A 230,686-nucleotide genomic window follows, 5' to 3' on the forward strand; every position below is an offset into this window, starting at 1 on the left:
TTCCATACCAGCTGAAACTGATCCCGCTTGGTTACTTTTTTAAAAGTTTCGGCATTTAAAGTATCAAGGCTTACATTCAGGGATTTTACTCCAGCTGCCTTTAACTGCGAAATATATTTATGAGCGAGCACAGCATTGGTGGTAAGGCTAAATTCTACGGGTAGTTGGGAAAGCTTCTGAAGAATTTCCGCAAATTCCTTACGTACCATCGGTTCCCCTCCTGTTAATCTGATTTTATTAACGCCCAGTCCTACAAATGTCTTCGCTATTTGCACAATTTCGTCCACCTGCATAAGATGCTTATTTGGCAAACACTGAATGTTCTCATCTGGCATACAGTACTGGCACCTAAAGTTGCAGCTATCTGTAAGGGAAATCCTAAGGTAATCGTGAATTCTTTGATGAGTATCCTGAAGCATTTAACGGTATGTTTAGGATTTTAAAGTTAAGAAATAAGAAGTACAGAAACGAATGCCAGCCGCTGTTTATTTCTATTTTGCTAAAACTTCAGCAATACCTGCTTCTTTCTCCAATCTGAAGCATAAAATCTTCGGGAAAAGCAGAAATCCTCAAAACCAGGGTTATCCTTCAGCTCAAATTTTTAAAAGTAGTTGAGATATTACGAATAGCTGAAAAAAAAATTACTTTTATTCTTTCAATACACCTGCCAATATCCTCAATCTATAACAAGATCTTATTTCCAGAATTCATCTGCCGTATTATCCTGAAAGCGTTCATCTTTATGTACTTCAGTTATAACTTCCAGTTGCTCTGTTGTTGCCTGCTTTTGTATTTCATTGAAAAGCTCCCTTTCCTCAAATCTTACATGGAGTTCAAGTTCTTCTTCTATAAGACTAAGTGACCTGGTGATTTCCTTATCATCATTAAAAAGTCGCTCCAGTCGCCGGTGATCTGCAAGAGCCTTTTTTACCATTTCATGGTTTTCCCCAAGGACGGGAAACAAATATTCTTCTTCAATTTTAAAATGTGGAAGCACATGATTCTTAAAAAACCAGTCCGAATAGGTTTTCATCCGCTCCGGGAATACTCCTTTTGAAAACCCTTTTCTGATTTTCCAGCACAGTAAAAGTGTATGATGATGATCCCTGCTAAGAGGCTGAATATTTTTATCTCTTTTTATTGGCTTTTTCTTTTCCATAGTATTGTTTTCTGATCCTGCAGAATTATATCATTCTTTCAGTCTAAAATGTAATCATATTCAGACGTTCTACCTACTTTTCCAGTACTTAATGTGTTAATTCAAAACTTTTGTTGTAAAAAAGTCGCAAACGATTATAACCGACTGTGATCACAACTAATCATGCAATACCAGAATTGGCAAATGGTTAGGTACAGAAGTATACAGCCCATGCCTGTTATGCAGCAACCGGTCGCAAATCCTGATGTTTTTACCTAGCAATACAACCAGGTCAAATTTATTCTGAACGTCTGTCCAGATTCTTTTATCAAATATCTTCGTTTCATCAAATGTGGAAAAACTTACATTTATGTCCTGCAGTCCGCTGAAAACTTCTTTTTTTGCAGCTCTCCTTTCATTCTCTATACTACCGGAACCTGCAATTTCCCAGATGCTTAGCTCCGTATTTTTAAAAATTTCTGAGTTATTTAAAAACTGTATATTATTTTCATTAAAAAAGGCGGTGTAATCCAGCGGCATTACCAACTTCTCAGTTTTTTCGAATCTACTGTCTTCCGCTACCGCCAGAATATTGCATTTTATCTTGGACATAATTTCAAAAGTATGTTCTCCAAGAATAGTAGTATGGCGTTGCTCCTTCCCTACTGCCCCCATTACAATAAGATCTATCTTGTTTTGTTTTACAAAATCACGTGCTGCATTCACAAGTTTATCTTCAGAATAATGGCCGGTAACCTTATGTTGTCTGTTTCCAGACCTTTCCTGTAAATTTCTCACACGTTCCTGCAACGTAGTAAGAGTATCCGCTTTTCTTGTTTCTGCACAGTCACCTACACACGCAGGATCCGGATCAAATATATTCAACAAATAAAAATTTACCTGTTGATCCTGAAATAGATCCATGGCATAATGAGTAGCATTAATTGCGACACGGGAAAAATCTGATAGCAAGAGAATATTCATAGCATTTTCTTCTAAGGGGCGAAAATAACTATTGAACCACTCCGCAAAAAATGATAAAAATCAGGATTTTAGTTTTTTATAGTTACACAAAAAAATTTTAATAGAAGAATTTGATATGTAAGCTTCCCCTAATTAGAACTGCTCTGCAAATAAGGGCACAGTGTTATGAGAAATAGGTTCTGTTTATAGAAAGAAATAAAACTGATATCTTTGATGATATTAGATGAAGATTATTGTGTATAATAGTAATAGTTCTACTTACAAAGAGGTTAAACTACCTGCCGTTTTTAAACAGATTAAGTATCTTCATTTTAGGATGAAGTTCCTCAGAATGGTTTTTTGCTCTTCTGAATAATTGAAAACCATATGAAATTAATTAGTAAACTGGGAAATCAATACCTGAAAAGGAGGTTACGCGACATTGATGAGATGAAGGAGAACCCTTATAAAATTCAGGAAGATGTCTTTAAAGAATTGCTGAAAAAAGGAAAAAATACAGCATACGGCAAAAAGTACGGATTTTCATCGATAGCCGATATCAATAAATTCAGGGAAAAAACACCTGTAGTGGGTTACAGTGATTTAACCCCTTTTATAGAACGTGCAGTCCAGGGTGAAAAGAATGTTCTCTGGCCGGGAAAAATGGAAAATTTTGCAAAATCGTCTGGTACAACAGATAGCAGAAGCAAACTTATACCAGTATCTATGGAAGGTCTACGCAACTGTCACTATCTCGGCGGAAGGGATATGTTGGCTATTTACCTCCGTAATTTTCCTGATTCCCTGTTATTAAGCGGAAAGAACCTCTCTATAGGCGGAAGCCAGGAAGGAAACGCCAATAGTGGGAAAAATACATTTTACACCGGCAATATTTCAGCCATTGTTATGAAAAATCTTCCGTTTTGGGCACAATTAGGAAGAACACCAGGAATAAAAGTCGCCCTTATGAACGACTGGGAAAAGAAAATGAAAACAATCTCTGAAATTACTTCCCGTCAAAAAATTACCAGTCTTGCCGGCTCGCCCATGTGGATGTTGCTTTTGCTTCAGCATATTCAGAAAGAGCGGGAAATCAACGATATTAAAGAAGTTTGGCCGCACCTGGAAGTGTTCTTCCATGGCTCGGTTTCCTTTGGGCCTTACAAACCACTTTTTGAAGAACTGGACAAAGCTGGGACTTTACGTTATCAGGAAATTTATAATGCTACTGAAGGATTTTTTGGAATTCAGGAGTTGGTAAATGATACTTCTCTTTTGCTTATGCTTAATTACGGAGTCTTCTATGAATTTATTCCCGAAGAAAATTTTAAGGATGAATTTCCAGAGACGGTATTATTAAGTGAAGTTAAACCAGGCAAAAGATATTCCCTGGTAATCTCTACAAATTCAGGATTATGGCGTTATAAAATTGAAGACAGTATTAAATTTACTTCAACAGATCCTTTTCGCTTTAAAATTATGGGGCGCACCAAACATTGCATTAATGTTTTTGGTGAAGATTTGTTTGCAGAACAAGGCGAAGAAGCTTTATTTAAAGCCTGTAAAAGGACCGGCGCATTGATGCAGAATTTCACGGTTGCACCATTCTTCTACAGCCAGGAGAAAAAAGGATATCATGAGTGGGTGGTGGAATTTAAAAAATCCCCTGCCAATCCTGAAGAGTTTACTGCAATTTTAGATGAAGAACTGTGTAAACTTAATGAAGATTACATGGAAAAACGTAAAGGAGATACAGCTATTCACATGCCGGCTGTGAGACAGGTGCCTCCTGGAACATTCTACCAATGGCTAAAGAGCAAAGAGAAATTGGGAGGACAGCATAAAATCCCGGCCATGTCCAACAGCCGCAATTTTGTAGAAGAAATCCTGCAAACAGCGCACAGGGATTTAAGTAACGCATGATGTCGATCTCAAAAAACATATTTCCTCTCTAAAGCGTATTTTGAATTTCACCTGCTTCAGTTAAAATTACAGCCTTTCAGGATTTCCAGAATTGGTTGGCAATTAAAGACCTTCTTGTTGAGAAAAGTTTAAAGTTTAACCCAACTTGCGTTTTTTGACAAAAATATGAAGGAGATCAATTAGGTGCGGATTTTTCATTTTTTCACCATTTATTCGATATATCGAAGGGGAAAATGGCAAATGAGCTCCAATTTTTACTATTTCAATTGAAAAATGAGTATTTTTTTGTTCCGAAAGAGTCAAAACAAGTATTTTAATCTCTATTTCAACGAAAATTTCTTCTTTCGGAGAAAATTGAGAAAAGTCATGCCCTAAATTTGGCAATTATCGACCTACAGTTTTAGCAGTGGCCACTTCAGTTTAAAATACTTCAGGAAAAAAAAGAGGAACGAATAGAAATCTGTTCCTCTAACTTATTTTTTGTTCTTCAGAATATATATTAATTCATTTCCGGGGTAATGATCTGATAATTCCCACTTAGGTGCATCAAACTAAAAAGGTACATAAGACCATCAAAATAAGGATCAAAATAATCGTCTGGATAAGGTTCCAGTTTGGCATTCCAGATCGCATCAACAAATTCCCAGCTTTTCTCCTGAGTCCCCATAATAGAAGCGGTAGCAGCGGTAGACACTAACCCGAGGGAGTGACGTAGTTTTTGATAACCTCCGGCAGGCAGAATCCAGTCAGGAGTTGTTCCATCTATATTATACTGATCTACATAGGTATCCATTCCCTGGCTATACAGGAAATTCTGAAAACGCCTCGCATAATCCTGTTGCCATTCCTTATCTTTTGCGTACCAGCTATAGTCCATCGCAATATTCATAGGCACCCGCCATGAATCATATCTGAAGGCATCCCCCATTTTACCCCTGCTGTGCGGTTCACCACTAAATTCGGAATAATCTGGTGTTAAAGCAGTGACGGGATGGGTGGCACGATGAAGAAAAGCGCGCGCAGTATCGGCATATTCCCTGTACAAGTCCTCGCGGCCATCATTGGCATATTCTGCCCAGACTTCATAAAATGCTGGTAGGTGATAAGAAGGATCTGTCCAGTCGTAACCACTTTCATCTGGCACAAAATTGATCATTTTATGCTCTGTATTAAATACATTTTTAATTCCCATAGTCCCGTCTTTGCTATACATAGCATCCAGGATCCTTTTTGCTTCGGCATGGTAATCGATACCTGTATCATTTCCCCAGCGGTTTGAAGCGAATAAGAGATCTGTAATAAAATACAGCTCCCCATCTGAGGCCGAACCTTCTGCATTATTTTTTCCGGTTACTGGATCTACACTCCAGGCAAAGTAAGCGTCACGAGGACCACCCTGATGTTGCATATTTTCTTTCGTCCAACGCCAAAGTTTATCAAAAACATCCTTTTTATCAAGCTGCACAGCCACCATCATTCCATAAGAAAGGCCCTCTGTTCTGGCATCTTCATTTTTAATATCTGAGACATAAGCCATAGAATCATTTACTTCAAAATAAACCCTATCCGGTCCTTCAAAAAGATCATAATATGCTTTTTCAAGTTTTGCATCTATCTCTTCCTGAGAATAACCGGCCTCTAAAAATACGTTTCGGTACTTACCGGTTTCGGCAGCTCCTTTCTCCCATGGTTCCATTTTTCCGCGGGAATTTGTGGCATCCACGCTAGTTTGCCGCGGTTTAGCAGATGAACACCCTGCAATTAAAATCATGACTATTACTACAAAAGTAATTGCACTTAAAATTTGATTCTTCTTCATATAATAATAGTTTCTACTAAATAAACCCGATATAAAATTTTACGGGATCAAGATAGTAATTTTAAGGTTATAGTCATAAGTACTAACATGAAATTCATGGTTGAAGAAATGATTTTATTATAGATGAAAATAGAGAAGAAAGACTACTTTAAAGTTTAAAAGAGAACTGCTTAGATTTTTTACAGGATAAATGTAAAAGTTCTCCAACACATCCCATTAGTGCGGCAACTTATTGCGTAAAAATCCGTAGATAAAAGTTCCCAGCAGGGCTCCAACTAATACGACGAGAATCGACACATATCCGGCTCCAATTAACGTGTAGATTGGTCCCGGACAAGATCCTGCAAGTGCCCATCCCAGACCAAAAATAATTCCGCCATACATATACCGGCTAAAACTTTTGTTCTTTGGAGTAAACTTTATGGGTTCGCCATCTATAGATTTTAAGCTGTATTTTTTGATGAGCCAGGTTCCAAGTATTCCCAGGGTGAGGGCAGAACCCATTATTCCATACATGTGAAATGACTGAAACTGGAACATTTCATAAATGCGGAACCATGATGCGGCCTCACTTTTAAACATTACTATTCCGAAAATGATACCTATTACTAAAAATTTTAGATATTTCATGTTCTTAAAAAATTAAAGGAAACAACAGGTGAATCATAAGCAGCCCACCAATAAAAAAACCTACAACTGCAATTAAGGATGGTAACTGTAAATTACTAAGTCCCGATATAGCGTGTCCCGAAGTACATCCGCCGGCGTACCTCGCTCCAAACCCAATTAAGATTCCACCAATGAATAAAATAATCAGTGACTTAGGATTTGACAGAGCATCTGTGGCAAAAAGTTCATCCGGAAGATAAGCTTCGCCCGCGCTGGAGAACCCGAGATTTTCAAGGGTAGAGATTGTATCTGGATTAATAGCTACAGCAGTATCTGTACTTAAAAAATTGGCAGCTATAAATCCCCCGATGATTGCACCGGCCACAACTGCGAGGTTCCACCGTTGCGATTTCCAGTCGAAGGCAAAAAAATCTACTTTGTTCCCGGCTCCTCCAATGGTACACATGGTACGCAGATTGGAAGACATCCCGAAGGTCTTACCTCCAAACAGCAGCAAAAACATTATTGCTGCTATAAGCGGCCCGCTTACAAACCAGGGCCATGGCTCTAAAATCCATTCCATATTTCTTTTTTAAGTGGGTGCAAAGAAAAGGGGTTTTCAAGAATATGAATGTAACAATTGTTACAGGATTTTGAAGCCACTGATTGCTAATAAAACACCATAGATTGAACTGAAGGTTCCTTCAGGATTTCCTCTTAAAGCATAAGATCGGACTAATTTTCTTCTGAAGCAGCTACTCCCGGAATCTGGGAATAAATTTATCTTCAGCATTTAAAAATTTAACTGAGAATATCTCTTTTAATTTATAAATTTCAGACCGCCATTAAATCCTTTTTCTCAAGTTGTGAAAGCTTTTTGTACCTCACTATAGCCAATACAGTTATTACCAACAAGATAGCAACCATCCAATACACCCAGCCAGGAATAGGCACAGGGTCTCCGGAAGCGTAAGAATGTAAGCCGGAGAGGTAGTAATTTACCCCAAAGGAAGTCATGATAATAGATGAAAAAGCCCATAAACTGGCAATATTTAGTACCAGTGAATTTTTAAGTTTCGGGACCAGTCTTAGGTGCAATACAAAGGCGTAAACCATAACAGAAATTAAGGCCCATGTTTCTTTGGGATCCCACGCCCAATACCGGCCCCAGCTTTCGTTTGCCCAGACGCCTCCCAGAAATGTTCCCACTGCCAGCAGAAATAATCCTATGGTAATAGACATTTCATTAACCATACTTAATTCCTGCATACTGCGCCACCACTTTTTTGAAGGTTTTACAGGTTTGAAAATTAGTAATACCAGACTTAGTAAAGCCAATAGTGCGGCAAGAGCAAGAGGAGCGTACCCACTTACGATTATTGCCACATGAATCTTTAACCAATAAGAATGAAGCACCGGCATTAGGTTGGTGATTTCGGGATTTAACCAGTCCAGAAAAGCTACGAACAACAAAGTTCCGGAAAAGAGGATTCCCAGCGGTACGGTAAAATGTGACTTCTTTCCGAATAAGAGTCCGAATAGTAAAATGCACCAGGCTACAAAAACCAGCATTTCAAATCCATCACTCCATGGTGCCCGTCCTGCGATATACCAGCGAAGCAAAAGATGAATTGTAAATACTACTAGTCCGGCCCATGCGAGGATAAGTCCGGTGTTCCAGGAATACTTCAGCCATTTTGGCTGATTAAAAAGTTTGATAATTGCCAAAATAAGCATGGCTATCCCCAGCACCCAAAATATCCCGAAGAGCCTGTTCCCCAAATTCAGTTTGTTGTATAAAATCTCTGTCTGAATTTTTTCTTCACCGGGATATACCTCTTCCCCGGCCTTTTGCTGGAATAAATGAATATAAGATAGGACCTCAGCTGCCTCACTCCAATTCCCTGAAGCAATTCCTTTTCCTATTGCAGATAAATACAACGGAGTTATATTTTTTACAAAAAGCGCATCCTCTTCGTCAAATCCCATTTTAAATTGATTTGCAGCAAACCAGGTATTGTTCTGATCCAGCCTGTTTGGAAAAAGCTTAAGAAAATCTCCCCTAAGGATAGCGTAAAAAATATTAAAACGTTCATCTACCTTTAAAAGTTCTTTATGGGCTTCATTACGTTCTGCCGGTTTCAACCTGTTCGCCTCCTCTACCAGGTCCTGCAAAAGATACCGCCCATCCTCATCTATAAGCTCCTGAAAGCTGATGCTACTCACCGGCGCATGATTAATGGCCTTAAAAATAGCATCTGCTTTTTTTGCATCTACTTTAATAAGAGGCAGCACGCTAAAACGACCGGGGTCAAGTTGCATTGCCAGTAAAAATTGCTCTGCAGTTAAGGTAATTTCGCCACCAGGTTGTTTTATTGTTATGGTCGAGCTACCACTTAATTTTCTGGTAATTTCATTGGCCAGGGTGTTTAGCGGCTTCATTCGTCCGTCAAGATCCTGAACCACTAAACTTCCGTAGGCTTCTGCCTGCTCAAGTGGCACCACAGTCTCACTCACATCCGGCACCTGTTCGTGTGCATAAGCCTGAAGTCCGAAAAATAAAGAAAGGATTATTGCAAGCAGTGCGATGGTGGTAAATCTAGGTATAGAAATACGTGGCTTTGCTGAAGTTGGCTCCTTCGGAAGTACCTCTTCTCCTCCACGTTTCTTATTCTTTATCTTTGATTTTCCGGATTCTTTATCTTTCAAAGTTTTTAATCTTCTATTCAGAATACTGAAGCGACTGCCTTTAACAAAAAGAGTGAAAAACATTCCAACCGTTAATAATGTATAAGAGAAATAGGTAATATAAGTTCCCGGCCTGTCCTGACTAACAGACAATACCGTACCTTTTTCGTCTGTATCATAAGAAGCCTGATAAAAACGATATCCTTTATAATCCAGCACGTTATTCATGAAAATTCTAAATGGAAAGTTTGTCTCGTGGTCTATTACCTGTAATTCACTTGCATAACTCGCGGCACTCTGGCTGCCGGGATAGCGCTCCAGCTCAAATTCGCGTAGTTTTAGCGCAAAAGGCAGCACCTCCTCCCGTGGTCCATAAGCCAAAGAATACTTTTGGCCATCTACAAAGAACATATGCCGCTGTGGGTCGCGGCTGACAAGCGGAGAAAAGGCGCTCAGCAGTTCATAACCGGCCTCATTTGTCACGCGTAATTTCACTACATCTGGTAACTCTTCTGCTATTTCAGGATCTTCTTCTGCATGGTAAACCAGTTTATTTCCTTCATATATTCCTTTGATCATAAAAGCGGCACTATCTACCTGGTATAAACTTCTCATTTGCAGCGGTAGCGTTTCTCCCGCTTTAAGAATGCCTATATTCTGGTTTGTCATTTCCACTACATGCATATTCTTATCGCTGTAGATCATCCACAGGCTATCTTGTTTAAATACCCTGATGTTTCCTGTTTCTTTCCCGGAGGTAGAAAACCTGAGTTCTCCAATTGGTAAATCATCACCTTTGGAAATAAGATAATCTTCGCGCTCCTTTCCGGAGGCTACAACAACTTCAATTAAAGTGTCTTTACCGGCTACAAATTCTTTATGGGCTCCTTTAATATATTCTTCAACAGTAATATTAAAATTCCGGTTTTCCACATTTGCCGTTACCGTCTGCGGTTTAAATTTGTAGTTGCTTAGTTCCAGTGGTTTCTCAAATCTGGTATTCGTACCGTCTTCACCGGCACCCTGTAACTGCATAAAGTTTCCGGCAGAATAAAAAGTATTTTTCACTTCCCCCTCCCGGATATGTATTACACCTTCTTTTCCAAAATAGCGGGTTACTCCTGCACCCAGGATCATAACCACAAAAGCAATATGAAAGACCCCCAGAGGCCATCTTTTCTTGGTGAAGAGTTTGTACTTTTTTATATGTGCAATAAAATTTACAGCCAGCCAGATCATTATAACCTCAAACCACCACGCCTCATAAACTGCCTCTCTTGCCACAGCAGTGCCATAATCGTTTTCAATAAAAGTCGCTACACCCATGGCCCCTGCAAAAGCAATAATGAGTAAAAAAGAAACTTTTGTTGAAAAAAGGAACTTCACTAATTTCATAACAACCTGTATTTATAATGAAATAAAAATTCTTTGCACTATCTTACACAATTAACTAAAGCAGAGAGGTGCAGGACATAAAACTTATTACAGCTTTGGTAAAGCCATTTTTGTATAGCTTGTTTAAGCCTGATTACTATTATTTGCTACTTACGTTAGTAACAGGCAAAGTAGCTGCTTCCCGCTCTCTACCTTCTTTTAACCAACGCGGCACAACCTCTTCAAGAAACCGTTCCTTATTTTGAACTTCTGCAGGCATATCAAGCCCTATATATTCCTGCAATACGGCTTTATCTGAAAAGTCCGGCATTTCTACCGGCTCATTATGTCCCAGGTCTGCTAAAACACGAACAAGCTGAACACGGGCTTCCTGAATTTTTCCGGTTCCGGAAGTAACTATACGGCTGGTTTCCAGAGGTGCATGAAAAGCAGCTCCATGAGAGGCCACAGAAAAGTCCCAGCGCCATTGTGCATGTCTTATATTTCGCAGAATATCTGCCATTTGTTCTTCGGTAGCACCAAGATCCCAGGCTTTCTTTGCTTCGATATGAGCTTTGGCAATTAATTTTTGCAGATAGCCGGTACCTTCTTTTATTTTACGTTGTCGCTCGTAAACATCTGTAATAAGATCATCTTTACTTTCACGATGACATACAAAACAGGAGCTTTCAACATTAGCCAGAGGCGACCCTATGTGATGATCTGTAAATTTCTGCCCACCTTCCGTTTTGTAAGGCATATGGCAATCGGCACAGGAAACTCCCCTTTTAGCATGTACTCCCATAGAAAAGATTTCATAGTCTGGATGTTGCGCCTTCAGCATTCTGGTTTTACTTAATGGGTGCACCCAGTCTGCAAAATCAACATTATCATAATATTCTTCCATAGCTTCTACAGTAAGACCACCTTCCCATGGAAATTTTAAATAAGCTGCACCTTCTTTTCCCGGAAGATCCTTATCAAAGTAATATTCCACATGACATTGTGCGCAAACTAATGATCTCATCTCCTGGTGTGAGGCATCGTCTACACTCTTTCCCATAGCTTCAAAAGCTTCTACCAGCGCGGGACGGGTAATGGTAAGATTCATAGTTTTTGGATCGTGACAATCTGCACAACCTATAGGATTAATCATTTCGCTACCAAAATCTGAAAATTTCTCACTGTAGAATTCCGTTATCCCAATTTCATCCATAAGCCTTGGCACATCTGTACTTTTACAAGTCCAACAGGTACTGGGCATTGGGCCATCCCCTTCTTTCCATGGGGAACCAACCCTTGCAGTCGAAACAATATCTGTTATAGCATGAGAATGTCCGCGGGGCTGATTATAATCCTTACTAAATGCATAACCTGCCCATAACACAACCAGCTCCGGCTGATCATCTAAAACATCTGCAAATCCGCTGGTACTATACATTCCTCTAAAGGTTGTATCTGCAGTTTTCCTGTAGGACTGGTATTGCCTTGGGTAGTTGAGTCCCCACACAGAATCTCTCGGCTCTATTCCTTCTATTTCCACCTTGGGTTGGTAGGCAAAACGTGCTTCAGCCTTTCGATCTATAATTGAGTTAGCAAGTAATGCCAGCAGGAACACAGCAATAACGGTCAGTAAAAAAATTATCCAGTTTTTCATAATTTCAATGGTTACGGTCCAAAATCAAAATTGTAATTAAAGTATATCAGTTATTAGTAGCTATTTGCGTAAAACAGAATCCTCTTTCGCTGCCATTTCATCTATATATGACTGAAGCCAGGAAGGAATAATATTTCGGTCTTCAGGAGTATGTATGGGGATGGGTTCAATTTGATAACCTACAGAAGAAAGGCTCTTTGTCCTGCCGTGGGGTACTTCCCGGTGACATTCCCAGCAGGTACGATCTGTACGGTGAAACTCATGATTCTCTACCGTAGCTGTTAATTTTGCATCTACCAGCCGCGTATCATGGCAACGAATGCAGTTATTCTGAATTACCTCTACAGAAGGCTGCCTTGCCTTGATTACCTCCGGCTCTGCCCTAAGGGTGAAAATTGTGGCGTGGTAAAGCCCATCTTTTGCCTTAAAATAGTATTGATTAAATACGTTATCCTGAGGAACGTGGCAATCGTTACAACTCGCAACTTCACGATGCGAACTTTTGTTCCAGGTTATGTACTGTGGCGTCATGACGTGGCAATTCACGCAAGCTTTAGGATCATCAGAAAGATAGGAAGCGGCATTGCTTAACTTTATAATATAAAAGCCAAGACCTACAAAGGCTCCTACCACTATCGTTGCCACCATACGCCATTTCCTGGGAGGTAACAAGCGCCGGAGCAGGGAATTTTTTTTGGGTTGGTTGGTCATTTTTCCCGGACATTTATTTTAACAAAAATATGTACGGAATCAAATGAAATTTATGACTTTGGTCAGTTTTTAGAAAGTATTCTTTCAATACCGGCCATATTTCTGTACGTACTTAAATTTTTGTTTTAACTAAGCTATAAAATTTTTCTAAAAAATTTAAGATAAAACATCTTTAAAATTTATTTAATTATGATAAGTTAACATCTGTTCGCGTGTTATTTACTCCAGAAGTAATAATAGCACGGTTGGAATTACTTTCCTGACGGAATTATATTGTAAAAGACGATTCATTACTGGAAAAGAAGTCTGTTTGTAATCATTAAAGTAAAAAATACTTAATCCCAAAAGATTCATTTTCAGCCTAAAAAAGAAAGTAGATTAAAAAACAGCAATAAAATTTTTTTGAAATAGAAAAGCTTACTATATTTGCATCCGCTAAGGAGAAATGGCAGAGTGGTCGAATGCGGCAGTCTTGAAAACTGTTGAGGGTCACACCTCCGGGGGTTCGAATCCCTCTTTCTCCGCAAAAGGAAAACCCGCAACGAAAGTTGTGGGTTTTTTGTTTTCCAAAACGTGAAAGAGTGGTTTCCAAAGTGGATAAAAAATAAAGCTATTCAGGCTTCAGAAGGGCGCTCCACTCCTCTCCGATTTTAAATTCGCGATCCTTAAAATTTTTTGCTTTTTAACTTTTAACCAGTTTTCCCGCTACTTCCAAAATGCTTTACCAGTTTTGTTATCTTTAGCTGCCAATTTAAATCAGGAAGTAAATGTCAGCATTATTTTCACCCTTTAAAATCAAGGAAATTGAATTTAAAAACCGGCTCACGGTTTCTCCAATGTGCATGTACAGCAGTGAAGATGGTTTTAGCAACAACTGGCATCTAGTACATCTCGGAAGCCGCGCAGTGGGTGGCGCCGGATTAATTTTTACGGAAGCTATCGCGGTCTCTCCGGAAGGCAGAATCACTCCGCATGACCTGGGAATCTGGAAGGACGAACATATAGAAGGATTAAAAAAAATCATGGAATTCGTAGAATCCCAGGGAGCAGTTATCGGCACACAACTAGCCCACGCAGGCCGTAAAGCCAGTACCACACCTCCCTGGGAAGGAGGAGCGCTTCTGGACCATACTTCCGGAGGTTGGGATACCCTCGCCCCCAGCCCTGTTCCGTTTATAAAAAATAATCCGTTACCAAAAGAGCTAAATGAAGACGGAATTAAAAAGGTGGTAGCCGACTTTAAAGCTGCGGCAAAGAGAGCGGTAAAAGCGGGATTTAAAGTAATTGAAATCCATGCCGCTCATGGGTATTTACTGCACCAGTTTCTGTCACCCTTAAGCAATCATAGAAATGATAACTATGGAGGTAAATTTGAAAACAGGATCCGTTTACTCCTGGAAGTACTGGAGGCAGTAAAACAGGAATGGCCTCAGAATTTGCCAATTTTCGTGCGTATTTCTGCTACAGATTGGGTGGAAGGCGGCTGGAACGAGGAAGAATCTGTAGAACTGGCAAAAATATTAAAAGAAAAAGGAGTGGATCTTATCGATTGCTCTTCCGGAGGAATGGTTCCCGATGCGAAAATTCCGGTGGAAAAAGGCTACCAGGTACAGTTTTCAGAAAAAATAAAAACGGAAGCCGATATTGCCACAGGAGCCGTGGGGCTAATAACTACTGCTGAAGAAGCTGAAGAAATTCTCGTTCAGGACCAGGCAGATCTTGTTTTTATGGCACGGGAATTTCTGCGGGAACCTTATTTTGCACTAAAAGCTGCAAAAACTTTGAAAACTGACGTTTCCTGGCCACCACAATATGACCGCGCAAAACCAAGGGGATAAATTTCAGCTTCAGAAAAAAAACCAAACAACATCAACAACTATGAAAAAACAGCTAATCTTAGCATTTATCCTGCTGCTAATTAGCTTCAGCATAGTTGCACAAAAAGAAGAGTATAAAGAACTTATGAATCAGGATTGGGCGAATTTAAAAAAATACAGGGAGGCAAATAAGAGCATTCTCAAAAATGGCAATTATCCCAAAGTAGTCTTTATGGGGAACTCGATTACTGAAGGTTGGGTTAATATTCACCCGGACTTCTTTTCAGAAAATAATTTCGTCGGAAGGGGAATCAGCGGGCAAACCACTCCGCAAATGCTCGTCCGTTTTATGCCAGATGTGGTGGATTTGAAGCCAAAAGCAGTTGTAATTCTCGCCGGAACCAATGATATTGCCGGCAATACCGGATTTTCTTCAGTAAAAATGATTTCAGATAACATAAAAGCCATGTCCCAGCTTGCCGAAGCTAACGGGATTAAAGTTATACTGAGTTCGGTTCTCCCGGTTTATGATTATCCATGGCGCACCGGGCTCGAACCTGTATCGAAAATTGCCAAAATTAACGAGTGGCTTAAAAATTATGCTGAAGAAAATAATTACGCTTACCTGGATTATTTTTCTGCGCTAAAGGATGAAAAAGAAGGCATGAAGGCAGCATATGCTGAAGATGGCGTCCATCCCACCAGTGCCGGTTACGATGTTATGGAACCACTGGTAAAAGAGGCCATAGAAAAAGCGTTGTAACAGATTACCTCCCGAAAAAGAACATTTTCGGCACGAAATCTGAAGGAAATACCCATGAAAACGGCTATCTTGCCGCACTTAAAACCACAAATTCAATTTTTTATGAAGAAAATACTATTGCTTGCGCTTGCAGTTAACGTTGTTGCCTGCGGGACACAACCTAAAAACGTGGAAAGCGCAAACCCTATGGAGTATGCGAACACAATTACTGCTGAAGAGTTAAAGGAACATCTTTACATTTTCGCCAGCGATGAGTTTGAAGGCCGTGACACCGGTGAACCCGGACAAAAAAAGGCTGCCGAATATCTTAAAAATGAATATCAGAAATTGGATATTCCGGGGCCAATGGGAGACGATGATTATTATCAGGAAGTGCCTTCCAGCGTCTTTCGTGGTGACATTAAAGACTCCGAAAATGTTTTGGCCTACTTTAAAGGCGGCGAAAAAGCCGATGAATTAGTTGTGATCTCCTCTCATTATGACCACGTGGGAATGGATGATGAAGGAAATGTTTTTAACGGTGCAGATGATGATGGCTCCGGAACAGTAGGTATTCTCGAAATCGCTGAAGCTTTTGCTAAAGCCAAAGAAGATGGTTATACCCCAAAACGTTCTATTCTTTTTCTGAATGTTACGGGTGAAGAAAAAGGGCTGGTAGGATCAAAGTTTTATACAGATAACCCAATTTTTCCTTTAGAAAACACTGTTGCCAATCTTAACATCGACATGATTGGAAGAATAGATCCGGAACATGAAGGTAATGATAACTACATCTATCTTATTGGCAGCGACAAACTTAGCACAGATCTACATGAGCTAAGCGAAGAGGTTAACAACAAATATATAAACCTGGACCTGGATTATACTTACAACGATGAGAATGATCCTAACAGATTCTATTACAGAAGTGACCATTATAATTTTGCAAAAAATAATATTCCGATTATTTTCTATTTTAACGGAGTTCATGAAGATTACCACAAAATAACTGATACTCCTGATAAAATTGAGTACAACGCTTTGGAAAAACGTGCTAAACTCGTTTTCCTTACTGCATGGGAAATCGCAAACCGCGATGAAAGACCAGTAGTGGATAAACCCACAGCTTCAGAATAGTAAGCTGTTCTTATAATACTTGAGCCTCACGATTGTGGGGCTTTTTTATTGGAAGAATTGAGATGAAAATCATTTGGGGTTCAGGGTCTGTTGTTTTGTCAGGCTGAGCCTGTCGAAGCCCGTCCACACTTTGTCAGATTCAGTCTATTCTCAACTCCGCTCGAATTGACATCAGCTTTCGTTTTTACCTCATTAACACATCTTCAAATCAGCACATTTTCAAATTTTCAAATTAATTCTTGTCTTCCAGCAACGGCACAAACCTAAAATCCCCATACTCCTTTTTATCAAATTCGGTATCAGATTTCCTGGTGAACAAGGTCATAACCTGTACATCCTTTCCTATTGGAATTACCATTTTTCCTCCAACTTTTAATTGTCCGAGTAGTGTTTTTGGCAAATATGGCGCACCTGCAGTAACGATAATTTTATCAAAAGGAGCATATTCCGGCCAGCCTTTGTAGCCATCGCCAAAACTGAGTTGTTTTGGACGATAACCGATTTTCTCAAGGAAACTTTTCGTTTTCTTATAAAGCTCACGTTGTCTTTCGATGCTGTAGACTTTTGCACCCAGTTCGCATAACACCGCAGTCTGATAACCACTTCCGGTTCCAATTTCCAGCACTGCGTCATTTTTAGAAACCTCCAGAAGCTCGGTTTGAAAAGCTACCGTGTAAGGTTGCGAAATAGTTTGATCTGCGGCTATAGGAAACGCTTTATCTTGATAAGCATGATCTTCAAAACTACTATCCATAAATAAATGCCTCGGAATTTTTCCAATGGCATCCAGCACTTTTTGGTCGGTAACACCTTTTCTCTTAACGGTTTCTACCAGCTGCTGTCTTTTTCCTTTATGTCTGTAGTTATCCTTGTGCAATTTCTGAATTTTTGGAAGTATAAAATTAAGAAAATATTAGCATTGCATACAAACAAATTCGAGGGGTATTATAACAGAAACTTTTAAAGTATTTATTCTCAAAATACTATTTTTGTGCTAAATCCTGAAAACTATGCTAAAAGTAGGCGTTCTGGGTGCTGGGCACCTGGGAAAAATTCATTTGAAACTTCTTAATCAATCTGGGAAATTTGAACTGGTGGGTTTCTTTGATGCAAACGAAGAAAACGCATCTAAAATTGAAGAGGAATTTGGTTACAAAAAGTTCAGCAGCCTGGATAATCTAATTGCAAAAGTTGAAGTTGTAGACGTGGTTACTCCCACGCTTTCTCATTTTGAAGTAGCTAAAAAAGTGATTTCCGCAGGGAAACATCTTTTTATTGAAAAGCCCATTACCAATACCTTTGAAGAAGCTCAGGAACTTATAGCTCTTGCTGAAAAGCACAAAGTTAAAGGGCAGGTTGGTCACGTAGAGCGGTTTAACCCGGCTTTTCAGGCTGTGGTTTCCCGGATAGAAAACCCAATGTTTATCGAGGCGCATCGCCTGGCGGAATTTAATCCGCGGGGGACAGATGTTCCTGTGGTGCTGGATTTAATGATTCATGATATTGATGCTATTCTAAGCGTAGTAAAATCTGAAGTGAAAAGTATTAATGCCAGCGGAGTTTCAGTAATAAGTGAAACTCCAGATATCGCAAATGCACGGATAGAGTTCGAGAACGGCTGCGTCGCGAATTTAACCGCGAGCAGGATTTCACTTAAAAATATGCGGAAATCGAGGTTCTTTCAACGGGACGCGTATATTTCTGTTGATTTTCTGGAGAAGAAATGTGAGGTTGTAAAAATGAAAGATGTTCCCGAGAACCCTGATGATTACGCGATGATCCTTCAAAATGCTGAAGGAGTTAAAAAGCAAATCTATTTTGACAACCCTTCCGTAGCCCCGAATAATGCGATTTTACAGGAACTGGAGACTTTTGCAGATGCAATTGAAAACAATACGGAACCAATAGTGACACTGGAACAAGGCGCACGCGCTCTAAAAGTTGCAAATCAGGTGATTGCGAGTTTTTAGGAGTTCGGGGTGCGGAGTTCGTGGTTCGGAGTTCGTAGTGTCACGTCGAGCGGAGTCGAGACGCATTTATTTTGATTTTACGACAGAAGCTTGTCTTGAGCGAGGACTAAAGAACCAGGAATATCAAAAAATATATTAGTGGATTCTTGGTCAAAAGATGAGTTGAATAACTTAAATTTTATAATTCAAAATTTAAAATTATAATGAAAAACATAGCAGTAATAGGTGCAGGAACGATGGGTAACGGAATCGCCCATACCTTCGCGCAGTTTGGATATAAAGTACAGCTGATAGATGTTTCAAAAGAAAACCTTCAGCGGGGAATGGATACCATTGCCAAAAACCTGGACAGAATGGTGGCGAAGGAAAAAATTTCCGAAGCTCAAAAAGAGGAAACGCTTAGCAATATTACTCAGCAAATCGACATTCCTTCAGGAGTGAAAAATGTGGATCTGGTGGTGGAAGCAGCGACTGAAAATCAAGACCTGAAACTGAAGATTTTCAAACAACTGGACGGTAATTGTTCTAAGGATACAATTTTAGCGTCAAATACTTCTTCAATTTCCATAACGCATATAGCTTCCGTGGTTTCTAATCCGGAAAGGGTGATTGGGATGCATTTTATGAATCCGGTGCCGGTGATGAAGCTGGTGGAGATCATCCGCGGCTACAATACCAGCGATAAAGTGACCAAAAGCGTGATGGAGCTTTCAGAAAAACTGAATAAAGTTCCTGTGGAAGTCAATGATTACCCGGGCTTTGTGGCGAACAGGATTTTGATGCCAATGATAAACGAAGCTATTGAAACGCTTTACAACGGAGTCGCCGGCGTTTACGAAATTGATACGGTGATGAAGCTTGGAATGGCGCACCCAATGGGTCCGCTTCAGTTAGCAGATTTTATAGGGCTGGATGTTTGCCTTTCTATTCTCGAAGTGATGCACGACGGATTCAAAAATCCGAAGTACGCTCCTTGTCCGTTATTGGTGAATATGGTGAGAGCAGGAAAATTTGGAGTGAAATCTGGTGAAGGTTTTTACAATTATTCCGAAAACAAAAAAGCCGAAAAAGTTTCCCCGCAATTCAGTTCGTAATAATATGCCGAAAATGGCAATTTTCGACCTCTAATTCCGGAAGTGCAGCAAACTTCGGCCTGCGGCCACCTCCCCTTAAAAAATGGGAGGAGCTTTAAAGTGAGAGTTGTTGTTCAAGGTTTCCGTGGGCCGAGTGCTGGAAAATGCAATTTTATCGTAAACTCTTTAACTTTTAACCCATAACTCATTCCCTTTTTAACTCTTTAACTATAATAATTGGCAGAAATACTTCCATTTAAAGCCGTACGCCCGGCAAAAGCTAAAGCAGGGCTGGTCGTTTCCCGCTCGTATCAGGATTACAGCAAGGCAGAAATTGCCGCACAGCTGGAAAGTAACCCCTATTCATTTTTGCACATTATCAATCCCGAATATGATCTTCAGGAGAAAAATGTGGGCGGGAATCGGTTTAAGATGATCAAAGAACGTTATCTGCAATACAAGGAAGATGGCACGTTTATTAAAGACGAAGAGCCATTTTATTACGTTTACAAAATTGAAACTCCGCAAGACAGCTGCTGCGGGATTATAGCTGCGGCCAGTGCCAGAGATTACGAGAACAACATCATTAAAAAGCACGAAGATACCATCGCCCACCGGGAAATACTCTTTAAAGAATACCTGCAGGTGGTAGGTTTCAATGCTGAACCTGTGTTACTTACTTTTCAGGATAACAAGATCATTGAGCGGGTAATTTCAGAAACTTTAAACACTGCTACCGAAAATGAATTTACCACCGCCGACGGGGAGAAGCATTCGCTATGGAAGATTTCAAATCCTGAAGTTGCTGAAAGTCTGAGGTCAGAATTTGCAAATATCGGCAGTCTTTATATTGCCGACGGGCATCACCGCTGTGCCTCCTCTGCCCTGCTTGCAAAGGAAAGCCGCGCAAAAAATCCGGAGCATACGGGAAAAGAGCCCTATAATTACTTTTTAAGCTATATAATTTCTGAGAAAGATTTGAAAATTGACGGCTTCAGCAGGCTGATCAGTGATCTTAATTCTCATTCAAAAGAAGAGTTTCTTTTTCTTCTGAAGAAAAACTTCAGTATAAAAAACTACGAGGAGAAAATTTTTGTGCCCGCAGAAAAACATCAATTCAGCATGTACCTGGATGGCCAGTACTATTCACTTCAGCTAAAGAAAACCGGCGTCAGAGCATCCGATTCCCGCAGCCAACTGGATGCAGTGATTCTACACGAAAATATCCTGAAACCGATACTTGGAATTCAGGATTTGAGAAATGATAAACGAATTTCCTATTTCCCCGGAACGGACGATAATGTAGAAATTAAGCGGCAGGTAGACAGTGGAAAATTTGCAGTTGGCTTCGCAATGCTCCCTCCCGGAATAGCTGAAATAAAACAAATTGCAGAGGAAAATTTGACGATGCCGCCAAAAAGTACTTATATTGAACCTAAACTGCGCAGCGGTCTAACAATTTACGAGTTTTGACTATGAAGATTTCTGAAAATATAAAAAAATATAAAGATGAACTACCTGAAAATGTTAAGCTGGTAGCGATTTCCAAGACCAAGCCCAACGAAGATCTAATGGAAGCTTATGAAGCCGGGCAACGGATTTTTGGTGAAAATAAAATTCAGGAAATGACCGATAAATGGGAGAGCCTTCCTAAAGATATTGAGTGGCATATGGTTGGTCATGTTCAGCGAAATAAGGTGAAATATATGGCGCCTTTTGTTGGCCTGATTCATGCTGTAGATAGTTTGAAGTTGCTGAAGGAAATCAACAAAAGAGCAAAAAATGAAGATCGCAAAATAAAATGCCTCATTCAGATTAAAATAGCCGAAGAAGATTCGAAATTCGGGATTTCCAGGGAAGAAGCAGAGGGAATTTTGAATTCCGATGTTTATAAAAAAATGGAAAATACAGCGGTAGTCGGGCTTATGGGAATGGCTACTTTTACTGAAGATGAAAATCAGGTAAAATCGGAATTTTTGAAATTAAAAGGTATTTTTGACGACTTTAAAGAAAAGTATCCTTCAATTAAAGAACTTTCCATGGGGATGAGCGGCGATTACAAAATCGCGGTAGAATGTGGATCTACAATGGTGAGGATTGGAAGTAGTATTTTTGGGGAACGGAATTATAATTAAACAGAGTAAGTTTTTGTACGCAGTTTTAGACATAGAAACAACGGGAGGTAAGTACAACGAAGAAGGAGTTACCGAAATTGCCGTTTACAAATTCGACGGCCATAAGGTGGTAGATCAATTCATTAGCCTTGTAAATCCCGAGCAGCCTATACAGCCTTTTGTTGTTAATTTAACGGGAATTAATAACGAAATGCTTCGCAATGCTCCCAAGTTTTATGAGGTAGCGAAGCGCATTGTGGAAATCACCACAGACTGTATCCTCGTTGCGCATAACGCAAAATTTGATTACCGGATCTTAAGAACAGAATTCCGCCGACTCGGATTTGAATACGAGCGTAAATCCCTTTGTACTGTTGAGCTTTCGAAAAAACTTATTCCGGGGCTTCCCTCCTACAGTCTTGGCAAATTGGTAAGATCCCTGGGGATTCCGCTTAGCGACAGGCACCGTGCCAGCGGTGACGCACAGGCAACAGTGAAACTTTTTAAAATGTTGCTGGCCAAAGATGTAGAAAAAGATATTCTTAAAGACCACGTTCGGCTGGAACCAAAACGTAATCTGGATACAAAACTTGTCTATCTTCTGGAAGAATTGCCGGCCACTACAGGTGTTTACTACCTGCATAATGAGGAAGGCGAAATCATCTACATTGGAAAAAGCAAAAATATCCGGAAACGTGTAAATCAGCATTTTACCAACGACCACCATAAGGCGAAGGAAATGCAGAAAGAAGTTTCTTCGGTTTCTTATGAATCCTGCGGAAATGAGCTTATCGCCCTGCTCAAGGAGAATCAGGAAATTAAACAGAATAAACCAAAGTACAATAAGGCGCTGAAAAAGAACATTTTCAGTCATGCTTTATATCATAGTACCGACGAGAACGGTTACATTAACTTGCAAATTGGCAGGGCGAATGGTCGCGAAAACATCACCACCTTTACAAATCTGAGACAAGCAAAAACTTTGCTTAGCAACTGGGTGGAAGAATATCAGTTATGCGAACGACTTTCCGGACTTGAAAAAGGCAGCGGAAATTGTTTTAAGTACAGCATCAAAAACTGCTGGGGCGCCTGTATAGATGAGGAAGCTGCAACAGAATATAATCAACGCGCAAGAGACCTGATATCGAAATATTCCTATGAGAGTCAGAATATGATGATTATTGGCCGCGGCCGTGATGTAGACGAAAAAAGTGTGCTGCTAATTGAAGATGGTGAGTTTAAAGGAATGGGATATTTTAATCTTAACCACCAGGTGAACAATATAGATATTGTAAAGTCCATTATTACTCCCATGAAAAATGATCGTGATACGCAGCACATTATTCAGAATTACCTGAGAAAAAATCACAGGTTTAAGATTGTACATTTTTCTGAAGCGGAAAAATAATTTGATGATTTGGAAAAGGCTTCGACAGGCTCAGCCGGACTGGTAAACTTTTTTGTCCCCCTGAGCTTGTCGAAGGGTGGATTTCTATGGGCTTTTTCTTACTGAAGTAAACAACCCCTCGACTCCGCCAGGGGTGACATTCGTTTTCTACATCCTGATTCTTATCTCCTGGTTCCTGATTCACGTTAAAATAGAGCCTCCAAAATGGCAATTATCATACTGTAGTTTTCACCACGAATAAAAATAGCAGGGCTTCGACAGGCCCAGCCGGACTGGTAACTCATTGTCCCCCTGAGCTTGTCGAAGGGTGGATTTCTATGGGCTTTTTCTTACTGAAGTAATCAACCCCTCGACTCCGCCCGGGGTGACATTCTTTCCCGACATCCTAGTTCTTGTCTCCTGGTTCCTGATTCCGTTTTAGATGGCGCCTCTAAAATGGCAATTATCGATCTTCTTCATACTTCCCACTTCGTCTCCGTACTTCTAAATACTCTCTTTTCTTTTTCCTTAGATGAAAAAGAAACAAAAAATCAAGGCTTACGAAACTTTATCTAAATTTTTCATTCGGCATCTAAATTTTATGAACTCGCTATCGTATTTCTGCTAATACCTAATTCCTCACAGCTCAAACAGCATAAAATTTTACGCTGCCTTACTTCAAATTTTACGATAAACTTTTGATAGGCCGGTTCACAAAATAGATTTCATAATATGCTAATTTGAAAATTTGCTAATAAACTTTTTAATTGGGACATTATTCTTTCTATCCTAAATTTGTTTTAGTTCCTTAATGTCACTTCGAGCGGAGTCGAGAAGCTTTCGTTAGAACTCTATTTTCTACATCCTGGTTCTTGTCTCCTGGTTCCTGATTCACGTTAAAATAGAGCCTCCAAAATGGCAATTATCGGTTTATTTGTTTCTCATTCCAATAAAGACATCTACTTGCTCCACAAATTCACAAAACACTAAGGCTTTTCAGGTAATTTCTTTAAATTTGGAAGTCTACTAACATAAATAGTCCTTGAAAGATAATAAACCCACTCCAAAATGGAAATTAAAGCTTCATGAAGTAATTTATGAAGCCGATACGCCAGCAGGAAAATTCTTTGATGTTGCACTGCTTATCATAATCCTGATAAGTGTTGCGCTGGTGATGCTGGAAAGTGTTCCGGAATATTTTCTAAAGTACTACTGGGAGTTTTATGTTGCAGAATGGATCATCACGATCATTTTTTCCGTTGAATATATTCTCAGGGTTATTAGCATTAAAAGGCCAAAAGCTTATATTTTCAGTTTCTATGGGATTGTAGACCTGCTCTCCACCATACCCACTTATATCGGACTTTTTGTTGGCGGAGCAAACCTTCTTTTTGCAATACGGGCGTTAAGACTGCTAAGAATTTTCAGGATTCTGAAGATTACCCGGTATATTGGGGAATCCAACAAACTTATGGAAGCCCTAAAAAACAGTAGGGCCAAAATTATAGTTTTTCTTTTCGCCGTCCTTATCATCTGTATTATTGCAGGAACTTTAATGCATCTTGTAGAAGGACCAGAAGGTGGTTTCAATAACATCCCGCTAAGCATTTACTGGTGTATTGTGACCCTCACAACCGTGGGATTTGGAGATATTGCTCCTGTAACACCTTTAGGAAGGCTTATTGCTTCCTGTATTATGATCACCGGTTACGGAATTATTGCTGTACCCACAGGAATTGTAACTTCGGAATACAGCAAAGCTACTTCATTTAAAAAACCCATAAAAAATACCCAGGCCTGCCCGGTTTGCAATGAAACCAAACACCTGGATAACGCTGAATTTTGCCATAACTGCGGAAACAAACTCAATGCCTGATCCTTTTCTAATAACCATTGTTGGGCCTACTGCCATTGGTAAAACTGCACTGGGAATAAAACTCGCACAGCATTTTGATACTGAAATTCTTTCTGCAGATTCCCGCCAGTTCTTTAAAGAAATGAAGATTGGTACGGCCGTTCCTGAAGAGGAAGAGTTACAGGCTGCACCACATCATTTCATTCAGCATATTTCTGTGGAAGAAGAATATTCTGTGGGGGATTTTGAAAGGGATGCGATTGCGAAACTCGAAGAACTTTTTCAACGGAAAAAAGTTGTGGTGATGGTTGGCGGCAGCGGACTTTATGTTAAAAGTATTCTTGAAGGTCTGGATTATTTTCCGGAAGTTGATCCACAGATAAGAGCAGATCTTAACAACGAAAGCCTGGAAAACCTTCAGCGAAAATTGGCAAATTTCGACCCTGACTATTATCAAAAAGTAGATGCTGAAAATCCGCACCGACTCATACGCGCACTGGAAATTTGCATTGGAACCGGCAAAACCTATTCTTCATTTTTAAACAGAAAAAAAGAACCGCGAAATTTCCGAAGTATACAAATAGGACTCACGGCAGAAAGGGAAAAAATTTATGAGCGCATTAATCTAAGGGTTGATAAAATGATGGAAACCGGCTTGCCTGAAGAGGCCAAAAAGCTTTTTCCGAAGCGACATTTAAACGCACTGAATACCGTTGGCTATAAAGAGCTTTTTCTACACCTGGAAGGAAAAATTTCTGAAGAAGAAGCAGTAGCCGAAATAAAAAAAAACACCCGCCGTTTTGCTAAAAGGCAGCTTACCTGGTTCAAAAAAGATACTGCTATAGCATGGTTTAAAAACACCACACCACCGGAAGAAATTATAGCTTACGCAGAAAAGCAGATTAAAGATTCCTCACAATAACCCGGCGAATCAGCTCTTCTTCGTTTCCATTCCTTCTGGTCGAAATCCGGAGCACGTAAACTGCACTTGCTACTTCCCCTAGGCTCATCGCATATTCTGTTACTGTTTCATCGTAATTAACTTCTCCAATAAACCTGCCGCGCATATCGTAAGCCCTGATATTTAGAATCACCACATTAGCGGGCGCATTAATTTTAAAGCTCCCATTATTCGGGTTTGGATAAACAAAAACATAATCATCGTCATCAAGCAAAGTACCGCAGGTTCCCGGCGGTGTATTTATAAATACAAGAAAACTTGTCGTGGTGGCATTATCGCTCTCGTCTGTTACAGTCACATAGACAAGGTTAGAGCCTGTATTTGAACAATCAAATTCTGTCTGACTTACTTCATATCTCAACCCATCAGAACAATTATCTGTGGCGGTAACTATAGATTGTAAATCTTCTTCTGTAAGAATGGCGATTCCATCAGCATTAATATTTAACGAGATATTTTCTACCGTAACCTGCGGCTTAAAATTTTCTGCAACAGTAACCGAAAATTCGCAGAAGGTCTCTTCCCCGTTTTCAGTATAATAAAAACGTTCCCGGTTAACCCCAACATCCTCACAGGTAAAATAGGTCCTGCTTACCGAAAGTTCTCCGGAAGGATTCCCTCTGTACACATCGTTAATATCCAGATAGGCTTCCCCGTTTACATCCAGTTCCAGCGTTACGCCGTTTACACAACTCACCGGGCCCGTATTGGGATCTCCAGCTACGGTAACTATGGTTTCACAGCTATCTGTATTTCCGGCGGCATCGGTCACCGTTAATGTTACGGTATTATCCCCGACATCTTCAGTTGTAAACATATTTTGATCGATCGTCATCTCTACAATTCCGCAGTTATCGGTAGAATTGAAGTTGAGTTCTTCCGCAGTAAGCGTAGCCATGCCGTCTACAAGCGTTAATGTATATCCATCTACACAATTGGCTACCGGAGCCACTTCATCTTCTAAAAACAGGTTAAAAGAGCATTCGCTGGACATTCCGTTTAAGGTGGCGGTTAAGGTGATGACGGTATCTTCGGAAACCATCTCGCCCTCCTGCGGACTCTGGGTTACCACCGCATCGGGATTACTTACTGTCGCCATTGCGGTATAATCGGGTACCTGAAAATTGCAATTTTCGAGCACTTCTTCAGTTTGATCTGAAGGACACTGAATTTCCACCACTTCTTCGGAAGATAATAGCAACGGAAAGCTGCAGGTAGTACTATTCCCGGAATTATCTGTGGCAGTAAGTGTAATTTCGGTATTATCCCCTGCAGAAACTGAAGTTCCCGGAGCCGGACTTTGATCTACGCTAACTGATCCGCAATTATCGAAGGCCATAATTTCTTCAGAATAATCGGGTAAAATAAATGTACCATCGGCATTTTGCTGCTCATACATTTCTTCGGGACAGGCTATAGAAGGAGCAGTTTCATCCTCCAGTACTACCTGGAAATAACAAACATCGCTCTCCTCTCCCGCAGTAACGCTAAATTGTATTTGTTGCGTCTCATATATTATGGTTCCTGGTACAGGAGACTGGGTAACTTCAGCAGTTGCACGATTTACCTCCAGTAAATCTCTGTAATCCGGAAGCATAAAACCGCAGTTTTCATCTGCAACTTCTACCTGGTCTATTGGGCAGTTAATATTTAGAGGATCAGTAACGGCGGTGACTGTTATCGTAACCGTAGCAACATTAGAATCGTTTTGACTGCGGTGAAGGTAATAATCAAACGTATCTTCGCCTGTAAAATCTGGATCGGGCGTATAAACAAAAGACCCGTCTCTATTCAGCAGCAGCGAACCATTGCTCACTTCTGATATCTGGATCGCTTCATATGCATTCATATTCTCCACCTGATCGTTTGCCAATATACCATCCTCAACTCCCACATCCAGGATTTCTCCCTGTTCTACCGTATAAAAATCGTCAACCACTACCGCGGAAGCATTTGCAGACCTAATGGTCACCTCTACGGTATTGGACTGTAAATTTCCATCGGTAGCGAAGTAAGTAAAACTATCCATACCGGGAAAGTCATCGTTAGCCTCATAGGTAAAAGACCCATTGGGATTTAGCGTAAGCTCGCCAAAAGCAGGAAGGTCCACGACTTGGGCAGTTATATCATCACCCTCGGGATCGCTGTCGTTTGCCAATACTCCCGGCGCATTGCGCGTAAAAACATTGTTAGGTTCTATAGTATATTCATCTGGATTGGCTACAGGCGCCGTATTTCCAGCGGAAACATTAATGTACACCGTCGCTTCTTCAGACTCGCCTTCACTGTCGGAGACGTAGTATGTAAAAGTGGCTTCTCCCGTAAATTGTGGGTCAGGTATATAGGTAAAAGCGCCACTTTCAGAGAGATCAAGAGAACCATTGGTGACAGGGGTTGCCTCATACACTGTAAGTTCGTCTCCCTCGGGATCTTCATCATTAGCAAGCAAACCTTCGGTAGCATCAACAATTAAAGTTTCTCCCTGCGGAATAGTATAAAAATCGTCACGGGCAATAGGTTGTACATAATCTATATAAATAGTGACTGTAACTTCGTTAGATTCTAATATTCCATCGCTGGCGGTGTACGTAAAAGTATCCAGACCATTAAAACCGGCATCGGGAACATATACAAAAGAACCATCGCTATTAAACGTTAAATCGCCACCCCTGGTATTGGTAACAAGGCTGGCACTAAGCTCATCGCCATCTGTATCTATATCGTTCGCAAGTACCCCGGGAGCATCTACAATAAGTTCTACATTCGCATCTGTTCTATAGGTATCGTCTTCGGCTACAGGCGCTGTATTTCCAGCGGAAACATTAATAACCACCGTCGCTGTGTTAGATGTAGTTGTACCGTCAATCAGCCGGTAAGTAAATGAATCCTCTCCCGTAAAATCATCTACCGGATTGTAAGTAAAGGAACCATCGGGATCCATATCCAATGCTCCTTCAGGACGGCTAACTATTTCTATCTGAGGTAATGCTGCCGGATTAAAATCATCATTATTTAAAATCCCGGTAGGCTCAGGAACTAAAAACAATTCAGAATTGTCTTCAACAACATATTCGTCATCCCGGGCTATAAGTTCATCAGGAGTATCTCCAGGTACAGTAACCAGGAAATTACAATCAAGCTCGTTCCCCGCTGCATCGCTCACAGTAATATTTACCGGCGTATCTTCTGTAATTGGAGTACCAAATTCCGGAGTTTGAACTACCGTAAAATTCTGCTCACAAAAATCAAGATTGTAACGACTAATGTAACTGCCAATAAAATAGCCCTCTTCAGGATCGTAATCTGCTTCCTCTTCTTCCGGCGGACAGTTAAGCGCATCGGGCAGCGAAATATCCAAGTTAACCTGGACATAGCAAATATCCACCTCTCCCAATGCAGTTGTAGCAATTACGCTTACTTCTGTATCCTGATAAATAGCAGAACCGGGAGTTGGCACCTGCGTAATAGTGGCAGGAATGTTTGTCGTGGCCTCACCAGTATAATCGGGAACCGTAAATGTGCAATATTGATCAAGACTACCTTGTTGCGGACCGGGACAACCTGAAATTTCCAATGGCACCTCGACATCTTCCTCTTCTAAAGTAAGTTCAAAACTACAATCTGCAGTCCTTCCTGAGGCATCTTCTATTCTGAAGAAAATTTGTTGGCTTGCATCAATTACATCTCCCGGCGCAGGAGTTTGGGTGATAATAAGATCTTCTGTTGGAGTACAATTATCTGAAACGACTAATTCGTCACGATAATCGGGAACTGTAAAACCGACTTCCGGATCGAAATTTGCCGTTTTGGGACCTGCACAGGTTTCAATATCGGGAATTTCATTATCTATAATCGTGACTGTAAAAGTACAGGTAGCGGTAAGTCCGTTTTCAGCTGTTGCCGTAAAAGCCACCTCTGTGTCACCAAAAGGAAAGTTATCTCCCGGGCCTAAATCGCTTGTAACTACTACAGCAACAGGATTTCCTTCGCTATCTTCAGCTTCCGGAAGGGGAAAATGTACTACAGCTTCACATAACCCGGGAGCTGCATCCTGTGTCATACCGTTTGCACTCGGGCACTCTATAAAATTTGGTGCAACTTCGTCTGTAACTTCATTAAGTGTAAGCGTAAAAGAACAACCCCCGGAAATATTTTCTGAAGCATCTTCTACGGAAAAAGAAATTTGCTGAGTTGTAAAAATAGTTTCTCCCGGTGCGGGATCCTGAACAATATTTTGTCGTAATTCTTCTTCTGAAGTGCAATTATCTGAAACCGTTACTTCAGCACGATAATCGGGAACTGTAAAACCGACTTCAGGGTCGAAATTTGCCATTTTTGGAGCCGGACAAAAAACCTGCGGCGCCACATCTTCGGTAACAATTACTCGGAAACTACAGTCGGCAGAATTTCCTGCTTCATCTGTAGCTGTATAGCTGACCGTGTGTTCTCCTATTGGAAAACGGTCTTCAAATCCCAGATCACTCGTAAGTTCAACCTCCACATCTCCGGAATTATCTGTAGCCTCAGGCATTTCGAAAGGCGCTGCCACATCACATTGGCCTGTTGCGGTGGTTACTGTAACAGGATCTGGTGGGCAGTTGGTGAAAGTAGGTGCAACTTCATCTGCATTTTCAGTGATAGTAACTGTAAAACTACATTCAATGGTATTACCTGAAGAGTCTGTGGCAGTATGGGTCACAATTGTGGGTCCAAGCGGAAAAGCTTCTTCGGATGCAGGACCGGCTGTTCGATCCACATTCGAAATTTGGCAATTATCGTCAAATGTTGGTACGTCATATTCTACTATCCTACCTGTTTCTCCGTAAGAAACTGTGAAATTTTTATCTTCCGGACATTCAACTATAACCGGGTCTTCATTATCTAACACTGTAATTTGGGCAGTACATTCTGAAGATAATCCGGTTTGATTATCTGTTACCCGAAGTGCTACCTCCACATCATTCCCGGCATCATCACAATTAAAATTATTTCTGCTAATTAGCCGTAAATTCACACCATCAAGTGCAGGATCTGAACCGTAAATTTCTCGTGCTGTGATTTGTGCCAGGCCGTTTTCATCTAAAAATATTGTTTGGTCGTTGCAATTGGGTTCGGGTGGTACAGGAGTATTATCTTCTACAGTAACATTTACTGTACAAGTTTCGCTAAGTCCTGAGAAATCGGTGATAGTAAGTTCTACCGGAACAACACCCACATCATTACGGGTAAAATTATATCGAGATAGACTTCTGGAACTTATGGCACAATTGTCTGTAGAATTATTATCAAGGTCTTCCACTGTAAGAGAGGCTTCTCCATTTTCATCGAGTTCCAATGTAAAGGGAGCTACGCAATTTGCTATAGGAGCAATGTCATCCACAACTGTTATTATTGAAGTACAGGTATCGGAAAGATTTGTTGCAGGGTCTGTAACGGTAAGCTCTACATTATTTGGTCCTAAATTAGTACAATCAAAACTGGAAATATCAATATCTAGATCCAGGTCTTCGTTTCCATCAGAAACTTCCGCTGCTGTAATTTGAGCCTGCCCGTTATCATCTAAAAATATTGTTTGGTCATTACAGTTAACTTCGGGTGTCGTTTGTTGCTCCCATATTTCTATATTTGTATTACAAATTGTACTATTTCCCGTTAAATCGGTTACGATTAAACTTAAAGTATGGGTTCCGGGACTATCAAATTCTGATCTAGCAAGTTGTATAGATGCTATCCCACAATTATCATAAGAGCCATTATCTATTTCTTCTGGAATAATTGTTAGTTTTCCATTTTCTAAATAATATTCTTTCCCTGGTGGGATGCAAATAGCATCAGGAGCCTGTGTATCGGCTATAACGATATCAAAACTACAGGTAACAGGGGCATTTGTACCATCATCGGCTTGGAAAATAATAGTGGTAGTTCCAACAGGAAATTCATCTCCGGAATCTAGTGCTGTATTATCAACTCTTGTCACGGAAACATTTCCGTTTTCATCGGTTACAGTTGGAGTATTGAATGTAACGATAGCACCACATTGGCCGGGATCGTTATTCCTTTCAATATCCGAAGAGCAATCCTGAAAAACAGGTGGAGTATCTTCCTCTTCTTCAATAATTACCTGGAAAGTGCAAGCTTCTGAAATATTTCCAGCGTCATCAATTGCTGTTATAGTTACTGTTGTAGTTTCAGTTATAGTAGCACCTTCAGGTGGATCCTGTACAAATTCCAAATCATCATCACAATTATCTATAAATTGTGGTAAATCAGTATAGTCGGGTATACTAAAATTTCCATTTGTTAAATCTTCTTCCTGATCGCCTGAACAAGAAACCAGAACAGGAGCTTCAGTATCGTAACCTGGTGATCGTTGATAAGCTTCTAAGTCAAAATCTATATTTATATCTGGCACTTGAACACAGAATCCAAATACACATCTTTCTCTAATTTCCCCCTCAAATATAGAATTATTTACATACAATGTTCCGCAACTTGAAATAGCAAGATCAACTGGAAAATCAATTTCAGAAGAAATGGTTGAACGGTAAGTATTATTGGGATTAAAAACATCGACATTAAATGCATTGTCTGCTATTCCCTCTTTAATAATTTCAAAAACCTCATAAAATTCATCAATATCATCAGTGGCTTCTAAAACCCTGGAGAGATTAATATTCTCACCAAAATCTGCAACAAAAATGTTGTCAAATTTATCAATTATTACACTTCCTGGTGATCCAATCTCATCACTATCAATTTCATCAACTTGAGTCGGGTTAAAACTATTATCAAATTGTAATACCTTTACAGTTGCATTGTCATTCTGACCCAATTCAGCCATGTAAAGGTGTCCCAGACTGTTTACAGCTAATCTGTAAGGAAAATTTAATAGGACTCCCTGAACATTATCAAATTCATTTATCAGATTGTTTTTATAATTTCCTGATGCATCTTTTCTGTAAATTTTAATTGAACTTGGTCTTGGTGGATTATCAGTGCCTATATAATGATCGGCAACATAAAGGTTATCTTCATTATCAAATGTAAGTCCCGTAGGCCCTTTAAAACGATCTGCCCCTGAAGTGCCGTAATTTCCATTACCCAATTCTTCATTAGGTAAATAAATCCCTTCAGGTGAATAAACTCTTATATACCTTCTGTTACTCTCATTAGTTGCCACAAAAAATTTCCCTTCGCTATTAATTGCGAAATCTAATGGATTGCTCAACCTACTATTCTGATTTGGAATAAAATCAATTAATCCGTCATTGTCTCCTATTCTTTTTATTCCATTGCCGAAAGTCAAAACGAATTTTTCTCCTTCTGGATTCGTTTCTACAGCAATTATTAATCTATTAAGTTTGGCCTGAGGATCCAGTGCATCTGATGTATTTACTGAAAATCGATCTAAATTTCTGGATTCAGAAGCATCATGATTATAATTAGGCTCCTGCCCCGCAACATCCTGAAAAGTAAAAAAGAAGGAAAAAATAAGCACAAAAAGCCCTGGCGGAAGGATTCCGGTAAAAGTTTTTATGGTAGGGTGGTAAAAAGAGCTTATCATCTAGGGCCGCACGTCATACTTCAGCCCCAAAGATAAGTATAGTTTAAGGAAGTGTGCAGGCGCGTTTTGTTAAGTTTTAGCCCGCTGTTTTAACATTTTTTTAAAATGTTAGTTTTTTAAAACGCTAAAGCCCAGGACGATAATTGCCAAATTTCGTGCCTCGCTTTTATTCTTCAGATTTAGAAAAACCTCCATTCCAGGAATCCCCGTCCCTGAAATGGAAGTTTCACTAAGAAACTGAAATTAATTGGTGCTATTATTTATCTTCTTCGTCTTTTTCCTCGTTCTTAACAACAAGACGGAATCCTTCCCCGTGAATGTTCAGGATTTCCACATTTTCGTCTACTTTAAGGTATTTACGCAGCTTTGCGATGTAAACGTCCATACTCCTGGAAGTAAAATAGTTGTCGTCCCTCCAGATTTTGGTTAGTGCAAGTTCCCTTGGCATCAAATCGTTTTCATGTAGTGCTAGAAGACGCAACAACTCATTCTCTTTTGGAGACAGTTTTTGTGGTTCGCCATTGTCGTAGGTTAAAAACCTCAATTTTGAGTTCAAATGGAATTTCCCGATCTCAAACTCAAACTGCTTACTATCGGCAACACTATCTGTCGCTTTGCGTTGCATGATCGCCTTGATCTTCATTAACAGCACTTCACTGTCGAATGGTTTGTTAAGGTAATCATCTGCCCCAACTTTGTAGCCTTTAAGCACATCTTCCTTCATCGCCTTGGCGGTTAGGAAAATAATCGGGATTTCTTCGTTCTTGTCACGAATTTCTTTGGCCAGTGTGAAACCATCTTTATAAGGCATCATCACATCCAGGATACAAAGGTCGAAATCGTCTTTTTTAAACTTTTCGAAACCTTCCATTCCGTTTTTAGCATGAGTGACCTCATAGTCATTCATCGCCAGGTAATCTTTTAAGACAGTTCCGAAATTCGGATCGTCTTCTACTAATAAAATTTTCTTTTCTTCAGTTTCCATATATTAAGATATTAGTGGTAATTTAATTATAAATGTTGTTCCTTTTCCTTTTTCGCTTTCCACAAAAACTTCCCCGTGGTGGTCTTCAATAATCTGCTTTGCATAAGCCAGACCTAAACCGTGACCCTTCACATTGTGGATATTTCCTGTGTGTTCGCGATAAAATTTTTCAAATACTTTCTTTTGGACCGCCCTTGTCATCCCGGCTCCCTGATCCCTGATTTTCACAATGATCATATTCTTGACATTTTCAGTATAAACATCAATCTTGGGCTCATTGGGACTGTATTTTACCGCATTGTCCAGAATGTTTACAATTACATTGGTAAAATGATCTTCATTGGCCAGAATTGAAGATTTTAAAGCTGCAAAATGTGTTTGTATATATCCGCCCCTGTCTTCCACTATCAATTCCACATGCGTGATGGCATCTTTTATAATCTCGTGCAGCCTGTGCCTTTCTTTCTTAAGGTCAAGCTCGTTTTTTTCCAGTTTCGAAATCCGTAACACATTCTCTACCTGGGCATGCATCCTCTTATTTTCGTCCCTTATCATCTTCAGGTAGCGGTTAACCTTTTCCTGATCGTTAATAATCTTCGGGTTTTTTATCGCATCCAACGCCAGGTTAATCGTTGCGATAGGCGTTTTAAACTCATGCGTCATATTATTAATAAAATCGGTCTTGATCTGGGAAATCTGCCGTTGCTTTATTAATTGTGAAAGTGCGCTGGAATAGGCAATCACTATTATTAAAGTAAGGATAATCGACAATGCAGCCATAAGAATTACAGACGACAATACCACTTCCTTCTTACCCATAAAATTTACGATAAGCCTGTAATTACTGTTGCCTGCGGGATCCATAAATAACGGAACGCCATAGGTGGCAGGATGATCCAGCGAAAAATCGTCTGAATGTAAATTTGTCGAAATCGAATTATTAAAAACAGCAAATTCAAAATCAGATTTAATATCCCGCCGCTTCAGCTCATTTCCAATAAGCGTCTTGATAGTTTCCTCACTCACCCTGGTATGTACAGGTAACTTTGCGGTTACCCCTTCAATAAGCCGGCGCAGTGATTCTTTTTCCACATCCTTCATCCTCACCATTCGCTCTATCTGCTGCTGCGCACTCAAGCCCTGTCCATCTATATTCTTCTTTACTACATTGGTTACCCTCTTATTAATAAGTTTGGTAAATTGAATACTGTCCTGATCTGTATCTAAAAATCCTGAGGATATCTTATAATCTTTTTCCAAAAAGGACTCGGATTCGAAAAAATCTTCGTTCCTGAACTCGTCCCTGTCCATAGTAAAATACTCTGTAAGGGTGACGCCCTGCAGTGAACTGTTACTTTTATCTATAGAATCAAACCGGAACCAGTAACTTTCCAGCTCCCTGTTTTGTATTTCTTCTGAAACACTTAAAAGTACCTGTTTTGCATCATAAGAAAATTGCGCTTCCCTGTCGTCTATCGTAGTCTTAATCCAATATCCCTGAACGAAAATAATGCCGATAAGGGAGAGGCTCATTAGAACAACGAGAAGAAAAAAAAGCTTCTTATTCATGCCTCAAAAGTAAGATTTTAACATTTAGAGGTCTGAGGGTTTAACCAAATGTTAACAAAAGATGGGCTAATTTTTACGCACTTTTAAGAGAACAGCGTGTAGATTTTCCACATCCCGGCGGGTTTGCTCCAACTGAAGGTTTTCAATCTGGAAATCTGCAAGGCCGGCCTTCCGTTCATCATCCCATTGATTATTCATTCTGGCTTCGATATCTTCTACAGAACTTTGATCACGTGCTTTAATCCGTTTGATTTTTTGGTCGTGGGGAGCGGTAACGAGAATGGTGTAGTCACATTTTTTATATCCGCCTTTTTCAAAAAGTATGGCAGCTTCGTAAATTACATAAGGTGCATCCTGCTGCAATTTCCATTTTTCAAAATCTGCAGCCACGGCAGGATGGATAATATTATTAAGGAGGTCGAGTTGCGTCTTATCATTAAATACTTTGGAAGCAATGAATTTACGATTGGGAAGTTTATCAATGTAAGATTCCGCACCAAAGAGCGTGGTAATTTCCTTCCTTATATTTTCTGAAGTATTCATCAGGTTCCTCGCAGCATCATCTGCGATATATACCGGAATCCCGAGATCCTTAAAAAAATTCGCCACGGTGGTTTTTCCGCTTCCAATGCCGCCGGTAAGACCTACAACTTTCATCGTATTATTATTTTTTATTTCTGATTGTTTATTATTTATTATTCCAGACTGACTGAAGGTGTCTCGTATAGCGGAGTCGGTACGTTTTTTTCTGAACTTAAATTCCCTCATTTGTTCTTCTGTCATTTCAAGCGCAGTCGAGAAGCTCCTTTTTAATTCTTGAAATCAAATTTTCTCCTTGTTCTTCTGTCTCGTCGAGCGGAGTCGAGACGCTTTTAGTTCGATTTGTCTGTCATTCTTCTAATGGGTAAAGCAAAGCTTCGACAGGCTCAGCCGGAATCTCGTTTGTTTTCTTCTACAAGTCTCACTGAGCTTGTCGAAGTGTGGTTTGATTTTCTTTTTCTAACATCCTGTTTCTTGCCTCTTGCTTCCTGATTCAGTTTAAGATCGATCCACTGCAACCAACCCCTCGACTCCGCTCGGGGTGACATTCGTTTATCATTGCTACTTGAACTTCCATGATTCTTGTCTCCTGTTTCCTCTTTCAAGGTTTGCTAATGAACTTTTTAATCGGACTAGCAAAGCTTCGACAGGCTCAGCCGGAATCTCGTTTGTTTTCTTCTACAAGTCTCACTAGCTTGTCGAAGTGTGGTTTGATCTCTTTTTTCTAAAATCCTGATTCTTGTCTCCTGTTTCCTGATTCAGTTTAAGATCGATCCACTGCAACCAACCCCTCGACTCCGCTCGGGGTGACATTCGTTTTTCATTGCTACTTGAACTTCCATGATTCTTGTCTCCTGTTTCCTGATTCAGTTTAGGATAAAACTTCATCCCCCGTAATCCCAATCACTTCTTAATTACAAACTGAATTTTTCGTTCGCTCAGTCTTACATTAGTAACAAAATCGGGTTTTTCAATAATTTCAGCTAAAAAATAATCCTGTTCTTCCCTTACCCGCGAGTAATCACAAACGACTCTAAAATCTGAAGCTTTTACTTTCTCGTAATCATCCAGATTAACCTGGTAATACAATAAAATCCGCTTCGGAAAATAAGCCAGGTTCAGGTTATCTGGCACATTTGTTACCTCTACCGGGATCTGCACACTACCTTCAGTATATTTTTCTACCTCCAGAGAATACCGTACCTCGGTCTCATAAAAACTTATCATGTTCATATTGGCGGTATCCAAAGGAATCATTCCGGAGACATCGCGGTTTATCCCATTCCTTTTCAGGTTTACCGTCTGCACCCTGGTGATGGTGTCAATCACATTTTGTGGTCCGCTAACGGTAATTGAGTCGGGTTCCAAAGCAATACTTTCCCCTGCAGAATAACCCACAGCGTAATTAATCTCAATATTCGGAATAACAGCGACCCTTGTTTCTTTCTTAGGCTGAAAAGGAATCCTTATTTCATCTTCCAGGAAAGCAGAATTTTCCAAATCTATCTGTAGTTCCTCCGAAATTTCGCTCAGGTTACTGTCTATTACATACACCAGGTTGCCCTCCTCTACTTCAGCATTAGCAAGATCTACATTTAGCTCTGGTTTAAAAAGCTGGTAGTAAATAATAAAAAAGCCGCGGTCCTCGATGCGCAAAGGCACACTTTCGGGCTTTTCATTAGATATACTTTTGTCCAGCGGGGCGTTGGTATATTGTAACGGAATTTCAATAATTTGCGTGTACTCCTTGGAAAGCTGCACCAACAGCCATGTAAGCGCTGAAAAAAACAGAAAAACACTAAATGTTTTTACATTTGCCTTTTTAAAACTTCGTCTACGAATCCTGAGCCTGTTGAGCATCTTTAAAAAATAAATGAGGAAACACTTTTTCCTCGTTTTTGTTTAGAACCTGAATTTGCCAAAATGATTTCAGAAATCCATAACCATAACCTGAAAACTGGATAAAAACTGCCGGTATTGCTAAAATGCCAATTTTCATGCTTCTGTTTCTCACCGCAGCATCTATGCCAATTACCCCGAAATATAAGACATATATTCCAAGGAACATATTCAGGTCGAAAATTGCCAAAATAAAGGCCACACTTAATCCAAGAATAAAAACTGAAGGAAACCAGTAGGTAATTTTAGCAGATCCCGGGTGCCATTTGTTTAAAACAGGTCTTACCAACCCGAATTTCTTTACCTGCAGGTAAAATTTAGCCCAGTTGATACGCCTTTTATGGAAAACTTTAGCTTCCGGAATAAGGCAGGTGCTAAAATTGGCAATTATCAGCCTTAAGGATAAATCGGGATCTTCGCCCGGATGAATTCTTCCGAAGCCGCCCGTTTTTTCAAAAGCTTCTTTTGAAATTCCCATATTGAAACTCCGCGGCTGAAATTTATTTACCGAAGATTTCTTTCCGCGGATTCCGCCGGTGGTTAAAACCGAAGTCATACTGTAATCTATGGCTTTTTGAAGATCGCTGAAGGATTCATGTGCCGCATCTGGCCCTCCAAAGCAGTCGCAGTATTTATCCTGAAGAAAAAGATCGACCTGTTTCAGATAATCTGAAGGAAGAATTACATCGGAATCCAGGATGAGAAAATAATTCCCTTTTGCACGTTCCATTCCGTAATTCCGGGAACTTCCGGGACCGGAATTCGGTTTAAAATAATAACTTATCTGAAGTTGATCTTTAAATTGAGAAACAACTTCTTCAGAAGAAACCGTGGAACCATCTTCTATAATCACCACTTCAAAAAGAGCTTCAAAATCGAGCTGAAGCATACTTTGCAGCAGTTCCCTTATTTCTTCCGGACGGTTAAAAACGGGAATTATAAAAGAATAATTCAATTTCATTTAATAAAGTGATACAAAAAAGGCTGTTCAAAAAGCAAAGTCATCAAATTACTTGATGAATTACCTCTTTAACAGCCTTTCCTTATTTTATACGGAAGCAACTATTCTTCCTGGTCTTTTATAAAAGCATCCATCACCTGCTGGCTCACACCCATGTTTGAGAATCCGCCGTCGTTGTATAAATTCTGAAGCGTCACCCTTTTTGTCAAATCTGAAAACAGGGAAACGGTATAATCTGCACAATCCTGAGCGGTTGCATTTCCCAGCGGCGACATTTTATCTGCATAAGCAATAAATCCGTCAAAACCTTTCACTCCTGTTCCGGCCGTGGTTGGCGTTGGAGACTGTGAAATTGTATTCACACGGACTTTCTTTTCTTTTCCGAAGAAATAGCCGAAGCTGCGCGCGATAGATTCCAGATAGGCTTTGTTATCTGCCATATCATTATAATCTGGAAAAACTTTTTGGGCAGCGATATAAGAAAGGGCAACGATACTTCCCCACTCATTCATCGCGTCTTTTTTATACAACGCCTGCATGGTTTTATGAAAAGAAACCGCAGAAACATCCCATCCCTTGGCAGTATAATCGTAGTTCATATCTGTATAATGATTGCCTTTACGCACATTTACAGACATCCCGATGGAGTGCAGTACAAAATCCAGTTTCCCTCCTAAAATCTCCTGGGCCTTATCCACAAGGTTTTCAAGATCTTCAACTTTAGTGGCATCGGCAGCAATAATTTCAGAACCGGTTTTCTCACCAAGATCCTTAATATTCCCCATCCTCATTGCTATAGGTGCATTGGTAAGCACAAATTGACCACCTTCCTCATGTACACGTTCAGCAGTTTTCCATGCGATAGAATTCTCATCCAGCGCACCAAATATGATCCCTTTTTTTCCTTTTAGCAGGTTATATGACATTTTTTATTCTTTTTGGTTGATAGCGGGTAAAGATAACAAAGATGTTTGAATTTTATTCCTTCTTCTCCATTTGTTAATTGGGACAAGAGCTTATTTTAAAGTGTAAATTTTGAATTTGGAATTTTTTCTTTGTCTCGAATTCAAAATTAAAAATTTCAGGTTTCAGGTTTCAGGTTTCCGCTAACGCAGAAATTATTAAATTAACTTCTCACTCTTCACTCTTTCACTCTTTCACTCTGCACTACTCATCCATTCGTACTTCTAACCTCGAACTTCCTGGTAACTTTTCATTTTCAAATTAGCACATTTTCAAATTGCTTTTTCACTCTTCACTAAAATCACTCACTCAACAACTCCTTAGCATGTGCCCGTGCAGATTCGCTGATTTTGTTACCTCCCAGCATCATCGCCAATTCTTCTACTCTATCCGGAGTTTGAAGTTGCCTTATTTTTGTGGTGGTAGTATCTGCCGTGTCTTCTTTAAAGATTTTGAAATGGCTGTTTCCTTTTCCGGCGATTTGCGGAAGGTGAGTAATTGCAATTACCTGCATATTATTCCCCATTCGCTGCAGGATCTCTCCCATTTTTTGGGCAATATCGCCTGAAACTCCGGTGTCGATCTCATCAAAAATAATGGTAGGCAGGTTACTTTGTGCCGCAAGAATGCTCTTTACCGCCAGCATAATCCTGGAAAGTTCTCCGCCGGAAGCTGCTTTTTTCATTTCCTTGAATTCTCCTCCTTTATTTGCCGCCAGATACCAGGATAACTGATCCTGCCCGTTCGGTAAGAATGTTTTTTGCTTCTCGAGATCAATTTTTAGCCTCGCATTTGGCATTCCCAGAGCTGCAAGGGTTTCTTCGGCTTCAAGGATAAACGGAGGAATTATCTTTTTACGATTTGCGCTAAGTTTATCGGCAATCTTTTTTAAATCTGCTTCTTTGTCGGCAATGGCTTTGTTCAATTCGGAAAGATCGGTTTCTGCGTTTTCACTGGCCGAAACTTTCTTCTGTAGTTCTTCCTGGATTTCCTGTAATTCTTCTATACTACCCGCAGTATGTTTTTTCTGAAGGTTATAAATAAGCTGAAGTTTTGCATTTGTAGCTTCCAGCTCTTCAGGGTTGGCCTCTACCCTTTCCAGCGCTCCGGAAATTTCTTCAGCAATATCATCAAGCTCAATGATCACGCTCTGTACCCGATCATGCATGCTCCCATAATTTGCCGAAAATGTGGAAATTTTGGCAAGGCTTGCGCGCACTTCTTTCAGGGTTTCCAGACTTCCGATTTCCTCCTGGGTCACATTGTTAAGTGCAGCACTTAACTGTTCCGTTAATGCTTCAACATTGTTCAGCTCTTCGTAACGCTCTTCCAGCTCTTCCTGCATTCCCGGCTTAAGCTTGGCTTCCTGGAGTTCATCCAGCAGAAATAAATTATAATCATATTCTTTCGCTGCCTGCGCCTGTTCTTCTTTTAATTCCACAGCACGTTTTTGAAATTTCTTGTACTCCTTTAGATGCTGCTTGTATTCAAGGATAACACCTTCATTTTTAGCAATGGTATCAATCACCTGGAACTGGTAATCTATATTCCCAAGGCTCAGCGTTTCATGCTGACTATGAATATCAATAAGATAAGCACCCAGTGCATTTAAAGAATTCAGGTTTACCGGAGTATCATTTACGAAAGCCCGGGATTTTCCTGAAGCAAGAATTTCCCTCCGAATAATCGTAGTAGCTTCATAATCCAAATCTTCAGCCGTAAAGAAATCCTTCAGCTTATAATTTGAAATATTGAAGCTGCCTTCTATAACGCATTTTTTATCTGAATTACGGATAGCGCCATAGTCTGCCCTATTCCCCAAAAGAAGGCCCAGTGCGCCAAGCATAATAGATTTTCCTGCACCGGTTTCCCCTGTAATCGTGGTAAAACCAGGTTGAAGATTAATATTTATATCTTCTATTAAAGCGTAATTTTTTATTGAGAGTGCTGTTAGCAATGTCTAGAATTTTGAGCCTAAATATACCTAAGAAATAATTGCGAATCAAACTAAATGCACTTATTGAAGACTATTCCAGTTTCTGGAATATCGCGGTGCAATATTATTTAGAGTTTGAACCAATGGCGGCAGTGGAATCTCTGGCCCACCACCAAAAACACGTTCAATTTCATCTGCTTTTGAATCGAAGAAAGTTCGCAACAGCAGGGAATTGGATCTGCGACTGTTCATTATTTCCAGCTTTTCCAGCGACCCGACAATGGCCATTTTTCCAGCCTGGAGGTCCTGATGCATTACATCAAGTCCAAGCCGGTGATACTCGTATAAAGCAACACGATACTCGGCGTAAGTATTAGAAAGTAAATCTGTATTTAACCTGTAGCGCGACCGGGAACCGTCTGTCCCCCTCCAGCCACGGGAATTTCCCTGCTGTGCGGTGGTGACAATGCGGTTTGCTTCTTCAAAATATTCGGTACCGCCATTTAGCTGAAAAGTATCGGCATCCAATCCTAAAATAGTATAAACGTAAAAGGATATTACAGAAACAAGATTGGAAACATAGGAATTCTCGCTGTAGTTTAGCGGTTGATACTCCCTGTAATTGAAATTGAATTGTTCATCATTAAAATTGAAGACGGGGGAAATCATGGTAGTTCCATATACCGGACGGGAAGATTGCACCTGTATAGTCCCGGTGAAAGACTCACCCTCAAAACTGTTGATAGTGATAAACATACTACAGTTAACCCGTTCGTGATCTTCGTACTCGCGATTAGTCCAGATGTTCTGATTCACAAAATCTGAAAGCGACCGCTGCAACGTGCGGAATACGGAAAGATTGCTCTGCCCGGTTTGTTCTGTATTTATAATAATCTCACAATTAAGTTCCTGCGCAGTTATTGTGCTGAAACTAATTAAACACAAGCAAAATGTGAGAATTCTAAGCATCGAACAATTGTACAACTTCATTTAAAATATCCCTGGCAACTTCATTCTTCGGCTTTACCGGGAAAGCCACCTTTCTTTCAGGGTAAACAACAGTAATTTTATTGGTATCTTTTTTAAAGCCTGCCCCTATGTCCTTCATAGAATTGAGCACGATAAAATCCAGGTTTTTCTTTTTCAGTTTACCTTTGGCGTTTTCCAGCTCGTTGTTGGTTTCCAAAGCAAAACCTATTAGTTTTTGAGAGGTTTTTTTCTCTCCCAGAGTGGCAAGGATATCCTGCGTCCTGGTGAGTTCTATGCTAAACTGCTCTTCTGCCTTCTTGATCTTTTGATCGGCAACCACTTTAGGTTTATAATCTGAAACTGCCGCGGCAGCTATTACTACATCTACATGCTGAAAATTGGCATTTACAGCATCAAACATATCCTGCGTACTCACCACCCTGATTAACTGAATTTCCTCATTTTTCACTTCCAGGTGCGTTGGTCCGGAAACCAGGATCACTTTAGCACCCAGGGATGCAGCAGCTTCTGCAAGCTCAAAACCCATTTTCCCACTGGAATGGTTTCCAATAAAACGTACAGGGTCTATAGCTTCGTATGTGGGCCCTGCAGTAATTAAGAGCGTTTTGTTTTTAAGTGGTAAACCCTGAAAAAGATGATCTTCAATAAACTTTATGATCTCTTCCGGCTCTGCCATCCTGCCTTCGCCGGATAGTCCGCTGGCAAGTTCACCTGTCCCTGCCGGGATCATTATATTCTCATAGCTTTCCAACGTATGAAAATTGTTTTTGGTAGACGGATGCTGGTACATATCAAGATCCATTGCCGGAGCAAAAAATACCGGACATTTAGCTGAAAGATATGTTGCCAGTAAAAAGTTGTCGCTGTTTCCCGTGGCCATTTTGGAAAGTGTATTGGCCGTTGCCGGGGCTATAAGCATGAAGTCGGCCCAAAGGCCAAGCTCTACATGGCTGTTCCATACTTTATTTTCATCTTCTTCTTTAGTAAAAGAAGACAAAACTTCATTTTTGGAAAGCGTGGAGAGTGTAAGCGGAGTTATAAAATCCTTAGAAGCCGGTGTCATGATAATTTTTACCTGAGCACCGGCTTTAATAAATAATCTTGTTAAAGAGGCTGTTTTATATGCAGCAATTCCGGCAGTGATGCCTAAAAGAACCTTCTTGCCTCTTAATACAGACATATTGTTTTATGACTAAGCTTCTGAATCCAGTGTGTTGCGGTAGTAGATCTTCTCATCCAACCACTCCTGTACTGCCAATGCATGCGGCTTAGGTAATTTCTCGTAAAACTTGGAAACTTCAATCTGCTCCTTATTTTCGAAAATCTCATCCAGACTATCGTTATAAGTAGCGAATTCATCAAGCTTTTCAAGCAATTCCTTTTTAATTTCAGAATTGATTTGGGTTGCCCTTTTAGAAATGATTGAAATAGCTTCATAAATATTGCTCGTCGGCGCATCTATTGCATTCCTGTCATAAGTTACACTGTTTACCGGCGCATCTGTTTTCTTTATATCCATCTTACTATTGTTATTAAAAATTCTGTAATCTTGCATCTATGTCGTTTAATGATGCTTCTATAGCCTCACTGTATTCACCTTCGGGATAATACTTCCTGTACAATGAATAATGTTCTTTTGCTTCTATTAACCGCTCTTCCATCAACTGAAGGTAACTGTTAATTGCCAGTTCGTAAGCAGCATCAAATTTATAATAAAAAGCTGCTTCCCTAAAAGGCGAACCGGGATATGTGGCAATAAAATTATCGAAGGAGACAACTGCAGCTTTATAGTCCATAGTTTTATGATATTGCTTGGCAATCTCATAAGCTTTTTTCTCGAGTTTGATTCGTAATTCTGTAGCCATGTCATTTGCCTGCTCTGCATATTCCCCATCAGGATATGTATCCAGATACGTTTGCAATAGTATTATTGCTTTATCTGTTTCGGTTTGATCAAGATCATACCGCGGCGACTCGTAATAATTACTGGCTGCCATTTTAAACATGGCTTCTTCCGCTTTTTCACTTTCAGGGTAAGTTTGCAGGAAACGTTCAAACTCAAAGGAGGCCAAAAGATGATCGCCAACCTGGTAATAAGTATCGGCAACTAGATAGCTAATTCGCTGTCCCTGAGGTTTACCTCTTAGCTGAGGCGTAATCTGTTCGAACAAACGCAAAGCTTTTCTAAGGGTGCGGTTACTGTTTTCTTCCTTGCCTTCGTTATATAAATTCTCTGCGTAAGCATATTTTTCCCCGGTATCCTCACTCTTCAGCATCTTTTGATATTCGCCGCAGGACACTGTAAGTAATACAACAAAGAGAAGTAAAATTCCTTTTTTCATCATTTGTAAAAACATCTGGCAAAAATACATTTTTCTCCACTATAAAAAAAACTTTCCATAGCTACAGGAATAACCTATAAATCAGGAAATTATTATACAGGAAATTAAAATTCTACAAACACTTCAGCCTTAGCAGTCGCTACGAAAGATTAAAAAGCGTCTACGAAATCTTCAATTTTATTTTGAAGGGCATCTGTCGCTCTTACCAATGGTAGCCGCAGGTTATTCTTGCACAACTCTTTTTTGGCCAGCAAAGTTTTAATTCCCGAAGGGTTTCCTTCAGCAAAAATAAGGCTTATAGAAGGTGCTATTTTGTAATGAAGTTTATAGGCTTCTTTGGATTTCCCTTCCAGCCCCAATCTTACCATTTCCGAAAACTCTTTAGGAAAACCCTGTCCAATCACAGAAATCACTCCTTTTCCTCCGGCAAGGATCATTGGTAAAGTAATCATATCATCTCCCGAAATTACCAGAAACTCTTCCGGCACGAGGCTAATAAGCTGCATAGCCTGTACCATATCGCCCGCCGCTTCCTTTATCCCGATGACGTTGGGAATATTGCGCGCTATACGATTAACGGTTTCAGGCAGTATATTAGAAGACGTTCTTCCCGGCACATTGTATAAAATAACAGGTTTTGGGGACGCATCTGCTATGGCACGAAAATGCTGATAAATTCCTTCCTGAGTAGGCTTGTTATAAAACGGCGAAACAGACAATACTGCTGTGAAATCCTCAAGATCGGACTCCCCCAGCTCTTCTACAAGGGCCATGGTATTATTTCCGCCTATTCCCAACACCAAAGGAAGCCTGCCGTTATTTTTGGCAATTATTGTCGCAATAACCAGCTCCTTTTCCTCTGCAGTGAGCGTAGCACTTTCTGCTGTAGTACCAAGTACCACAAGATAATCTACCCCATTCTGGATCTGATCTTCCACAAGCTTTTCCAGTGCTGCAACATCTACAGAAAAATCATTATTAAACGGAGTAATTAAAGCAACTCCTGTTCCTATCAAAGCGTCCATTTTATTCAATTCTTTTTATAATTATTCAATACTACATCCCCGTTTCAGAAAAAAATTTCCTTCTGGCTACTAAAACTTCATAATCTGCAAAAATGTTATTGTGATTCCGGTATCCAATATGAATTTTGCTTCAGTTTTGATTATTTCCTGAAAATTTTCAATTCTTTTAGAGCTTCAGAAGCTTACTTTTTACTTCTAAATAAACAGCCTTACTTAATAAAGAAATTAAAGCCGGACTTTATTTTGACAATTTTCATGTTCTGGTAAAATAAAACTGCGGTTTCCTGATTAAGGGGCACAAATGTAATTAAAATCTATAAAGGCTAAAGTCTGCAAGGGTTTTCCGCAGCACTTGTACTGCATTATTTAACACCTTTTCCATATTTGTGAAATGCTGTACAACTATTCGACATGAATAATTGCAGAAAAAAGTTGATTTTACAGAAATTGGCGGAGATTAAGCTTCTTCTCTTTTGTAGTAAAAAAATAAAAAATAAAGAGGGCTGTAGCGAAATGCAAAATATTCTGAACCAGTTTAATTCCCAGGTCCATCAGATACATTTGCTGCATATTTTCGAAAATATCGGCAAAAATTATAGCCAGCACCAGGGCTATAAAAAACACAGATTTTTTTGAGTAAGAATTAATATAATATACAAGGGCAACAATTGCCAGGATAAGGAGGCTGAAATAGTAGAGCGCATAGATACTAAGCTCTGCCATACTGCCGGGATGTTCCTTGATTTTAAGGAAATGAAGTGTGAAAAAATATCCGTTTATAAGTAAAAGAAAGCCCCCAAAGAATAGAATAAAACTATTTGCCTTAACCTTTTTGGTAAACCTCAACGCTTCCCTGCTTAGGAAAAGATAGGCGGTCACGAGTAGCAAAAGTCTAAGAATGTTAAAATACCAGTTATGAGGCAAGAAAATGGTAAGTTCAGAAAGAAAGAATACAAATAGAAAACCGATTAAATTTCTATTGGAAAAACATAAACTCTGGGAAAATAAAAGGAGTGGAATTATAAAGAACAGAATCCGGGTAGCCTCTTGTAGCCATTCCAGCTGAAATAGTATTGCATATATATTTAGCGCCAGAACGATGCAGGCCAGGGGCAGGCAAAGTTTTTTGATCTTCATAAGTAGGTTTTCGGACGGGACAATTTAAGAAAATTTTACAAATTGTTCTAAATGCCAAACTCTTAAGATTAAAAAAATATTACTTTTTGAATAAGGTTTCGGATTAAATACAGCAAGTTCTATCTTTACCCCTTCAAAAAGAACTAATGAAAATAACTCAAAAAGCTGCTTATATTTTAGGTCTCGTTACCCTTGTTTCCTGTAATGACAGCCTATACCAAAATACAGAAATTTCCGGGGAAAGAATTCCGGTAGACCAGCAGATAAAAGAAGATACTGCAATTACAAACTTTATACAACCGTATAAAGAGCATCTTAATGTAACGCTTGATAGTACCCTGGCCTTTAATCCTACATCTTTATCCAAAACCGACGGCACCTTAAACACCGCCATTGGAAATTTAATGGCCGATATTGTTATGGAGCAGGCTAATCCCGTTTTTAAGAAAAGAACCGGGAAAAATATCGACGTCGTACTGCTCAACCATGGTGGAATTCGTTCTACACTAAATCAGGGAAATATCTCCGCACGATCTGCCTATGCACTCATGCCTTTTGAAAATGAGATTGTAGTAGCCGAATTAAATGGCCTGAAAATAATGGAAATGTTACGTTACCTGGAAGATGCCGGCACCGCACATCCTGTTAGTGGAATTAAAATCCAGGTGAATAGTGATTATAAAGTGACCGGCGCGCAAATTGACGGCCGGGAAATTGATAGCACCAGCAATTATTTTGTTGCAACTTCAGATTATCTCCAGCAAGGAGGTGATAACATGAATTTCTTTAAAAACCCTGTAGCGCTTTACAATGTAGACTATAAGCTCCGGAATGCAATAATTGATTATTTTTCGAAGGTAGATACTTTGGATGCCAAAATAGATGACCGTTACATTGTGGTTAAATAAAATAAAAAAAACTCGCCAGAAGTCCCTTTACAACAATTGAAGTTTATTTATGAAAAGAAGAAATTTTATCCGACAAACCTCAGCAGCCACAGCTTTTGTGGGCATTGGGGGATTATCATCACTCTCATTTAAACCTGCTTCCAAAAAACATATTACCATTCTCCATACCAATGATGTTCACAGCCATATTGAACCTTTTGGACCGGACGCACCACGGAATCCCAATATGGGTGGAGTAGCACGAAGGGCGACTTTAGTAGAACAAATAAGACAGGAAAATCCAAATACGCTTCTTCTTGATGCCGGTGATATTTTTCAGGGTACTCCCTATTTTAATTTCTACGGAGGAGAACTGGAGTTTAAACTAATGAGCAAAATGAAGTATGATGCAGCCACTATAGGAAACCATGATTTTGACAACGGTATTGACGGACTTTATGCTCAGCTTCCACACGCCGACTTTAGTTTTATTTCTTCTAATTATGATTTTAGCAATACTATCCTGGATGGCCATACGCTGCCCCAGCAGATTTTTAAAAAAGATGGAGTGAAAATTGGCATATTTGGGCTCGGGATAGAATTGGAGGGATTAGTAAACAGCAAACTCTTTAAAGAAACAAAATACCTGGATCCCATAGAAATGGCACAGGAAATGACGCGCAAACTGAAAGAAGATGAACAATGCGATCTTGTTATTTGCCTTTCGCATCTTGGTTACAAATATAACAGCGATAAGATTTCGGATCTTAAACTCGCCCGGGCAACAGAAAATATCGATTTAATTATTGGCGGACATACACACACTTTTCTTGATAAACCCACCATTGAAACGAATAAATCGGGTAAAAAAGTACTTGTAAACCAGGTTGGTTGCTACGGTCTCTATTTAGGCCGAATAGATTTTTATCTTGATAATGACAACAATATCGAAGCAGACGGAGTGAAAATTTCAGTTTAAATTGAAGTAGAAGCTTTTACAGGGATTTCTTCTAATTCATATCCCGATATTCATTTTTTTCATTTTCCTGATTTTCAGCAAAAATTTCCTGCAATTTTTCCTTTTTCAAAGGTTTCGATAAAAAGCCGGCAACAAAAGGATATTGTTCCTTTTGGCGGGAGAAGCTCTCTATAGAAGAAGTTAAGATATATATGATAAGCTGATTCTTTATTTGATCCTGAAAATTTTTAAAAACATCCAGGAAATCCCATCCCGTCATTGTTGGCATGTTAATATCCAGAAACAGAATAGTTTCCAGATTTTCTGATTGTGAATATCTTTCTTCTATAGCTTTGAGAGCTTCTTCAGGATGAATAAAGGATTCAAACTCAGCTTGATCGTCTGTTCCTTTAATTATATATTCACAAATAAGGTTATTAGTAGGGTCATCATCAACAACCATGTAATGATGCAGATTTTTCATTATCTCTTATCTTCTTCTTTAAAGTTCATCAAATTCAATTTCAAATATAGTGCCTTTATTCACCTCACTATCAATGGTGATTTTTCCCCCCAGCATTTCCACCTGGGTCTTTACCATAAATAATCCCATCCCTTTTCCTTCTACATGCTGATGAAAGCGTTTATAAAGACCAAAAACCTGATCCTTTTTGGTTGATAAGTCAATACCAAGTCCATTATCAATAAATGTAATGATAAGACTATTATCACGCTTCTCAGACTTTATTTTAATTTTTGGTGGCAAACCGGGCTGCCGGTATTTTATACTATTTGCAATAAGGTTATAAAAAATGCTGTAAAGATAGCTCTGAATAGTTTTTACCTCCGGCACACAAAAATCTGTTAGAATTTGCACCTGCTCCAGTTGCATAAGGTTCTTAATACTTGATTCTACAGTATTAACAAGCGACTGCAAATTAACGGACTCTTTTTTTGCATTAAGATCAACTTTTACCTGTAGAATATCATTTAGATCCTTTATCACATGATCCAGTCGCTCTACATTATTAAGCAGTTCGTTTAAAAAGTTCTGCCTTAATTCCTGCGGATACTCCTCCCCACCCATTAATTCTGCCAGTCCAAGGATATTAGCTAACGGCGCCCTTAAATTATGGGAAACGATATAAGAAAATTGCTCCAGGCCTTTATTGGCAGAAACAAGCTCTTCAGTATAACCCTTTAGACTTTTATTTAACTCCAACAACTTAATATTAGCTTCCTTGCGATCTGTAACATCTTTAAAATAAACAGATAATACGTTGTTGGGCGCGGGGTAAGCATTTACTTCATACCACGCCCGGTTACCCTCAAAATATGCTTCAAAATTTTGGGTAGCGTTTTCTTCCACTGCTTTTTTGAAATAAGTTTCAAAAGATGTATTTCTAATATCAAATACCTTTATAAGTTCTTCACCTAGAATATGCTCTTTAGGAGTTTGAAGTACCTTTTCAGCTTCACGATTCCAGTACGTTACCTTCCAGTCCTTATCCAGGGCAAAGAATGCATCACCAATACTTTCGAGAATCACCTCTTTTTCCTCTGAAGCTTTTAAAACCTCCAATTCCCCTCTCTTCACCTTATCGATATCTTGAAAACTACCATTTATACAAATGCAAACGCCACTTTCAAATTCCGGCTTTCCAATAATCCTTACCCAGCGCTCATTACCTTTGGCTGTAATAATTTCAAGTTCGAGCTCAAAGGAAATATTTTTTTCTACTGCACTCCCCAATGCTTTTACCATTGCATTTCTATCTTTACCTGACTTAAAAAAACTTACCGCATCTTTATATTGGGGTGCAAAATCCTGCGGCAGTTCATGTATTTCCTTAATTATGGAAGACCAGTAAAGCGAATTTTTCTTAAGATGAAGTTCATAACTCCCTATTCTTGCAAGGTTAGATGCATTGTCCAACAGATCCCGTAATTTCTTGTTTTCAGTAATATCCTGCATTGCACCTACCATTCGAAGAGCTTTTTTGTTTTTGTCCCGAATGATAAAACCACGATCGATTACATATGCATACTCACCGTTTGCTTTTTTAAATTTGTATTCTTCCCTCCAGTTATTCTTCCTTCCCTCATGTGCAGCATATATCGATTTAATAACTCGTTCGGAATCTTCGGGATGAATTCGATCTTTCCAGTAATCTATATTTGGAGCAATGGTTTCCAGTACATATCCAAAAAGTTTCTGAAAACTCTCACCCCACAGCAAGTAGCCGGTTTTTAGATCCCAATCCCAAATAGCATCAAATGTAGCTTTGGAAACAAGTTCGTACCGCTTGTTGCTTTCCTTTAGAGAACGCTCTGCCTTTACCCTGTCTGTTATATCTATACCTACACATTGTACTTCCATGGGCCTGCCTTCCGTATCGGTTAGACATACAAAATCCCATAACGTTGTTTTTGCCCCCCATCTTTTTGAAGCTTATCTATTTCTACCTGAAATACTTCATTTGGATGTTCCACACAAGCCTCAAAACTCTCTGTTACCAGGTCATGATGTTCCGGATAAATAGAAGTAAGCGCACTTTTTCCTATTAAATCTTCAGAATAGATCCACTTAAAATCTTTTTGAAATTTATCATTTACATAAGTAAAATAGCCTCCCAGGTCTGTCCTTATTAAATAATTTGTCTGGGATTTAAGGATTGCATGATGGCGGGCCTCGCTTCGCATTAACCTTTGCACATATTCTTTACGCTCTGTAATGTCCTGCACAGAGCCTTTAAACATAATACCTAAACCGTCCTCGTTTTTTATCTGTTTTCCCTTCTCGTGAATCCATTTTACGCTGCCATCTGGTAAAATGATACGATGCTCATAATCCAGATCTTTTGCCCCGGAGATAGCATCCAACTGCCCTTGCTTAAATTCCTCTAAATCATCGGGATGGATAGTTTTTAGAAATTCTTCTTCACTTACCTGGAAAAATTCTTTTTCCCTTCCCCAGATATTATAAACTTCATCACTCCAGTAAAAGGTATTCTCCCGGAAATTGACTTCCCAATAACCCATTTTTCCAATTCTCTGGGCCATCCTAAGTTTAGATTCTTCCTCTTTAAGCCTTTCAAAAATTTCATTTCTTTCTGTAATATCCTGTAAAACCGAAAGGATACACCTTCTTTCCTTAAACATAAGGCTGTAGGCCCAGACCTCAACTTCTATTCGTGTTTGATCTTTTTTAAGGTGAACAGAAGATGCAGACCCAATAACCTGATCTGTAGTCAGCTCCTTTTTTATAAACTTAAGAAAATCCGGAACATCTTCTTTTGGTCTCAAGTCCAGAATGCTCATACTTAAGAATTCTTCCCGACTATATCCATAGTGTTTAATTGCAGCCTGGTTAACATCTAGAACTTCCAGTGTTTTCTGATCATAAATTATATTTGGCAACGGACTATACTGAAACAAAAGCTCATAATTCTCTTTTGAAGCCCTTATCTCTTCTTCTGCTTTTTTCTTATCTGAAATATCCCTTATAATAACAGACATTTTGACCTCTCCAAATGCATCTGTAAAAACTGCAGAAGTGAGTTCGGCAGGAAATTTACTTCCGTCCTTCCTTAACATAGTAAGTTCTGCATGACCATTACCCGTTCTTTCACGCTCCTTCATAACTACACTGAGCCTGGGATCATTCCCGTCTACCACTCCAGATCGTCCTGCCCTGCAAAGCTCCTCTTCAGTCATTTGAAAAATACTACAGGCTGCAGGATTTGCAGCATGAATTTTCCCGCTAGGTTCTGTAAGTAATATCCCGTCTGGACTGGTTTCAAAAAAAGCCCGATACTTTTCTTCGCTTTCCTTTATGACGTTATTAGCTTCTTTACGTTCTGTAATATCCCTAAAATTATTAACGATTCCTTTTACAGCAGGATTATCCAACATGTTAGTAAGTGTCGCTTCCAACCAACGCCAGCTCCCATCTTTATGCCTAATCCTTACTACCGCTGCTTTTACAGGCTTTCCTGGATTTTCCAGACATGCTCTCATATTTCGCTCAGCCGCTTCCTTATCATCTTCATGAGAAATGTCCAGCGTTCTAATTTGAAGAGCTTCTTCTATGGTATAGCCCAGAATACTTTCTATTGAAGGAGACACATAGGTTGTTTCTCCTTGTGGTGTGATAACCAGGACTCCATCAGCCCCGTTCTCTATCAGGCTTTTAAACTTATTTTCATTATACTTTAATTGCCTGACATATCTTTCCCTTTCTATTTCGCATTTAAATTTTTCCAGGGAGCTTTCCACGGCCCCTGGAAGTCTTTTCAGCTGATTTTTCAATATAAAATCATCTGCTCCCCTTTTCAAAATATCAACGACAAACTCTACTGTTACTCCTTGGCTCACAACAATAAATGGCACATCGAGATTACAGCCATTAAGAATTTCCAGTGCTTTTTTGGCATGAAATGAAGAAATGGAATGCTCTGAGAGAATTAAATCGGGCTTAAAACTCTCCAGAACAGATAGAAATTCCTCTCCTGTTTTAATTAAAAGTATTTCAGGATCAAAACCCCCTATCCTTAATGCCTCTGCAATCAGTTCTGCATCTTCGGATGAGTTTTCGAGATGTACGATTTTTAATTTTTTACCCATATAAATAACTATCCTTTTCTACCCTGATCTCCTGATATACAGCAAAAGGAAATATGTGTCTTCTAATAAGGTGATAATCAAATTATCGATTAATTGTAAGTTTTTTACGATAAACAGCATGCTGAAGATCGGAAAAATAAATTATTTTAATGAAAAGATAAGCCTTTATTTCTGTGTAGATTTAAAACAGAAGTTAAAATTAGATTTAAATTATCTGAATATCAATGCATTAACCAGTAATCAGAAAAAGCCTGGAATTATATTTACTATGGAAACTATCAGCCCTAAGAATGCAGCTTTTACACTTTAGATGATTCATCTTTAAGTTCATATCGAAAAAGATAATCATTTACCCCTATTTAATAGATAAATTTTCCCTTAGGGTTAATTCCAAAATTTGCAATACTCTTTAGAATGAGAACCAAAAGGGATAAATTAATTTCCCAATTTCATTACTCCTCCAGCATTTTTAGGAATTTATCTTCGCTTATAATATTTGTCCCCAGCTTTTCTGCTTTTGCCAATTTGCTCGGCCCCATATTTTCGCCTGCAACAAGAAAATTGGTTTTGGAGGAAATAGATCCTGAAACTTTTCCACCATTATCCTCTATCAGCTTTTTAAGCTCATTACGGGAAACTTTTTCAAAAACTCCGGAAATCACAAACGTATTTCCTTCCAGTATATTTGTTTGATTTGCCAGTTTCTCTGCAGAAATTTCCATCTGAACGCCGTAATCTTTTAGCCTTTCAACAATTCTCCGGTTTTCTTCGGAAGCAAAAAAATCTGCAACGCTCCAGGCAATACGCTCGCCAATTTCATCAATCGCGACAAGGTCTTCTTCTGAAGCCGTCTCCAGGGCACCAATATTTTTATAGTGTTTTGCCAGTTTCTTCGCTACGGTCTCCCCTACATAACGGATCCCCAGTGCGAACAACACTCTTTCAAACGGTATCTTCTTAGAGTTTTCTATTCCGTTAATAAGATTTTCAGCAGATTTATCGGCCATACGTTCGAGAGGGAGAATATTTTCTTTTTTAAGCGTATAGAGGTCGGCGTAATTCGCAATAAGTTTTTCATTCACGAGCAGGTTCACGGTTTCCCCACCAAGTCCTTCAATATCCATTGCTTTCCGGGAAATATAATGCTGAATACGTCCCGTAATTTGCGGAGGACAACCATTATAATTCGGACAATAATGCGCGGCTTCGCCTTCGTTCCTGATTAATTCTGTATCACATTCGGGACAGGTTTGTGTATATCTTGTAGGCTCAGAATCGGGGTCTCTTTTGGTAAAATCTACGCCCACAATCTTCGGAATAATCTCTCCGCCTTTTTCCACAAACACAGTATCTCCTTCGCGAATATCCAGTTTCTCAATTTGATCGGCATTATGCAAAGATGCCCTTTTCACCACAGTTCCCGCCAGCTGCACAGGCTCCAGGTTTGCTACGGGAGTAATTGCCCCTGTACGTCCAACCTGGTATGTAATTTTTTTCAGCTTTGTACTCTCCTGCTCTGCCTTAAATTTATAAGCCATGGCCCAACGCGGAGATTTTGCTGTATATCCCAACTCATCCTGTTGATGAAAACTGTTCACCTTCACCACCACACCATCGGTCTCATAAGGCAGATCGTGGCGGTGTATATCCCAGTAATTAACATAATCCATCACTGCAGAAGTGCTGGTTTTCAATTCTGATTCTTCGGGCACTTTAAAACCCCATTCCCTGGCTTTCTGAAGGCTTTCATACTGCGATTTGATATGCAGGTTTTCGCCTGTAATATTGTACAAAAGGCAATCCAGCGGCCGCTTTGCAACTTCAGCACTATCCTGAAGTTTCAGACTTCCCGAAGCTGTGTTCCGAGGATTGGCATATGGCTCTTCCCCGGCATCCACCCTTTCGGCATTCATCTTTGCAAAACCTTCGTAAGGCAGCACAATTTCCCCACGAATATGAAATTTCTCCGGAAAATCCCCCTTCAATTTTAAAGGAACAGATCGAATAGTTCTCACGTTATTGGTCACATCGTCACCCTGGATCCCATCACCACGGGTTACTGCGCTTACCAATTGCCCGTTTTCATAAGTAAGACTGATGGATGCTCCGTCGTATTTAAGTTCGCACACATATTCCACTTTCCCGTCTACCAGTTTTTTAACCCTTTTTTCCCAATCTTCCAGCTCTTCCTTAGAATAAGAATTGGACAAAGAATACATTCTGAAATCATGCACAACAGTTGCGAAACTTTTGGTTACTGCCCCGCCAACCCTTTGTGTAGGTGAGTTTTCATCAGCAAATTCAGGATGTTTTTCTTCCAGCTCCTGAAGTTCTTTCAGCTTCATATCAAAATCGTAGTCGCTGATTTCAGGTTTGTCCAGCACGTAGTAATTGTAGTTATGCTGCTGCAATTCTTCGCGAAGCTTGTTTATTTTCTTTTCAGCATCCATTTTAAAGGAAATAATTAATGGTTATAATGTTTTTAGCTGTTCGTCCTGATAAATCATCCGGTATTTCTGACTTTCATGCGTAAAATCTAAACGGAATTCTGAAGAATACGCTTTATCATCTACAGGAAACCAGTCTTTAAAGTCTCTATTAATCGATATAATTAGACCTTCAGGATCGCCAATAGCGCAGAATTTTTCGAGACTGCCGTCAAAAATTTCGAGACTGCATTCCCTGTGAAGAAAAAAGAATTTCTCCTCAACATTTGTAGTTGCCAGACCTATCTCAGCTATTCCCGAAATACTTTCCGCAGAAAAATATGCCAGCTGTTTAGCATTTAAATTACGTCTGGAAATAAACTCGAGGATGTTTTTATCGGCATCATAAAAGTAAACCGATTTTGCATTCCAGTTACTGAAATCGACAATTTCATCATCACCACTCTTCTGGATTTCCACCCTCTCTTTCAGCCACTGCAAGGCTTCTTTTTCTTCATCATCGGGAATATGAAACGCAATATGATAAGGCGTGGCACCTGCTTTCTTTTCAAATCTCAATACAGAATAGCCTAAAGTGAGCTCAAAACTGTTCTTGTTCTCATTTTCGATTTCCAGTTCCATAACATCCCGGTAAAAAGCAATTTGCTCTTCGAGATTGGAGGTGAAAATCTGCAGTTTCTCAATCCTCATTTATATATTTTTACGTCTGACTTTCCTTGAGCCATTTTGGAACGGGCAATGGTTTAAAATTAGCCATTTTTTCCAGCAATTCGTCAACGTCTTCAGCAATAAGCAACAGGTCGAAATTTGCCTTTTTCAGCAGTCCTTTGCGCACCATAGTTTTCAGCATCGCAATAAGATCATCGTAATAACCATTACTGTTTAAAATTCCGATTGGATTTTGATGCAGCCCCAGTTGCGCCCAGGTCACGATTTCAAAAAGCTCCTCAAATGTCCCAAAACCACCTGGCAAAGCGATAAAACCCTCACTTAATTCGTGCATTTTCAGCTTACGCTCATGCATATCTTTTGTAACCACGAGTTTGGGTAAACTTGGATGCACCACTTCTTTAGTTTGTAAAAAATCTGGGATCACACCGGTCACATCGCCTCCATTTTCCAGCACCCCGTTAGCCACCTGCCCCATAAGACCAAGCTGACTGCCGCCATAAATTAGTTTTATCTTCTTTTTTGCCAGGATTTCCCCTAAACGGTAAGCTTCCTGCAAAATAATATCATCATTCCCGTCGCTGCTGCCACAAAAAACCGCTATACTTTTCATTTAAACTGAAATTTTCTTGATTGTCATTCTTTTTTGCCTCTCAGCATTCTGTAATTACCGAAAATGTCCTTTTTCAGGCATGCCTCAAAACCGGAATTCTTTAATAAAGATCCAGTTTCTTCAGCTAAATATTGATTGATTTCAAAATACAATTTTCCGCTTTGATCGAGCGCTTTTTTTGCCAGTTTTGTTATTTTTTCATAGAAAATCAGCGGATTCTGATCTTCGACATAAAGTGCGAGTGCAGGTTCGTAATCCAGCACGTTTCGCTGCATGTCCTTTTTTTCCAATTCCCGCACATACGGTGGATTGGAAACGATAATATCAAAATTTTCAAGCTCTTCCACCTCCAGAACGTCCTGCTGAATAAAATTAACATTTACTGAATTAGATTCAGCATTCATTTTGGCAATTTTCAATACTTCCCCTGAAATATCCATTGCTGAAACTTCAGCATTTGGAAGTTTTTTGGCCAGGCTAATCGCAATGCAGCCACTACCCGTCCCGATATCCAGAATTTTGATCTTTTCTTCGGAAGAAACCTCATCCAGGATCCATTGTACCAACTCTTCGGTCTCCGGCCGCGGAATAAGCACCCCTTCAGTCACTTTAAATTTTAATCCAAAGAATTCCGTTGTCCCGATGATGTATTGGATTGGCTGATGATTTCTCAATTTTTTAATGGCATCCTCAAAATGGCAATTATCGGCCTCAGATATTTGTCGGTCTGGCTGCAATGCCATTTCCAGCCTGCTCATGCCGAGGTATTCCTCTGCCAACAAATTAAAAAAAGAATCAACCTCCTCCCGGGGATATTCTTCCTCTAATTCCTTTCTGAAATTTATTTTAAGGGCTTTTAGCTGCAAACTTTTTAAATATTTTGTATTTTGAATTTTCAATTTTGAAAAATCTTTCTCCCGCAGAAACGTGGATTTCCTGAAGGTGATTTACCAACTTTTCCCTCCTCACACCTCACTATTCACCTTTCACGTCTCACTTTTCACTTTTCACTTAAAGCTCCTTGATCATCCAAACCGTACAATTATAATGTCCGGTATTACCCAAAGGACCTTCCAGGTTTTTAAATCCGGTTTTTTTATAAAGTTTTCGCGCGTCTTCCATATAAGGTAAGGTTTCGATATAGCATTTTTGAAAGCCTTCGTTTTTGGCAAATTTCAGGCAGGTGTCCATCATCTCTGTGCCAAGACCTTTACCTCTGGCTTCCGGTAGAAAGTACATTTTTTGAAGCTCACAAACTTCTTCTTCAAAATCTCTTAAAGGGGCAATTCCGGCACATCCTATAATTTTTCCTTCATTTTCAACAACAAAATATTCCATACGCGGGGAATCATAAGTAGCATACATATCGTCCAGCGCCTTATCTTCATAAGCAGTGCCGACCTTTGGAACACCCATTTCAACTAAAACTTCTCTTATCACTTTAGCAACTTCCTGATTGTCTTCCGGTTGAATTTTACGAATTTTCAAAGCAGTCATTCTTACTTATTAATCTTATTTTTGGGTTTGTGAAGATACATGAAAAATACATAAAACGATGTATCAGCCTTGCCCGCAATGGTCTTGGGAATACATATCCAAACCCCATGGTGGGCAGCGTGGTTGTTCAGAATAACAGGATAATTGGGGAAGGCTGGCATCAAAAAGCAGGACTGCCTCATGCCGAGGTAAATGCCATTAATGCTGTTGCAGACGAATCGCTTTTGCCGCAAAGTACAATTTATGTAAGCCTGGAACCCTGCAGCCATTTCGGAAAAACTCCCCCCTGCAGCGACTTAATTATTGCTAAAGGAATTAAGAAGGTGGTGATTGGCACAGTAGATCCCTTTGCCAAAGTAGCAGGAAAGGGCATTAAAAAGTTACTGGATGCCGGCTGTGAAGTTGCAGTGGGAATATTAGAAAAAGAGTGCCAGGAACTGAATAAACGCTTTTTTACTTTCCACAACGCAAAACGTCCTTTTATCATTCTAAAATGGGCGCAGACTAACGACGGATTCATTGCTCCGGAAAGTAAAGAAAACAGGGATCCGGTCTGGATTACAGGATCTACTTCCAGGCAACTGGTGCACAAATGGAGAGCAGAGGAACAGGCTATTTTAGTGGGAACAAATACTGTAATTGCAGACAATCCAAAGCTGAATACGCGATTATGGGACGGTTCTGATCCTGTGCGGATTGTCCTGGACCGAAAAGGAAGGATTCCGAAAGCTTCTGCTGTACTTGACGGCAGCGTTGAAACCATTGTTCTTACTGAAAACTCAGATTCTTATTCTGCGGAATACACACAACAAGCTGAAAAGCTGATTCTTGAAGTTCTAGATTTTGATAAGCAGATTGCACCGCAAATATGTGAAGTTTTGTATAGAAATGAACTGCAATCGATTATAATTGAAGGAGGTGCAAGAACGCTTCAGAGTTTTATAGACGCAGGATTGTGGGATGAAGCAAGGGTTTTCACAGGGAAAACCATCTTTAATTCAGGAACTGAAAGTCCGCAGTTAAAGGGAAAGTTGATAGACGAACAGGAAATTGGGAACGATAATTTAAAAATTTACATTAATGATTAAGACAATAATATTTGATTTTGGAGATGTGTTTATTAACCTCGATAAAGCCGCTACTGCAAAGGAGCTCGAAAATTGCCAAATATCGGCATTGAGTGAAAATGTTATGGCAAAAAACCTTCAGTATGAAAAAGGATTAATTTCTTCTGATGATTTTGTTGCCGCTTATTGCTCAGAATATAATCAGCTTAGCGAAGAGCAAATGCTGAAATCCTGGAATGCGATCCTGGTCGATTTTCCGAAATATCGCGTCGATTTTATTAAAAAAGTCTCTGAAAAAAAAGATTTCCAGCTTATCCTGTTGAGCAATACCAACGAAATTCACATTGACTGGGTTGAAAAAAATGTTCCGTTTTTTGCAGATTTCAGAAAATGTTTTGATGCCTTTTACCTGTCGCACGAGATCAACTTTAGAAAACCCGACGCAGAGATTTACGAATTTGTACTGAAAAAGCACAACCTTAAACCTGAGGAATGTCTTTTTATAGATGACACCAAAGAAAATACCGATGCCGCAGCTGCATTAGGTATCCATACCTGGAACATTGAGCCCACCCGCGAGGATATAATTGATCTTTTTACTACTAAGCAGGAATTATTTTGATCTACCTCCTGCTAAGTATTTTATCCTCCAGCGTAATTTTTGTAGTGTTTAAACTCTACACCAAATTTGGGATAAATACACTACAGGCAATAATTGTTAACTACTATATCGCCTGCACCGTTGGGTTTTTTGGCTATATCGAAAACTTCGATATTTCGCGGGTGCCTTCGGAATCATGGTTTCCGGGAACCTTGTTTCTGGGGGCGATGTTCATTGGTGTTTTTTACCTAGCCGCAATTACCACACAAAAAAGTGGACTTTCGGTGGTTTCTGTAGCCACAAAAATGTCGGTGGCAATTCCGGTTTTCTTTGGCATCTTCCTCTACAACGAAAGCACCGGAATTTTTAAAATTATTGGAATATTCCTGGCTTTAATTTCAGTTTATCTTACATCAATTAAGAAAAAAGACGGCATCAGTATCAAAAAGAAAAACCTGATTTTTCCTCTCTTAGTTTTTCTTGGAAGCGGGATCATTGACGCCACAATTAAGTTTCTGGAAACCAGCTATGTTGCAGAAACTGATGTTGGGCTATTTTCCTCCACGATTTTTGCCATTGCAGGAATAATAGGAACAGGTATTTTGCTGTTTCAGTCCATTACTGGTGGGTTGAAAATTACATTAAAGAACATTTTAGGAGGAGTTGCATTGGGTATACCAAATTACTTTTCAATTTACTTCCTGGTAATGGCGCTGCGCAGCCCGGGGTTTGACAGTTCTTCCATTTTTACCATGAATAACGTGGGTATTGTAAGTATTTCTACTTTACTGGGAATTGCATTTTTCCACGAACGGCTTATAAGAAAAAACTGGATTGGAATTGGACTGGCGGTTCTTAGCATAATTTTGGTTTCCCAAAGCTGAAGCCTTAAAATGGCAATTATCGGCATTAATTATTAAAAATGAAAGACACCTACAAGAGCATCATAAAACCTTCTGAAGAAGTGTTATTTAAAGACCGGAATTCTAAATTCTTTGGTTATGCTTTTCCGGTAAAAACTGAAGAAGAGATAAACGTTCACCTGGAAGAATTAAAAACAAAGCACCATAAAGCCCGTCACTGGTGCTATGCGTGGCAATTGGGGAAGGAAGATTTCCACTACCGTGCAAACGACGACGGGGAGCCTTCAAATTCTGCCGGGATGCCTATTTACGGACAAATCCAGTCTTTTGAAGTCACCAATATACTCATTGTGGTGGTTCGTTATTTTGGTGGGGTAAAACTTGGTGTAGGCGGACTCATTAACGCATACAAAACCGCAGCGCAAATGGCTTTGGAAGCTTCAGAAATGATTACCCGCAGTATAGATCGTGTGTTTGTAGTGAAATTTGATTATCCCGAAATGAATACGGTGATGAGAATTATTAAGGAAAACAACCTGAATGTCCTGGATCAAAAACTGGGATTAGATTGTAAGATATTTCTCTCGATTAGAAAAAATGAGGCAGAACAAATCTTCGAAAAATTTAATTCGACATATAAAGTCGGGATAAAAGAAATCGATATTTAAAAACCTAATTTTTTTAGAATATTTTCCGGACATTTTACCGGTCTTCGTGTCTCTGAATCCATAAAAACGAGGACGGTATTTGCAGTTGTAATCAACTCCTCCCTCTCATTAAAAATGGAATAGTCAAAAGCGATTTTTACGCCGGGTTTTTCCTTCAGACGGGTTTCTATTTTTAAATTTTCATCAAAGGTCGCAGGCTTCAAAAATTTGAAAGAAATCTCGTATACAGGCATCATGATTCCGTTCGTTTCCATGCTCTTATAAGAAATATCAAGCTCCTTAAGCCAGTCTATACGGGCAATTTCGAGGTATTGAGCATAATTACCGTGATGGACCACGCCCATCTGGTCGGTTTCTGCATAACGAACTTTAACATGAGTGATATGGGATTTCATAGTCTTATTTATAGTAAAATTGAATGAGGTTTTGTACTTTCAGAGTCAGAAAGAAGTATGCATAAATTTTTCTTAAAATTCAACATCAAAAGGATTTTTTTTTCAGATAATTTGTTCACATATTTGTTCTGCCTAAGTACGGAAAGTGACACTTCTCTGTACCACGAATTTGAACATTCTACTAACCTATTAATAAGTCAAAATAAGCATGTCGGAAACTGCGCAATCAGTTTGGAATAGCTGTCTAGCTTTTATCAAGGATAACATTACACCTCAGGCTTATAAAACCTGGTTTGAACCGATACAAGCTGTAAAACTTACCGATTGTGCTCTTAGCATTCAGGTACCTTCCAAATTTTTCTATGAATGGCTGGAAGAACATTACGTGAAATTACTAAAAGTTTCGCTTACACGGGAATTGGGTGAAAAAGCAAAACTGGTATATGTTATCAAGATGGAAAATACCTATGGTAACAAATTGCCTTTTACCGAAAAGATTCCCAGCAGCCAGAGAAGCCAAATGACTTCGCAGGAGGTTGATGTTCCTATTAAAAACAGGAACCCCGAACTTAAAAATCCTTTCATAATTCCCGGAATAAGAAATGTAAAAATCGAATCTCAGCTTAACCCGAGCTATAGTTTCGACAATTTTCTTGAAGGGGATTCCAACAGGCTGGCCCGTTCTGCCGGAATGGCCGTGGCCAATAAACCGGGAGGCACTTCTTTTAATCCGCTTTTGATCTTTGGAGGCGTTGGACTGGGAAAAACACACCTTGCCCACGCTATTGGGGTTGAAATAAAGGATAAATACCCGGAAAAAACCGTATTGTACATTTCCGCAGAAAAGTTTACGCAGCAGTACATAGAATCGGTTAAAAAGAATAACAGAAACGATTTTATTCATTTCTACCAGATTATAGATGTACTAATCGTGGATGACATCCAGTTGCTCTCAGGAAAAGCAGGCACCCAGGATGTATTTTTTCACATCTTCAACCATCTGCACCAAAATGGTAAGCAGGTGATCCTCACCAGTGATAAAGCGCCTGTGGATATGCAGGATATTGAACAACGACTTTTATCACGATTTAAGTGGGGACTTTCCGCAGAACTTCAAAATCCTGATTTCGAAACCAGGGTTTCCATTATAAAAAACAAACTGTATCGCGACGGGGTAGAAATGCCTGAAGATATCGTAGAGTTCCTGGCTAATAATATTAAAACAAACATTCGGGAACTGGAAGGTGCAATTATTTCACTTATCGCCCACTCCTCTTTTAACAAGAAAGATATTACGCTTGATCTTGCAAAAAAGATCGTCGACAATTACGTGAAGAATACCAAACGCGAAGTCTCGATCGATTATATCCAGAAAGTAGTGAGTGATTATTTCCAGATGGACGTAGATACTTTACAATCGAAGACGCGGAAAAGACATATTGTACAGGCAAGGCAAATTGCCATGTTCTTTGCCAAAAAGTTTACCAAAGCCTCTCTCGCCAGTATAGGTTCTCAAATTGGCAGCAGAGACCATGCAACTGTACTTCACGCCTGCAAAACGGTAGATAACCTCGCAGCGACCGATAAGCAGTTTAAAAAGTTTGTAGAAGATTTAAATAAAAAACTCACAATTTAAGCTCTTCTTGAATTCTGGAAGCGCACCGGATTCTTTCCGTTTTTGAAGAGATCTGAAAAAGAAAAGAAAAAAATGAAAACCAAAATTTTAATGGTTTGCCTGGGAAATATTTGCAGATCACCACTTGCTGAAGGAATTTTAAAAGCTAAAACAGACCCTGAGAAGGTTTTTATTGACTCTGCGGGGACAGGAAGTTATCATGTAGGTGGCGCACCAGATAAACGATCTATTGCCGTAGGAAGGAAATATGATATTGATATCACAGGTCAAAAATGCAGGCAGTTTGATGTTTCAAATTTTGAAGAATTTGATCATATATTCGTGATGGATAATGCCAATTATCGGGATATTCTTTCTCTTACTGAAAACAAAGACGACGAGGAAAAAGTACAACTCATCCTTAATGAAATCTTTCCCGGAGAAAACGTAGACGTACCTGATCCTTACCATGGAGGCGACGAAGGCTTCGAAAATGTATATCAAATGCTCGAGGAAGCTTGTGAATCTATTGCACTGCGCCTGGATTTAAAATAATATGCCAGATTCTTCATTTAAATATCAGGGAAAACTTTATATGATCCCTATAACTTTAGGAGATTCTAATCCCCTGGAGGTTCTACCTCTTCATATTAAGAAGATCATTGAAGAAACTGACGAATATATTGTCGAAAATGAAAAGACGGCAAGAAGGGCAATCAAAAAGATAGTTGCCGGTAAGAATCAACAGTCATTGAAGCTGCACTTACTTAATAAATTTACAGAAGTTGCTGCATTGCCAACCTTCCTTAAAGCATGTAAAGAAGGTAAGAACGTAGGATTAATGAGTGAGGCTGGTTGCCCCGGAGTAGCAGATCCAGGAGCTGAAATTGTAAAACTGGCCCATCAGGAAAATATACAGGTGATTCCGCTGGTTGGTCCGTCTTCTATTCTACTTGCATTAATGGGAAGCGGCATGAACGGGCAAGGGTTTACCTTTCACGGATACTTGCCCATTGATAAAAAGGAACGCAAACACGAGCTTAAGAACCTGGAAAGGATTTCTGCAGAAAGGAATCAGGCACAAATTTTTATTGAAACTCCTTACCGGAATAATAAACTGCTGGAAGACATGCAGCAAAACCTGCATCCCGGGACGAGACTTTGTATCGCTTGTGATCTCACGCTTCAATCTGAATATATTATTACCAAAACTATTGAGGATTGGTCAAAAACAAAAGTGGACCTTCATAAAAGGCCCACCATATTTATTATTCAGAAAGATTTTTAAGCAGTCGGTAAAATTGCCTTTGCTCTTTTTTCCGGTAGAATAAAAGAAGTATCATATCCACCGAATTTCTTCATATAATTTTTAATACTTGTACCAAAGGCATCACTAAAAGCGTGCGCTCCCCAGCTTCTAAGATATTTCTTTACACTCCCGGGGCCGGCCAGATGGGCAGCCGCAAGAATTCCAGATTCTGTTACCTCAACACCATTAATAGTTTTCCCTTCAAATCTTTTAATGTCACGGATCAAAATCCATTTATTCCTGGAAGAGTTTGCGTAAAAAGCAGCTTCCTGAAGTGCCGGGGAATTTATAAATTCCTGTGTATTATAAATACCAATAAGTTCCAAGGTTCCTTTCCCAAATTGATATTTTCCCATGTAACCAAATTCGTTAACGGCTTTGTAGTTGCTTCGGGATTCTTTAAAACCTAAAGCTTCTCTAAAGCCCAGATAAGATTTGCCTAATTTTGGCAGGTTTGCCAGATGAACCTCTTCAAAGGCCGGGTCTTCCAGCAAAGGCTCAACTGTATAATCCAGTTCCAGGTTTGCAGTGGAAAAACTCTCCAGGTCCAGCTTGGCTGCATCCTTGGTAGAAAAACTGAAAAACATAGTACCCGCAATTGCCGGTAAAATTGAAATTCTCGCGATTTTCTTTCTTTTTTGCATAACATTTTGTTTCTGAAGAGTTAACGGCTTTGGACTAAAATTAGTCCGTTTTACCCCCTTCAATTTTGCGGTGCAAATGTACAACTTTTTTTACTAATTTGATACACAAGTAGTTAAGACAAAACTAATAAAGGCGAGAGTTTAACAAACATATAGTATTGGAGCGTATAAGAACTTATAGGTGTGTTAAAGAAAATCGTTAAAAAACAGGTTTATCGTCTAATGCCCTGCTTGTTAATCCACCGGATATATTCCTGTTTATTCCTGTTATGTTGTGCCAATGTTTCTGCAAATTTGTGATAACCAAAATTTTCCACATTTGCTACAAAATAAAAATAATCATGATCCTCATAATTAAGGACAGCATCTATGGAAGAAATATCAGGCATAGTAATGGGGCCTGGAGGAAGTTCCTTATATAAATAAGTATTATAAGGAGAATCCAGTTTTAGATCTTTGTAGAGAACACGTTTTATGATCGTGTCAAATTTCTGACTTTCGTCCTTAATTGCATAAATTACCGTAGGATCTGCATCAAGTTTCCATCCGTTTTTATACCGATTCATATAAACTCCTGCCACTTTGGGACGTTCGTCTACTTTTGCCGTTTCTTTTTGTACTATAGATGCAAGGATCATAACCTCTGTTGGTGTAAGGTTAATTGCTTCGGCTTTATTCAGACGTTCTTCTGTCCAGAACCTGTTATACTCCTGTTGCATTCTTTGTCTGAATTCTTCAGCCGAAGTGTTCCAGTAAAATTCATATTGATTTGGAATATATAAGGCAAGTACTTCTCTTTCACTTATATTATTTTCAGCTAAAAACTGCTGATCCTTCATAGCCTTAAGCAATTCTACACTATCTGCTTCAATTTGTTTCGAAACCCTTCCTGCCAGATTTTCCAGCCGCTCCTGATTGTTAAACCGTACTTTTACAGGCGTATTCCCACTGCGTAGTACATTCACAATTTCATTATTGTTCATATCCTTTTTCAGAATATAACGACCGGGCCGGATATTGGAGGAATATCCTTTTTTTTCGGCTACCATCTTAAAGGATTGCACATCCTTCAGCAAAGGCTGTAGACTATCCATAACCGTATTATAATCTGTTCCAGTAGGAATATATACAACTCTCTGCTCTTCAGAAAAAGCTGTGTTTGCATTAAAAACACTTGTGTAAGCAAAGTAACCTACAGCAGAAAGTGCCAGTAAGACCACTACGGCTATAATTAATAGTATGCGCTTTTTAGACATTATTTATAAGTTGGTACATAACTTCATCTCTAAAGCTTCCGTTAAGAAAATTCCATTCTTTTTTTACACCTACTTTCCTAAACCCTTTTTTCTCAAAAAGCTTAAGACTGACCAGATTACCATCGGTAATATTTGCATAAACCTGGTGCAATGCAAGGTGTTTAAAGCAATAGTTACATATTAAAGAAAGACTTTCTGCTCCATAACCCTTTCCGCGCTCCACAGTTTCAGAAATAAGAATACCTATTGCTGCCCTGCGATCTTTTGGTTCCAAATCGAAAACATCAATAAGACCTATAGCCTTATGCGCTCTGTTGCAAATTACAAGCCGTAATTGCCTGTAGTCGTAAATATCCCGATGTGCGTTTTCCAGGTATTTTTTAATCATAAAGCGGGAATAAGGAACCTGAGTGGAACTGACCTCCCAAAATTCTTCTGTATTTTCCAACTCATGAACAAAATCCAGGTCCTCGGGCTCCAGGGCTCGTAAATAGACTTTATCCCCTTCCAGTGTTAACATTCAATTTCACCTTTAAAAACCTGTTCTGCCGGACCTGTTAGCCAGATATTCTCATACTGCCCTTCCTCTTTCTTTTCAAAAGAAACAGAAAGTTCTCCTCCTGGCACAATTAATCTTATGGTATTTCCATTGGTTCTACCGGACGCATTTGCAGCTATGGCCACAGCAGTAACTCCGGTACCACATGATAAAGTTTCGTCCTCTACCCCACGCTCATAAGTACGAACTAAAAATGTATCATTTTCTTCAGCTTCAACAAAATTTACATTTGTCCCGCCATTGTTCATATAAACGTCTGAATACCTAATTGCAGCACCTTCTTCCTTTACTTTAAGATCTTTAACATTTTTGGTGAAAACGACATGGTGCGGTGAGCCGGTATTTAAAAAACATACATTTCCAAATTTCCTGATTTCCTCTACATTTTGCATCTGCAAACTTACCATTCCATCACTTACTGTAGCTTTATGAGGACCATCCACTGCAGTAAAAACCGCTTCATCTTCTATAACCCCCAGAAATTTTGCAAAAGCAACCAGGCACCTTCCACCATTTCCACACATGCTGCTCTCATTCCCGTCGGAATTAAAATATAACATTTTAAAATCATCTCCTTCTGCATCAGGGTTTTCCAAAAGAATTAAACCGTCAGCTCCTATGCCAAATTTACGGTCGCATAGCCGCTTAACAATTTTGGTATCCTTTTTGGAAAGTAATTCCTGACGATTATCAATCATCACAAAATCATTACCGGTGCCCTGATATTTATAAAACTGGATCTTCATTATTCTGGTTTAAAAACGGCACAAATATACAATAAAGCTTAAGATTTTTGTGGTGTTAAAGGGTCGTTAAAGCCGAAAACCTAGAATACTAAAATTTTAATTTTAATCGTTTAATTAATAAATACATTATCAGAAATATGAAAAAATTAGCAACTTTACTCATCGTTTCTGTTTTAGGAGGAGTATTTACCTTAGGTAGTTACAAATTATTTCTTGAAGAAGAACAAATTTCGTCCAGCTTACCCCTTCCTTCTACAGAAGAACGCAGTGATTTTATTCCTGCAAATTACACAGAAAGAAATTACGGAACCAATGCTGACTTTACCGAGGCCGCAGAAAATACGGTACATGCTGTTGTGCATGTTAAAAACGTAGCGGTTTTTAAAGGAACAAGAAATCCTTTTGAATTTTACTATGGAGGCAGGAGTAATAGCGAAGGCAAAGCTGTACAGGGAGCAGGTTCTGGAGTTATTATCACTCCGGATGGTTATATTGTAACTAATAATCATGTTATTGAAGGTGCAAGTGAACTGGAAGTGACTTTAAACAACAACAAGACTTACACGGCTGAAGTAGTAGGAACCGATAAAGCATCAGATATTGCTCTTTTAAAAGTGGATGCCGAAGGTCTTAATTATATACCATTTGGAAATTCCAACAACGTAAGATTAGGAGAATGGGTCCTCGCAGTAGGAAATCCTTTTAATTTAAAGTCTACTGTAACTGCAGGGATTGTTAGCGCAAAAGCCAGGGATCTTAACACTGCAGATATTATCCCGCAATCTTTTATCCAGACAGATGCTGCAATTAACCCCGGAAACAGCGGTGGGGCTTTGGTAAACATCAATGGTGAATTAATAGGTATTAACACTGCGATTACTTCTAAGACCGGAAGTTACGTAGGTTACGCCTTTGCTGTTCCATCCAATAATGCACGAAAAATTGTTGAAGATATTATGGAATTTGGCCATGTACAACAAGGCATCCTGGGGATAAGAGGAGGAAGCCTAACACCACAGGTGGTTAAAGAATTAAACCTGGAAGCAACACAGGGAGTTTATGTTGCAGATGTAAGCCCTGGTAGCGGAGCTGAAAATGCAGGAATCAGAGAGAACGACATTATCAGAAAAATTGACAATATCCAGATCAATAAATTTTCTGACTTAACAGGATATATAAATTCTAAACATCCTAATGATGAAGTTTCAGTAACTCTTTTAAGAGATGGTCGTGAGCGCGAAGTGAAAGTAATTCTTACCAAGTATGAAGCTTATACCATAAAATCTATTGGACTTGAAGTAGCCAATGCCTCTAAAGAGGAGCTGCGTAGTTACAATACAGAATATGGAGTAAAAATAAACCAGATCCTAAGGAACGATCTTCCTGCAGAGGAACTGGCTGGAAATATTATTACCGAAATTAACAATGAAAAAGTCCGCAACATTCAGGATGTGGAAAGAGTAATTGAAGGAAAAAGAAGCTCAGATCCTATTGTTGTTACATTTATTGATGAAAATGGTGAAAAACAAAGGGTAGTCTGGAGATAAACCTTTTATTTATCAACAAAGAGAAGCTGTCCCATTAATTTGAGGCAGCTTTTTTTGCACTCTATTTTTCACACCTGTTGAAATTTATAAAACTCCTGATTAGTTTGAGAAGATATTTTTATAAAAAATCTTCATTTAATAATTCCGAAAACTTATGTATTTTAATTTTGGGACAGCCTCTTAAGGATTATTTAAATTTCTCAAATCTTATGGATAAACAGAAGAAAAATAGCTTGTTCAGAAAAAGGTATATCATACCGGCAGTAATAGTTATTCTCCTGATTATTGGACGTATACTTTTACCTCATTTTTTAAAGAATTCTGTAAACAGAACTTTGGATAATATCCCAGGTTATACAGGACATGTTGAAGATATTGATGTAGCCTTATGGCGGGGTGCTTATGTTATCAATGGATTAATCCTGAAAAAAGAAACTTCAGAAACTGACACTCCGATGTTGGATTTCGAGAAAACTGACATTTCTATTGACTGGAAGTCACTGCTAAAAGGAAAAATTGTAAGTGAAATAGACCTACATTCCCCAAAATTCAATTACATCTTTAAAAACCAACAACAACAGGATTCTGCAGCCGACCCAAAAACAGAAGACTGGACCAAAGCTTTAACAGATTTGGTACCTATAGACATTAATAGGCTGACTGTAACTAATGGAAAGGCAGGTCTTGTTGAACTTTCTGCCAATCCGAAAATTAGTTTGTTTCTTGAGAAAATTGAATTACGAGCCACTAATCTCAGTAATGTAATAAATGAAGAAAAAGCTTTGCCGTCACACGTGCAGGCTACTGCTGTCTCTTTTGGCGATGGGAACGTTACAATACACGGGGATCTAAATCTCCTGCAGGAAATACCAGATATGGATATGGAGTTTAACCTCGAAAAAGCACGTATTACTGCCTTAAACGACCTGGCCAGGCGTTATGCAGGCGTGGATTTTGAAGAAGGAATATTTGAATTGTACAGCGAAGTGGCCATTGCCGATGGATATTTAAAAGGCTACCTTAAGCCAATGCTAATCAATACGAAAATAATATCAGAGGAAGAAGAAGGAGGGTTTTTAGAAGAAATGTGGGAAGGATTTGTAGGTGTTTTAAAATTTATACTAAAAAATCAGGGAACCGATACATTGGCCACACGCGCTCCATTGGAAGGAAACCTTAATGATGTGGACACCGGTATTCTACCGACTGTACTTAACATCTTCAAAAATGCCTGGATTGAAGCCTATAAAGGAAGTGTGGATGAGAACATTGAATTTGAAGACGCATTAGAAGAACAATAAAAAAATTGAGATTTAAAGAATTGCACTTTATTGAAAATCCATTCTTTTTCAGGAAATTTGCGCTCAGTTAATTTTATCGGCAATAACTTTTTTGAGGATACGTTGTGTGATAGAACCAAAAAATGAAACCTCTAAAGGATGAACAGAACAATTATTACCTTTTTGTTTTTAACTGTACTTTTTACGCAGGTAAAAGCTCAGGACAGTCTTCAAAATAATCAGCCAATTCGAGCAGAATTTGATGAACTCATTGAAACTTCGAATAATTATCAGGGATACAAAGTCGTGGAATATGACAGGCTGATAGAACTGAGGAACACCACTTCAGAATATATTAACGAGCTAAAGAATGAAATCACGATTCAGCAAAATACCATAGACAGACAAAACCAGGAACTGGAAGAATTTGAGACGCAACTTGAAGATACTGAAGCTGACCTGGAAAAAGTAAATAATGAAAAAGACGCCATCACCTTTTTAGGTATACCTTTTAGTAAAGGAGGTTATAAAACGGTAATGTGGAGTGTTGTAGGACTTCTTGTTCTTGCCCTTTTACTATTCATCTATAAATATAAAAGCTCCCATGCCACTACAAAAGAAGCCCGTAAAAAACTAGATGAAACCGAAAGGGAATTTGATGCTTATCGCGCCAAAGCATTGGAAAAAGAACAACGCCTGGGAAGGCTTTTACAGGACGAGCGGAATAAATCCAATACTTAGTATATATCTAAGTCTGCTAATAATTCTCATTTTTGCTTCAGAAAACAGCAATTGCTATGCGTATTGACATAATTACAGTGGTTCCGGATATTCTAAAAAGTCCATTTGAAGCCTCTATTTTAAAACGAGCGATAGAAAAAGGACACGTGGAGATCCATCTTCATAACCTGCGTGATTATGTGACGGACAATTACAAGCAAATTGATGATTATCAATTTGGTGGAGGCGCCGGGATGGTAATGATGGTGGAACCTATAGATAAATGTATCTCCCGGTTAAAATCTGAAAGAGATTATGACGAGGTTATTTATATGACCCCGGATGGGGAAAGGCTGCATCAAAAGCTGGCAAACAAAATTTCCTTGCTTGAAAATATTATCATCCTTTGTGGACATTATAAAGGTGTTGACCAAAGAGTACGTGACCATTTTATTACAAAGGAAATTTCTATAGGGGATTATGTGCTATCCGGTGGCGAACTGGGAGCAGCTGTCTTATGTGATGCTGTAATCAGGCTTATTCCCGGCGTTTTGGGTAATGAAACCTCTGCTTTAACCGACTCTTTTCAGGATAATTTACTGGCTCCGCCGGTTTATACAAGACCTTCTGAATATAAAGGTTGGCAGGTCCCGGAAATATTAACATCAGGTAATTTTCCAAAAATTGAAGAGTGGCGGGAAGAACAGGCTTATCTGCGCACCAGGAACCTACGTCCGGATTTGCTTGAAGAGGATGAAAAATAATGAAATGCAGAACTTGTATTTAAAATAAAATATTTACTTTTGCACTCATTCTAAAATAACCTCTGGCGAAAACCGTGAATGTTATTTCAGGAAAATATTTTAAACACAGAAACATGGAATCGTTAATTAAGTACGTTCAGGACGAATTCGTTGCAAAAAAAGATTTACCCGAGTTTTCAGCCGGGGACACTATTACAGTATTTTACGAAATTAAGGAAGGGCAAAAAACCCGTACTCAGTTCTTTAGAGGAGTTGTAATCCAAAAAAGAGGAACTGGGGCATCTCAGACTTTTACCATCAGAAAGATGAGTGGTACTGTTGGTGTTGAGCGTATTTTCCCTCTAAATTTACCTGCAATTCAAAAAATTGAATTAAATAAAAGAGGTAAGGTTAGACGAGCAAGAATCTATTACTTTAGAGAACTTACCGGTAAAAAAGCTCGTATTAAAGAACAGAAGAGAAAATAATTCTCTCTTACAAATTTGCAAAGCCTCCGAAATATCGGAGGCTTTTTTTATGAACAAATGTTAACTTACTATGTTCATAAACCATTGAAAACAAATTAGTTAACAAAAAGCTAAAATTCTTCCTTAACCTGATTACTTTTGCTATCTTTAAGTAAAGAATTTAGCCCTTGAGAAATGACACAAGGATTTTCTACGATTGCTGAAATTCTGTGTAAGGAAGAAAAATCTTTACATCCGGTTTTTATCTTCTATATAACGTTCATTTTTTGCTTTGTCAAAAACAGTTTGAAAGATAAAAACCCATTCCGGAATACTATCAGCTTCCAGGCTAAAAAATATTCCGGTTGAAATAATTTCCACCTCAAGAGCTTTAAGCTCCCATGGAATAAGATTCCGGGTGATAAGGAATTATTTCAGTAGAAGCCATTTCATTTTAGTTACTAAGATGAAGTGGCTTTTTTATTTGCTGTAATTTTTAGGAAGCTTTTAGTCTTTACAGGCTATGAAAAAAGCCTTAAATATGTTATATTGCAGGGGTTGAGGACGCTCTGGCTAAAACCAGGGCGTTTGCTAAATAATCATATTATAAAAAAACACATAAAAATGGCACAACAAACCAAAATTATTTATACAAAAACTGATGAGGCCCCTGCACTGGCCACTTATTCTTTCTTACCAATTGTGCAAAAATTTACAAAAACAGCAAACATCGATCTTGAAACCAAAGACATATCTTTGGCAGGAAGGATCCTTTCCCAGTTTCCTGAATATTTAAAAGAAGACCAAAAAGTTTCTGATGCCCTTGCAGAACTTGGTGAACTTGCAAAAAAACCGGAAGCCAATATTATAAAGCTTCCAAACATTAGTGCCTCTATTCCTCAGCTAAAAGCAGCTATAAAGGAACTGCAGGAAAATGGATTTGAAATCCCCAACTATCCTGATGAACCTTCTTCAGAAGAAGAGAAAAAGACCAGGACAAAGTATGATAAAGTAAAAGGTAGTGCCGTAAATCCTGTTTTAAGGGAAGGAAATTCTGACAGACGCGCTCCAAAAGCTGTTAAAAATTTTGCTAAAAAGAACCCGCATTCCATGGGTGAATGGAGTTCAGACTCCAAAACCCATGTTTCTACAATGGATTCTGGTGATTTTAGACACACTGAAAAGTCTGTAACTATTTCCAAAGAAGGAGGTGTATCTATAGAGTTTACATCCGATTCCGGCGAGAAAAAAATACTTAAAGAGGATGTTTATTTGCTAACCGGTGAAATAATTGATGCCGCTGTAATGAGCAAGAAAGCCCTTGTTGCTTTTTTAAGAAAACAGGTTCAGGATGCCAAGGACAAGAATGTCCTTTTTTCGCTGCATATGAAAGCAACCATGATGAAAGTGTCTGATCCTATCATTTTTGGACATGCAGTGAAAGTATATTTCCAGGATGTTTTTCAGAAATACAGTGAAGATCTTAAAGAAGCCGGTGCCAATCCTAATAGTGGTTTAGGAGATATTTTAAGCGCATTGGACAAACTTCCTGCAGACAAAAAACAGCAAATTGAATCTGATATTCAATCTGATATTAAAGACGGGCCAGATCTGGCAATGGTTAATTCTGATAAAGGAATTACCAATCTGCACGTACCAAGTGATGTGATAATTGATGCATCTATGCCCGCTATGATTAGAACATCCGGCCAAATGTGGAATGCTGAAGGAAAGCAGCAGGATACAAAAGCTGTTATTCCAGACAGTAGTTATGCAGGAGTTTACCGGGCTACCATAGATTTTTGTAAAAAGAATGGTGCTTTTGATCCAACCACAATGGGAACAGTTCCTAACGTTGGTTTAATGGCTCAAAAAGCAGAGGAATATGGTTCACATGATAAAACCTTTGAAATTCCTGGAAAAGGAACAGTGCAGGTAATTAATAATACAGGAGAAGTACTTTTGGAACATGATGTGGAGGAAGGCGATATCTGGAGAATGTGTCAGGTAAAAGATGCTCCTGTAAGAGATTGGGTTAAGCTTGCTGTAAATCGTGCAAAAGCTACCGGAAACCCAACCGTATTCTGGCTGGATAACGAGAGAGCACATGATGCACAATTAATAGACAAGGTTCAAAAATACTTGCCGGAACATGATACAGATGGGCTGGATATAAAAATTATGTCTCCTGTTGAAGCAACTCAATATACACTTTCGCGCGTAAAAGAAGGTAAAGATACTATCTCTGTAACCGGAAATGTGCTTAGAGATTATTTAACCGACTTATTCCCAATCCTGGAACTGGGAACAAGTGCAAAAATGCTTTCCATTGTTCCGCTTATGAATGGTGGTGGGTTATTTGAAACTGGTGCCGGCGGATCTGCCCCTAAACATGTTCAGCAGTTTGTTGAAGAGGGACATTTAAGATGGGATTCCTTAGGAGAATTTCTCGCCCTGGCAGTTTCACTGGAACATGCCGGTCAAAAATATGATAACAAAAAAGCGCTGGTTCTATCTGAAGCGTTAGATGATGCCACAGATAAATTCCTGGATAATAGGAAATCTCCTTCCCGTAAAGTAAATGAACTGGATAACAGGGGAAGCCATTTTTACCTTGCTTTATATTGGGCACAGGCTCTTGCAAAGCAGGCCAAAGATGCTGAAATGAAAGAATATTTTGAAAAAGTAGCAAAATTACTGGAGATAAAAGAAGATGAAATTGTAAAAGAGTTAAATGAAGCTCAAGGTTCTTCTGTAAATATCGGAGGCTACTATAAACCAAACGATGAGCTAACATCTAAGGCCATGAGACCTAGTGAAACGCTTAACCAGATTTTATCGAATTTATAAAATACCGGTAAACCTTACAAAGAGGTTGTTCAAAATTCTAATTATCGTCCTCAATATTTTAGATGATGACTTTAAATGGATATTTGGACAGCCTTTTTTAATTTTTATCTTATAAAATAGAGAACTAAATTTATTTCACACCACACAGTATGAAACCTGAAGTTTCTATTATTATTCCAACTTTTAACCGGGCCCACACGATTGAAGAAACCATTGATTGTGTTATGAATCAAACCCACCAGAAGTGGGAATGCTTAGTTGTAGATGACGGTTCTACAGATGGCACGGAAGAACTTCTTAAGACGAAATTTTCTGAGGATTCAAGGTTCATATATATCCAGCGGCCAAAAAGCAGGAAAAAAGGGGCAGCTTCATGTCGTAACCTGGGACTGGAAAAAGCAGAAGGAAAATTTATTCAGTTTTTAGACTCTGATGATCTAATTGCTGAAAACAAATTGGAGGAGCAAACCAATTTATTAAAGAATGCCCCCCTCAACTCCCTTGCCACTTCAAAATGGGGCAGAATGCAACCCAATTGGGAGTTTCCAATGATTTATGAGAAAATGCCAACTTATTTCAGCTCAAAAAATCCTAGAAAATTATTAGATGTCTTTGGTAATCAATTTACTTATTTTCCACCTCATGTTTACCTTCTGCCTTCAGGACTTATTAAAAAAGCCGGAATTTGGGATGAAGAATTAAGTCTTAGCGACGACGGGGAATTTTTCTGTAGAATGATTCTTGGAAGCTCAAATATTGTCTTTTCTCCTAAAACCTATGCTATTTACAAAACAGGAGCAGGCAATCGCTTAAATGGTTTATTAAGCGAAGAAGGTATAGCAAGTTACATCAAAGCATGGACACTTAATGAAAAAACTATTTTACACTGTACCGGAGTAAAAAATCATGTTCTTGTAAGGCAGGCAAAATTGCATTTTTATAAACGTATGAAAAAACATAATCCGTCTGTGATAAAAGAACATCCGGACTTTTTTAATTCCAGAATGTCTTCGTTTGAATATCTTTTCCTGAAAACTTCGGCAAAATTGAATTCCCTTCTGTGAAACCAATAATTTCTATTATAATCCCGACGTACAACAGGGCTCATATTATAAAAGAAACCCTTGATTCCGTACTGCATCAAACTTTTGAAAATTGGGAGTGTCTTGTTATAGACGATGGTTCCAATGACAATACTAAAGAAGTAATTCAGGTTTATCTTCAAGACAAGCGCTTCAAATATTTCGAAAGACCAGAAGAGAGGGAAAAAGGAGCATGTACCTGCAGGAATATCGGGATCGAAAAATCCTCTGGGGAATACATACAGTTTCTTGATTCTGATGATATTCTTGGGTTAAACAAATTTGAAGTTCAGTTAAATAAATTAAAAAAGGCTTCTCCGCTGAGCCTCGCGACCTGCAAATGGGGTGGACTAAAACCACAGTGGGAACATCCTCGTATTTATGAGGGCCTGGCTTCTTATTTCAGCACAAAAAATCCTGTAGCACTTCTTGACCATTTTGCAAAATGGTTTACTTATTTACCTGTACATGCATATTTGGTACCCCGCGCTCTAATTGAAAAATCCGGGAAATGGAACAACACGCTAAAAATAAATCAGGATGGAGAATTTTTTACCCGCGTAATTCTTAATTCTTCAGAAATTATTTTTTGCCCTAAGATGTATGTTTTATACCGCACTGGCAGCGGAAATCGCATAAGCACTCAAAGAAACACGAAAATAGGCATAAGTAACTACATCAAAAGCTGGAACCTGATTGATGATGCAATATTTAAAAAATTGAGAATCAGAAACCATTTCCAGGTCCGGCAGGCAAAAGCAGCATTGTTTTCGTCCTTAAAAGAAAAACATTCTGAATTGATCGCAGAAAATGAGAGTTTTCTACTCCAGCGCACTCCTGATCTTCTTTATAAAATTTTAAAATTCCAATCCAGGGTAAGGGACAAACTTTTTGTAAAGCAAATTCCACTTAAGAATTGAAATGAAATTTTAAGATAATAGCTGATTCTAAATTTTCAGAAATTCATTTTTCTTCCTAATTATCTTGTGATCTTTAAATAATACTTTTCTAAAAATATTATATCCGTATAAGCATACTAAGAATACGTTAAACGAAAAATACGCGCTTATTAGAAGGCTTCAATTTACGAGCTTTGCAAAATGAAAAATTCTCCTGACGGAAGAAATAAAAAAAAGGAATCCATTATTCTTGTGGTATTAGGAACCCTTATTGCACTTGGTCCTTTTTCGATAGATGCCTATCTTCCTGGATTCACAAGAATAGCTGAGGATTTTGATACCACTATAGGCAAGGTTGGCCTTACGCTAACCAGCTACTTTATAGGAATTTCCCTGGGTCAATTAGCTTACGGACCAATAATGGATAAATACGGAAGAAAAAAACCTTTATTAATTGGACTTATAATTTATTTTGTAGCAGCACTATGCTGTTTTTACTCTCCCAGCCTGGAATGGTTAATTGTCTCGCGGTTCTTTCTTGCTATTGGTGCAGCCGCCGGAATGGTTGCAGCAAAGGCCGTGGTAAGGGATATTTTTCCTGTAAATGAGGTCGCTGGCGCGATCTCTGTCCTGATGTTAATTATGGGCGGTGCTCCCATTATCGCACCAACTGTGGGTAGCTTTATTATTGAGAGCCTTGGCTGGAAAACTATATTTCTTTTTCTCGCGCTTTTCAGTTTTCTCATGATCCTGAGTGTTTATAGTTTTCTTCCTGAAAGTGTAGTACCAAACAAAAAAGTACAGCTTAGACCAAAACCCATCCTTAGCAAATATATAGGTATTCTCACCCATGAAAAGTTCTGGAGCTTTTCTATGGCAGGAAGTTTTACGATTGGTGCCATGTTCGCTTATATCTCTGATGCACCAAAACTATTTATGGGAAATTTTGATCTCACTCAAAAAGAATTTGGAATTTTGTTTGGCATCAATGCCGCCGGTTTAATACTGGGAAGTCAGGTCAATCGCCTGTTCCTGAAGAAATACACTACTTTTAAAATCACCTATTTCAATAGTGTGGTTCTGGTGGTACTGGCCGGTCTTTTTTTACTTAATGGTTTGATGGGGCCCAACTTCTATGCAACGGTTAGTCTGCTGTTCCTGATCTTATTCTTACTTGGATTTCAAAATCCAAATACTACCGCACTCTCCTTGGAGCCTTTTGCTACAAAGGCCGGAAGGGCTTCAGCATTAATAGGAAGTTTAAAGATGATCCTGGGAGCCCTGGCTTCTTTTACCATCAGCCTTTTCCATAGTCCCGGGGTAGTTCCCCTGGCAACCATAATCTTAATCTGTTTAATGGCTAGTTTCATTTTATTACTTCGCTTTTCAGGAAAGGAAAAAAGAAAGCTTGCTTTAAGTGAGACCTAACTTCAACAAAACCTAAAGCTTTTTTTAATTAGCCCCCTGTAATGTATCTTTACAAAAAAAATTGCAAATTCAAAAGCTACTATTTCTATTCGCCTGTTTCTTCTCTTGTCTGGCCAGTGCCCAGGAAACATTTGTCATTAGCGGTACAATCACAGACGCCGCAAGCAATGAAACACTTATTGGGGTTAACGTCCTGGTCCCTTCAGAAAGTACTGGCGTGGTCACTAACGAGTATGGCTTCTTTTCAATTAAACTTCCGGAAGGAACATATGACATTCAGATATCTTATTTAGGATATCAAACTATTTCCAGGCAGATCAACCTCAACCAAAATACATCGGTTACTTTTGAAATGACCGAAGCTTCTGAAAATCTGGAAGAAGTTGTCATTTCTGATGATATCGAACGTATAGATATTGAAAGTCCGGCAATGAGTGTAAATAAACTTTCTATAAATACCATTCAGAAATTACCAGTTGTTTTTGGAGAGGTGGATATTGTAAAGTCTTTACTCTTACTTCCCGGGGTTTCAAATGCCGGGGAAGGATCATCTGGATTCAATGTTCGTGGAGGAGCTGCAGATCAAAATTTAATTCTTCTGGACGAGGCTACGATCTTTAATTCTTCTCACTTGTTTGGTTTCTTTTCTGTATTTAACCCAGATGCAATAAAAGATTTAAAGCTATATAAAGGAGGGATTCCCGCAAAGTATGGTGGCAGGGTTTCTTCAGTCCTGGATATCTATCAGCGGGATGGTAACAGTAAAGAATTTAAAGCACAGGGTGGTATAGGTATAATTTCGAGCCGGCTTTTGGCAGAAGGTCCTATTGTAAAAGACAAAGGTTCTTTCCTTATTGGTGGAAGAAGTTCTTATGCGCATTTATTTCTGAAATTAACAGATAATGAAAATTCTGCTTATTTCTATGACCTTAATACGAAGCTGAATTACAGAATTGATGCTAAAAATAAATTACTCTTTTCCGGATATTTTGGAAGGGACGTCTTTAATATAAGTGAAAATTTTGAAAATACTTATGGTAATACAGTTTTTAATCTTCGGTGGAACCGCTTAAATTCTGATAATCTCTTCAGCAATTTATCCCTTATCTACAGCGATTATTACTACGGCTTAAAGCTGAATTTTGTACAGTTTAATTGGGACAGTGGTATTAAGAATATTAACCTGAAATATGATTTTAACCATTATCTTAATGACCAGTTTCAGCTAAAATATGGACTGCATAGCACGTACTACATTTTTAATCCAGGTGAAATTATACCAACCGGTGAAGATTCAGGCATTAACTATCTTAAACTTAATAATAAATATGCCCTGGAAAACGCCTTGTATTTTTCTGTAGAACATGATATTTCAGATAAAATTACTGCGGAATACGGAGCGCGGCTCAGTAGTTTTTTGCGTTTAGGACAGGACGAATTGAATATTTATGAAGATGATCTTCCGGTAGTATATAACGAAGCACAGGATATTTATTCTGAAGCCACCCCAATAGGAGTACGTAGTGATAGCCGGAGCAAAATAATAGAATCCTTTCTTAATATCGAACCCCGATTTTCAATCTCCTATAAAATAAATAGAAATCAGTCGGTTAAAGGTAGTTATAACCGAATGACACAGTATTTGCACCTTATTTCGAACACCAGCTCCCCTACCCCAACAGATGTCTGGACACCCAGTGGTCCTTATATCGAGCCTCAAATTCTGGATCAGGTAGCTGTGGGGTATTTCCGGAACATAGATAATGGTGCATTTTCTCTGGAAGTAGAAAGCTTTTACAAGAAAATCCAAAACCGGATCGATTATTTAAACGGTGCCAACTTAATTGCCAATAATGCCATAGAAACCGCCATTCTCAATGGAAGGGCCAGGGCATATGGACTTGAGGTTTTACTCAAAAAAAATACCGGTAAATTTACCGGATGGTTTGCCTACACCCTGTCACGGTCAGAACAGCAAACTCCCGGACGTACCCCTAACGAATCCGGAATAAATAACGGGGAATGGTACAACACGAATTTTGATAAAACACATGATTTAAGCCTTACCACTTCTTATGATTTAAATAAAAAATGGCAATTTAACGCCAACTTTGTTTTTCAAACGGGATTAGCCACTACGTATCCTAACGGAAGATATGAATATATGGATCTATCTGTGCCAGTATATTCCAACCGTAACAGTAATCGCCTGCCGTCCTACCACAGGATGGATCTTTCAGCAACTTTTACCCCCAATAAGAAAGGAAACAAATCTTACGAATCTTCATGGAATTTTGGAATATATAATATTTATAATAGAAAAAATGCTTATTCCATTTCCTTCCGTGAGAATCTGGACACCCAGAGAAATGAGGCTGTTAAGTTATCCCTCTTCGGGATAATTCCTTCCGTCACATATAATTTTAAATTTTAAAATGAAAAGAATTTTAAAAATACCATTTTTACTTCCTGTCATATTTTTGCTTTTTTCCTGCGAAGAAGTGGTAGAAATAGATCTGGAAGAAAGCGAACCACGGCTGGTAATAGACGCCTCTATTAAATGGATTAAAGGCACACAAGGGAATGTACAATTTATTCGCTTAACAACAACCGCCCCTTATTACCAGGATGAAGTCCCTCCGGTTACAAATGCACGGGTGGAGATAAAAGATGAACAGGGAGAAATATATGTTTTCGACCATACCGAAAACGGAATTTATCAGATTATTGATTTTAAACCCGTTATTGGTATGCAATACCAGTTAAGTGTAGCATATAATGATCAGCTTTATATTGCTACAGAAAGGCTTGTACCTGTTGTAGATATAGATTTTGTAGAACAAACTTCAGGCGGAGGATTTGCAGGGGACGAAATAGAAGTAAAAGCCTACTACACCGATCCTGCAGATGAGGAAAACTTCTATTTCTTTTCCTTTGAAGATGAAAGAACTACCTTTGAAATCTATGAAGACCAATTCAATAACGGTAACCAGATTTTCGGCTACTATTCAGACGAAGATCTAGAACCCGGGGAAGAAATATCTATAGAAATGGCTGGTATTTCCAGGGCATATTATGAGTATTTATTTGTATTACGTGCCCAAATAGGTACAAATTCCGGTGGTCCTTTTGAGACTAAGCCGGCTACTTTAAAGGGAAATATTGTAAACCAGACGAATCAGGAAAACTATTCCCTGGGATATTTTAGATTGTCAGAAGTAGATACAACCAATTATGTTATAGAATAATTACAAAATGAGCAACACAAAACGCACTAACCGGGATGTTCTGGCAAAAGGAATAAAATTTCTCCTGGTTGCCATGCCTTTACTAATAGCTGGCCCCTCTGTTATTTTCAGCGCTTTTAATAATCAGGACAAACCACTTTACATTCCGATACTCATTGGCGGAATAGTAGTTGCTGCAGCTGCTATTTTCTTTATTTTTAAAGGAATTACCACGTTAATGAAGGCCTTATTCGATTAAAAGGATAATCCTGATTTTGGCGTGCCCTTCGGGCCGGGCTATCCGCGCTACACGGTAGCCACTCCTATCCCTCACGCGGGTATTTTAACTGCAAGTCGATATTTGCCATTTTTGAACATCAACTTTTGAGCAATCCCCCGACATACAAGTTTTTGAAAACCTTACAGGTACGTATGTCAATATTTGCCATATTAGTACCATGCTTCAACTCCATTTTTTAAAAGCTCCTTTCAATTTTATAAAGGAAAGTTGGATTATCAGCCGCAGACTAAGAAAAACGGTAGTGTAAAAGCACGCAATTATTACAAAAATATTAATTCTGACTGCGAACCTATTTTAAGGGGATCTTCTGGTGCAATTTTTTCCAGGTATACACTATAAGCATATTTATACTGAAAATCCAGCCCGTAACGATCATAATAAAAAGTCTCCATACTTACAGCTACGAAAGCGTGGTGTACATACAGGCTATGAAATAATGCAGCGAACTTGGTGCCAGTCACGGTTTCATATTGTGGGCATCAAGGGAATTCTCAATAGGAATACTGATGCCGGTTAGCACACTTAGCCCCGGCGCCAGATAAATTCTGGTATCCATAATAGGATTAAGTTTTATTTGGAAAGGACAACTGTAGTATCAAAACCTTGCAGAGAATTCGGGATGAATCCGGAAGTGAAAGCGGTAGCCTTCATTCAGATCATTTGTCTTTTTATGGAAGGCCTTTTCTTCTAAATTGAGGCTCTTATAATTATAAGTGCCTGCTGAATATTTCCCTATCAGGCTATTATGATAAAGCGGAATCCAGGAAATAAATTTTTCTTTTTCCTCATCCAGTAAAAGATGCTCATACTGCATGCTATGAAAAGGATTTCTGAATTCCCTATGTTCAAAAAAGATTTTTTAAAGTATCTGCCGTTTCTTGTACCTGCACATTCTCAAATCCTGCTTCAAACAATTTCTGTTGAACATCATGCGCCCGGTTCATGAAGAAAAACAGGCTTGCGCAGATGCTAATCCATATTTTTCTCATTTTATAAAAAGGTCGGGATTAAAATTGTAGGATTTAAAAAACAAATTTTGACATCTGCAGAAGATTAAAAGCTCTTGGTGTAATATTCTATACCAAATCCCACTGCCATCGTTTTGAAGCAGTACATATAATTAGAATAAGTAGAAGGATGATTTCTTACCAGAATGCAGCCTTACTCCTTAATTTCCCCCATAAACTCAGCTCTTCTTGCCCATAATTGTAACCATACTTATTACCATAACCAAAATAAGTGGTTTCTACATCATTTAGCACAAAACTTACATCGTGAAGTTTTCCGTCGTTCTTTGCATCTACAGGAAACTCGAGCAGTTTCTTTTCAGTATATCCTGCCCTTACAAGATATAAAGTTAAATCTGCATACTTATTTATCAGGAAAGTATCGGCTACCAGCATAGAAGGTGCCGTATCTACAATAACATAATCATATTGCGATCTGACTTCAGCAAATAAGTTCTCTGTTTTCTGATGCCTCCATAATTCTGACGGGTTGGGAGGGACACTTCCTGAGGATATAAGATCCAGATTATCATGTAAGGCAGATCGTTTAATTAAAGAAGATAATAACAAATTGTCACTTACCAGATAATCGCTCACTCCCTGCCATTCCTTTGCACCTTTTTCAAAACGCTGTAACTGCGGATTCCTTAGGTCACCTCCCATAATAAGAACCTTCTTACCATTGTTGGCCAGCGTCATAGCCAAATTAAAAGCCGTAAAAGTTTTACCTTCCCCTTTTACAGTAGAAGTCACAAATAAACATATGCCTTCTTTTTTATTACCTGCGTTTACCAGCAAATACTGTAAATTGGTGACAAGAATCCGAAAAGATTCTGCCAGGACAGACCTGTCATTTTTTTCTATAAGCTCTGTATTTTTGCCTTCCAGCTTAGGTACTTCCCCGACCACCGGTATTTCTTTAGTCACCTTTTCAATATCTTCCCTACTCCTTACTTTATTGTTGAGCAGGTTCTTTAGATAAATAAAAAGAAATGGAACAAGAAGACCCAGAATTACAGCAGCAAGTAAGATGATTTTAGGTTTTGGTGAAACGGGATTTCTTGAACTGTAAGCCATGTCGACAATCTTGGCTTTTGGTGCCGTTACTGCAAGCGACAGTGAGTTTTCTTCCCGCTTTTGTAAAAGAAAAAGATATAATGCCTCTTTAATATTTTGCTGGCGTTCAATACCCCTGAATTGTCTTTCTTTGGCAGGAACAGCAGATATCTTACTGCCTATGGAAGCAGCCTGCCTGTCCAGATCCTCTTGCGCAATTCTTAAATTGGAGCGCATGCGCTGTAAACCCTGTAGAACATTCGCCTTCATTTGATCAATCTGACTATCTAATCGTTTCACTACAGGATTTTTTTCCGTAGAACCACTCAGGATGCGGTTTCGCTCCAGTACCAGGGTGTTGTACTCCTGAATTTGCTGATTTACTCCATCTTCCTGAATCCCAAGATTAGCAGGCAAAAGATCAGATTTAGTACCGGAAGTGAGGTAATCTATCATGGCGTTACTCAATTCCAGCTGAGTTCCTACCTCCTGTTGTCTTTTATTATATTCACTGGCATTTTCTATAAAAAGTGCAGATTCTGCTTCTATATTGGTAAGCTGGTTGGCCTCTTTAAATTCTTCCTTTCCTGTCTCAACAGAATCCAGTTCCTCATTTATAATTGCCAGCCGTTCATCTATAAACTGCGCTGTATTTCTTGCTATCAGGTTTTTATCTTCTATGGCTTCCCGGTTATATTCAAGCACCAATTGATCCAGAATATCGCGGGCTTTTGCCTTTACGGGATCTTCAAGGCTTAGTTCAATAAGACTGGAGTTCTTGTCCGTAAGATTTACCTGCAGCTTTTCCCTGTAGTTTTCCACAACATTTTCTATGGTAGAAAACTTTATGAGAATATTTTCAGGAAATTCTTCCTGGGATTCCAACGAAAAATCTTCATTTTCAGATATTACCACGTCTGCAAAACCTAAATTTACAGGCTCTCCATACTTCACCTTATAACGTTCTTCAGTTTCTGAATTCTGAAGCACAAGCGCATCTTCGTTCCTTCTAATTTTAAAAGAAGTTTCTCCGCTGGCAAGGCTTCTCTGCAAAGCTTTTTCGTTTAACTGAAGTATACTTAGCTGGTAAGGAACATTTAGGTATAACTCGGAAGATTTTATAAGGTCTTCATTAAAAAACTGAACATTTACATTCAGCGCTTTAATAGTATTATGCATCATGCGCCTTGATCTTAAAAGGCCAATCTCATTTTCAATACTGCTGGTACCCATCCCGCCGATTAGTCCCAAATCTGCAAAAGCAGCAAGTTCAGAAGAAGGCGATTTTCCCTCATCATCTTTTATAATGATACTCGCGGTGGTATTGTAGCTGGGAGTGGTATAGCGCAGGTACAGGAAAGCAGCTACTAAAAAACACAGCACCGCAGCACAAAACCAGGGCCAGTAACGCAGGTATTTACTTAGTTCTTCCCTAAGGTCGATTTCTTCTTCCTGTGGGCGATTTGGGGTATATTGTTGAGATGTCGTTTATTTAAGGCTTTAACATCAGCATAAGCCAAGCCTGTATAACAGGCAAAAACAAAAATGTCTCTATTTATACTTAGAACTGCATTTTCAAAAATTTCGTTTTTGATCTTATCTAGTTCTGGTTTAGATAAATAAACCATATCAACCTGATCAAAGTGCAGCTTGAATCTTTTCGTAGGATTTTTTTCAATCCAATCCAAATCTTCGGCCAAACGCATCAACTTTTTGAAACGCTCCATGTGCTTCATTACACCATTATTATGAAGTTTCGGCAACGCACGTAAAAAATTTTCAAATCCTAAGGTAAATTGGTAGTTGATTTGCTTCAAGTAGATATCTGGAACTTTCAGTCGCTTTTTTAAATATTCCTTTAGGTAGGTTTCGGTCGTATTATAGTTTTTCATGGTTCCATACTTCAGAACCTTTTCCATTTTCTCTTTGTGGTAACTGATTAAATAAATTAGCGTAAGATGTTGTTCATCACTCTTTAAATACCTGACTTTAACACCCTGAGCAGTAACAACTTGATCTTCTTTCACAAGTCTGTCGTACGCTTCATATAATAGCGTTCGAGTTTCATCAATTTTCTTGTTCATCTGCCGACTTTCTATACTGTTTCCTTTCAGTTTATTGGCCGGTTGATTCCACTTATCCAAAGGAATAGTACGTTTTAAACTAATTTCTAGCGATTTACCATTAACGGTAATTCGGGTATAAAGGAGTGCTAGGTCTGATTGTTCTTTCTTTTTACGGACGAAAAAAGAAATAGAAAAGGTTTGACTGGTACGCATGTTTAAGCATTTTAAATGAAACAATTCTTAAGGGTACAAAAGTCAAATTACTAATACATCTTAGAAGCATCGGCTCATTAAAAATACGAAAAAATAACTCACGATTAACTCACGATTAAGTGCTAAACTCACGATTAACTCACATTTATTTTAACGTTATTTGTTAAATTTTACGGTAAAACAAAAAGGTAATCACATGAAAATCATATAATTACCTTTTAAATGTGTTAAATTGATATGTTAAAAAGTCGGGATGACAGGATTTGAACCTGCGACCCTACGCCCCCCAGACGTATACGCTACCAGACTGCGCCACATCCCGAATTAAAAGTATCCTGAGTAAAGACGAAAATTGTCTTCATTTAAGGAAGTGCAAATAAATAAGGTTATTCGCATTTTTCAAAAGGAATTTTACTTTTTGTTTTTCTGTTTTTCTGCAAAATGCTCCATAAAATTGTCGGGGTGTGCTCCTGTTCTTTCTTGTGAGTCCAGAGAATCAATACGCTCCATATCTTCAGCAGAAATTTCAAAATTAAAGACCTGCGAGTTTTCAAAGATCCTTTCCTTATGGACACTTTTAGGTATAGTCATTACTCCTTTTTGTAAACTCCAGCGAATAACCATCTGTGACACCGTCTTATCATATTTTTTTGCCAGGTGCATTAATTCTTCAGTTTCTAATATTTTCCCCCGCATTAGTGGGGACCAAGCCTGATACCGAATATTATTTTTTCCGCAATAATCTATTAAAGACTGCTGAACAAGCTTTGGATGAAATTCATTTTGAAGTACCATGGGAACAATTTCAGAAGTATTTTTAATTCCTTCCATATGATGTTTCATGCAATTACATACTCCAATTGCTTTTACTCTTCCGTCCCTGTACAATTTCTCAATAGCTTTCCAGGTTTCTAGATATTTTGAGGTTGGCCAATGAATCAGGTACAAATCCAGATAATCAAACTGCAGCTTCTTCAGCGATTCTTCAAAAGCATTTAACGTGTTTTCATAACCTTCATCATCATTCCAAACCTTACTGGTTACAAATATTTCTTCTCTCGGGATTCCGCTGGACCTGATAGCTTCCCCCACCCCTTCTTCATTTTTATACATACTGGCAGTATCAATAAGCCTGTAACCCACTTCTAATGCAGCATGTATGGCGTTTATCACTTCATCACCATCTTTAGCTTTATAGACGCCAAGTCCCAAACATGGCATTTTCACTCCGTTACTCAATTTAGTAGTCCCTTCAATATTTGTTATATGCATGCTTTCAAAATTTAAATAAGATGTAGAATATACTGAAATATCTGAACAATGAAGGGAATTACCACATTTGAGAGCCTCAGACATATCAAAGTAAATTTACTGAACTCATTTATAAAAACTTACCTCAAAAAATAGTTAGTTCCCTATATTACCATATTTTTGAAGAAATTTGCATCATCCCCAAATATGAAGAACTTCTTATTTTTCCTAGTTGCGTTATGTCTCACCCCGCAGACGGTTACAGCTCAACAAACAACAGAAACAAATACAGATTCCCTTTATTATAAAGCCCTTGATTCATACAAGGAGGAGGAATTTAATAAGTCACTAAGGCTAACCAATCAAGCCCTTGAACTTGCCCCGGAATATCATGATATCAGGATCCTCCAGGTAAGGAATTACTGGGCTCTTGGTGATCTTAATAAAGCTGATGATGATTTAGAGCTTTTACTGAAGGAAGCGCCCCAATACGTTGACACAAAACCTCTTGCTTTGCAAAGGATTGGTAAGTTTACTGATAAAGAGAAGGCCCTAAATTTTGTAAACAGACTGGAAGAAATTTATCCTAATGATACTTCTATAAAAATTCAGAAAGCACAGCTACTTCTGAAATTGAAAAGAAGAAAAGAAGCGAGGGAAATAGCATTTCAAAGTATAGAAGACACAGGAATTTCTGGTCCCGATCGCTATGTGCTTCAAATAATTTTAAACAGAACAGTATCTAATGAGATTGCGTTTAACTATCAGCTAAATAATTTTAGCGAAGATTACAACAGGGAGTCATGGCACACAATAAGTGCAGAATTTCAGCACAATTTAAATCGTACTGCCGTTATTGGAAGAGTAAATTACACAGACAGAGCTTATGACCAGGGAACCTTATACGAACTGGAGGCTTATCCTGTAATTAACGACAGAATGTATGGTTTTATAAATGCAGGCTTTTCTGATGGGACCCTTTTTCCTAATTACCGCGGAAGTGCTTCGCTTTTTTATAACTTCGCTCAAATATTTGAAGCCGAAGTTGGGGGAAGACTTCTTGGCTTTGACAACAGCAGTTTTTTTACGGGCATTTTAGGTCTTACTGCCTATCAGGGAAGTTTTTATCTTAATGCCAGGACTTTTATTGGGCCTGAAAGACTTAATCAACTGGTACAAAATTATCAGTTTAACATCCGGTACTACTTTGGAAACGCAGATAATTTTTTCTTCGGAAGGTTGGGAAGCGGAATTTCTCCCGATGAAGGGGTAATCTATACCTCTGTACAAAATAATCCAGGGCTGGAAGCCTATTACTTTAATATTGGTATCAATAAATCTTTAGGTATACATCATATTATTCAATTAGGCGGAGGCTATCTCTACGAAGATGTAAATGCCGAAACCAAGGGAAATCAGTTTCTTGCTAATGTCATGTACCGCTACAGGTTTTAATCTTCAGAAATCTTGAAACCTTTTCTTGTCATAACTCCCCATCCAGATTTTATATTGAATAATTTTTTGTAATACCCTTTCATTTGTCCATAAACTAAAACCGGGTGATATAGAACAGGCTCCAGATAAGATGCCAACAGCAATTCTATTACCTGTCGTGGCTTTGTATAGTGGTCGAAACTCTTGATATACATTAATACGGCAGCAGTGGAAAACAGACAGCCCAGGAGATAGATAAAAGCGTATATAAGTATAGCATTTGGCCAGTTTATCAACCCCATTACTGCAAAAACAATAATTGCAATAATTCCTAAAAATTCCACTAAAGGCGCACCAAATTCAAAAATAAGCCAGTAAGGGAAATAAATAATTCCCATAAGTCCATATTTCCTGTTTAAAAATAGCTTTTTATGAATGCTCATTGTCTCCCACAATCCTCTGGACCACCTGTCCCGTTGATTAATAAGGACCTGGTAAGTGGGAGGAGCTTCTGTCCAGCAAAGGGTTTCCGGCAGATATACCACCTTGTAAGGGATTTTTAAATCTTCCATATGGGTTCTTAACCTGATACACAACTCCAGGTCCTCCCCTACCATTTTAGCATCAAAACCTCCTACTTCGATAACTCTTTTGAGAGGATACATTCCAAAAGCACCTGATACCAGCATTAATCCATTGATTTCCCCCCACGCCATACGACCCAGTAAAAATGCTCTTATATATTCCACAACCTGGACCATGGGTACAAGGTTTTCTGGCAACCTTAGTTCCTTTAAAACCCCATTTTTTACAACCGAATCATTTGCTATACCTATACCTGCGCCACAAGCTATTATTTCCTTGTTATCTTCCTCCAGATAGGGTCTCACCATTTTTAATAAAGCATCCTGTTCAATAATACAATCGGCATCTGTACATATTACCAGTTCGCTGTTTGCAAAATTAATTCCGGCATTTAAGGCATCTGCCCTTCCGCCGTTATTTTTGTCTATTACTGTAAGGTGAGTATATTTTTTATTTCGGCTTTTATAAATATAGTTAACAGAAGCAGTTGGGATTGGTTGGGTGATAAATGTCGCATCTCCCTGTTCAAGTTCAAATTCATCAATTAATTTTTGTAAAGAATCATCCTTGCTTCCATCATTTACCAGGATAAAATCATAGTATGGATATTGAATAGATAAAAGGGACTTCACATTTTCTACTATAGTTAGTCCCTCATTATACGCAGGAGCCACTAATGTAATTGAAGGGATATCTGTTGCCCCCACAATATCCTTTACATTTAAAAAGATGGAACGTTGTTTTGTTCTTTTTATAGCCCTGTTTGCCAGGATTATCCCAGTGAAGTAAATACTCATCAGGATAAGCCCATAAAAGAAGAAGAAGAAATTAACCGACCAAAAAACGACTTCCCCCCAGGAGAAATTAAACAGATTATTCTGCATGAACCCCGGAATTTGAATACTGCTGAAGATAGAATTCCTGAACATTTTCCTTATAGCCATTATTCCAAAGGATTTCAGCTGACTTTAATTTAATTTCATCATTAGAGGTTCTTAAGAGATTCATATAAAAATTCAAATCAATTTCTGAATTCTGATAAATATAATCCATTAGCTGCCTTTGCTGGTTTACTACCGGAATTTTTTGAAAGACGCTCTTAATATATTCAATTTGAGTATTCAGCTTAAAGCTGTTGAGACAGTATATAGCCGCTTCCCTTACTTCATAATTAGAATGATCCAAATGAGACAAAATATAATCTATCTCACTTACAAGGCCGTATTTTCTTACAATACGCATAATTAATTGTTTGGCAAATACTTTGTCTGATCCATAAATCCTTCTCAAAGACTCTACTTGTGGTTCTTTATAAAGGTCATAAAGCTTTTCTACGATTTTTATTTGTTGCCACAATGTTATTTTTTGTTTTAGATAAGGTATAAACCGCAAACTATCCCATCCCATAAAAACTACCAGGGCGATTTGCGCTTCACGACGAACATACAGGTTTTTATGGTTCCTTAAAGGTAAAATTTCCTGTAAGTACTGGGTTTGATTCATCTCGTAAATTTCCCTTATTCCACAGGCTTTGTTATACCAGCCATAAGCCCTTACTTTGGATATGGAAGCACGGTAAGGTGGTATTTGAGTGTAAAGCTGTTTAAGTCTATCGTGATTTTTGCCCAATATCGACCTTTGTGTTCTAATCATCAAAGTGATGAGGTATTGTACATTCATCATTTTGGATTCCCTTATCCCGATTTTTCGCATAAGGCGCTGAATTTCTATTAAAGAAACCGGATTATTTTTATCTGGATAGAGATAATTACTAACTACTTCGGCAAAAGTATCCTCTATCAGATGTAATTTTCGGATCCTTCTTTTCCGATAAAACATAATAGAACCAATACTCACCCAAAGAACGACCAGCAGCAAAAGACTAATTTTAAGAATTAGAAAAAGTATTGCCAGCTCCATTAATAAGTTTGGATTAGTTTCTCTATTTCGTCTAAATTAAAGGGAATATGAAAGAATCCGGCTATACCTTTTAAAGCCATAGTCTCCTTTTTAATTTTTTCCTGCCCCATATTTGTTACAATAAGCAAATTCTGGTGAAGAATAACCTCCTGAACCTGAGAAACAAATTCCAAAGGAGCAATACCATCAAACAGAATATCTGAAATGATGACGTTAAAATTAGTATTCTGATCTTCAATATCTAAATGTTCTAAAGAAGAAATTGCTTTGCAACGAAAGGAATTGGAAATTGCAAGGCGCTCAAGAATCTTTAGAATTATAATATCTTCCTGTATTACCAGAGCTTGTTTAAATTTCAAAAAGTCATAATATTTGGAACATCGAAATATACTACTATTTCTAAATATCTTACAGTCTATAGAAAAAAGTCTGGAAATACTTAGAGCTGAAATTTTAATTTTCCTTACTTATATAATACGCGTGTAAAATCTAGTACTGGATTAAGACATTTTCAGTAAAAATTTTTACAGCATTAAGAGATCTTATCATTACATAAGATCCTCAAAACAAAAAGCCTTGCACGTTGGTGCAAGGCTTTTTTTGTCGGGGTGGCAGGATTCGAACCTGCGGCCTCCTGCTCCCAAAGCAGGCGCGATAACCGGGCTACGCTACACCCCGATGGTCATCTTTAAATCGTTTTGCCCCACGTTTCTTGATCCTGGTCTCCAATTGCATCGCAATAGAACGATCAGAAACTTCAATTTGCAAAACTATTTTCCAGGGAATTCCATGCTTAGTAGATTTTACTCTCCTGGAATTGTGTCTTTTCAGTCTTTCTTTAATATCTGCAGTCTGACCTACATAATATCTTGAACTTTTATCACTATAAAGAATGTAAACAATCATCCTTTAATCTAAATATTACCTCCGCGGTCTTCCCGCCACAGCGGGACGCGATAACCGGGCTACGCTACACCCCGATGGTCATCTATAAATCCTTAGCGGATGCAAATATAATAATTCTCTCCAGTCTGCAATAAAATTTATTATTTTTATATCTTCGTTTTACGAAAAAGATTTTTTAACGCTTTTTCTCAAAAAAATTTTATGAAAAAAACATTTCTTATGCTTGTTGCCACAATTACTCTACATGCATGTGGAGAAAATGATAAGAATGGTGACACTGCTACTGCAAGCCCGGATGATGTAGAAGAAACCTCTACTGAAAATCCTGTTCCGGAACCTATTCCGGCAGAATCAACTTCTGGAAATTATTCTTATGAGGTGGTTGTTTCTGATATGCAAATTCCATGGGGCTTTACCTTTTTACCAGACGGGTCTATGCTTATTACTGAAAAAAGTGGCGATATTATTCATTTTAAAGATGGAAATAAGCAACAAATAAAAGGTGTTCCCGAAGTTTATGATCGTGGACAGGGCGGACTTCTTGATATCGTATTGCACCCTGACTATGAGAATAACGGATGGATTTATATTTCATATGCTTCTCCAGAAGGCTCAGAAGAAGGAGGGAATACTGCAATTATGCGTGCTAAACTCGAAAACGGAAGTTTTACAAATAAAGAAGTACTATACAAAGCCGGTCCTAATACCACAAAAGGACAGCATTTTGGGTCTCGAATTGTATTTGATAAAGAAGGTTACTTATACTTTAGTTCTGGCGACCGTGGTGCCAGGGATGAAAATCCGCAGGATATAACCCGTGATAACGGAAAAATATACAGGTTAAATGATGACGGAAGTATTCCTGATGATAATCCTTTTACAGACAACGATGCAGCTAAAAAGGCAATTTTCTCCTATGGTCATCGCAACCCACAGGGAATAATTCTTAACCCTGAAACAGGTGAAGTATGGGTACACGAACATGGTCCCCAGGGAGGCGACGAAATAAACGTTATAAAAAGAGGAGAAAATTACGGTTGGCCTGAGGTTACTTATGGAGAAAATTATGGTGGTGGTGCGATTACCGACCAAACCTCTAATCCTGAAATGGAAGATCCAATTTTCTACTGGCTTCCCTCTATTGCTCCAAGTGGTATGGCTTATATTACTTCAAATAAATTTCCAGACTTAAAAGGAGATCTTTTAGTTGGGTCTCTTAAGTTTCAATATATTGAGCACCTTACTTTAAACGGCAAGAAAGTTGAGAAACGTGAAAGAATTCTTGAAGATATTGGCAGGGTAAGAGATATTCGACAGGGGCAAGATGGAGAAATATATGCGGCTATAGAAGGTACAGGAATAATTAAATTAACCACCGAAGAATAATACTGATGAAGAAAATATTATTTATTGCTTTTACCTTATCTCTGTTCGCCTGTAAGTCTGACAAAAAAGAAAATCAGGAAGAGGAAGAATCTTATACAATTCCTTCTTCAGAACAATCAGCATCTAAATCGCCTTTAGAAGAAAGTATTACAAGAGGAAAAGAACTTTATTCAGACTTGTGTGCAACATGCCACCTGCCAACAGGTAAAGGTATTCCCGGCACTTATCCTCCGCTTGATGGCTCCGATTGGCTTACTGAAAAGCGTGGAGAAAGTATTCACGGGGTGAAATATGGATTAAAAGGAGAAATTAACGTTAATGGAGAGACCTATGATAACCTCATGCCCCCAATGGGTTTAAGTAATCAGGAAGTAGCTGATGCTATGAATTATATAATGAATTCCTGGAGCAATGATATAGACAAAATGGTTACCGTAGAAGAAGTTGCTGCAGTTAAGGAATAGCTTTAAAAGCATTTAAACGAGATTCCCTACACTTAAACGACTTCCTTTCCATTCACAGCCCTTACTGAACCTCTTTTACTTGTGATAGCTGATAATGACTCCATTAGAACTAAATTTTTTCTTACAATTTTCACATTTTTTGCGAAACGTTTAACTAAAATCATTATTATTGCACTGTCAAATTCACTTTCTTTGACAAAAGTTTTTAAATCAATTAAAATTAAACCTATGAAAAAATTATTTACATTTTTGTTCATTGGATCGATGATAGCATCGTGCTCCAATGATGAAGTTAATGAGATCAACGAGCCGGAAACAGCAGCAGATCTTGAAACCCAGGTAGCCGAAGGTCTTTATGACAATTCGAATCTTGGTATTTATGAAGGTGTTTTCACAACACTTGATGGACAGCTGAGAGCTACAGTTCTTATTGAGATTGATGGAAAAAGTGAACCTGCAGCATCTTTCTTTATGCAAAGTGGTGATGTGAAAGCTGTTAAAGCTGACAAAACATCTAAATCATCCACTGAATCTATTCATTTCTCAGGAGAGGATTTCTCTTTTGATTTTAGTGTAGAGGAAAATGGATCTGATCCCGTGGTATCTAATGTAACGTACATGGGAAAAGAAGGAGATGTCATGATTATTAAAGAAACCTCTAAGGCTCCTGTGAGCCCAAGAACAGGAACTTACTGGTGTTTAGATTGTGATACTCATCCAGACCTTGGAGCTGGTAAATCCCAGACTTTTAACGCAATTTTAGTAGGCGGAATAGATAATCCTGAGTCAGATTGGGAGTTCCAATTCACACTTGGATCTGATATATTTTATGGATCAGCTGAACAAAGTAACTGTGATGGAGCATTTGGATTAACTACATGTGAAGTGGATGGACAAGGTTCTGGAGATAGTGGACCGTTTTATATTACTGGATCTCACACCTATTTTTCTGGTAATGACACTGATTCATGTTCTCGTATAGAGGGTAATATTGTTTATGATTCTAAATTTGATAATTTGGATTCAGAACTATCTTTTGAAACAGACGGACCTGTTGGTGAGGATGGAAATTGTCCATAATTAAAAAATTAAGATGATGTTCAAAAAAGTCAGGTTTAAAAACCTGACTTTTTTTATTTCTCTAAGTGAAATTTTATTTTATTTGCAAAAAACTATAATAAAGCGTGTTATTTAATTCGTTTGAATTTGCCCTATTTTTTCCTACTGTTTTCCTGCTGTACTGGATCTTTGGAGGTAAAAATATAAAATATCAGAATTATCTAATTCTTTTCTCCAGCTACTTCTTTTATGGTTTATGGGACTGGCGATTCTTATTTCTTATCTTTTTAAGTTCTCTCGTTGATTACATTATTGGGCTGAAGATTTACAACACCTCATCCCAAACATCAAGAAAGCAACTTCTCTACTTTAGCTTATTCTGGAATCTGGGAATATTATTTTCCTTTAAATATTTCAATTTTTTTACCGAGAATTTCTACACGTTATTCCAATTGGATTATTCCAGCAGTTCGTTTTCTTTTTTAAATATTATTCTACCTGTAGGTCTAAGCTTTTACACCTTTCAAACTTTAAGTTATTCTATAGACATATATCGGGAGAGGATAAAACCAACTTCTGAATTTGTAGAATTTCTTTGTTTCGTGAGTTTCTTTCCACAGCTTGTGGCAGGTCCCATAGAGCGTGCATCTTCCCTGCTACCTCAGTTCCTAAAAAAGCGGAATTTTGAAATTAATATGGCTAAAGAAGGCCTGAGACAGATACTATGGGGACTTTTTAAAAAAATAGTGGTGGCAGATAATTTAGCCATTGCAGTCAATTTAATATATAGTGATCCCAATGATTATCAGAGTCTCGAACTATTTTATGCTTTAATTCTTTTTTACTTTCAAATCTATTGCGATTTTTCTGGTTATGCTGATATAGCGATAGGTAGTGCAAAATTATTAGGTTTTAAGCTAAGTGTAAACTTCAGGTTACCACATTTCTCCAGAAGTATTCCGGAATTTTGGAGAAGATGGAACATTACTGTTAGTGTATGGTTTAGAGATTATGTATTCATACCCTACTTAAAAAATAAAAGCCGGACAGAAAAAAATTTTATAATAGCAACTTTCCTCACTTTTATTTTAATAGGACTATGGCATGGCGCCGCCTGGACCTTTATTTTCTTTGGTCTTTTCCATGCAATTCTAATGATTATTTATCGGTACATTTCTATCCCCACAAGAATTAATTTCACATCATCCTTTACTTACTACCTCACAAATGGCACTTTTATAGCTATCTGCTTCTTTTTCTTAATTATTTCAAGTGCCTTTTTCAGGGGCGAAAGTATTCAAAACAGCTTCTTGATCTTAAAAAAAATATTTTTATTTATTCCCGATGAAAATTTTGAATCATTAATAGGTTTGAAGGTATTATTTATTCCTTTTCTCCTACTCTTAGAAATATTAACACTAAAAAAAGATTATCCATTTTTTAAACTCGAACAACACTTTTCGAAACCAATAAGATGGTGTATTTATTATTTATTTATCTTTTTAATCATCCGTTATGGAGGACCACAAGAATCATTCATTTATTTCCAATTTTAAGTTACAAGGGTTCTTATACCATGTATGCCTTTTCTTTTTACCAGTATTGTTTCTTTATATTGGCCTTGAATTAAAACTTCGAGACCTTCCTTCTGAACCAAAAGTAAAGAACGAATACCTTGTAGAAAATCGAAAGGATATCAAAATCCTGGTTTTAGGTGCTAGTCAAACCCAACGATCTATAAATCCAGAGTATTTAGATAAAACCGCTATAAACCTTGGTAATTCAAGTCAGGGAATCTATGAAAATTTACAATTATTAAAAGCTTTTGAACCTAAACTTCCTAATTTAGAACTGGTGATATTAGGATTACCTTTTAATTCAGTTCATAGTCTTCAAAACTTTACTAGACAAGAAATTCATCATTACAATCTTATTATTTATGGCGTAAATACATTTGGAAGAAAAATAAAACCTCAAGATTACCTATTATTCCACACAAATCCAGATTTCTTTAGTAGAAGACTTCTGGATCATTATAAAAATGAGTCTCCTATACAATTAAATAAATATGGATTTGATATTAATAAAATATATGGATCTTATCAATCCGCTGACTACGATACAACACTTATAGACAAAAAAGACATTGTTATAGAAAATTTCAAAAACAAACAGGCTCTTAAGGAAAATAGCAAGTTACTTTCCGAATTTTTTAGTTATTGCCGGAATAATAATATTGAAGTTCTTCTATATAGTTCTCCAACTCACTTCTTATACAATGAACTACGAGATAAGGCAATGATAAGGGAAAGAGATTCTCTAGTCAAAAAGTTTGGCAAGAATTTTCCTTTTATAAAATTTTTTAATGAAGAGGAAAATAAAAGTTTTACGGCTAATTACTATTATAATGCTAATCATCTAAATCCTAAAGGAGCGAAAAAAGCCACTATACGTCTTAACGAATTTATTTTTAATAATTACGACTTCTAGAAAGAAATTAATTGAAAACGGCGTCGCTTCTTAAATATAAAATTAAAATCAGTTTATCAATTTGATGTTTTTATTAGAGATTTTCACAAATCCTCCATGCCTTCTATTTAAATCTTTCTATTACTTTATAATTTCTAGCTCTCTCAGCACCTCCCCTGCTATAGATAAGTAATTGTAATTTTTAAAGGAATAGCGAACACTATTCCTGGACATTTCGTGGTAATCTTCGTATTCTATAATGGCCATTTTTTTTATAACAGATTTTAATTCATTCATATTTCTGTAAGTATATCCGTTATATCCTTCCTTTACCAATTCCGGAAGCGCTCCCGAAGAACGCACTATCACTGGTATCCCTACACAATTAGCCTCCGCTACAGTCCTTCCAAATGCTTCATAGCGCGCATTGCAAATAAGAAAATTAAACTTTCTATAGATCTCTCTTCTATCCAAAAAATCGTGAAAAAATATATTGGATATATTCTTCTTCCGCAGCCATTCTTGAAATTCTTCATCTCCATGTCCAATAATATGTAATTTTAAATTAAGCTCTTGAACTTCAGGAGTTTTAAATAATTCAATTATTGCTTTCTGACTTTTCTGTTCGTTTATTCTTCCAACAATCCCAAAACTTAGAGGCTTATGAAGCGGGTTTTCAGAAAAATTCACATCGTCTAGTAAAATGCTGTTATAAACAATCTTCGATTTCACTTTCCCGAATTTATCCATATAATTTTTTGAAAGAAACTGAGATGGAAAAAAATGTAAATCAGTAGAATAATAGAATTTTTGAAACCTACTTTTATCCTCAAGATAAAAACCATTTACATCATCATTCAAAGTTTCTCTATGATGCCAAACACTTTTGATGTTAAGTCTATTTGCCACCATAAGCCCCGTTGGATTCAAAGAAGAATTTACGTAGATTATATCAGGAGAGAATTCTTTGGCATATTTTAGATGCTTTTTAATAACTAATTCATTGCGAAATAATTTAACCCATTTATTTCTCAGAAACCAGAGTTGAAATAAAGCCTTCGATCTCTTTTTCCATCTATCTCCAAACGTTTTATTGTAAAACCAATTATAATGTTTAATAACTTTATAAGAAATATTGCTTTTATTTAATTCCTGTTCAATAATTCCATTTCCTGGTAAAATTAGCATTATATCAACTCCACGATCACATTCTCTTATACCTAAAATTAATTCCATTAAAGATCGGTTCGCACCATATAAGGTAGATGAATGGGCGTAAAATAATATCCTCATAATTTATTAGGGAAAACATTAAAGCAATTGTAAGATTCAAATATAAACTTTCAGGAAGCTACAGGCAATATTATTTATAATCGTCCCACCAAAGTTATTTTTAAAAAGGAATAACTAAATTTGCCTCAAAAAAGTTTATGCTCATTATTGGAATTGCAGGAGGAACCGGCAGTGGAAAGACTACGGTAGTAAATCAAATTGTAGAAGAACTTAAAAATGATGAAGTCGATATAATTTCGCAAGACTCATATTATCAGGACACCTCCCATTTGAGCTATGAAGATAGGGTAAAGATAAATTTTGACCACCCAAAATCTATTGATTTTGATCTGTTGGTTAACCATCTTAAAGAATTAAAGGCAGGCAAATCTATAGAAGAACCTCTCTACTCTTTCACAGAGCATAATCGTACAGGAGAAACACGCACCATCCATCCCAGGAAAGTGCTGATCGTAGAAGGAATTTTAATCCTAACTCATCCTGATATCCGGGAACTTTTTGACATTAAAATATATGTACACGCCGATAGTGATGAACGCCTAATCAGGAGGTTAAAACGAGATATCAATGAACGTGGCCGGGATCTGGACGAGGTACTTTGGCGATATCAAACCACGCTTAAACCTATGCACCAGCAGTTCATAGAACCTACAAAAGAATTTGCAGATATTATAATCCCCACCAACCGATATAACACAGTAGCTGTTGATATTGTACAAACAATCATCAAGGATCGCTTAAGCTAATTTTGTATATTTAGGGCAATGAAGTGGAAAGATTTACGTAAAAAACCCTGGATCAGATTTCTAAGCAATAGATATGTTCTGTTAAGCCTCATATTTGCTGGCTGGATGTTCTTTTTAGATAGTAATTCCTGGTTTGTTCATAATGAGCTTAACCAGGAAGTGAACGAACTAAAGGAAAATAAGGAATATTATCAGAACCAGATTGCGCACGATAAGACCATTATACAGCAGTTGCAGGATTCCGTTCAACTGGAACAATTCGCACGTCAAAAATACTACATGAAACGTGCAGATGAAGATATTTACATCATCGAATACGATTCGATAGAATAGAATAGTCGTATCTGGCTGTTTAAAATAATACCGATGAAGGATAAGTTATTTCAGAAATTTGATGAAGTTTCTGCTCAACAGTGGAAACAGAAAATTCAATATGATTTAAAAGGGGCAGATTATAATGAGAAACTGATTTACAGAAGCCTGGACGGAATCAACATTAAACCTTTTTACCATCAAGATGATGTATCTCAAAGCATAAAAACTCCTTCTCCCAAAAACTGGAATGTTTGTGAGAGAATTTATGTGGCATCAGAAAAAATCTCCAATTCCATAGCTAAAAATGCCATTGAAAAAGGCGCAGAAAGTCTGTGGTTTGTAATACCAGATGAAGAAACAGACATTGCTTCCCTTTTCCACGGAATTGACCTGAAGAATTTACCGGTATATATAAGTACCGAATTTCTCTCTGGCAGTTATATCAGGAAAATTCTGAAGTTTATCGAGGGTAAAGAAAGCTCCGTTTTTCTGCAAACCGATATTATCGGAAATCTTGCCAGGACAGGAAACTGGTTTTATAATCTAAAGCAGGACCACGAAATAATAGCCGATATTGTTGAAATTTCGGGTGCCTTTAAATCGGTGATTTCTGTCGATAGTACGTTATATCAAAATGCCGGGGCTACTATTCCCCAGCAATTGGCTTATACTCTGGCACATGCCAATGAATATTTAAATCTGAATGCCGAAAATGGCAATTCTCAGCATTCAAAAGAAGGTTTGCAGCTCCAATTTATAGTCGCTTCCGGTTCAAATTACTTCTTTGAAATCGCAAAAATTAAAGCTTTACGCTGGCTGTTTGCTACATTGGCCAAAGAGTATAACATTGCCGATAATTGCCATATTCTGGCCCTGCCTTCAAAAAGGAATAAAACCTTGTACGACTATAATGTAAACATGCTCCGGACTACGACCGAAAGTTTGAGTGCCATTTTAGGCGGTGCAGATACGGTCTACAATTTGCCCTATGATGCTATTTTCCACAAAAACAATGAATTTGGAGACAGGGTAGCCCGTAACCAGTTATTGGTAATGAAAAATGAAGCATATCTGGACAAAGTTTCCAATGCCGCAGAAGGAACGTACTATATCGAGAGCCTCACGCGACAATTTGCTGAAATGGCACTGGATATTTTCAAAAAAATTGAAAAAAACGGAGGCTTTTTGAAGCAATTAAAGGAAGGAATTATTCAGCGGAAAATTAACGAAAGTGCTTCCGCCGAGCAGGAGCAATTCGACAATGGAAAAATTGTACTTATTGGTACCAATACTTTTGAAAATCCTGAAGATAAAATGAAGGACGATCTGGAATTGTATCCATTTCTGAAAAAGAATCCCCGAAAAACGCTAATTCCGCCTATCCTGGAAAAGCGTTTAAGCGAGAAGATGGAACAGGAGAAACTGGAACAGGAAAAAGCCGAAAAGTAATGCCAAGAAAAAATCTTCAACATATAACATTAACAGAACCTGAACTGAAACCTCAACTTCAGAAATCTGAAGAATTCGAGACTCCAGAAGAAATTAAACTGAAACCTTCTTATTCCGAAGAAGATATTCAGAATCTGGAACACCTTAATTTTTCTGCTGGTATTCCTCCGTACCTGCGTGGCCCATACAGCACGATGTATGTTAGCAGGCCCTGGACCATCAGGCAATACGCGGGATTTTCTACTGCGGAAGAAAGTAATGCATTTTACAGAAGAAACCTGGCAGCCGGGCAAAAAGGCCTTTCCGTTGCATTTGACCTTCCCACCCACCGCGGTTACGATAGCGACCACGAACGAGTGGTTGGAGATGTAGGCAAAGCCGGGGTAGCCATCGACTCTGTTGAAGATATGAAAATCCTCTTTGACCAGATTCCGCTGAATAAGATGTCCGTTTCCATGACAATGAACGGAGCCGTGCTCCCTATAATGGCCTTTTATATCGTTGCTGCTGAAGAACAGGGTGTAAAACCTGAAGAGCTGTCGGGAACTATTCAGAATGATATTTTGAAGGAGTTTATGGTGCGGAATACTTACATCTACCCTCCCACTCCATCGATGAAGATTATTTCTGATATTTTTGAATATTCTTCTCAAAATATGCCGAAATTCAACAGCATCAGTATTTCCGGTTATCATATGCAGGAAGCCGGGGCTACCTGTGATATTGAGCTGGCCTATACCTTAGCCGATGGGCTAGAATATATCCGCAAAGGCCTTGGCGCCGGTATGGATATCGACAGTTTTGCTCCGCGTCTCTCGTTCTTTTGGGCTATAGGGATGAACCATTTCATGGAGATTGCCAAAATGAGGGCAGCGCGTATGCTTTGGGCAAAACTGGTAAAACAGTTTAATCCTAAAAATCCAAAATCCCTTGCTTTAAGAACCCATTCCCAAACCAGCGGCTGGAGTTTAACAGAGCAGGATCCATTTAATAACGTCGCCAGAACCTGTATCGAAGCTGCCGCAGCCGCTTTTGGCGGAACTCAGAGTCTGCACACCAATGCTTTAGATGAAGCCATTGCATTGCCAACCGATTTTTCAGCAAGAATCGCGCGAAATACACAGCTTTTCCTGCAACAGGAAACTAAAATAACCAAAACGGTAGATCCATGGGCAGGAAGTTATTATGTTGAAAGCCTTACAGATGAAATTGCGCACAGAGCCTGGGACTTAATTCAGGAAGTTGAGAATTTAGGTGGAATGACCAAAGCCATAGAGGCAGGAATTCCGAAAATGAGGATCGAAGAAGCTGCAGCGAAAAAACAGGCTCGTATTGATAGCGGAACAGACATAATTGTCGGAAATAATAAATATAGACTAGAAAAAGAAGATCCGCTTGTCACTTTGGAAGTAGACAACCAGACGGTGAGAAAACAACAACTTGCCCGGTTGGAAAAAACGAAAGAGGAAAGAAATTCTGAAAAAGTAAAAAAAGCTTTAGCCGATTTATCTTCTGCAGCAAAGCACGAAAATGGCAATTTATTGGCATTGGCTATAGAAGCTGCCAGGCATCGCGCTACTCTTGGTGAAATAAGTGATGCGCTGGAAGAAGTCTACGGAAGGTATAAAGCGAAAATACAGTCCTTTAGTGGTGTTTATTCAAAAGAAATGAAAGATAATTCCTCCTTTAAGAAAGCCCGCGAACTAGCCGATAAATTCGCAGAACAGGATGGCCGCAGACCACGGATAATGGTAGCGAAAATGGGTCAGGATGGGCACGACCGCGGTGCCAAAGTGGTTGCCACAGGATATGCTGATCTTGGTTTTGATGTAGATATTGGACCATTGTTTCAAACGCCAAAAGAAGCCGCAAAACAGGCTATAGAAAATGACGTGCATATATTAGGAGTTTCTTCACTCGCTGCCGGACACAAAACCCTTGTTCCGCAGGTAATAGAGGAGTTAAAGAAGCATGGACGGGAGGATATTATGGTAATTGTAGGAGGTGTAATACCCTCACAGGATTATCAGTTTTTATTCGACGCCGGTGCGGTAGCTGTTTTCGGTCCCGGAACAAAAATAAGCGAGGCTGCGATACAGTTATTGGAGATATTAATTGAGACGGAATAATTTTCCTAATAGTGTTTCTCAAATAAAGCATCAATGATAAAAACGGAATTTGTCACTTTTAGTAGAGAGCCTTTTTTTGAAATCGCAAGAGAGTTGATTCAGCCCGGAGATAAAGTTCTAGATATCGGTGCGGGAGAAGGTGATTTTGCCGATTATTGTCAAAAAAAAGATATATACCTATATGATGGTAACCCTGAAAGTGTTGCTCTCCTTAAAGAAAAACATAAAAATACTTTTTACGGAAAACTACCCCTTCTTCCTTTTGAAAAAGATTTTTTTGACCTCATTCATTTAAGTCATGTTATCGAACATCTGCAGCCAGAAGATGCATATAAAACATTAGAAGAAATGGGAAGGTGTTGTAAACCAGGAGGAAAAATCGTAATCTCAACTCCACTCTTCTGGGATGGATTTTATGATGACTTATCACATATTAAACCTTATAACCCTTTGGTGATTGAAAAATATTTAGGGGGTGCAAAAAAGAAAAATTTAACTCGTACAGAAATAACGGATCAATTTAAACTACTGCGCCTGGAGTATAGATACAGAGAAAATTTTCCAGAATGGGATCTATATAAAAGTAGTCAACTGATTAAATATTTACTTAAATTAATTACCTTCTTGAGAAGAAAGTTTTATAAAAAATATTCCAGAACAGGCTACACAATCGTATTAGAAAAGCAGAACACTTAAACATAAAGGTATATAACCAGATGCTCATAGCAAATTATTTGAAACTGGAATAATTCTTTGGTGATTGGGCATTTATTTACCTTACCAAATGGATGATCACAAACATTAAGAAACTTCCAAAAATTACAAGAATTTTTTATTATTGAAAATCAAAGTATTAACTAATACTTACAATCAAAAACAAACAATTTTAAAGATATTTGATGCAGGATTTCCTTCTATCTAAATGATTTTTTAATGAAAACTTTCACCTGCAACAACTGTAACAACATAGTTTTTTTTGATAACGACATCTGCGGATACTGCAACAGTTTATTGGGATATTGGAATGAGGAAGAAAAGATAATAGCCGCAAACCCGGGAACAGCTTTTTCTGAAAACAATACAGACTTTAAATATTGCAAAAATCACCAATACAGTGCATGTAACTGGTTAATACCTGACAAATCTGATCCTGAATTTTGTGAAGCCTGCAAGTTAAACAGCATTATCCCAAACATTGGAGACGTAAAAAGACTGGAGGAATGGCGGCTAATAGAATTGGCCAAACACAGGTTAATCTACAGTCTTAATAAGCTACAACTACCTTTTAAGTTTAAACAAAAAGAAGGGAAGGATCTAAAATTACAATTCCGCTTTTTAGGATCCGGCACTAATAGTGAAAATCCGCAGAAAATACTTACAGGCCATCTAAACGGCGTTATAACCCTAAATGTAGAAGAAGCAGACGATTTAAAAAGGGAAAAGGCGCGAATGCAGATGGGGGAAAAAATGAGGACCCTTTTGGGGCACTTCAGGCATGAAATCGGGCATTTTTATTGGGAAGCTATTATTTTGCCACATCAGGAAAATCTTAATCAGTTTCGGAAGATTTTTGGCGACGAAAGGAAAAATTATTCCGAAGCCCTGCAGGAGTATTACAAAAAAGGACCTGCCGAAGATTGGCGGGAATTCTTTATTACAAAATATGCCTCTTCACATCCCTGGGAAGATTGGGCAGAAACCTGGGCTCATTACTTACACATTATGGACACCGTGGAAACCGCATACTATTTTGGTGTAAAAACAGAACCGAAGGTTTTTAAAGACAAGCAACTTTTAAGTTCAGGTATAACAATTAATCCTTACAAAGAAACCGATTTTGATGCCATTGTAAATGAATACATATCTTTAACTATAGCCATAAATTCTTTAAACCGCGGGATGGGCCTCTCTGATATTTATCCGTTTATTCTGAATAATAAAGATATTAGTAAATTAGGCTATATACATAAACTGTTATTAAACCAACGTAATACTTTTTAGACATGAACTACCAAAATAAAATGCTTAGAGACGACGCTTTAAGCGGAAAGACGATTGTAGTTACCGGTGGAGGTAGCGGACTCGGAAAGGCAATGACCAGATATTTCCTGGAATTGGGAGCTAATGTTGCCATTACTTCCAGAAACATCGAAAAGCTAAAAAATACAGCTAAGGAACTCGAAGAAGAAACCGGCGGGAAGTGCTTTCCAGTTCAATGTGACGTTAGGAACTATGATGAAGTAGAACAAATGCGGGATGCAATTGTTGAAGAATTTGGAAGTGCAGATGTACTACTGAATAACGCCGCAGGAAATTTTATTTCTCCTACCGAAAGGTTAAGCGCCAATGCTTTTGACACTATTATTGACATTGTTCTGAAAGGTAGTAAGAATTGCACACTTGCCTTTGGTAAACATTGGATCGATAAAAAGGAAGAAAACAAAACAGTTTTAAACATTGTTACGACTTACGCTTGGACAGGTTCTGCTTATGTCGTACCAAGTGCTACTGCAAAGGCTGGTGTGCTGGCGATGACCCGTTCTTTGGCCGTAGAATGGGCTAAATATGGAATCAGGTTTAACGCTATTGCCCCCGGTCCTTTCCCTACCAAAGGTGCATGGGACAGGTTACTTCCGGGAGATCTTAAAGAAAAATTTGATCTCGCTAAAAAAGTTCCGCTGAAACGTGTAGGAGAGCACCAGGAATTGGCAAATCTTGCGGCGTATTTAGTTTCAGATTTTTCAGCATATGTAAATGGAGAAGTTATTACTATAGATGGCGGGGAATGGTTGAAAGGTGCAGGGCAATTTAATTTGCTAGAAGCTATTCCCGAGGAAATGTGGGACCAACTAGAGGCAATGATAAAAGCTAAAAAAGGGAATTAGTTCTTCCTGCTGCGTTTCTGTATAAGCTGTTAACAAAATGATTTTATATACCTATAATTAATTGTATTTTTACGTTTCAAAAACCGGATATAATTAATGGGCAAAATCATTGCTATCGCTAACCAAAAAGGAGGTGTGGGGAAAACCACAACTTCAGTAAACCTCGCGGCATCGCTGGGGGTTTTAGAGAAAAAAGTTTTACTTATTGATGCAGATCCGCAGGCAAATGCCACTTCGGGACTTGGTATTGATGTAGAAGCGGTAGAATTTGGCACTTATCAATTGCTGGAACATTCTGTTGAAGCGTCTAAAGCCATTATGGAAACGGGCTCTCCTAATTTGGACATCATTCCAGCGCATATCGATCTTGTCGCTATAGAAATTGAACTGGTAGATCAGGAATCAAGGGAATACATGCTTAAAAAGGCGATTCTTCCGTTAAAGGAAAAATATGATTATATTTTAATAGACTGTGCTCCTTCCCTGGGCCTACTTACCCTTAATGCACTTACAGCTTCAGATTCTGTTATTATTCCAATTCAATGTGAATATTTTGCACTGGAAGGTCTGGGTAAATTACTGAATACTATAAAAAGTGTTCAAAAAATCCATAATAACAAGCTGGATATTGAAGGGCTTTTACTTACCATGTACGATTCCCGTTTACGGTTATCCAATCAGGTGGTAGAAGAAGTTCAGAAGCATTTTAATGAAATGGTTTTTGATACAATCATCCAGCGTAATGTGCGTTTAAGTGAAGCACCAAGTTATGGGGAAAGTATTATTAATTATGATGCCGCTAGTAAAGGCGCCAGTAATTATTTAAGCCTGGCCCATGAAATTATAAAGAAAAACTCTTAGAAGATGGCGAAGGCGACGAAGAAACAAGCTCTTGGACGCGGACTTTCAGCTCTGCTAAAAGATCCCCAGAATGATATTCAATCTGCAGAAGATAAAAATGCCGATAAACTGGTAGGCCATATTGTGGAACTGGAATTATCTTCAATAGAGGTAAATCCTTTTCAGCCAAGGACCAGTTTTAATGAAGAATCATTAAGGGAACTTGCATCTTCCATAAAAGAACTCGGGGTGATCCAGCCAATTACTGTAAGGAAGCTGGAATTTGACAAATATCAGCTTGTATCGGGTGAGCGCAGGTATCGGGCTTCGAAACTAATTGGACTGGAAACCATTCCGGCTTATATTCGAATTGCCAACGACCAGGAATCACTGGAGATGGCATTGGTAGAAAATATTCAGCGCCAGGATCTGGATCCTATAGAAATTGCACTTTCCTATCAAAGATTAATGGATGAAATTAGTCTCACGCAAGAGCAGCTTAGTGAACGGGTTGGAAAAAACAGGTCGACCATTGCTAATTATTTGAGGTTACTTAAGCTGGATCCTATCATCCAGACTGGAATGCGGGATGGCTTTTTATCGATGGGACATGGACGCGCATTAATAAATGTGGACGACCCGCAATTACAATTGAATATCTACGAGAAAATCCTTCAGAAATCCTTATCTGTAAGAGATACCGAAAAGCTGGTAAGGGAAATGCAGGGTGGAAATGTAAAAAGCAAAGCTCTTGCTCCTTCTGCTTCTATCGCACCTACGTTTAAAAAAGGATTGAAGGAATTTTCAGAATATCTGGGCACCAAAGTAGATGTAAAAGTCACTAAAAAAGGAAACGGAAAACTTACTATTCCTTTTCAATCTGAAGAAGATTTTAATCGTATTAAAAAGCTTATCCAGGGTGAAGATTAAAAATTTCATCTTGACAGGAGTTTTTTTCCTGATATTTTCCGCAATTACTTTTGCCCAGGAAGATTCGCTCGCTGTTCAACGTAGAGGACTTACAGAAGCTCCCCTGCCAGATTCAGAAGATTACGAACCTTATAATGCGCTGGCTCCTGCCAAGGCTGCTTTTTATTCGGCAATTTTACCGGGTTTGGGACAGGCATATAACGGCCGCTACTGGAAAATTCCAATTGCTTATGCGGGTTTAGGGGTTGGTATTTATTTCTATATCAACAACGACAAACAATATAATAGTTATAGAAATGCTTATAAAGACAGGTTAGCAGGAAGGGTTGACGAGTATGCGGGTCGAATCTCAACCGAAAGGCTGGTAGATGCACAACAATTTTATCAGCGGAATAAAGAAATTTCCATATTAGTAACGGCCGGTATCTATATCCTTAATATTATAGATGCAAATGTAGATGCCCACCTTCAACAATTTAATGTGAATGAAGATTTGTCTTTTAAACCAAAAATGGATTTTGATGCCCTTACAGGAAAAACAAATTACGGATTATCTTTAAATTTTGAGTTCTAATGAAAATAGCATTATTAGGTTACGGAAAAATGGGAAAAGCAATTGAGGAAATTGCTATGAGCAGAGGGCACGAAATTGTGCTAAGGGTTTCGGAAGACATAGAAGCTTACAACTTTAATGAATTAGAAATAGATGCAGCAATAGATTTTAGTATACCAAAAGCTGCCTATAAAAATATTACCACAGCTTTTAAACATAAAGTTCCCGTGGTTTGTGGTACCACCGGTTGGCTTGATGATTATGAAAAAGCAACAGATCTTTGTAAAAAAGAAGATGCAGCATTTTTATATGCTTCTAATTTTAGTCTTGGAGTGAATGTTTTTTTTGAACTTAACAAAAAGCTCGCCCAGATGATGAAAGGGCTGGACGACTATGCAGTGGGAATAGAAGAAATTCATCACACCGAAAAACTTGATGCTCCCAGCGGTACAGCAATAAGCCTTGCGCAACAAATTATTGCTGAAAACCCAAAGAAAAATGGATGGCAGCTGGATCATGCAGATAAAGACGAAATACCTGTTTATGCGAAGCGAATCAAAGATGTGCCAGGAACCCATACGGTTTCTTATAACTCCAGGATTGATACCATAGAGATCATGCACTTGGCCAAGTCCAGACAGGGTTTCGCACTTGGCGCCGTGATTGCTGCTGAATGGATCAAGGATAAAAAAGGAGTATTTACAATGAAAGATGTACTTTCAAGCCTTTTCGAATAATTTTAGTAACATTTCTGTCTAATAGTACACCTATAACAGCAAACAATTAAGTTATGACGTTTACAGAATGGTTTCTGTTTTTCCTGTTAATTCAGGTAATCCATTTCTTTGGAACCTGGAAACTTTACAAAAAGGCAGGAAGACAGGCATGGGAAGCTGCAATTCCTATTTACAATGCGGTAATTTTAATGAAGATCATAAACCGTCCCTGGTGGTGGGTAATTTTGCTCTTTATCCCAGTGGTAAACCTTATCATGTTCCCTGTAATTTGGGTGGAAACAGTGAGAAGTTTTGGAAGGCACTCTACAACAGATACCTGGCTGGCAATTCTCACTTTGGGCTTCTACATTTACTATATTAACTATGCTACTGATGTCTCTTACATAGAAGATAGAAGTTTAAAACCCAGAACAGCAACGGGGGAATGGGTAAGCTCTGTTCTTTTTGCTGTTATTGCCGCAACTATAGTGCATACTTATGTAATGCAGCCTTTCACTATTCCTACTTCTTCCCTGGAAAAGACTTTGCTGGTTGGAGATTTCCTTTTTGTTAGCAAATTCCATTACGGAGCCAGGATACCAAACACAACTGTAGCTTTTCCCATGGTACATGATACTATTCCCGTTCTTGGAATAAAGTCATACCTAAACGATCCGCAAATCCCATATATGCGTCTGCCGGGCTTTGAAAAGATAGAACGAAACGATATTGTGGTCTTTAACTGGCCTGTAGATACCGTAAATGCTTTTCAGCAGTGGGGCGATGGTAAATATTATTACAAGCCCATAGATAAAAAATCAAATTATGTAAAACGTGCTGTTGGAATTCCCGGAGATTCATTAAGCATTATTGATGGGAGGGTGCATATTAACGGCGAACGTTTACAACTTCCAGGTCGTGCAAAAGTACAATATACTTATTTTGGGCAAACTAAAGGCCAGGGATTTAGTCCGCAGTACATGTATCAGGAACTGGACATTACCGATGGCTACAGTTATAATCCTGAAACAAACAGCTTTGTGATAAGAGCTCTTACTGAACAAGGTTATCAAAGATTGAAGAACCATCCTAATGTAGCTTCTATTGAACGTTATGTAGATTCCGCGGGAACAAAGCTCTCCACTATTTTCCCAAACAATAATAAGCTCAACTGGAATTCTGATAATATGGGGCCGGTTTTTATTCCGAAGGAAGGGGTTACCGTAGAAATTAATCAGCAGACCATGCCATTCTATAAAGAAGTTATCGAAACCTATGAAGGGCTGGAGATGGAGGAGGATAACGTTCTAACATTAAATGGAAACAGGATCTTCCTAAACGGAAATGAAATCAACTCCTACACCTTCAAACAGAATTATTACTGGATGATGGGAGATAACCGTAACAACAGTGAAGACAGCAGGTACTGGGGATTTGTTCCGGAAAACCACGTGGTTGGGAAGCCGGTATTTATCTGGTTTAGCTGGGATTCAAATGCTTCAGGAATTATGAATAAGATTAGATGGGATCGTGTTTTCACCACAGTACGCGGACAGGGAACCCCAATTTCTTATCTTCCATATGCGCTTATGATTGTTGTGGTTCTAATCGCCTTTAACTACTTCAGGAAAAGAAGAAATTCTTAAAACCTATGAACATCCTTTTGCATCCTGTTTATTTTGGTCCTATCTCCCAGTATGTGCAACTGGTCCAGGCAGACAAGGTGATTTTTGAAAACGAGGACAATTACCAGAAGCAGACGTACCGAAACAGGATGTATATTTATGATTCTAACGGAAAACTACTACTAAATATTCCTATAAGGCATTCTTCTTCATTAGGATTAGTCCCTGAAGATAACAGACATCAAAAATACAAAGATGTTCTTATAGAAAATGATTTTGAATGGCAGAAACAGCATTGGAGAGCTTTAAAAGCTTCTTATCAAACTTCACCTTTTTTTGAGTTTTATGAAGATGAAATATATCCGCTTTACCACAAAGAATTCAGGTATTTAATGGATTTTAATTACGCCTGCCTGGAATTTGTACTGGAAAGTCTTCAGTTAGAGGTGGATATTGAGAAAACTTCAGAATTTATTTTGAAACCAGGCAATCTTCAGGATTACAGGCATCTTGTGAATGCAAAATCAAAAGAAAACTTCAGCAATAGCCGTTATCCGCAGGTTTTTGAACCCAAACACGGTTACCTTCCAAATTTGGCAATTATCGATCTTCTGTTTAACGAAGGGCCAAACAGTCTCGCATATTTACAAGCAGAGAATGTTAATTAAGCTATTCCGAAGATAAATAGACCGTACCTTTTTAGTGAAAAGCCTTCAGTTCAAGTTTTTTATTGAGAAAACTTTAGAATAAATTTAAATCCCAAAGATATTCAGAATTACAGGCTTCTTGTAAACGCAAAATCAAAGGAAAACTTCAGCAATAGCCGTTAACTGGAGGTATTTGAACCCAAACATAGTTACTGCCAAATTTGCCAATTATCGATCTTCTGTTTAACGAAGGCCCAAATAGCCTCATAATTACAAGCAGAGTTAACAATTAAGCTATTCCGAAGACAAAGAGAGTGTAGCTTTTACTGGAAAATGATCTGAATAGGATACGTTGTAGGTTTTAAAGGATAAGACTTCTATAGATTCATCTGGCAGGATATAATCAATCCTTAACGGGAAATAATCAAAGTCAAAGGTTTTCCCGAATCCGCTACCTGCTTCTTTATATGCATCATTTAAACCAAAACCTTCTGAACGAAGCCTGCGATAAATGTAAGAATAGGCCGTATTATTAAAATCCCCTACAACTATAACTTTATACGGAGTGTTTTTTATTACCTCCAGCACCAGCTCGATCTGTTCCTGCTGAATCGCAAAAGTTTGACCCATGCCAAGAAAAACCCTCTTTGAACTTTCTTTTTCTATATTACCTATATCCGGCTTTACGCTAAAAGATTGGAGATGAATATTGAACACCCGTAACGTGTCATTCTCAACTACAATATCTGCATAAACGCCATTATTATTACTGCTGGATGAAAAATCCAGCGAAACGGTGTTGATAATAGGATATTTTGACAGGATGGCCAGACCAAATTCAGCACTTTCGGTTTTTAATTTAATGTACTTATAAGGAAATCGTTTTGCTACTTCTATTTCGCCATTATAGTACTCCTGAAAAGCAACAATATCGGGATCTTCATTTGTAATAAATGATGTTATATCTTTTGGAACGGTTTCTCTTTCTTCCGCAGAACTGAGATACTGACTAAAATGTTTGACATTGTAACTGATGATCTCCATGCCTTCAGCCTGTGGATTATCCTCTTCTGAAGCGCCAAATTCGTAGATGCTGGTAACATGATTAAAACCCAACAACAGGGTTAAAAGTGGCAGCCAGATCTGTTTTTTCAATTTTATTAACCAATACACCAAAAATGCAGCATTGATCATAATGAGTAAAGGAACTCCCAGACTAAGAACCGACAGCAGTGCAAACTTTTGAGGAGGGATATAAGGTAATAAGTAGGAAAAAAGTAAAGCCGCTGCAAAGAGCGAGTTTAAAAGAAAAACAAATTTATCAAACCAGTTTAGATTCTTCATTTAATCATCTTTTCCAGCCTGAAAAAGAAAATCCTTTTCTGCTTTGCTAAGGCTGTCATAACCACTTTTGCTAATCTTGTCAAGAATGGTATCAATCTTTTTCTGCTTTTCATCTTTATTAAGATGTCCAGATCTTGTGCGCGATCCGGAAGCTGAAGATCTTGTAGTAGATTTTTTAGTAGTTCTGTGAACGGTTTTCATCCTCGCCTTCTTTTCCTTTGGTTTAAATAAACTGCTTAGACTATCCATAATTGATTCAAACCAACTTCCTATATCATTACCTTTCTGCAACTGCGCAGTATATATGTATCCAAGCATAGCTCCTCCAAGGTGTGCCAGGTGACCGCCTGCATTACCCATAGGAATCTGGATAACATCCAGTGCCACTAAAAATGCAGCGATCCACCAGAATTTTATACTACCCAAAATAAGCAGCCTTACACGCATATTTGGCACATGTGCCGCTATACCCACTAAAACAGCCATAACACCTGCTGAAGCCCCCATAAGGTAAGATTTTCCTGTACCCTGAAAAGCCGGAAATAAATTATAGCTCAGCATGTAAATAAGAGCACCAACAATTATTCCGAGAAAGTAGTAATTGAGAAGCTTTTTAGGGGAAAAGAAATTTAAAAAATAAACTCCTGAAAAATATAGAATCAGCATATTCCCAAGGATATGCCAGATCCCGCTATGCAGGAATGAGTATGTTATTATAGACCATGGTTTAAAGAGAAATTCCCCTGCGTCTTTTGGAAAAGCAAACCATTCCACTAAAAAATTCGATGGTATTTGAAACAAATAAGTTATTGTCCTAAAAAGGAAGAACAGCAAAAAAACGATCACATTTACAGCTATAAGTTTTTCTGTAACCGTAGCAGTCTGGATCTTGTATTTGAACTTATCTGATGATCTCATTTCTTAATCCCAGCGATTTTGATTAAACTGATTCTTTTTCCAATACCATATCATTATAAATCCAAATAAAGCACCTCCAACGTGTGCAAAATGTGCTATTGATCCGCCAAAAAGAGAATAACCTGTAAAGCCTGAGAACAGGTCCAGTGCAATTAATCCCGGAATAAAATATTTTGCTTTAACAGGCACCGGAACAAAAAGTAAGAACAATTCTACATTGGGAAACAACATCCCAAAAGCCACCAAAATACCATAAATAGCACCTGAAGCCCCTACTGCAGAACTGGAATAAGCTTCCACCATTGCACGTATCGACTCCTGATCCACCCCTTCTGGCACACCGTATTGGCGTGTACTCATAATACTGTCAAAAGAAGTGCTAAGCCATTCATTAATTTCTGCTGCACTGTAACCGGCATCAAGCAACTCATTAAAGCCATTTTGATAGGCAAGGTAATTCACCAAAGTATGTAAAATAATCGCACCTAATCCTGAAGAAAAATAAAAGAAGAGGAACTTTTTTTGTCCCATCATTTGTTCTATTGGACTTCCAAAAGCCCAAAGTGCATACATATTAAAGAGAATATGCATAAAGCTACCATGCATAAACATATGCGTAAGTAACTGCCATACTTCAAAATTCTCATTCTTAAAAAACCATAGAGCAAAGAGCTGAATACTGTAATTCCCAAGAAGCTGACTGCCGATGAAAACAAGGACATTGATGATCAGCAATACTTTTACAGTTTCGGTAATTCTTCCCATTTAAGTAAATTTTTTCTCTAATTCGTCTACCGTCAATGTGATGAAAATTGACTTATTGAATGGTGTTAAACTTGGTTCTTTACACGCAAATAAACGGTTTGCAATATGTTGTTGTTCACTGTTATTAAGAGCAGTACCCGATTTCACCGCCATACTTTTGGCCATGGACTTCGCTAACAAATCGGTTTGAGAAAATCCGTTATCGGGAACATCGTTTTCAAAATCTGAAAATAGTTGTTCCAGTAGCATTCCCACCTCGCTTTCAGCAATTAGCGTAGGTATTCCACTGATCTCGACCGTATCTTTTTCTATTTCTGAAAATATAAAACCAGTCTGCTCCAACGAATCTTTAAGCTCTTTAAGCATCTCCATTTCCTGTGTGCTAAACTGAAGTTTCAAAGGAAATAATAATTGCTGACTAACAGCCGCTGAAATCGTTATATTTTTCAGTAATTCTTCATAAAGTATTCTGCTATGAGCACGGCTTTGGTCAATGACTAAAATACCGCTCTTTAACGTACTTACAATATATTTCTTGTGCAGCTGAAAGGTTGACGCTTCAGGTTTCTCCTCCTGCGTACCAAATAAATTACCTGTGACTTCCTCACTTTCGAATTCCACCTGATCCAGGCCTGTATTTAGATTAGTTTCATTCTCTAATCCCGAGTAAAGACTCTCCCAGGAAGGACTAGTATCCTTTTTGTATGTAGAATTCCCCGGATTATAATTTGTGCCATTCCTTTCGTCCTGAAACGGATTAAAATTGCGGTCTACCTCTACCTTAGGAGTTTCTGCATTTCTGTTTTTATAGGAATAAGGAGTATCAAGTTCGGCATCACGGTCAAAATCAAGAACCGGCGCAACATTAAATTGTCCTAAACTATGTTTTATAGCACTCCGCAGCATTGCGTAGAGGGAATGCTCATCATCAAACTTTATTTCAGTTTTAGTGGGATGAATATTTATATCTATACTTTTTGGATCAACCTGCAGGTAAAGAAAATAACTTGGATAAGCTTTATCTTTTAGCAAACCTTCAAAAGCAGCAACAACAGCATGATTGAGATACGGACTTTTAATAAACCTATCATTTACAAAAAAGAACTGTTCTCCCCTGCTGCGCTTGGCAAATTCGGGTTTCCCGACAAAGCCCGAAATTTTTACAATTTCGGTATCTTCATTCACCGGGACCAGTTTTTCGTTTGTTTTGCCCCCAAAAATATTGGTAATACGCTGTCTGTAATTTGTGTCGGGCAACTGAAATAATTCACTTCCGTTATGGTGAAGGGAAAAAGTAATGTGTGGATGTGCCAGTGCCACCCGCTGGAATTCATCGATGATATGCCGGGATTCAACCGCATCTGACTTTAAAAAATTTCTTCGCGCTGGTATATTATAAAAAAGGTTTTTTACACAAATAGAAGTCCCTTTTGGATTAACACAAGGTTCCTGAGAGCTTATTGCACTACCTTCAATTTTAATGCAGGTTCCTACTTCCTCCTCTTCAGTTTTTGTTTTCAGTTCAACATGTGCAATAGCCGCAATAGAAGCCAATGCCTCTCCTCTAAAGCCTTTTGTCTTTAAACTGAATAAATCTTCCGCAGATTTTATTTTGGACGTTGCGTGGCGCTCAAAACTCATCCTGGCATCAATAAGGCTCATCCCTTTGCCGTCATCCACCACCTGGATAAGTGTTTTTCCTGCATCCTTTATAACAACCTGAATATGGCCGGCACCGGCATCAATAGAGTTCTCTAGTAATTCCTTAATAACAGACGCAGGGCGTTGAACCACTTCTCCCGCGGCAATCTGATTCGCTACGTGATCTGGTAAAAGTTGAATAAAATCAGCCATTTAACGTGCGTTCGAAAAGATCGACAAATCGAAATCTATTATCCAAAGAAAAATAAAAACCAGAATCAAGATAATATAAACCACTCTTTTATTGATTTCCCTGTTGCCCCGGGTCCTGCTGGATTTTCGCACTTCAGACCATTGGGATCCAAAATCTATAGCATTTGTAGCTTCTTTATACTTATTAAATTTCGAATCAAAATCATAAATATTACCCGTCTCTTTCCCTTTATAATACCTGGGAGTGTAGTTATAGCGGGTGTTCTTCTTACTATTTAAAAAATTGACTTTCAAAATATGGAAATTTAGATGGTGGTACTTCAAATTTACTCAAAAAGCTCCTAATTGCGAAGCTACGTCGAGTAAAATTAAATTAGCAAGAATAATGCCGTCTTCAAAGTTTAGAGGTTGAAGATTTAAAGCAGGTGGTAGGGAGTTTCAGGTCTAAGCTTGAAAAGTTCCAGGTTACAACCTCCAGAATTTCTACCTTCACTACTCACTCTTCACATTTCAATAATTACTTAAAACCGGGCATCTTTGCGAAGCTGAGCCATTTTAATTGCTGCAATTGCAGCCTCTGTTCCTTTGTTGCCATGTTTGCCACCAGAGCGATCTATTGCCTGTTGCATATTTTGATCTGTTAAAACACAGAATATTACAGGAATATCATTGTTAACATTAAGATCTTTAATTCCCTGTGTAACTCCTTCACAAACAAAATCAAAGTGCTTCGTCTCTCCTTCAATTACACTTCCTATAGCAATTACGGCATCAAGCATATCGTAACTTTGCTGCATTTTTTTACAGCCGTAAATGAGCTCAAAACTTCCCGGAACATTCCAGCGGACAATCTTTTCATTAACCACACCATGTTCTTTTAATGTTTCAAAAGCACCCTGAAAAAGCCCTTCGGTTATTTTCTCATTCCATTCTGAAACAACAATCCCAAACCGAAAATTATTCGCGTCTGGGATTGCATTCTTGTCGTATTCTGATAGGTTATTTCCTTCAGTAGCCATAATTGTTTTATTTCATTGCCTGAGCGCGTCCCATATGGATCGCCACCTTGTCTGCTTCAGGAGTATCTGGATATTCATCCTCAATCCTGTTCAGAAACTCTTCTGCCTCTCCGGCCTGGTTCAATTCAAGAGCAGTAATAGCCGCTTTTAAAAGGAATTTTGGTGTTGTAAAACTATTAGATCGCATAGAAGCCGCTTCAGCGTAATAATCCAAAGCTTCTTCAGGCTGATCCAGTTGCATAAAAGCATCTCCTATTCCTCCTTTAGCCAGAACAGCGGTAATTTCATCGTCTGCACTATAATCCTCAAGATAATCTATCGCCTCCTGGTAATTTCCAATACGTAAATTGGCAAATCCGGCATGATATTTAGCAATATTCGCTGCATCGGTACCACTGTAGTTTTCTATAATTTCAGTAAAACCGTATTTTCCTTCCCCTCCATTTAAAGACATGGTGTATAAGGAATCGCTCTCTGCTCCTGTAGTATTAAGGGCACCGGAAAAATAATTTTGTGCCTGTGCCATTTCATTGGCTGCTTCAGCTTCTCTTGGTTCCTGTATGAACCTTTCATATCCTAAATAACCAAGGACGGCTATTATGGCTACACCAACTATGATGTAGATGTATTTTTGGTTCTCGGCTACCCAAGTTTCGGTTCTGCCGGCACCTTCATCAAGAGAATTAAAAACTTCTGCTGTTGTAGATTCTTCCTCTACATGTTTTTTTTCTTCCTCTTTATTAGAAGGTTTATGTCCCTTTTTCTTATACGTTGCCATAAAGTCTGTTTAATGCGTGGCAAAAATAGAATTTTTATTGAAAATTAAAAGAGAATTTATTTGTATTTTTTAGATATTTTAGGGTCATTCGCAGTGCCGGGAACCCCAAGATTTAAATCTAAAAAACAGCTGATTAACAGTATCTTATGTTTTTAAAACAACTATCCTTACTTAATTATAAGAACCTGGATTCGGCTGCATTTGAATTTGATGCAAAAATCAATTGCCTGGTAGGACATAACGGCGTTGGAAAAACTAACGTTTTGGATAGTATTTATCACCTCTCCTTCGGAAAAAGCTACTTTAACCCCATTACCAGCCAGAATATTAATCATGATTCTGATTTTTTTGTGGTGGAAGGGGAATTTGAAAAAAATCAAAAGGAAGAGCATATCCTGGTAAGCGCGAAACGCGGACAAAAAAAAGTAATTAAACGGAATAATAAACCTTACGAGAAATTTAGCGAACATATAGGTTTTATTCCTACAGTCATTATTTCTCCCGCAGACCGGGATTTAATAATTGAAGGCAGCGAAACCCGCAGGAAGTTTATAGATGGTGTGATTTCGCAAAGCGACAGCGTTTACCTCAACCATCTCCTGCAATACAATAAGCTCATCTCCCAAAGAAATTCTTTACTGAAGTATTTCGCGGCTAATAATTCCTTTGACCGTGATACGCTGGAAATTTACAATATGCAAATTTCTGAACTTGGGCAGAGTTTGTTTGAAAAACGGAAGAAATTTTTAGCTGATTTTATTCCTATTTTTAACAAAAGGTATGGTGATATTACCAATAATAAAGAGCCTGTCAACATTAGTTATAAAAGCCAGTTATTCGACCAGGATTTGAGAAAATTACTGGAAGAAAACCTTCAGAAGGATATGGCTTTGCAGTACACCAGCGTTGGGATTCATAAAGATGACTTAAGCTTTGAAATTGAAGGGCATCCGATTAAAAAATTTGGATCCCAGGGGCAGCAAAAATCATTTTTAGTAGCTCTTAAACTTGCTCAGTTCGATTTTATAAAAGCTATTAGTAAAGTAAATCCAATCTTACTTCTGGATGATATTTTTGATAAACTGGACGAGCAACGTGTTTCCCATATCGTTGCATTGGTGGCGACTGATGAACTTGGGCAAATATTTATAAGTGACACTCATGCCGACAGAACAGAAAAGGTGGTAAAAGAAAGTAATCAATCCTATAAAATATTTAAGCTGTGAGAAAAATTTTAGCATCATTACTTTTGGGATGTATTTTTCTTAGTTGTGAAAAAAAAGATCCAAAAGAGCAGCTAAAGCATCTTTCGGGATATTGGGAAATAGATAAAGTGGAATTTTCCAATGACTCTGTAAAAGAGTATACCATGAGTCCTTATATAGATTATCTTGAATTTAATAATGATAAAGGCTTTAGGAGAAAAGTAAAACCTAAATTTGACGGTACCTCTATTGCTGCCGGAACAACTGAAGAAATTGAAGCCATAGTCGAAAATGACAGTTTACGGCTATACTACAAAACTCCCTATGCGATCTGGATGGAAACGGTAATTTCTGCTGAAGAAGATAAAATGCGCATATTAAACCCTGAAGGAGTTATTTATCATTACAACAAATATCAACCTATAAACATTAGCACAAATGAAGAAGCGGAACAATGAAAATATGAGTATTAGTGAGGTGTTAAAGGAGTTTGTAGATCACAATAAATTGCAAAAAGGGCTCGATAAAGTAACAGTTAAGGATGTCTGGAACCAGCAAATGGGTCCGGCCATCCAAAAATACACCACTGCCATTAAATTGGAAGGTTCCACCCTTTATATACAGCTAAGTTCATCTGTTTTGCGTGAGGAATTGAGCTACGGAAGGGAAAAAATCATCAAAATGCTCAACAAGGAGCTAGGACGGGAACTTGTAAAAAAGCTTGTCCTGCGATAAAATAAAAATCACAGGCACTTTCTAAAGACGAGGTCGAAAATTGGCAATTTTCGACCTTCTCTTTTTTCTGACTTTAATTTGGCGACGCTACGCTTCCGCTATTATTGCAAATTCCTATCAACAAAAAAGCCACCGGTTTCCCGCTGGCTTTTCAGAATATTTTGTTCAGAAATTAAAACATTTCCCTTCCGGCGAAATGAAAAGCACCTTCTATAGCTGCATTTTCATCGCTGTCACTTCCATGTACCGCATTTTCTCCGATAGAAGCTGCATATTTTTTCCTGATAGTACCTTCAGCAGCCTCTTCAGGGTTTGTAGCACCAATAAGGGTCCTGAAATCTTCAACTGCATTTTCCTTTTCCAGGATAGCCGCAACAATAGGACCACGAGTCATAAACTCTACCAATTCTCCAAAGAACGGACGCTCCTTGTGGATATCGTAAAATTTTTCAGCATCGGCCTGGGTCATTTGCGTAAGCTTCATTGCCACTATTCTAAATCCTGAAGCTGTGATTTGTTCTAAAATTGCACCAATATGCCCGTTTTCCACAGCATCTGGCTTCAGCATCGTGAAAGTTTTATTTCCTGCCATTTTTATTTTTTTAAATTTGGTGCAAAAATAAGTAATTCACAACAATTACAAGCCTATAATTACTTTATATTGGATCTTCATTTTTCACCATTTTTGATTTTCTACAGATTTTAGGCACATATTAAAGAGAATACTTCAGAAAAAATCTGAAAACAGCGTATTTAAAGCTCATTTTTTGTTGCTTTGTCAATAAACAAAAAAGAAGCTGCATTTATTAGTAAATTCTAATAAATCTTATCTTTACCAACAGGTATGATCGAACAAAATATTTTAGAAATAACGGCAGAGCTTTCAAGAGCCAACAATATTGTTATTGTGCCGCATAAAGGTCCCGATGGGGATGCTATGGGTTCTACACTGGCATTATGGCATTTTTTAAAAGCTAAAGGACATAACGCACATGTAATCGCTCCTAATGATTATCCGCATTTCCTAAAATGGCTTCCGGGTAATGAAGAAGTTATTGTTTATGAAAGCAATCAGGAAAAGTCCAATAAGCTTATTGAGGAGGCAGAAATAATTTTCACCCTCGATTTTAATACGCTTTCGCGATCAGGATTAATGTTTGAGCGTTTAGAAAAATCTGAGGCTATATTTATTATGATCGATCATCACCAGGAACCTGCAGAATATGCACATTATACTTATAGCGATGCCACTATGAGTTCAACCTGCCAGATGGTTTATTATTTTATCGAAAAATTAAGGGCTGTTAAAAATATTACTCCTGAAATTGCTACCTGCCTTTATACTGGGATAATGACAGATACCGGATCCTTCAGGTTTAGCTCTACCTCCAGCGATACGCATCGCGTGGTGGCCGATTTAATTGAAAAAGGAGCTGATAATTCCACTATTCATAATAACGTTTTCGATACCAATTCTGAAAACGGATTGCAATTGCTGGGCACAGCCCTTCAGAATTTAAGAGTCAACCAGGAACTTAAAACGGCCTTTATCACCTTGTCCCAGCAGGAACTTGACAGGCATAACTTTCAAAAAGGTGATACAGAAGGTTTTGTAAATTACGGGCTTTCTCTTTCAGGAATAGTTTTTGCCGTAATTTTTATAGAACACAAAGCAGAAAATATGATCAAGATCTCATTCCGTTCCAAAGGAGACTTTTCGGTAAATGACTTCGCAAGAAAACATTTTGAAGGTGGCGGCCATATAAATGCGGCCGGCGGCAAAAGCATGTTATCCCTTGAAGAAACCGTAATGAGGTTCAATCAAATCCTGCCGGAATATTCAAACGAATTATCGCTATGAAACTGAAATTGCTGATCCTGCTTGCACTTGCCGTGGCTTCCTGCAAGTCTCCGGAAGCAAGATATCCGGTTACTCAAAAATCCGGCTCCTATATAGATGAATCTGCACAGCGCAATAGAGATTTGCTTACCCAGGAAGAGGAAAAGATTCAACGCATAATAGAACAGGATTCAACTCAAAATTACATCGCCTCCCGAGGTAATTTCTGGTACTATTACAATCAAAAATCTACCGATTCAGTAAATACAACAACTCCTGATTTTGGCGACATTGTGGTTTTCGATTATAGTATTTCCACTCTGGACGGCGAACCTATCTATGCTGAAGGTGAAAAACCTACGAGAGAATATGCCATAGACCAGGAGAAGCTTTTTACGGGTTTGCGGGAAGGGCTTAAATTAATGAAAGAAGGGGAAACAGTGACATTTCTTTTTCCTTCGTATCAGGCTTTTGGTTACTACGGTGACAAAGGAAAAATCGGGACTAACGTTCCTCTTAAAACAAAAGTAACTTTACACTCTATAAAAACAGAAAACGAAACCAATAATTAAGAAATGAAAAAAACGAACTTATTATTTTTATTTGCAATAGCACTAAGCTTATTCTCTTGTAATGACGAATATCCCGATTTAGAGGATGGTTTGTATGCAGAATTTAACACCTCTAAAGGTCCTATTATTGCTGAACTTTATTTTGAACAAACACCAATTACCGTTGGAAGCTTTGTTTCCCTTGCTGAAGGTACAAATCCACAGGTAGACAGTACTTACCAGGACAAACCATTTTTTGACGGAATTATTTTTCACCGGGTAATTGAAGGTTTTGTAATCCAGGGAGGAGATCCTACCGGAACCGGTGCAGGCGGACCTGGTTACCGTTTTCCGGACGAAACTAATGACAGTCTTCGTCATGATTCTAAAGGAATCCTTTCTATGGCAAATGCAGGCCCGGGAACAAACGGAAGTCAGTTTTTTATCACCCTCGCTCCTACTCCTAATTTAGACGGAAGACATACCGTTTTTGGAGAAGTAGTACAAGGCATGGATGTAGTTGATTCTATTGGCCAGGTTGAGACCGGGCCAAGGGACAAACCTGTGGAAGATGTGGTGATAAATTCTGTAAACATCATCAGAAAAGGAAAAGAAGCCAAAAATTTTGATGCTGCCGAAACTTTTGAAACCGGACTTCAGGATATAGAAGCTGAAAAAGAGGAAGCTGCGAGAAAGATGGAAGAAGCCAAGGCTGAAACTGCACAGGAACTTCAGAACTTAGAGGAGCAGGCAGACTCCTTAGATAGCGGACTCAAAATATACTTTGAAGAAAAAGGCGACGGAGAAAAACCTGAAGTAGGGCAAACTGTTGGCGTTCTATATGAAGGTTATTTTGAAGACGGAGGTTATTTCGATACCAATAAAGAAGACCTTGCACGGGAATTAGGTGCTTTTAATGAGCAACGTGCTGCACAGGGAGGATATGGTCCAATGTACATCAAGTACGGCCCAGATGCTCCTATGATCCCAGGATTTAATGAAGCACTACAACAAATGAAGGTTGGTGATAAGGCTGTAGCGTTTATCCCAAGTCATTTAGCTTATGGGGAAAGAGGACGCGGCCCTATTCCTCCAAACACAGACCTTGTTTTCAAGTTAGAAATTACAGATATTCAGGAATAATCTTTTCTGAACATAAAATTGAAAAGCCCCATTCCGGGGCTTTTTTATTCTTAATACGTCTTTTTTATAGGTTGAAAACTGCCGTTTTAAGCACCTCATTTATAAGAATTTGCGCTTATTTCTTCGGAATATTTTTTAGAACTTCAAGAACCAGCTTATAGTATTTTTTTGATGAAGAAATGCTTGCGCGTTCATCTGGAGAATGTGCGCCTCTTATGGTAGGCCCAAAAGAAACCATATCCATGTGCGGATAGTGATTCCCTATAATTCCGCATTCCAGTCCTGCATGGCAGGCTTCGACTTTGGCTTTTTCACCATTAAGTTTTTGATAAGTTTCATCTACAACTTTTAAAATTTCAGATTCTCTGTTTGGTGCCCAGCCAGGATATTCACCGGAAAGTTTTACTTTAAATTTCGCGAGTTCAAACGCAGCCTCTACGCTGTTGGAAAGATCATTTCTGGAAGATTCTACAGAAGATCTTGTAAGGCAGTTAACCTCTATCCTTCCATCTTCAACAGAAATTCGTGCAATGTTATTTGAAGCTTCTACAAGTCCTTCAATTTCAGGGCTCATTCTGTAAACTCCGTTATGTGCTGTAGAAACCGCTTTTAACAAATCCTGTTGATCTTCTACCTTCATCACATGCTCCGGCACCTCAGCTTCAGAAATACTAATATCGAGGTTTGGCTCCAGGCTTTTATATTCTGCTTTAATGTCGTCAATCAAAATCAGGTTTTCATTCAGAAAAGGTTCGATATCAGATTTGTCTACAACCACAACAGCTTCGGCTTCACGGGGAATGGCATTTCGCAATCCGCCACCATGTAACGTAGATAAACGCAAACCATAATCACGGAAAGAATCATAAAGTACGCGGGTAATCAATTTATTCGCATTTCCGAGACCTTTATTAATATCCATACCGGAATGGCCACCTTTTAAACCTTTAACTTTAATAAGATAACCTACAGAATTATCAGGAGTATGTTCCTGCTCATATTCCCTGATTGCTGTAATATCCACACCTCCTGCACAACCAATACCTATTTCGTCATCTTCTTCGGTATCAAGATTTAAAAGAATTTCCCCTTTTAGCAGATCTGAATCCAGGCCTTTTGCCCCGGTCATTCCAGTTTCTTCATCTATCGTAAAAAGAGCTTCCAGTGCAGGATGTTGGATTTCCTTACTCTCCAGAATTGCCATAATTGTGGCCACACCAAGGCCATTATCGGCACCAAGCGTGGTTCCTTTTGCCCGCACCCAATCTCCGTCTACATACATTTCTATTCCCTGCGTGGCGAAATCAAATTTTGTGTCATTATTTTTCTGGTGCACCATATCAAGATGTGACTGGAGCACAACCGGCTTTCTATCTTCGAGGCCGGCAGTGGCAGGTTTCCTGATAACCACATTCCCGGTGTCGTCTACCAAAGTTTCCAGATTAAGATTATTTCCGAAGTTTTTAATGAATTCTATTACCTGCTCTTCCTTCTTGGAAGCTCTTGGGACTTCGTTGAGATCTGCAAAGTTCTTCCATAATTCCTGTGGTTCTAGTTCTCTTATTTCTTCATTCATAATCTTAATATTTTGGTATATTCACAAATGTATTGGTAATTGCGTAAGCTGGAAAATTTGAAAAGTTATAAAAATTGTAATATAGTGCTGTGAAGAGAAAAACCACGTTAGTTCTTGCTTTATTCCTACCCCTGCAGATCATCCTGATCAAAATCTTATCCACGCACCCCCTGTTTATCGAAACCTGGTACAGCAATTTTCTATATCCTAAGATTTCGGGAATTATGCGGATTTCTTTGGGAATCCTTCCATTTTCCCTTGGAGATTTGCTGTATGCTTTCCTGGTAATTCTTTTAATTAGATGGATCGTAATAAGATCAAAAGAACGGTTTAGAAATCCTAAAAAATGGCTGATAGAAGCTTTTGCCAGTTTATCCATAATCTACTTCTGCTTCAATTTTTTCTGGGGTTATAATTATTACCGTTTGCCGTTGCACCAATCGCTGGAAATTGAAAATGAATATACCACAGAAAAGTTGATCACACTCACAAAGCAACTCATTGAACGTTCTAATGAAATCCATTCTGAACTTGCTGAAAACGATTCAGTAAAAATTGAAATTCCGTATAATACATCAGAACTTTTTGAAAGAACGATTGATGGTTATGAGAGTGTAAGCGAAGAATTTCCGGAGCTGGCATACCGCGGAGAAAGTCTGAAATCTTCTCTCTACAGCCTGCCTTTGTCTTATATGGGCTTTAACGGATATCTTAATCCGCTAACCAACGAGGCTCAGGTAAACACGCTCATTGTTCCGTATAAAATTCCGACGACTGCCAGTCACGAACTTGGCCACCAGCTTGGTTTTGCAAAAGAAAATGAAGCAAATTTTATTGCCTGCCTGGTCACGATGAACCATCCAGATCCTTATTTCAGATATTCTGGTTTTACGTTTGCACTTCGGTATTGCTTAAATGAATTGTATAGAAGGGATAAAGCAGTTTCCGAAGAATTGATTAAAACTATGAATCCGGGGATCCTGGAAAACTACAGGGAAGTTGAAGAATTCTGGATAGCACATAAAAATCCGTTTGAACCAATATTTCAGATAATATACAATCGCTATTTAATTGTAAACAATCAATCTGAAGGTTTAAGAAGCTACAGCTACGTGGTAGCGTTGCTGGTAAATTATTTTGAGGAAGAAGAAAACAGATTTTAGTTTCAATTCCTTTCTTCAGCAGTAAAATTTCAGTGGGACGATAATTGGCATTTTCAGGACCTTATCTAATTTAATCTGCGTCAAATTTTCCAGAATTAAGTACTACCTGGGTTGAAGGAGTTATAGCATCCTGGCGATCTTCTGCAGTTATAAAAACTCTAATCGGTTTATATGGTGTAACGGTGCGTATTTCTCCGCTGTTCTTCCTGTTTATCCTTAAATTCCCGATGTTAATCGTCCCGTGCTTTTCCGTTTCCATCCACGCGACATAATTTCTTCTGGCAGGAGTAAGGCGGTCGGGCTGGGCCATATTCTCTACCTCAAATTCCAGTTCATAATTTTTATTGTCATTTTTCTCCACTTTAAGCTTTGCCTCGGCCGCAGGCAGTACTTCTGAAGTTGGAAAATTAATGGTACTGGAGCAGGCGCTTACAAGAATGGCTGCAAAAATAAAGCTCAGGATTCTAAAACTTTCTTTTATTGGTAATTTATTCTTTTTTGTTTTCTCTACAGTCATGGCTTTTTCATTTATACAAATTCATTACAAATTAGCTGATTTCTAGCTGATACCAAAAGTTTAAGCAGATCTTAGGTCGATATTGGCCATTTTTTAACCAGGTTTAACCCTTCTTAACTTTAGATTTAGGAACGTGTAAGGGCAGCTACACTTTATTATCTTTGCTTTATGCACAAACAAATTTCAAGTTTACAGAATACAGCAGTAAAACGGCTTCTTCAGTTACAGGAAAAGTCCCGAAACAGGAGAAAAGAAGGTGTTTTTACGGTTGAAGGAATGCGGGAAACCATGTTGGGAATAGAAGGAGGTTTTAAGCTAACCGAAATCTACATTCAACCCAATTTAATTTCTGAAGAAGAAATAAAGTCAGTGCTCGAAAATGGCAATTTTCGACCTGATATTACAGAACTCTCCCCTGAAGTCTACAATAAACTCGCTTACCGCGGAAGTACAGAAGGAATCATTGCAGTTTTCCGCTCTAAAACCCCGGCGCTGGAAGATTTGAAGTTTTCTTCAGAAAAACCATTGATTCTTATTGCTGAAGCACCCGAAAAACCGGGCAATATCGGCGCTTTATTGAGGACGGCAGATGCTGCAAAGGTGGATGCGGTGATAATTGCCAATCCAAAGACCGATCTTTACAATCCAAATATTATAAGGTCCAGCGTGGGCTGTGTCTTTACAAATCAAATTGCCACTGGTTCTACTTCTGAAATTATTGCTTTCCTAAAACGACAGAATATTAAAATTTATTCCGCCGCTTTGCAGTCTTCCAAAGTTTATGCGGAAATTGACTTTACCAATGCTTCGGCAATCGTGGTTGGGACAGAAGCTACCGGCTTGAGCAGCGAATGGCTGGAAAATTCAGATCAGAATATTATCATTCCCATGAGTGGTAAAATAGATTCTATGAATGTTTCGGTTGCAGCCGGGATTCTTATTTTTGAAGCAAAACGACAACGGGGAGTTAGACGGTAGACGATAGAAAGCTAAATTTCATCCAACTAAAGCTATAGCCAAAACAAGAAAAAATTTCATTTAAAGAGAAAAACAATTGAATTCAGAAACTTTATATTATATCATCATCGGCATCATTATCATTGATTTTATTTTTGATAAAACACTGGACGCCCTTAACGCCAAGCATTTTGATGATCCCGTTCCAAAGGAACTTGAGGATGTTTATAATTCTGAAGAATATGAAAAATCGCAGCGGTACAAAAAAGAGCGTTACAAATTTGGATTGATCACCTCTACATTTTCAGTTTTGCTGACTTTGGGATTTATTATTTTTGGCGGATTTGCCTGGGTGGATCAAGTGGCAAGAAGTGTTACTGACAATCCTATCTTAATTGCGCTTATTTTCTTCGGAATAATTATGTTTGGTAGTGATATTCTTACCACTCCGTTTTCCTGGTACAGCACTTTTGTGATCGAGGAGAAATACGGGTTCAACAAAACCACCAAAAAAACTTTTTTGCTGGACAAGTTAAAAGGCTGGTTAATGACGGCTGTTGTGGGCGGCGGAATCCTTGCCTTGATCGTCTGGTTTTACGAGGTTGCCGGAGATAACTTCTGGTGGTATGCGTGGATCCTGGTGGCGATATTTGCCATTTTCATGAACATGTTTTACGCAAAACTTATCGTGCCGCTTTTTAATAAACAGACTCCTTTACAGGAAGGTTCCCTGCGCTCAAAAATTGAAGGATATGCAAGAAATGTCGGTTTTAAGCTGGACAATATTTTTATAATTGACGGCTCCAAACGAAGCACAAAAGCAAATGCCTACTTCTCGGGATTTGGAAAGGAAAAAAGGATTACCCTATATGACACTTTGGTAAATGATCTTGAAGACGAGGAAATTGTTGCCGTACTGGCGCACGAGGTGGGTCACTACAAGAAAAACCACATTATCGTAAATCTTACCGCTTCCATCCTTACCACCGGCTTTACATTATGGTTGCTGTCACTGTTTGTTGGAAATCCGGCGCTCTCCAATGCCCTCGGAGTTTCACAACCAGGTTTTCATATTGGGCTTGTTGCCTTCGGAATTCTTTACAGCCCCATTTCAGAATTAACCGGATTTATAATGAATTATCTTTCCCGAAAATTTGAATATCAGGCAGATAATTTTGCGAAGGATACTTATGATGGTAATTATTTGATTTCCAGCCTTAAAAAACTATCCAGAAACAGCCTGAGTAATTTAACTCCGCATAAAACTTATGTAAAGGTACATTACTCGCACCCCACACTATTGCAGAGATTCAGAAACCTGAAGGGGAATTTGTAGTTGTTTCTTTACAATCTTAATTGTACTTTTAAAACATGATGACAGAAGCCGCTATAAAAAAGGAAAATAAGGATATTGCGAGGCAGTATAAGGAACTCCTGCGTATTAGTTACCAGACCCTTACAGACGAGGATAAAAAACTCATCCGCTCTGCCTTTGATACTGCCGTCGATGCGCATAAAGACCAGCGTAGAAAATCCGGCGAAGCCTATATTTTCCATCCTATTGCCGTAGCAAAAATTGTTGCTGCGGAAATTGGCCTGGATGCCACTTCTATAGCCGCGGCCCTGCTTCATGATGTAGTTGAAGATACTCCGTACACCCTGGAGCAAATTGAAGAAATGTTTGGGGAAACCGTTGCTAAAATTGTGGACGGACTCACAAAAATTTCCAGCCTTAAGAAGGATAAAGATGTATCTCTGCAGGCCGAAAACTTCAGAAAAATGCTGCTCACCTTAAATGACGACATTAGGGTGATCATCATTAAAATAGCCGACAGACTGCACAACATGCAGACGATGGATGCCATGCGGCCGGACAAACAGGTGAAAATCGCTTCAGAAACACTATATATTTATGCTCCCATGGCCCACAGGATCGGGCTTTATAATATTAAAACCGAACTTGAAGATCTCGGACTAAAATATACAGAACCTGAAGTTTATAATGAGATTTTCACCAGGATCAAGGAGAGTAAGGAAGAACAGGATGCGTATATCAGGGAATTTTCCCGGGTTATAGAAAATTCTCTGGAAAGGGAAGATTTTGTCTATGAGATTAAAGGAAGGCCAAAATCTATCTTTTCCATTCATCGTAAAATGCGCAATCAGAATGTGAGTTTTGATGAAGTTTACGACAAATTTGCGATCAGGATTATTTACAAAAGTGAGCCTTACGACGAAAAATTCTTTGCCTGGAAAATTTATTCTATAGTAACAGATCATTTTAGACCGAATCCTACCCGCTTAAGGGATTGGATTTCTTCCCCAAAATCTACAGGTTACGAAGCTTTGCACATTACCGTAATGGGCCCAAAAGGACGATGGGTGGAAGTGCAGATAAGGAGCAGACGGATGAATGAGATTGCTGAAAAAGGTTATGCTGCACATTATAAATATAAGCAGGGAAATGTTCAGGAAGAACAGGGAATTGAGGAGTGGCTGAACCGTTTGCAGGAAGCCCTCGAAAATCCGGAAGTAAATGCTGTTGATTTTGTGGAACAGTTTAAACTTAACCTGTATTCCAAAGAAATCTTCGTGTTTACTCCGCAAGGGGATTTGAAGTCCCTTCCAAAAGGAGCTACTCCGCTGGATTTCGCATTCAGTATCCATACCGAAGTGGGTACGCACACTCGTGGTGCCAGGGTTAACAACAAACTCGTTCCGCTAAGTCATGAATTAAAAAGCGGCGACCAGGTAGAAATAATAACTTCAGAAAATGCAAAGCCCAATATCAACTGGCTTGATTATGCAAGTACTGCCAGGGCGAGGGCGAAAATAAAATCCTCTCTTAAAGATGAGAAAAAGGAAATCGCCGAAGAAGGAAAAGCAATCCTTACCCGAAAACTTAAGTCGCAAAAAATACCATTCAACGAAAAGATAGTAAACGAGCTGGTTGTCTTTTTTCATCTAAAAACGAGCCTGGATTTATTCTATCGCGTAGGAATAGGTAAAATTGATAATCAGAAAATTAAGGAATTTGCTTCTTCCAGAAGTAATGCACTGGTAAGTTATATTAAAAGCAAGATCAAAAAGCCTGTTGTGGCAGAAGATCTTGATAAAGATGAAATTACCTCCAAATACGATCAGCTGGTATTCGGAAAGGATCAGGACGAAACCCTGGACTATAAACTCGCCAGTTGTTGTAATCCCATCCCTGGCGATAATGTTTTTGGTTTCGTGACGGTCAGTGATGGTATTAAAGTGCATAAGAAAGATTGTCCAAATGCGATCCAGCTTCAGAGTAATTACGCCTACAGAATTATTCCGGCAAAGTGGATCGATAGTTCCCAGCAGGACTTTAAAGCGGTAATCAGACTTACCGGAATTGATAATTTAGGTTTGGTAAGCGAGATTACAAAAGAGATTTCCAGTAACCTGCATGTGAACATGAAAAATATTAATTTTGAGAGTTCAGACGGTATTTTTAGTGGGAGGATTACCCTGGTGGTAAAGAACAATTCCATCCTTTCCACCATCATTAACAGGCTTAAAAAAATTAACGGCATAGACAAGGTAAGCCGTGAATAATCCTATATCTTTGCTTTTGAGAAAGAATTATGAGTAAGAAAGTTGTAAATAAGAACGATCAGGCTGTTGTAAAGAACGTATTTACCAAATTTTTGGAAGATAAGGGTCATCGAAAGACTCCGGAACGTTTTGCGATACTTCAGGAAATATATAATAATGACGATCATTTTGATATTGAATCCCTTTATATCAAAATGAAAAATAAAAAGTACCGGGTTAGCCGGGCCACTTTATACAATACCATAGAACTGTTGTTGGGTTGCGGACTGGTAAGAAAGCACCAGTTTGGACAAAACCAGGCACAATATGAAAAATCGTATTTTGACCGTAACCACGATCATATAATCCTTACCGATACCGGAGAAGTTATAGAATTCTGTGATCCAAGGATCCAGACTATCAAAAAAACCATAGAAGAGGTTTTTGATATTGAAATTACCAAACATTCTTTATATTTTTACGGCAACAAAAAAGAAGAAACTAATTAACCTAAATATTTCATGGCGGTAGATTTACTTCTCGGGCTCCAGTGGGGCGACGAGGGAAAAGGAAAAATTGTTGATGTTTTCACCTCCAAATACGACATTATAGCACGTTTTCAGGGTGGCCCAAACGCCGGACACACGCTGGAATTTGACGGACAAAAACATGTTTTGCATACAATTCCTTCAGGGATTTTTCACGACAGCACAATTAACTTAGTTGGTAACGGAGTTGTAATTGACGCTGTGATTTTCAAAAAAGAGCTTCTGAATCTTGGCAAACATAATGTCGATTACAAATCAAAGCTACTTATTTCCAGAAAGGCACATGTAATATTACCTACACATAGATTGCTTGATGCAGCTTCTGAAGCTTCTAAAGGTAAAGCCAAGATTGGATCTACCTTAAAAGGCATCGGTCCAACATATATGGACAAAACCGGAAGAAACGGAATCAGAGTCGGCGATCTTGAGCTTGAAGGATGGGAAGAGAAATACCGTGCCCTTGCCAACAAGCATGAAAAAATGATCGAGTTTTATAATGTTGATGTACAGTACAACCTGGCAGAGCTGGAAAAAGAATTCTTTGATGCTGTAAAAACTTTAAAGGAACTCACTTTTATAGATAGCGAAGATTACCTTCAAAAAGCACAGGCAGACAACAAAACTATCCTGGCTGAAGGCGCACAGGGTTCCTTGCTGGATATCGATTTTGGAACCTATCCTTTTGTCACCTCATCCAACACCACTGCGGCAGGAGCATGTACAGGATTAGGTGTGGCACCAAGACAAATTGGAGAAGCTTTTGGAATATTTAAGGCATACACCACAAGAGTAGGTAGCGGACCCTTCCCTACTGAACTTTTTGATGAGGATGGAAAAACCATGGCGCGTGTAGGTAACGAATTTGGTGCGACCACAGGCAGACCAAGAAGATGTGGCTGGCTTGACCTTGTCGCATTAAAATATGCTGTACAGGTAAACGGAATCACGCAACTAATAATGATGAAAGGTGATGTTTTAAGTGGTTTTGAAACTTTAAAAGTTTGTACTGCTTATAACTACAGAGGTGAAGAAATTACACATCTTCCATATAATATTGAAGCAGAAAATGTCACTCCCGTTTATACTGAAATGAAAGGATGGGCAGCTGATCTTACGGGAATGACTAAAGCATCAGAATTACCACAGGAATTTAATGATTACATGAAATTCCTGGAAAAAGAACTGGAAGTACCAATTTCTGTAGTTTCAGTAGGGCCTGATCGTAAACAAACGATTACCCGTTAAACTTTTTTAGATATAAAAAAGGCTGTTTCTCGCGAAACAGCCTTTTTTGTTATTTTTATTGAAAAGATTTAATCTTCTTCGTCACTCTCACCATTATCAGCAGCAATAAATAAGCCAGCGATAGCACTTACATCATCCATGCTCAAAGGTTCGTCAAATGCCTGGCTAACTGCTTCAGCAACATCACCAACTAAAGGTGAATCACCATAATCCAAAGTGGTAAGATCAACACCGCCCTGAGTAACATTAGCTTCTCCTGCATAAACACCTTCCGCCTGAGTAGGGATTCCCGCACCCGGATTATCAAGAGTAATCCATCCTTCCAAACCTCTTATCCTTCTAATTGCAGCAGCATGTCTTGCTTCAACAGAGTGTATTCGTAAAGCAGGTTCCAGATATGGAGTATTCATTAGATTAGGAGCCTGTCCTTTATATGCTCTAACTCCTGTATCTTCAAATGCCTGAGCTAAGGCCAACACTTGTGCATAGGCGGTATCAGCATCTCCATTATCATTAAATGGATCGAATAAACCACCAGCTGTAAAATCAAAAGTTGGCATATTGCTTACATCTGCCCCTGCATCAGTCAAATTATTTTCTAAGAATTCAACGTGAGCAGATTCATGGGCTGAAATATCCATAAAAACATTTTCAACTCTTGCGCCACGACCAGTTAAAACACCTGATTCCAGTGCCATCATATAGAACTGATCTTCAAGACGTTCAAGAAGTAATGCGAACTGTAATGCCTCTACAGGTCCTGTTGTTTCCTGAAAGAAAGCTGCCGCGTTTACCTTATTTGTTGCAAGTCCAAAAGGAACAGCTGCCGCAGCTGCTTTCTTACCTAAAGATCCAACAGTAGCGAACATTTCGCGACGTGAACTCCTTTTTTTCATTAAATTTTTGGATGTAAATCCATCCAACATCTTTATTAAACTCATAATTGTCTTTTTTGGTTAGTGGTTACGATGTCATTGGTTCAGGTAACTCGTTTGCGGTGAATTCGGTTGTAATAAATCCTCCTGCAATTTCGATCACTTCTGAAGGATCATAAGCAAGATCGAGTCCATTTTCATCAATAGTTTCATCAGCTGCAATTCCACCTTCAGGATTTAGCAGTTCGTAGATTGCTGCAGCATGTCTTGCTTCTACAGAAACAATTTTACCTGCAATGGTTAAATAATCAGAATTTGACAGCCTGTCTCCCGCGCCATTATATGCTCCTACTCCTGTATTTTCGAGAGTAAGTGCAGTTTGTAATACCTCGTCCCTGCTGCTAAGATCTACCGAAGAAAGATCAAATTCAAGATCTGGCAGAACCATATCTTCATTTCCTTCTCCTACTGCAGCAGTAATTGCCGCCCTAAAAAATTCACGGTGAATTACCTCATGGTTATAAAGGTCATCAATAACACTTTGTTCATTTTCTGGTGCTCCGGTATAGTAACCTCCTTCTCTTACTGCTGTATAAAAAGCAGCTTCCAGTTGCTCAAGGGCAAAAGCATAGTTAAGGATGCCAACATCACCACTACCTAAATCAAACGCAGTTGGTTCTGGTTCTGGTTCCGGCTCTGGCTCAGGTTCCGGCTCAGGATTTGTTGGATCTGGCTCTTGCTGCTGGCCAGGATTAAAATCATCATCTTCACTACAGGAATACATTAAAAAACTGGAGCCGGCAAAAGCAATCCCGCCAAGTTTTATAAATCTCCTCCGAGATTTAAATTTTCCGTTTTTCGGTGATTCTTCAATAAAATCTACCTTTACAACTGGTTTTTTCATAATTTGAATTTTGGTTCACATTTAAATCTACGTGCAAATAAGGTGAAGCTGCCATTCATCCTGTTAATGTTTTACCAAAGCACCTCCAATAGAGGGTTTTTTAGCATTTCATTAAGTCACGTTAACTCAACATTAAGAGTCGTTTAAGGCTAACTGATGATATTTCGGGACATACAAATAACTCCACAGTAGAGATTCATTGCTAAGCCTTCCTAAATGTTTACACTATTTCGAGGAAATTTTCGTTATTTTTGCAAAAACTTTTTCTTTTGAAGTACTTTAATTTTTTGTTGGTTTTTTTTATGGTGTTCTGCTCTTGTTTTAGCTATGCCCAGGATGCTAAAAAAATCGATTACACCAGCGACCGCCAGGTAAAAAATGAAGAAAGATATCCCGGAGCTATTATTCTAAGTAAAGTTGAAGATCAGGTACATTTCACCCATCAGGGGATTGAGGTATGGTGTGATAATGCTGTTTTTTATAATCAGGATAACTTTTTTAAGGCTTTTGGAAATGTAAGGATGACGCAGGGGGACACAGTAAGCATGTCCAGTAATTATGCTGAATATAATGGCACAACCCAGTTTGCTTTTGCCAGTGGTAAAGTGGTAATGAAAAGGCCTCAAACTACCTTAACAACTGATAGTTTATTTTTTGATCGTGTAAAACAGCAGGCATATTACCGTAGTGGAGGCCAGGTAACCGATACCGCCAGCGTTCTTACCAGTCTTGTTGGCAGGTATTATATGGAACAGGATAAATATTCTTTTCTCTCTGATGTTGTTCTAACAAATCCGGAATACGTAATAAATTCTGAACAGCTCGATTTTTATTCAGAAACAGGTCATGCCTATCTTTATGGACCTACCACTATTGTAAGTGAAACAAGTACTGTTTACTGCGAAAGAGGATTCTATGATACGCGCGGTGATACTGGTTATTTCGTAAAGAATTCGCAAATCGATTATGACAATCGAAAAGTGGAAGGTGATAGTCTCTATTTTGACCGAAATAGAAATTTTGCCTCCGCCACAAACAATATTATCGTAACAGACACCATTAATCAAAGTGTGGTTACCGGTCATTACGCTGAAGTTTTCAGGGAAAAAGATTCCGTAATTATAACTAAAAGGCCCGTAGCAGCTACTCTTCAGGATCGGGATTCAATTTTTATACACAGCGACACCCTCATGATTACCGGTGAACCTGAGGAAAGAGTGATTCGTGGTTTTTATGATGTCAGGTTGTTTAAAGCAGATATGAGTGGAAAAAGTGATTCAATTTACGTCGACCAGAATAGTGGGTTAACCAAATTGATCAACTTAACCAGCGGGTCGGTAACTTCGGTTTCCAAGAGAAGAAACCCTGTGATCTGGTCGGGTGAAAGTCAGATGACCGGTGACACTATTCATCTTAAATCTAATCCCGAAACAGAACAGTTGGATTCGCTAATGGTCTTTGAGAATGCTTTTTTAATTCAGAAGGATACCATTGAAGGTTATAATCAGGTAAAAGGAATGGAGCTGGTAGGTTTATTTCGTGAAAATGACATTTATCAGGTAGATATAAATAAGAATACGGAAACGCTGAATTATATGCGCAATGAAGAGCAGGAACTTATAGGCATAAACAGAACAGTTTCAAGTTCTATCAGGATCCTGTTCAGCGAGCAGAACATAGATGAAATTTATTATTTCGATAACCCTGAAGGAGGTTTATATCCCGAAGAAGAATTCCCTGTAAATCAAAGGCTGCTTATTGGCTTTAACTGGCGGGGCGAAGAAAGGTTATTGACTAAGGAAGATCTTTTCAAAGGAAAACCGGCACCTGAACTTGTCAGGATACAGGGAATTCCTTTACCCGAAGAGCAGGAAGAATTTTTTGATGAGCGGGAAGACGATGATCTTTTGCTGAATGAAAACTCACGCCTGCAACCTGAAGATCTTCAGAATACTAAAAGTCCGCCACGAAAGGAACAGGAAGAACTTCAGCCGGTAAATGAATTGGAGAACGAGTCCGCTACGGACGAAAATGAGCAAATTTGAGAGAAGACTTTATTAAATACCAGGCACAAACGACACCTCATCCGCTTGGTTTGGAAGTTTCACACGCCAAAGGCTCCTATATTTTTACTACAGACGGTGAAAAACATCTCGATTTTGTGGCAGGAGTTTCGGCTTGTTCGCTGGGGCATTGCCATCCGGCAGTAGTTACCGCCATAAAGGATCAGGCAGAGAAATACCTGCACGTGATGGTGTATGGAGAATATGCACAAGAACCGGCAGTAGAACTCACCAGGCTTCTCGCGAAATACTTTCCCGATAATATCAAAAAAACGTACCTGACCAATTCCGGCACCGAAGCTATTGAAGGTGCTTTGAAACTTGCCAGAAGAGCTACAGGCCGGAGTGAAATTATAGCTGCCAAAGATGCTTACCATGGCAATACTATGGGATCGTTAAGTCTGATGAGCATGGAGGAACGCATGGCTCCTTTCAGACCATTAATAGGCGATATTTCATTTATTACTTTTAATAATGAAGCTGATTTAGAAAAAATAACTGAAAAAACTGCAGGAGTTATACTCGAAACGATTCAGGGAGGTGCGGGTTTTATTCTTCCGGAAAATGATTTTCTAAAAAAAGTAAAAGAGCGCTGCCAAAAAACAGGAACATTGTTAATATTGGATGAAATTCAGCCGGGATTTGGAAGAACAGGTAAACTATTTGGTTTCGAAAATTTTGATGTCGCACCAGATATTGTGGCTTTAGGCAAAGGCATGGGCGGAGGTTTACCTATTGGTGCTTTTGCAGCTTCAGAGGAATTAATGGACCTTTTGGCAGACAATCCAAAACTTGGCCATATTACTACTTTTGGAGGAAATCCTGTGATTGCGGCTGCCGCTTTGGCTACTTTAAAAGAAATTACAGAAACAGGTTTAATACCGGCAACTCTTCAGAAAGAGAAATTATTCCGTGAACTGCTGGTCCACCCGCTAATTACGGAAATACGCGGCAAAGGCTTAATGCTCACAGCCCTTGTCCCTACTGAAGAAATAGCTTCAGAAGTTATTCTAAAAGCGAAAGACAGAGGACTGATTTTGTTCTGGCTTTTATTCGAAAAAAAAGCAATTCGTATTACTCCGCCACTAACTATTTCAGAAGAAGAAATAAGGCAGGGTTGTGGCATTATTATTGACATATTAGAGGGAATATATAGCCCCGGCCGCTCCTGTTGATTAAATTGTTAACAACAAAATGCCTAAATTCCGGAATTGCTTGTTATGATTTTTAATTTTAATACAGTAGAAATCCTGTAAACACCTTGTTTATGCAATTAAGCCATAACGAAGAAAACAATTTCTCGCTTACCCGCTTTGAATCGATGCTGAAAACAAACGATGTTCTTTTCTTTGACTCTAATGAGTTCGAGAACATCATTCATCATTATTTAGAGAACGGCAAAATTGCACTTGCAAAAAAGGCTGTAAAATTAGGGCTCGCGCAACATCCCACTTCCACTAATCTGAAGTTATTTAAGGTAGAGATTCTTGTCTTTGAAGACAAGCTGGATCTTGCTGATGGATTACTTGATGAACTTGAGGGGCTTGAAGCTTCCAATGAAGAGGTTTTTATTCAGAAAGCACAAATATTATCTAAAAGAGACGACCACCAGGCTGCTATTGATGCGCTGGAAATGGCCCTTGAAATAACTTTAGATGAAGCTGATGTACATTCGCTTATAGGAATGGAATATCTATTTCTTGAAGATTTCGAGAATGCCAAATACAGCTTTATGAAATGTTTGGAAGCAGATGAAGAAGATTATTCGGCACTTTATAATGTGATGTACTGTTTCGATTTCCTTGATCAAAAAGAGGAAGCGATTGAGTACCTTAACATGTACCTCAATAAAAACCCTTACTGTGAAGTAGCATGGCACCAGGTGGGAAAACAGTATTTCGACCTTAAAGATTACGAAAAAGCGCTTACAGCATTTGATTTTGCAATTATTAGCGACGACTATTTTATTGGTGCTTACCTGGAGAAAGGAAAAGTGCTGGAAAAACTTGGCCGTTATAATGAAGCTATTGAAAATTACCGGATAACCCTGGAACTGGATGATCCAACTTCTTTTGCTTACCTAAGGATCGGAAAATGTTTCGAAAAACTTGGTGCAGATGAACTTGCTCTGGACAATTATAAGAAAACCGTACATGAAGACCCGCTTCTTGACAAAGGCTGGATTGCCATTACAGATTTTTACATCAAGAAACGCAACTATCAAAAAGCCCTGTACTATATCAATAAGGCGATTAATATAGATGAAGAAAACGTTCTTTACTGGAAACGCTACGCGAAAATTAATAACCGGTTAAACTTCTACGAAGAAGCTGAACAAGGTTATAAAAAGAGCCTCGAGCTAGGAAATTATGAGCTGGAAACCTGGATCAAGAGATGTGATATTCTTATTGACCTTGGAGAATTTGAAACGGCCGTACAAAACCTGATGCAGGCACTGGAATTTTATCCTGAAACTGCCGAAATTGAATATCGTCTGGCCGGGTTATTCTTTTGCCTTAACGAAGGGGACAAAGCATATTTTCACCTGAAGAACGGACTTAGACTGGATGCCGAATATTATATTATTATAGAAGAATTGTTCCCATCAATTTTCAGACGTAAGAGCGTAAGGGAAATCATAAATTCCTATGTAAAAACCTTATAGGTACAGATCTCAACCCGCAAATTTTTTAATTTAAAATTAACCTGAATATTCTGCCGTTATGCCTACTTTCCGTCGGGTATTCCGGTTTTCTACTTCCGGGTTTTTGTTACCTTTGGCAGAATTTTAATTTCAGGATATGCAACGAAGCATCAGGGACTATTTTACGATTACACTAAAAGGCATGGCTATGGGAGCTGCAGATGTTGTTCCCGGTGTATCTGGCGGGACTATCGCTTTTATTTCAGGAATTTACGAAGAACTTATTGGCACCATTGGAGGTGTAAATATTTCTTTGCTTAAAACCTGGAAAAAAGAAGGATTTGCTGCTATGTGGAAAGAATTAAACGGCTCTTTTCTTGTTGCTCTTTTACTGGGGATTCTAATTAGTATTTTTACCGTGATGCGCCTTACCAACTACCTTTTGGAAGCCCATCCCATTCTTATTTGGTCTTTCTTTTTTGGATTGGTACTTGCCAGTATCTGGTTTGTAGGAAAACAAATTCCGGAGTGGAATTTGAAAGTAATAGTAGCATTACTTATTGGGGCTTTAATTGCTTTTTACATTGTCTCTCTTCCTCCAATGGCAGGAAACACCAGTTCACTCTTCTTATTTTTTGCCGGTGCAATAGCCGTCTGCGCCATGATCTTACCTGGCATCTCAGGAGCTTTTATCCTACTACTTTTGGGAGCCTACAAGACTGTTAGTGAAGCCGCACATGATTTTGATATAAAAACACTTGCAATTGTCGCTTTAGGCGCTGTTTTCGGGTTACTCTCTTTTTCGCGCTTGCTCAAGTGGCTTTTCACCAATTACAGTACAATTACTCTTGCCGTCCTCACTGGTTTTATAGCTGGTTCTCTTAATAAAATCTGGCCCTGGAAAGAAGTATTGGAAACTGCAACGTATGGTGATAAAGAAGTAATCATGAGGGACGCTTCGGTTTTACCATGGAATTATGATGGGGAATCCAACACGCTATTTGCCCTTCTTTTAATGTTAGCAGGTTTTTTAGTGATTTTAGGTCTTGAATATTTCGCCAGCCAAAAACCCCTGAATGCTAATGCAGCAGACTAGGACCTTCACCGATAAATTTTTTCTGGTGCTCAAAGGGCTTGCCATGGGAGCTGCCAATAAGGTTCCCGGAGTATCGGGTGGTGTGGTTGCATTTGTTGCTGGATTTTATGAAGAGTTTATTTATTCCCTTCAAAAGGTAAATCTTAAAGCTTTTAAACTGCTTATTAGTGGCAGGTTCGGGAGTCTTTTTCAATACATAAATGGAAAATTCCTGGGCCTTCTTATCCTGGGAATGCTTATAAGTTACTTTAGTGTATCCAAAATCCTGGACTACCTGATTGTTCATTATGAACTATATGTTTGGGCAGCATTTTTCGGGATGATTATTGGCTCTATTTACTATATCAGCAAAGATTTTGAAGAGTGGAGCAAAAGGAGCATTCTTTTTGTTCTGGCGGGAATTATTCTCGGGGTAGCCATTAGTTTTTTGGAGCCCGCCAAGCAAAACGACAACCTCTGGTTCGTCTTTTTCTGCGGAATAATAAGTGTCTCGGGAATGACGTTGCCGGGGCTTTCAGGTTCGTTTATTCTTATTTTACTTGGTAACTACGTGTTGTTACTGGTAGATTCGGTTAATGCGTTGTATGACACCGTTGCCGATATACTTAGCTGGGATTTCAGTTTCACAAGTAATCAGGAGCGGTTGAGGTTACTGAAGGTATTAATAGTTTTTTCCCTCGGCTCCCTGGCTGGCCTCGTGTCACTTTCACATTTACTGGGCTTTGTGTTGAAGCATTACAAAAATGACACTTTTGCGGTAATAATTGGCTTTATTACAGGCTCGCTTGGAGTGGTATGGCCATGGAAAGAAGAAACTTTTAAGAAAGACAATTTAGGAAAAATTTTGACTGACAGTCAAGGCAATCAAATAGTTGATAATTACGACCGGTATTGGCCCGATTTTGCACATTTTCAAACCTGGATTGCCATTTTATTTATAGTAGTAGGTATATTTATTGTGCTGGCATTGGCCTGGTATGAGAAAAAAAATAAGAAAGCATGAAATTATACGGATTACTGGGAAAGAATATCGATTATTCATTCTCCAGAAGCTATTTTTCTGAAAAATTCCGGAAAGAGGCTATTAATGCTGAATATAGAAACTTTGATATTCCCGAAATTGACAATTTTGAAGCGGTGATTAAGGAAAATGAGGCTTTAAAAGGTCTAAATGTGACAATTCCTTATAAACAATCGGTTATGGAGTACCTGGATAGGCTGGATGTTAATGCTGAAGCTATTGGAGCGGTAAATACTATTAAAATTGAAGAAGACAGGAGCCTTACCGGATATAATACAGATTACGTAGGATTTTCTGCGGCTATAAAGCCGATGCTTAAAAATGGCAATTATCGTGCTCTAATTCTGGGTACGGGCGGGGCTTCAAAAGCTGTGGCTTTTGCCTTTCAAAAACTGGGAATAAAGTACCTCTACGTTTCCCGAAATCCGAAGACGGGTCAGATTTCTTATCAGGATCTTGATGAAGAAATCCTTCAGAAACATAGAATCATTGTTAACACCACGCCTTTAGGTACTTTTCCCAATACTGAAGATCATCCCGACATTCCTTATCAGTATCTGACTCAGGATCATCTTGCTTACGATTTAATCTACAATCCTTCCACAACGAAATTCATAGAACTGGCGGCAAAAAATGGAGCTACAACCAGTAACGGCCTGCGAATGCTGCAATTACAGGCAGAAAAAGCCTGGGAAATCTGGAATACCTGATATCCTCTTCATTTTATTCCAAATCATTACAAATAAACTTAATCCCTTGCCCATTTTTAGGGGAGTTGTTATCTTTCAGGCATAAACAATCACGACGAACGTTAACATTGAAAGATATGTCTCAAGAAGAAAATGATAAGGAGAAGAAAAATCTTTCCGCCAATACTCCCGATACTTCAGAAAGTAAAAATTCAGAAGAAAGAGAGTTAAAGGAAGGTAACAGAACGGCAGCAGATGAAGGTACTGATGAAAATTCATTTTCTGAACCTGTTGATAATACAAAAAAAGAACAGCCTGCCAAAAATGGCAATTCTGACGCGTCTGCTTCAGCTGAAGAGAAATCTAAATCTACTGCGGCATCTTCAGCTTCCGAAGAAAATGACGAAGATGAAAATGATACGGCAGATGCTATAGTACAGGAAAATAAAAAAGAGGAAGACGTGACTGCTGCAAATCCTACTTTTGACAGTGATGCGGATGAGCAGGCGAAAAGCCTGGAAGAGAAGGTTAACACTGCAAAGCCTGATGCCATAAAGGCAAATCCCGCTTCTGAAGAAGAAAAACTTGCGGCAGCCTCTAAAGCTTACGAGTCTGAAAAAAGTAGTGAATCAGACAATGATTCGGCAGATGCTTATGTTCAGGAAAACAAAAAACAGGAAAATATTTCTGCTACGAACAGTAGTAGCGAGGATAACGGGGAAGACGAAGACCTGGATAGCGATGTAGCAGGCGCCATTGTAAATGAGAACCGCAAAGCTTCTAAAAGTCACCAGGAGGATGTTGATAATGCTGTTGCTGAAGACAGCGAGGATGAAAGCGCAGTTGAGCGGCATAATATAGAGAAAAAGGACTACCATTCCATGAGTAAGGAACAGCTAACAGATGAACTGGAAGCTTTACTGAAAAAGGAGAAAGTGCAGGCAATAAAAGATCACGTTACCGAAATAAGAGCGGAATTTAACGCCAAATTTGACGAAGAGCTGGAAGAGAAAAAAGAAGAATTTCTTGCAGACGGCGGAAATATTATCGACTTCCACTACTCTACTCCCCTTAAAAAAAGGTTTAATGATCTTTATTTTGATTATAAAGAGAAGAGAAATCGTTACTACAAGCAACTTAAACAAGACCTGAATCACAACCTAAATAAGCGTCTTGAAATTATCGAGGAGCTTAAAGGGCTTATAGATGTTGAAGAAAACATCAATACCACTTATAAACATTTTAAAGATTTACAGGATCGATGGAAACTTGCCGGTGCGATCCCGCGGGACCGGTACAACAACGTTTGGAATACCTACCATCACCACGTAGAGAATTTTTATGATTTTCTTCATCTAAACAGGGAATTTCGTGACCTGGATTTTAAACACAACCTGGAGCAAAAACTTAAGGTTATAGATCGTGCAGAAGAGCTGGCTGAGGAAGAAGATGTTAACCGCGCCTTCCGTGAGCTTCAGATGCTCCATAAAATGTGGAAAGAAGAATTGGGGCCGGTTGGGAAAGAATATCGTGAAGATATCTGGAACAGGTTTAGTGATGCCACTAAAAAAATCCATGATAAACGGCAGCAATATTTTAATAATCTCGACCAGGTTTTTGAAAAAAACTGGGAAAAGAAACAGGAGATCATTAATAAGATCAAAGAAATTGCTGAAGAAAATTACAACAACCATAACAAATGGCAACAAAAGATCAAGGATCTTGAAGCTTTAAGAGAAGAATTTTTTAAAGCCGGAAAAGTTCCAAGAGCTAAAAATGAAGAAACCTGGAGCGAATTTAAACAGAGCGTTCGCAAGTTTAACCGGAACAAGAACAATTTCTACAAAGATTTAAAAAAGCAGCAATACGACAATCTTGAGAAAAAGCGAGAGCTTATTAAAATTGCCGATGACAATAAAGACAGTGACGATTTTAAGACTGTCACTCCTTTAATGAAGAAAATTCAGGCAGAATGGAAAACAATTGGCCATGTCCCCAGAAAGGACAGCGATAAGGTCTGGAAGCAGTTTAAAGCTGCATGTAATCATTATTTTGACAGGTTGCATGCCAGCAAAAACGAAGAAAATAAAGAGGAAACTGAAGCTTTTGATCAGAAAAAGGAGATTCTGGATAAATTAAAAGCCCTGGAACTTTCCGGTAATAAAGAAGACGATCTGGCAAAAATTAAGGAGCAGATAGCTGCCTGGAAAAATGTTGGTAGAGTGCCTTACAGCAAGCGTTTTATTGAAGGGAAATTTAATAAAGTTCTGGATCAATTATTCGGGAAACTGGATGTGAACCGTACCAAAGCTGAAATGATGAAGTACGAGAACAAGATCCAGGCGCTGAATGATGCAGATGACGAGAAAAAGATAAGGAATGAGCATTATTTCCTTACAAAGAAAATAGAAGAGACTACTGCCGAAATAAGACAGCTGGAGAATAACCTTCAGTTCTTTTCTAATGTAGATGAAGATAATCCTTTGGTCCAGGATGTGCATAAAAATATTAACGATCACAAAGCACAACTTGAGGTCTGGAAAAAGAAATTGAAGAAAGTAAAGTCTTTGTATTAAAAGTTCGGAGTTTAAACTAAAAAATAGAAACCCAGGGATTAAAAATCGCTGGGTTTCTTATTTTACATTAACTCTTTAGCTAAACTCTTCACTTTTCACCTAAAGCTTCTTCGCTTCATTCCAGAACACATCCATTTCGGCAAGGGTCATATCTTTAAGTGCCCGGTTATTTTCTTTTGCTTTCTCCTCCAGATACTGAAAGCGTTTAATAAACTTCTTATTGGTTCTTTCAAGGGCATTTTCTGGGTTGACGTTCAGAAAACGTGCATAATTGATCATCGAGAATAAAACATCGCCAAATTCGGCTTCTATTTCATCTTTATTGTTGGACTTCACTTCATGCTGAAGTTCTCCCAATTCCTCCTGAAGTTTTTCAAAAACCTGTTCAGGTTCTTCCCAATCAAATCCAACTCCGGCCACTTTATCCTGTATCCGGTTAGCCTTAACAATGGCCGGCAGTGAACGCGGAACGCCTTCGAGCACACTTTTTTTTCCTTCTTTCAGTTTAAGATTTTCCCAGTTCCTTTTCACCTCTTCCTCATCGGCTACTTCTACATCCCCATATATATGTGGATGTCGGGAAATTAACTTGTCGCAAATAGAGTTAGCCACATCTGCAATATCAAAATCTTCCGTTTCGCTACCAATTTTCGCATAAAATACGAGGTGCAGTAAAACATCCCCCAGCTCCTTTTTGACCTCATCCATATCCTTATCCAGAATGGCATCTCCAAGCTCATAGGTTTCCTCAATGGTTAGATGTCGCAGCGATTCCATCGTTTGCTTGCGGTCCCAAGGACATTTATCCCTTAATTCATCCATTATATCCAGAAGACGGTCAAACGCCTTTAATTGCTCTTCTCTTGAATTCATTGTAAATTTTCAGCTTTTCACAAAAATACAAGATAAAAGAAAGAGACGCTAAAGAAGATTCGGGGAAAAATTTGCGAAATCTGAGATAACAAAAGCTAAGATCCTTAACAAAACCAGGATCACATTTTTTTGTACTTGTACAGGCAGGCTTCTGTACAACCTATACCTCTCAAGATCAGCTCTTTTTCGGTAAGTGAGTACACTACACGATTCCAGACCTCATGCCCCTCCTCCAATTCTTCACAGGTGTAAGTTAAAGTAAGATTATCACCATCTACAGTATATTCCCCTTCAGTACAGTTTTCATAAAAATCTGAAGTAAAAGTTCCCTCATTAGTAAAGGTGTAAGAGCTCCCATCTTCCACAGCTTGCCAGGAAGTTTCGCCACCAGGACTTACATAAGATTCTGAAAGTTTCCAGGTACCCACGAGGTTTGTAGTTGTTAAATCTAAAACCTTTAATTGTTCCTTATCATCAGATTCACATCCGGAAAAAAGAAAAAGTAAAAGCAGGGCGATTAATTGAAGAATTAATTTCATGATGTATTGTTTTCTTATAGATGTAAAATATATAAGAAGGTTGCGTGCGGTAAAGAAGAAATTTTCTGTAATGACCTAAGAAAGCGTAAAGGCAGAAAAAAGAGCAGAGAGAAGAGACTACACTTTTTTTCAGGATCGATAATTGTCATTTTGGAAGCATGGTCCCTTTACACTGCTTTAGGAGCCGCAAAGTGATTCTGTGAATGTTCTGAAGCAAAGAATATCCCCTAATTCCCCAGTTTTCAAGCTCCCGCAGAAAGCGCTGATGTTCGCAGGTCCTAAAGAGCAGGCTGGAAATGGCAATTATCGACCTTCAGCAGATTTCTGAAGAATAACCTTTAATTAGCCAATGAGTTTGTGCTCCCGAAGATAAAAAATTACATAAACAAAAGCTTTTAACTTCAGTTGATCTACAGGTTGCTTTTACTTTGGGATATACATACAAAAAAAAGCTCCTTAGTTTCCTAAGGAGCTTCTAAAGGGTGGAAGACCGGGTTCGAACCGGCGACCTCCTGAACCACAATCAGGCGCTCTAACCAGCTGAGCTACAACCACCATTTTAATTGCGGTTGCAAATGTAAGTTATTTCTATAATTTCCCAAAGAAAAAAATAATAATTATATGAGGTCAAATACCGAATCTACTGCCACATGCCGCTCTACCATGTAGCCTTCAGCATGTTCTGTATTAATAAGTCTGCCCAAATCCCTTGCCCGATATGTAATACTTTCTAAAAAGTTACTGCTGGAGATAGGTGTCTGAGGTTCTTTACTTTCCTCATCAAAAAACTGGGTTTTATAAGCTTTGACAGCTGCCATTTTTGTATCCATGTAACCTGAAATATCCACCACAAAATCTGGTTCCAGGTTCTTCCACTGGATGTAGTGAAAAACATGCTTTGGTCGCCAGGCTTCCTGTTTTACTTTTTCATGAAAAGTTTCAATTTTTCTCAATCCACTTAAAAAACAGGCGTCACTGACTAATTTTGCTCCTTTACCATGGTCGATATGCCGGTCTTCAACAGCGTTACATAATATAATGTCTGGGCGGTATTTCCGTAAAATTTTGATAATCTCCAGCTGATGGGATGTATTGTTCACAAAAAAGCCATCACTAAATTCCAGGTTATGACGCATCTTTACTCCCAGAATTTTAGCTGCATCTGCCGCTTCTTTATCCCTTGTCTCTGCAGTACCACGGGTGCCCAGTTCTCCCCTGGTTAAATCCAGGATCCCAACTTTTTTTCCCCGATCTACTTCTTTTGCTATAGTTCCCGCACAACTAAGTTCTACATCATCGGGGTGTGATCCTATAGCCAATATATCTAATTTCATTTTTCTTCTTTACTACTTAAGCCAATGCTTTATTAATTTATTATACGATGCCGATTATCTTCAGCCTCATTTATGCTTTCACAGCTTCAATGGCTTGTTGAATATCCTCAATAAGATCTTCTTTTTCTTCAATTCCAACTGAAAATCTTAGTAAACCATCTCTTATCCCCTGCTTTTCCCTTTCTTCGGGAGTTAAAAGTCCATGGGAAGTTTTAGACGGTGAAAGAATGGTGGATTCCACACCCGCAAGGCTCATTGAGGATTTGATCAATTTCAATTTCTTCTGAAATAAATCTGCATCCAATTCCTCTTTCAGTTCAAAAGAGAGCATTCCGCCAAAACCTTTCATTTGTCCGGCCGCAACTTTGTGATCTGGGTGGGATTTGAGTCCGGGGTAATAAACTCTTGCCACATCTTCATGATTATCGAGAAAATCTGCTAATTCCTGTGCATTTTCATTTTGTGCTTTAACGCGCAGCCCCATTGTTTTTAAGCTTCTTTCCAAAAGCCAGACCGTATAATCGCTTAGACTTCCACCAAAATTCTTGGCGAGCTGGAAAACCTTATCGATATATTCTTCCGAAGAAATTACAGTGCCCGCCAGAATATCACTATGCCCACCCATATATTTAGTTGCAGAATGGATTACAATATCGATACCCATATCTATAGGATTCTGATTTACCGGAGAGGCAAAAGTGTTATCGATCATGCTTACCAACCCGTGCTTTTTGGCTACTTTCGCTATGGCTTTAATATCTGTTACTGTAAGCAGGGGATTGGAAGGTGTTTCTATATAAATTACCTTAGTATTATTTTTTATCTCCTTTTCAAAAGATTCCGGGCTGTAATCTTCAGTAAATGTATACTCAATCCCGAACTTGTCAAATTCTTCTACAACCAGGTTACTCGTCCCACCGTAAAGGGTATTTTGAAGCACAACATGATCGCCGTTATGTAAAAAAGCCAACATAGAGGTACTCACAGCTGCCATTCCGCTTCCAAAAATAAGTGCAGCTTCGCCATGTTCCAAAGCTGCCATTTTCTGAGCCAGGGCCACCTGATTAGGTGTGTTAAAATACCGTGGATAACGTTTCACCTCAACATCTTCAAAAGCATAAGAAGTAGACATGTAAAGAGGAGATACTGCTCCTTTAAACTGCTCATCCTTTAATTCTCCTACGTGCGTACAAATGGTGTTAATACCTTTATATTTCTTAGTCATTATTATACTTGTTATAACCTTGTTTTTAATTTTTTTCTAAAGTAAAAAGAATAATTCAAAAATGGCTGCGGTTAACAATTGTTTCCCTTTTCAATCTATATCACTCCTCTTCTTTTCTTATAAATAATCTGCTGAATTTTATGATTGCATCAAAATAGAATTTAAATTGTGCTTCCACAATAAAACTTAAGAATTGTAGATATGAGTATACTTTCTTCCCTTTTAGGAAATGCCGGTGCCATTGAAAAAAACCAACTTCAGGCAGATTTCGGTAAACTTTTAATTCCGTCTGAAACTATTGAAGCGGGATTTAAGATCATAAGAGACACCTTTATTTTTACCAATAAACGATTAATTATTATTGATGTACAAGGGCTTACTGGGAGAAAAATTGAATATTTTTCTGTTATTTATAAAAGTATCTCCAGGTTTAGTGTAGAAACTGCGGGTAGTTTTGACCTTGATGCAGAACTGAAGATCTGGATATCGGGAGAGCACACTCCTTCCATTTCAAAACGTTTTAATAAGAAAGTGGATATTTATGAAGTACAGAAATTGTTAGCTGAATTTACTTTATAAGAGCTATAGTAACCACTGATGTTCGTAAATTTTAGAAATACATTAGTGGTTCTTCTTTATCCTATTTTAATCCTCCTTATTTAACCTGCTTTCATGGCCTTCCCTCTGCCAGGGAAATTTTCCTTCAATTTCAAGTTCAATAGAAAAACTAAGAAAAGTACGTATTAATACAATTACTCCAAGAGCCAAGACCCTGTCCATTGTAGGCTCTGTCACCACAGTAGCAATAATATCTCCCGCAACCAGAATTTCCAGTCCCAACAGAATTCCTTTACCTAATTCCTGTCTCAGCAAACGGTAAGAACGCGGTTTTGATTTTTGAATTGAAAAAATAAATCTTCCCATTGCGATAAGAGTCCATATCACAATAGTAATAATTCCCGCTACTTCTATAAATTTAGCTGTGTATTCTATATAAACCTGGAGTTCTTCCATATTTTTTCGGGACTTTTTTCTTTAAAGTTAAAAATTATTAGTGGATTTAATCTACTACTCTTCAGCAGATAATTTTTGAAAGACACCATTGGTCCAACCAAATCCATCCTGAGTAGGATATTCCCCACCCCCACTTTCCTTCGTGAGATCTTCTACGTTGTATTTTTCCAGCATCTTATAAGTGCGGTCGTAAACATCTTGATTAACCTGTAGCCAGCGCATTTTTATCTCATCTGCCAACAATTCCTTTCCGTAGTTCCTGAGGCCTGTAATAGTAACCCATTGTAGCGGTGCCCACCCATTTGGAGCATCCCATTGTTCACCGGTAGGATTTAAGGTTGTTACCACTCCACCAGGTTTTAAAAATTTATTTTCTATTTTTTCCGCTACCTGGCTAGCTTGTTGCCCATCTGCAATTTCGAAAAACAGCGGATACACTCCCGCGAGCGATAGTATTTCTGTATATTTATTTCTTCTGAAGTTGTAGTCCATAAAGAATTTCGTCTCTCTGTTCCAGCAGTACTTAAGTATTAGGTTTTTTCTTTTCTGCTGTTTTGCACTGAATTTTTCTGCTTCTGAAGAATTGCCAGCAAGGTCATGGGTTTTAGCGATTGTGCCTTCCAGATTGTACAAAAGCGAATTGAGATCCACCGGAATAATGTTTGTAGTATGGATAGTAGAAAGATCAAATTCCCCTGAAGCATCTGCATCCAGCCATCTGCTGGAATAATCCCAGCCGGACTCTGCCCCGGCCCTTAGATGTATATAAACTTCCTCCTTAGTCAAATTTGGGGAAGCGGTTACGGCATCTTCAGCGGTCTTGATATCTTCACGATAGCTTTCGGGCCTTGGTCCGGGGTTATCATCCCAATACCTGTTCAGGATTTCTCCTTCGGCAAGTTGTACCACGCGGCGGTGCGAAGGTTTGCCGGAGTTTAATTTTTCGGCACCGGCCATCCAGAATTCATATTCCTTCTGCATTTCCTCAAGATATTCCACATAAACCTCATCCCCTTCCTCTTCAGCTAAGACCTGCACCATCATAGCAAAAAATGGCGGTTGCGACCTTCCGAGGTAATAGGTTCTGTTTCCGTTCGGGATGAATCCGTAGTTATTAATAAGGTACGCAAAATTGTCTACCATATTCCGGATCGTTTCTGTTTCGCCATCTTCCTGAAGCCCCAGCATTGTAAAATAACTGTCCCAATAATAAATTTCCCTAAACCTGCCACCGGGCACGATATAAGGATTGGGCAGCGGAATAAGCGTTCCGGAATGTTGCTCATCGGCCGGTCTTTTTAAAACCTGCCATAACTTTTTGATATGCTGATTAATTGAAGAAGAATCTGCTTCATAGGAAGTTTCGCCACCCGGAATTTCAAAATTATCTTCAACAAAGGCAGAAATTGATGCCATAGATTTATCTTCCAACGCCTTGTATTCTCTGCGAATCTCCTTTACATTCTTTTTAGGGATCGCGTCTACAAAAGTCTTACTATCCGGAAAAATTTCTTTTGTCTGTACGTCATAAAAAAGTTCACCATAAAGCTCCTCCGGCGGCAGAATAGTAACATTAGCCCGCTGTTCCGTAGAAACAGAAGAACAGGATAAAAGAAAACTAAAAATCACCGAATAAACGAGGCCAAACGTCTTTGCTTTAATCATAAAGGTGTTTTTCAGCATAATTTAAAAATTTAATCAGTATTTCCAGCTATACTTAAAGGAATAGAGACTGAAAATAATCTTTTCAGAAGGAAGTATTTTCTAAATTTGCCGAAAAATTGAAGTTAGAAATGAAAATAATCTCTTACGCTCCCCAATATGCCGAAAACTTTAAAAATTTGAACCTCGCCTGGCTGGAAAGACTGTTTACTATAGAGCCACATGATGAAGAGGTTTTAGGAAATCCGGATAAGTACATTATCCAACCCGGCGGCAATATCTTTTTTGTAAAAGAAGATGATAGTATCATCGCCACTGTAGCCTTAATGAAGATGGAGGAAAGAGTTTATGAACTCACTAAAATGGCCGTCACTCCAGAATATCAGGGAAAAAAGATTGGACAAAAACTAATGGAACACACCCTTGAATTTGCCAAAAGACAGGATTGGGATCAGCTTATTATCTATTCCAGTCGCAAACTTAAGAATGCCATTTATATTTATAAAAAGTATGGTTTCGAGGAGATTCCAATAGAAGAAAATAACCCATACGCCCGCGGAGACATTAAATTAAGGCTGAACCTTTCATAAATCTTTATTAAACAAAAACCCATTCAGTTTCAGGTTGTGTAAATTTATAATTCGACTGCTGTTATGCAATGCAGGCAGCTGTAATGTTTAATAATTGCCATTTTTGAACCACCTCTTAAGTTCAGAAAAACGGCCTTTAAACTCTAAATTATGAAAAAAATATTTACACTTTTAACGCTGGGAATTTTGCTTGTTTCCTGTAAAAATGAACAGCAAAATCAGCCAGAAAATGATGTCACCGAGATGACTGGAACCAGTGCAATGGAAGAAACAGATTCTGTTTCAATAGATATTGAACCAATCTCTCATGCTACAGCAGTTTTTAAATGGGGAGACGCAGTATTTTATACAGATCCCGTAGGAGGAGCAGAAGCATTTAGCGGTGCTGAAGATCCGGATTTTATTTTAATAACAGACATTCACGGAGATCATATGGATGCCGAAACCTTGCAGGCGTTGGAATTGGACGATAGCCTTAAAATTATAGTTCCACAAGCTGTAAAAGACCAATTACCTGCTGAAATGGAAAACCGACTTGTAGTGATGAACAACGGGGAAAGTATAGAGCATATGGGCTTTACTATTGAAGCTATCCCAATGTACAATTTACCTGAAGCTGAAGATGCCATGCATGTAAAAGGCCGCGGAAATGGTTATGTCCTGGAAAAAGATGGTAAAAGATTATATATTTCTGGCGACACAGAAGATATTCCGGAAATGAGAAATCTTCAGAATATAGATGTAGCACTTGTCTCCATGAATTTACCATACACAATGCCAGTCGATCAGGCTGCTGAAGGTGTAGTTGCTTTTGCTCCGGAAAAAGTTTATCCTTACCACTACAGAGGACAGGACGGTTTGGCAGACGTAGAAAAATTTAAGGAGTTGGTTAACCAGGAAAATGAAGATATTGAAGTAGTACTTGCAGATTGGTATCCGGAGAGAAAATAAATTCGGAATCAAAAATTCAGATAAATAGAAAAGCTGACCAAGTACGGTCAGCTTTTTTTGTACGATAACGTCTTTTGATTGAAATAAAATAGATGAATGATGTTAAGCTTTTATTCTTACAGGCATTACAACATTATCAAAATCACTGTTCATTGAGGATTTTATCTTTTTATAATTAAGCCTGTGTTTAATAAAGTCTTTTACTTTCTCATCCTCGGAATCAATTATTAACACGACCAGTTCTTTGTCGTCGTTAATAGTAAAAAGCACATTCGCAACAATATCCTCCTCCAAATCCAAATTGTGATTTTTTAAAAGTTTTTCTATTTCCAGTTTTACATGGCTAGGATCCTCTAAGGTGGTTTTCGCATTTACCGGTAATACGCTGCCAATGCAAATCATAAACATTAGCATTAAAACATTAATTCTTTTCATAATAAATAAATTTAAAGGTTATATCTAAAAGACTGATCCTTAGCATTCATCGTTACAAAAAGATAATTATTTTAAGGATTATTTAACTTTATAGACCATTTTATTGAGATTAGAGGACTCAGTTTTAAAAGAGTAAAATGCAAGAAGCTGCAACAAAACATCAGCTTCTTGCATTCCAATCTGAAAAAGAGCAACAAAAAAGGCTGTCCTTTTAGGGACAGCCTTAAAAATTTAAATAAGAAAACTTTTCTAAGAAAGTACTTCCTGTACTTTATCTGCAGCTTCCTGGAACTGTACAGCACTGTGTACTCCAAGTCCGCTGTCATCGATTAATTTCTTGGCAACATCTGCATTTGTTCCCTGTAGCCTTACGATAATAGGAACATTTATAGCGTCACCCATATTTTTATAAGCATCTACAATACCTTGAGCAACACGATCACAACGGACAATTCCACCAAAGATATTTACAAGAATAGCTTCTACTTTATCATCTTTAAGGATTAAGCGAAAAGCCTCTTCTACTCTCTTAGCATCTGCCGTACCACCAACGTCAAGGAAGTTGGCTGGCTCACCACCTGCCTGTTTGATAAGGTCCATTGTTGCCATTGCAAGTCCGGCTCCGTTTACCATACACCCAACATTACCGTCTAGTGCAACATAGTTAAGTCCGACTTTTTTAGCCTCAACTTCAGTAGGATTTTCTTCACGTATATCACGCATTTCAGCATAATCCTTGTGACGGAAAAGCGCATTGTCATCTAAAGTTACCTTCGCATCAACAGCCATGATTTTGTCATCGCTGGTTTTTAACACCGGGTTGATTTCAAAAAGTGAAGAATCAGATTTCTCAAAAGCAGTATAAAGAGCGCTTACGAATTTTGTCATTTCTTTAAAAGCAGTACCGCTAAGACCGAGATTAAAAGCAATTCTACGTGCCTGGAATCCTAACAATCCAACAGAAGGATCTATCTCTTCAGTAAAAATAAGATGTGGAGTTTCTTCAGCAACAGTTTCGATATCCATTCCACCTTCAGTAGAATACATAATCATGTTACGTCCTGTAGAACGGTTTAACAATACAGACATATAATATTCCTCCGGCTCGTTATCTCCGGGATAATACACATCTTCAGCAACAAGCACCTGGTGTACTTTTTTACCTTCAGCACTGGTTTGAGGAGTTACCAGGTTCATCCCGATAATATTTCCTGCAATTTCTTCAACCTCTTTAAGGTTTTTGGCAAGTTTCACCCCACCACCTTTACCACGTCCACCGGCGTGAACCTGGGCTTTAATTACGTGCCAGCCAGTTCCTGTTTGCTCGGTTAGTTCTTTTGCTGCATTTACTGCCTCTTGTGCAGTTTGAGCAACAATTCCTCTTTGGATTCTAACTCCGAAGCTATTTAGTATTTCCTTTCCTTGATATTCGTGTATATTCATAATCAGGTATTTCTTCTGTATTATTAATGGTTCACAAAAGTAACAAATACAATACTATTGTACCAATCTTTTTTGATTAACTGCAGGCCTTTTCCGCAGTTTATATATGTAAAAGCCACTCCCGGACTATTCCTTTGCAAAAAAAGCATCAACACCCCCTGTTAAACTATATGGTTATCGTAAGTTTTTATATCTATTTTGTTCTAACCCAGAATTCTCCCGTATTTTTGCCGTTTCAATTTTTCTTGCATGAATAAAGCATTATTAGCCCTGGCAATTGGAGGATTTGGTATTGGAATGACCGAATTTGTTATTATGGGAATTCTTCCAGATGTTGCGGAGGCCCTGAATATTACAATTCCGCAGGCAGGTCATTTTATCTCGGCTTATGCTTTGGGCGTTGTTGTTGGCGCTCCATTGCTTACAGGCATAGGATCAAAATGGCCTGCACATAAAGTTTTAATGTTGCTCATGGTTTGGTTTACGGTTTTTAACACGCTCTCTGCCTTTGCCAATTCTTATCATTTACTACTTATTTCCCGTTTTTTATCTGGCTTACCACACGGAGCTTTCTTCGGAATTGGAGCCGTGGTCGCAGGACAACTTGCAAAACCGGGAAAATCTGCCCAGGCTATTGCCACGATGTTCACCGGGCTTACCGTTGCCAACGTGTTGGGAGTACCATTCGGAACTTATCTGGGCCATAACTACAGCTGGAATGTTTCTTTTATGGCTGTAGGAGTAGTCGGAGTTCTGGCAGTTTTAAGTATTAAATTCTGGATGCCGGAATTGTCCCGGCCTTCCAACAACGGAATTATAAAAGATCTTAAAGTCCTAAAAAAACTGGAACTCTGGATGGTGATTTTACTTACCACCGTGGGAACCGGTGGATTCTTTGCCTGGTACAGCTATATCGCTCCTTTGATAACCGAAGTTGCAGGACATCCGGAAAGTATAGTGAGTTATGCGATGATCCTCGCCGGACTTGGAATGGTCCTGGGAAATCTGATTGGTGCAAAACTGGCAGAAAAATTCTCTCCTATATATTCTGTTCTAATCAGCTTAATTTTAATGGTTATTGTACTTGTTGCCAATACGTACCTGGCTTCAGATAAAATTGCGGTTCTGGTCATGACGTTCATTATTGCTACCGTGGCTTTTACGCTTTCCACTCCTATCCAGATGGCAGTGATCAATTCGGCAAAAGGATCAGAAATGCTGGGATCTTCTTTAAACCAGAGTGCTTTTAATATGGGAAATGCATCCGGAGCCTATCTTGCAGGATTGCCAATTGCCTATGGGTATGGATTTACCTCTGCAGACTGGGTTGGTGCGGGAATGGCCGGAGCAGGTATTTTTATTGCCATGGGCGTCATCTGGATTAGAAAAAGAAACGCACAAAGAGTAGCACTGCAAACCTGATTTATATAACAATTTTATTGAATTGGTTATTTTTGAATTCCGCTTTGCCAAAAATCCAATTTCTCCTGTATTTTTGCCACCTCATAATTCAGAAAAAATGAACAATCAAGACCTTTTAGCTGTAGCCGAAGAATTTGGAAGTCCGGTTTATGTATATGATGCTGAAAAAATCATCTCACAATACAACCGGTTAACCAGTGCTTTTAATGTAGAAAAACTGCGTATTCACTACGCTGTAAAAGCACTTTCCAATATTTCTATTCTGAAGCTTCTAAACTCCCTTGGCTGCGGACTCGATACCGTGTCTGTCCAGGAAGTAAAGTTAGGTCTTGAAGCCGGCGTAGATCCTTCCCGCATTATCTACACCCCTAACGGCGTTTCATTGGAAGAAATTGAACAGGTTGCCGCCCTGGGAGCGCAAATCAATATCGATAATTTGTCCATTTTAGAACAATTCGGGACCAGACATCCAGATACTCCGGTTTGTATCAGGATAAATCCTCACGTAATGGCAGGCGGAAATTCTAAAATTTCAGTTGGTCACATCGACTCGAAATTTGGCATTTCTATACATCAAATGCCGCACCTGCTTAGAATTGTTGAAAACACCGGGATGAATATTAACGGCATCCATATGCATACCGGAAGTGATATCCTGGACATCGGTGTGTTTTTACATGCTTCAGAAATTCTTTTTGATGCTGCCAGGAATTTTAAAGATCTCGAATTCCTCGATTTTGGCAGCGGATTCAAAGTTCCGTACAAAGAAGGAGATATCGAGACAGATATTGAAGATCTTGGAGCCCAGCTTACTTCAAAATTTGAAGCATTCTGCAAAGAATATGGCAGGGAACTTACTTTGGCTTTCGAACCGGGCAAATATCTGGTGAGCGAGTCCGGGAAATTCCTCGCACGGGTAAATGTAATTAAACAAACTACTTCAACCGTATTTGCAGGAGTCGATACAGGTTTTAACCACCTTATCCGCCCCATGTTTTATGGATCCCATCATCATATCACCAATATTTCGAATCCTGAAGGTAAAGAACGGTTTTACTCTGTGGTAGGTTACATTTGCGAAACAGATACTTTTGCCAGCAACAGGCGCATCTCTGAAATTACCGAAGGTGATATTCTAGCCTTTAGCAATGCCGGGGCTTACAGTTATTCTATGTCCAGTAATTTCAATTCCAGGTACCGCCCCGCAGAAGTGTTGTGGTACAAAGGCGAAGCGCATCTCATCAGAAAAAGAGAAACTTTTGAAGACCTTATTAAACATCAGGTTCCCGTAAATCTTGATCTTAACGTGGAAAGCGCACAGTCTTCATAGGCCATGCGTTATACTGTAGATCGATAATTGGCATTTTAGAGCAGTCACTTTTTTCGTTTAGCTCCTGCAAGTTTATTTACTTGTCATACCTACAAGGTTCAAAAAAACCTTGCAGGAATAAATAATTCATAAAAATCATCTCGTTTCCTGCTGCAGACCAATATTTGACGGAAAAAGTCTATTTAAATTATTTTTTCTAAAGATTTCGCTGTTCTACAGCTCTCTTTCAGCTGGAAACCCTTCAGTTTTAATAAAATACTAACCTTTTTCTTTACAGCTATTCAGTATCTTAATGAAAAATACTGAAAATGAGCTACAAACTTGAAAAACAGGAAGACCTTCAGGAAAACATCAACAGAATTGCTTCCGAAGAAATTGATGCCTGCCTTACTTCTCTTAAAAAGGCAGAAATTCATGAAGCGGTTCATGACATTCGAAAACGCCTGAAGAAGCTCCGCGCCCTCGCCAGGCTTGTACGGGACGAGATGGGAGAAAAGAAATATAAAAAAATCAATATTTACTTTCGGGATCTTGGCCGGGAACTGTCACCCGTCAGGGATCTTACCGCTCATATGGAAACTGTGGATATGCTGAAGGAAAGGTACGGCGATCATGTTTATGTGAAATTTTTTGATAGCATTAAACAGGAGTTGGAGAAAGAACGGGATACGGTCGCAGAAGAGCTTCAGGAAAAAGATTTCTTTTCACAATATCTTGTAGAAAAATTGGAAAAAGCAAAGGAGAAACTGGAAGAATGGCCAGTAAAATCTTTAGATATTGCTGTAATTCTTCCCAGTCTGGAAAGGGTTTATTCAAGGGGAGCCAACGCTTTGGAGGATGCCTATGCCAATCCCAATTCAGAAACTTTTCATGAATGGCGAAAAAGGGCAAAATACCTATGGCACCAAAGTGAACTGCTTCAGGATGTATGGCCCGAAATGTTTAAAACCCTGGAATCAGAAATTCATATTCTCGCTGATTATTTAGGTGATGACCACAATCTTATGGTTTTGGATGAAAAATTACTGAATACCGACTTCAATTTTAAGGATGAGAAGCAAAAGGAAATGATTCATGCTTTAATTAAAGAATACAGCGACCATTTACGGACAAATGCTGAACTTCACGGAGCGTTAATTTATGCTGAAAAACCAAAAGCCTTTAAAAAACGTATAAAAAAGTATGTAAGGGTAAATTGGAATTAAAACTATAGCCCAGAAATGACCAAAAATAAGGCACCTCTTTATTTTATTGCTCTTGTTCCCGATGCTGAACTGGAAAAACAAGTACGTGAATTAAAAGAAGAAATTAAAGAAAAGTATAACTCTGAAAAAGCCCTACGATTACCTGCTCATATCACGCTTCAGATTCCGTTTAATATGAATGAGGAAAATGAAGATGTTCTAACCGAAGCTTTACAGCAAGTGGCCAACAAAGCCGATGCCCAAAAATTGCAATTATCGGGCTTTGGTAATTTCTCCGGTCGGGTAATTTACATAGATGTCTCCAATCCAGGGCCGGTTGTAGAATTACATAAAAAAGTTCAGGAAGCCCTATCTGCCATTATTCATATAGATAAAAAGAAATCAGAGATACATCCTCATATTACTATTGCAACCCGCGACCTTAGCCGGAAAGAATTTCAAAAAGCCTGGCCTGAGTTTAAGGAGCGAATGTTTAAGGCTTCTTTTGTTGCAAATAGTTTTACGCTGTTTAAACACAACGGAAAAACCTGGGATGTACTGAAAAAGTTCAGCCTGGACGGATAACCAAACAAATAAAATTTGGCCTGTTCTTAAGTTTTACAAATTTTACAGATATATTAGCGTTTCCACCTTTATATTTAAAATGATTAACATGTTTAAACCTACCCTAGCTTTTTTATTCTTGTTACTCTTAACAACTTTTTCCAATGCACAGGAACAGAATCAGGATCAGGAGTTTTACCAGCTTAAAATTTATCATTTCGAAGATGAAGCACAGGTAGAGCGAACAGATGATTATTTAAAAAACGCATATTTACCTGCTTTAAAGGAGACGGGAATTCAAAACACCGGCGTTTTTAAACCACACGAGAACGGTAAAAACGACAGCATTAAAAAAACGTATGTTTTGATCCCTTTTCAATCTCTTGAACAATGGGAAAGTATCAATGAAGAACTTGGGAAGAATGAGAATTTTCTAAAAAAAGCAGAAGATTTCATAAATTCAGATTACAAGGATACGCCATACCTTCGGTTTGAATCCACCCTGCTAAAAGCTTTTGAAGATATGCCGCAAATGGAGGCTTCAGCTTTAGAAGGACCCCGGGAAGACAGAGTATATGAATTAAGAAGTTATGAATCTCCAACAGAAACTCTTTTTCAGAATAAGGTGGATATGTTTAACGACGGGGAAGTGGAGATCTTTGATGAACTTGGTTTTAATGCTGTATTTTACGCAGAAGTAATTTCGGGTCCAGATATGCCCAATCTTATGTATATGACTACTTTTCCCGATAAAGAAAGCCGTGACGAGCACTGGAAACAATTTGGCGAAGCCCCGGCCTGGAAGAAACTAAGCTCAAAACCTGAATATCCTCCATATAACGTTTCCCATGCAGATATCCTATTTTTGTATCCAACAGAATATTCAGATTACTAATTTTCTGATTGACAATTATGGATGATAATTACGCCGCAGATCAGGAATTTACAAACCTGAACTTTAAAAGTGAAAAATTAATTCCAGAGTACGAAAATTGTCATTTTAAAGGCTGCACTTTATCCAATTTAAACTTGGGAGGAATTATATTTTCGGAATGTGAATTTGAAGACTGCGACTTCAGTTCTTCCACATTAAAAGGAACTTCTTTTAGGGACTGCAGCTTCAGAAATTGCAAACTTTTGGGCCTTAGGTTTGAAGAATGCAGTGATTTTTTGCTTTCCTTCAGTTTTGAATCCTGCGACCTTAGTTTTTCATCCTTTTTTCAGCTAAAAATCAAGAAAATCCAGTTTTTGAACAGCAAACTTGAGCAGGTAGAGTTCTCTGGAGCAGATCTTACCGGAGCAAATTTTGCTGGTGCCAATCTTAGCAATGCCAGCTTCAGAAACTCCATTTTAGAAGGTGCCGATTTTCGTAAATCTGACAATATCTCCCTGGATCCTGAACACAACAGGCTGAAAAATGCCAAATTTTCCCTTGAAAACTTACCCGGGCTTTTATCGAAGTATGCCCTAAAGATTTCCTAAAAAGTGGCATTTCTTTTATAAAATATACCTAATGTATTAGCAAGTTAGCAAAGCCTTGCGTAACATTGTCCGCTATATTTTTGGACGAAAACGAAATAGATACCAGCGTGAGCGAAAAAATAAAAATAAAAAAGACAGAAGTGCTATCAAACAGATGGGCTTTGCTAAACGAAATCACCTATAATTACCAGAGAAGGGATGGCTCCTGGGAAGTACAAAACCGGGAAGCCTATGACAGGGGTGACGGCGCCTGCATCCTCCTATATAACAGGTGCACAAAAAAAGTAATTCTCACAAGGCAGTTCCGTTTACCTACATATCTTAACAATAATCCTGGCGGAATGATGATAGAAGCCTGCGCAGGGCTTTTAGATAAAGATTATCCTGAAGCATGCATTATTAAAGAAACGGAAGAGGAAACGGGCTATAGAATCCCTAAAGCAGAAAAAATTTTTGATTCCTACATGTCCCCTGGATCTGTCACAGAGCTTATCCACTTCTTCATTGGCGAATATTCTGAAGATATGAAAGTAAGCGAAGGTGGCGGACTCAAGGAAGAGCAGGAAGATATCGAAGTACTGGAAATAGATTTTGAGGAAGCTTATGCTAAAATAGCAAAAGGGGAAATCAAGGATGGTAAAACCATAATGCTCCTTCAGCATATGAAAATTAATGATTTCATTAATAATACTGTTGAGACAGAGCTAGTGCAGGAACAAGAAAGTTAATCTCTGGTCTTCCTTTAACGAATTCTTAATTAAGTAAACTTAAGTTCTTTTGTATCTTCATCAAAAAAATAGTTAAAGATGACAAAAGGTAAAAAGTTTCTCCTGTATCCGGCAGTTTTTATTGTTGGCACCTATTTTTTATTTCTTGGACTCAACAAGGGACAGGCTTTTTTATCTCCTTTTTTAACAGCTGTAATTCTGGCACTTTTAATGCTTCCTCTCGCGAGGATTATGGAGCGTAAGATAAGCCGCTCTGCAGCATCACTTTTAAGCGCCTTTCTCATCTTTCTGGTTTCAGTAGGTTTTCTGGCTTTAGTTTCTTTTCAGCTCAAAAATTTTGTGGAACAATGGCCGGATATTAAAGAAACCATGGAACCCAAAATTGAGCAGGTTAAGAATTTTGTACTGGAAAATACTCCTTTAAAAGAAGAGCAGCTTAAAACTTCCGGATCAGAATCGGAAAACTCTTCTGAAAGTAGTCTTCCCTTTGTAGGAGGATCAAACCAGGATTCTGGAAAACAGGCCGCAAGTTTTCTCAGCAGCCTCATGGGCGCCATTGGCGATTATCTGCTTACTTTTATTTATATATTCTTTCTCCTTAATTACAGGCACAAATTAAAAATGTTTATTCTTCATTTATTTCCTGGAGAAAAGCGACAAAAAGTGAGAGAAGTAGTCACCAGGTGCATGAAGGTGGCACCACAATATTTAATAGGAAGATTAATGTTAATTGCATTTTTGGCAGTTCTATATTCTGTAGGACTGGGTATTTCCGGGGTTGATAATTTCATCCTGATTAGTATTTTAGCAGCTTTCTTGAGTTTAATTCCATACATTGGCAATATAATAGGTCTCGCCATGGCAATGGCTTTTGGCTATCTTACCTCGGGGGAAACCGGTATTTTAATTGGAGTGATAATTACTTTTAGCATTGCTCAATTCCTGGAAAGTTATGTTTTAGAACCATACGTGGTGGGTGATCGTGTTAATCTACATCCATTTGTAGTCATCCTGGTCGTAGTAATAGGAAATATGGTTTGGGGAATATTGGGAATGGTGCTTGCCATCCCGATTATGGCAATAGTTGCAGTAATTTTACTTCATATTCCGGCTTTAAAGCACTTCGGAATTTTGCTTAGTAAAGAACCTTTCCCAGAGGATAAATAAGTAGTTTCCCCACTACAGAAGAAGCAGTTTTCCTTCTGGATTATGTACCTTGCGCCAAAATTTCTCATCCCTTTTTGGCAAATGGAAAGCAGCAAACAAACAGCAATTAACACTACCTATCTTAGCATTTTGGGTAATGTACTGCTCGCAATTGCCAAGGGGATTACAGGCATATTTGGCAATTCTTACGCTCTTATTGCAGATGCCATAGAATCTACCACAGATGTTTTTGCTTCTGTTTTAGTCCTCTTCGGAATAAAATATTCTACCAAACCAGCAGACGAAAACCATCCCTACGGACATGGAAAGGCAGAGCCGCTAATAACCTTTGCCGTAGTAGGTTTTCTATTAATTTCTGCTACCATTATTGCTTACGAAAGCATAATTAATATACAGACTCCGCATAAAGTTCCTGAAAAATACACATTGATTGTTCTGGGAATTATAGTGATTATTAAAGAACTTTTTTATCGTTTTGTATCTAAAAAAAGTGACGCCACCAACAGCACCTCTTTAAAAGCAGATGCCTGGCACCATCGTAGTGATGCTATTACTTCACTAATGGCTTTTATTGGCATTTCCATTGCTATTTATATGGGTAAGGGTTATGAAAATGCAGATGATTGGGCGGCTTTACTGGCTTCTGGATTTATCGTTTATAATGCATTTTTAATTTTTCGTCCTGCACTTAGCGAAATAATGGACGAACATCTTTACGATGACTTTATTGAAGAAATACGATTGGCTTCAGAAAATGTGGAAGGGGTGATCGCCATTGAGAAGTGTTTTGTGAGAAAAGCCGGCCTATTTTTTCATATAGATCTCCATCTAATTGTGAAAGGTGATATTTCGGTTACTAAAGGCCATGCTATTGCTCATGACCTGAAGAATAAGTTGCAGGAGAAATTTCCTGAAATTTCTGATGTACTAATCCATGTAGAACCGCATCATCAATATCCGGCAAGTCCGCAGTGATTTTTGGACCTTGATTCGTTGTTATAAAATTTCAAAAGATGATCCAGATTATTTTCTGAAGCCACCTTTCAGAAACTATAACAAAATTTAAATTTTTGTTAGGAGCCTCCCGAAAATATGTTTGTTACATAGAAATGATTTAAAAACTAAAAATCATGAAAAAATATATCAGTTTCTTAGTAGTAACTTTCTTTATAATTTGCAGCTTTTCCTGTAGCAATGACGACGATGTAACTGAAGAAGAAACAGCCAGATATGATCTGGTAGTTAATAATGAGACCGAAAGTGAGATTGTAATTTATATAAACAACACTGCAGACACACGCGGATTCGTAAATAACGGAATGATTGATGCCGGCGGGGAAGCAATTGTCATCGATCTTGAAGCTGAAGCCCCTTATCTCTTAAGGGCAGTGAATAGTGGCGAAGATCTCGAAGATTTTTTCTTTGAACTTCCTTTTTCTTATGAAGAATCAGAAGGACCAACTATTATTATTAATTCCCCGCAGCTTTAAGTCACTTTTATTATAACAAGTTCTTCCAGGTTTCTACTGAAAGACTATAGTTTTGTAGCGTTTTAGATTAACCTACACACTTTAACTAGTAAGAGATATGCCTCCTTCTTTTCCAAAACTGAGGTTAAAACTTTATCTATGGTAGTAAATTGTATTAATTTGGCTCAGGAATCATGACATAGCCTATGCTATTTTTATTATATAAACCCGAAGACCGGGAACAGGTAGAAGAGAATATTTTACCACTACTTAAGTTAGAAGAAGTTAAAACTATTACTTATCCTGTAGAGAGTTTATCTCCGGTAGAGGATGATATATTTTGTTGTTATCTCGATAGTGACGATCTTCGGGAATTCCTGCCCCAGGCTGCCAGGAATGACTGGAAAGTAGGGATTCTTCCACACCCGGAAAACACTCATACTGTAAAGGGACTTGGATTAACCAACGTAATGGCGACAGCCATAGAAGAAATTACCGAAACAAGAGAAACACGGCATTTAGACATGTTATTCTGTAATGATGTGCCTGTATTTCAGTCAGTTAACATTGGAAATGTTTTTATTTTTTCAAAAGAGAAAAATTCGAATAATTTCTTTTCTGAAGCTTATTCTTTTATAAAGAACATCCGGAGGCTTTCCTCCCTCTCCCACCAACCTTTCGCAATAACTGCAGGTGATGAAAAAATCATTAATACTTCTGCCCTTGGAATTATTGTCGTAGAGCATCCTTTGAGCTCCGTAGTTGCAAAACGTCTTATTTCTGAAAATGCAATGAATGACGGGTTGTTTAATACACTTGTTCTTAGTCCGCAAAACCTGCTGGAACTTTTGTGGTTTTTATTTCGTAGCCTCATTCCCCTTCAGAAAAAAATAAGTACTCTTCCCTCCTTTATTGGGCATCTGCGAACTGCAGAATTAAAAATTGAAAATCCTGCCCCGGTAGAATTTACTTTGGATGGTAAAAAAGAAGAAGCTAAAAAAATTGTACTGAGACTTGAGCAGGAAGCATTGTGCATTCAACAAGCAAGTATTTATTGCACCACAAAAGATGGCCCTGAACAGAAAAAGAGTTTAAAAACAGAAGGATTACCCACAGGGGAGAAAAGAAAACAGCTAACGAAAAGGACCATTCCAATCCTGCCAAGAGCAACAACTGAAGAATTTCAGGATCTCTTCAAACTTTTACGTGAAAACTCCCAAACTACCTCCCTGTATGTAGTAATGATGATTCTCTCTACCCTTATCGCTACATTTGGATTATTTGCCGATTCTTCACCTGTTATTATAGGGGCAATGATCCTGGCCCCCATTATCTCACCCATTGTTTCTTTCTCTATGGGGATGGTGAGATACGATCCAAACATGCTGAAACAGGGAATAATTACAATTTTAATTGGAACTGGTGTTTCCCTGTTGTTTGCCGCTACAGTAAGTGTAATTATTCCTCTTAGAATCACTACTCCAGAAATCGCTGCCCGTCTCTCCCCTACTCTTTTAGATATGGGAATTGCAGTAGCTTCTGGTATAGCAGCAGCATATGCCCATGCCAAAGAAGGAATTGCCAAAAGCCTGGCTGGAGTAGCTATCGCTGTTGCACTTGTACCACCGTTAGCTGTAGCGGGAATTGGTATTGGCTGGTGGGATTGGGAAGTCTTTTCAGGAGCATTTCTACTTTACCTCACCAACCTTGCAGGAATTATAATGTTTGCCGGAATTACGTTTCTTATACTCGGTTTTGCCCCCTTTAAAAGGGCAAGGATGGGGCTTATTTATACCCTAATTGTAATTGGCGTAGTAATGGTTCCGCTGTCTCTTTCGTTTAACCGAATAAAAAAAGCTGCCAATATAACCCAAAAATTAGAGGGAACAACTGTAAATGAGGTGGTGGTAAGAGATGTGAAAGTAAGATTTTCAGATACGCTACGGGTCTCCTTGACACTGGTAAATTCTGAAACCCTTAAAAGCAGTGAAATAAAAGAAATTAAAGATAAAATTGAAGATGAAATTGGTGAACCAATTAATCTGGAGGTTGTCTCTGCCCGTGGATTTTAACTACCATTTAAAAATTGTATTTTGCATTCTATAATAAAAAAACAGATTCTCCCCTTAAACTGGAAGTAATGCTTAACAAAAGACTATTTACCTGTTAATTTCTTAATAAATTATTGTAATTATCTTCTTTAAATTCTTTAGACCGATCTCGTTTTTATATGTTTGGAAAAATCGAAATAAATTAAAAGAAACCGATTATGCTTAAAATGAAAAAAATTGCTGGCCTTTTGGTAGTTCTTATGCTTATGGGCTCTATGAGCGCTGTTGCGCAAACTCAGCCAATGCCACCACAACAACAGAAAGTGGAAGTAGATGTAGATGACGCAGAACTTGCAAAATTTGCAGAAGCTTATCAGGGTTTAAGAATGGTAAATCAGGAAGCTCAGCAAAAAATGGTGAGCGTTGTAGAAGATGAAGGTTTTGAAATTCAACGTTTTAATGAAATGTACCAGGCTTCAATGAATCCTAATGAAGAATTGGATGTTACTGGTAATGAAAAAGAAAAATATGAAGCTACTGTTCAAAAAATCGAAGGAATGCAAGGTGAGTTTCAGGAAAAAATGGAAGAAGTAATTACTGATCAGGGTTTTACTATGGAAAGATATGAAAAACTGGCCATGGCTTTACAGACCGATCCTGAGATGCAGCAAAGATTGCAGCAAATGCTACAGGGGCAATAATTATCTAAAGTTAATCTTGTTAAAAGCAACCTCCACGGGTTGCTTTTTTTTTGGAAACATCGTGCTAAGCACCTGACAGTGAACTTTACCAAGTTTTTAAAAATTATCTTTTTAAATAAGTGATTTATCGATAATTATATCTATCTTTGACTAAATTTAATTTAAGTTATAATGAATAAAGGAACAGTCAAATTCTTCAACGACACAAAAGGATTTGGATTTATCAAAGAAGAAGGATCAAACAAAGAGTACTTTGTACACGCAAATGGTCTTATCGACGAAATTAGAGAGAATGACGAAGTAACGTTTGATCTCGAAGAAGGAAGAAAAGGATTAAACGCGGTTAATGTTAAACAAGCTTAACCACTAGTTTTAAATACTATATTCTTGGCCTTACATTTTTATGTAAGGCTTTTTTTATGCTCAAATTTGCATTTTATGGTCAATTTAACTTCAGCGTTTTCGGCAACTATCCCATATTACTTATTTTTATAAAACATCGAATATAAAAGCATAATAGAATTGAATAGTATTGGGAAAACATATATATGTATTCTTATTCTCCCTTTCCTATTCGTATCCAGCGCATACAGCCAGAATATGAAACAGAAGGATAGCCTTAAATCTAAGAATAAAATTGTACCAGAGGTTATATGGAGAGAAGCTTATGTGGCTCTTGCCCATTATCCCGAACTTAAAGACACTCCAATAGAATTTAAGTTTAAGAAGAAGATTAAAAAGTCTTTTATGCAGGCACAGCCAAAGTTCGGTGATTTATTAAAGAAAAGAGGCAAACGCTCTTATTATATAATGATTAGTGAACGATTTAATATTGAGGACCAGGAATTTGATGTGACGAATGTACCTTCAGATGTTTTAATTGGCTGGATTGGACATGAGCTCGGGCACATCATGGATTATAAAAACCGCAGCGCAGTAAATATGATATGGTTTGGAACGCGATATATCACTTCCAAACGTTATATACGTGAAGCTGAAAGAGCCGCAGACACGTATGCTGTAAATCACGGAATGGGTGAATACATCATTGCGACCAAAGATTTTATTCTAAACCACGCCGACCTTTCAGAGCATTATAAGAATAGAATTAAAAGCCTCTACCTATCCCAGGAAGAAATTATGGAACTGGTAGAAGAATTGGATTAACCCTGAAGCTGTTTTTTAACAAAGGCTTCCCATTCTGCAAATTTTTCTTCATTCATCACCTTTTCCATTTTTACCTGCCCGCCTTTCTTTTTATTCGCACCACTCCATTCTGGAAATAAATCTGGTGGAATAGTAGTAACCTTAACTCCTTTAAGGGCTTTGGATCTTGCTACCTTGTAATTTTTATTGGCTTCCTGAAGCACTTTGTCTAAAGCATCTGCAAGTTTTTCTTCTTCAATATCAGAATCTGTTCCGAGATACCACGAATGATAGAATTCTCCATCTATTCTTACAGCAGCAATTGTATATTCGGGAATCTTTATATCAAATTTGTCTTCCAGTTCCTTGATGGCATCATTCATTTTATTTACTGAAAGCTGTGATCCAACTACATTCAGGAAAAATTTTGTTCTCCCGGTGATCCTTATTTCATGTTTCTCAACATTGGTAAACTTTACCGTATCTCCAATTATATATCTCCATGCACCAGAAACAGTACTTATAAGCAAAACGTAATCCTGCTCCTCTACAACTTCAGAAAGGGGAACTACAGGCGCTTCGTCTTTTAAAGAACCGTCCTCATTAATAAATTCAGGTTTAAACGGCACAAACTCAAAGTAGATGCCGTTATCGAGGATGAGCTTCATAGAATGAGACTCTGGTCTTTCCTGAATAGCGAGGAAACCTTCAGAAGCAAGATAGGTATCAATTACTTTAAGAGGATGGTCCAGAAGAGCATTAAAACTCTTCTCATAAGGCTCAAAAGCCACTCCGCCAGACGCGTACACCTGCAGGTTTGGCCAAACCTCATGGATATTATCAACTTTATGATGCTCTATAATCTTCTTCATCATTAATTCTGTCCAGGACGGGATTCCGCTAATCGCACCTACATCCCAGTTTCTGGCATTTTCAGCAATTTTCTGTACCCGCTCATCCCATTCGTCAATTTTGGCAATTTCCTTTCCCGGCTTATAATAACCTTCGAACCAGGAAGGGATATTGCTTGCACTAATACCGCTTATTTCACCTTCCATATGGTCACCTTCTTCCTGCAGGTCTGTAGAACTACCAAGCATCATAATATCTTTTTCAAAAAAGTCTGAAGGAAGATCAAAATGACTTAATGCGCTTACCTGTTTGATTCCGGCTTTTCGAATAGCTTCAACCATATCCTCTGTTACAGGAATCCGCTTACTGGACTTCCCGGTTGTACCAGAACTTAAAGCAAAATATGGAGGTTTTCCCGGCCATGTCACATCCTCTTCACCTTCATGCAACTTACTCCACCATTCGCTATTCAGTTTATTATAATCAAAATAAGGAACCTTTTCAGCAAAGTTTTTTTTAATATCATCTGACTTCAAAATACCTTCAAAATCGTACTGTTTTCCAAATGTGGTATCCTTTGCCTTTTTTAGCAACTTTTCAAGTTCCTCATGCTGTGCCTTCCCGGCATCAGGCTCCGAGACCAGAGTATCCCTCAAGTCAATAAGATTTTTAATAATAGAACCTATGATCGCCATATTAGTAGAATTTCGCAAATTAATTTACATGGCCTAAATTATTTAAAACTAAGAAAGGAGCATAACTTCCCCTGTCAATTATCATTACTTTAACTAAAAGTTTCTGGTGTGGGCTATTGCATCAAAAACTGCTTTAAATTGACAGATTAAACAATTGCCAAAATTATTTTTAATTATTAAATTTTACTTTTAAATATTATCTTGCCTCATTAATTTTCCTGCCCGGAAATAAAACAGATCTACATTAACCTAAATATTATGGCCACACCAAATTCCGCCGTTTCTGGAAGATATCCTATGGTATCTTATGAGGAAGCTACTCAAGAAGTAAAAGAAATTTACGACGACACAAAAAAAACACTTCAACTTCCGTTCGTTTTAAACTGGTTTAAATGCCAGGGAGACAATGCTACACTTTTAAAGGGCAACTGGAGCAAGTTGAAAAACACATTAATGGAAGGAGAAGTACCAAACGTCCTTAAGCAGCTTATTATCTACAATGTTTCAAAGAAAAGAGGCTGCCATTATTGTTCCCATGCACATGGTATCTTTGCAGATAGTATGAGTTCCATGATTTCGGAAGACGAAAATTTTAAAGCTACAGAAAATATTGATTCCCCCACAATGCCGTTAAGTTACCGTACGGCAGTAAATGTAGTCACCAAAGCTGCCCTTAACCACGACCAGATTTCTGATGCAGATTTTGAAGAGTTGGAAAATGCAGGTTTTTCAAAGAAGGAAATCCAGGAACTAATGGCACAGGCAGACCTTGTAAATATGCTAAATACCATAGCAGACGTTTCGGGAATAAAGATCGATAATGAATTACTGGAGACCATAGAATAATTTCTAAAAATGGCTTCCATTAGTAAGGATTCTTCACAGCACTACCGCATCACCTATGAGGCTTATTCTAAATTTGCCAATGGAATAAATCGCTGCGGAACGCTTCAGGAGGTGGTGGAAGATACCAAAAGGCATTTAAAATATCTGCTTAATTTTCACCTTATTAAAATGGTTTTTGAACAGGATGATCATTTTTTGTTTTTCTCTTTATGTAAAAATGAAATGATTTATTCCCTTGCGGAAGAGGATTCGCTCCTACATTATGAAAGAGAACTTTTTAAAAGTGGTATCCCATTAAAAACTTCAGAAATTCCGTTCCAACTTTTCGACGGAAGGTTTTCTACTAATGAACTTATAAAACCGGAATTGTGGGCGTGGTCTTTTCAGAAAAATGAAAGAAAAGCGCTGGTTTCTCTTATTTCTGATGAAAACAAGCCTTTTTCTTATGCCGATGTTGAAATTTTAAAATTGGTAACCGATTGTCTGGAAGCAAAGTTTCAGGAGATATTTCTTAAAAACCAGCTGGCCAATAAAAATAAATCTCTTTCTGAAGCTTACGACACAATAAAAAAACAGCACACCCAAATTAAGGAAATAGTAGAAAATCAGAAACAAACCATTGAGGAGCGCACCAGGGAAATACGGGAGAAGAACCAAAAATTACTTCACATCTCTGCATTAAACGCACACAACGTTAGAGAACCCCTCTCCCGGATACAGGGTATAACGCAGCTTCTTGAAGTTTTTGATGATGAAACCTGCCGGAAGGAATTATTTCCTAAATTAGCCACTTCTGTAGAAGAAATGGACCTTGTTTTAAAAGAAGTAATAGAAATGGCTTCTCAGGAACTGGTTAAGTTAAAAGCTGAAAATACATGAGCCCCATATATCTCATAGACGATCAACCTATTGCAAATTTTATTACAAGAAAGTTACTTGAAATTGAAGGCCATAAGGAGAATATACAGGATTTCACCAATCCTCTCGATGCTTTTAAAACAGTAGAACAGGAAAAGGATAATGCATTAATTTTTCTCGATTTGAATATGCCGGAAATGACGGGCTGGGAATTTCTTGAAGAAATGCGGCAGAAAAGTATTGAACACAGAGTTATTATACTTACCTCAAGCACCAGTGAATTGGACCACCAAAAGGCACTTGACTATCCATGTGTTCTCGAATATGTGGTAAAACCTCTCAATAAACAAAAATTCGGGCTGCTCTCCTCCTATTTGAAGAGAGGCTCCTAAAATGGCAATTATTGATCTCTACTGATTAACATCAGAAAATGGAAGTGAAACCTGACCATAAAGCGCTTATTGAATTAGCACATGCAAAAATGTATTTTGGAAAATACAAGGATTACTTCCTCTCTGATATTCCAGAATACTATATGGTCTGGTACAAACAAAAAGGCTTTCCCGAAGGTAAACTTGGTGCGCAAATGCAACAGGTATACGAACTTAAGGTAAATGGTATGGAAGGTATCCTTCGAAAAATAAGGAAAAATTACCCTAAATAGTTATCTTTTTCCGGTGCTTTATTTTCTTAATATACTCTAAATATTAGCTTCTGATATTGTCCTGTTTTTCTATTCTTATTTGTAATTTAGCGCCCTGAATTAAAGACGCAACAAACACACAAAACATGGCCGAAACCAAGTATATTTTTGTTACCGGCGGCGTATCTTCTTCCCTGGGGAAGGGGATAATTGCAGCATCTCTGGCAAAACTTTTACAGGCTCGTGGCTTTAAAACCACAATTCAGAAATTAGATCCTTATATAAATGTAGATCCGGGAACATTAAATCCTTACGAACACGGCGAATGTTATGTGACTGAAGATGGTGCCGAAACAGATCTTGATCTTGGGCATTATGAGCGTTTTTTAAATGTAAATACTTCCCAGGCCAACAACGTAACCACTGGAAGGATCTACCAAAGTGTAATTGAAAAAGAGCGCCGTGGCGAATTCCTTGGAAAAACAGTACAGGTAGTACCGCATATTACCAATGAAATTAAAGAGCGCATTCAAATCCTTGGTAAAAACGGTGATTTTGACATTGTGATTACTGAAATTGGAGGAACTGTAGGTGATATTGAATCCCTGCCATACATTGAGGCGGTACGACAACTTAAATGGGAACTTGGGGACGATAATGCCCTGGTGATACATCTTACTCTTGTACCATATCTTTCTGCTGCGGGTGAACTAAAAACCAAACCCACTCAACACAGCGTTAAAACCTTAATGGAAAGCGGAATAAAAGCAGATATCCTCGTATGCCGTACAGAGCATGAACTTTCTGATGATATAAGGCGAAAATTGGCAATTTTCTGCAATGTTCGTCAGGAGGCAGTTATTCAGTCAATTGATGCAGATACGATATATGACGTTCCCAATATGATGTTGAAGGAAGGTCTTGATACTGTGACGCTAAAGAAGCTTTCCCTGCCCGATGATAAAACTCCAAATCTTGACAGATGGAATGAGTTTCTGAAAAGGCACAAAAATCCAAAAGCAGAAGTAAGAATTGGTCTTATAGGAAAATATGTAGAACTTCAGGATTCTTATAAATCTATATTAGAATCTTTTATTCATGCAGGTGCCGAAAATGAGGTGATGGTGAAAATTGAAAGTATTCATTCAGAATTTATTAATGAAAATACGATTCAGCATAAAATATCACACCTGGATGGCATTCTTGTAGCACCAGGTTTTGGCGAAAGGGGAATTGAAGGTAAAATTGATGCTGTACGGTTTGCACGCGAAAATAATTTACCATTTCTGGGAATCTGCCTGGGAATGCAAATGGCAGTTATTGAATTTGCAAGAAATGTCCTTCAATTAAAAAATGCCAATTCTACAGAGATGGATGCTAAAACCAAACATCCTGTTATTGATATTATGGAAGAACAAAAAAACGTTACCCATAAAGGTGGCACGATGAGGCTGGGAGCATGGGATTGTAAACTGACAGAAGGTTCTGTAATACATAAAGTTTACGGGAAAACTCAGATCAAAGAAAGACACCGGCATCGCTACGAATATAACAACAAATATAAGGAACAACTGGAAAAAGCCGGAATGGCTGCCACAGGAATTAACCCTGACACCGGATTAGTAGAAGTAATAGAACTTACTGAGCATCCATGGTTTGTAGGGGTGCAATACCATCCGGAATACAAGAGTACAGTGGCCAGCCCGCATCCTTTATTTGTAGGATTTATAAACGCAGCCCACAATTATTCAAAAAAGAAAAACGCCAAGTTGGCATAAATTTAAGAAACGGCCATCTTTTTGAATGATGGATCGCTATAGCATTAAGCATGGAAGAAAAGAAAATAGACGTCCAATCTATAATAGGATTTTTACTTATTGGTGCAATCCTATTGTGGATGTTGTACAACAATTCTACAGAAGAAACAGCACTAGAAGAAGAACAGGAAACTGAGCAGGTTGAGACAACAGAGAATCAGCAGACGGGGAATATTGCCACTACTGAAGATGATTTGTCGGCTACAGGCCAGGATTCTACAGCTTTAGCAGAAGCTCAACGAAGACTGGGTGCTTTTGGATATTCAGCTACTTTAGAATCAGCTTCTGAAAATTCCACTACTATTTCAAATGATGTACTCGAACTGGTTGTGGATAATAAAGGTGGTTATATTTCTGAAGCACGGCTTAAAAATTACAAAACATTTGATTCCATTCCTGTATATCTTATAAAAGATGGAAATGCCTCCTTCAATATAAATTTTTCCACTACAGATGGTCGTACGCTGGATACCCAGAATCTCTTTTTTGAACCTGAAGTAAGCCAGAATGGTGATAACCAGGTACTTTCGATGAAATTAAAAGTGTCTGAGGATGAGTTTCTTGAGTATCGTTATGTCTTGAAGCCCGGAGAATACATGATGGATTTCAGTATTCGTTCCCAGGGACTTGATGATGTTTTTAACAGCTCCCAGGAGGCTCTAAACTTGGATTGGAAATTAAAAGGATACCGTCATGCAAAAAGTATTTCTTACGAAAGCAGATATACCGATCTTATTTATGAGTATGCAGGTGATAAAGATGATTACCTGGGTGGTGGAGATGTAGAGACAGATGAGGAAGAAGATATTAGCTATGTTGCTTTTAAGCAGCATTTCTTTTCTTCAATCCTTTTAACAGATGATCCTTTTGCAAGAGGAAGCTTTAGAACAGAAAACCTGGTTGAAGATGAAGAAATAGACACCGTTTACACAAGGCAATTTGCTGCCAGTCTTCCATTGCAACTTAATGGTGGGGAGTTAAACTATAATATGAACTGGTATTATGGTCCTACAGATTATAAAATCTTAAATGATTACGATCGTAATTTAGATGAAATCGTCCCACTTGGTTGGGGGATTTTTGGTTGGATCAACCAATACATATTTATTCCATTTTTTGCTTTCTTAAGCAGTTTCCTTCCCAGCTACGGGATTGCGATTATTGTAATGACAATTGTCGTGAGGATTGTTCTTTCACCAGTTACGTACAAATCTTATTTATCACAGGCAAAAATGAAAGTTTTACGTCCTGAGATTAACGAAATTAATGAGAAGTACAAGGACAATGCAATGAAGAAGCAGCAGGAAACTATGAAGCTGTACAGTAAAGCAGGAGCCAGCCCTATGAGCGGATGTCTGCCGGCTTTAATGCAGATTCCGGTATTTTATGCCCTATTCCAATTCTTCCCAAGCGCTTTCCAGTTACGTCAAAAAGGATTTTTATGGGCAGATGACCTCTCCAGTTATGATGTTATTGCCGAACTACCGTTCAATATTCCATTTTACGGGGATCACGTGAGTTTATTCCCAATTCTGGCATCTATTGCAATTTTCATCTATATGATGATGACTACCGGCCAGACTATGCAGGCAAATCAGCAACCGGGAATGCCAAATATGAAGTTCATCATGTACCTTTCGCCTTTACTGATGCTTTTCTTCTTTAATAATTATGCCAGCGGACTTTCACTCTACTATTTCACGTCTAACCTTATTACCATCGGAATTATGCTGGTTATTAAGCATGCGATTATAGATGAAGACAAAATTCACGCTAAAATTCAGGAAAATAAGAAGAAGCCTAAAAAACAAAACAGGTTTTCCAGAAAGATGCAGGAAATGATGGAGCAAGCTGAAGAACAGCAGAAAAAAGGAAAAAGATAAAATAAAAAAGCCCGAACATTCCGGGCTTTTTCAATAGGACCATAAAACTACTTTAGTCAAAATAAGATTCCTGCAGTTGGTAATTTGTCCGGAAACAAATCTATAGGAACAGTTTCTTTGTTTAACATATTTATTGGTCTGTTTAGATTATAAACCTTACAGTGTTCAGGAATTCAGAATACTAATAACAAAATGCGCTACATTTAAAATAAAAACTTTCTTTCTAAGTTTTGATTAGAGAACCTAATTTTTGAAATGCAAAAATCGATATATATTTTGTTCTTCTTTCTCGTGGGATTTCAATTGTTTTCCCAAGAAGAAATAAATCAGCTGGATTCGGAATCCAGGCGACATGGCAAATGGGCTGTAAATTTCGAAGGTACTTCACAACTTAAATTTGAAGGAATTTTTAAACATGGTAAAGAAATCGGCAAATTCCGTTTTTATAAAAAAGGTTTCGATGCACATCCTTCGGCTATTCTCCACTTTAAAGAAGGCGTCGATTCTGTAATGGCTACTTATTACACTCAAAAAGGTGAGCCTATAAGCACCGGCACGATAGTTGAACAAAAAAGGGAAGGGAAATGGATATATTTTCACCAGGCTTCGCAGGATACCATGATGATTGAGAATTACAAAAATGATCAGTTACATGGGCTTCAGAAAACATATTTTAAAAATGGAGAGCTGGCCGAGCAATCCCTGTATCAGGATGATAAGAAGGATGGAGAAAGTTTTGTTTATTCCGAAGAGGGTACACTTCTGCAACATTTAAATTTTGAGAAGGGCGAGTTAAACGGGCCGGTAACTTACTATAATATCAAAGGTGAGAAAATAATTGAAGGTCAATATGTTCAGGATCAAAAGGAAGGAACCTGGAAATATTATGAGAATAAAAAGTTAACAGAAGAAAAAGAATTTTAGCTCTCTTAAAATTCCGATATATTTACATTTAAACAAAAAACTTACTTGTTATGAAAAAAATATTTTTATTATTTATGTCCATCGCAGTTTTATCTTCATGTAGTAATGATGATGATAGCAGTGGAAATTCTGAGAACAATATTTTAGGCACCTGGGGATTAGTTGAAATTAACAACGCGGGGGATTTTCTTATTCCCGTAAATGAATGCACATCCCAGTCTCAAATAACTTTTAACAGTGATGGCACGGCCATTTCTGAATATTACATGAACACCGACGGCGAATGCACAGTAGATAGCGAAGAAGGCAACTGGAGCGGTGGTGGAAATAATGATAAATATATATTCAGAATTCCTATTCTAGGATCACAACCTGGCAGAGTAGATTTTAATGATGATTATTCGCGATTTACTTTTTATCCTGACGCCCTGATGACTCAGAATACACATATTATCTTTGAAAAGAAGTAAAAAATTATTCTTTAAACTGAAAAGGGTGGCTTTTGTCACCCTTTTTTATTTCGTAATTTTGCGATCTCTTTTCCGACTTTTAATACGAATTATAGCATACAAGAATGAAAAAGGTAGTTGTTGGTTTATCCGGAGGTGTGGATTCCAGTGTTTCAGCGTATTTGCTGCAACAACAGGGATACGAGGTGATTGGGCTGTTTATGAAGAACTGGCATGATGATTCGGTGACAATTTCAGATGAATGTCCGTGGCTGGACGATAGCAACGATGCAATGCTGGTGGCAGAAAAATTAGGAATTCCTTTTCAAACGGTGGATTTAAGTGAGCAGTACAAAGAGCGTATTGTAGATTATATGTTCAATGAATATGAACGCGGAAGAACGCCAAATCCAGACGTTCTCTGCAACCGTGAGATCAAATTTGATGTTTTCATGAAAATTGCGCTTTCTCTGGGTGCAGATTATGTCGCGACCGGTCATTATTGTAGAAAAGGAGAAATTCAGAAAAACGGAGAAACGATATATCAATTATTGGCAGGGAAAGATGCCAGTAAAGATCAGTCTTACTTTTTATGCCAGTTAACTCAGGAACAATTGGCAAAAAGCCTCTTCCCTATTGGGGAATTGCAAAAATCCGAAGTCCGCAAGATTGCAAAAGAGCAAAACCTGGTTACGGCAGATAAAAAAGACTCCCAGGGACTTTGTTTTATCGGAAAAGTAAGACTTCCGGACTTTCTTCAGCAAAAATTGCAGCCAAAAGAGGGAACTATTGTAGAAATTGATGCCGCAAAAGAACTGTATTCTGAAGAAAAAGCAGACTATAGGTCGAAAATTGAAGAATTAGAGCACCTGTCTAAAAAGTATAAATACGCTTCAACAGACGGTAAAGTGGTGGGAAAACACCAGGGGGCGCATTATTTCACCAAAGGACAACGCAAAGGTCTGGCTGTAGGTGGCACTCCCGAACCACTTTTTATTATTGATACAGATGTGAAGGAGAATGTCATCTACACCGGACAGGGGAAAAACCATCCCGGCATCTACAGAAAAGCCCTATTTGTTAATAATGAAGAAGTGCATTGGGTACGGAAAGATCTTGCTCTGGGAGAGAATGAGGAATTACATGTGAAAGCGCGAATCCGTTACCGGCAGCCACTTCAAAATGCTACACTTCATCAAACCGGCAACGGACTGTATGTTGTTTTTGAAGAAAATCAGGCTTCTATTACAGAAGGACAGTTTGTTGCCTGGTACGACGGAGAGGAATTATTAGGATCTGGCGTTATTTCTTAGTTTTGCTAAGTAGTAGCTATTTAAACTGAAGAAAATGCCTAACAACAGGATCACGGAACTTTTCAATATTAAATATCCGCTAATCCAGGCAGGAATGGTTTGGGCAAGTGGCTGGAAACTTGCCTCGGCAGTGAGCAACGCAGACGGACTAGGAATTATTGGCGCCGGCTCTATGTATCCTGAGGTCTTACAGGAGCATATTCAGAAATGTAAGGCTGCTACCAAAAAACCTTTTGCGGTGAATGTGCCTCTCCTCTACCCCAACGTAGAGGAAATAATGGAGATCATCGTAAAGGAAGGTGTACCAATTGTGTTTACATCTGCTGGAAATCCTAAGATCTGGACCAAACATTTGCAGGAGCAGGGAATAAAGGTAGTACACGTAGTGAGCAGCTTGAAATTCGCTTTAAAATCTGAAGAAGCCGGAGTGGATGCCGTTGTTGCTGAAGGTTTTGAAGCCGGTGGGCATAATGGCCGTGACGAATCCACTACATTTACATTAATCCCAATAGTAAAAGAAAAACTGCAAATTCCGCTTATTGCTGCGGGAGGGATTGCTACCGGCCGCGGAATGCTGGCTGCTATGGTTCTGGGCGCTGAAGGTGTACAGATTGGAAGCAGGTTTGTTGCCTCTCCCGAAGCCTCTTCCCATCCTGATTTTAAAGAAATGGTGATAAAAGCTCAGGAAGGTGACACCAAGCTTACTTTAAAAGAATTAGCACCTGTAAGACTGCTGAAAAACCCGTTTTATAGTCAAATAGAAGAGCTGTATAAGAAGAATCCTGGCAAAGACGATTTACTTAAATTATTGGGCCGTGGCCGTGCAAAGAAAGGAATGTTTGAAGGTGATCTTGAAGAAGGAGAACTCGAAATTGGGCAAATTTCAGGCCTGATCCACGAAATAAAACCGGCTGCCGCTATTGTAAGGGAAATAATTGAAGAATTTGAACAAGCTCAAAAAGAAGCTTCCCGTCATTCCTTTTCTTAAACCCTCCCTACTATTTTTCTAAAAATTTTCATTTTATACTATTCAGCGTAAGCTTTGTATTGTTCCAGCTGCTGCTTTACGTACTCCCGCCATTTTAATTCCTCCTCCTCTATCTGGCTATGGACACTTTCAGCATCAAAATCGCTCTGCATCTTCCGCCTTTCGTTTTCAAACTTTCTATATATTGCTGTAAGTTCCTTCTCAACATTTTTTCCGTCTTTATATTCCGCCAGGGCTTTTCGCAATTTACGTGCATGTAATTCGGAAATATCAAAATGCAGTTGCTCGTGAGCCAGAATATAATCCTTTTTCCGAATATCTTCTTTTTTCCACGATTGGTCGGGATAAAAGTTTGCCTTAACTTCATAATCTACTAAAGCCACTTTATTACCAGTTTCACTTAAACTCCAGGAAATGGACATTCCGGAATTCGTACTGGCCTTATAATCTTTAGACGGAGAAGGTTTTCCTCTAAAATCATTCCACGTAAGCGGTCTGTTTTTATCCCACTGGATCTTTTCCTTTTCAGTTTGCGCAAAAACAAAAGAGGAATAAAAAAGAAGGAAAGTAAGAAGAAGGGATTTCATCTATTTATAGCGGAAAGAAATATTCTTTTCCATATCCGGATGAAGGCTGTTCAATACAGGACAGGTTCTGGCGGTGTTCTCCAGAATCTTTTTCTCCTTATCTGAGAAATTTGATTGAAACTCTACTACCACATCTATTTTTGATATCCTGCGAGGTTCTGCAGCCATGGTTTTAGTAACCGAAGCATTTGTACCGGTCAAATCTACCTGCATTTCTTCAGCTTTTATTCCCATTACGGTAAGCATACAGGATGCTAAAGCGGTAGCAACAGTATCTGTGGGTGAGAATGCTTGGCCTTTCCCGTGGTTATCAACCGGTGCATCTGTAATAATTACTGAACCACTTTTAAGATGTTCTGCTTCAGTTCTTAATCCGCCTTTATAAATTACTTTAGAAGTCATTTTCTACACTTAAACTTAAATCCTCATTCACTCTCATAATATAAACTGCATCATTCTGAAAACCTCCACCGGAAAGGGGCATATAATGAAATTTATTTTCGTAATACTCTGTATAACCCTTATACCTATTGAAAGAGTCATAAAGATCTTTGGCACTGGCCAGTCTTAGTAAAACATCCAGAGTAAGATCGTATCCTCTTACTGCATATTGATTGGGCACCAGACCATACTTTTCTACATACTCTTCTATAAATTCCCTGGAATCTTCCTGATTATGCTCTTTATCTACAGAAGGGTAATGAAAATTAAGCCTGGCCAAATGTGTATTCGAAACATTATCATTATCGTAGTTGCTACCTTTTTTTGTTGTAAAAAGTTTGATGTTCTTATCTCTTGCAAGCCTGTTAAGCCCCGAAGTTACACTGCTTAATATCCCAACATCATCTGATTCCAAAATCACCCAGTTTTCACGGTTTGCCGCAAGGGCCTGGTTCATTGCACTTTCAGAAACATAACCATTCCCCGGATTTATAAATTTTGCTTCGGGAAGAGCATTACTGAGTTTGCTTTTTACCTGATAAGACTTGCCATCGGCAATTACCACAATATTTTTGTTATTGGCATTCTGCTGAAGATAATCTACCATTACATCGGCCAGCATTTCATCTGTTGGACGGGACTGGAATAAATTAGAGTATGGCTGCATTTGTTTATTGGAAAGCGGACTTATCACTGGAATATTTTCTCTTGACAGTTTTGCAGCAGCAGCCTCTGTGGTAGTCTGCAAAAGCGGCCCAATAACAGCATCTACATTATTAAAGTTATTTGTGTTTATAATATTGTTCACTTCCTGGGCATCCCGTTGTGAATCATATTTAGTATCGAACACCCGGAGATTTGTAGAAATTCCAAGTTCTTTTGCTTCTTCCACCGCCATTAGAACTCCGCTGTAGAAATCCAAAGAAATTCGTAAAACCCTGTCATTTAAAATCGCATTTTTATAAGCATCTGTAGAATCAGTCTCGATCTTATCCAAATTATAAGGAAGCATTACGACAAGCTCCTTAGTACTAAAATTGCTTAATGAACTTCTAAGATTTACATTGGTTTCCTCAGCATCTTCAAAATTTTCAAAATCAAAATCGCCTTCCCCAGATTCGGGATCTGCAGGAATTTTAAGAACCATTCCGGACTTTACACCATCTTTTAATGCAGGGTTTAGCGCAATAAGAGAATCGCGGTCTATTCCAAATTTTCGGGTTAAACGGAAGAAATTCTCCTGTGGCTGAACTTCGTAAAATTCAAAGGTATCATCAGTAATAATTACCGGCTCATTTTCAAGAACATTCGTTCCCACTTTAAGCATTATTCCCGGCTGCAGCACATCTACAGTGGGATTCATTTCTTCAAGTTCCTGAACGGTAAGGCCATATTTACGGGCAATGCCGTACTTTGTCTCCTTCGGGATTACCACATGCTCCCGCGTATTTCTGGTCTCCTGTGGATCTATACCTGAATTTTGCTGTTGCTGAGGTGCAGAAATTGCTGCCGGTGCCGGTGCAGTTGTTGTTTGCCCTTCAGAAATATTCGGAATTCTTATCTCTTCCCCCGTCTGAAGTTCTTCGGAATATAAGTGCTTATTATAACGCTTAATTTGATCAATCTCTACATTATACTGCTGAGACAATCCGTAAAGTGTTTCCTTTTTGGCAACTTTATGCGTTCTGAAACTAACCTCCGTATTCTGAGAAGACTCCGTATTAGAAGCATTTACCGGAATAACAAGTTTGGCTGAAACAGAAATCCCCTCCTGAGCATCAGGATTATATTTAAAGATATCCTCTTTGGAAATATTATAAGATCTCGCTATACTGTTTACAGTCTCCCCTGAAGTTACAGTATGATATTTAAACTGTTGTGCTACAGCTTCAGTAGTAAAAACCTGAAACAGTAAAAATAACGCAAAAAGGTACTTCATTTTATTTTCTTTAATTGTCCGTCCCCAAATCTACTCCCATTCTATAGTGGCCGGCGGTTTGGAACTAATATCATATACCACTCTATTAACGCCCTTTACCCTGTTAATTATTGCATTGGATGTTTTTTGTAAAAATTCATAGGGCAAATTCACCCAGTCTGCCGTCATTCCGTCTGTAGATTCCACAGCTCTTAGAGCCACTACCTGCTCATAAGTACGCTCATCTCCCATCACTCCAACCGACTGTACCGGAAGTAAAATTGCTCCCGCCTGCCACACTTTATCATACAGCATCGCATCACGCAGGCCCTGTATAAAGATATGATCTACTTCCTGAAGGATCCTAACTTTTTCTTCAGTAATGTCACCAAGAATTCTTATCGCCAGTCCCGGTCCCGGAAATGGATGTCTTCCCAAAAGTTCAGGATCTATTCCCAGCTCTGCTCCTACTCTCCTTACCTCATCTTTGAAAAGCATACGCAGAGGCTCAACCACTTTCAGCTTCATAAAATCTGGTAAACCACCAACATTATGATGCGATTTAATAGTAACTGAAGGTCCGTTTACTGAAATAGATTCAATAACATCTGGATAAATTGTTCCCTGTGCGAGGTAGGTAACATCTGTAATTCCATGAGCTTCATCATCAAAAACTTCAATAAAAGCATTCCCTATGGCTTTACGCTTCAATTCAGGATCACTTATTCCTGCAAGTGCATCCAAGAAACGTGCCGAAGCATCAACTCCTTTTACGTTAAGTCCCATATCTTTATATTGATGCAGAACGCTTTCAAACTCGTTCTTCCGAAGGAGTCCGTTATTAACGAAAATACAGTACAGATTCTTTCCTATAGCCTGGTGCAGAAGAACAGCCGCAACTGAAGAATCTACGCCGCCGCTTAATCCCAGCACCACTTTATCATCACCTATCTTCTCCTTTAATTCTGAAACAGTTAAATCTACAAAAGCACCCGGAGTCCAGGATTGTTCAACACCACAAATCTTTACAAGAAAATTCTCCAGTAATTGCTTACCATCTTTGGAATGGTAAACTTCTGGATGAAATTGAATTGCATAAGTCTGCTCCCCTTCAATTCTATAAGCTGCATTTAAAATATCGCTTGTACTTGCCAGACGTATTGCATTTGTAGGCAATTCTTTAATAGTATCACTATGGCTCATCCACACCTGTGAATTTTCGGGAATATCTTTAAAAAGAGGCTCGTTATCTTTTATTACAGAAAGATTTGCCCTTCCATACTCTCTAATTTCTGATGCTTCTACTATCCCGCCATGAAAATGCGCAAAGTATTGTGCTCCATAACAAACGGCAAGTATAGGAACCAGACCTCTTATTTTTGATAAATCGGGATGTGGAGCATCTTCGTTTCTCACAGAAAACGGACTTCCGGAAAGGATGACCGCTTTAAAGCTGCTAAGATCCCCGGGAACCTTGTGAAACGGGTGAATTTCGCAGTAAATATTTAATTCTCTTACGCGCCTCGCAATTAGCTGAGTGTATTGCGAGCCGAAGTCCAGTATAAGTACGTTATTTTGCATGCGTAAAAGTAATAATTTGAGGCAAAAATAAAATAGCAATCTTGGTATTTTATACCTTTATTCCCATCTAATTTTTAAATTATGAAATACTTAAGTGCAATTATCTTTTCCATCGCTATTGTCGTGGCTGCAATATTTTTAGGTAATGCGTATGTAAGCCGCGCCAATCCAGACGGAGTGATTTCGGTAACCGGTTCCGGAAGCGAAAATTTCACATCAGATCTTATTGTTTGGGAGGGACAATTTAGCCGTGTAAGTCCAGATCTTGAAGAAGCTTATAAACAGCTTAATAAAGACAAAGAAACGGTAAGAAAATATCTTCTGGACAATGGTATAAAACAGGAAAACATCGTCTTTAATTCTGTTCAAACCATAGAACAAAATGAAAACCAATATCAAAACGGTAATTTTGTGGGCAGCATTTTTAAAGGTTACGAGCTGATTCAATCAGTAAAAATTGAATCGAATGAAGTGGAGCTTATTGAAAACGTCTCCAGGGAAATCACAGAACTACTAAACAAGGGCGTGCAGTTCAATTCTACTCCCCCGCGATATTATTATACAAAAATTGCTGATCTTAAGATTGAAATGATCTCTAAAGCGACTGAAGACGCCCGTGTAAGAGCTGAAAGGATAGCAGAAAACAGCGGTGGCAGCCTGGGGGAGCTGAAAAATGCCAATATGGGGGTTTTCCAGATCACGGGACAAAATAGCGGTGAAGATTACAGCTGGAGCGGCGCCTACAATACTGCGGACAAAAAGAAAACCGCCTCCATTACCATGCGTCTTGACTATGAAATTGACTAAAATAAGTGCAGGTCTAAAAATGACAATTATCGATCTTAAGCAAAATAGCTTTTAGAGAAAAACATTAGGTATTCTGAAGTAAATATAAATTATTAGATTTAGCATTGGGTAAAAGCATCACGTCCTAATAAGAAATATGAATAAAACCAGAATAATTGGAGCGGTATTACTCGCACTAGGAATATGTGCGCAATTCTTTATTGAATCAAATTACGCGTGGATCTTTGGTTTTGCTGTAGGTTTGGGAATTGCATTAGTGATCACAGGCAGGTTCAGAAAAAAAGCTGGATAAACTGTTATTCCTACGTCGACACCATTCCAGGAACAGAAAAGTTCAAAGTCGAAATTTGGCAATTTTCGACCTTGACTTTTTTAATTCCTGAGCAATACCCAATTTCTTACTTCGGCTTTGCTCTTAACCCATCGTATCCAGAATCTTATCAATATCTTCTTCTGTAGTATCAGGATTAATAAAACAGAAACGGGCAACAGTTTCTTTCTTCCATTTTGTAGGCGTCACCAGTGCAAAACCGTTCCGATGATTCCTGTATGTCCATTCTTTATATTCTTCCGGAGACCAGTTTTTTCTTCGGAACAAAACTACAGAAAGGCTTGTGGGTCTTACCATTTCCAAATTTTCCCGTGCTTCTATTTTTTTGGCAGCAATCTGCGCAAGTTCAATTCCGCGTTCTATTGCCTGCCGGTATTTGTCTGTCCCGTGCATGGCGAGGGAGAACCATAAAGGCATTCCTCTAACCCTTCTGGTAAGCTGAATCTGATAATCGGCGGGGTTAAATCCCTGTGCTCCTTCGTCTTGAAAAATTTCCAGGTAAGAGCCTTCCTGGGCGTGGGCCTTTTTAGCCAACTCCAGGTTCCGGTAAATTACCGCGCCACAATCGTAGGGCGAAAACAGCCATTTATGAGGGTCGATCGTGATACTGTCTGCACGCTCAATCCCATTAAACAAGGGGCGTACAGAGGGTGCTGCAAGAGCTCCTCCTCCATAAGCACAATCAACATGAAACCATACATTTTCTTTTTCGCAAACATCTGCAATCGTATCCAGCTCATCTATAATTCCGGCATTTGTGGTTCCACCGGTGGCCACTACAGCAAAAAGACGTTTTTTATCCTTTTCCTCAAGTTCATCTATAGCATTTCGCAGTTCCCTTCCGGTAAGATTTTCCTCTTCAGAATCAATCATCACCACATCGGCATCTATCACTTTGGCCATCGCCTGGATGGAACTATGCGCTCCATGTGAAGTAAGCATCAAAGCCTTTACCGCAATATTATCTGAATTCCGTGCCCGCCATTCTTCTCTCGCAGCGACCATAGCCGAAAGATTAGCGGCTGTTCCCCCGCTGGTAAACACACCAAAAGCACCTTCTGGCAATCCGGTAAGCGAAACCAGCCATTTCATCGCCTGGTTTTCACAAAAAATTCCGCCGGCACCTTCCATCCAATACGCTCCATGAATACTGGAAGCCGATGTTACCAGATCGAACATAATTGCAGCCCTGGTAGGTGCTGCCGGCACAAAAGCCAGATGTCGCGGGTGATCGATAGGCACAGTCGCTTTTACCAGCACATCTTTAAATAACTTAAAAGCATTTTCACCTCCAATTCCATGCGGAGTTATGGTTTGCCCTACCAGTCTCAACAATTCTTCTTCTTTCTTAGGTGCTCCCATTTCGGGAGTAATATTTGAGATACGGTCTATGGTGTATTTCATGACGTCCAGCGTCATTTCCACCAGGTCCATATCTATAGTATGCATCTTGTTTTTTTCCAAATCTGTACTTTTTATTTTTTCTCTATCCAATTCATTTTCACTAGTCAACCCGCCGTTCTGATAATCAATGAGAAAGAACGAATAATCAATTGATCATGCCAGCCTGAAAAAAGTTTTCTTTACTTCTGAAAATATAATAAAATTTATTCTAAACTGCACGAACGTCAACTTAAAGGTTCTACTTATCGATAATTGGCATTTTCAGACCTCGCCTTAATCCTGACTGAAAGTCAATATTTTAAAGTTCTCTTCTAGAGGATTAAGATGTTCCACAAGGGTAGGAATAAGTTCTTTGCCAAATTCTGCATAAAATTCCGAAAAGTTCGACTGTCGTTCCTGTAAAGACCCATTGGGAAATAATTCATTCTGAAGATTGGCAATTCGGGTTACCTCATCTTTTAGTTTTCGTTTCTGAGCCTTCAGCAGCCGCTTTTCCAGGTGATCCAACCCTTTTAACTGCTTTACTTCCTGCGCTTTTACGGCTCCCAGAAAAGTTTTATCGGTTTTTTCAGCTAGATCATACATTTGCTGAAACTGGTTTACAAGCTGCTCCTTTTGTGGTGAAAAATCGATGTCGATATTGGAGATTTTTCGCACCTTCCTATTTATAAGCTCATGCTGCTTCAGAAAAAGTTCGTTATTGGTAATTTTTAATTTCTCTCGTTTTTTTTGTTGTTTTTCCGTTTGAATCAACGCTGAATTTCTCAAAAGCAACATCGGAAAAGGCACATTTTCGGCCTTAAAATAATTCTTTAGTTCCAGCCAGTATGAAAGCTCTCCGCCGCCGCCAATATAGCAAAGGTTCGGCAGAATTACTTCTTCATATAAAGGCCGCATCACTACATTCGGACTAAATCGCTCCGGATTTTCTTCCAATTCCTTTACAATTTCTTCGCGGCTCCATTTAATATCCTCCTTATCGTGAACAAAATAGTTCCCTTCCCTTTCTATAATCCTTTCCCGAAAATCTTCAGTTAAATAGAAAAGATTGATCTCCCGCGGATTCACCTGAACATTATATCCCAAAGCACTCAGTTCTTCCAGGCTTTTTGATGTTGTTTTATGAGAAACCTGGTCCAGAAGTTCATTCTTCGCATGGGGAATAAATTCTTTCTTCAGTTCCTTCTCCTGGGCATCAAGAATTACGAGTCCGTAGTCCTTAAAAAGTTCATTCGCCAAATAGCGGGTAGCTTCAGTTAAATTTTCATGCTTCAGATAAGCATTTTCAAATAATTCCTTCAGAAATGCTGCATCTCTCCCTGCCCCTATTTCTGCGGAAAAAAGATTAAAAACTTCCTGAAGTCCTTCAGTATTAAGAAAACCAACTGCAGTTTTTCCAGCTTTCTTATCTGCATTGTTCCATTTGAACTTTTTGCCTTTCAGGTTGAAAAAATTGATCTCCTCGAAGTCATGATCTTCAGTTGCCATCCAGTAAACCGGAACAAAATTATATTCCGGATGCTTTTCCTTCAGAATTTTTGTCAAATTAATGGTAGAGACAATTTTATAGAGAAAATACAAAGGGCCCGAGAATAAATTTAGCTGATGCCCCGTAGTAACTGAAAAAGTATTTTCTTCTCCAAGCAATTTTATGTTCTCTGCGGTGGCACCTGAAATTTGCACATTTTCGTACTGCCTTTCCAGCACCCTCACCAGCACCTGCCTTTTTTCGGAAGAAAAAGAAGCCTTTTTCTCCTCAATCTGAGCCTGAAAATTGTCAATTTCAGGATAACGGTTATAAAATTTCTGAACATCTGGTTTCTGAGACAAATAATCCAAAATTAAATTGGTAAAATAATTAGTTTCGGAATAGGGTATACATTCTGATGGCATCTGCTGAGTTCAATTTTTTGTAAAGATAAGGCCTTTTAAATTCTAATATAAATTCTCGATTTTTTAGGATTTTATTAACAACAGAAGCAGACTTTCGGTCCAATTTTCAATTTAATCCGGACAGATTCGGCTCAATTTCATCGCCTGCATTATCTTTACCTAAAAAATAATCCTATCTTTTTTACATGAAAAAGCTATTTCCTCTGTTCACTTTTTTACTCCTAAGTCTTCCATTTCTTAACGCCCAACAATCCCCCGCAGATTTTCTTGGCTACGAAGCCGGAGAGGAATTTTCCAGACATGCAGATGTTGTAGAGTATTTTGAACATGTAGCTGAAAATTCGCCGCTGGTGCAATATCATACTTACGGTGAAACCTACGAACGCCGGACACTGACCTACGCCATAGTTTCTTCCGAAGAAAATCTACAGAATCTGGAAAACATCAGAAGAAACCATTTAAATAACGCGGGGCTTTTGGATGGTCAAAATAATGCAGATAACCAGAAGGCGATTGTTTGGTTGAGTTATAACGTGCATGGCAACGAAGCTTCCAGTACAGAAGCTGCTATGGCTACACTTTACTCCTTAATTACTGAAAACAGGGATTTGCTGGAAAATACTGTAGTTATTATCGATCCTTCTGTAAATCCCGATGGCCGTGACCGCTATGTAAACTGGTATAACCAGGTAGAAGCTACACCTTTTAATACGGCGCAGTCAGCTACAGAACATCATGAACCATGGCCCGGCGGACGTCCAAATCATTATCTTTTTGATCTTAACCGCGACTGGGCGTGGGCAACGCAGAAAGAAACAAGGCAGCGATTAAAAATCTATAATCAGTGGATGCCTCATATTCATGTTGATTTTCATGAGCAGGGAATTAACGAACCCTATTATTTCGCTCCTGCCGCGGAACCTTTTCATGAAGTTATCACTCCTTTTCAGCGGGAATTTCAGACGAAAATTGGCAAAAACAATGCTGAATATTTTGATGAAGAAGGCTGGCTCTTTTTTACCAAAGAGAGCTTTGATCTTCTCTACCCCAGCTACGGGGATACCTATCCTACATATTTAGGTGCGATCGGGATGACCTTTGAACAGGCAGGACACGGTCGTGCCGGACTGGGAATAGAAACAGACGAAGGAGAAATTTTAACCTTAAAAGACCGGATTATACACCACTTTACCACCGGAATTTCCACCGTTGAAGTTGCTTCTCAAAACATAGAGGATTTAAATAATGAGTTCAAAAAATTCTTCAGCAATAACGAAGAATTTGAATATCAAAGCTATGCCCTTAGGGGAAATCCCGATAAAATTGTTGCTGTCAAACAACTTTTAGACCAGCACGAAATAACCTATAGCAATGCTGCAAATCAACGAATTAAAGGATACGATTACAGCAGTAAAATGAGTACAACTTCCAATGCTACAGAAGAAACTTTGGTGGTAAGCAGCAACCAGCCAAAAGGAAAAATGGTAAAAGTGCTGTTTGAACCGGCCACAAAACTTGCAGATTCCCTTACTTATGATATCACGGCCTGGAGCCTCCCGTATGCCTATGGCCTTGAAGCTATTGCGAGTCCGCGTAGTATCTCTACTGCTAACAACATTACGGAAAAGGAAATAGAGAACGTTGCCAATCCTTCTGGAGCAGGATATATTTCGAAATGGAACAGTATGCAGGATGCACGTTTTCTGGCTGCACTTTTAAAAGAGGATATCCGGGTGAGATTTTCAGAAATCCCTTTTGAAAGTGAAGGTCAGCAGTTTGACCGCGGAAGCCTTATTATCACTAAAAGCGACAACCGCAACACTGAAAATTTCGACGAAAAAGTAGTTGAAATTGCAAATCGGCTTAACCGGCAACTTCTTACTGCCAAAAGCAGCTTTGCCGGTAGCGGCCCCGATTTTGGATCGCCGGACGTAAAATTGGTAAACCCGCAGCGAATCGCAGTACTAAAAGGAGATGATATCTCTTCCCTAAACTACGGTGAAATCTGGCATTTCTTTGAACAGGATTTGAATTATCCCATTACGAGAATTGACACAGATTACTTTCAGCGAATTGATCTCTCCCAGTTCGATGTGCTCGTGATGCCAGAAGGTTATTATGAAGATGTTTTTACTGAAGCTGTTTTAGAAGATGTTACAGATTGGGTTCGCCATGGCGGAAAATTAATTGCTATTGGCGAAGCGGCAGGATATTTTAGTGGAAGAGATGATTTTCAGTTAGAAGAGAATAAAGTGGAAAAACCGGCAGATTCTGCAAAAACAGGAAATCTCATTCCTTATAATCAGCGGGAAAGGGAAAGCATTAAAGATTTAATCACCGGAAGTATTATAAAAACTAAGGTAGACAATACTCATCCCATGGCTTTTGGTTATAAAGAAAGCTATTTCAGTTTAAAATTGAATAGTGACAGCTATAGTCTGTTGAAGGAAGGCTATAATGTAGCGTACATTCAGGATCCGGAAATCGTTTCCGGTTTTGCCGGAGGCGAAGCCCAGAAAAACCTGAAAAATTCCGTCGTCTTTGGAGAAGAAAGACTGGGAAGCGGGAGTATTATATACTTAGTGGATAATCCTCTCTTCAGGTCCTTCTGGGAGAACGGAAAACTTTTCTTTGTGAATTCGCTCTTTTTCGTAAACAATTAGGAGGGGAATATGAACATGGTATGGTTCACCATATCAATAAAAATAAATGAGCGCAATTCATTCCTGAGTTATATATTTATCCAAAATTTGATATAATGATTATAAACCTGCTTCTTCTTATCTGCGGTTTTGCAGCCCTTATTTTTGGCGCGACAAAATTGGTGGACGCTGCTTCCAGTGTAGCCGTAAAACTGGGAATTCCAAACATTGTTATTGGGTTAACTATTGTAGCTTTTGGAACTTCTGCTCCAGAACTGGTCGTTAACGTTTTTGCAGCGGTAAGCGGTAGTACAGAGATGGTTTTGGGAAATGTTTTGGGGAGTAACATCTTCAACATCCTTGGTATCCTGGGAATTGCTTCTATTATTTATCCTTTAACGGTTAAAACCAGCACAACATGGCTGGAGATTCCTTTAAGCCTTCTTGCAGCTGTTTGTGTTTTGATAATTTCTGCCGATGTTCTTTTAGATGGTGCTTCGGACAACTTTATTTCAAGATCTGAAGGAATTGTTTTGCTTTTGTTCTTCGCCATATTTCTGGTCTACAATCTCACGGTAGCAAAGGCAGGCGGGGAAGAGGAAGAAATGGAGACAAAAGATTATTCTACCGGAAAGGCTGTTATCTTTATAATCCTGGGACTTGCAGGACTTATTGTAGGTGGTAGATTAATAGTGGACAGCGCAGTGGGTATTGCAGAAGTTATAGGACTTTCAGAAAGAGTTATAGGCTTAACTGTAGTTTCGGTAGGTACTTCGTTACCAGAACTGGCAACTTCAGTTATTGCTGTAAGGAAAAAGAACGTGGATATTGCAATAGGAAACGTGGTTGGATCTAATATTTTTAATATTTTCCTAATCCTTGGAGTTTCCACAACAGTTGCTCCGCTCCAGATCAATGATGGTGCGTTTTTTGATATTTTCGTTAATATCGCAGCCGGACTGCTGCTTTTCATCTTTATTTTTACAGGAAAAGGAAGAAAACTGGAACGCTGGGAAGGATTTTTATTACTGGGATTATATATTGCCTACGTAAGTTATCTCGTGGCAGCATAGAATCCGCTGAAACAAAAGCATAAAACCACATGAACATCAGAAATGTATTCTTTACTCTTTTTATTCTCTTAATCTGCGGAAATGTTTCTGCTCAGGAACAGGGAAATCCATCAACAAGATTTAATGTCGATTTTGAAACTTTTACCTTAAAAAATGGTCTGAATGTTATTTTACACGTGGACGAATCTGATCCCGTGGTTGCAGTGGCATTAACCGCACATGTAGGGTCTGCAAGAGAAAAAGAAGGTCGGACTGGTTTTGCCCATCTTTTTGAACATCTGCTCTTCCTTGAGTCAGAAAATCTTGGAAAAGGCGGACTCGATAAAATGAGTGCACGCATTGGAGGTTCCGGAGCGAATGGTTCTACCAGCCGGGACAGGACAAATTATTTCCAGACTGTGCCTAATGATGCCCTGGAAAAAATGATCTGGGCAGAAGCAGATAAACTTGGATTTTTTATAAATACTGTAACAGAGCCTGTACTGGCAAAGGAAAAAGAAGTCGTCAAAAACGAAAAAAGACAAGGAATAGATAATGCTCCCTATGGCCACACCATGTATGTTATAGATAAAAATCTCTACCCGGATGATCATCCATACAACTGGCAGGTAATAGGTTCTCTGGAAGACCTTCAAAACGCAACATTGCAGGATGTGAAAGATTTTTATAACAACTGGTACGTACCCAACAACGTGACGCTTACAATCGCCGGGGACTTCGATAAAGCACAGGCTAAAGAATGGGTTCACAAATATTTTGACGAAATCCCACGCGGGGACGAGATGCAGAGACAGGAAAAACAACCTGTGAAGCTGGCTGAAACAAAGAAGTTATATTATGAAGATAATTTCGCAAACCTGCCGGAACTTACCATGGCATGGCCTTCTGTTTATTCTTATCATGAAGATTCCTATGCATTGGAATTACTCGCAAAATATCTTTCTGACGGAAAAAATGCACCACTTTATCAAGACCTGGTTGACGAGAAACAACTTACGGGTAGAGTGAATATGTTTAATTATACTTCAGAATTAGCCGGGCAGTTTATGCTGCAGGTAAGAGCTTACGACGGTAAGGATCTTGATTCGGTAAAAGCTGCGATTGAAGAAAGCTTCAGAAAATTTGAAAAAGAAGGGATTCCGCAGAAGGATTTAAAGAGAATAAAAGCAGGACAGGAAAGCAATTTCTATAATAGTATTTCCAGCGTGCTGGGAAAAGGCTTTCAGCTGGCCCAGTATGAAATTTTCGCCAACGATCCCAATTACATCAACAAGGAAGTTGAAAAAATACTTGCGGTTACTGCGGAAGATGTGATGCGGGTTTACAAGAAATACATCAAAAACAAATCTTATGTCGCGACCAGTTTTACTCCAAAAGGTCAGGTTGAACTTGCCTTAGAAGGTTCTGAAGAAGCTGAAGTTGCAGAAGAGCAAATAGTTGAAGGAGCTGAAGAGGACATCGATTTGAACCAGGGTGTTGCTTACGAGAAGACGCCAACTTCATTTGACAGAAGTACTGAACCTCCCTACAGTTCAAAACCAGAAATGATTGAGCCGGAAATTTGGGAAGCACACTTACCTTCAGGATTAAGCGTTTCGGGAATTAAAAATACTGAAGTACCGCTCGTAAAATTTGCATTGGAGATGAAAGGCGGCCTCATGTTGGAGAATGCTGATAAAGTTGGAGTTTCCAATCTTTTAGCCGAATTAATGACAAAAGGCACAAAGGATAAGACTCCGCAGCAACTGGAAGAAGCCATAGAACTTTTGGGTTCTAATATTAATGTAAGCGCGGGAGATGAGAAAATCACATTGAGCGGGAGTACACTGGCCAAGAATTACCAGGAAACTATGGAGCTTGTTAAAGAGATCCTTTTGGAACCGCGCTGGGACGAAGAAGAGTTTCAGCTGGCAAAACAATCGGTTCTAAGCAGGATTCAGCAGATGGAAGCCAATCCAAACAGTATTGCAAGTAATGAATTTAAGAAGCTCGTCTATGGGCCAGGTCATATACTTTCCCACAATATACTCGGCACCAAAGCTTCTGTAGAAAGCATCACCATGGAAGATTTAAAGAATTATTATAACTCTTACCTCTCCCCTTTAAGCTCCGGTTTTATGGCAGTAGGTGCACTGGAAAAAGATGATGTAATAAACTCCCTTAAAGGTATTGGAGCAAACTGGCCGGTTAAAAATTTTCGCTTTCCCGAATTACCCGAACCACAGAAACCAGAAGAATCCCTGGTGTACTTTTACGATGTTCCCGGTGCAAAACAGTCGGTTTTTAGGTTTGGAACGCCTGCACTGGCCGCAGCAGATGAAGATTATTATCCCGCAGAAGTAATGAATTACCGGCTTGGCGGCGGGAGCTTTGCCTCCCAGCTCACCCAGGAACTAAGGGAAGGAAAGGGTTACACCTACGGAATCCGGTCCGGATTTTACGGTGACCAAAATACCGGGCCATTTATGATTTCCACGGGCGTACGTTCCAATATTACCAGTGAAGCGGCTTTACTGATTAAAGAAATACTGGAAAATTATCCGGAAAATTTTAATCAGAATGATCTTCAAGTCACCAAGGGTTATATGATAAAAAGCAACGCCAGGAAATTCGAAACTTTGGATTCAAAATTGGAGATGCTGAGTGATATCCGCAATTATCAACTGGACAAGAATTATGTTAAGCAACGGGAACAACTGGTGGAGGAAATGACTGTAACAGACATTAAAGATTTAGCTATAAAATATATTGATCCCGATAAGATGTACTACCTGATTGTTGGAGACGCCGAAACTCAGCTTGACCAACTGGAAGTACTAGGCTACGGAAAACCTGTTTTGCTTAATCCGTCTGAAGAATAATATTTTTTATTAGCTATTTCCATTTTTTAAAAGGTTGATAAGAAATTTTCAAAACTAAAGAACTTTGTCACACGAGTGGAGTCGGGATGCTTAAGCTTAATCTCTTGAAATTTCCTGACTCCGCTCTAATTCCCTCCTTAGATCTTCAATATTCTATTGTCAGATTGAGCATCTTAAAACTGAAGTACGATAATTGCCATTTTAAGGCCCTGCCTTATTTTAGCTTTAGAGAAATAGTTTAGCTTTCAGCTTGTTTTACTTATTTCCAGCATCAATTGGCCATAAAAGCGCTTTAAATCATAAGTTTTACTATTTTTATAGATACAATTTCAGAAGTTTTTGAAGAAATACTCAAAATATTCATCTTTTGCCCTTTCAGCCTTTATTATTCTTTGCCTGGTTGCTTCATACTTTATTTTTCCGGCATTTCAGGATTTTGCAGATGAAACTGTCAACGTAATTTTAAAGGGTAATACTGAAGAAACACATGCCTATTTTAAAGAATTTGGGATTTGGGGGCCTATAGCTATTATTGTCTTTATCATTTTGCAAATGTTCCTCATCATTTTCCCTTCCTGGCTGCCGGTGATTATTTCAGTTATGGCATACGGTCTTTGGTGGGGAGTTCTTATTTCACTTACCGGGGTCATGCTAGCCTCTGCAATAGGATATTTTATCGGTATTAAATTAAAAGGTGCTCTTGAGGGCGTAATTGGTGAAGAAAAACTGAAGAAAATGGACTTTTGGATAACCCATTACGCATTTGGATCTGTTATCCTCTTTAGGATTTCACCATTTCTTTCTAATGATTCCATCAGCTTTATTGCAGGAATGCTTAATATGAAATTTAAAAAGTTCATGCTCGCTACCTTCTGCGGAATGCTACCACTTTCTATAGCAATAGGATATTTTTCCGAAGATATTTCAACCTTAAAAAACGGCATGTATTGGATTGGTGGCGCCGGAATCGTAGCTTATGCCATTTATATTATAATCGATTACAGAAAGCGAAGAAATGGCAAATAGAATTGAATAATAAACAGCGCGGTGCAGGATATTCTAAAAAATGAGAGCACTACTAAAATTACCATCTCCGTCCTATGAAGAAATTTCTACGTTACCTCCGGAATGGTGTTTTGATTTTTTTTCTACCATTCTTCATTTACCTGATACTGGCAATAATTGGAAGCATTATTCCTGTAAATAAACAGGAAACAAATCAGGAAAAGGAAATTTCGGTTTTTCTTATTTCCAACGGTACACATACAGATTTGGTAGTTCCTTTCAAATCCAGTGTATTTGACTGGAAAGAAATTTTTCAAGAAGAACATTTTAAAACTTCACCAGGAGATTATCAATACGTCGGCTTTGGCTGGGGCGATCTGGAATTCTACAGGACTACACCTCAATGGGAAGATCTGACAATTAAAACCGCGTTTAATTCCCTTTTTCTTGAAACACCCGCAGCGCTGCACATAAAATTACATCAGGAGATAGTACGAAATGATGGTACAATAGCCCTGTCCATTAGCAAAGAACAATACGCTGCCATGGTGGAATATTTCCTTCATACTTTTCAATTGGATAAATATGGGAATATTCAGCCTGTACCAAATCTTCATTACAACTCTCGTGATGCCTTTTACTATGCTAAAGGTTCTTTAAACCCTTTTAAAACCTGTAACACCTGGGTAAACAATGGACTGAAAAATTCTGAAATGAAAGCCTGTCTTTGGACTCCCTTCACTCAGGGTATATTTTATCAGTATCCATAGCTTTTTTATACTTTTTTTATAATACTTCACTTCGGTAGTCCTTCCTAAATTACTTAACTTCAGTAAACAACCAATAAAATGAAGTGAGATGATTTCTGTGAAGACTGACGATTCTGAATTAAAGAAGTATTACCACAACCTCCAAAATTCTGAGGATCTGGATCCTCTTCTGGACAGGATCGGGGATTATAAATATGTGCTTTTGGGTGAAGCCAGTCATGGCACCCACGAATATTATACCTGGCGGGCCCAGATTTCCAAACGACTTATAGAAGAAAAAGGATTTTCCTTTATTGCCGTTGAAGGTGACTGGCCCGATTGCTATAAAATCAACAAATGGATTAAAGATTATCCCAATTCCGGAGAAAATATTCAGGATGTATTAAAAGAATTTAATCGCTGGCCGACGTGGATGTGGGCGAATTGGGAAATTGCCGCTTTTGCAACCTGGTTAAAAAACCATAACAGCAAATTCGCAGACCAGAAGAAAATAGGATTCTATGGTCTGGACGTTTACAGCCTCTGGGATTCTATGGAAATACTCGTCGAATACCTCGAAAAGGAAGATCCTGAAACTGCGAAAATTGCCAAAAATGCCTTTCAATGTTTTGAGCCTTATAAAGAGCGTGATTCTTACGCCTCTGTATTTAAATCGGCTAAAGAAGGTTGTAAAGCTGAAGTCATTAAGCTTTTAAAGGAAGTGCGGCATAATGCCCATAATTACAATACGGAAGAGGAAGCTGATTTAAATGCGGAAATTAATGCGCTTGTAATGGCCAATGCTGAAAAATACTACGAAGCAATGGCAGGTTTTGGGGATGATTCCTGGAATGTGCGGGACAGACATATGGTGGAAACACTGAATACTCTAATGGACTACCATGATCCAGACGCGAAGGTGATTGTTTGGGAACATAACACCCATGTTGGGGACGCACGTGCGACAGGCATGGCCGCCAGCGGACTACTAAACGTTGGGCAGCTTGTGCGGGAACAGCATAAAGATGAAGGTGTGGTGCTGGTAGGCTTTGGATCTTATTCAGGATCGGTGATGGCCGGTAGTAGCTGGGGAGCACCAATGCAGAAGATGAAAGTTCCGAAAGGGATTGAAGGAAGTCTCGAACGGCAACTTCATAAATCTGATCCTGCTAATAAACTGATAATTTTTGATGAAGCTTCTGAATTAAAAGAAGCTTTTTCAGAAAGAATAGGTCATCGTGCAATAGGTGTGGTCTACGATCCAGGTTGGGAAAGAGGAAACTATGTTCCTTCCCGGATGTCTGATCGATATGACGCCTTTCTCTTTATTGATAAAACCGAAGCTTTGCACCCGCTCAAAATTAAACCGAAAGGTGACCTCACTCCAGAGACTTATCCGTTTGGAATATAAAATCAACTGAAATAATTACAATAATAAACTAGAAGAGCTATGAAAGAATTAAATGAAATCACTGAAATTTTAGGAGACGATGCTTCCTATTATCTGGATCACGTTAGCAAAAAGATTCCAAAGGAGCGGCTACAGATTCCGGGACCAGAAAGTGTGGATAATTTCAGAGAAAGCGACAGGAGTCCGCAGGTACTAAAAAATCTTGCTCAGCTCTATAACCACGGAAATTTAGGCGGAACGGGTTATATCAATATTTTGCCGATAGACCAGGGAATCGAACATTCTGCGGCTTTTTCGTTTTACAAAAATCAGGATTATTTTGATCCGGAAAATATAGTGAAGCTGGCAGTAGAAGCAGGTTGTAATGGTGTGGCATCCACTTTTGGTGCACTTGCACTCCATTCCAGAAAGTACGCTCATAAAATTCCTTTTGTTGTAAAAATCAATCATAACGAGCTGCTCACCTACCCTAATAAGTATGACCAGATTTCCTACGGAACGGTAAAAGAAGCCTGGAATATGGGTGCAACGGCCATTGGAGCCACTATATACTTCGGATCAAAGCAAAGTAACCGTCAAATCCAGGAAATTGCCGAAGCTTTTGAAGAGGCACACCAGCTGGGAATGGCAACCATTCTCTGGTGCTATACCCGTAACAGCGAATTTAAAACCGATAGTGAAGACTATCACAGCGCAGCCGATCTTACCGGACAGGCCAACCATATTGGCGTTACTATAAAAGCTGATATTATTAAACAGAAACTACCGACCAATAACTATGGTTTCCGGGAAATTGACTTTGCAAAGCATGATGATGAAATGTACGAAAGCCTTACCACAGATCATCCAATTGATCTTTGCCGGCTTCAGGTTGCCAACTGCTACATGGGAAAAATAGGTTTAATAAATTCCGGAGGTGGTTCTAAAGGAGAATCAGATTATAAAGAGGCCGTTAGAACGGCAATTATCAACAAACGTGCAGGCGGTAGCGGACTTATTATGGGAAGAAAAGCTTTTCAGCGGCCTTTAAAAGAAGGTGTGGATATTTTGGAAAGCGTGCAAAGTGTTTATCTGAATGATAAAATTACGGTGGCTTAATAAGTGAGCAGTAGGCAGTGGCAGTAAAAATTCTCAGTCAGACCTGCAAGGTTTTAGAAATCTTGTGGGTCTTTTTTAACCCAAACTTAAAACCTACAAGATCAAGAAAGACCTTGCAGGAGAGCTTGTAAACAGAAAATTTTTTTTTTAGAAGAAACTTAAACTGTCCTCCTTATCTTAAGTTCTTTTCTGGATGGTTTCTCAGCTTTTACGTTTACTGCTTCTCCGTATAAATCAAAGTCGGCGGCTTCGGTAATTTTTACGTCGTAATATTCTGCAGTCTTCAGATAAACTGAAGAAGCATTGATTAGAACCTCGTTATCAACATCTGGTGAATCAGATTCTGTACGACCTACAAAGTAATTTCCTTCTTTACGATCGATAACTACTTTGAAGGTTTTTCCGATTTTTTGCTGATTCAGTTCCCAGGAAATTTGGGACTGGATCTCCATAATTTCGTTGGCACGCTGCTGCTTTACTTCCTGTGGCACATCGTCTTCAAGATTATAGGCGTGCGTATTTTCTTCATGAGAATAGGTGAAACAACCAAGACGCTCAAATCGCATCTCTTTTACCCAATCCTTCAATTCCTGAAAATGAGCTTCGGTTTCACCGGGATATCCAACGATAAGCGTAGTTCTGATCGCCATTTCCGGAACCCTGCTTCTGAATTCCTTCAGAAGGTTTGTAGTTTTCTCATGAGTTGTTCCGCGTCGCATCGACTTCAGCAAATCATCAGAAATATGTTGCAAAGGAATATCAAGATAATTGCAAATTTTCGGTTCCCGCTTCATAACATCCAAAACGTCCATTGGGAAACCGGTTGGGAATGCATAATGAAGCCTGATCCATTCAATTCCTTCCACCTTCACAAGGTTTTCAAGAAGTTCAGCTAAATTCCGTTTCTTATAAAGATCCAATCCGTAGTAAGTAAGATCCTGAGCAATTAAAATAAGTTCTTTAACTCCCTGGGCTGCGAGATTTTTAGCTTCAGTCACCAGGTTTTCTATAGGAGTAGATTTGTGGCCACCCCGCATTAACGGAATTGCACAAAAAGAACATGGACGGTCACAACCTTCAGCAATCTTTAAATAAGCATAATTTTTTGGAGTGGTAGTCAATCGTTCGCCAATAAGCTCATGTTTGTAATCAGCTTCCAAAGCTTTTAAAAGTCCGGGCAGCTCCGTTGTCCCGAAATACTGATCTACATTCGGAATTTCCTTTTGAAGATCTGGCTTATAACGTTCACTCAAACATCCAGTTACAAAGACTTTATCTACCTCTCCCTGCTCCTTCTTCTCTACAAATTCAAGAATGGTGTTTACCGACTGCTCCTTAGCATTATCGATAAAACCACAGGTATTAATCACCACAATATTCCCCTCTTCCTCATGCACCACATCCTTTTTATTGGCGCGCAGCTGTCCCATTAGAATTTCACTGTCGTAAACATTTTTACTACAGCCAAGGGTTACTACATTAATCCTGTTCTTCTTGAACGACTTTGTCCTCATACTCAACTTTTTCTATTATCTGCTTTTCTTAATCTTCACAAATTCAACAACCTGTGAAGCCTGCCGTAAAAGCGGTGCAAAGATACAACCTAAAATTAGAAATAAAGATTCTTTAGAAGATTTGATGTTAACTGAAGTATTGCTGAAGTGCCAGCATCCATTCCCTCTCATAATATCGTACAATAGATATCACGATTACCCCTGCAATTACATAAGCCCAGCTAAATTTTTCTGTTTTCATCATATAGGCACCAATGGCCACAAATATCGCGTAGGGAATACTTAGCACGAGATTTGGCCAAAGCCAGGCACCTCCAAAAATGGCAATTATCTTCATAATAATATAAAAGATGCTATAGAAGAAAATGATTTTTGAAATTAGAACGAGGTTTCGTCTGGACATTAATCGTTGTAATTTTCCGGGGAAATCCGGCGTTGGGAAACAGTTTCAAATTTTTTGGCCCAGTTAAGCAATTGCTGTTCCTCGAAAGGCCTCGCAAATATTGTAAGTCCGCGTGGCGCTCCATCTTCACCATAACCCATAGGAACGGTGATTGCGGGATATTGTGCAACCGCCGCATAACCGGCATGGTAATTATTGATGGAAATTACACCATCCAGGTTATGCTCCTGCATAGGAACATCAAAAAAGGCCCTTCCGTTGATTCTTAGCGTGTCTTTAACCGCAGCAAACTCTTCCTGGGTAGCAGAATCCTGCATAATTCCTTCGAACAAAGACTGCCCATAAGGTGCCCGTTCCATAGAATCCTGAGCGTTGTAACGGTATACATCCTCTACGCTTGCAACGTCTAACTCTCCGCCATAATTCTGAAAATAAGCAGGAAGATCTTTCTTCATATCCAGGTTTAGCAGTCGCAGGAAATTTGGTAATTCAATTTCCTCCGCTTCAAATTCTATGACTACTGCCCCGGCATTTTTAAGATCATTTACTGCACGAACGTACAAGGAATCTTCCATTAATCCGCGGATGGCACCAAACCTTTTTCCTTCCAGTGAAGAATTTTCCAGCGAAGTATAATAATCTGAAACAGCGGGAGCCTCTTTTGTAACCGGATCTTGCGGATCTTTCCCTGCCATTGCTGAAAGTAAAATGGCATTGTCCACAACCGACTTTGTAATAGGACCCGGAGTATCAAGCGTACTGGAAATTGGAATAATTCCGCTACGGCTTAAAACTCCAATTGTGGGTTTTAAACCTACCACTGAATTTTGACTGGAAGGTGACAATATAGATCCTGATGTTTCTGAACCTACCGCAACGGGAGCCAGATTTGCCGCTACAGCCACTGCGCTTCCCGAACTTGAGCCTCCGGTGTCCAGAATTTTTCTTCCGTAGGGATTAAGGGTTTGCCCTCCAACTGCCGAATAGCCACTGGGACATTCTCCGCAGAAGAAATAAGCCCATTCACTCAGGTTTGCTTTTCCCAGAATTAAAGCGCCGTTTTTCTTCAGTTTTTCGACTATAAAAGCATCGCCGGTTATGTTTTTCTGAAGAGCCACCGCACCAGCAGTAGTCGGCATATCTTCAGTATTGATATTATCCTTTAAAAGCACCGGAATGCCGAAAATTGGATGTTTTTGACCATCATTTGTAGCCTGATCTTTAGCCCTGGCTTCTTCCAGAAGATTCGGATTTAGGAAAATGACCGAATTTAACGACCGATTATTATTTCTATCGAACTTCTGAATCCGTTTTAGGTAAAAAAGTGCTAATTCTTCATAGGTAAGCTTTCCAGATTGGATTGCGTCCTGAATTTCAGGAATATTGCGATCAAAAATCAGTGGTTTTACTTCAGAATAACGTTCCTCAGAGAAATTTGACAATTCTTCAGCAAAAGGAGCCATAAGAGAGTCTTTGTTGATGAATTTCGAATCCAAAACTCTGTATTCTGGCTCTTCAGACTGACTTATAGTATCCTGAACAGGTTGTTCAGCTTCATTTTTCTTATTATCTGCACAGGAAAGTGCAAGAAAAGCCAAAAAAATTAAAATGATCTTTTTCATTAATTACTGTCTAAATGCAAAATTTAGCGGCACCTCAAAAATGGCAATTATCGACCTACTGTATTTATCTATTTAAAGAAAGAATCTACGAATTCGTACTTATTGAAAACCTGCAAATCTTCAACTCCCTCTCCTACTCCAATATATTTCACCGGAATCTGGAACTGATCGCTAATGCCGATAACCACTCCGCCTTTCGCAGTTCCATCAAGTTTGGTAACCGCAAGGGAAGTAACTTCTGTAGCCGCTGTGAATTGCTTGGCCTGTTCAAAAGCATTTTGACCGGTAGATCCATCTAAAACCAGCAAAACCTCGTGTGGAGCATCTGGAATCACCTTTTGCATCACACGTTTTACCTTGGATAGCTCTTTCATAAGGTTTACTTTATTGTGTAACCTCCCGGCGGTATCGATCAAAACGACATCTGCATTTTGCTTTACCCCTTCCTGAACCGAATCGTAAGCCACCGAAGCGGGATCGCTGCCCATGCTCTGCTTTACGATGGGAACACCCGTTCTGTCTGCCCAAATCTGAAGCTGGTCTATCGCCGCCGCTCTAAAAGTATCGGCCGCACCAAGGACAACTTTTTTCCCGGCACCTTTAAACTGGTGCGCGAGTTTACCTATGGTGGTTGTTTTTCCTACTCCGTTAACCCCCACGACCATTATCACGTAAGGCTTGGTATTTTCCGGAACATGAATTTCTGAAGCTTCGCCGCTATTGGTTTCAGAAAGAAGACCCGCAATTTCTTCACGCAGGATCTTATTAAGTTCATCGGTCCCCAAATACCTGTCGCGCGCAACACGCTCTTCTATTCTGTTTATAATCTTAATTGTAGTGGCCACACCAACATCGCTGCTTACCAAAATATCCTCAAGGTCATCCAGTACCTCCTCGTCCACCTTGGCCTTACCGGCAACAGCCTTACTCATCTTTGAGAAGAAGTTGCTTTTGGACTTTTCAAGTCCCTTATCCAGCGTTTCCTTCTTTTCCTTTGAAAAAATCTTCTTAAATAAACTCATTTCCTGGTAGGTTTAAAATCACGAAATTCCGGAAGAAAATTCCAGAACAGTAAGTGTAAATATAATCAAAAAGAAAAAGCCGTCCAGATTATATCGGGACGGCTTTTATTCTATACAACGGGAAACTTTCCGATTATTTTTTATTTAAAAAATCGCTTACGTCCTCAGGAGCCATTATCGCTTCAACAAATGTATAGGCACCTGTCTTTGGAGATTTAACCATTTTTATTGCTTTGGTTAATCTTTTTGTCCCTGTTTGGATTGATCCTACTGATTTCTTTGCCATGACTCAATTATTTAATTTCTTTATGAACAGTCATTTTCTTCAAGATAGGATTGAATTTCTTCAACTCTAATCTATCAGGGCTGTTCTTTTTGTTTTTGGTTGTGATATATCTTGAGGTTCCAGGTTTACCTGTTCCCTTGTGCTCTGTGCACTCTAATATAACCTGTACTCTATTGCCTTTCTTTGCCATTTCGTTCTGTTTTTTTGCTTAGGACTATTTTTTCATAAATCCTTTTTCTCTTGCCTCTTTAATTACAGCAGAGATGCCTTTTTTATTGATATTTTTAAGCGCAGATGTGGAAACTTTTAAAGTAACCCATCTATCCTCTTCAGGAATAAAAAAACGTTTTTTAACCAAATTGGCATTAAATCTACGCTTGGTCTTATTCATTGCATGAGAAACATTGTTCCCGACCATCGCCTTTTTACCTGTAAGTTCACAAACTCTTGACATTGCTCTATTCTTTAAACTCGTTATTTCAAAACAGGCTGCAAATTAACGATTTTTTTATATAACAGACAACCTAAAATAAAAATTATTTACAGGAAATATATCAGGAAATTTTCTCTATAAAAAAAACCTTTTACTCTAATTCACTCATTAAAGCTGCGCTAATTTCCTTAAAATCAATTCAAAAGATTTATTTACAGTTTTCTGAACCACCTGCTCCCTATTGTTTCCGAATACAAATTTTTTAGAATAAACACCATTTGGAGTGGCCAAACCTATAAAAACAGTACCTACATCGGCATCACTTTCGCCTTTTGTGGGGCCAGCGTTTCCTGTAGTTCCTATTGCATAATCAGATTTAAACATCTTTTTGGCATTAGATGCCATTGCTTCTGCAACTTCAGCACTTACTACACTATATTTTTCTATTATTTCCGGAGGTACATTCAATATCTCTTTTTTTGCCTGTGTCGCATAAGAAACAATACTGCCCTTAAAGCAGGTAGAAGCTCCCGGATTAAGTGTAAACTGCGCTGCCAGTGCCCCACCGGTGCAACTTTCTGCAGCAGAAAGGAACTGGTTTCGTGAAGAAAGTAATTTACTTATCGTCTCCTCAATATTATCATCTTCTGAAATCGAATCTGCTATAATATCTTCCAGTAAAGGATAAAGTTTCTCAAACTCTTTTTCTATAGAAAGTTTCAGTTCCTCTTCATTTTCCCCCTTGCCAGAAAGTCGCAACCTCACGGTGCCAAGGCCCGGGAGATAAGCAAGTTTTATAGCTTTTGGCAGGTTATCCTCCCATTCTTCAATTCGCTCTGCTATGGCGCTTTCTCCCAGCCCATAAGTCCGAATCGTTTTATGGTAAATAAATGGTCTGTTAAACTCCTCCTTTAACCTGGGAATAATTTCGCGCTCCATAAGTGCTTTCATTTCAAAAGGCACTCCCGGAACAGCGATAAAAACCGTTTTATCCTTCTTTAGCCATAAACCCGGTGCGGTACCGAATTTATTATGCAAAACTGTAGCTTTTGTAGGAACCATGGCCTGTTCCCGGTTTAAATCGGAAACCTGGGCATTCTCTATTTTTTCGAAGATTTTTTCGACGTTCTTTAAAACATCTTCATTAAGCTCCAGAACATCATCAAAATATTCACAAAGGCAATACTTAGTAAGATCGTCTTTGGTTGGACCAAGTCCCCCTGTTATAATTACAACCTCTGCCCTTGCCGCTGAATCTTTGAAGGTATGAAGAATATGCTCCTTCTCATCTTCAATAGAAATTATCTGATGAACAGCAATTCCTATCTTATTGAGCTCCTGTGCAATGTGCGCAGAATTGGTATCGACGATCTGCCCGATGAGGATTTCGTCTCCGATAGTTATTATTTCAGCCGTCATTAGAGGTTAAAATCGCGTTTTAAGGCGCTACTCGCCACATTTACTTTTTTTGAGATCATTGCTGCCGCTTCTGGTACTTCATCTTTCATCTTGCCTTCTTTGGACCATGCTTCTATAATACGAATCTGGTTCATCAAATTAAGTCCGAAAAGCTGAAGGTTTGGCTTCATTTTGTGCGCATATTGATATGCAAGACTTGAATTACCATTTGCGATTGCCTCGTTCATGGCTTCTACATCCGGAGGTAATTCTTCCAGAAAAGTTTGCACCACAACTTTCATAAAATCGTCATCGCCACCGGCCATTTCTTTAACTTCATCCAGGTTATAACTGCTCATTAGGCTATTTGATTTGGATTGAAAAAACCTGCTCATCTTCAATAAATCCTTTCAGTTTATCGTTTGGCTCCACTTTACCCACGCCTGCCGGGGTCCCTGTAAAAATAACATCCCCGATTTTAAGCGTAAAAAAGGTAGAAACATAGGCAATTAACTCATCAATTTTCCATAACATAAAAGAGGTATTGCCATTTTGAACAGTTTTTTCGTTCTTTAAAAGACTAAAGTTAAGATTATTTATATCTTTTATCTCATTTTTCGGCAACCATTTCTCGCCTATCACAGCTGCTCCATCAAAGGCTTTTGCTTTTTCCCAGGGCAGTCCTTTGCTTTTCAATTTCTGTTGAAGGTCCCGTGCGGTAAAATCTATTCCAAGTCCAATTTCGTTATAATATTTATGAGCAAACTTTTCCTGGATATGTTTTCCCACTCTATTAATTTTTACCAGGACTTCAACTTCATAATGGACATCATTAGAAAAGTCGGGGATAAAAAATGGTTGTTTCTTGAGTAGAATTGCTGTATCCGGCTTCTGAAAAATTACGGGATCTTCTGGCTTTTCATTTTTTAATTCTGAAATATGATCGGTGTAATTTCTTCCAATACAAATAATCTTCATATCTACAATGTGTTATAGACCCTTCAACTAAAGCGCTTTATATTCAAGGTTTACAGAAGAGCTGAAGGTGAATTATGAGAGCTTATTATTCAGCTTTCTAAGTTTTATCGCAGTAAGAACTTTTTTAGTGTACAGTGGAAAATCGGCATTTTGAATCCATCCAAAATAGCCTGGCTCTTCTTCCAGAACTTTTTCCACTCCTTTTCCTTTGTATTTTCCAAAAGCAAAAATTTCCTGGCCTTTTTTATCGTAGGTTATAAATCCGGCAAAATCGGCAAAACGCCTTCTTGCACTAAATCCAGCCAACCATTTAATATCATTGGTTAAATCGTCATACCTATCAAGCTGCGACTTTAGCACTTCGTAAGTGGCGTTAGTATCTGCCTGAGCACTATGTGCATCTTCAAGATTTTTTCCGCAGTAGAACTGGTAAGCTGCAGAAAGGGTGCGCTGTTCTTTTTTATGGAAAATAGTTTGTACATCTACTGCGAGCATATTTTTCATCTCAAAATCGACTCCTGCACGCAGCAATTCTTCAGCTAAAAGAGGAATATCGAATCTATTGGAATTGTACCCTCCCAAATCGCATCCCTTTATCATATCGTAAACCTGATTCGCCAGCTCTTTAAAAGTAGGCTCGTTTGCAATTTTTTCGTTGGAGATTCCATGAATAGCAATTACCTCTTCAGGAATTTCCATCTCGGGGTTTACAAGCCATGTTTTACTTTCTTTGTTTCCGTTTGGAAAAATTTTCAGAACGGCAATCTCTACGATCCTGTCCTTCACCAGATTGGTTCCTGTTGTTTCAAGATCGAAAAAACAGATAGGCTTGGTCAGATTTAACTCCATGAAAAATATTTTTTTCAAAGATACTTAAAAATGACCGCTTGAAAATATTTAATTGAAAAGTGCTTAGTACTTATAGATTAAAATTAAAAGAAGCCATGAAAATTTCATGGCTTCTTTTATTCCTTAATTATAGTTTTGAAGATTAGTCGGTAAATACGTCCCTGGAAGTCTGTACTATTGAATTAACAACATGTATTACTCCATTGGAAGCATCAATATCTGATTTAATAATTTGTGCACCACCAATAGTAATAACGCCTCCATTTGCCTCTGTATCAATAACAATTTCTTCTTCTGAAGAGGTTTCTATAGCCTGAGAACTATTAAAATCTACAGAGGAAACTTTATTTGGCAAAATATGCCTTTGAATAAATCTCCCCAACTGTGCCCTGTTATCAGGATCTGTTAACATATTGAACTGCTCAAGCGGCATTTCCTGAAAAGCTTCGTTTGTAGGGATAAACATTGTTACAGGCCCTGTACGATCCAATTTCATGTCGAGATTTGACATTTTTGCCAGTGCCGCAAAAGTTGAAAAGTTTTCATTCATTCCAATTAAAGTCGTGATATCGTGATCTTCCGAATCTGCATTTCCGAATAAATTATCATAATCCATATCGGCAGCCGGATACGGCAGTTCCCCCAAGGTATTTGTTGTTCTACCCTGTTCATAATTACCGTCAGACATGCCTCCTGTACTGGAAGCTCCACCGCACCCATAAAAGGATGTTCCGAGTATTGTAATAGTAGCTACTAAAATTGCTTTTAAAGAAATAGTTTTCATGTTTTATAATTTTTAGATTAATTCTTTTCTAATGCTCCCGTAAGAGCATGTAGTTATATCTATTATTAAGATACAGAACAGAAACCACCTTAAAAGACTATAAAACAAAAGTTTAACAGCAGATTTAAAATTTTATTATTTATTTATAATATGTGGGAAATGTATTAGCATTTATAAGACCAGATCAAATTTTCATTTTATATGAAACCTATATTGTTAATTGTAAAAATAGAGGAATAAAAAAGCCGCAGATTATTACCCGCGGCTTACTTAAAAATTATGTGCTTTTTATATTTCCCTGTCCTTGTCGAAATCTTCCAGATACTGTGCAACCCGCTGTACAAACTGCCCTCCCAGAGCACCATTTACAACACGATGGTCATAGCTGTGGGACAAAAACATTTTATGACGTATTCCTATAAAGTCACCATCTGGTGTTTCTATAACGGCAGGGACTTTTCTTATAGCACCCAGTGCAAGAATTGCTACCTGCGGCTGATTAATAATTGGAGTTCCCATGATGCTGCCGAACGTTCCCACATTGGTAACCGTATAAGTTCCGCCCTGGATTTCATCCGGTTTTAATTTGTTCATTTTCGCCCGGTTTGCCAAATCGTTAACCGCTTTTGCCATTCCAACCAGATTAAGTCTGTCGGCATTCTTGATTACCGGAACGATGAGATTGCCATCGGGAAGGGCTGCGGCCATCCCGAGGTTAATATTTTTCTTTTTGATCACCTTATCCCCGTCTACAGAAATATTGATCATTGGGAAATCGCGGATAGCTTTAGCTACGGCTTCCATAAAGATTGGAGTGAATGTCAGCTTTTCTCCTTCCCTTTTCAGAAAGTCAGCTTTATGTTTATTTCTCCAGTTCCAGATATTTGTAACGTCAACTTCGATGAATGACTGTACATGAGCAGACTTTTGCACGCTTTCTACCATGTGATGGGAAATCATTTTACCCATACGTGTCATCTCGATAATTTCATCTTCACCAGATCTTACCGCAGATTCCTGTTTTGCTACCGCAGATTCCAGACCGGAAGTTTCAATTTTTTGTCCTTTAGCTGCCGGTTTGGATGCCGCTGGTTTATTTGAACGGTTTTCCAGATAATCAAGAATATCATTTTTTGTTACCCTGTCGTCCTTTCCGGTTCCTTCTATTTGTTCAAGCTCCTCAAAATTAATTCCTTCTTCCTTTGCTATGTTTCTTACAAGTGGCGAGTAAAACCGGGAAGATTCAGAAAAATCCCCTGCTGAAGCTGCTTCTTTTGCCGTTTCAACACTAAATTCAACCTCCTCTACCAAAGCCTCCTCTTCTTCTGTAGGCTCGTCGTTATCGTCATCCTCAAACAAATCGTCATCATCTAGTTCTCCTTCAGTTTCTATTATAGCAATAGTTTGACCGACCTGCACCACATCATCAACTTCAAATAGCTTCTCCACCAGTTTCCCTTCTACCTCACTGGGAACCTCGCTATCAACCTTGTCTGTCGCAATTTCGATTACCGGTTCATCTGCCTCAATGGTATCACCAACTTCTTTTAACCAGCCAGTAATAGTTGCTTCAGCAACACTTTCGCCCATCTGAGGTAATTTAAGTTCGAATTTTGCCATATTTATATTTAAGAGATCTTTTTTATTGTTTCGTTTGCGAAATTAATGAAATTAAAGCTTTTTAAATATTAAAAAATCAATAAAATTAAAATGTACTGAAATTCTTCTTTTGAAAAATTACCTAACCTCTTCCCGTAAAATTACAATTTCAAAGGCTGAATCTAAAATGTACAGCAGGTTTTCCAGATGTCTAGCCAGAATATTTTATAATAAAATAATTAACCTTTCATGGAATTTTCAAAAGGAACCCTGTTCGTAATGCTTCTTCCAAGAGTAACCTCATCTGCATATTCCAGCTCATCACCCACCGAAATTCCGCGTGCGATCGTAGAAGTTTTTACCGGAATTTCCTCAAGCTGCCTGAAAATGTAAAAATTTGTAGTATCACCTTCAAGGGTGCTACTAAGGGCAAAAATAATTTCTTCGATTTTTCCTGTTTTTACTTTTTCTATAAGAGGTTTTATGGTAAGCTGTGAAGGGCCGATCCCGTCCATAGGACTAATTTTTCCTCCCAGAACATGGTAAAGTCCGCGGTACTGACTGGTGTTTTCAATAGCCATAACATCACGAATGTCTTCTACCACACAAACTATTTCGCTTATTCGATTTGGATTGGCACAAATATCACAAAGCTCTGTGTCACTAATGTTGAAACAATTTTTACACAATTTAATTTCAGATCGCAGCTTTTTTAATGCTCCGGCAAGTTGTTCAGTTTGAGATTCGGGTTGTTTTAAAAGATGTAAAACCAGTCTCAAGGCAGTTCGCTTCCCTATACCAGGTAGCTGGGACATTTCATCCACCGCCTGTTCCAGTAATTTTGAAGAAAAATCCATAGTGCGAATTTAGTTATTTTTCGTTGATCTTTGAATTCGGTTGAACCAGTTATAACAGAAGATATTTGATTCATTTTAATAATTTCCATTTAACTTCTTACGATCTTTAACTTCCTGCCGGAAATAACGCGAAATTTGTAAATTCGTCACCACAATATTTTTTCTATGCAGCCGTACCAGATTTTGCTTCTTATCGCCGGTTATTTTGGCGTTCTAATTCTGATATCCTATTTAACCAGCCGTGGAGGCTCTAATGCAGAATTTTTTAAGGCTAACCGTCAATCTCCATGGTACCTTGTGGCTTTTGGAATGATTGGTGCTTCGCTGAGTGGGGTTACTTTTATTTCTATTCCCGGCACTGTGGAGACGCAGGCTTTTAGCTATTTCCAAGTGGTTTTGGGCTATACTGTTGGCTATGCTATAATTGGATTAGTACTGCTCCCGCTGTATTACAGAATGAACCTTACCTCCATTTACACTTATTTGGAGAGCAGGTTTGGCCGATATTCCTACAAAACCGGATCTTCCTTTTTTCTTTTGTCCCGGGTTGTGGGCTCCAGCTTCAGGCTTTTTCTTGTGGCGAACGTTTTACAGCTCATCGTTTTTGATGCCATGGGAGTTCCGTTTTATGTGACTGTATCTATAACTATATTATTAATTTGGCTCTATACTTTTAAAAGCGGAATAAATACCATTGTATGGACAGATACGCTGCAGACTTTATTTATGCTGCTTGCCCTGGGGATTACCATTGTAGTAATTTCTGATGATTTAGGTTTCTCATCTGCGAACATTATTGGTTATTTATCTGAAAGTGAATATTCCAAGATGTTCTTCTTTGATGACTGGAGGAGCAGGGATTATTTTTTCAAGCAGTTTATTTCCGGAGCATTTATAGCGATTGTGATGACAGGTCTGGACCAGGACATGATGCAGAAAAATCTTACCTGCCGGAATTTAAAAGATGCTCAAAAAAATATGTTCTGGTTTACTCTGGTACTTACCGTGGTAAATTTCTTCTTCCTCGCTCTTGGTGTACTTTTAACAGATTACGCCGAGATCAATGGAATTAAAGAACGAAAAGATGATCTTTTTCCTGCCATTGCAACCAGTGGAGAGTTGGGAATAGGCGTTGCCATTTTCTTTATCCTTGGCCTCATTGCTGCAGCTTATTCCAGTGCAGACAGTGCTTTAACTTCTCTTACCACATCTTTTAGTATCGATATTTTAGATATCGAAAAAAAATATTCCGAAGAAAAACAGGTGAAGATAAGAAAGCTCATTCACGTCCTTATATCAGTTTTGTTAATCCTGGTGATGCTCATCTTTAAATATGCCATTGCAGACAAAAGTGTGATCAACAAACTTTTCGAATTTGCAGGATACACGTATGGACCTTTATTAGGTCTATACACCTACGGATTATTTACAAAATGGAATGTAAAAGATAAATTTGTTCCTGTGGTCGCCATCCTGTCCCCAATTTTATCTTACGTCATTAGCATGAATAGCCTGGTATGGTTTGGATTCGAGTTTGGTTTTTTTATCCTTATTCTAAATGGGCTGCTAACCTTCCTTGGTTTAGTATTGATTAGATCCAAGCATAACTAAAGTACACCCTACTTCTATTTCTATGTTGTTTTCCCGAAGGAGATCGTATAATTCCCGGTTTTCGGTTCCGGGGTTAAAAATTACCCGCTCCGGATTCAGGGAAAGTATATAATCGTAATAATCTGGTTGCCTTCTGGGATTTATATAGAGGGTTATAGTGTCTATATCTTCAAAAGGCAACATTTCCTTTTCAATCTTTACGCCAGCAACTTCGCCCTCCCGCAAACCTATGGCGACCGTAGGATGGTTGTATCCTGTTAAGCGGTTAATAGCCATAAATGAATATCTGGAAGGATTAGTAGATGCTCCTATTACAAGTGTTTTTTTCTTCATATCCTAAATTTAATATTTCTGTTATACTGTAACAAGTTTTAAATTATAAAGTCTTTATAATAGAACCGGTTTAATAATTTCTGGTCAGCTCTTTTTGATGGTTAGTGTTTTGCACCAGAAATTGTAATTAGCCCACATTTCTCATCGGGAATGTGGGTTTTTTAAAAATTACTGTAACAAAAAGACTTTTGCCTCGTCTTTATAATAGAGAAGGTTCTTTTTTGCAAAAGCTCTCATCAAGCTAATATGCAATACAAGGTATTTTCTATAACAATTAACCATCAAATCAATCAAAAAATGAAACAGTTTTTATTTATCATCACTTTATTTACCACAATTGGCACAATGGCTTTTAATGAGCCCTTCGGAAGAATTTCAGGCGCTATAATAGACCGGGATTTGCAGGAACCGATCCCTTACGCCACTGTAATAATTAATGATATGGAAGGCAACCTCGTCACTGGAATTACCACCGGAGACGATGGTAGCTTTACCATTGAAAAAATTGAAGAAGGAACTTACGAACTTATAGCACAGTTTATTGGTTATAAAACCTTCAGTCGTGAAATTACTATCTCCAGCAAACAAAGAATCCTGGATATAGGAATTATTCCTCTTGAAGCTGAAGTTGCCCAATTAAATGACGTGACTGTAGTCGCCGAAAGAACTACTATAGAGCAGCGTATTGACAGGAAAGTAATTAATGTGGGCAGAGATCTTACCACCACAGGGGCAAGTGCTTCAGAAATAATGAATAATATCCCTTCTGTAAATGTAGATCAGGATGGGAATATTGCGCTTCGAGGAAATTCTAACGTACGGATATTGGTTGACGGAAAACCTACAAACATGGATCCTGCGCAACTGCTGAAGCAAATCCCATCAACCTCTATTAAGAGTATAGAACTTATTACAAATCCTTCAGCTAAGTACAATCCTGAAGGAATGAGCGGAATCATAAATATCGTCCTTCACAAAAATGCAAATAACGGCTTCAACGGAAATATAAACACCGGCGCAACTGTGGGCGAAAATTGGCGTTTTAACGGCTCCCTTGATATGAATTACCGTGCGGGAAAAATAAATGTTTACGGTAACGTGGGAACAAATTTTGGACCCCAAAACAACTTAGGCCGCATTTACCTGCCACAAGAAGACCTTTTACAGGCTTTCGATATTGAAAATAAGCGGGAATCTCACCTCTATAAGATAGGAATGGATTTTTACCTGGACGATAACAATACTTTCTCTTTTTATACCAATCAAAATTACTTTAACGGGGGACCGGAAGGTGCTTTCAGATTAATTTACAACAACAATCCAGAGCCAAGCCTCGTGCAAAACCTGGATCTCAATTTTGACAATCTGAATGCAACTTACAACTTTGTTTATGATCGAAAATTTGAAAAAGAAGGGCATAACCTTCAGGCAGAAATAAACTATAATGATCTGGACCAGGAAGAGAATTCAACTTTTGATTTTACAGGAGATACTGATGGTTTTGTACCTTATGAAGAATCTGTTGATGAGAACAGAAACAACATTATTGGTAACATAGATTATGTTAATCCTTTAAATGAAAATTCCAGGCTGGAAATGGGGCTTGAAGCCAGGATATTAGATACAGATAACGGTTACATTACCACCAATCCAAATTTCTCAAATTCCACCTATCAATACAAACGCGATATTTATTCCTTCTATACCACCTATGGGCAGAATTTTGAAAAATGGTCTTATCAGTTAGGAGCGAGACTGGAGAATTTCCAGGTAGACGCGATCTATAACGGGGAAAAAGTTTTTGAAGATGATTACTTCACAGTTTACCCTTCAGGATTTTTAAACCATACTCCAGATGAGAAAAACACGTATCAAATAAGTTATAGCAGAAGGGTTGACCGCCCGGGCTTTAATCAGGTAAACCCAATAAGGGAGGTGAGCAGCCCGAGGTTAACCGTTTCGGGAAATCCTGAACTGGAACCACAGTTCACCAATTCTGTGGAATTTAATTACACCCGAAATTTCATCAACAAAGGAAGCTTAACAGGTGGGGTTTTCTTCAGAAATATTAATGATGAAATCAACCAGGTTCTATTGGAAGACCCTAATGATCCTGGTTCTTTACAGATTCAGTATGACAATTTTGAGGACAATAATTCCTACGGTCTGGAACTTTCAGCCAATTACAAATTCACCTCCTGGTGGAGCACTAATACAAGCTTTGAAGCTTATAGTCAGGAACTAAAAGGAATAGTTGGGACAGAATACCTGGAAACAAACAATTCCACCTTTAACTTCAGGACCAGCCATTCGTTTAAAGCGAGTGAAGCACTAACCTTTCAGTTGTTTGGATTTTACCGCGGAAGAAATGAAAGCCTTCAAATGCTCATGAAGCCAATGTATTTCATGAATCTTGGCGGCAGATATTCTTTTATGGATAACAAGGCTTCTATTAGTCTCAATTTTAATGATGTTTTCGACACCCAGGAATTTCAATTTACTGACGGAAGGCCATTCCCGCAGGAAGGACGATTTAAAGGGGAGACTCAAACTGTCTACCTCGGATTCTCTTACAGATTCGGAGGCGGGAAAAACAGCGCTTTAAAACGTAAATCCCGGGATGACAACGAAGCCGGCGGCGGTGGAATGTTCTAATATTTTTTATTATTTACTTTGTTTAATTAGCCAGAAAAGCCCGGATCTTTATAGAATCCGGGCTTTTCATTATTATAATAGCAAGAACTTTTTTAAGCTTTTACTCCGTACATTTTATCACGTTGCTCCTTTATTTTCTTGTCTCCCATATACTCATCAAAAGTAAGGTAACGGTCAATGGCTCCACCAGGCGTAAGCTCTATAATCCGGTTAGCCACAGTTTGCGCAAATTCGTGGTCATGTGTGGTAAACAACATAGTTCCTTTAAAATTCTTCAGCGAATTGTTAAAGGCAGTGATTGATTCCAGATCCAGGTGATTAGTAGGTTCATCAAGCATAAGAACGTTTGCTCTCATCATCATCATTCGGCTTAACATACACCTTACTTTTTCCCCTCCGGATAAGACACGACAGGTTTTTAAAGCCTCTTCTCCACTAAACAACATTTTACCCAAAAATCCTCGAATATAAACTTCTTCTCTTTCTTCTTCGGTTTTAGCCCATTGTCTTAGCCAATCGACAAGAGTTAGATCATTATCGAAAAATTCGGAATTATCCAGTGGTAAGTATGACTGATTGGTAGTAACACCCCAGGAATACTTTCCTTTAACAGCGTCCTGATTTCCGTTAATGATCTCGTAAAAAGCAGTCGTCGCCCTGGAATCCCTGGAAAAAACAACAACTTTATCTCCCTTGGCAAGATTAACATTTACATCCTTAAAAATAACCTCCCCATCTATAGAAGCTTCAAGACCTTCGATATTTAAAATCTGATCCCCGGCTTCGCGTTCCCTTTCAAAAATAATCGCAGGATACCTCCTGCTGGAAGGTTTTATTTCTTCAATATTTAATTTATCGATCATCTTCTTACGCGAAGTAGCTTGTTTCGATTTTGCAACGTTTGCACTAAAACGCAAAATAAATTCCTGAAGCTCCTTCTTCTTCTCTTCAGCTTTTTTGTTCTGCTGAGAGCGCTGTCTTGCTGCAAGTTGAGAAGATTCGTACCAGAAGGTATAATTCCCGCTAAAGTGATTTATTTTCCCAAAGTCTATATCTGAAATGTGAGTACAAACAGAATCTAAAAAATGACGGTCGTGAGAAACCACAATTACCGTATTATCATAGTTTGCCAGAAAATTCTCCAGCCAGGTTATTGCTTCATAATCCAGGTCGTTTGTAGGCTCATCCATAATCAACACATCTGGATTACCAAATAATGCCTGCGCTAAAAGAACCCTTACCTTTTGCTGTCCCTCAAGGTCCTGCATCAGGGTGTAATGGGAATCGGTCTTTATACCCAAACTGGAAAGTAAAGAAGCCGCTTCACTTTCGGCATTCCAACCATTCATTTCTTCAAACTCCGCCTGAAGCAAACCTACTTTCTCGCCATCTGCATCGTTAAAATCTTCTTTGGCGTAGATCTCTTCCATTTCTGTTTTGATCTTGTAAAGAGGCTTGTTTCCCCTCATCACTGTTTCCAAAACAGGATAGTCGTCGTATAAATTATGGTCTTGCTCCAGTACAGACATACGTTTTCCCGGCTCAAGATGAACACGACCCGAGGTAGGATCTGATTTTCCAGCAAGGATTTTAAGAAATGTGGATTTCCCGGCACCATTGGCACCGATAATTCCGTAGCAGTTCCCCTGGGTAAAAGTTGTATTCACCTCATCAAAGAGAACTCGTTTACCAAATTGAACTGAAAGATTTGAAACTGAGAGCATAAGAATTTAATTTGATCTAATTTTTTGCAAAAGTAGCCAATTATGTAATCTTCTGGAAAGATTAACGTTTATAAAATTCCTTTTAACTACCGATTAACATACGCAGCACCAGTCTGCGTTTATATTTGTTCACAATCATTTATCTACAATCCGAAGTCTTAGCGTCTTAGATGAAGTATATTCACCACTTACTTTTTTTGCTGGTAATTCTTTTGTCTGCCTGTAATCGATCCCAAGATTCCGGCAACAAAGTTTATATTGGCGGACAAATTGTGAATCCGAATACGCATTACGTCATTCTCGCCAAAAATGAAAAGAACCTGGATACCTTATTCCTAAACCAGAAAAACCAGTTTGGCGCAGAATATGAAAGTTTGCAGGAGGGAATTTATACCCTTAGACATAATCCCGAAAACCAGGTGATTTATGTTGAACCTGGAGACAGTGTTTTAGTATGGTCAAATACGTTGCAGTTTGACAAATCCATGAACTTTAGTGGGAGAGGTTCAGAAAAAAGCAGTTTTCTTCTGGATCTGTTTCTGAAAAATGAGAAAAACAACGATTTAATTTTATCCTACTATAAATTTAATCCTGAAAAATTTTCGCGCATAACAGATTCCATAAAAGCACAAAGAATGGATATGCTACAGGATCTGGATGATCAGCAAAAATTCTCTGAAAATTTTATTGATATTGCTCGTACTGTAATTGATTATGAGTATTATGATCTCAGGGAGCGCTACACCTTTTTAATCGGAAAATACAACACCCAGTTTGCTGATGAAATACCTGAAGATTTTCACGATTACCGGGATGATATCGATTTCAATAATGAAGCCCTACAAGATTATACTGTCTACACAAATTTAATTGATGATTATTTACGTTCAAAGTCTATAGAAGATTGCAACACAGGTGAGAACAGGGACAAAGAATGTTTTGAACTGGGAAATTATCACAATATCCGCAGGAGAATAATATTAATCGATTCCCTTACAACGCTTCCGTATTTGAAGCACGAATTCCTGGATCAGCTGGTTACCAGAGGGATCATAATGTCCAAAAATCAGGACCGGGTAGATTCCATCCTCGAAGTTTTAGAAGAAATTAACTACAGGAATATGGAAGAGGCAGAAGATCTTGCCCTTATTCACAGGAATTTTTTCGAAGGTACGTCCATAAAGGAAAATCAACTCATAAACACTTCCAAACAGCTGGTTACCTACGGTAATATAATTAATAAGCCTTCAGTTATTTTCATCTGGTCACTCTATGCCCCATCACATTACAAATGGCAGCACAACAATATTAAAAATCTTAGAAAAAAGTATCCCGACATTAATTTTATAGGAGTGAATATCGATCAGGATGAAACTGAAAAATGGCTCAGGGTTATATCAAGCAATAATTATAACAAAGATTATGAATATCAGATTAGTAACCGGGAGGTAAGTAAAGAGGTTTTCAGAAAATATATTTACAAAACGTTTTTTGTGAATTCCAATAGCATTATTATAGATGCAGATGCAAAACTCTATAATTCAAATTTTGAAAAAGAACTACTGGAATTTCTAAACCAGTAAAAATACAAACTAAAAAGGCTGCCAATTGGCAGCCTTTTTAATAATCTTAAATCGGAATTATTGATTTCCTTTGTTGTAATCAGCAAGGAATTTCTCCAAACCACTATCTGTAAGAGGATGTTTAAGTAAACCTTCAATAGAAGAAAGAGGACCTGTCATCACATCTGCACCAATTTTAGCACAATCAAGTACGTGCATTGTATGCCTGATAGAAGCTGCCAGAATTTGTGTTTCAAAGCCATAGTTATCATAGATCAATCTTATTTCAGCAATAAGATTTAGACCGTTGGTAGAAATATCATCTAGTCTTCCAATAAAAGGAGAAACATAAGTTGCACCCGCCTTAGCAGCAAGCAAAGCTTGTCCTGCAGAAAATACCAACGTACAATTTGTTTTTATTCCTTTATCACTAAAGTACTTTATCGCCTTTACACCTTCTTTAATCATTGGAACTTTTACGATGATTTGATCATGCAAAGCTGCCAATTCTTCTCCTTCTTTTACTATTTCGTCGTAAGTTGTTGCGATAACTTCAGCACTAACATCTCCCGTCACTATCTCGCAAATCTTCTTGTAATGCTCAATAATATTTTCTTTTCCTGTAATACCTTCTTTGGCCATTAAAGAAGGATTTGTTGTTACACCATCTAAAACTCCTAATTCCTGAGCTTCTCTAATCTGATCAAGATTGGCGGTATCGATAAAAAATTTCATTTCCTTTTATTTATTTGGTTTATTAATAATTCAAACCGCATATTTTTATTAAAATAAAACGGTTATCTCTTCGTTTCCACAAATTTACAATTTATAAAACTTTAGAAGCATTTTCTCATAAACTTTATCGGGTAAAATTCTCTTTAATCCAATAGATAATTTCTGTACAGCCTCTCCCACTTTGTAATGTGCTCTGGGTTTTTCTGTTTGAATAACGTTATAAATGGCTTTTGCCATTAGTTGTGGATCTTTACCTGCATCTACATGTTCATTCATCAACTTCAAGGTATTTCCGTAGGGTACTTCATACGGACTTCCTGTTTTCACAGGCGCGTGGTATCTTCCTGCAGCAATATTCGTTGCAAAGTCGCCGGGTGCAACATTCGTCATTTGCACATTAAAATCCTTAAGCTCCATTCTAAAAGCTTCGGTAGTTAACTCCAGCGCTCCTTTTGTCGCAGAATAAATTCCGCGGTAAGGCAAGCCCATATAACCCGCAATAGAAGTAATATTGATGATAAGTCCGCTCCTCTGCTCCCTCATATGAGGCAACACCTCCTTTATAAGGTTAAGAGGGCCAAAGTAATTTGTATCAAAAGCTTTTTTTATTTCTTCATCGGGGGTTTCTTCTATGGGACCTGTAATTCCCACTCCGGCATTGTTTATCAAAATATCAATCTTTCCGGATTTTTCAATTATTTCTTTAACAGCCGCAACAATAGTTCCCCTTTTGGTGACATCTAATGCTACCAGCGGCACTTTACTGTTTTGAATATTATCAGGATTTCTACTGGTACCGTAGACAATAAAATTTTTATTCTGAAGATATTCGGCAATAGATTTTCCAATCCCTGAGGATCCACCGGTAATAAGAACTACTTTTTTAGAAAGAGCATCTGTTTTCATAGGTCACAAAGATGCGATAATTAACGAAACATGAAGGCACAAAAAATGGCAAGTTACCCACATCACACCGCTACGACCGCCTACCCTTGCTGCGTTCCCGCCCTGGGGGATTCAGCAGGAGCTGGTTGTGTGGGACTTGCCGGTGCAAATATACAATCTTTAGTATTTCTGGCAAGGTTTTTTAGGTTAGAAATGGTTAATTTAGACCAATATTTTACAGCTTAAAAACATGAACAATTTTAAATTACTGACAATCTTTATTTTAACCATTTCTCTTTTTTCCTGCGGAAGTAATTCTGATAAAAAATCTTCTGATTTTTCCCTGAAAACTTCCGGTGATAAGAAGGAATTTCAACTTGGAGAGGAAATACAGGTGTCTGTTTTAAATCCGAAGAACAAGGAAATCGATTCTGTCGATTTTTATTTTGAAGGAGAAAGACTGAATGTCGAAAATGGCAATTTTAACACTACCATTGATCTTGACCATTATAAACTCGGAAATCAACCTATAGAAGCCCATATTTTTACTGAAGGTGAAAAGCAGGAAATAAGCAAAACAATAAAACTTTTTAATAATTCTTCTCCGGTTTCTTACACTTACGAAATTGTGAATTCTTATCCGCACGATCCCGAAGCTTATACCCAGGGACTGGAATTTTATAAGGATACTCTTTATGAAAGCATTGGACAGTATGGCAAATCCCGCCTTAGAAAAACCAACCTTGAAACAGGAGAAGTATATAACGAAATTAAGTTGGATGATCAGTATTTTGGAGAGGGTCTTACCATTTTAAACGGCAACTTATATCAGCTCACCTGGCGGGAAGGAGAAGGACTTGTTTACAATCTGGAAAATTTTGAGCAGACAGGAACTTTTGCTTATAATGAAAGTAAAGAAGGCTGGGGGCTCACCAATGATGGCGAGAATTTATATAAAAGTGACGGAACAGAGAAAATCTGGATCCTCGATCCCGAAACCCTTGCTGAAAAAACCTTTATCCAACCAGCACATCACCGCGGATTATCTTCTAAATTAAATGAACTTGAATGGGTAGAAGGTAAAATTTATGCTAATACGTATCAAAAGGACGGAGTTGCCATAATAAATCCTGAAAATGGTGCTATTGAAGGTCTCATCGATTTCCGCGGATTAAGGGAAAAAGTAACTCAACATGATAAACTGGACGTACTAAACGGAATTGCCTACAACCCAAATTCGAAGAAACTTTACGTAACCGGTAAAAACTGGGACAGGATTTTTGAAGTCAAAATTATAGAAAAATAGATGAGTCATTCACCCGATACCTTTGAGCTAAGAATAAAAGTTAAGCCAGAACACCTGGATGAGCAAAACCATGTGAACAATGTTCAATATGTGCAATGGGTGCAGGATGTTGCTAAGGCGCATTGGTTAAAAAAGGCAACTCAGGAACAACAAGATGAACTTTTCTGGGTGGTTATAGAACATGTCATTAAATACAATCAACAGGCGTTTTTAGATGAAGAGTTAATCCTTCATACTTTTGTTTCAGAAACCACACATGTAACTACATTAAGGCATGTTTTAATTAAAAATGCTGAGACCGGAAAAACCATTGTGGAAGCGAAAACTACCTGGTGCCTTATGAAGAATGACACACAAAAACCTGCCAGAATTTCTGATGAGCTTAAAAGACTTTTTTCTTCGGAATAGGAAACAATGGGCTACACTTCAGCAAGTTTCCAATTAGAAAAGCGGAGTGTAATAATTGTCATTTTAAAGGAGTCTCTTTAATACCAGTAAGATGAATTTAAAATAAAAAGCAGGTACTCTTCGGCAATCCCATTGTGAACGAAAGTCGATAATTGTCAATTTAGAGATGCTCCTTAATGATCAGCCAGAGCAGAAAAGGCATAGGCCTAAAATGTCAATTTTCGAGCTACTGCATCTCCAATAAATTTCACCCGAACGTTCATTTTGGAGGAGTTGTGTATATGCTGTGCGCCGTAAACAATCGATTAATTATATTCTTTCTTAATCCTGTCCAGTCTGCGCTTACTTTCACGGGCTTTGATGGTCTCCCGCTTATCGTAGATCTTTTTACCTTTAGCAAGAGTTATCTGAATTTTTGCAAGTCCGCGATCATTGATAAATAATCGCAACGGAATGATCGTTAAACCGGAATTCTTAACTTCCTTTTCCAATTTCCGCAGTTCTCTCTTTTGAAGAAGTAATTTCCGCTCACTTTTAGGATTATGGTTAAAATGAGTAGCATGAGAATATTCCTCAACATGCATATTGATCACAAAAAGCTCATGATTCTGAAATTCGCAGAAACTTTCGGCAATGGAGGCTTTACCTTGTCGAATAGCTTTAATCTCGGTGCCTGCAAGCTGAATTCCCGCGACATATTTATCGAGAAACTCATATTCAAATTTAGCCTTTCGGTTTTTGATGTTGATGGTATTCGAATTCTTCATAGACCTACAAAAATAGGAAGCTTTATTCAGAAAGCTTATAATGTTTCTTTAAAATTCTGAAGCCAGGTGAGGATTTCATTTAACGCAATGGTAAATGAATACTTAGTAATGGCTACCTTTGCACGAATTTCTAAAATTAATGAGGTACACTTTTACAATTCTGACTATTTTATTACTGTTTGCTTCCTGCACCCAATCAAATGATGAATCTGAGGCGCAGAAAATTGTCAATAAAGCAATTGAAGTTGCAGGTGGGGAGAATTATGAAAAGGCCATTATTAAATTTAACTTCAGAAATATATCTTACAAAAGTTCCCGTAGCAACGGAGAATTTAAACTGGAGCGGATAATTATAGATTCTTTAGGGTCTGAAACCCGGGATATCCTTTCTAACTCTGGCTTAAAAAGGTTTAAAAAGAATTCTGCTATTAAGATGGAAGATTCCCTGATAAAGCCCATAAGCAACAGCGTAAATTCGGTACATTATTTTATACAAATACCTTTTGGCCTCAATGATCCCGCAGTCAATAAGACACTGGTTGGCCGGGATATAATAAATAATCATGAATATTACGAAATTAAAGTCACTTTTGATCCCGGGACTTCCGGAAGCGATCATGAGGACGATTATTTGTACTGGATTAATGAAGAAACTTTTACAGTAGATTATCTTGCTTATAATTTCGAAGTTAATGAAGGAGGCGTAAGATTCCGAAAAGCAGTAAATCCAAGAGTGATTAATGGGCTCCGTTTTGTTGATTATGAGAACTATAGTTACAGTGATGCCAATGTAGACTTAACCAGGCTGGATAGCCTTTATACCGCCGGGGAGCTTAGACTAGTCTCTAAGATTGTTAATGAAGATATTGAAGTGGAAATTAATAAATAACTTCTAATTTATATAAAGCACCTGTGAAGTCCTGCTCCCGTTGGGATGAATAGTTACAATATAAAGACTGCCGTATTCATCTTCTTTTATATCTGGATATTTTTCCTCTTCCAGGATATAATTTATCCATTCCGGGTTTAAATTGCTGTGCCCAACCACTAAAACAGTTTTACCTTTGGTGTCTTTCTGAAAATCCTGATCATTCAATTTCTGTGTATTAAAAAACCTGATTTCTTTATCCTGAGATTCAGCAATTGGCGTGGCGGTATTCACGGTTCGTTTATAATTAGAGCTGTAAATAAGATCGAAATCTATTTCCCTGAAGGTATCCGCCCATTTTTCTGCACGCATTTCCCCTGTCTCTGTAAGTACGGGATCTTCATTTTTTGGATCTGAAGTATCTTTTTCTGCATGACGAATAAAATAATAAGTAGTAATGGCTTCATCATTTTTTATTCCCGCACAGGAGGCAAAGAAAAATATCGAAATTAAAAGAAGGTATTTCATATTAATAAGGTTTTGTTTTCTCTAGTTTAATTCTTCTACTTCAAGAAGGATAACCTGTGAAATTTGTTTGCCATAACTATTAAAGTTGTTGTCAGAAATCAAAATTAAAGAACGGTTTCCGTTAGGCAGAACAGGGCCAAAGCACATGCCTTCAATATTGTCTATAATTTCTTCGGAAAACTGCTTTTTTACAGATTTGAAGTTAAAAATCAGCTGCTTTTCAGCAAATTTATAGTCAGATTTTCTTAGTCGGTCCATTTCCAATGTATTTGTTGCTTCGCCTGCATCTACAGCAAAAATCTTTACGGTATTACTATTGGTTCCATGTCCCGCAGAAAAAGACCTTTCCAAAACAAGAAATTTGTCCTTATCATATTCGAGGATTTCTGTGATTCCATTTATGGCAAAATATAGAAAAGGGATTTTAGAAACGCCGTCTAATTTGTAAACAAATTGTTTTACTGCTGTTTTCTCTTCAGAATTAAATAAAGTGAAGCGCACGGGAGAAGTCGTAGGGAACAGTTTAGGTTTTGGACCATCTTTTTTCAGCGGCAATTCTGTCGCCACCCAATAACCCTGAGCATCAGCACTTTTGCTTAAGCCTTCAAAAACACCATTATTACGTGGTTTCTGTTCTCCTGAAGCTGAAAAATGATCGGGAATGGCGAATTCTTCAATAAATTCCCCATCTATAGAAAACCTGAAAATCCCCGGGTCTTTTTCATCTACTATACGTCCTTCAGTGCTAATCACAACCATATTGTTTTCATCCTGAAATCGTATTGATTCCATGTCCAGGTAACGATCTTCTATACCTTCAGGTTTCTTTATCCTCACGACATCTTCAATAGTCATGGTATCTATAGCGAAGCCATTCAGTTTAATATCGGCAATGTAAAATCGCGGATTGGAAGGTTGGTCACAAACAATATAATATTTGCCATTACTGAAGTCTATTCCCGAGAGGCCGCCCACTTTAGTGTTATCAAATTTTAAATCTGCATCTAAAACGTAGTCATCCAAAAACTTTAAAGTCACGCCATCATTGTTAATTCTTCTGGTCGTGGCGCAACTTAAAAATAGTAAGGCAAAGGCAAGACCGGCTAATCTTCTCATGAAATAATTTTAGCAGTAAAAATAACTAATCATTAAGAGAAAAATGGCGATTTATTGAGATATCAGAAAACTTTCCAGTGGTATCTTTAGAAGTAATAGTAACTTAAAATTTAACAATTATGAATGATGATAGAGTTGAAGGAAAATGGAAGCAGATTCGTGGCGCGTTTAAACAAAAATACGGAAAAGTAACCGATGATGACACAACATATTCTGAAGGAAAATTCGATGAAATGCTTGGCCGCCTGCAAGAGCAAACCGGTAAAACCAAAGATGAATTGAGAAAGGAAATAGATAAGTGGTAATTAAATCTTACCAATATTCAAAAAGCCCCGCGAGTTTTCGCGGGGCTTTTCTGTTTTTTAGATTTTCTGATTATTCACTTTCTGCTAATTGCTCCTGATTTCTAAAAACCAGTATTCCGTCAAATTCATCTAAAAGAATAATACTATCGGCACTTACTTTGCCGGCAAGAATCTCCTTAGAAAGTTTATTCAAAACTTCACGTTGTACCACCCGCTTAACCGGTCTTGCTCCAAATTGCGGATCGAATCCGCGGGATGCAAGATACTTTATTGCATCCTCTGTAGCATCCAGGACGATGTTCTGTTTTGCCAGCATCTTCTTGACTCCGCGTAGCTGAAAATCCACAATTTTGCGGATGTCTTTTTGCGTTAGCGGACTAAACATCACGATATCATCAATCCTGTTTATAAATTCAGGTCGAACCGTTTGCTTCAGTAATCCAAGAACTTCCGTTTTTGCAGCTTCCATGGCTGTATCAGGATCTTTTATGGTTTCGAATTTTTCCTGAATTATATGGCTGCCCATATTTGAAGTCATGATGATAATAGTGTTCTTGAAGTCTGCAAGACGTCCTTTGTTATCTGTCAATCTTCCTTCGTCAAGAACCTGAAGCAGGATGTTAAAAGTATCGGGATGTGCCTTTTCAATCTCGTCAAGCAGGACTACAGAATACGGTTTTCTTCTAACCGCCTCTGTTAACTGCCCACCTTCATCATAACCAACATAACCGGGAGGTGCACCTACAAGACGACTTACCGAATGCCGCTCCTGATATTCGCTCATATCGATCCGCGTCATCGCAGCTTCGTCATCAAACAGGTATTCTGCCAAAGCCTTCGCGAGCTCTGTTTTACCCACCCCGGTTGTACCAAGGAAGAGAAACGAACCTATCGGCCGGTTTTGATCCTGTAAGCCAGCCCTGCTTCTTCTCACCGCATCACTAACTGCCTGGATTGCCTCTTCCTGTCCAACGACCCTTTTATGAAGTTCATCTTCAAGCTTAAGAAGTTTTTCCCTTTCGCTTTGCAGCATTTTGGTAACTGGAATTCCAGTCCATTTAGCCACAACTTCAGCAATATCGTCGTTAGTGACTTCTTCCTGAATTAGCGATTTCCCGTCTTTTCTTTCGGCGACGGTCTGCTGAAGTTTTTCCAGCTTTTCCTGCGCTTCTTTTATTTTACCATAGCGTATTTCGGCTACTTTTCCATAGTCACCATCACGCTCTGCTCTTTCAGCTTCAAGCCTGAAGTTTTCAATATCAGATTTTGTGTTCTGGATATTATCTACCAGCTCTTTTTCGTTTTTCCACTGTGCATTCAGCTCGTTACGGTCTTCCTTTAAATTAGCCAGATCTGCACGTAAAATTTTCAGCTTAGATTCGTCTTTTTCTCGTTTTAAGGCCTCAATTTCTATTTCCAGCTGCATGATCTTACGATCCAAAACATCCAGCTCCTCTGGTTTGGAATTAATTTCCATTCTCAATTTGGAAGCCGCTTCGTCCATCAGATCGATCGCCTTATCAGGCAAAAACCTGTTGGTAATATAGCGCTGAGATAGCTCTACGGCAGCAATTATCGCCTCATCTTTGATTCTGACCTTATGGTGAGTTTCATATTTTTCCTTGATCCCCCGTAAAATGGAGATGGCACTTTCTACGTCTGGCTCTTCAACGATCACTTTCTGAAAACGTCGCTCCAGGGCTTTGTCTTTTTCAAAATATTTTTGATATTCATCCAAAGTTGTTGCTCCTATTGCGCGTAATTCTCCACGGGCGAGTGCAGGTTTTAAAATATTGGCTGCATCCATGGCTCCCTGGCCACCACCGGCACCAACAAGAGTATGAATCTCGTCAATGAACAGAACGATGTTTCCATCGCTGCTGGTAACTTCTTTAATAACAGATTTTAGCCTTTCTTCAAATTCTCCTTTATATTTCGCTCCGGCAATAAGGGCGCCCATATCCAGGGAATAAATTCGCTTGTCCTTAAGGTTTTCCGGAATATCACCGTCTACAATCCTATGGGCGAGACCTTCAGCTATTGCTGTTTTTCCAGTTCCCGGTTCTCCTACCAACATCGGGTTGTTTTTTGTTCTTCGTGACAATATTTGCAATATTCTACGTATCTCTTCATCCCTGCCAATTACCGGATCTAATTTGCCTTCTTCCGCAAGCTGATTCAGATTTTTCGCATACTTGTCAAGGGAATTATAGGTTTCTTCGGCACTTTGAGAAGTTACGCGGTCGCCTTTGCGCAATTCTTCAATAGCCGATTTTAATCCTTTTTCTGTTGCTCCCTGGTCTTTTAAAATCTGCGCAACTTTGCTGGACGACTTGAAAATTGCCAAAATCAGATGCTCAACAGAAACATATTCGTCGTTCAGCTTTTTCGCGACTATGGATGCTTCGTTAA

211 protein-coding genes, 4 tRNA genes and 1 other RNA gene (2 of these 216 cut by a window edge) are annotated in these 230,686 nt (G+C 38.6%); 114 read left to right on the plus strand and 102 right to left on the minus strand.

The features are described 5' to 3' along the window. From moaA to RM549_RS00525, 3 genes are all read right to left on the minus strand, one after another. Positions 1-419, minus strand: partial view of a GTP 3',8-cyclase MoaA gene (gene moaA / locus RM549_RS00515; protein WP_311679621.1) — the 5' end (the start) only. The gene continues 562 nt to the left of window position 1, outside the view; the window shows 419 of its 981 coding nt (coding positions 1-419); its start codon is at positions 417-419; its stop codon lies beyond the left edge, outside the window. Between the two features lie 275 nt (positions 420-694). Continuing rightward, positions 695-1,159 carry a hemerythrin domain-containing protein gene (locus RM549_RS00520; protein ID WP_311679622.1) on the minus strand — a complete coding sequence of 155 codons (465 nt, stop codon included), beginning with the start codon at positions 1,157-1,159 and terminating at the stop codon, positions 695-697. A gap of 156 nt (positions 1,160-1,315) precedes the next feature. After that, positions 1,316-2,122: a universal stress protein gene (locus RM549_RS00525; protein WP_311679624.1), complete on the minus strand. Its 807-nt coding sequence runs from the start codon at positions 2,120-2,122 to the stop codon at positions 1,316-1,318. 366 nt (positions 2,123-2,488) lie between these two features. Between RM549_RS00525 and RM549_RS00530 the strand changes: the two genes are divergently transcribed. Then, complete coding sequence (locus RM549_RS00530) at positions 2,489-4,024, plus strand: GH3 auxin-responsive promoter family protein (RefSeq protein ID WP_311679626.1); 1,536 nt, start codon at positions 2,489-2,491, stop codon at positions 4,022-4,024. A gap of 135 nt (positions 4,025-4,159) precedes the next feature. On the opposite strand, the gene RM549_RS00535 is transcribed toward RM549_RS00530, so the two are convergent. From RM549_RS00535 to nrfH, 7 genes are all read right to left on the minus strand, one after another. After that, positions 4,160-4,408: a hypothetical protein gene (locus RM549_RS00535; protein ID WP_311679628.1), complete on the minus strand. Its 249-nt coding sequence runs from the start codon at positions 4,406-4,408 to the stop codon at positions 4,160-4,162. A gap of 115 nt (positions 4,409-4,523) precedes the next feature. Then, positions 4,524-5,843 (minus strand): family 8 glycosyl hydrolase, encoded by a 1,320-nt coding sequence (locus RM549_RS00540; RefSeq protein WP_311679630.1) that lies wholly within the window; start codon positions 5,841-5,843, stop codon positions 4,524-4,526. A gap of 216 nt (positions 5,844-6,059) precedes the next feature. Further along, on the minus strand, positions 6,060-6,473 hold the full coding sequence (locus tag RM549_RS00545; protein ID WP_311679632.1) for a YeeE/YedE family protein: 414 nt from the start codon (positions 6,471-6,473) through the stop codon (positions 6,060-6,062). A 4-nt stretch (positions 6,474-6,477) separates the two neighbouring features. Next, complete coding sequence (locus RM549_RS00550) at positions 6,478-7,035, minus strand: YeeE/YedE family protein (RefSeq protein ID WP_311679634.1); 558 nt, start codon at positions 7,033-7,035, stop codon at positions 6,478-6,480. A 251-nt stretch (positions 7,036-7,286) separates the two neighbouring features. Then, positions 7,287-10,535, minus strand: a complete 3,249-nt coding sequence (locus tag RM549_RS00555; protein ID WP_311679636.1) for a cytochrome c biogenesis protein CcsA — start codon at positions 10,533-10,535, stop codon at positions 7,287-7,289. Between the two features lie 139 nt (positions 10,536-10,674). Further along, complete coding sequence (gene nrfA, locus RM549_RS00560; protein WP_311679638.1) at positions 10,675-12,171, minus strand: ammonia-forming cytochrome c nitrite reductase; 1,497 nt, start codon at positions 12,169-12,171, stop codon at positions 10,675-10,677. A 60-nt stretch (positions 12,172-12,231) separates the two neighbouring features. After that, on the minus strand, positions 12,232-12,882 hold the full coding sequence (gene nrfH, locus RM549_RS00565; RefSeq protein ID WP_311679640.1) for a cytochrome c nitrite reductase small subunit: 651 nt from the start codon (positions 12,880-12,882) through the stop codon (positions 12,232-12,234). 439 nt (positions 12,883-13,321) lie between these two features. Here nrfH and RM549_RS00570 point away from each other — a divergent pair. The 4 genes from RM549_RS00570 (at position 13,322) to RM549_RS00585 (ending at position 16,578) form a co-directional block, all read left to right on the plus strand. Beyond that, positions 13,322-13,406, plus strand: a tRNA-Ser gene (locus RM549_RS00570). A 243-nt stretch (positions 13,407-13,649) separates the two neighbouring features. Continuing rightward, on the plus strand, positions 13,650-14,720 hold the full coding sequence (namA, locus tag RM549_RS00575) for an NADPH dehydrogenase NamA (protein WP_311679641.1): 1,071 nt from the start codon (positions 13,650-13,652) through the stop codon (positions 14,718-14,720). Between the two features lie 40 nt (positions 14,721-14,760). Then, entirely contained in the window at positions 14,761-15,462 is a 702-nt protein-coding gene (locus RM549_RS00580) for an SGNH/GDSL hydrolase family protein (RefSeq protein ID WP_311679642.1), read from the plus strand. Between the two features lie 102 nt (positions 15,463-15,564). Next, positions 15,565-16,578 carry a M28 family metallopeptidase gene (locus RM549_RS00585; protein ID WP_311679643.1) on the plus strand — a complete coding sequence of 338 codons (1,014 nt, stop codon included), beginning with the start codon at positions 15,565-15,567 and terminating at the stop codon, positions 16,576-16,578. Between the two features lie 232 nt (positions 16,579-16,810). Here the strand turns inward: RM549_RS00585 and RM549_RS00590 are convergent, their stop codons facing one another. Further along, positions 16,811-17,455 (minus strand): protein-L-isoaspartate(D-aspartate) O-methyltransferase, encoded by a 645-nt coding sequence (locus RM549_RS00590; RefSeq protein WP_311679644.1) that lies wholly within the window; start codon positions 17,453-17,455, stop codon positions 16,811-16,813. A gap of 133 nt (positions 17,456-17,588) precedes the next feature. Here RM549_RS00590 and RM549_RS00595 point away from each other — a divergent pair, with 133 nt between their 5' ends. The 7 genes from RM549_RS00595 (at position 17,589) to miaA (ending at position 25,899) form a co-directional block, all read left to right on the plus strand. Then, positions 17,589-18,548 (plus strand): Gfo/Idh/MocA family protein, encoded by a 960-nt coding sequence (locus tag RM549_RS00595; RefSeq protein ID WP_311679645.1) that lies wholly within the window; start codon positions 17,589-17,591, stop codon positions 18,546-18,548. 203 nt (positions 18,549-18,751) lie between these two features. After that, positions 18,752-19,642 (plus strand): 3-hydroxyacyl-CoA dehydrogenase family protein, encoded by an 891-nt coding sequence (locus RM549_RS00600; protein ID WP_311679646.1) that lies wholly within the window; start codon positions 18,752-18,754, stop codon positions 19,640-19,642. Between the two features lie 216 nt (positions 19,643-19,858). After that, entirely contained in the window at positions 19,859-21,094 is a 1,236-nt protein-coding gene (locus RM549_RS00605; protein WP_311679647.1) for a DUF1015 domain-containing protein, read from the plus strand. Between the two features lie 2 nt (positions 21,095-21,096). Next, positions 21,097-21,756, plus strand: coding sequence for a YggS family pyridoxal phosphate-dependent enzyme (locus tag RM549_RS00610; protein ID WP_311679648.1), 660 nt, complete (start codon positions 21,097-21,099; stop codon positions 21,754-21,756). 13 nt (positions 21,757-21,769) lie between these two features. Next, positions 21,770-23,143 carry an exonuclease domain-containing protein gene (locus tag RM549_RS00615; protein ID WP_311679649.1) on the plus strand — a complete coding sequence of 458 codons (1,374 nt, stop codon included), beginning with the start codon at positions 21,770-21,772 and terminating at the stop codon, positions 23,141-23,143. Positions 23,144-24,164: 1,021 nt separating this feature from the next. After that, positions 24,165-24,998: an ion transporter gene (locus tag RM549_RS00620; protein ID WP_311679651.1), complete on the plus strand. Its 834-nt coding sequence runs from the start codon at positions 24,165-24,167 to the stop codon at positions 24,996-24,998. After that, positions 24,991-25,899, plus strand: a complete 909-nt coding sequence (miaA, locus tag RM549_RS00625) for a tRNA (adenosine(37)-N6)-dimethylallyltransferase MiaA (protein ID WP_311679653.1) — start codon at positions 24,991-24,993, stop codon at positions 25,897-25,899. The genes RM549_RS00620 and miaA overlap by 8 nt, the downstream gene beginning before the upstream one ends. Here the strand turns inward: miaA and RM549_RS00630 are convergent. The 14 genes from RM549_RS00630 to RM549_RS00695 form a co-directional block, all read right to left on the minus strand. Next, positions 25,880-33,502, minus strand: coding sequence for a cadherin-like domain-containing protein (locus RM549_RS00630; RefSeq protein ID WP_311679655.1), 7,623 nt, complete (start codon positions 33,500-33,502; stop codon positions 25,880-25,882). The genes miaA and RM549_RS00630 overlap by 20 nt on opposite strands. A gap of 256 nt (positions 33,503-33,758) precedes the next feature. After that, complete coding sequence (locus tag RM549_RS00635) at positions 33,759-34,487, minus strand: response regulator transcription factor (RefSeq protein ID WP_311679657.1); 729 nt, start codon at positions 34,485-34,487, stop codon at positions 33,759-33,761. A 3-nt stretch (positions 34,488-34,490) separates the two neighbouring features. Continuing rightward, the gene (locus RM549_RS00640; RefSeq protein ID WP_311679659.1) at positions 34,491-36,056 is read right to left on the minus strand and encodes a sensor histidine kinase; all 1,566 of its coding nucleotides are present in this window, start codon (positions 36,054-36,056) and stop codon (positions 34,491-34,493) included. 66 nt (positions 36,057-36,122) lie between these two features. Then, positions 36,123-36,839 (minus strand): dephospho-CoA kinase, encoded by a 717-nt coding sequence (gene coaE, locus RM549_RS00645; protein ID WP_311679661.1) that lies wholly within the window; start codon positions 36,837-36,839, stop codon positions 36,123-36,125. 660 nt (positions 36,840-37,499) lie between these two features. Beyond that, positions 37,500-38,456: a YbbR-like domain-containing protein gene (locus RM549_RS00650; protein ID WP_311679663.1), complete on the minus strand. Its 957-nt coding sequence runs from the start codon at positions 38,454-38,456 to the stop codon at positions 37,500-37,502. After that, on the minus strand, positions 38,431-39,456 hold the full coding sequence (locus RM549_RS00655; protein WP_311679665.1) for a glycosyltransferase family 2 protein: 1,026 nt from the start codon (positions 39,454-39,456) through the stop codon (positions 38,431-38,433). Before RM549_RS00655 ends, RM549_RS00650 begins: the two co-directional genes overlap by 26 nt. 101 nt (positions 39,457-39,557) lie before the next feature. Then, positions 39,558-40,382, minus strand: a complete 825-nt coding sequence (locus tag RM549_RS00660) for an enoyl-ACP reductase FabI (RefSeq protein WP_311679666.1) — start codon at positions 40,380-40,382, stop codon at positions 39,558-39,560. 338 nt (positions 40,383-40,720) lie between these two features. Continuing rightward, positions 40,721-42,376, minus strand: coding sequence for a DNA repair protein RecN (recN, locus tag RM549_RS00665; protein WP_311679668.1), 1,656 nt, complete (start codon positions 42,374-42,376; stop codon positions 40,721-40,723). 60 nt (positions 42,377-42,436) lie between these two features. Continuing rightward, entirely contained in the window at positions 42,437-43,324 is an 888-nt protein-coding gene (gene porD / locus RM549_RS00670) for a type IX secretion system protein PorD (protein WP_311679670.1), read from the minus strand. After that, positions 43,317-44,525, minus strand: coding sequence for a bifunctional phosphopantothenoylcysteine decarboxylase/phosphopantothenate--cysteine ligase CoaBC (coaBC, locus tag RM549_RS00675; protein ID WP_311679672.1), 1,209 nt, complete (start codon positions 44,523-44,525; stop codon positions 43,317-43,319). Before coaBC ends, porD begins: the two co-directional genes overlap by 8 nt. A 12-nt stretch (positions 44,526-44,537) precedes the next feature. Beyond that, a complete protein-coding gene (locus RM549_RS00680) occupies positions 44,538-44,864 on the minus strand; it encodes a DNA-directed RNA polymerase subunit omega (RefSeq protein WP_311680648.1) in 327 nt (108 codons plus the stop codon). A 13-nt stretch (positions 44,865-44,877) separates the two neighbouring features. Continuing rightward, entirely contained in the window at positions 44,878-45,702 is an 825-nt protein-coding gene (locus RM549_RS00685) for an outer membrane protein assembly factor BamD (RefSeq protein ID WP_311679674.1), read from the minus strand. Positions 45,703-45,836: 134 nt separating this feature from the next. Then, complete coding sequence (gene dapA, locus RM549_RS00690) at positions 45,837-46,712, minus strand: 4-hydroxy-tetrahydrodipicolinate synthase (protein WP_311679676.1); 876 nt, start codon at positions 46,710-46,712, stop codon at positions 45,837-45,839. A gap of 438 nt (positions 46,713-47,150) precedes the next feature. Continuing rightward, complete coding sequence (locus RM549_RS00695; protein ID WP_311679678.1) at positions 47,151-47,849, minus strand: hypothetical protein; 699 nt, start codon at positions 47,847-47,849, stop codon at positions 47,151-47,153. A gap of 146 nt (positions 47,850-47,995) precedes the next feature. Between RM549_RS00695 and RM549_RS00700 the strand changes: the two genes are divergently transcribed. Then, positions 47,996-48,757 (plus strand): 5'-nucleotidase C-terminal domain-containing protein, encoded by a 762-nt coding sequence (locus RM549_RS00700; protein ID WP_311679680.1) that lies wholly within the window; start codon positions 47,996-47,998, stop codon positions 48,755-48,757. A gap of 49 nt (positions 48,758-48,806) precedes the next feature. Beyond that, complete coding sequence (locus RM549_RS00705) at positions 48,807-49,715, plus strand: bifunctional metallophosphatase/5'-nucleotidase (RefSeq protein WP_311679682.1); 909 nt, start codon at positions 48,807-48,809, stop codon at positions 49,713-49,715. A 31-nt stretch (positions 49,716-49,746) separates the two neighbouring features. Here the strand turns inward: RM549_RS00705 and RM549_RS00710 are convergent, their stop codons facing one another. The 8 genes from RM549_RS00710 to RM549_RS00745 all read right to left on the minus strand — a co-directional run bounded on the left by RM549_RS00710 (position 49,747) and on the right by RM549_RS00745 (position 59,546). Beyond that, entirely contained in the window at positions 49,747-50,178 is a 432-nt protein-coding gene (locus RM549_RS00710; protein ID WP_311679684.1) for a response regulator, read from the minus strand. Between the two features lie 18 nt (positions 50,179-50,196). Continuing rightward, positions 50,197-52,074, minus strand: a complete 1,878-nt coding sequence (locus RM549_RS00715) for a PAS domain-containing sensor histidine kinase (protein ID WP_311679686.1) — start codon at positions 52,072-52,074, stop codon at positions 50,197-50,199. Between the two features lie 20 nt (positions 52,075-52,094). Then, positions 52,095-54,320, minus strand: coding sequence for a PAS domain-containing response regulator (locus RM549_RS00720; RefSeq protein ID WP_311679689.1), 2,226 nt, complete (start codon positions 54,318-54,320; stop codon positions 52,095-52,097). 452 nt (positions 54,321-54,772) lie between these two features. After that, positions 54,773-56,770 carry an NAD-dependent DNA ligase LigA gene (ligA, locus tag RM549_RS00725; protein WP_311679691.1) on the minus strand — a complete coding sequence of 666 codons (1,998 nt, stop codon included), beginning with the start codon at positions 56,768-56,770 and terminating at the stop codon, positions 54,773-54,775. Positions 56,771-56,791: 21 nt separating this feature from the next. Further along, entirely contained in the window at positions 56,792-57,457 is a 666-nt protein-coding gene (locus RM549_RS00730) for a VOC family protein (RefSeq protein ID WP_311679693.1), read from the minus strand. Positions 57,458-57,467: 10 nt separating this feature from the next. Continuing rightward, positions 57,468-58,049 carry an LOG family protein gene (locus tag RM549_RS00735; protein ID WP_311679695.1) on the minus strand — a complete coding sequence of 194 codons (582 nt, stop codon included), beginning with the start codon at positions 58,047-58,049 and terminating at the stop codon, positions 57,468-57,470. A 23-nt stretch (positions 58,050-58,072) separates the two neighbouring features. Next, positions 58,073-58,948 (minus strand): peptide chain release factor N(5)-glutamine methyltransferase, encoded by an 876-nt coding sequence (prmC, locus tag RM549_RS00740; RefSeq protein ID WP_311679697.1) that lies wholly within the window; start codon positions 58,946-58,948, stop codon positions 58,073-58,075. Between the two features lie 112 nt (positions 58,949-59,060). Continuing rightward, positions 59,061-59,546 carry a GNAT family N-acetyltransferase gene (locus RM549_RS00745; protein WP_311679699.1) on the minus strand — a complete coding sequence of 162 codons (486 nt, stop codon included), beginning with the start codon at positions 59,544-59,546 and terminating at the stop codon, positions 59,061-59,063. Between the two features lie 29 nt (positions 59,547-59,575). On the opposite strand from RM549_RS00745, the gene ribD reads away from it, so the two are divergent. The 4 genes from ribD to RM549_RS00765 are packed head-to-tail and all read left to right on the plus strand — an operon-like array spanning position 59,576 to position 62,745. Beyond that, the gene (gene ribD, locus RM549_RS00750; RefSeq protein ID WP_311679701.1) at positions 59,576-60,634 is read left to right on the plus strand and encodes a bifunctional diaminohydroxyphosphoribosylaminopyrimidine deaminase/5-amino-6-(5-phosphoribosylamino)uracil reductase RibD; all 1,059 of its coding nucleotides are present in this window, start codon (positions 59,576-59,578) and stop codon (positions 60,632-60,634) included. Further along, entirely contained in the window at positions 60,627-61,235 is a 609-nt protein-coding gene (locus RM549_RS00755) for an HAD family hydrolase (protein WP_311679702.1), read from the plus strand. The genes ribD and RM549_RS00755 overlap by 8 nt, the downstream gene beginning before the upstream one ends. Then, entirely contained in the window at positions 61,232-62,098 is an 867-nt protein-coding gene (locus RM549_RS00760; RefSeq protein WP_311679704.1) for an EamA family transporter, read from the plus strand. Before RM549_RS00755 ends, RM549_RS00760 begins: the two co-directional genes overlap by 4 nt. Before the next feature lie 38 nt (positions 62,099-62,136). After that, the gene (locus tag RM549_RS00765) at positions 62,137-62,745 is read left to right on the plus strand and encodes an IMPACT family protein (protein WP_311679706.1); all 609 of its coding nucleotides are present in this window, start codon (positions 62,137-62,139) and stop codon (positions 62,743-62,745) included. Here RM549_RS00765 and RM549_RS00770 read toward each other — a convergent pair. Then, a complete protein-coding gene (locus RM549_RS00770) occupies positions 62,742-63,140 on the minus strand; it encodes an acyl-CoA thioesterase (RefSeq protein ID WP_311679709.1) in 399 nt (132 codons plus the stop codon). The genes RM549_RS00765 and RM549_RS00770 overlap by 4 nt on opposite strands. A 208-nt stretch (positions 63,141-63,348) precedes the next feature. On the opposite strand from RM549_RS00770, the gene dnaA reads away from it, so the two are divergent. The 3 genes from dnaA (at position 63,349) to RM549_RS00785 (ending at position 66,043) form a co-directional block, all read left to right on the plus strand. After that, the gene (dnaA, locus tag RM549_RS00775; protein WP_311679711.1) at positions 63,349-64,776 is read left to right on the plus strand and encodes a chromosomal replication initiator protein DnaA; all 1,428 of its coding nucleotides are present in this window, start codon (positions 63,349-63,351) and stop codon (positions 64,774-64,776) included. 72 nt (positions 64,777-64,848) lie between these two features. Continuing rightward, the gene (locus RM549_RS00780) at positions 64,849-65,310 is read left to right on the plus strand and encodes a low molecular weight protein-tyrosine-phosphatase (protein ID WP_311679713.1); all 462 of its coding nucleotides are present in this window, start codon (positions 64,849-64,851) and stop codon (positions 65,308-65,310) included. A 1-nt stretch (position 65,311) separates the two neighbouring features. Beyond that, positions 65,312-66,043, plus strand: a complete 732-nt coding sequence (locus RM549_RS00785) for an SAM-dependent methyltransferase (protein WP_311679715.1) — start codon at positions 65,312-65,314, stop codon at positions 66,041-66,043. Here RM549_RS00785 and RM549_RS00790 read toward each other — a convergent pair. From RM549_RS00790 to dapF, 4 genes are all read right to left on the minus strand, one after another. After that, positions 66,040-66,708 carry a peptidoglycan-binding protein LysM gene (locus RM549_RS00790; RefSeq protein WP_311679717.1) on the minus strand — a complete coding sequence of 223 codons (669 nt, stop codon included), beginning with the start codon at positions 66,706-66,708 and terminating at the stop codon, positions 66,040-66,042. The genes RM549_RS00785 and RM549_RS00790 overlap by 4 nt on opposite strands. Positions 66,709-66,920: 212 nt before the next feature. Beyond that, positions 66,921-67,964 (minus strand): endolytic transglycosylase MltG, encoded by a 1,044-nt coding sequence (mltG, locus tag RM549_RS00795; protein ID WP_311679719.1) that lies wholly within the window; start codon positions 67,962-67,964, stop codon positions 66,921-66,923. Further along, on the minus strand, positions 67,957-68,484 hold the full coding sequence (locus RM549_RS00800) for a GNAT family N-acetyltransferase (RefSeq protein ID WP_311679721.1): 528 nt from the start codon (positions 68,482-68,484) through the stop codon (positions 67,957-67,959). Before RM549_RS00800 ends, mltG begins: the two co-directional genes overlap by 8 nt. Beyond that, positions 68,478-69,269 carry a diaminopimelate epimerase gene (dapF, locus tag RM549_RS00805; RefSeq protein ID WP_311679723.1) on the minus strand — a complete coding sequence of 264 codons (792 nt, stop codon included), beginning with the start codon at positions 69,267-69,269 and terminating at the stop codon, positions 68,478-68,480. The genes RM549_RS00800 and dapF overlap by 7 nt, the downstream gene beginning before the upstream one ends. A 137-nt stretch (positions 69,270-69,406) precedes the next feature. On the opposite strand from dapF, the gene RM549_RS00810 reads away from it, so the two are divergent. The 5 genes from RM549_RS00810 to rplS all read left to right on the plus strand — a co-directional run bounded on the left by RM549_RS00810 (position 69,407) and on the right by rplS (position 74,047). Beyond that, positions 69,407-70,816 carry a trypsin-like peptidase domain-containing protein gene (locus tag RM549_RS00810; protein WP_311679725.1) on the plus strand — a complete coding sequence of 470 codons (1,410 nt, stop codon included), beginning with the start codon at positions 69,407-69,409 and terminating at the stop codon, positions 70,814-70,816. Positions 70,817-71,025: 209 nt separating this feature from the next. Further along, positions 71,026-72,117, plus strand: a complete 1,092-nt coding sequence (locus RM549_RS00815; RefSeq protein ID WP_311679728.1) for a DUF748 domain-containing protein — start codon at positions 71,026-71,028, stop codon at positions 72,115-72,117. 138 nt (positions 72,118-72,255) lie between these two features. Continuing rightward, positions 72,256-72,837, plus strand: a complete 582-nt coding sequence (locus RM549_RS00820) for a hypothetical protein (RefSeq protein ID WP_311679730.1) — start codon at positions 72,256-72,258, stop codon at positions 72,835-72,837. A gap of 56 nt (positions 72,838-72,893) precedes the next feature. Continuing rightward, the gene (gene trmD / locus RM549_RS00825; RefSeq protein ID WP_311679732.1) at positions 72,894-73,580 is read left to right on the plus strand and encodes a tRNA (guanosine(37)-N1)-methyltransferase TrmD; all 687 of its coding nucleotides are present in this window, start codon (positions 72,894-72,896) and stop codon (positions 73,578-73,580) included. Between the two features lie 113 nt (positions 73,581-73,693). Continuing rightward, positions 73,694-74,047, plus strand: coding sequence for a 50S ribosomal protein L19 (gene rplS / locus RM549_RS00830; protein WP_311679734.1), 354 nt, complete (start codon positions 73,694-73,696; stop codon positions 74,045-74,047). A 228-nt stretch (positions 74,048-74,275) separates the two neighbouring features. On the opposite strand, the gene RM549_RS00835 is transcribed toward rplS, so the two are convergent. Continuing rightward, positions 74,276-74,407 carry a hypothetical protein gene (locus tag RM549_RS00835; RefSeq protein ID WP_311679736.1) on the minus strand — a complete coding sequence of 44 codons (132 nt, stop codon included), beginning with the start codon at positions 74,405-74,407 and terminating at the stop codon, positions 74,276-74,278. 243 nt (positions 74,408-74,650) lie between these two features. Here RM549_RS00835 and RM549_RS00840 point away from each other — a divergent pair, with 243 nt between their 5' ends. The 7 genes from RM549_RS00840 (at position 74,651) to RM549_RS00870 (ending at position 83,771) form a co-directional block, all read left to right on the plus strand. Beyond that, complete coding sequence (locus tag RM549_RS00840) at positions 74,651-76,876, plus strand: NADP-dependent isocitrate dehydrogenase (RefSeq protein ID WP_311679738.1); 2,226 nt, start codon at positions 74,651-74,653, stop codon at positions 76,874-76,876. A gap of 149 nt (positions 76,877-77,025) precedes the next feature. Next, positions 77,026-77,940: a glycosyltransferase family 2 protein gene (locus tag RM549_RS00845; RefSeq protein WP_311679740.1), complete on the plus strand. Its 915-nt coding sequence runs from the start codon at positions 77,026-77,028 to the stop codon at positions 77,938-77,940. Continuing rightward, positions 77,937-78,878 (plus strand): glycosyltransferase family 2 protein, encoded by a 942-nt coding sequence (locus RM549_RS00850; RefSeq protein ID WP_311679742.1) that lies wholly within the window; start codon positions 77,937-77,939, stop codon positions 78,876-78,878. Before RM549_RS00845 ends, RM549_RS00850 begins: the two co-directional genes overlap by 4 nt. A 180-nt stretch (positions 78,879-79,058) precedes the next feature. Continuing rightward, positions 79,059-80,285 carry a multidrug effflux MFS transporter gene (locus RM549_RS00855; RefSeq protein ID WP_311679744.1) on the plus strand — a complete coding sequence of 409 codons (1,227 nt, stop codon included), beginning with the start codon at positions 79,059-79,061 and terminating at the stop codon, positions 80,283-80,285. Positions 80,286-80,352: 67 nt separating this feature from the next. Beyond that, positions 80,353-82,719 (plus strand): TonB-dependent receptor, encoded by a 2,367-nt coding sequence (locus RM549_RS00860; RefSeq protein ID WP_432264691.1) that lies wholly within the window; start codon positions 80,353-80,355, stop codon positions 82,717-82,719. 1 nt (position 82,720) lies between these two features. Next, positions 82,721-83,533 carry a DUF4249 domain-containing protein gene (locus RM549_RS00865; protein ID WP_311679748.1) on the plus strand — a complete coding sequence of 271 codons (813 nt, stop codon included), beginning with the start codon at positions 82,721-82,723 and terminating at the stop codon, positions 83,531-83,533. Positions 83,534-83,540: 7 nt separating this feature from the next. Further along, complete coding sequence (locus RM549_RS00870) at positions 83,541-83,771, plus strand: DUF6095 family protein (protein WP_311679749.1); 231 nt, start codon at positions 83,541-83,543, stop codon at positions 83,769-83,771. A 302-nt stretch (positions 83,772-84,073) separates the two neighbouring features. On the opposite strand, the gene RM549_RS00875 is transcribed toward RM549_RS00870, so the two are convergent. The 6 genes from RM549_RS00875 to RM549_RS00900 form a co-directional block, all read right to left on the minus strand. Next, positions 84,074-84,274 (minus strand): hypothetical protein, encoded by a 201-nt coding sequence (locus RM549_RS00875; protein WP_311679751.1) that lies wholly within the window; start codon positions 84,272-84,274, stop codon positions 84,074-84,076. Positions 84,275-84,408: 134 nt separating this feature from the next. Continuing rightward, positions 84,409-84,627, minus strand: a complete 219-nt coding sequence (locus RM549_RS00880) for a hypothetical protein (RefSeq protein WP_311679753.1) — start codon at positions 84,625-84,627, stop codon at positions 84,409-84,411. 331 nt (positions 84,628-84,958) lie between these two features. Further along, positions 84,959-87,319, minus strand: a complete 2,361-nt coding sequence (locus tag RM549_RS00885) for a GumC family protein (protein ID WP_311680650.1) — start codon at positions 87,317-87,319, stop codon at positions 84,959-84,961. Further along, entirely contained in the window at positions 87,298-88,155 is an 858-nt protein-coding gene (locus tag RM549_RS00890; protein WP_311679754.1) for a site-specific integrase, read from the minus strand. The genes RM549_RS00885 and RM549_RS00890 overlap by 22 nt, the downstream gene beginning before the upstream one ends. A gap of 248 nt (positions 88,156-88,403) precedes the next feature. After that, a tRNA-Pro gene (locus RM549_RS00895) sits at positions 88,404-88,477 on the minus strand. An 89-nt stretch (positions 88,478-88,566) separates the two neighbouring features. Continuing rightward, positions 88,567-89,427 (minus strand): aldo/keto reductase, encoded by an 861-nt coding sequence (locus tag RM549_RS00900; protein ID WP_311679756.1) that lies wholly within the window; start codon positions 89,425-89,427, stop codon positions 88,567-88,569. Positions 89,428-89,613: 186 nt separating this feature from the next. Between RM549_RS00900 and RM549_RS00905 the strand changes: the two genes are divergently transcribed. After that, positions 89,614-90,861, plus strand: coding sequence for a YaiO family outer membrane beta-barrel protein (locus RM549_RS00905; RefSeq protein ID WP_311679758.1), 1,248 nt, complete (start codon positions 89,614-89,616; stop codon positions 90,859-90,861). Here the strand turns inward: RM549_RS00905 and RM549_RS00910 are convergent. The 5 genes from RM549_RS00910 to RM549_RS00930 all read right to left on the minus strand — a co-directional run bounded on the left by RM549_RS00910 (position 90,858) and on the right by RM549_RS00930 (position 94,251). Continuing rightward, positions 90,858-92,309 carry a glycosyltransferase family 2 protein gene (locus RM549_RS00910; protein ID WP_311679759.1) on the minus strand — a complete coding sequence of 484 codons (1,452 nt, stop codon included), beginning with the start codon at positions 92,307-92,309 and terminating at the stop codon, positions 90,858-90,860. The genes RM549_RS00905 and RM549_RS00910 overlap by 4 nt on opposite strands. Next, positions 92,299-93,345 carry a hypothetical protein gene (locus tag RM549_RS00915; RefSeq protein WP_311679761.1) on the minus strand — a complete coding sequence of 349 codons (1,047 nt, stop codon included), beginning with the start codon at positions 93,343-93,345 and terminating at the stop codon, positions 92,299-92,301. The genes RM549_RS00910 and RM549_RS00915 overlap by 11 nt, the downstream gene beginning before the upstream one ends. Continuing rightward, entirely contained in the window at positions 93,345-93,704 is a 360-nt protein-coding gene (locus tag RM549_RS00920; RefSeq protein WP_311679763.1) for a DNA-binding transcriptional response regulator, read from the minus strand. The genes RM549_RS00915 and RM549_RS00920 overlap by 1 nt, the downstream gene beginning before the upstream one ends. A gap of 244 nt (positions 93,705-93,948) precedes the next feature. Then, positions 93,949-94,023 (minus strand) — tRNA-Pro (locus RM549_RS00925). Beyond that, on the minus strand, positions 94,009-94,251 hold the full coding sequence (locus tag RM549_RS00930; RefSeq protein WP_311679765.1) for a GIY-YIG nuclease family protein: 243 nt from the start codon (positions 94,249-94,251) through the stop codon (positions 94,009-94,011). The genes RM549_RS00925 and RM549_RS00930 overlap by 15 nt, the downstream gene beginning before the upstream one ends. Positions 94,252-94,452: 201 nt before the next feature. Between RM549_RS00930 and RM549_RS00935 the strand changes: the two genes are divergently transcribed. The 5 genes from RM549_RS00935 to RM549_RS00955 all read left to right on the plus strand — a co-directional run bounded on the left by RM549_RS00935 (position 94,453) and on the right by RM549_RS00955 (position 99,650). Continuing rightward, positions 94,453-95,637 (plus strand): PQQ-dependent sugar dehydrogenase, encoded by a 1,185-nt coding sequence (locus tag RM549_RS00935; protein ID WP_311679767.1) that lies wholly within the window; start codon positions 94,453-94,455, stop codon positions 95,635-95,637. Positions 95,638-95,642: 5 nt separating this feature from the next. After that, the gene (locus tag RM549_RS00940; RefSeq protein WP_311679769.1) at positions 95,643-96,101 is read left to right on the plus strand and encodes a c-type cytochrome; all 459 of its coding nucleotides are present in this window, start codon (positions 95,643-95,645) and stop codon (positions 96,099-96,101) included. A gap of 228 nt (positions 96,102-96,329) precedes the next feature. Continuing rightward, complete coding sequence (locus RM549_RS00945; protein WP_311679771.1) at positions 96,330-97,181, plus strand: hypothetical protein; 852 nt, start codon at positions 96,330-96,332, stop codon at positions 97,179-97,181. 104 nt (positions 97,182-97,285) lie between these two features. Then, complete coding sequence (locus tag RM549_RS00950; RefSeq protein ID WP_311679773.1) at positions 97,286-98,716, plus strand: MBOAT family O-acyltransferase; 1,431 nt, start codon at positions 97,286-97,288, stop codon at positions 98,714-98,716. Then, entirely contained in the window at positions 98,676-99,650 is a 975-nt protein-coding gene (locus tag RM549_RS00955; RefSeq protein WP_311679775.1) for a hypothetical protein, read from the plus strand. The genes RM549_RS00950 and RM549_RS00955 overlap by 41 nt, the downstream gene beginning before the upstream one ends. Positions 99,651-99,770: 120 nt before the next feature. On the opposite strand, the gene RM549_RS00960 is transcribed toward RM549_RS00955, so the two are convergent. Next, positions 99,771-100,865: a glycosyltransferase family 4 protein gene (locus RM549_RS00960; protein WP_311679777.1), complete on the minus strand. Its 1,095-nt coding sequence runs from the start codon at positions 100,863-100,865 to the stop codon at positions 99,771-99,773. A gap of 194 nt (positions 100,866-101,059) precedes the next feature. Here RM549_RS00960 and udk point away from each other — a divergent pair, with 194 nt between their 5' ends. The 13 genes from udk (at position 101,060) to RM549_RS01025 (ending at position 113,778) form a co-directional block, all read left to right on the plus strand. Beyond that, positions 101,060-101,668 (plus strand): uridine kinase, encoded by a 609-nt coding sequence (udk, locus tag RM549_RS00965; protein ID WP_311679779.1) that lies wholly within the window; start codon positions 101,060-101,062, stop codon positions 101,666-101,668. Positions 101,669-101,686: 18 nt separating this feature from the next. Continuing rightward, a complete protein-coding gene (locus RM549_RS00970) occupies positions 101,687-102,001 on the plus strand; it encodes an FtsB family cell division protein (RefSeq protein WP_311679781.1) in 315 nt (104 codons plus the stop codon). 33 nt (positions 102,002-102,034) lie between these two features. Next, on the plus strand, positions 102,035-103,432 hold the full coding sequence (locus tag RM549_RS00975; protein ID WP_311679783.1) for a methylmalonyl-CoA mutase subunit beta: 1,398 nt from the start codon (positions 102,035-102,037) through the stop codon (positions 103,430-103,432). After that, positions 103,432-105,561: a methylmalonyl-CoA mutase gene (gene scpA, locus RM549_RS00980; RefSeq protein ID WP_311679785.1), complete on the plus strand. Its 2,130-nt coding sequence runs from the start codon at positions 103,432-103,434 to the stop codon at positions 105,559-105,561. Before RM549_RS00975 ends, scpA begins: the two co-directional genes overlap by 1 nt. Before the next feature lie 33 nt (positions 105,562-105,594). Then, positions 105,595-106,257: a class I SAM-dependent methyltransferase gene (locus tag RM549_RS00985; RefSeq protein WP_311679787.1), complete on the plus strand. Its 663-nt coding sequence runs from the start codon at positions 105,595-105,597 to the stop codon at positions 106,255-106,257. Positions 106,258-106,494: 237 nt separating this feature from the next. Beyond that, positions 106,495-107,562: a zinc-binding metallopeptidase family protein gene (locus RM549_RS00990; RefSeq protein WP_311679789.1), complete on the plus strand. Its 1,068-nt coding sequence runs from the start codon at positions 106,495-106,497 to the stop codon at positions 107,560-107,562. Between the two features lie 2 nt (positions 107,563-107,564). After that, on the plus strand, positions 107,565-108,446 hold the full coding sequence (locus RM549_RS00995; RefSeq protein WP_311679791.1) for an SDR family oxidoreductase: 882 nt from the start codon (positions 107,565-107,567) through the stop codon (positions 108,444-108,446). 96 nt (positions 108,447-108,542) lie between these two features. Then, positions 108,543-109,307 (plus strand): ParA family protein, encoded by a 765-nt coding sequence (locus RM549_RS01000; RefSeq protein ID WP_311679792.1) that lies wholly within the window; start codon positions 108,543-108,545, stop codon positions 109,305-109,307. A gap of 3 nt (positions 109,308-109,310) precedes the next feature. Further along, positions 109,311-110,216 carry a ParB/RepB/Spo0J family partition protein gene (locus RM549_RS01005; RefSeq protein ID WP_311679794.1) on the plus strand — a complete coding sequence of 302 codons (906 nt, stop codon included), beginning with the start codon at positions 109,311-109,313 and terminating at the stop codon, positions 110,214-110,216. A 10-nt stretch (positions 110,217-110,226) separates the two neighbouring features. Next, on the plus strand, positions 110,227-110,790 hold the full coding sequence (locus RM549_RS01010; RefSeq protein ID WP_311679796.1) for a DUF5683 domain-containing protein: 564 nt from the start codon (positions 110,227-110,229) through the stop codon (positions 110,788-110,790). Further along, complete coding sequence (gene dapB, locus RM549_RS01015; protein WP_311679798.1) at positions 110,790-111,506, plus strand: 4-hydroxy-tetrahydrodipicolinate reductase; 717 nt, start codon at positions 110,790-110,792, stop codon at positions 111,504-111,506. Before RM549_RS01010 ends, dapB begins: the two co-directional genes overlap by 1 nt. Before the next feature lie 53 nt (positions 111,507-111,559). Beyond that, entirely contained in the window at positions 111,560-113,131 is a 1,572-nt protein-coding gene (gene lepB, locus RM549_RS01020) for a signal peptidase I (RefSeq protein ID WP_311679800.1), read from the plus strand. A 5-nt stretch (positions 113,132-113,136) separates the two neighbouring features. Continuing rightward, positions 113,137-113,778: a WbqC family protein gene (locus tag RM549_RS01025; protein ID WP_311679802.1), complete on the plus strand. Its 642-nt coding sequence runs from the start codon at positions 113,137-113,139 to the stop codon at positions 113,776-113,778. 273 nt (positions 113,779-114,051) lie between these two features. On the opposite strand, the gene RM549_RS01030 is transcribed toward RM549_RS01025, so the two are convergent. The 7 genes from RM549_RS01030 to RM549_RS01060 all read right to left on the minus strand — a co-directional run bounded on the left by RM549_RS01030 (position 114,052) and on the right by RM549_RS01060 (position 120,435). Beyond that, positions 114,052-115,101, minus strand: a complete 1,050-nt coding sequence (locus RM549_RS01030; protein WP_311679804.1) for an endonuclease/exonuclease/phosphatase family protein — start codon at positions 115,099-115,101, stop codon at positions 114,052-114,054. Further along, entirely contained in the window at positions 115,102-116,019 is a 918-nt protein-coding gene (locus RM549_RS01035) for a rhomboid family intramembrane serine protease (RefSeq protein ID WP_311679806.1), read from the minus strand. A 3-nt stretch (positions 116,020-116,022) separates the two neighbouring features. After that, positions 116,023-116,784 carry a rhomboid family intramembrane serine protease gene (locus RM549_RS01040; protein ID WP_311679808.1) on the minus strand — a complete coding sequence of 254 codons (762 nt, stop codon included), beginning with the start codon at positions 116,782-116,784 and terminating at the stop codon, positions 116,023-116,025. Next, complete coding sequence (gene mutL, locus RM549_RS01045; RefSeq protein ID WP_311679810.1) at positions 116,785-118,638, minus strand: DNA mismatch repair endonuclease MutL; 1,854 nt, start codon at positions 118,636-118,638, stop codon at positions 116,785-116,787. Further along, on the minus strand, positions 118,639-118,935 hold the full coding sequence (locus tag RM549_RS01050) for a hypothetical protein (RefSeq protein ID WP_432264692.1): 297 nt from the start codon (positions 118,933-118,935) through the stop codon (positions 118,639-118,641). 224 nt (positions 118,936-119,159) lie between these two features. Then, complete coding sequence (ribH, locus tag RM549_RS01055) at positions 119,160-119,657, minus strand: 6,7-dimethyl-8-ribityllumazine synthase (protein ID WP_311679814.1); 498 nt, start codon at positions 119,655-119,657, stop codon at positions 119,160-119,162. A 7-nt stretch (positions 119,658-119,664) separates the two neighbouring features. Next, complete coding sequence (locus RM549_RS01060) at positions 119,665-120,435, minus strand: tetratricopeptide repeat protein (RefSeq protein WP_311679815.1); 771 nt, start codon at positions 120,433-120,435, stop codon at positions 119,665-119,667. Between the two features lie 146 nt (positions 120,436-120,581). On the opposite strand from RM549_RS01060, the gene recF reads away from it, so the two are divergent. From recF to RM549_RS01075, 3 genes are read left to right on the plus strand one after another with little or no spacing between them, the layout of a single operon-like run. Beyond that, positions 120,582-121,661: a DNA replication/repair protein RecF gene (recF, locus tag RM549_RS01065; protein WP_311679817.1), complete on the plus strand. Its 1,080-nt coding sequence runs from the start codon at positions 120,582-120,584 to the stop codon at positions 121,659-121,661. Beyond that, entirely contained in the window at positions 121,658-122,098 is a 441-nt protein-coding gene (locus RM549_RS01070) for a lipocalin-like domain-containing protein (RefSeq protein ID WP_311679819.1), read from the plus strand. The genes recF and RM549_RS01070 overlap by 4 nt, the downstream gene beginning before the upstream one ends. Further along, positions 122,079-122,375, plus strand: a complete 297-nt coding sequence (locus tag RM549_RS01075) for a DciA family protein (RefSeq protein ID WP_311679821.1) — start codon at positions 122,079-122,081, stop codon at positions 122,373-122,375. Before RM549_RS01070 ends, RM549_RS01075 begins: the two co-directional genes overlap by 20 nt. A gap of 172 nt (positions 122,376-122,547) precedes the next feature. Here RM549_RS01075 and RM549_RS01080 read toward each other — a convergent pair whose 3' ends face one another. Further along, positions 122,548-122,967 carry a nucleoside-diphosphate kinase gene (locus tag RM549_RS01080; protein WP_311679822.1) on the minus strand — a complete coding sequence of 140 codons (420 nt, stop codon included), beginning with the start codon at positions 122,965-122,967 and terminating at the stop codon, positions 122,548-122,550. Between the two features lie 252 nt (positions 122,968-123,219). On the opposite strand from RM549_RS01080, the gene RM549_RS01085 reads away from it, so the two are divergent. The 3 genes from RM549_RS01085 to RM549_RS01095 are packed head-to-tail and all read left to right on the plus strand — an operon-like array spanning position 123,220 to position 125,909. Then, on the plus strand, positions 123,220-124,236 hold the full coding sequence (locus tag RM549_RS01085) for a DHH family phosphoesterase (protein WP_311679824.1): 1,017 nt from the start codon (positions 123,220-123,222) through the stop codon (positions 124,234-124,236). Beyond that, on the plus strand, positions 124,233-124,787 hold the full coding sequence (gene gldI, locus RM549_RS01090; RefSeq protein ID WP_311679826.1) for a gliding motility-associated peptidyl-prolyl isomerase GldI: 555 nt from the start codon (positions 124,233-124,235) through the stop codon (positions 124,785-124,787). Before RM549_RS01085 ends, gldI begins: the two co-directional genes overlap by 4 nt. A 3-nt stretch (positions 124,788-124,790) precedes the next feature. Next, complete coding sequence (locus RM549_RS01095) at positions 124,791-125,909, plus strand: peptidylprolyl isomerase (RefSeq protein ID WP_311679828.1); 1,119 nt, start codon at positions 124,791-124,793, stop codon at positions 125,907-125,909. Positions 125,910-126,024: 115 nt separating this feature from the next. On the opposite strand, the gene RM549_RS01100 is transcribed toward RM549_RS01095, so the two are convergent. Continuing rightward, the gene (locus RM549_RS01100; protein ID WP_311679830.1) at positions 126,025-127,485 is read right to left on the minus strand and encodes an aminoacyl-histidine dipeptidase; all 1,461 of its coding nucleotides are present in this window, start codon (positions 127,483-127,485) and stop codon (positions 126,025-126,027) included. A gap of 89 nt (positions 127,486-127,574) precedes the next feature. Between RM549_RS01100 and RM549_RS01105 the strand changes: the two genes are divergently transcribed. Beyond that, the gene (locus RM549_RS01105; RefSeq protein WP_311679832.1) at positions 127,575-128,648 is read left to right on the plus strand and encodes a DUF3810 domain-containing protein; all 1,074 of its coding nucleotides are present in this window, start codon (positions 127,575-127,577) and stop codon (positions 128,646-128,648) included. Positions 128,649-128,718: 70 nt separating this feature from the next. Here the strand turns inward: RM549_RS01105 and RM549_RS01110 are convergent, their stop codons facing one another. Next, complete coding sequence (locus RM549_RS01110) at positions 128,719-129,165, minus strand: hypothetical protein (protein WP_311679834.1); 447 nt, start codon at positions 129,163-129,165, stop codon at positions 128,719-128,721. A 168-nt stretch (positions 129,166-129,333) separates the two neighbouring features. Between RM549_RS01110 and RM549_RS01115 the strand changes: the two genes are divergently transcribed. The 5 genes from RM549_RS01115 to RM549_RS01135 all read left to right on the plus strand — a co-directional run bounded on the left by RM549_RS01115 (position 129,334) and on the right by RM549_RS01135 (position 135,479). Then, positions 129,334-130,143, plus strand: coding sequence for a TrmH family RNA methyltransferase (locus RM549_RS01115; protein WP_311679837.1), 810 nt, complete (start codon positions 129,334-129,336; stop codon positions 130,141-130,143). A gap of 76 nt (positions 130,144-130,219) precedes the next feature. Further along, positions 130,220-131,458, plus strand: coding sequence for a M48 family metallopeptidase (locus RM549_RS01120; protein WP_311679839.1), 1,239 nt, complete (start codon positions 130,220-130,222; stop codon positions 131,456-131,458). Between the two features lie 38 nt (positions 131,459-131,496). Then, a complete protein-coding gene (locus RM549_RS01125; protein ID WP_311680655.1) occupies positions 131,497-133,707 on the plus strand; it encodes a RelA/SpoT family protein in 2,211 nt (736 codons plus the stop codon). A gap of 29 nt (positions 133,708-133,736) precedes the next feature. Further along, positions 133,737-134,195: a Fur family transcriptional regulator gene (locus RM549_RS01130; RefSeq protein ID WP_311493360.1), complete on the plus strand. Its 459-nt coding sequence runs from the start codon at positions 133,737-133,739 to the stop codon at positions 134,193-134,195. 12 nt (positions 134,196-134,207) lie between these two features. Next, positions 134,208-135,479, plus strand: coding sequence for an adenylosuccinate synthase (locus tag RM549_RS01135; RefSeq protein ID WP_311679841.1), 1,272 nt, complete (start codon positions 134,208-134,210; stop codon positions 135,477-135,479). A gap of 68 nt (positions 135,480-135,547) precedes the next feature. Here RM549_RS01135 and RM549_RS01140 read toward each other — a convergent pair whose 3' ends face one another. Both RM549_RS01140 and RM549_RS01145 read right to left on the minus strand, forming a co-directional pair. Further along, on the minus strand, positions 135,548-136,420 hold the full coding sequence (locus tag RM549_RS01140; RefSeq protein ID WP_311679843.1) for a ferritin-like domain-containing protein: 873 nt from the start codon (positions 136,418-136,420) through the stop codon (positions 135,548-135,550). 22 nt (positions 136,421-136,442) lie between these two features. Continuing rightward, entirely contained in the window at positions 136,443-137,258 is an 816-nt protein-coding gene (locus RM549_RS01145) for a ferritin-like domain-containing protein (protein ID WP_311679845.1), read from the minus strand. A gap of 302 nt (positions 137,259-137,560) precedes the next feature. Here RM549_RS01145 and RM549_RS01150 point away from each other — a divergent pair, with 302 nt between their 5' ends. From RM549_RS01150 to RM549_RS01180, 7 genes are all read left to right on the plus strand, one after another. Next, a complete protein-coding gene (locus tag RM549_RS01150) occupies positions 137,561-139,303 on the plus strand; it encodes an OstA-like protein (protein WP_311680662.1) in 1,743 nt (580 codons plus the stop codon). After that, on the plus strand, positions 139,300-140,496 hold the full coding sequence (locus RM549_RS01155; protein ID WP_311679847.1) for an aspartate aminotransferase family protein: 1,197 nt from the start codon (positions 139,300-139,302) through the stop codon (positions 140,494-140,496). The genes RM549_RS01150 and RM549_RS01155 overlap by 4 nt, the downstream gene beginning before the upstream one ends. 92 nt (positions 140,497-140,588) lie before the next feature. Beyond that, a complete protein-coding gene (locus RM549_RS01160) occupies positions 140,589-141,986 on the plus strand; it encodes a tetratricopeptide repeat protein (RefSeq protein ID WP_311679849.1) in 1,398 nt (465 codons plus the stop codon). Between the two features lie 136 nt (positions 141,987-142,122). Then, positions 142,123-143,061: a DUF368 domain-containing protein gene (locus RM549_RS01165; RefSeq protein WP_311679851.1), complete on the plus strand. Its 939-nt coding sequence runs from the start codon at positions 142,123-142,125 to the stop codon at positions 143,059-143,061. After that, positions 143,048-144,064 carry a DUF368 domain-containing protein gene (locus RM549_RS01170; RefSeq protein WP_311679853.1) on the plus strand — a complete coding sequence of 339 codons (1,017 nt, stop codon included), beginning with the start codon at positions 143,048-143,050 and terminating at the stop codon, positions 144,062-144,064. Before RM549_RS01165 ends, RM549_RS01170 begins: the two co-directional genes overlap by 14 nt. Continuing rightward, positions 144,061-144,792: a shikimate dehydrogenase family protein gene (locus tag RM549_RS01175; protein WP_311679854.1), complete on the plus strand. Its 732-nt coding sequence runs from the start codon at positions 144,061-144,063 to the stop codon at positions 144,790-144,792. Before RM549_RS01170 ends, RM549_RS01175 begins: the two co-directional genes overlap by 4 nt. Before the next feature lie 116 nt (positions 144,793-144,908). Then, a complete protein-coding gene (locus RM549_RS01180; RefSeq protein WP_311679856.1) occupies positions 144,909-147,347 on the plus strand; it encodes a DUF349 domain-containing protein in 2,439 nt (812 codons plus the stop codon). 99 nt (positions 147,348-147,446) lie between these two features. Here the strand turns inward: RM549_RS01180 and mazG are convergent, their stop codons facing one another. From mazG to RM549_RS01205, 5 genes are all read right to left on the minus strand, one after another. Further along, on the minus strand, positions 147,447-148,220 hold the full coding sequence (gene mazG, locus RM549_RS01185) for a nucleoside triphosphate pyrophosphohydrolase (RefSeq protein ID WP_311679857.1): 774 nt from the start codon (positions 148,218-148,220) through the stop codon (positions 147,447-147,449). Positions 148,221-148,339: 119 nt separating this feature from the next. Next, complete coding sequence (locus RM549_RS01190) at positions 148,340-148,759, minus strand: lipocalin-like domain-containing protein (RefSeq protein ID WP_311679860.1); 420 nt, start codon at positions 148,757-148,759, stop codon at positions 148,340-148,342. Between the two features lie 480 nt (positions 148,760-149,239). Then, positions 149,240-149,315, minus strand: a tRNA-His gene (locus RM549_RS01195). Positions 149,316-149,376: 61 nt separating this feature from the next. Next, positions 149,377-150,093: a bacillithiol biosynthesis deacetylase BshB1 gene (bshB1, locus tag RM549_RS01200; protein WP_311679862.1), complete on the minus strand. Its 717-nt coding sequence runs from the start codon at positions 150,091-150,093 to the stop codon at positions 149,377-149,379. 70 nt (positions 150,094-150,163) lie between these two features. Next, positions 150,164-151,318, minus strand: a complete 1,155-nt coding sequence (locus tag RM549_RS01205; protein ID WP_311679864.1) for a trans-sulfuration enzyme family protein — start codon at positions 151,316-151,318, stop codon at positions 150,164-150,166. Positions 151,319-151,519: 201 nt separating this feature from the next. Here RM549_RS01205 and RM549_RS01210 point away from each other — a divergent pair, with 201 nt between their 5' ends. After that, positions 151,520-151,897, plus strand: coding sequence for a PH domain-containing protein (locus tag RM549_RS01210; RefSeq protein ID WP_311679866.1), 378 nt, complete (start codon positions 151,520-151,522; stop codon positions 151,895-151,897). Between the two features lie 66 nt (positions 151,898-151,963). Here the strand turns inward: RM549_RS01210 and RM549_RS01215 are convergent, their stop codons facing one another. Both RM549_RS01215 and treA read right to left on the minus strand, forming a co-directional pair. Then, entirely contained in the window at positions 151,964-152,332 is a 369-nt protein-coding gene (locus RM549_RS01215; protein WP_311679868.1) for a DUF1622 domain-containing protein, read from the minus strand. A gap of 54 nt (positions 152,333-152,386) precedes the next feature. Beyond that, positions 152,387-153,997 carry an alpha,alpha-trehalase TreA gene (gene treA / locus RM549_RS01220; RefSeq protein WP_311679869.1) on the minus strand — a complete coding sequence of 537 codons (1,611 nt, stop codon included), beginning with the start codon at positions 153,995-153,997 and terminating at the stop codon, positions 152,387-152,389. Between the two features lie 128 nt (positions 153,998-154,125). On the opposite strand from treA, the gene RM549_RS01225 reads away from it, so the two are divergent. Both RM549_RS01225 and RM549_RS01230 read left to right on the plus strand, forming a co-directional pair. Then, positions 154,126-154,584, plus strand: coding sequence for a GNAT family N-acetyltransferase (locus RM549_RS01225; protein WP_311679871.1), 459 nt, complete (start codon positions 154,126-154,128; stop codon positions 154,582-154,584). A gap of 150 nt (positions 154,585-154,734) precedes the next feature. Beyond that, positions 154,735-155,535, plus strand: a complete 801-nt coding sequence (locus RM549_RS01230) for an MBL fold metallo-hydrolase (protein ID WP_311679873.1) — start codon at positions 154,735-154,737, stop codon at positions 155,533-155,535. A 102-nt stretch (positions 155,536-155,637) separates the two neighbouring features. On the opposite strand, the gene RM549_RS01235 is transcribed toward RM549_RS01230, so the two are convergent. Then, entirely contained in the window at positions 155,638-155,970 is a 333-nt protein-coding gene (locus tag RM549_RS01235; RefSeq protein ID WP_311679875.1) for a hypothetical protein, read from the minus strand. A gap of 249 nt (positions 155,971-156,219) precedes the next feature. Further along, a complete protein-coding gene (sucC, locus tag RM549_RS01240; protein ID WP_311679877.1) occupies positions 156,220-157,413 on the minus strand; it encodes an ADP-forming succinate--CoA ligase subunit beta in 1,194 nt (397 codons plus the stop codon). Between the two features lie 249 nt (positions 157,414-157,662). On the opposite strand from sucC, the gene RM549_RS01245 reads away from it, so the two are divergent. The 14 genes from RM549_RS01245 to RM549_RS01310 all read left to right on the plus strand — a co-directional run bounded on the left by RM549_RS01245 (position 157,663) and on the right by RM549_RS01310 (position 170,678). Then, complete coding sequence (locus RM549_RS01245) at positions 157,663-158,835, plus strand: MFS transporter (RefSeq protein WP_311679879.1); 1,173 nt, start codon at positions 157,663-157,665, stop codon at positions 158,833-158,835. Between the two features lie 97 nt (positions 158,836-158,932). Beyond that, positions 158,933-160,165: a diaminopimelate decarboxylase gene (gene lysA, locus RM549_RS01250; protein ID WP_311679881.1), complete on the plus strand. Its 1,233-nt coding sequence runs from the start codon at positions 158,933-158,935 to the stop codon at positions 160,163-160,165. Positions 160,166-160,473: 308 nt separating this feature from the next. After that, positions 160,474-161,370: a CHAD domain-containing protein gene (locus RM549_RS01255; protein WP_311679883.1), complete on the plus strand. Its 897-nt coding sequence runs from the start codon at positions 160,474-160,476 to the stop codon at positions 161,368-161,370. Positions 161,371-161,385: 15 nt separating this feature from the next. Then, positions 161,386-161,934: a 2'-5' RNA ligase family protein gene (locus RM549_RS01260; RefSeq protein WP_311679885.1), complete on the plus strand. Its 549-nt coding sequence runs from the start codon at positions 161,386-161,388 to the stop codon at positions 161,932-161,934. 88 nt (positions 161,935-162,022) lie between these two features. After that, positions 162,023-162,808, plus strand: coding sequence for an NIPSNAP family protein (locus tag RM549_RS01265; protein ID WP_311679886.1), 786 nt, complete (start codon positions 162,023-162,025; stop codon positions 162,806-162,808). 17 nt (positions 162,809-162,825) lie between these two features. Next, a complete protein-coding gene (locus RM549_RS01270) occupies positions 162,826-163,395 on the plus strand; it encodes a pentapeptide repeat-containing protein (RefSeq protein ID WP_311679888.1) in 570 nt (189 codons plus the stop codon). Positions 163,396-163,460: 65 nt separating this feature from the next. Continuing rightward, entirely contained in the window at positions 163,461-164,123 is a 663-nt protein-coding gene (locus RM549_RS01275; protein ID WP_311679890.1) for an NUDIX domain-containing protein, read from the plus strand. Positions 164,124-164,201: 78 nt separating this feature from the next. Further along, positions 164,202-165,290: an AI-2E family transporter gene (locus RM549_RS01280; protein WP_311679892.1), complete on the plus strand. Its 1,089-nt coding sequence runs from the start codon at positions 164,202-164,204 to the stop codon at positions 165,288-165,290. An 81-nt stretch (positions 165,291-165,371) separates the two neighbouring features. Beyond that, positions 165,372-166,265 (plus strand): cation diffusion facilitator family transporter, encoded by an 894-nt coding sequence (locus tag RM549_RS01285; RefSeq protein WP_311679894.1) that lies wholly within the window; start codon positions 165,372-165,374, stop codon positions 166,263-166,265. Positions 166,266-166,420: 155 nt separating this feature from the next. Continuing rightward, the gene (locus RM549_RS01290; RefSeq protein WP_311679896.1) at positions 166,421-166,780 is read left to right on the plus strand and encodes a hypothetical protein; all 360 of its coding nucleotides are present in this window, start codon (positions 166,421-166,423) and stop codon (positions 166,778-166,780) included. 185 nt (positions 166,781-166,965) lie between these two features. Then, complete coding sequence (locus RM549_RS01295; RefSeq protein ID WP_311679898.1) at positions 166,966-168,831, plus strand: TIGR00341 family protein; 1,866 nt, start codon at positions 166,966-166,968, stop codon at positions 168,829-168,831. Between the two features lie 206 nt (positions 168,832-169,037). Next, positions 169,038-169,511, plus strand: coding sequence for a DUF4168 domain-containing protein (locus tag RM549_RS01300; protein ID WP_311679900.1), 474 nt, complete (start codon positions 169,038-169,040; stop codon positions 169,509-169,511). A gap of 171 nt (positions 169,512-169,682) precedes the next feature. Further along, entirely contained in the window at positions 169,683-169,874 is a 192-nt protein-coding gene (locus RM549_RS01305) for a cold-shock protein (protein WP_311484924.1), read from the plus strand. 237 nt (positions 169,875-170,111) lie between these two features. Then, complete coding sequence (locus tag RM549_RS01310; protein WP_311679902.1) at positions 170,112-170,678, plus strand: hypothetical protein; 567 nt, start codon at positions 170,112-170,114, stop codon at positions 170,676-170,678. On the opposite strand, the gene RM549_RS01315 is transcribed toward RM549_RS01310, so the two are convergent. Then, positions 170,675-172,204, minus strand: coding sequence for a GH3 family acyl-acid amido synthetase (locus tag RM549_RS01315; RefSeq protein ID WP_311679904.1), 1,530 nt, complete (start codon positions 172,202-172,204; stop codon positions 170,675-170,677). The two genes, RM549_RS01310 and RM549_RS01315, sit on opposite strands and share 4 nt — an antisense overlap. Positions 172,205-172,462: 258 nt before the next feature. Here RM549_RS01315 and RM549_RS01320 point away from each other — a divergent pair, with 258 nt between their 5' ends. From RM549_RS01320 to RM549_RS01365, 10 genes are all read left to right on the plus strand, one after another. After that, positions 172,463-173,050: a carboxymuconolactone decarboxylase family protein gene (locus RM549_RS01320; protein ID WP_311679906.1), complete on the plus strand. Its 588-nt coding sequence runs from the start codon at positions 172,463-172,465 to the stop codon at positions 173,048-173,050. Between the two features lie 9 nt (positions 173,051-173,059). Then, a complete protein-coding gene (locus tag RM549_RS01325) occupies positions 173,060-173,929 on the plus strand; it encodes a phytochrome family protein (RefSeq protein ID WP_311679908.1) in 870 nt (289 codons plus the stop codon). Then, the gene (locus RM549_RS01330) at positions 173,926-174,300 is read left to right on the plus strand and encodes a response regulator (protein ID WP_311679910.1); all 375 of its coding nucleotides are present in this window, start codon (positions 173,926-173,928) and stop codon (positions 174,298-174,300) included. Before RM549_RS01325 ends, RM549_RS01330 begins: the two co-directional genes overlap by 4 nt. Positions 174,301-174,338: 38 nt before the next feature. Continuing rightward, entirely contained in the window at positions 174,339-174,572 is a 234-nt protein-coding gene (locus RM549_RS01335) for a DUF3820 family protein (RefSeq protein ID WP_311679912.1), read from the plus strand. A gap of 125 nt (positions 174,573-174,697) precedes the next feature. Then, positions 174,698-176,329: a CTP synthase gene (pyrG, locus tag RM549_RS01340; protein WP_311679914.1), complete on the plus strand. Its 1,632-nt coding sequence runs from the start codon at positions 174,698-174,700 to the stop codon at positions 176,327-176,329. 50 nt (positions 176,330-176,379) lie between these two features. Continuing rightward, a complete protein-coding gene (gene yidC, locus RM549_RS01345; protein WP_311679915.1) occupies positions 176,380-178,251 on the plus strand; it encodes a membrane protein insertase YidC in 1,872 nt (623 codons plus the stop codon). Between the two features lie 255 nt (positions 178,252-178,506). Then, a complete protein-coding gene (locus tag RM549_RS01350) occupies positions 178,507-179,175 on the plus strand; it encodes a toxin-antitoxin system YwqK family antitoxin (RefSeq protein WP_311679917.1) in 669 nt (222 codons plus the stop codon). A gap of 50 nt (positions 179,176-179,225) precedes the next feature. Then, complete coding sequence (locus tag RM549_RS01355) at positions 179,226-179,645, plus strand: lipocalin-like domain-containing protein (RefSeq protein ID WP_311679919.1); 420 nt, start codon at positions 179,226-179,228, stop codon at positions 179,643-179,645. A 104-nt stretch (positions 179,646-179,749) separates the two neighbouring features. Beyond that, a complete protein-coding gene (gene mnmA, locus RM549_RS01360; protein ID WP_311679921.1) occupies positions 179,750-180,937 on the plus strand; it encodes a tRNA 2-thiouridine(34) synthase MnmA in 1,188 nt (395 codons plus the stop codon). Between the two features lie 34 nt (positions 180,938-180,971). Continuing rightward, complete coding sequence (locus tag RM549_RS01365; RefSeq protein ID WP_311679923.1) at positions 180,972-181,925, plus strand: NAD(P)H-dependent flavin oxidoreductase; 954 nt, start codon at positions 180,972-180,974, stop codon at positions 181,923-181,925. A gap of 38 nt (positions 181,926-181,963) precedes the next feature. Here RM549_RS01365 and RM549_RS01370 read toward each other — a convergent pair whose 3' ends face one another. From RM549_RS01370 to guaA, 4 genes are read right to left on the minus strand one after another with little or no spacing between them, the layout of a single operon-like run. Continuing rightward, positions 181,964-182,512 (minus strand): DUF922 domain-containing protein, encoded by a 549-nt coding sequence (locus tag RM549_RS01370; protein WP_311679925.1) that lies wholly within the window; start codon positions 182,510-182,512, stop codon positions 181,964-181,966. Further along, on the minus strand, positions 182,513-182,914 hold the full coding sequence (locus RM549_RS01375) for an OsmC family protein (protein WP_311679927.1): 402 nt from the start codon (positions 182,912-182,914) through the stop codon (positions 182,513-182,515). Further along, positions 182,904-184,892 carry an amino acid ABC transporter substrate-binding protein gene (locus tag RM549_RS01380; RefSeq protein WP_311679929.1) on the minus strand — a complete coding sequence of 663 codons (1,989 nt, stop codon included), beginning with the start codon at positions 184,890-184,892 and terminating at the stop codon, positions 182,904-182,906. The genes RM549_RS01375 and RM549_RS01380 overlap by 11 nt, the downstream gene beginning before the upstream one ends. Before the next feature lie 30 nt (positions 184,893-184,922). After that, a complete protein-coding gene (gene guaA, locus RM549_RS01385) occupies positions 184,923-186,452 on the minus strand; it encodes a glutamine-hydrolyzing GMP synthase (RefSeq protein WP_311679931.1) in 1,530 nt (509 codons plus the stop codon). Between the two features lie 81 nt (positions 186,453-186,533). Here guaA and RM549_RS01390 point away from each other — a divergent pair, with 81 nt between their 5' ends. Then, positions 186,534-187,259 carry an SIMPL domain-containing protein gene (locus RM549_RS01390; RefSeq protein WP_311679933.1) on the plus strand — a complete coding sequence of 242 codons (726 nt, stop codon included), beginning with the start codon at positions 186,534-186,536 and terminating at the stop codon, positions 187,257-187,259. Between the two features lie 136 nt (positions 187,260-187,395). Further along, on the plus strand, positions 187,396-187,551 hold the full coding sequence (locus RM549_RS01395) for a hypothetical protein (protein WP_311679935.1): 156 nt from the start codon (positions 187,396-187,398) through the stop codon (positions 187,549-187,551). A 123-nt stretch (positions 187,552-187,674) separates the two neighbouring features. Here the strand turns inward: RM549_RS01395 and RM549_RS01400 are convergent, their stop codons facing one another. Continuing rightward, positions 187,675-189,039 (minus strand): pyridoxal phosphate-dependent decarboxylase family protein, encoded by a 1,365-nt coding sequence (locus tag RM549_RS01400; RefSeq protein ID WP_311680668.1) that lies wholly within the window; start codon positions 189,037-189,039, stop codon positions 187,675-187,677. A gap of 228 nt (positions 189,040-189,267) precedes the next feature. Continuing rightward, complete coding sequence (gene bshC, locus RM549_RS01405; protein ID WP_311679937.1) at positions 189,268-190,887, minus strand: bacillithiol biosynthesis cysteine-adding enzyme BshC; 1,620 nt, start codon at positions 190,885-190,887, stop codon at positions 189,268-189,270. A gap of 185 nt (positions 190,888-191,072) precedes the next feature. On the opposite strand from bshC, the gene RM549_RS01410 reads away from it, so the two are divergent. The 7 genes from RM549_RS01410 to RM549_RS01440 all read left to right on the plus strand — a co-directional run bounded on the left by RM549_RS01410 (position 191,073) and on the right by RM549_RS01440 (position 201,726). Beyond that, positions 191,073-193,550: a M14 family metallopeptidase gene (locus RM549_RS01410; protein ID WP_311679939.1), complete on the plus strand. Its 2,478-nt coding sequence runs from the start codon at positions 191,073-191,075 to the stop codon at positions 193,548-193,550. A gap of 95 nt (positions 193,551-193,645) precedes the next feature. After that, positions 193,646-194,602 (plus strand): calcium/sodium antiporter, encoded by a 957-nt coding sequence (locus tag RM549_RS01415; RefSeq protein WP_311679941.1) that lies wholly within the window; start codon positions 193,646-193,648, stop codon positions 194,600-194,602. A gap of 29 nt (positions 194,603-194,631) precedes the next feature. After that, a complete protein-coding gene (locus RM549_RS01420; RefSeq protein ID WP_311679943.1) occupies positions 194,632-197,463 on the plus strand; it encodes a M16 family metallopeptidase in 2,832 nt (943 codons plus the stop codon). A gap of 339 nt (positions 197,464-197,802) precedes the next feature. Beyond that, on the plus strand, positions 197,803-198,489 hold the full coding sequence (locus RM549_RS01425) for a TVP38/TMEM64 family protein (protein ID WP_311679945.1): 687 nt from the start codon (positions 197,803-197,805) through the stop codon (positions 198,487-198,489). 74 nt (positions 198,490-198,563) lie between these two features. Beyond that, positions 198,564-199,238: a TIGR02117 family protein gene (locus RM549_RS01430; protein WP_311679947.1), complete on the plus strand. Its 675-nt coding sequence runs from the start codon at positions 198,564-198,566 to the stop codon at positions 199,236-199,238. Between the two features lie 88 nt (positions 199,239-199,326). After that, positions 199,327-200,628, plus strand: coding sequence for an erythromycin esterase family protein (locus tag RM549_RS01435; protein WP_311679949.1), 1,302 nt, complete (start codon positions 199,327-199,329; stop codon positions 200,626-200,628). Positions 200,629-200,667: 39 nt separating this feature from the next. Next, complete coding sequence (locus tag RM549_RS01440; RefSeq protein ID WP_311679951.1) at positions 200,668-201,726, plus strand: class I fructose-bisphosphate aldolase; 1,059 nt, start codon at positions 200,668-200,670, stop codon at positions 201,724-201,726. A gap of 158 nt (positions 201,727-201,884) precedes the next feature. Here RM549_RS01440 and rimO read toward each other — a convergent pair whose 3' ends face one another. From rimO to recR, 14 genes are all read right to left on the minus strand, one after another. Next, positions 201,885-203,240: a 30S ribosomal protein S12 methylthiotransferase RimO gene (rimO, locus tag RM549_RS01445; RefSeq protein ID WP_311679952.1), complete on the minus strand. Its 1,356-nt coding sequence runs from the start codon at positions 203,238-203,240 to the stop codon at positions 201,885-201,887. 127 nt (positions 203,241-203,367) lie between these two features. Continuing rightward, positions 203,368-203,643, minus strand: a complete 276-nt coding sequence (locus RM549_RS01450) for a hypothetical protein (protein ID WP_311679954.1) — start codon at positions 203,641-203,643, stop codon at positions 203,368-203,370. After that, positions 203,643-205,265 carry an amidase family protein gene (locus RM549_RS01455; RefSeq protein ID WP_311679955.1) on the minus strand — a complete coding sequence of 541 codons (1,623 nt, stop codon included), beginning with the start codon at positions 205,263-205,265 and terminating at the stop codon, positions 203,643-203,645. The genes RM549_RS01450 and RM549_RS01455 overlap by 1 nt, the downstream gene beginning before the upstream one ends. 68 nt (positions 205,266-205,333) lie before the next feature. Further along, positions 205,334-206,287, minus strand: coding sequence for a signal recognition particle-docking protein FtsY (gene ftsY, locus RM549_RS01460; RefSeq protein ID WP_311679957.1), 954 nt, complete (start codon positions 206,285-206,287; stop codon positions 205,334-205,336). 133 nt (positions 206,288-206,420) lie between these two features. Next, positions 206,421-206,573, minus strand: coding sequence for a DUF4295 domain-containing protein (locus RM549_RS01465; RefSeq protein ID WP_311679959.1), 153 nt, complete (start codon positions 206,571-206,573; stop codon positions 206,421-206,423). A gap of 7 nt (positions 206,574-206,580) precedes the next feature. Then, positions 206,581-206,763, minus strand: a complete 183-nt coding sequence (gene rpmG, locus RM549_RS01470; protein ID WP_311484496.1) for a 50S ribosomal protein L33 — start codon at positions 206,761-206,763, stop codon at positions 206,581-206,583. 24 nt (positions 206,764-206,787) lie between these two features. Beyond that, a complete protein-coding gene (gene rpmB, locus RM549_RS01475; RefSeq protein ID WP_311679961.1) occupies positions 206,788-207,027 on the minus strand; it encodes a 50S ribosomal protein L28 in 240 nt (79 codons plus the stop codon). Positions 207,028-207,174: 147 nt separating this feature from the next. Continuing rightward, positions 207,175-208,425, minus strand: a complete 1,251-nt coding sequence (locus RM549_RS01480; RefSeq protein WP_311679963.1) for a competence/damage-inducible protein A — start codon at positions 208,423-208,425, stop codon at positions 207,175-207,177. Then, entirely contained in the window at positions 208,425-208,763 is a 339-nt protein-coding gene (locus RM549_RS01485; protein WP_311679964.1) for an Hpt domain-containing protein, read from the minus strand. Before RM549_RS01485 ends, RM549_RS01480 begins: the two co-directional genes overlap by 1 nt. Positions 208,764-208,767: 4 nt before the next feature. Beyond that, positions 208,768-209,382 (minus strand): fumarylacetoacetate hydrolase family protein, encoded by a 615-nt coding sequence (locus RM549_RS01490; RefSeq protein ID WP_311679965.1) that lies wholly within the window; start codon positions 209,380-209,382, stop codon positions 208,768-208,770. 72 nt (positions 209,383-209,454) lie between these two features. Continuing rightward, the gene (locus RM549_RS01495) at positions 209,455-210,231 is read right to left on the minus strand and encodes a 3'-5' exonuclease (protein WP_311679967.1); all 777 of its coding nucleotides are present in this window, start codon (positions 210,229-210,231) and stop codon (positions 209,455-209,457) included. 142 nt (positions 210,232-210,373) lie between these two features. Beyond that, positions 210,374-211,015 (minus strand): fasciclin domain-containing protein, encoded by a 642-nt coding sequence (locus tag RM549_RS01500; protein ID WP_311679969.1) that lies wholly within the window; start codon positions 211,013-211,015, stop codon positions 210,374-210,376. 288 nt (positions 211,016-211,303) lie between these two features. After that, positions 211,304-212,635 (minus strand): dihydrolipoamide acetyltransferase family protein, encoded by a 1,332-nt coding sequence (locus tag RM549_RS01505; RefSeq protein WP_311679971.1) that lies wholly within the window; start codon positions 212,633-212,635, stop codon positions 211,304-211,306. A gap of 218 nt (positions 212,636-212,853) precedes the next feature. Beyond that, on the minus strand, positions 212,854-213,471 hold the full coding sequence (gene recR, locus RM549_RS01510) for a recombination mediator RecR (RefSeq protein ID WP_311679973.1): 618 nt from the start codon (positions 213,469-213,471) through the stop codon (positions 212,854-212,856). A 165-nt stretch (positions 213,472-213,636) separates the two neighbouring features. Here recR and RM549_RS01515 point away from each other — a divergent pair, with 165 nt between their 5' ends. Further along, positions 213,637-215,082, plus strand: coding sequence for a sodium:solute symporter (locus RM549_RS01515; RefSeq protein WP_311679976.1), 1,446 nt, complete (start codon positions 213,637-213,639; stop codon positions 215,080-215,082). Here RM549_RS01515 and RM549_RS01520 read toward each other — a convergent pair. Continuing rightward, positions 215,053-215,415 (minus strand): CoA-binding protein, encoded by a 363-nt coding sequence (locus RM549_RS01520; protein WP_311679978.1) that lies wholly within the window; start codon positions 215,413-215,415, stop codon positions 215,053-215,055. The two genes, RM549_RS01515 and RM549_RS01520, sit on opposite strands and share 30 nt — an antisense overlap. 297 nt (positions 215,416-215,712) lie before the next feature. Here RM549_RS01520 and RM549_RS01525 point away from each other — a divergent pair, with 297 nt between their 5' ends. Further along, complete coding sequence (locus RM549_RS01525) at positions 215,713-218,070, plus strand: TonB-dependent receptor (protein ID WP_311679980.1); 2,358 nt, start codon at positions 215,713-215,715, stop codon at positions 218,068-218,070. Positions 218,071-218,162: 92 nt separating this feature from the next. Here RM549_RS01525 and RM549_RS01530 read toward each other — a convergent pair whose 3' ends face one another. After that, positions 218,163-219,794, minus strand: coding sequence for an ABC-F family ATP-binding cassette domain-containing protein (locus tag RM549_RS01530; RefSeq protein ID WP_311679982.1), 1,632 nt, complete (start codon positions 219,792-219,794; stop codon positions 218,163-218,165). A gap of 170 nt (positions 219,795-219,964) precedes the next feature. Here RM549_RS01530 and RM549_RS01535 point away from each other — a divergent pair, with 170 nt between their 5' ends. After that, positions 219,965-221,377 carry a hypothetical protein gene (locus RM549_RS01535; protein ID WP_311679984.1) on the plus strand — a complete coding sequence of 471 codons (1,413 nt, stop codon included), beginning with the start codon at positions 219,965-219,967 and terminating at the stop codon, positions 221,375-221,377. A gap of 57 nt (positions 221,378-221,434) precedes the next feature. Here the strand turns inward: RM549_RS01535 and fsa are convergent, their stop codons facing one another. The 3 genes from fsa to ffs all read right to left on the minus strand — a co-directional run bounded on the left by fsa (position 221,435) and on the right by ffs (position 223,139). After that, positions 221,435-222,091, minus strand: coding sequence for a fructose-6-phosphate aldolase (fsa, locus tag RM549_RS01540; protein WP_311679986.1), 657 nt, complete (start codon positions 222,089-222,091; stop codon positions 221,435-221,437). 84 nt (positions 222,092-222,175) lie between these two features. Continuing rightward, positions 222,176-222,997, minus strand: a complete 822-nt coding sequence (locus tag RM549_RS01545; RefSeq protein WP_311679988.1) for an SDR family oxidoreductase — start codon at positions 222,995-222,997, stop codon at positions 222,176-222,178. Between the two features lie 43 nt (positions 222,998-223,040). Then, an RNA gene (ffs, locus tag RM549_RS01550) (signal recognition particle sRNA small type) lies at positions 223,041-223,139 on the minus strand. An 87-nt stretch (positions 223,140-223,226) separates the two neighbouring features. Here ffs and RM549_RS01555 point away from each other — a divergent pair. Both RM549_RS01555 and RM549_RS01560 read left to right on the plus strand, forming a co-directional pair. Then, the gene (locus RM549_RS01555; RefSeq protein ID WP_311679990.1) at positions 223,227-224,282 is read left to right on the plus strand and encodes a glutaminyl-peptide cyclotransferase; all 1,056 of its coding nucleotides are present in this window, start codon (positions 223,227-223,229) and stop codon (positions 224,280-224,282) included. Then, positions 224,283-224,690, plus strand: a complete 408-nt coding sequence (locus RM549_RS01560) for an acyl-CoA thioesterase (protein ID WP_311679992.1) — start codon at positions 224,283-224,285, stop codon at positions 224,688-224,690. A 305-nt stretch (positions 224,691-224,995) separates the two neighbouring features. Here RM549_RS01560 and smpB read toward each other — a convergent pair whose 3' ends face one another. Then, positions 224,996-225,457, minus strand: a complete 462-nt coding sequence (gene smpB, locus RM549_RS01565) for an SsrA-binding protein SmpB (RefSeq protein WP_311679994.1) — start codon at positions 225,455-225,457, stop codon at positions 224,996-224,998. A 139-nt stretch (positions 225,458-225,596) separates the two neighbouring features. Between smpB and RM549_RS01570 the strand changes: the two genes are divergently transcribed. Beyond that, on the plus strand, positions 225,597-226,346 hold the full coding sequence (locus RM549_RS01570) for a DUF6503 family protein (protein WP_311679996.1): 750 nt from the start codon (positions 225,597-225,599) through the stop codon (positions 226,344-226,346). 3 nt (positions 226,347-226,349) lie between these two features. On the opposite strand, the gene RM549_RS01575 is transcribed toward RM549_RS01570, so the two are convergent. Further along, on the minus strand, positions 226,350-226,853 hold the full coding sequence (locus RM549_RS01575) for a phosphoglycerate mutase family protein (RefSeq protein ID WP_311679998.1): 504 nt from the start codon (positions 226,851-226,853) through the stop codon (positions 226,350-226,352). A gap of 21 nt (positions 226,854-226,874) precedes the next feature. After that, complete coding sequence (locus tag RM549_RS01580; protein WP_311680000.1) at positions 226,875-227,969, minus strand: esterase-like activity of phytase family protein; 1,095 nt, start codon at positions 227,967-227,969, stop codon at positions 226,875-226,877. A gap of 119 nt (positions 227,970-228,088) precedes the next feature. Between RM549_RS01580 and RM549_RS01585 the strand changes: the two genes are divergently transcribed. Continuing rightward, a complete protein-coding gene (locus RM549_RS01585) occupies positions 228,089-228,274 on the plus strand; it encodes a CsbD family protein (protein ID WP_311680002.1) in 186 nt (61 codons plus the stop codon). A 70-nt stretch (positions 228,275-228,344) separates the two neighbouring features. Here RM549_RS01585 and clpB read toward each other — a convergent pair whose 3' ends face one another. Further along, positions 228,345-230,686, minus strand: the 3' portion of a protein-coding gene (gene clpB / locus RM549_RS01590; protein WP_311680003.1) for an ATP-dependent chaperone ClpB. 265 nt of this gene lie beyond the right edge of the window; the window shows 2,342 of its 2,607 coding nt (coding positions 266-2,607); its start codon lies beyond the right edge, outside the window; the stop codon is at positions 228,345-228,347.

This window comes from Autumnicola patrickiae (assembly GCF_031846525.1).
GTDB lineage: Bacteria > Bacteroidota > Bacteroidia > Flavobacteriales > Flavobacteriaceae > Autumnicola > Autumnicola patrickiae.

Bases quoted from the DNA above. Each gene is read 5' to 3' on its own strand.
- RM549_RS00520 (WP_311679622.1), bottom strand. From the start codon at position 1,159: ATGGAAAAGAAAAAGCCAATAAAAAGAGATAAAAATATTCAGCCTCTT.
- RM549_RS00525 (WP_311679624.1), bottom strand. From the start codon at position 2,122: ATGAATATTCTCTTGCTATCAGATTTTTCCCGTGTCGCAATTAATGCT.
- RM549_RS00530 (WP_311679626.1), top strand. From the start codon at position 2,489: ATGAAATTAATTAGTAAACTGGGAAATCAATACCTGAAAAGGAGGTTA.
- RM549_RS00540 (WP_311679630.1), bottom strand. From the start codon at position 5,843: ATGAAGAAGAATCAAATTTTAAGTGCAATTACTTTTGTAGTAATAGTC.
- RM549_RS00545 (WP_311679632.1), bottom strand. From the start codon at position 6,473: ATGAAATATCTAAAATTTTTAGTAATAGGTATCATTTTCGGAATAGTA.
- RM549_RS00550 (WP_311679634.1), bottom strand. From the start codon at position 7,035: ATGGAATGGATTTTAGAGCCATGGCCCTGGTTTGTAAGCGGGCCGCTT.
- RM549_RS00555 (WP_311679636.1), bottom strand. From the start codon at position 10,535: ATGAAATTAGTGAAGTTCCTTTTTTCAACAAAAGTTTCTTTTTTACTC.
- nrfA (WP_311679638.1), bottom strand. From the start codon at position 12,171: ATGAAAAACTGGATAATTTTTTTACTGACCGTTATTGCTGTGTTCCTG.
- nrfH (WP_311679640.1), bottom strand. From the start codon at position 12,882: ATGACCAACCAACCCAAAAAAAATTCCCTGCTCCGGCGCTTGTTACCT.
- namA (WP_311679641.1), top strand. From the start codon at position 13,650: ATGTCAGCATTATTTTCACCCTTTAAAATCAAGGAAATTGAATTTAAA.
- RM549_RS00580 (WP_311679642.1), top strand. From the start codon at position 14,761: ATGAAAAAACAGCTAATCTTAGCATTTATCCTGCTGCTAATTAGCTTC.
- RM549_RS00585 (WP_311679643.1), top strand. From the start codon at position 15,565: ATGAAGAAAATACTATTGCTTGCGCTTGCAGTTAACGTTGTTGCCTGC.
- RM549_RS00595 (WP_311679645.1), top strand. From the start codon at position 17,589: ATGCTAAAAGTAGGCGTTCTGGGTGCTGGGCACCTGGGAAAAATTCAT.
- RM549_RS00600 (WP_311679646.1), top strand. From the start codon at position 18,752: ATGAAAAACATAGCAGTAATAGGTGCAGGAACGATGGGTAACGGAATC.
- RM549_RS00610 (WP_311679648.1), top strand. From the start codon at position 21,097: ATGAAGATTTCTGAAAATATAAAAAAATATAAAGATGAACTACCTGAA.
- miaA (WP_311679653.1), top strand. From the start codon at position 24,991: ATGCCTGATCCTTTTCTAATAACCATTGTTGGGCCTACTGCCATTGGT.
- RM549_RS00630 (WP_311679655.1), bottom strand. From the start codon at position 33,502: ATGATAAGCTCTTTTTACCACCCTACCATAAAAACTTTTACCGGAATC.
- RM549_RS00635 (WP_311679657.1), bottom strand. From the start codon at position 34,487: ATGGAAACTGAAGAAAAGAAAATTTTATTAGTAGAAGACGATCCGAAT.
- RM549_RS00640 (WP_311679659.1), bottom strand. From the start codon at position 36,056: ATGAATAAGAAGCTTTTTTTTCTTCTCGTTGTTCTAATGAGCCTCTCC.
- coaE (WP_311679661.1), bottom strand. From the start codon at position 36,839: ATGACAGAAGAACAAATGAGGGAATTTAAGTTCAGAAAAAAACGTACC.
- RM549_RS00650 (WP_311679663.1), bottom strand. From the start codon at position 38,456: ATGCTCAACAGGCTCAGGATTCGTAGACGAAGTTTTAAAAAGGCAAAT.
- RM549_RS00655 (WP_311679665.1), bottom strand. From the start codon at position 39,456: ATGAAATTGAATTATTCTTTTATAATTCCCGTTTTTAACCGTCCGGAA.
- RM549_RS00660 (WP_311679666.1), bottom strand. From the start codon at position 40,382: ATGTCATATAACCTGCTAAAAGGAAAAAAAGGGATCATATTTGGTGCG.
- porD (WP_311679670.1), bottom strand. From the start codon at position 43,324: ATGCTTAGAATTCTCACATTTTGCTTGTGTTTAATTAGTTTCAGCACA.
- coaBC (WP_311679672.1), bottom strand. From the start codon at position 44,525: ATGTCTGTATTAAGAGGCAAGAAGGTTCTTTTAGGCATCACTGCCGGA.
- RM549_RS00680 (WP_311680648.1), bottom strand. From the start codon at position 44,864: ATGGATATAAAGAAAACAGATGCGCCGGTAAACAGTGTAACTTATGAC.
- RM549_RS00685 (WP_311679674.1), bottom strand. From the start codon at position 45,702: ATGTTTTTACAAATGATGAAAAAAGGAATTTTACTTCTCTTTGTTGTA.
- dapA (WP_311679676.1), bottom strand. From the start codon at position 46,712: ATGGACGCTTTGATAGGAACAGGAGTTGCTTTAATTACTCCGTTTAAT.
- RM549_RS00695 (WP_311679678.1), bottom strand. From the start codon at position 47,849: ATGAAGATCAAAAAACTTTGCCTGCCCCTGGCCTGCATCGTTCTGGCG.
- RM549_RS00700 (WP_311679680.1), top strand. From the start codon at position 47,996: ATGAAAATAACTCAAAAAGCTGCTTATATTTTAGGTCTCGTTACCCTT.
- RM549_RS00705 (WP_311679682.1), top strand. From the start codon at position 48,807: ATGAAAAGAAGAAATTTTATCCGACAAACCTCAGCAGCCACAGCTTTT.
- RM549_RS00710 (WP_311679684.1), bottom strand. From the start codon at position 50,178: ATGAAAAATCTGCATCATTACATGGTTGTTGATGATGACCCTACTAAT.
- RM549_RS00715 (WP_311679686.1), bottom strand. From the start codon at position 52,074: ATGGAAGTACAATGTGTAGGTATAGATATAACAGACAGGGTAAAGGCA.
- RM549_RS00720 (WP_311679689.1), bottom strand. From the start codon at position 54,320: ATGGGTAAAAAATTAAAAATCGTACATCTCGAAAACTCATCCGAAGAT.
- ligA (WP_311679691.1), bottom strand. From the start codon at position 56,770: ATGGATGCTGAAAAGAAAATAAACAAGCTTCGCGAAGAATTGCAGCAG.
- RM549_RS00730 (WP_311679693.1), bottom strand. From the start codon at position 57,457: ATGAGGATTGAGAAACTGCAGATTTTCACCTCCAATCTCGAAGAGCAA.
- RM549_RS00735 (WP_311679695.1), bottom strand. From the start codon at position 58,049: ATGAAAAGTATAGCGGTTTTTTGTGGCAGCAGCGACGGGAATGATGAT.
- RM549_RS00745 (WP_311679699.1), bottom strand. From the start codon at position 59,546: ATGACTGCTTTGAAAATTCGTAAAATTCAACCGGAAGACAATCAGGAA.
- RM549_RS00755 (WP_311679702.1), top strand. From the start codon at position 60,627: ATGATTAAGACAATAATATTTGATTTTGGAGATGTGTTTATTAACCTC.
- RM549_RS00765 (WP_311679706.1), top strand. From the start codon at position 62,137: ATGAAAGACACCTACAAGAGCATCATAAAACCTTCTGAAGAAGTGTTA.
- RM549_RS00770 (WP_311679709.1), bottom strand. From the start codon at position 63,140: ATGAAATCCCATATCACTCATGTTAAAGTTCGTTATGCAGAAACCGAC.
- dnaA (WP_311679711.1), top strand. From the start codon at position 63,349: ATGTCGGAAACTGCGCAATCAGTTTGGAATAGCTGTCTAGCTTTTATC.
- RM549_RS00780 (WP_311679713.1), top strand. From the start codon at position 64,849: ATGAAAACCAAAATTTTAATGGTTTGCCTGGGAAATATTTGCAGATCA.
- RM549_RS00785 (WP_311679715.1), top strand. From the start codon at position 65,312: ATGCCAGATTCTTCATTTAAATATCAGGGAAAACTTTATATGATCCCT.
- RM549_RS00790 (WP_311679717.1), bottom strand. From the start codon at position 66,708: ATGCAAAAAAGAAAGAAAATCGCGAGAATTTCAATTTTACCGGCAATT.
- mltG (WP_311679719.1), bottom strand. From the start codon at position 67,964: ATGTCTAAAAAGCGCATACTATTAATTATAGCCGTAGTGGTCTTACTG.
- RM549_RS00800 (WP_311679721.1), bottom strand. From the start codon at position 68,484: ATGTTAACACTGGAAGGGGATAAAGTCTATTTACGAGCCCTGGAGCCC.
- dapF (WP_311679723.1), bottom strand. From the start codon at position 69,269: ATGAAGATCCAGTTTTATAAATATCAGGGCACCGGTAATGATTTTGTG.
- RM549_RS00810 (WP_311679725.1), top strand. From the start codon at position 69,407: ATGAAAAAATTAGCAACTTTACTCATCGTTTCTGTTTTAGGAGGAGTA.
- RM549_RS00815 (WP_311679728.1), top strand. From the start codon at position 71,026: ATGGATAAACAGAAGAAAAATAGCTTGTTCAGAAAAAGGTATATCATA.
- RM549_RS00820 (WP_311679730.1), top strand. From the start codon at position 72,256: ATGAACAGAACAATTATTACCTTTTTGTTTTTAACTGTACTTTTTACG.
- trmD (WP_311679732.1), top strand. From the start codon at position 72,894: ATGCGTATTGACATAATTACAGTGGTTCCGGATATTCTAAAAAGTCCA.
- rplS (WP_311679734.1), top strand. From the start codon at position 73,694: ATGGAATCGTTAATTAAGTACGTTCAGGACGAATTCGTTGCAAAAAAA.
- RM549_RS00840 (WP_311679738.1), top strand. From the start codon at position 74,651: ATGGCACAACAAACCAAAATTATTTATACAAAAACTGATGAGGCCCCT.
- RM549_RS00845 (WP_311679740.1), top strand. From the start codon at position 77,026: ATGAAACCTGAAGTTTCTATTATTATTCCAACTTTTAACCGGGCCCAC.
- RM549_RS00855 (WP_311679744.1), top strand. From the start codon at position 79,059: ATGAAAAATTCTCCTGACGGAAGAAATAAAAAAAAGGAATCCATTATT.
- RM549_RS00865 (WP_311679748.1), top strand. From the start codon at position 82,721: ATGAAAAGAATTTTAAAAATACCATTTTTACTTCCTGTCATATTTTTG.
- RM549_RS00870 (WP_311679749.1), top strand. From the start codon at position 83,541: ATGAGCAACACAAAACGCACTAACCGGGATGTTCTGGCAAAAGGAATA.
- RM549_RS00880 (WP_311679753.1), bottom strand. From the start codon at position 84,627: ATGCAGTATGAGCATCTTTTACTGGATGAGGAAAAAGAAAAATTTATT.
- RM549_RS00890 (WP_311679754.1), bottom strand. From the start codon at position 88,155: ATGCGTACCAGTCAAACCTTTTCTATTTCTTTTTTCGTCCGTAAAAAG.
- RM549_RS00900 (WP_311679756.1), bottom strand. From the start codon at position 89,427: ATGCATATAACAAATATTGAAGGGACTACTAAATTGAGTAACGGAGTG.
- RM549_RS00905 (WP_311679758.1), top strand. From the start codon at position 89,614: ATGAAGAACTTCTTATTTTTCCTAGTTGCGTTATGTCTCACCCCGCAG.
- RM549_RS00910 (WP_311679759.1), bottom strand. From the start codon at position 92,309: ATGCAGAATAATCTGTTTAATTTCTCCTGGGGGGAAGTCGTTTTTTGG.
- RM549_RS00915 (WP_311679761.1), bottom strand. From the start codon at position 93,345: ATGGAGCTGGCAATACTTTTTCTAATTCTTAAAATTAGTCTTTTGCTG.
- RM549_RS00930 (WP_311679765.1), bottom strand. From the start codon at position 94,251: ATGATTGTTTACATTCTTTATAGTGATAAAAGTTCAAGATATTATGTA.
- RM549_RS00935 (WP_311679767.1), top strand. From the start codon at position 94,453: ATGAAAAAAACATTTCTTATGCTTGTTGCCACAATTACTCTACATGCA.
- RM549_RS00940 (WP_311679769.1), top strand. From the start codon at position 95,643: ATGAAGAAAATATTATTTATTGCTTTTACCTTATCTCTGTTCGCCTGT.
- RM549_RS00945 (WP_311679771.1), top strand. From the start codon at position 96,330: ATGAAAAAATTATTTACATTTTTGTTCATTGGATCGATGATAGCATCG.
- RM549_RS00955 (WP_311679775.1), top strand. From the start codon at position 98,676: ATGGAGGACCACAAGAATCATTCATTTATTTCCAATTTTAAGTTACAA.
- RM549_RS00960 (WP_311679777.1), bottom strand. From the start codon at position 100,865: ATGGAATTAATTTTAGGTATAAGAGAATGTGATCGTGGAGTTGATATA.
- udk (WP_311679779.1), top strand. From the start codon at position 101,060: ATGCTCATTATTGGAATTGCAGGAGGAACCGGCAGTGGAAAGACTACG.
- RM549_RS00970 (WP_311679781.1), top strand. From the start codon at position 101,687: ATGAAGTGGAAAGATTTACGTAAAAAACCCTGGATCAGATTTCTAAGC.
- RM549_RS00975 (WP_311679783.1), top strand. From the start codon at position 102,035: ATGAAGGATAAGTTATTTCAGAAATTTGATGAAGTTTCTGCTCAACAG.
- scpA (WP_311679785.1), top strand. From the start codon at position 103,432: ATGCCAAGAAAAAATCTTCAACATATAACATTAACAGAACCTGAACTG.
- RM549_RS00985 (WP_311679787.1), top strand. From the start codon at position 105,595: ATGATAAAAACGGAATTTGTCACTTTTAGTAGAGAGCCTTTTTTTGAA.
- RM549_RS00990 (WP_311679789.1), top strand. From the start codon at position 106,495: ATGAAAACTTTCACCTGCAACAACTGTAACAACATAGTTTTTTTTGAT.
- RM549_RS00995 (WP_311679791.1), top strand. From the start codon at position 107,565: ATGAACTACCAAAATAAAATGCTTAGAGACGACGCTTTAAGCGGAAAG.
- RM549_RS01000 (WP_311679792.1), top strand. From the start codon at position 108,543: ATGGGCAAAATCATTGCTATCGCTAACCAAAAAGGAGGTGTGGGGAAA.
- RM549_RS01005 (WP_311679794.1), top strand. From the start codon at position 109,311: ATGGCGAAGGCGACGAAGAAACAAGCTCTTGGACGCGGACTTTCAGCT.
- dapB (WP_311679798.1), top strand. From the start codon at position 110,790: ATGAAAATAGCATTATTAGGTTACGGAAAAATGGGAAAAGCAATTGAG.
- lepB (WP_311679800.1), top strand. From the start codon at position 111,560: ATGACGTTTACAGAATGGTTTCTGTTTTTCCTGTTAATTCAGGTAATC.
- RM549_RS01025 (WP_311679802.1), top strand. From the start codon at position 113,137: ATGAACATCCTTTTGCATCCTGTTTATTTTGGTCCTATCTCCCAGTAT.
- RM549_RS01030 (WP_311679804.1), bottom strand. From the start codon at position 115,101: ATGAAGAATCTAAACTGGTTTGATAAATTTGTTTTTCTTTTAAACTCG.
- RM549_RS01035 (WP_311679806.1), bottom strand. From the start codon at position 116,019: ATGAGATCATCAGATAAGTTCAAATACAAGATCCAGACTGCTACGGTT.
- RM549_RS01040 (WP_311679808.1), bottom strand. From the start codon at position 116,784: ATGGGAAGAATTACCGAAACTGTAAAAGTATTGCTGATCATCAATGTC.
- mutL (WP_311679810.1), bottom strand. From the start codon at position 118,638: ATGGCTGATTTTATTCAACTTTTACCAGATCACGTAGCGAATCAGATT.
- ribH (WP_311679814.1), bottom strand. From the start codon at position 119,657: ATGGCTACTGAAGGAAATAACCTATCAGAATACGACAAGAATGCAATC.
- RM549_RS01060 (WP_311679815.1), bottom strand. From the start codon at position 120,435: ATGGCAACGTATAAGAAAAAGGGACATAAACCTTCTAATAAAGAGGAA.
- recF (WP_311679817.1), top strand. From the start codon at position 120,582: ATGTTTTTAAAACAACTATCCTTACTTAATTATAAGAACCTGGATTCG.
- RM549_RS01075 (WP_311679821.1), top strand. From the start codon at position 122,079: ATGAAGAAGCGGAACAATGAAAATATGAGTATTAGTGAGGTGTTAAAG.
- RM549_RS01080 (WP_311679822.1), bottom strand. From the start codon at position 122,967: ATGGCAGGAAATAAAACTTTCACGATGCTGAAGCCAGATGCTGTGGAA.
- RM549_RS01085 (WP_311679824.1), top strand. From the start codon at position 123,220: ATGATCGAACAAAATATTTTAGAAATAACGGCAGAGCTTTCAAGAGCC.
- gldI (WP_311679826.1), top strand. From the start codon at position 124,233: ATGAAACTGAAATTGCTGATCCTGCTTGCACTTGCCGTGGCTTCCTGC.
- RM549_RS01095 (WP_311679828.1), top strand. From the start codon at position 124,791: ATGAAAAAAACGAACTTATTATTTTTATTTGCAATAGCACTAAGCTTA.
- RM549_RS01100 (WP_311679830.1), bottom strand. From the start codon at position 127,485: ATGAATGAAGAAATAAGAGAACTAGAACCACAGGAATTATGGAAGAAC.
- RM549_RS01110 (WP_311679834.1), bottom strand. From the start codon at position 129,165: ATGACTGTAGAGAAAACAAAAAAGAATAAATTACCAATAAAAGAAAGT.
- RM549_RS01115 (WP_311679837.1), top strand. From the start codon at position 129,334: ATGCACAAACAAATTTCAAGTTTACAGAATACAGCAGTAAAACGGCTT.
- RM549_RS01125 (WP_311680655.1), top strand. From the start codon at position 131,497: ATGACAGAAGCCGCTATAAAAAAGGAAAATAAGGATATTGCGAGGCAG.
- RM549_RS01130 (WP_311493360.1), top strand. From the start codon at position 133,737: ATGAGTAAGAAAGTTGTAAATAAGAACGATCAGGCTGTTGTAAAGAAC.
- RM549_RS01135 (WP_311679841.1), top strand. From the start codon at position 134,208: ATGGCGGTAGATTTACTTCTCGGGCTCCAGTGGGGCGACGAGGGAAAA.
- RM549_RS01140 (WP_311679843.1), bottom strand. From the start codon at position 136,420: ATGAGTTTAATAAAGATGTTGGATGGATTTACATCCAAAAATTTAATG.
- RM549_RS01145 (WP_311679845.1), bottom strand. From the start codon at position 137,258: ATGAAAAAACCAGTTGTAAAGGTAGATTTTATTGAAGAATCACCGAAA.
- RM549_RS01150 (WP_311680662.1), top strand. From the start codon at position 137,561: ATGGTGTTCTGCTCTTGTTTTAGCTATGCCCAGGATGCTAAAAAAATC.
- RM549_RS01160 (WP_311679849.1), top strand. From the start codon at position 140,589: ATGCAATTAAGCCATAACGAAGAAAACAATTTCTCGCTTACCCGCTTT.
- RM549_RS01165 (WP_311679851.1), top strand. From the start codon at position 142,123: ATGCAACGAAGCATCAGGGACTATTTTACGATTACACTAAAAGGCATG.
- RM549_RS01170 (WP_311679853.1), top strand. From the start codon at position 143,048: ATGCAGCAGACTAGGACCTTCACCGATAAATTTTTTCTGGTGCTCAAA.
- RM549_RS01175 (WP_311679854.1), top strand. From the start codon at position 144,061: ATGAAATTATACGGATTACTGGGAAAGAATATCGATTATTCATTCTCC.
- RM549_RS01180 (WP_311679856.1), top strand. From the start codon at position 144,909: ATGTCTCAAGAAGAAAATGATAAGGAGAAGAAAAATCTTTCCGCCAAT.
- mazG (WP_311679857.1), bottom strand. From the start codon at position 148,220: ATGAATTCAAGAGAAGAGCAATTAAAGGCGTTTGACCGTCTTCTGGAT.
- RM549_RS01190 (WP_311679860.1), bottom strand. From the start codon at position 148,759: ATGAAATTAATTCTTCAATTAATCGCCCTGCTTTTACTTTTTCTTTTT.
- bshB1 (WP_311679862.1), bottom strand. From the start codon at position 150,093: ATGAAATTAGATATATTGGCTATAGGATCACACCCCGATGATGTAGAA.
- RM549_RS01205 (WP_311679864.1), bottom strand. From the start codon at position 151,318: ATGACTAAGAAATATAAAGGTATTAACACCATTTGTACGCACGTAGGA.
- RM549_RS01210 (WP_311679866.1), top strand. From the start codon at position 151,520: ATGAGTATACTTTCTTCCCTTTTAGGAAATGCCGGTGCCATTGAAAAA.
- RM549_RS01215 (WP_311679868.1), bottom strand. From the start codon at position 152,332: ATGGAAGAACTCCAGGTTTATATAGAATACACAGCTAAATTTATAGAA.
- treA (WP_311679869.1), bottom strand. From the start codon at position 153,997: ATGATTAAAGCAAAGACGTTTGGCCTCGTTTATTCGGTGATTTTTAGT.
- RM549_RS01225 (WP_311679871.1), top strand. From the start codon at position 154,126: ATGAAAATAATCTCTTACGCTCCCCAATATGCCGAAAACTTTAAAAAT.
- RM549_RS01230 (WP_311679873.1), top strand. From the start codon at position 154,735: ATGAAAAAAATATTTACACTTTTAACGCTGGGAATTTTGCTTGTTTCC.
- RM549_RS01235 (WP_311679875.1), bottom strand. From the start codon at position 155,970: ATGAAAAGAATTAATGTTTTAATGCTAATGTTTATGATTTGCATTGGC.
- sucC (WP_311679877.1), bottom strand. From the start codon at position 157,413: ATGAATATACACGAATATCAAGGAAAGGAAATACTAAATAGCTTCGGA.
- RM549_RS01245 (WP_311679879.1), top strand. From the start codon at position 157,663: ATGAATAAAGCATTATTAGCCCTGGCAATTGGAGGATTTGGTATTGGA.
- lysA (WP_311679881.1), top strand. From the start codon at position 158,933: ATGAACAATCAAGACCTTTTAGCTGTAGCCGAAGAATTTGGAAGTCCG.
- RM549_RS01255 (WP_311679883.1), top strand. From the start codon at position 160,474: ATGAGCTACAAACTTGAAAAACAGGAAGACCTTCAGGAAAACATCAAC.
- RM549_RS01260 (WP_311679885.1), top strand. From the start codon at position 161,386: ATGACCAAAAATAAGGCACCTCTTTATTTTATTGCTCTTGTTCCCGAT.
- RM549_RS01265 (WP_311679886.1), top strand. From the start codon at position 162,023: ATGTTTAAACCTACCCTAGCTTTTTTATTCTTGTTACTCTTAACAACT.
- RM549_RS01270 (WP_311679888.1), top strand. From the start codon at position 162,826: ATGGATGATAATTACGCCGCAGATCAGGAATTTACAAACCTGAACTTT.
- RM549_RS01280 (WP_311679892.1), top strand. From the start codon at position 164,202: ATGACAAAAGGTAAAAAGTTTCTCCTGTATCCGGCAGTTTTTATTGTT.
- RM549_RS01285 (WP_311679894.1), top strand. From the start codon at position 165,372: ATGGAAAGCAGCAAACAAACAGCAATTAACACTACCTATCTTAGCATT.
- RM549_RS01290 (WP_311679896.1), top strand. From the start codon at position 166,421: ATGAAAAAATATATCAGTTTCTTAGTAGTAACTTTCTTTATAATTTGC.
- RM549_RS01295 (WP_311679898.1), top strand. From the start codon at position 166,966: ATGCTATTTTTATTATATAAACCCGAAGACCGGGAACAGGTAGAAGAG.
- RM549_RS01300 (WP_311679900.1), top strand. From the start codon at position 169,038: ATGAAAAAAATTGCTGGCCTTTTGGTAGTTCTTATGCTTATGGGCTCT.
- RM549_RS01305 (WP_311484924.1), top strand. From the start codon at position 169,683: ATGAATAAAGGAACAGTCAAATTCTTCAACGACACAAAAGGATTTGGA.
- RM549_RS01310 (WP_311679902.1), top strand. From the start codon at position 170,112: ATGAAACAGAAGGATAGCCTTAAATCTAAGAATAAAATTGTACCAGAG.
- RM549_RS01315 (WP_311679904.1), bottom strand. From the start codon at position 172,204: ATGGCGATCATAGGTTCTATTATTAAAAATCTTATTGACTTGAGGGAT.
- RM549_RS01320 (WP_311679906.1), top strand. From the start codon at position 172,463: ATGGCCACACCAAATTCCGCCGTTTCTGGAAGATATCCTATGGTATCT.
- RM549_RS01325 (WP_311679908.1), top strand. From the start codon at position 173,060: ATGGCTTCCATTAGTAAGGATTCTTCACAGCACTACCGCATCACCTAT.
- RM549_RS01330 (WP_311679910.1), top strand. From the start codon at position 173,926: ATGAGCCCCATATATCTCATAGACGATCAACCTATTGCAAATTTTATT.
- RM549_RS01335 (WP_311679912.1), top strand. From the start codon at position 174,339: ATGGAAGTGAAACCTGACCATAAAGCGCTTATTGAATTAGCACATGCA.
- pyrG (WP_311679914.1), top strand. From the start codon at position 174,698: ATGGCCGAAACCAAGTATATTTTTGTTACCGGCGGCGTATCTTCTTCC.
- yidC (WP_311679915.1), top strand. From the start codon at position 176,380: ATGGAAGAAAAGAAAATAGACGTCCAATCTATAATAGGATTTTTACTT.
- RM549_RS01350 (WP_311679917.1), top strand. From the start codon at position 178,507: ATGCAAAAATCGATATATATTTTGTTCTTCTTTCTCGTGGGATTTCAA.
- RM549_RS01355 (WP_311679919.1), top strand. From the start codon at position 179,226: ATGAAAAAAATATTTTTATTATTTATGTCCATCGCAGTTTTATCTTCA.
- mnmA (WP_311679921.1), top strand. From the start codon at position 179,750: ATGAAAAAGGTAGTTGTTGGTTTATCCGGAGGTGTGGATTCCAGTGTT.
- RM549_RS01365 (WP_311679923.1), top strand. From the start codon at position 180,972: ATGCCTAACAACAGGATCACGGAACTTTTCAATATTAAATATCCGCTA.
- RM549_RS01370 (WP_311679925.1), bottom strand. From the start codon at position 182,512: ATGAAATCCCTTCTTCTTACTTTCCTTCTTTTTTATTCCTCTTTTGTT.
- RM549_RS01375 (WP_311679927.1), bottom strand. From the start codon at position 182,914: ATGACTTCTAAAGTAATTTATAAAGGCGGATTAAGAACTGAAGCAGAA.
- RM549_RS01380 (WP_311679929.1), bottom strand. From the start codon at position 184,892: ATGAAGTACCTTTTTGCGTTATTTTTACTGTTTCAGGTTTTTACTACT.
- guaA (WP_311679931.1), bottom strand. From the start codon at position 186,452: ATGCAAAATAACGTACTTATACTGGACTTCGGCTCGCAATACACTCAG.
- RM549_RS01390 (WP_311679933.1), top strand. From the start codon at position 186,534: ATGAAATACTTAAGTGCAATTATCTTTTCCATCGCTATTGTCGTGGCT.
- RM549_RS01395 (WP_311679935.1), top strand. From the start codon at position 187,396: ATGAATAAAACCAGAATAATTGGAGCGGTATTACTCGCACTAGGAATA.
- RM549_RS01400 (WP_311680668.1), bottom strand. From the start codon at position 189,039: ATGCATACTATAGATATGGACCTGGTGGAAATGACGCTGGACGTCATG.
- bshC (WP_311679937.1), bottom strand. From the start codon at position 190,887: ATGCCATCAGAATGTATACCCTATTCCGAAACTAATTATTTTACCAAT.
- RM549_RS01410 (WP_311679939.1), top strand. From the start codon at position 191,073: ATGAAAAAGCTATTTCCTCTGTTCACTTTTTTACTCCTAAGTCTTCCA.
- RM549_RS01415 (WP_311679941.1), top strand. From the start codon at position 193,646: ATGATTATAAACCTGCTTCTTCTTATCTGCGGTTTTGCAGCCCTTATT.
- RM549_RS01420 (WP_311679943.1), top strand. From the start codon at position 194,632: ATGAACATCAGAAATGTATTCTTTACTCTTTTTATTCTCTTAATCTGC.
- RM549_RS01430 (WP_311679947.1), top strand. From the start codon at position 198,564: ATGAAGAAATTTCTACGTTACCTCCGGAATGGTGTTTTGATTTTTTTT.
- RM549_RS01435 (WP_311679949.1), top strand. From the start codon at position 199,327: ATGATTTCTGTGAAGACTGACGATTCTGAATTAAAGAAGTATTACCAC.
- RM549_RS01440 (WP_311679951.1), top strand. From the start codon at position 200,668: ATGAAAGAATTAAATGAAATCACTGAAATTTTAGGAGACGATGCTTCC.
- rimO (WP_311679952.1), bottom strand. From the start codon at position 203,240: ATGAGGACAAAGTCGTTCAAGAAGAACAGGATTAATGTAGTAACCCTT.
- RM549_RS01450 (WP_311679954.1), bottom strand. From the start codon at position 203,643: ATGTCCAGACGAAACCTCGTTCTAATTTCAAAAATCATTTTCTTCTAT.
- RM549_RS01455 (WP_311679955.1), bottom strand. From the start codon at position 205,265: ATGAAAAAGATCATTTTAATTTTTTTGGCTTTTCTTGCACTTTCCTGT.
- ftsY (WP_311679957.1), bottom strand. From the start codon at position 206,287: ATGAGTTTATTTAAGAAGATTTTTTCAAAGGAAAAGAAGGAAACGCTG.
- RM549_RS01465 (WP_311679959.1), bottom strand. From the start codon at position 206,573: ATGGCAAAGAAATCAGTAGGATCAATCCAAACAGGGACAAAAAGATTA.
- rpmG (WP_311484496.1), bottom strand. From the start codon at position 206,763: ATGGCAAAGAAAGGCAATAGAGTACAGGTTATATTAGAGTGCACAGAG.
- rpmB (WP_311679961.1), bottom strand. From the start codon at position 207,027: ATGTCAAGAGTTTGTGAACTTACAGGTAAAAAGGCGATGGTCGGGAAC.
- RM549_RS01480 (WP_311679963.1), bottom strand. From the start codon at position 208,425: ATGACGGCTGAAATAATAACTATCGGAGACGAAATCCTCATCGGGCAG.
- RM549_RS01485 (WP_311679964.1), bottom strand. From the start codon at position 208,763: ATGAGCAGTTATAACCTGGATGAAGTTAAAGAAATGGCCGGTGGCGAT.
- RM549_RS01490 (WP_311679965.1), bottom strand. From the start codon at position 209,382: ATGAAGATTATTTGTATTGGAAGAAATTACACCGATCATATTTCAGAA.
- RM549_RS01495 (WP_311679967.1), bottom strand. From the start codon at position 210,231: ATGGAGTTAAATCTGACCAAGCCTATCTGTTTTTTCGATCTTGAAACA.
- RM549_RS01500 (WP_311679969.1), bottom strand. From the start codon at position 211,015: ATGAAAACTATTTCTTTAAAAGCAATTTTAGTAGCTACTATTACAATA.
- RM549_RS01505 (WP_311679971.1), bottom strand. From the start codon at position 212,635: ATGGCAAAATTCGAACTTAAATTACCTCAGATGGGCGAAAGTGTTGCT.
- recR (WP_311679973.1), bottom strand. From the start codon at position 213,471: ATGGATTTTTCTTCAAAATTACTGGAACAGGCGGTGGATGAAATGTCC.
- RM549_RS01515 (WP_311679976.1), top strand. From the start codon at position 213,637: ATGCAGCCGTACCAGATTTTGCTTCTTATCGCCGGTTATTTTGGCGTT.
- RM549_RS01520 (WP_311679978.1), bottom strand. From the start codon at position 215,415: ATGAAGAAAAAAACACTTGTAATAGGAGCATCTACTAATCCTTCCAGA.
- RM549_RS01525 (WP_311679980.1), top strand. From the start codon at position 215,713: ATGAAACAGTTTTTATTTATCATCACTTTATTTACCACAATTGGCACA.
- RM549_RS01530 (WP_311679982.1), bottom strand. From the start codon at position 219,794: ATGCTCTCAGTTTCAAATCTTTCAGTTCAATTTGGTAAACGAGTTCTC.
- RM549_RS01535 (WP_311679984.1), top strand. From the start codon at position 219,965: ATGAAGTATATTCACCACTTACTTTTTTTGCTGGTAATTCTTTTGTCT.
- fsa (WP_311679986.1), bottom strand. From the start codon at position 222,091: ATGAAATTTTTTATCGATACCGCCAATCTTGATCAGATTAGAGAAGCT.
- RM549_RS01545 (WP_311679988.1), bottom strand. From the start codon at position 222,997: ATGAAAACAGATGCTCTTTCTAAAAAAGTAGTTCTTATTACCGGTGGA.
- RM549_RS01555 (WP_311679990.1), top strand. From the start codon at position 223,227: ATGAACAATTTTAAATTACTGACAATCTTTATTTTAACCATTTCTCTT.
- RM549_RS01560 (WP_311679992.1), top strand. From the start codon at position 224,283: ATGAGTCATTCACCCGATACCTTTGAGCTAAGAATAAAAGTTAAGCCA.
- smpB (WP_311679994.1), bottom strand. From the start codon at position 225,457: ATGAAGAATTCGAATACCATCAACATCAAAAACCGAAAGGCTAAATTT.
- RM549_RS01570 (WP_311679996.1), top strand. From the start codon at position 225,597: ATGAGGTACACTTTTACAATTCTGACTATTTTATTACTGTTTGCTTCC.
- RM549_RS01575 (WP_311679998.1), bottom strand. From the start codon at position 226,853: ATGAAATACCTTCTTTTAATTTCGATATTTTTCTTTGCCTCCTGTGCG.
- RM549_RS01580 (WP_311680000.1), bottom strand. From the start codon at position 227,969: ATGAGAAGATTAGCCGGTCTTGCCTTTGCCTTACTATTTTTAAGTTGC.
- RM549_RS01585 (WP_311680002.1), top strand. From the start codon at position 228,089: ATGAATGATGATAGAGTTGAAGGAAAATGGAAGCAGATTCGTGGCGCG.